This window comes from Dorea formicigenerans (genome assembly GCF_025150245.1).
Taxonomy (GTDB): Bacteria; Bacillota; Clostridia; order Lachnospirales; family Lachnospiraceae; genus Dorea; species Dorea formicigenerans.
The window spans coordinates 600,344-831,029 of sequence record NZ_CP102279.1; the positions used below are offsets into that span (position 1 = coordinate 600,344).

General features: G+C 41.7%; 221 protein-coding genes, 9 tRNA genes, 3 rRNA genes, 10 pseudogenes, 1 riboswitch and 1 other annotated feature (2 of these 245 cut by a window edge). Of the genes and pseudogenes, 200 read left to right on the plus strand and 43 right to left on the minus strand.

Going from position 1 to position 230,686, the window contains the following annotated elements:
* From NQ560_RS03035 to NQ560_RS03140, 22 genes and pseudogenes are all read left to right on the plus strand, one after another.
* Positions 1–1,098, plus strand: the end of a protein-coding gene (locus tag NQ560_RS03035) for a VirB4-like conjugal transfer ATPase, CD1110 family (RefSeq protein ID WP_005335864.1). Its footprint begins 1,302 nt before the window's first position; the window shows 1,098 of its 2,400 coding nt (coding positions 1,303–2,400); the start codon falls outside the window, past its left edge; it ends in the stop codon at positions 1,096–1,098.
* The gene (locus NQ560_RS03040; protein ID WP_005335863.1) at positions 1,095–1,478 is read left to right on the plus strand and encodes a DUF3851 domain-containing protein; all 384 of its coding nucleotides are present in this window, start codon (positions 1,095–1,097) and stop codon (positions 1,476–1,478) included. Before NQ560_RS03035 ends, NQ560_RS03040 begins: the two co-directional genes overlap by 4 nt.
* Positions 1,471–3,207, plus strand: a complete 1,737-nt coding sequence (locus NQ560_RS03045) for a C40 family peptidase (protein ID WP_005335861.1) — start codon at positions 1,471–1,473, stop codon at positions 3,205–3,207. Before NQ560_RS03040 ends, NQ560_RS03045 begins: the two co-directional genes overlap by 8 nt.
* 28 nt (positions 3,208–3,235) lie before the next feature.
* Complete coding sequence (locus NQ560_RS03050; protein ID WP_002576231.1) at positions 3,236–3,493, plus strand: DUF4315 family protein; 258 nt, start codon at positions 3,236–3,238, stop codon at positions 3,491–3,493.
* Positions 3,483–4,247 carry a DUF4366 domain-containing protein gene (locus NQ560_RS03055; RefSeq protein WP_005335860.1) on the plus strand — a complete coding sequence of 255 codons (765 nt, stop codon included), beginning with the start codon at positions 3,483–3,485 and terminating at the stop codon, positions 4,245–4,247. The genes NQ560_RS03050 and NQ560_RS03055 overlap by 11 nt, the downstream gene beginning before the upstream one ends.
* The gene (locus NQ560_RS03060; protein ID WP_009003368.1) at positions 4,244–4,447 is read left to right on the plus strand and encodes a hypothetical protein; all 204 of its coding nucleotides are present in this window, start codon (positions 4,244–4,246) and stop codon (positions 4,445–4,447) included. Before NQ560_RS03055 ends, NQ560_RS03060 begins: the two co-directional genes overlap by 4 nt.
* A pseudogene (locus tag NQ560_RS03065) lies at positions 4,434–5,903 on the plus strand (DNA topoisomerase); the annotation flags it as partial. The gene NQ560_RS03060 and the pseudogene NQ560_RS03065, both read left to right, overlap by 14 nt.
* Before the next feature lie 11 nt (positions 5,904–5,914).
* Complete coding sequence (locus NQ560_RS03070) at positions 5,915–7,837, plus strand: recombinase family protein (protein ID WP_005335857.1); 1,923 nt, start codon at positions 5,915–5,917, stop codon at positions 7,835–7,837.
* Entirely contained in the window at positions 7,834–8,217 is a 384-nt protein-coding gene (locus NQ560_RS03075) for a TnpV protein (protein WP_005335855.1), read from the plus strand. The genes NQ560_RS03070 and NQ560_RS03075 overlap by 4 nt, the downstream gene beginning before the upstream one ends.
* A 109-nt stretch (positions 8,218–8,326) precedes the next feature.
* The gene (locus NQ560_RS03080; protein ID WP_005930789.1) at positions 8,327–8,575 is read left to right on the plus strand and encodes a hypothetical protein; all 249 of its coding nucleotides are present in this window, start codon (positions 8,327–8,329) and stop codon (positions 8,573–8,575) included.
* Positions 8,553–8,861 carry a hypothetical protein gene (locus NQ560_RS03085; RefSeq protein WP_005335851.1) on the plus strand — a complete coding sequence of 103 codons (309 nt, stop codon included), beginning with the start codon at positions 8,553–8,555 and terminating at the stop codon, positions 8,859–8,861. Before NQ560_RS03080 ends, NQ560_RS03085 begins: the two co-directional genes overlap by 23 nt.
* Positions 8,862–9,106: 245 nt before the next feature.
* The gene (locus tag NQ560_RS03090) at positions 9,107–9,676 is read left to right on the plus strand and encodes a DUF6560 family protein (protein ID WP_009255109.1); all 570 of its coding nucleotides are present in this window, start codon (positions 9,107–9,109) and stop codon (positions 9,674–9,676) included.
* 286 nt (positions 9,677–9,962) lie between these two features.
* Entirely contained in the window at positions 9,963–10,712 is a 750-nt protein-coding gene (locus tag NQ560_RS03095) for a hypothetical protein (RefSeq protein ID WP_005335846.1), read from the plus strand.
* 84 nt (positions 10,713–10,796) lie between these two features.
* A complete protein-coding gene (locus tag NQ560_RS03100; RefSeq protein WP_005335843.1) occupies positions 10,797–12,332 on the plus strand; it encodes a plasmid recombination protein in 1,536 nt (511 codons plus the stop codon).
* Between the two features lie 168 nt (positions 12,333–12,500).
* Positions 12,501–13,010, plus strand: a complete 510-nt coding sequence (locus NQ560_RS03105; protein WP_005335841.1) for a DUF5104 domain-containing protein — start codon at positions 12,501–12,503, stop codon at positions 13,008–13,010.
* Between the two features lie 207 nt (positions 13,011–13,217).
* The gene (locus NQ560_RS03110) at positions 13,218–13,856 is read left to right on the plus strand and encodes a CHC2 zinc finger domain-containing protein (protein WP_005335840.1); all 639 of its coding nucleotides are present in this window, start codon (positions 13,218–13,220) and stop codon (positions 13,854–13,856) included.
* Positions 13,768–15,144 (plus strand): virulence-associated E family protein, encoded by a 1,377-nt coding sequence (locus NQ560_RS03115; RefSeq protein ID WP_052302935.1) that lies wholly within the window; start codon positions 13,768–13,770, stop codon positions 15,142–15,144. The genes NQ560_RS03110 and NQ560_RS03115 overlap by 89 nt, the downstream gene beginning before the upstream one ends.
* 247 nt (positions 15,145–15,391) lie before the next feature.
* Positions 15,392–15,589: a hypothetical protein gene (locus tag NQ560_RS03120; RefSeq protein ID WP_005335835.1), complete on the plus strand. Its 198-nt coding sequence runs from the start codon at positions 15,392–15,394 to the stop codon at positions 15,587–15,589.
* Positions 15,590–15,621: 32 nt separating this feature from the next.
* Positions 15,622–16,317: pseudogene (locus tag NQ560_RS03125) on the plus strand (DNA topoisomerase); the annotation flags it as partial.
* A complete protein-coding gene (locus NQ560_RS03130) occupies positions 16,314–16,592 on the plus strand; it encodes a hypothetical protein (protein WP_005335831.1) in 279 nt (92 codons plus the stop codon). The pseudogene NQ560_RS03125 and the gene NQ560_RS03130, both read left to right, overlap by 4 nt.
* Before the next feature lie 6 nt (positions 16,593–16,598).
* A complete protein-coding gene (locus tag NQ560_RS03135) occupies positions 16,599–19,883 on the plus strand; it encodes a YodL domain-containing protein (protein WP_005335829.1) in 3,285 nt (1,094 codons plus the stop codon).
* 1 nt (position 19,884) lies between these two features.
* On the plus strand, positions 19,885–20,100 hold the full coding sequence (locus NQ560_RS03140; RefSeq protein ID WP_002576226.1) for a transposon-transfer assisting family protein: 216 nt from the start codon (positions 19,885–19,887) through the stop codon (positions 20,098–20,100).
* A gap of 96 nt (positions 20,101–20,196) precedes the next feature.
* On the opposite strand, the gene NQ560_RS03145 is transcribed toward NQ560_RS03140, so the two are convergent.
* A complete protein-coding gene (locus NQ560_RS03145) occupies positions 20,197–20,964 on the minus strand; it encodes a hypothetical protein (protein ID WP_227970470.1) in 768 nt (255 codons plus the stop codon).
* Between NQ560_RS03145 and NQ560_RS03150 the strand changes: the two genes are divergently transcribed.
* The 19 genes and pseudogenes from NQ560_RS03150 (at position 20,963) to NQ560_RS03240 (ending at position 41,902) form a co-directional block, all read left to right on the plus strand.
* A complete protein-coding gene (locus NQ560_RS03150; RefSeq protein ID WP_457769326.1) occupies positions 20,963–21,307 on the plus strand; it encodes a TnpV protein in 345 nt (114 codons plus the stop codon). The genes NQ560_RS03145 and NQ560_RS03150 overlap by 2 nt on opposite strands.
* The gene (locus tag NQ560_RS03155; RefSeq protein ID WP_330666820.1) at positions 21,235–28,053 is read left to right on the plus strand and encodes an SNF2-related protein; all 6,819 of its coding nucleotides are present in this window, start codon (positions 21,235–21,237) and stop codon (positions 28,051–28,053) included. The genes NQ560_RS03150 and NQ560_RS03155 overlap by 73 nt, the downstream gene beginning before the upstream one ends.
* Positions 28,034–28,408: a TnpV protein gene (locus NQ560_RS03160; RefSeq protein ID WP_001140406.1), complete on the plus strand. Its 375-nt coding sequence runs from the start codon at positions 28,034–28,036 to the stop codon at positions 28,406–28,408. The genes NQ560_RS03155 and NQ560_RS03160 overlap by 20 nt, the downstream gene beginning before the upstream one ends.
* Positions 28,409–28,774: 366 nt before the next feature.
* Positions 28,775–30,694: a tetracycline resistance ribosomal protection protein Tet(O) gene (gene tet(O), locus NQ560_RS03165; protein ID WP_000691759.1), complete on the plus strand. Its 1,920-nt coding sequence runs from the start codon at positions 28,775–28,777 to the stop codon at positions 30,692–30,694.
* A gap of 54 nt (positions 30,695–30,748) precedes the next feature.
* Positions 30,749–30,919: a cysteine-rich KTR domain-containing protein gene (locus NQ560_RS03170; protein WP_223213393.1), complete on the plus strand. Its 171-nt coding sequence runs from the start codon at positions 30,749–30,751 to the stop codon at positions 30,917–30,919.
* Positions 30,920–31,408: 489 nt separating this feature from the next.
* Complete coding sequence (locus tag NQ560_RS03175; protein WP_000872511.1) at positions 31,409–31,918, plus strand: sigma-70 family RNA polymerase sigma factor; 510 nt, start codon at positions 31,409–31,411, stop codon at positions 31,916–31,918.
* A 94-nt stretch (positions 31,919–32,012) separates the two neighbouring features.
* On the plus strand, positions 32,013–32,438 hold the full coding sequence (locus NQ560_RS03180) for an RNA polymerase sigma factor (protein ID WP_000323896.1): 426 nt from the start codon (positions 32,013–32,015) through the stop codon (positions 32,436–32,438).
* Positions 32,439–32,521: 83 nt separating this feature from the next.
* Positions 32,522–32,995 (plus strand): sigma factor-like helix-turn-helix DNA-binding protein, encoded by a 474-nt coding sequence (locus NQ560_RS03185; protein ID WP_000323521.1) that lies wholly within the window; start codon positions 32,522–32,524, stop codon positions 32,993–32,995.
* A 153-nt stretch (positions 32,996–33,148) separates the two neighbouring features.
* The gene (locus NQ560_RS03190) at positions 33,149–34,180 is read left to right on the plus strand and encodes an AAA family ATPase (protein ID WP_001170965.1); all 1,032 of its coding nucleotides are present in this window, start codon (positions 33,149–33,151) and stop codon (positions 34,178–34,180) included.
* Between the two features lie 518 nt (positions 34,181–34,698).
* Positions 34,699–35,664 (plus strand): MobV family relaxase, encoded by a 966-nt coding sequence (gene mobV, locus NQ560_RS03195; protein ID WP_001145977.1) that lies wholly within the window; start codon positions 34,699–34,701, stop codon positions 35,662–35,664.
* A 7-nt stretch (positions 35,665–35,671) separates the two neighbouring features.
* Positions 35,672–36,526: a ParB/RepB/Spo0J family partition protein gene (locus tag NQ560_RS03200; RefSeq protein ID WP_000743701.1), complete on the plus strand. Its 855-nt coding sequence runs from the start codon at positions 35,672–35,674 to the stop codon at positions 36,524–36,526.
* A gap of 76 nt (positions 36,527–36,602) precedes the next feature.
* Complete coding sequence (locus NQ560_RS03205; RefSeq protein WP_000659121.1) at positions 36,603–36,833, plus strand: YdbC family protein; 231 nt, start codon at positions 36,603–36,605, stop codon at positions 36,831–36,833.
* A gap of 70 nt (positions 36,834–36,903) precedes the next feature.
* Complete coding sequence (locus tag NQ560_RS03210) at positions 36,904–37,095, plus strand: hypothetical protein (RefSeq protein WP_000503424.1); 192 nt, start codon at positions 36,904–36,906, stop codon at positions 37,093–37,095.
* Between the two features lie 53 nt (positions 37,096–37,148).
* Positions 37,149–39,080 (plus strand): recombinase family protein, encoded by a 1,932-nt coding sequence (locus NQ560_RS03215; protein ID WP_040015734.1) that lies wholly within the window; start codon positions 37,149–37,151, stop codon positions 39,078–39,080.
* Positions 38,999–39,991: pseudogene (locus NQ560_RS03220) on the plus strand (SNF2-related protein); the annotation flags it as partial. The gene NQ560_RS03215 and the pseudogene NQ560_RS03220, both read left to right, overlap by 82 nt.
* 1 nt (position 39,992) lies before the next feature.
* Positions 39,993–40,811, plus strand: a complete 819-nt coding sequence (locus NQ560_RS03225) for a DUF3848 domain-containing protein (protein WP_005335810.1) — start codon at positions 39,993–39,995, stop codon at positions 40,809–40,811.
* 2 nt (positions 40,812–40,813) lie between these two features.
* The gene (locus tag NQ560_RS03230) at positions 40,814–41,152 is read left to right on the plus strand and encodes a plasmid mobilization protein (protein ID WP_005335808.1); all 339 of its coding nucleotides are present in this window, start codon (positions 40,814–40,816) and stop codon (positions 41,150–41,152) included.
* Positions 41,153–41,303: 151 nt separating this feature from the next.
* Complete coding sequence (locus NQ560_RS03235; protein ID WP_005335804.1) at positions 41,304–41,606, plus strand: hypothetical protein; 303 nt, start codon at positions 41,304–41,306, stop codon at positions 41,604–41,606.
* Complete coding sequence (locus NQ560_RS03240; protein WP_005335802.1) at positions 41,603–41,902, plus strand: CD1845 family protein; 300 nt, start codon at positions 41,603–41,605, stop codon at positions 41,900–41,902. Before NQ560_RS03235 ends, NQ560_RS03240 begins: the two co-directional genes overlap by 4 nt.
* Before the next feature lie 74 nt (positions 41,903–41,976).
* Here NQ560_RS03240 and NQ560_RS03245 read toward each other — a convergent pair whose 3' ends face one another.
* On the minus strand, positions 41,977–43,389 hold the full coding sequence (locus NQ560_RS03245; protein ID WP_005335801.1) for an ATP-binding protein: 1,413 nt from the start codon (positions 43,387–43,389) through the stop codon (positions 41,977–41,979).
* 126 nt (positions 43,390–43,515) lie between these two features.
* Here NQ560_RS03245 and NQ560_RS03250 point away from each other — a divergent pair, with 126 nt between their 5' ends.
* Entirely contained in the window at positions 43,516–44,928 is a 1,413-nt protein-coding gene (locus NQ560_RS03250; protein ID WP_040015732.1) for a relaxase/mobilization nuclease domain-containing protein, read from the plus strand.
* 222 nt (positions 44,929–45,150) lie between these two features.
* Here the strand turns inward: NQ560_RS03250 and NQ560_RS03255 are convergent, their stop codons facing one another.
* Positions 45,151–45,507: a helix-turn-helix domain-containing protein gene (locus NQ560_RS03255; protein WP_005335798.1), complete on the minus strand. Its 357-nt coding sequence runs from the start codon at positions 45,505–45,507 to the stop codon at positions 45,151–45,153.
* A 162-nt stretch (positions 45,508–45,669) separates the two neighbouring features.
* Here NQ560_RS03255 and NQ560_RS03260 point away from each other — a divergent pair, with 162 nt between their 5' ends.
* The 19 genes from NQ560_RS03260 to NQ560_RS03350 all read left to right on the plus strand — a co-directional run bounded on the left by NQ560_RS03260 (position 45,670) and on the right by NQ560_RS03350 (position 62,410).
* Positions 45,670–45,849, plus strand: coding sequence for a hypothetical protein (locus tag NQ560_RS03260; RefSeq protein WP_005335797.1), 180 nt, complete (start codon positions 45,670–45,672; stop codon positions 45,847–45,849).
* 50 nt (positions 45,850–45,899) lie between these two features.
* Positions 45,900–46,583 carry a response regulator transcription factor gene (locus tag NQ560_RS03265; protein ID WP_040015731.1) on the plus strand — a complete coding sequence of 228 codons (684 nt, stop codon included), beginning with the start codon at positions 45,900–45,902 and terminating at the stop codon, positions 46,581–46,583.
* Positions 46,580–47,611: a sensor histidine kinase gene (locus NQ560_RS03270; protein WP_005335792.1), complete on the plus strand. Its 1,032-nt coding sequence runs from the start codon at positions 46,580–46,582 to the stop codon at positions 47,609–47,611. The genes NQ560_RS03265 and NQ560_RS03270 overlap by 4 nt, the downstream gene beginning before the upstream one ends.
* 141 nt (positions 47,612–47,752) lie before the next feature.
* On the plus strand, positions 47,753–48,418 hold the full coding sequence (locus NQ560_RS03275; RefSeq protein ID WP_005335790.1) for an ABC transporter ATP-binding protein: 666 nt from the start codon (positions 47,753–47,755) through the stop codon (positions 48,416–48,418).
* Between the two features lie 15 nt (positions 48,419–48,433).
* Positions 48,434–50,944: an ABC transporter permease gene (locus NQ560_RS03280; protein ID WP_005335788.1), complete on the plus strand. Its 2,511-nt coding sequence runs from the start codon at positions 48,434–48,436 to the stop codon at positions 50,942–50,944.
* 583 nt (positions 50,945–51,527) lie between these two features.
* Positions 51,528–51,941, plus strand: coding sequence for a sigma-70 family RNA polymerase sigma factor (locus NQ560_RS03285; protein ID WP_015516006.1), 414 nt, complete (start codon positions 51,528–51,530; stop codon positions 51,939–51,941).
* A 537-nt stretch (positions 51,942–52,478) separates the two neighbouring features.
* A complete protein-coding gene (locus NQ560_RS03290; RefSeq protein ID WP_040015730.1) occupies positions 52,479–52,709 on the plus strand; it encodes a helix-turn-helix domain-containing protein in 231 nt (76 codons plus the stop codon).
* Between the two features lie 126 nt (positions 52,710–52,835).
* Positions 52,836–54,011 carry a tyrosine-type recombinase/integrase gene (locus NQ560_RS03295; protein ID WP_422698337.1) on the plus strand — a complete coding sequence of 392 codons (1,176 nt, stop codon included), beginning with the start codon at positions 52,836–52,838 and terminating at the stop codon, positions 54,009–54,011.
* Between the two features lie 147 nt (positions 54,012–54,158).
* Positions 54,159–55,370, plus strand: a complete 1,212-nt coding sequence (locus NQ560_RS03300) for a tyrosine-type recombinase/integrase (RefSeq protein WP_005335769.1) — start codon at positions 54,159–54,161, stop codon at positions 55,368–55,370.
* Between the two features lie 399 nt (positions 55,371–55,769).
* Entirely contained in the window at positions 55,770–56,585 is an 816-nt protein-coding gene (locus NQ560_RS03305; protein ID WP_005335768.1) for a hypothetical protein, read from the plus strand.
* Positions 56,586–56,765: 180 nt separating this feature from the next.
* On the plus strand, positions 56,766–57,605 hold the full coding sequence (locus NQ560_RS03310; RefSeq protein ID WP_005335767.1) for a helix-turn-helix domain-containing protein: 840 nt from the start codon (positions 56,766–56,768) through the stop codon (positions 57,603–57,605).
* Positions 57,606–57,811: 206 nt separating this feature from the next.
* The gene (locus tag NQ560_RS03315) at positions 57,812–58,012 is read left to right on the plus strand and encodes a hypothetical protein (protein ID WP_040015728.1); all 201 of its coding nucleotides are present in this window, start codon (positions 57,812–57,814) and stop codon (positions 58,010–58,012) included.
* Positions 58,013–58,098: 86 nt separating this feature from the next.
* Positions 58,099–58,725: a hypothetical protein gene (locus NQ560_RS03320; RefSeq protein ID WP_005335765.1), complete on the plus strand. Its 627-nt coding sequence runs from the start codon at positions 58,099–58,101 to the stop codon at positions 58,723–58,725.
* Between the two features lie 17 nt (positions 58,726–58,742).
* A complete protein-coding gene (locus NQ560_RS03325) occupies positions 58,743–59,558 on the plus strand; it encodes an alpha/beta fold hydrolase (RefSeq protein WP_005335764.1) in 816 nt (271 codons plus the stop codon).
* A gap of 57 nt (positions 59,559–59,615) precedes the next feature.
* Positions 59,616–60,218, plus strand: coding sequence for a hypothetical protein (locus NQ560_RS03330; protein ID WP_005335763.1), 603 nt, complete (start codon positions 59,616–59,618; stop codon positions 60,216–60,218).
* A gap of 36 nt (positions 60,219–60,254) precedes the next feature.
* Positions 60,255–60,626 carry a hypothetical protein gene (locus NQ560_RS03335; protein ID WP_005335762.1) on the plus strand — a complete coding sequence of 124 codons (372 nt, stop codon included), beginning with the start codon at positions 60,255–60,257 and terminating at the stop codon, positions 60,624–60,626.
* Positions 60,627–60,643: 17 nt separating this feature from the next.
* On the plus strand, positions 60,644–61,159 hold the full coding sequence (locus NQ560_RS03340) for a hypothetical protein (RefSeq protein ID WP_005335760.1): 516 nt from the start codon (positions 60,644–60,646) through the stop codon (positions 61,157–61,159).
* Complete coding sequence (locus NQ560_RS15895; RefSeq protein ID WP_227086854.1) at positions 61,110–61,433, plus strand: GH32 C-terminal domain-containing protein; 324 nt, start codon at positions 61,110–61,112, stop codon at positions 61,431–61,433. The genes NQ560_RS03340 and NQ560_RS15895 overlap by 50 nt, the downstream gene beginning before the upstream one ends.
* A gap of 2 nt (positions 61,434–61,435) precedes the next feature.
* Complete coding sequence (locus NQ560_RS03350; protein ID WP_005335756.1) at positions 61,436–62,410, plus strand: PfkB family carbohydrate kinase; 975 nt, start codon at positions 61,436–61,438, stop codon at positions 62,408–62,410.
* 214 nt (positions 62,411–62,624) lie between these two features.
* Here NQ560_RS03350 and NQ560_RS03355 read toward each other — a convergent pair whose 3' ends face one another.
* Genes NQ560_RS03355 through NQ560_RS15710 form a run of 3 tightly spaced genes read right to left on the minus strand, consistent with a single transcriptional unit; the run spans position 62,625 to position 64,615 of the window.
* Positions 62,625–63,533, minus strand: a complete 909-nt coding sequence (locus tag NQ560_RS03355; RefSeq protein ID WP_005335754.1) for a TlpA disulfide reductase family protein — start codon at positions 63,531–63,533, stop codon at positions 62,625–62,627.
* A gap of 40 nt (positions 63,534–63,573) precedes the next feature.
* A complete protein-coding gene (locus NQ560_RS03360; RefSeq protein WP_040015727.1) occupies positions 63,574–64,482 on the minus strand; it encodes a 4Fe-4S binding protein in 909 nt (302 codons plus the stop codon).
* Complete coding sequence (locus NQ560_RS15710) at positions 64,475–64,615, minus strand: CD1871A family CXXC motif-containing protein (protein WP_005335750.1); 141 nt, start codon at positions 64,613–64,615, stop codon at positions 64,475–64,477. Before NQ560_RS15710 ends, NQ560_RS03360 begins: the two co-directional genes overlap by 8 nt.
* 96 nt (positions 64,616–64,711) lie before the next feature.
* Here NQ560_RS15710 and NQ560_RS03370 point away from each other — a divergent pair, with 96 nt between their 5' ends.
* From NQ560_RS03370 to NQ560_RS03380, 3 genes are all read left to right on the plus strand, one after another.
* The gene (locus tag NQ560_RS03370; protein WP_005335748.1) at positions 64,712–65,398 is read left to right on the plus strand and encodes a response regulator transcription factor; all 687 of its coding nucleotides are present in this window, start codon (positions 64,712–64,714) and stop codon (positions 65,396–65,398) included.
* Positions 65,395–66,555: a sensor histidine kinase gene (locus NQ560_RS03375; RefSeq protein WP_005335747.1), complete on the plus strand. Its 1,161-nt coding sequence runs from the start codon at positions 65,395–65,397 to the stop codon at positions 66,553–66,555. Before NQ560_RS03370 ends, NQ560_RS03375 begins: the two co-directional genes overlap by 4 nt.
* A 77-nt stretch (positions 66,556–66,632) precedes the next feature.
* The gene (locus NQ560_RS03380) at positions 66,633–68,189 is read left to right on the plus strand and encodes an ABC-F family ATP-binding cassette domain-containing protein (protein WP_040015726.1); all 1,557 of its coding nucleotides are present in this window, start codon (positions 66,633–66,635) and stop codon (positions 68,187–68,189) included.
* Positions 68,190–68,347: 158 nt separating this feature from the next.
* Here the strand turns inward: NQ560_RS03380 and NQ560_RS03385 are convergent, their stop codons facing one another.
* Positions 68,348–68,872 carry an ECF transporter S component gene (locus NQ560_RS03385; protein ID WP_005335742.1) on the minus strand — a complete coding sequence of 175 codons (525 nt, stop codon included), beginning with the start codon at positions 68,870–68,872 and terminating at the stop codon, positions 68,348–68,350.
* Between the two features lie 159 nt (positions 68,873–69,031).
* Positions 69,032–70,411, minus strand: a complete 1,380-nt coding sequence (locus tag NQ560_RS03390; RefSeq protein WP_005335739.1) for an aldehyde dehydrogenase — start codon at positions 70,409–70,411, stop codon at positions 69,032–69,034.
* Positions 70,412–70,721: 310 nt separating this feature from the next.
* Between NQ560_RS03390 and NQ560_RS03395 the strand changes: the two genes are divergently transcribed.
* Entirely contained in the window at positions 70,722–71,384 is a 663-nt protein-coding gene (locus tag NQ560_RS03395) for a VanZ family protein (RefSeq protein WP_117606650.1), read from the plus strand.
* 83 nt (positions 71,385–71,467) lie between these two features.
* Here the strand turns inward: NQ560_RS03395 and NQ560_RS03400 are convergent, their stop codons facing one another.
* Positions 71,468–72,142: a thiamine phosphate synthase gene (locus NQ560_RS03400; RefSeq protein WP_117606644.1), complete on the minus strand. Its 675-nt coding sequence runs from the start codon at positions 72,140–72,142 to the stop codon at positions 71,468–71,470.
* Positions 72,143–72,390: 248 nt separating this feature from the next.
* Between NQ560_RS03400 and NQ560_RS03405 the strand changes: the two genes are divergently transcribed.
* From NQ560_RS03405 to NQ560_RS03450, 10 genes are all read left to right on the plus strand, one after another.
* A complete protein-coding gene (locus tag NQ560_RS03405; protein WP_005335734.1) occupies positions 72,391–73,497 on the plus strand; it encodes a transglutaminase domain-containing protein in 1,107 nt (368 codons plus the stop codon).
* Positions 73,498–74,511, plus strand: a complete 1,014-nt coding sequence (locus NQ560_RS03410) for a DUF3878 family protein (protein WP_005335732.1) — start codon at positions 73,498–73,500, stop codon at positions 74,509–74,511. It abuts the gene before it with no gap.
* A gap of 477 nt (positions 74,512–74,988) precedes the next feature.
* Entirely contained in the window at positions 74,989–78,426 is a 3,438-nt protein-coding gene (locus tag NQ560_RS03415) for a pyruvate carboxylase (RefSeq protein ID WP_040015725.1), read from the plus strand.
* 64 nt (positions 78,427–78,490) lie between these two features.
* Positions 78,491–78,620, plus strand: a riboswitch (FMN riboswitch).
* A 217-nt stretch (positions 78,621–78,837) separates the two neighbouring features.
* On the plus strand, positions 78,838–79,470 hold the full coding sequence (locus NQ560_RS03420) for an ECF transporter S component (RefSeq protein WP_005335727.1): 633 nt from the start codon (positions 78,838–78,840) through the stop codon (positions 79,468–79,470).
* Between the two features lie 497 nt (positions 79,471–79,967).
* Positions 79,968–81,140 (plus strand): ABC transporter substrate-binding protein, encoded by a 1,173-nt coding sequence (locus NQ560_RS03425; RefSeq protein ID WP_040015271.1) that lies wholly within the window; start codon positions 79,968–79,970, stop codon positions 81,138–81,140.
* Between the two features lie 150 nt (positions 81,141–81,290).
* A complete protein-coding gene (locus NQ560_RS03430) occupies positions 81,291–82,175 on the plus strand; it encodes a branched-chain amino acid ABC transporter permease (RefSeq protein WP_005330892.1) in 885 nt (294 codons plus the stop codon).
* Between the two features lie 9 nt (positions 82,176–82,184).
* Positions 82,185–83,252, plus strand: coding sequence for a branched-chain amino acid ABC transporter permease (locus NQ560_RS03435; RefSeq protein ID WP_040015285.1), 1,068 nt, complete (start codon positions 82,185–82,187; stop codon positions 83,250–83,252).
* 1 nt (position 83,253) lies between these two features.
* Positions 83,254–84,015, plus strand: a complete 762-nt coding sequence (locus NQ560_RS03440; protein ID WP_005330896.1) for an ABC transporter ATP-binding protein — start codon at positions 83,254–83,256, stop codon at positions 84,013–84,015.
* 50 nt (positions 84,016–84,065) lie between these two features.
* On the plus strand, positions 84,066–84,776 hold the full coding sequence (locus NQ560_RS03445) for an ABC transporter ATP-binding protein (protein ID WP_005330898.1): 711 nt from the start codon (positions 84,066–84,068) through the stop codon (positions 84,774–84,776).
* A gap of 139 nt (positions 84,777–84,915) precedes the next feature.
* The gene (locus NQ560_RS03450; protein ID WP_005330900.1) at positions 84,916–85,530 is read left to right on the plus strand and encodes a cytidylate kinase-like family protein; all 615 of its coding nucleotides are present in this window, start codon (positions 84,916–84,918) and stop codon (positions 85,528–85,530) included.
* A 66-nt stretch (positions 85,531–85,596) separates the two neighbouring features.
* Here NQ560_RS03450 and NQ560_RS03455 read toward each other — a convergent pair whose 3' ends face one another.
* Positions 85,597–86,925: an MATE family efflux transporter gene (locus NQ560_RS03455; protein WP_005330902.1), complete on the minus strand. Its 1,329-nt coding sequence runs from the start codon at positions 86,923–86,925 to the stop codon at positions 85,597–85,599.
* A gap of 537 nt (positions 86,926–87,462) precedes the next feature.
* Between NQ560_RS03455 and NQ560_RS03460 the strand changes: the two genes are divergently transcribed.
* From NQ560_RS03460 to NQ560_RS03480, 5 genes are all read left to right on the plus strand, one after another.
* On the plus strand, positions 87,463–87,792 hold the full coding sequence (locus NQ560_RS03460) for a YqfO family protein (protein ID WP_040015272.1): 330 nt from the start codon (positions 87,463–87,465) through the stop codon (positions 87,790–87,792).
* Positions 87,793–87,794: 2 nt separating this feature from the next.
* Positions 87,795–88,547 carry a winged helix-turn-helix transcriptional regulator gene (locus tag NQ560_RS03465; RefSeq protein WP_005330904.1) on the plus strand — a complete coding sequence of 251 codons (753 nt, stop codon included), beginning with the start codon at positions 87,795–87,797 and terminating at the stop codon, positions 88,545–88,547.
* Entirely contained in the window at positions 88,548–88,958 is a 411-nt protein-coding gene (locus NQ560_RS03470) for a peptide deformylase (protein ID WP_005330905.1), read from the plus strand.
* A gap of 116 nt (positions 88,959–89,074) precedes the next feature.
* Positions 89,075–90,445 carry a PhoH family protein gene (locus NQ560_RS03475; RefSeq protein ID WP_005330906.1) on the plus strand — a complete coding sequence of 457 codons (1,371 nt, stop codon included), beginning with the start codon at positions 89,075–89,077 and terminating at the stop codon, positions 90,443–90,445.
* Between the two features lie 57 nt (positions 90,446–90,502).
* Complete coding sequence (locus NQ560_RS03480; RefSeq protein WP_005330907.1) at positions 90,503–91,135, plus strand: HD domain-containing protein; 633 nt, start codon at positions 90,503–90,505, stop codon at positions 91,133–91,135.
* 188 nt (positions 91,136–91,323) lie between these two features.
* Here NQ560_RS03480 and NQ560_RS03485 read toward each other — a convergent pair whose 3' ends face one another.
* The 3 genes from NQ560_RS03485 to NQ560_RS03495 form a co-directional block, all read right to left on the minus strand.
* Positions 91,324–91,782: an Hsp20/alpha crystallin family protein gene (locus NQ560_RS03485; RefSeq protein WP_005330909.1), complete on the minus strand. Its 459-nt coding sequence runs from the start codon at positions 91,780–91,782 to the stop codon at positions 91,324–91,326.
* Between the two features lie 143 nt (positions 91,783–91,925).
* Complete coding sequence (locus NQ560_RS03490; protein WP_005330910.1) at positions 91,926–92,348, minus strand: Hsp20/alpha crystallin family protein; 423 nt, start codon at positions 92,346–92,348, stop codon at positions 91,926–91,928.
* A gap of 273 nt (positions 92,349–92,621) precedes the next feature.
* Positions 92,622–93,254: a hypothetical protein gene (locus NQ560_RS03495; protein WP_005330914.1), complete on the minus strand. Its 633-nt coding sequence runs from the start codon at positions 93,252–93,254 to the stop codon at positions 92,622–92,624.
* A 263-nt stretch (positions 93,255–93,517) separates the two neighbouring features.
* Between NQ560_RS03495 and NQ560_RS03500 the strand changes: the two genes are divergently transcribed.
* Positions 93,518–94,894: a sodium-dependent transporter gene (locus NQ560_RS03500; RefSeq protein ID WP_005330916.1), complete on the plus strand. Its 1,377-nt coding sequence runs from the start codon at positions 93,518–93,520 to the stop codon at positions 94,892–94,894.
* 455 nt (positions 94,895–95,349) lie between these two features.
* Complete coding sequence (locus NQ560_RS03505; RefSeq protein ID WP_005330920.1) at positions 95,350–96,144, plus strand: hypothetical protein; 795 nt, start codon at positions 95,350–95,352, stop codon at positions 96,142–96,144.
* Positions 96,145–96,185: 41 nt separating this feature from the next.
* Here the strand turns inward: NQ560_RS03505 and NQ560_RS03510 are convergent, their stop codons facing one another.
* The 4 genes from NQ560_RS03510 to NQ560_RS03525 all read right to left on the minus strand — a co-directional run bounded on the left by NQ560_RS03510 (position 96,186) and on the right by NQ560_RS03525 (position 100,270).
* Entirely contained in the window at positions 96,186–96,917 is a 732-nt protein-coding gene (locus NQ560_RS03510; protein WP_005330921.1) for a DUF6198 family protein, read from the minus strand.
* Positions 96,917–97,780 (minus strand): phosphoribosylaminoimidazolesuccinocarboxamide synthase, encoded by an 864-nt coding sequence (locus NQ560_RS03515; RefSeq protein ID WP_005330922.1) that lies wholly within the window; start codon positions 97,778–97,780, stop codon positions 96,917–96,919. Before NQ560_RS03515 ends, NQ560_RS03510 begins: the two co-directional genes overlap by 1 nt.
* Before the next feature lie 256 nt (positions 97,781–98,036).
* Positions 98,037–99,464, minus strand: a complete 1,428-nt coding sequence (locus NQ560_RS03520) for a HAMP domain-containing sensor histidine kinase (protein WP_005330923.1) — start codon at positions 99,462–99,464, stop codon at positions 98,037–98,039.
* Between the two features lie 32 nt (positions 99,465–99,496).
* Entirely contained in the window at positions 99,497–100,270 is a 774-nt protein-coding gene (locus NQ560_RS03525) for a response regulator transcription factor (protein WP_005330924.1), read from the minus strand.
* Between the two features lie 190 nt (positions 100,271–100,460).
* Here NQ560_RS03525 and NQ560_RS03530 point away from each other — a divergent pair, with 190 nt between their 5' ends.
* The 3 genes from NQ560_RS03530 to NQ560_RS03540 all read left to right on the plus strand — a co-directional run bounded on the left by NQ560_RS03530 (position 100,461) and on the right by NQ560_RS03540 (position 104,647).
* Positions 100,461–101,507, plus strand: coding sequence for a glycosyltransferase family 2 protein (locus tag NQ560_RS03530; protein ID WP_040015274.1), 1,047 nt, complete (start codon positions 100,461–100,463; stop codon positions 101,505–101,507).
* Complete coding sequence (locus NQ560_RS03535) at positions 101,476–104,286, plus strand: YfhO family protein (protein WP_005330926.1); 2,811 nt, start codon at positions 101,476–101,478, stop codon at positions 104,284–104,286. The genes NQ560_RS03530 and NQ560_RS03535 overlap by 32 nt, the downstream gene beginning before the upstream one ends.
* A 115-nt stretch (positions 104,287–104,401) precedes the next feature.
* Positions 104,402–104,647 (plus strand): hypothetical protein, encoded by a 246-nt coding sequence (locus tag NQ560_RS03540; RefSeq protein WP_005330927.1) that lies wholly within the window; start codon positions 104,402–104,404, stop codon positions 104,645–104,647.
* Between the two features lie 134 nt (positions 104,648–104,781).
* On the opposite strand, the gene NQ560_RS03545 is transcribed toward NQ560_RS03540, so the two are convergent.
* Entirely contained in the window at positions 104,782–105,156 is a 375-nt protein-coding gene (locus NQ560_RS03545) for a metal-dependent transcriptional regulator (RefSeq protein WP_005330928.1), read from the minus strand.
* A gap of 320 nt (positions 105,157–105,476) precedes the next feature.
* Between NQ560_RS03545 and NQ560_RS03550 the strand changes: the two genes are divergently transcribed.
* The 3 genes from NQ560_RS03550 to NQ560_RS03560 are packed head-to-tail and all read left to right on the plus strand — an operon-like array spanning position 105,477 to position 109,867.
* Entirely contained in the window at positions 105,477–106,232 is a 756-nt protein-coding gene (locus tag NQ560_RS03550) for a metallophosphoesterase family protein (protein WP_005330930.1), read from the plus strand.
* 58 nt (positions 106,233–106,290) lie between these two features.
* On the plus strand, positions 106,291–107,814 hold the full coding sequence (locus tag NQ560_RS03555) for an McrB family protein (RefSeq protein WP_005330932.1): 1,524 nt from the start codon (positions 106,291–106,293) through the stop codon (positions 107,812–107,814).
* A gap of 16 nt (positions 107,815–107,830) precedes the next feature.
* On the plus strand, positions 107,831–109,867 hold the full coding sequence (locus NQ560_RS03560) for a hypothetical protein (RefSeq protein WP_005330934.1): 2,037 nt from the start codon (positions 107,831–107,833) through the stop codon (positions 109,865–109,867).
* 97 nt (positions 109,868–109,964) lie between these two features.
* On the opposite strand, the gene hcp is transcribed toward NQ560_RS03560, so the two are convergent.
* Positions 109,965–111,569 carry a hydroxylamine reductase gene (gene hcp, locus NQ560_RS03565; protein ID WP_005330935.1) on the minus strand — a complete coding sequence of 535 codons (1,605 nt, stop codon included), beginning with the start codon at positions 111,567–111,569 and terminating at the stop codon, positions 109,965–109,967.
* 17 nt (positions 111,570–111,586) lie between these two features.
* Positions 111,587–111,703, minus strand: a pseudogene (locus NQ560_RS15715) (ferredoxin); the annotation flags it as partial.
* 106 nt (positions 111,704–111,809) lie between these two features.
* Between NQ560_RS15715 and NQ560_RS03575 the strand changes: the two are divergent.
* The 12 genes from NQ560_RS03575 to NQ560_RS03630 all read left to right on the plus strand — a co-directional run bounded on the left by NQ560_RS03575 (position 111,810) and on the right by NQ560_RS03630 (position 120,604).
* A complete protein-coding gene (locus NQ560_RS03575) occupies positions 111,810–111,968 on the plus strand; it encodes a hypothetical protein (RefSeq protein WP_330371141.1) in 159 nt (52 codons plus the stop codon).
* Entirely contained in the window at positions 111,958–112,056 is a 99-nt protein-coding gene (locus NQ560_RS15720) for a 5'-nucleotidase (RefSeq protein ID WP_233420454.1), read from the plus strand. Before NQ560_RS03575 ends, NQ560_RS15720 begins: the two co-directional genes overlap by 11 nt.
* A gap of 150 nt (positions 112,057–112,206) precedes the next feature.
* A complete protein-coding gene (gene yfcC / locus NQ560_RS03585; RefSeq protein WP_040015275.1) occupies positions 112,207–113,727 on the plus strand; it encodes a putative basic amino acid antiporter YfcC in 1,521 nt (506 codons plus the stop codon).
* Between the two features lie 32 nt (positions 113,728–113,759).
* The gene (iadA, locus tag NQ560_RS03590; protein WP_040015288.1) at positions 113,760–114,908 is read left to right on the plus strand and encodes a beta-aspartyl-peptidase; all 1,149 of its coding nucleotides are present in this window, start codon (positions 113,760–113,762) and stop codon (positions 114,906–114,908) included.
* 90 nt (positions 114,909–114,998) lie between these two features.
* Positions 114,999–115,877 (plus strand): LysR family transcriptional regulator, encoded by an 879-nt coding sequence (locus NQ560_RS03595; RefSeq protein ID WP_005330940.1) that lies wholly within the window; start codon positions 114,999–115,001, stop codon positions 115,875–115,877.
* 127 nt (positions 115,878–116,004) lie between these two features.
* On the plus strand, positions 116,005–116,475 hold the full coding sequence (locus NQ560_RS03600) for a flavodoxin (RefSeq protein ID WP_005330941.1): 471 nt from the start codon (positions 116,005–116,007) through the stop codon (positions 116,473–116,475).
* Positions 116,476–116,503: 28 nt separating this feature from the next.
* Positions 116,504–117,271: a carboxymuconolactone decarboxylase family protein gene (locus NQ560_RS03605; RefSeq protein WP_005330942.1), complete on the plus strand. Its 768-nt coding sequence runs from the start codon at positions 116,504–116,506 to the stop codon at positions 117,269–117,271.
* A gap of 185 nt (positions 117,272–117,456) precedes the next feature.
* Positions 117,457–117,663, plus strand: coding sequence for a toprim domain-containing protein (locus NQ560_RS03610; protein ID WP_334290733.1), 207 nt, complete (start codon positions 117,457–117,459; stop codon positions 117,661–117,663).
* Positions 117,664–117,768: 105 nt separating this feature from the next.
* The gene (locus tag NQ560_RS15605) at positions 117,769–118,104 is read left to right on the plus strand and encodes a hypothetical protein (RefSeq protein ID WP_005330945.1); all 336 of its coding nucleotides are present in this window, start codon (positions 117,769–117,771) and stop codon (positions 118,102–118,104) included.
* 155 nt (positions 118,105–118,259) lie between these two features.
* Positions 118,260–118,991, plus strand: a complete 732-nt coding sequence (locus NQ560_RS03620; protein ID WP_040015277.1) for a hypothetical protein — start codon at positions 118,260–118,262, stop codon at positions 118,989–118,991.
* Positions 118,992–119,110: 119 nt separating this feature from the next.
* Positions 119,111–119,497 (plus strand): ATP-binding protein, encoded by a 387-nt coding sequence (locus NQ560_RS03625; RefSeq protein WP_005330948.1) that lies wholly within the window; start codon positions 119,111–119,113, stop codon positions 119,495–119,497.
* A 249-nt stretch (positions 119,498–119,746) separates the two neighbouring features.
* Complete coding sequence (locus NQ560_RS03630) at positions 119,747–120,604, plus strand: hypothetical protein (protein ID WP_040015278.1); 858 nt, start codon at positions 119,747–119,749, stop codon at positions 120,602–120,604.
* A 318-nt stretch (positions 120,605–120,922) separates the two neighbouring features.
* Here NQ560_RS03630 and NQ560_RS03635 read toward each other — a convergent pair whose 3' ends face one another.
* A complete protein-coding gene (locus tag NQ560_RS03635) occupies positions 120,923–121,576 on the minus strand; it encodes a pilus assembly FimT family protein (protein WP_005330952.1) in 654 nt (217 codons plus the stop codon).
* A 489-nt stretch (positions 121,577–122,065) separates the two neighbouring features.
* Between NQ560_RS03635 and NQ560_RS03640 the strand changes: the two genes are divergently transcribed.
* From NQ560_RS03640 to brnQ, 19 genes and pseudogenes are all read left to right on the plus strand, one after another.
* The gene (locus NQ560_RS03640; RefSeq protein WP_005330954.1) at positions 122,066–123,025 is read left to right on the plus strand and encodes a hypothetical protein; all 960 of its coding nucleotides are present in this window, start codon (positions 122,066–122,068) and stop codon (positions 123,023–123,025) included.
* Entirely contained in the window at positions 123,010–123,756 is a 747-nt protein-coding gene (locus NQ560_RS03645) for a hypothetical protein (RefSeq protein WP_005330956.1), read from the plus strand. The genes NQ560_RS03640 and NQ560_RS03645 overlap by 16 nt, the downstream gene beginning before the upstream one ends.
* Positions 123,757–124,197: 441 nt before the next feature.
* Positions 124,198–125,451, plus strand: coding sequence for an RNA-binding domain-containing protein (locus NQ560_RS03650; protein WP_040015279.1), 1,254 nt, complete (start codon positions 124,198–124,200; stop codon positions 125,449–125,451).
* Between the two features lie 524 nt (positions 125,452–125,975).
* Complete coding sequence (locus tag NQ560_RS03655) at positions 125,976–126,413, plus strand: PBECR4 domain-containing protein (protein ID WP_005330960.1); 438 nt, start codon at positions 125,976–125,978, stop codon at positions 126,411–126,413.
* A 131-nt stretch (positions 126,414–126,544) separates the two neighbouring features.
* On the plus strand, positions 126,545–126,904 hold the full coding sequence (locus NQ560_RS03660) for an ArsR/SmtB family transcription factor (protein ID WP_005330964.1): 360 nt from the start codon (positions 126,545–126,547) through the stop codon (positions 126,902–126,904).
* Between the two features lie 59 nt (positions 126,905–126,963).
* A complete protein-coding gene (locus NQ560_RS03665; protein ID WP_005330967.1) occupies positions 126,964–129,087 on the plus strand; it encodes a heavy metal translocating P-type ATPase in 2,124 nt (707 codons plus the stop codon).
* A 16-nt stretch (positions 129,088–129,103) separates the two neighbouring features.
* The gene (locus NQ560_RS03670) at positions 129,104–129,622 is read left to right on the plus strand and encodes a DUF6921 family protein (protein ID WP_005330968.1); all 519 of its coding nucleotides are present in this window, start codon (positions 129,104–129,106) and stop codon (positions 129,620–129,622) included.
* A gap of 10 nt (positions 129,623–129,632) precedes the next feature.
* Positions 129,633–130,172, plus strand: coding sequence for a hypothetical protein (locus NQ560_RS03675; protein ID WP_005330969.1), 540 nt, complete (start codon positions 129,633–129,635; stop codon positions 130,170–130,172).
* Positions 130,169–131,713, plus strand: a pseudogene (locus tag NQ560_RS03680) (FAD-binding protein). Before NQ560_RS03675 ends, NQ560_RS03680 begins: the two are co-directional and overlap by 4 nt.
* On the plus strand, positions 131,710–132,420 hold the full coding sequence (locus NQ560_RS03685) for a succinate dehydrogenase/fumarate reductase iron-sulfur subunit (RefSeq protein ID WP_005330971.1): 711 nt from the start codon (positions 131,710–131,712) through the stop codon (positions 132,418–132,420). The pseudogene NQ560_RS03680 and the gene NQ560_RS03685 overlap by 4 nt, the downstream one beginning before the upstream one ends.
* Before the next feature lie 136 nt (positions 132,421–132,556).
* On the plus strand, positions 132,557–132,856 hold the full coding sequence (locus NQ560_RS03690; protein WP_005330972.1) for an ArsR/SmtB family transcription factor: 300 nt from the start codon (positions 132,557–132,559) through the stop codon (positions 132,854–132,856).
* Positions 132,857–132,929: 73 nt separating this feature from the next.
* Positions 132,930–133,130 (plus strand): annotated as a pseudogene (locus tag NQ560_RS03695) (arsenic resistance protein); the annotation flags it as partial.
* The gene (locus tag NQ560_RS03700; RefSeq protein ID WP_005330974.1) at positions 133,123–133,536 is read left to right on the plus strand and encodes an arsenate reductase ArsC; all 414 of its coding nucleotides are present in this window, start codon (positions 133,123–133,125) and stop codon (positions 133,534–133,536) included. The pseudogene NQ560_RS03695 and the gene NQ560_RS03700, both read left to right, overlap by 8 nt.
* Positions 133,537–134,211: 675 nt before the next feature.
* Positions 134,212–134,739, plus strand: coding sequence for a replication initiator protein A (locus tag NQ560_RS03705; protein ID WP_005330978.1), 528 nt, complete (start codon positions 134,212–134,214; stop codon positions 134,737–134,739).
* Positions 134,739–135,554, plus strand: a pseudogene (locus tag NQ560_RS15725) (ATP-binding protein). The gene NQ560_RS03705 and the pseudogene NQ560_RS15725 overlap by 1 nt, the downstream one beginning before the upstream one ends.
* Positions 135,551–135,760, plus strand: coding sequence for a MerR family transcriptional regulator (locus NQ560_RS03715; RefSeq protein ID WP_005330981.1), 210 nt, complete (start codon positions 135,551–135,553; stop codon positions 135,758–135,760). Before NQ560_RS15725 ends, NQ560_RS03715 begins: the two are co-directional and overlap by 4 nt.
* A 135-nt stretch (positions 135,761–135,895) precedes the next feature.
* A pseudogene (locus tag NQ560_RS03720) lies at positions 135,896–137,096 on the plus strand (tyrosine-type recombinase/integrase).
* A 179-nt stretch (positions 137,097–137,275) separates the two neighbouring features.
* A complete protein-coding gene (locus tag NQ560_RS03725) occupies positions 137,276–137,752 on the plus strand; it encodes a low molecular weight protein-tyrosine-phosphatase (protein WP_040015291.1) in 477 nt (158 codons plus the stop codon).
* A 49-nt stretch (positions 137,753–137,801) separates the two neighbouring features.
* Positions 137,802–138,899, plus strand: coding sequence for a branched-chain amino acid transport system II carrier protein (gene brnQ / locus NQ560_RS03730; protein WP_227086892.1), 1,098 nt, complete (start codon positions 137,802–137,804; stop codon positions 138,897–138,899).
* A 188-nt stretch (positions 138,900–139,087) separates the two neighbouring features.
* On the opposite strand, the gene NQ560_RS03735 is transcribed toward brnQ, so the two are convergent.
* From NQ560_RS03735 to NQ560_RS03745, 3 genes are all read right to left on the minus strand, one after another.
* Positions 139,088–140,572, minus strand: a complete 1,485-nt coding sequence (locus tag NQ560_RS03735; RefSeq protein WP_005330986.1) for an AAA family ATPase — start codon at positions 140,570–140,572, stop codon at positions 139,088–139,090.
* 78 nt (positions 140,573–140,650) lie between these two features.
* Positions 140,651–141,340, minus strand: coding sequence for an LrgB family protein (locus NQ560_RS03740; protein ID WP_005330987.1), 690 nt, complete (start codon positions 141,338–141,340; stop codon positions 140,651–140,653).
* Positions 141,327–141,740: a CidA/LrgA family protein gene (locus NQ560_RS03745; RefSeq protein WP_005330988.1), complete on the minus strand. Its 414-nt coding sequence runs from the start codon at positions 141,738–141,740 to the stop codon at positions 141,327–141,329. Before NQ560_RS03745 ends, NQ560_RS03740 begins: the two co-directional genes overlap by 14 nt.
* Positions 141,741–142,136: 396 nt before the next feature.
* Between NQ560_RS03745 and NQ560_RS03750 the strand changes: the two genes are divergently transcribed.
* The 6 genes from NQ560_RS03750 to NQ560_RS03775 all read left to right on the plus strand — a co-directional run bounded on the left by NQ560_RS03750 (position 142,137) and on the right by NQ560_RS03775 (position 142,784).
* A tRNA-Glu gene (locus NQ560_RS03750) sits at positions 142,137–142,208 on the plus strand.
* A 10-nt stretch (positions 142,209–142,218) separates the two neighbouring features.
* A tRNA-Thr gene (locus NQ560_RS03755) sits at positions 142,219–142,291 on the plus strand.
* Positions 142,292–142,319: 28 nt separating this feature from the next.
* A tRNA-Ile gene (locus NQ560_RS03760) sits at positions 142,320–142,393 on the plus strand.
* A gap of 7 nt (positions 142,394–142,400) precedes the next feature.
* Positions 142,401–142,474, plus strand: a tRNA-Asp gene (locus NQ560_RS03765).
* Positions 142,475–142,516: 42 nt separating this feature from the next.
* Positions 142,517–142,589 (plus strand) — tRNA-Val (locus NQ560_RS03770).
* Positions 142,590–142,697: 108 nt separating this feature from the next.
* Positions 142,698–142,784, plus strand: a tRNA-Leu gene (locus NQ560_RS03775).
* Positions 142,785–142,867: 83 nt separating this feature from the next.
* On the opposite strand, the gene NQ560_RS03780 is transcribed toward NQ560_RS03775, so the two are convergent.
* The 3 genes from NQ560_RS03780 to NQ560_RS03790 all read right to left on the minus strand — a co-directional run bounded on the left by NQ560_RS03780 (position 142,868) and on the right by NQ560_RS03790 (position 145,413).
* Positions 142,868–144,124, minus strand: coding sequence for a tyrosine-type recombinase/integrase (locus tag NQ560_RS03780; RefSeq protein WP_005330991.1), 1,257 nt, complete (start codon positions 144,122–144,124; stop codon positions 142,868–142,870).
* Positions 144,117–144,950: a rolling circle replication-associated protein gene (locus NQ560_RS03785; RefSeq protein ID WP_005330992.1), complete on the minus strand. Its 834-nt coding sequence runs from the start codon at positions 144,948–144,950 to the stop codon at positions 144,117–144,119. Before NQ560_RS03785 ends, NQ560_RS03780 begins: the two co-directional genes overlap by 8 nt.
* 142 nt (positions 144,951–145,092) lie before the next feature.
* The gene (locus NQ560_RS03790; RefSeq protein ID WP_005330993.1) at positions 145,093–145,413 is read right to left on the minus strand and encodes a hypothetical protein; all 321 of its coding nucleotides are present in this window, start codon (positions 145,411–145,413) and stop codon (positions 145,093–145,095) included.
* 159 nt (positions 145,414–145,572) lie between these two features.
* Here NQ560_RS03790 and NQ560_RS03795 point away from each other — a divergent pair, with 159 nt between their 5' ends.
* Positions 145,573–145,989 (plus strand): helix-turn-helix domain-containing protein, encoded by a 417-nt coding sequence (locus NQ560_RS03795; protein ID WP_005330994.1) that lies wholly within the window; start codon positions 145,573–145,575, stop codon positions 145,987–145,989.
* Positions 145,990–146,147: 158 nt separating this feature from the next.
* Here the strand turns inward: NQ560_RS03795 and NQ560_RS03800 are convergent, their stop codons facing one another.
* Positions 146,148–146,465, minus strand: a complete 318-nt coding sequence (locus NQ560_RS03800; RefSeq protein WP_040015282.1) for a hypothetical protein — start codon at positions 146,463–146,465, stop codon at positions 146,148–146,150.
* Positions 146,466–146,576: 111 nt separating this feature from the next.
* On the opposite strand from NQ560_RS03800, the gene NQ560_RS03805 reads away from it, so the two are divergent.
* From NQ560_RS03805 to NQ560_RS15845, 9 genes and pseudogenes are all read left to right on the plus strand, one after another.
* A complete protein-coding gene (locus tag NQ560_RS03805) occupies positions 146,577–146,792 on the plus strand; it encodes a helix-turn-helix domain-containing protein (RefSeq protein ID WP_004845965.1) in 216 nt (71 codons plus the stop codon).
* A 122-nt stretch (positions 146,793–146,914) separates the two neighbouring features.
* On the plus strand, positions 146,915–147,406 hold the full coding sequence (locus tag NQ560_RS03810; protein ID WP_005330996.1) for an SF0329 family protein: 492 nt from the start codon (positions 146,915–146,917) through the stop codon (positions 147,404–147,406).
* Between the two features lie 50 nt (positions 147,407–147,456).
* Positions 147,457–147,789 (plus strand): DUF3784 domain-containing protein, encoded by a 333-nt coding sequence (locus NQ560_RS03815; RefSeq protein WP_005330997.1) that lies wholly within the window; start codon positions 147,457–147,459, stop codon positions 147,787–147,789.
* A gap of 253 nt (positions 147,790–148,042) precedes the next feature.
* Positions 148,043–149,215, plus strand: a complete 1,173-nt coding sequence (locus NQ560_RS03820; protein WP_040015283.1) for a helix-turn-helix domain-containing protein — start codon at positions 148,043–148,045, stop codon at positions 149,213–149,215.
* Positions 149,216–149,406: 191 nt separating this feature from the next.
* Positions 149,407–150,543: an alpha/beta hydrolase gene (locus NQ560_RS03825; RefSeq protein WP_005330999.1), complete on the plus strand. Its 1,137-nt coding sequence runs from the start codon at positions 149,407–149,409 to the stop codon at positions 150,541–150,543.
* Positions 150,544–150,577: 34 nt separating this feature from the next.
* Positions 150,578–150,994: a hypothetical protein gene (locus NQ560_RS03830; RefSeq protein WP_105309474.1), complete on the plus strand. Its 417-nt coding sequence runs from the start codon at positions 150,578–150,580 to the stop codon at positions 150,992–150,994.
* Between the two features lie 285 nt (positions 150,995–151,279).
* On the plus strand, positions 151,280–152,374 hold the full coding sequence (locus NQ560_RS03835) for an alpha/beta hydrolase (RefSeq protein ID WP_005331004.1): 1,095 nt from the start codon (positions 151,280–151,282) through the stop codon (positions 152,372–152,374).
* Positions 152,375–152,404: 30 nt separating this feature from the next.
* Entirely contained in the window at positions 152,405–152,821 is a 417-nt protein-coding gene (locus NQ560_RS03840; protein ID WP_005331006.1) for a hypothetical protein, read from the plus strand.
* Positions 152,822–152,996: 175 nt separating this feature from the next.
* Positions 152,997–154,580, plus strand: a pseudogene (locus NQ560_RS15845) (transposase).
* A gap of 467 nt (positions 154,581–155,047) precedes the next feature.
* Here NQ560_RS15845 and NQ560_RS03850 read toward each other — a convergent pair.
* Positions 155,048–156,763: an L-lactate permease gene (locus NQ560_RS03850; protein ID WP_005331011.1), complete on the minus strand. Its 1,716-nt coding sequence runs from the start codon at positions 156,761–156,763 to the stop codon at positions 155,048–155,050.
* Positions 156,764–157,103: 340 nt separating this feature from the next.
* Between NQ560_RS03850 and NQ560_RS03855 the strand changes: the two genes are divergently transcribed.
* From NQ560_RS03855 to NQ560_RS03880, 6 genes are all read left to right on the plus strand, one after another.
* Positions 157,104–157,736, plus strand: coding sequence for a TetR/AcrR family transcriptional regulator C-terminal domain-containing protein (locus NQ560_RS03855; protein WP_005331012.1), 633 nt, complete (start codon positions 157,104–157,106; stop codon positions 157,734–157,736).
* Positions 157,730–158,560, plus strand: coding sequence for a glycine/betaine/sarcosine/D-proline family reductase selenoprotein B (locus tag NQ560_RS03860; protein WP_005331013.1), 831 nt, complete (start codon positions 157,730–157,732; stop codon positions 158,558–158,560). The genes NQ560_RS03855 and NQ560_RS03860 overlap by 7 nt, the downstream gene beginning before the upstream one ends.
* Before the next feature lie 243 nt (positions 158,561–158,803).
* On the plus strand, positions 158,804–160,084 hold the full coding sequence (gene farE / locus NQ560_RS03865; protein ID WP_005331015.1) for a fluoroacetate reductase subunit FarE: 1,281 nt from the start codon (positions 158,804–158,806) through the stop codon (positions 160,082–160,084).
* 3 nt (positions 160,085–160,087) lie between these two features.
* Positions 160,088–161,407 carry a glycine/betaine/sarcosine/D-proline family reductase selenoprotein B gene (locus NQ560_RS03870; protein ID WP_227086894.1) on the plus strand — a complete coding sequence of 440 codons (1,320 nt, stop codon included), beginning with the start codon at positions 160,088–160,090 and terminating at the stop codon, positions 161,405–161,407.
* A 13-nt stretch (positions 161,408–161,420) separates the two neighbouring features.
* Positions 161,421–162,599 carry a M20 metallopeptidase family protein gene (locus NQ560_RS03875; protein WP_040015284.1) on the plus strand — a complete coding sequence of 393 codons (1,179 nt, stop codon included), beginning with the start codon at positions 161,421–161,423 and terminating at the stop codon, positions 162,597–162,599.
* Between the two features lie 17 nt (positions 162,600–162,616).
* The gene (locus NQ560_RS03880) at positions 162,617–163,462 is read left to right on the plus strand and encodes a radical SAM protein (protein ID WP_005331019.1); all 846 of its coding nucleotides are present in this window, start codon (positions 162,617–162,619) and stop codon (positions 163,460–163,462) included.
* On the opposite strand, the gene NQ560_RS03885 is transcribed toward NQ560_RS03880, so the two are convergent.
* The gene (locus NQ560_RS03885) at positions 163,459–164,334 is read right to left on the minus strand and encodes a LysR family transcriptional regulator (RefSeq protein WP_005331020.1); all 876 of its coding nucleotides are present in this window, start codon (positions 164,332–164,334) and stop codon (positions 163,459–163,461) included. The two genes, NQ560_RS03880 and NQ560_RS03885, sit on opposite strands and share 4 nt — an antisense overlap.
* 135 nt (positions 164,335–164,469) lie before the next feature.
* Here NQ560_RS03885 and NQ560_RS03890 point away from each other — a divergent pair, with 135 nt between their 5' ends.
* Entirely contained in the window at positions 164,470–164,727 is a 258-nt protein-coding gene (locus NQ560_RS03890; RefSeq protein ID WP_005331021.1) for a hypothetical protein, read from the plus strand.
* A gap of 30 nt (positions 164,728–164,757) precedes the next feature.
* Here NQ560_RS03890 and NQ560_RS03895 read toward each other — a convergent pair whose 3' ends face one another.
* Both NQ560_RS03895 and NQ560_RS03900 read right to left on the minus strand, forming a co-directional pair.
* Entirely contained in the window at positions 164,758–165,828 is a 1,071-nt protein-coding gene (locus NQ560_RS03895; protein WP_005331022.1) for a HAMP domain-containing sensor histidine kinase, read from the minus strand.
* Positions 165,829–165,852: 24 nt separating this feature from the next.
* Positions 165,853–166,536, minus strand: coding sequence for a response regulator transcription factor (locus NQ560_RS03900; RefSeq protein ID WP_005331023.1), 684 nt, complete (start codon positions 166,534–166,536; stop codon positions 165,853–165,855).
* Positions 166,537–166,733: 197 nt separating this feature from the next.
* Here NQ560_RS03900 and NQ560_RS03905 point away from each other — a divergent pair, with 197 nt between their 5' ends.
* The 9 genes from NQ560_RS03905 (at position 166,734) to NQ560_RS03945 (ending at position 179,097) form a co-directional block, all read left to right on the plus strand.
* Complete coding sequence (locus tag NQ560_RS03905) at positions 166,734–167,834, plus strand: ABC transporter ATP-binding protein (protein ID WP_005331024.1); 1,101 nt, start codon at positions 166,734–166,736, stop codon at positions 167,832–167,834.
* Positions 167,831–168,694, plus strand: a complete 864-nt coding sequence (locus tag NQ560_RS03910) for an ABC transporter permease (protein WP_005331025.1) — start codon at positions 167,831–167,833, stop codon at positions 168,692–168,694. The genes NQ560_RS03905 and NQ560_RS03910 overlap by 4 nt, the downstream gene beginning before the upstream one ends.
* Entirely contained in the window at positions 168,694–170,112 is a 1,419-nt protein-coding gene (locus NQ560_RS03915; RefSeq protein WP_005331026.1) for a GldG family protein, read from the plus strand. Before NQ560_RS03910 ends, NQ560_RS03915 begins: the two co-directional genes overlap by 1 nt.
* On the plus strand, positions 170,099–171,499 hold the full coding sequence (locus NQ560_RS03920) for a DUF4340 domain-containing protein (protein WP_005331027.1): 1,401 nt from the start codon (positions 170,099–170,101) through the stop codon (positions 171,497–171,499). The genes NQ560_RS03915 and NQ560_RS03920 overlap by 14 nt, the downstream gene beginning before the upstream one ends.
* A gap of 219 nt (positions 171,500–171,718) precedes the next feature.
* Complete coding sequence (locus NQ560_RS03925; protein ID WP_005331028.1) at positions 171,719–172,273, plus strand: VanZ family protein; 555 nt, start codon at positions 171,719–171,721, stop codon at positions 172,271–172,273.
* A gap of 19 nt (positions 172,274–172,292) precedes the next feature.
* Positions 172,293–173,399 (plus strand): glycosyltransferase, encoded by a 1,107-nt coding sequence (locus NQ560_RS03930; protein WP_005331033.1) that lies wholly within the window; start codon positions 172,293–172,295, stop codon positions 173,397–173,399.
* A gap of 650 nt (positions 173,400–174,049) precedes the next feature.
* Positions 174,050–175,580: ribosomal RNA gene (locus tag NQ560_RS03935) — 16S ribosomal RNA — on the plus strand.
* A 231-nt stretch (positions 175,581–175,811) separates the two neighbouring features.
* Positions 175,812–175,929, plus strand: a 5S ribosomal RNA gene (rrf, locus tag NQ560_RS03940).
* A 279-nt stretch (positions 175,930–176,208) separates the two neighbouring features.
* Positions 176,209–179,097, plus strand: a 23S ribosomal RNA gene (locus NQ560_RS03945).
* Together the 16S, 23S and 5S rRNA genes form the textbook arrangement of a ribosomal RNA operon.
* A 244-nt stretch (positions 179,098–179,341) precedes the next feature.
* On the opposite strand, the gene NQ560_RS03950 is transcribed toward NQ560_RS03945, so the two are convergent.
* The gene (locus NQ560_RS03950; protein WP_040015234.1) at positions 179,342–180,211 is read right to left on the minus strand and encodes a LysR family transcriptional regulator; all 870 of its coding nucleotides are present in this window, start codon (positions 180,209–180,211) and stop codon (positions 179,342–179,344) included.
* Between the two features lie 242 nt (positions 180,212–180,453).
* Between NQ560_RS03950 and NQ560_RS03955 the strand changes: the two genes are divergently transcribed.
* The 9 genes from NQ560_RS03955 (at position 180,454) to yqeC (ending at position 190,186) form a co-directional block, all read left to right on the plus strand.
* Complete coding sequence (locus NQ560_RS03955) at positions 180,454–181,719, plus strand: SLC13 family permease (RefSeq protein WP_040015235.1); 1,266 nt, start codon at positions 180,454–180,456, stop codon at positions 181,717–181,719.
* Between the two features lie 126 nt (positions 181,720–181,845).
* On the plus strand, positions 181,846–182,745 hold the full coding sequence (gene ttdA / locus NQ560_RS03960; protein WP_040015236.1) for a L(+)-tartrate dehydratase subunit alpha: 900 nt from the start codon (positions 181,846–181,848) through the stop codon (positions 182,743–182,745).
* Entirely contained in the window at positions 182,745–183,371 is a 627-nt protein-coding gene (gene ttdB / locus NQ560_RS03965) for a L(+)-tartrate dehydratase subunit beta (protein ID WP_005330521.1), read from the plus strand. The genes ttdA and ttdB overlap by 1 nt, the downstream gene beginning before the upstream one ends.
* Before the next feature lie 197 nt (positions 183,372–183,568).
* Positions 183,569–185,107, plus strand: coding sequence for an NAD(P)/FAD-dependent oxidoreductase (locus NQ560_RS03970; protein WP_005330523.1), 1,539 nt, complete (start codon positions 183,569–183,571; stop codon positions 185,105–185,107).
* A 12-nt stretch (positions 185,108–185,119) separates the two neighbouring features.
* Complete coding sequence (locus tag NQ560_RS03975) at positions 185,120–186,571, plus strand: NAD(P)/FAD-dependent oxidoreductase (protein WP_005330525.1); 1,452 nt, start codon at positions 185,120–185,122, stop codon at positions 186,569–186,571.
* A gap of 3 nt (positions 186,572–186,574) precedes the next feature.
* Entirely contained in the window at positions 186,575–186,937 is a 363-nt protein-coding gene (locus NQ560_RS03980) for a DUF1667 domain-containing protein (protein ID WP_005330531.1), read from the plus strand.
* Positions 186,934–188,427: a glycerol kinase GlpK gene (gene glpK, locus NQ560_RS03985; RefSeq protein WP_005330533.1), complete on the plus strand. Its 1,494-nt coding sequence runs from the start codon at positions 186,934–186,936 to the stop codon at positions 188,425–188,427. Before NQ560_RS03980 ends, glpK begins: the two co-directional genes overlap by 4 nt.
* 3 nt (positions 188,428–188,430) lie before the next feature.
* Positions 188,431–189,357 carry an alpha/beta fold hydrolase gene (locus NQ560_RS03990; RefSeq protein ID WP_005330534.1) on the plus strand — a complete coding sequence of 309 codons (927 nt, stop codon included), beginning with the start codon at positions 188,431–188,433 and terminating at the stop codon, positions 189,355–189,357.
* A gap of 67 nt (positions 189,358–189,424) precedes the next feature.
* Positions 189,425–190,186, plus strand: coding sequence for a selenium cofactor biosynthesis protein YqeC (yqeC, locus tag NQ560_RS03995; RefSeq protein ID WP_005330535.1), 762 nt, complete (start codon positions 189,425–189,427; stop codon positions 190,184–190,186).
* Between the two features lie 13 nt (positions 190,187–190,199).
* On the opposite strand, the gene NQ560_RS04000 is transcribed toward yqeC, so the two are convergent.
* Positions 190,200–191,090, minus strand: coding sequence for an RluA family pseudouridine synthase (locus tag NQ560_RS04000; protein ID WP_005330536.1), 891 nt, complete (start codon positions 191,088–191,090; stop codon positions 190,200–190,202).
* Positions 191,091–191,229: 139 nt separating this feature from the next.
* On the opposite strand from NQ560_RS04000, the gene NQ560_RS04005 reads away from it, so the two are divergent.
* The 3 genes from NQ560_RS04005 (at position 191,230) to NQ560_RS04015 (ending at position 193,341) form a co-directional block, all read left to right on the plus strand.
* A complete protein-coding gene (locus NQ560_RS04005) occupies positions 191,230–192,261 on the plus strand; it encodes an NUDIX domain-containing protein (protein WP_005330537.1) in 1,032 nt (343 codons plus the stop codon).
* A gap of 104 nt (positions 192,262–192,365) precedes the next feature.
* Positions 192,366–192,677 carry a thioredoxin gene (gene trxA, locus NQ560_RS04010; RefSeq protein WP_005330538.1) on the plus strand — a complete coding sequence of 104 codons (312 nt, stop codon included), beginning with the start codon at positions 192,366–192,368 and terminating at the stop codon, positions 192,675–192,677.
* Positions 192,678–192,696: 19 nt separating this feature from the next.
* The gene (locus tag NQ560_RS04015) at positions 192,697–193,341 is read left to right on the plus strand and encodes a nucleotidyl transferase family protein (RefSeq protein WP_040015237.1); all 645 of its coding nucleotides are present in this window, start codon (positions 192,697–192,699) and stop codon (positions 193,339–193,341) included.
* A 98-nt stretch (positions 193,342–193,439) separates the two neighbouring features.
* Here NQ560_RS04015 and arcC read toward each other — a convergent pair whose 3' ends face one another.
* Positions 193,440–194,369, minus strand: a complete 930-nt coding sequence (gene arcC, locus NQ560_RS04020; protein WP_005341010.1) for a carbamate kinase — start codon at positions 194,367–194,369, stop codon at positions 193,440–193,442.
* A 195-nt stretch (positions 194,370–194,564) separates the two neighbouring features.
* Between arcC and NQ560_RS04025 the strand changes: the two genes are divergently transcribed.
* The 12 genes from NQ560_RS04025 (at position 194,565) to NQ560_RS04080 (ending at position 204,441) form a co-directional block, all read left to right on the plus strand.
* Positions 194,565–194,804 (plus strand): YlmC/YmxH family sporulation protein, encoded by a 240-nt coding sequence (locus NQ560_RS04025; protein ID WP_022278453.1) that lies wholly within the window; start codon positions 194,565–194,567, stop codon positions 194,802–194,804.
* A 108-nt stretch (positions 194,805–194,912) separates the two neighbouring features.
* Positions 194,913–195,374 (plus strand): transcriptional regulator NrdR, encoded by a 462-nt coding sequence (nrdR, locus tag NQ560_RS04030; protein WP_005330544.1) that lies wholly within the window; start codon positions 194,913–194,915, stop codon positions 195,372–195,374.
* Positions 195,371–196,105, plus strand: a complete 735-nt coding sequence (gene truA, locus NQ560_RS04035; protein WP_005330545.1) for a tRNA pseudouridine(38-40) synthase TruA — start codon at positions 195,371–195,373, stop codon at positions 196,103–196,105. Before nrdR ends, truA begins: the two co-directional genes overlap by 4 nt.
* Positions 196,106–196,169: 64 nt before the next feature.
* A complete protein-coding gene (locus tag NQ560_RS04040) occupies positions 196,170–196,922 on the plus strand; it encodes an exodeoxyribonuclease III (protein ID WP_005330547.1) in 753 nt (250 codons plus the stop codon).
* Between the two features lie 285 nt (positions 196,923–197,207).
* Positions 197,208–198,437: a pyridoxal-phosphate-dependent aminotransferase family protein gene (locus NQ560_RS04045; protein WP_040015238.1), complete on the plus strand. Its 1,230-nt coding sequence runs from the start codon at positions 197,208–197,210 to the stop codon at positions 198,435–198,437.
* Positions 198,438–198,475: 38 nt separating this feature from the next.
* Entirely contained in the window at positions 198,476–199,354 is an 879-nt protein-coding gene (locus NQ560_RS04050) for a polysaccharide deacetylase family protein (RefSeq protein ID WP_005330551.1), read from the plus strand.
* A gap of 185 nt (positions 199,355–199,539) precedes the next feature.
* Positions 199,540–199,783, plus strand: a binding site (T-box leader).
* Positions 199,784–199,920: 137 nt separating this feature from the next.
* Entirely contained in the window at positions 199,921–200,493 is a 573-nt protein-coding gene (locus NQ560_RS04055) for a 2-oxoacid:acceptor oxidoreductase family protein (RefSeq protein WP_005330552.1), read from the plus strand.
* A complete protein-coding gene (locus NQ560_RS04060; RefSeq protein WP_005330565.1) occupies positions 200,493–200,795 on the plus strand; it encodes a 4Fe-4S binding protein in 303 nt (100 codons plus the stop codon). The genes NQ560_RS04055 and NQ560_RS04060 overlap by 1 nt, the downstream gene beginning before the upstream one ends.
* Before the next feature lies 1 nt (position 200,796).
* A complete protein-coding gene (porA, locus tag NQ560_RS04065) occupies positions 200,797–201,981 on the plus strand; it encodes a 2-ketoisovalerate ferredoxin oxidoreductase subunit alpha (RefSeq protein WP_005330570.1) in 1,185 nt (394 codons plus the stop codon).
* 15 nt (positions 201,982–201,996) lie between these two features.
* Positions 201,997–202,932 (plus strand): thiamine pyrophosphate-dependent enzyme, encoded by a 936-nt coding sequence (locus NQ560_RS04070; RefSeq protein ID WP_005330572.1) that lies wholly within the window; start codon positions 201,997–201,999, stop codon positions 202,930–202,932.
* A 155-nt stretch (positions 202,933–203,087) separates the two neighbouring features.
* Positions 203,088–203,732 carry a phosphate propanoyltransferase gene (gene pduL, locus NQ560_RS04075; protein ID WP_005330573.1) on the plus strand — a complete coding sequence of 215 codons (645 nt, stop codon included), beginning with the start codon at positions 203,088–203,090 and terminating at the stop codon, positions 203,730–203,732.
* Positions 203,733–204,186: 454 nt separating this feature from the next.
* Positions 204,187–204,441, plus strand: coding sequence for a hypothetical protein (locus NQ560_RS04080; protein WP_119196182.1), 255 nt, complete (start codon positions 204,187–204,189; stop codon positions 204,439–204,441).
* A gap of 183 nt (positions 204,442–204,624) precedes the next feature.
* Here NQ560_RS04080 and NQ560_RS04085 read toward each other — a convergent pair whose 3' ends face one another.
* Genes NQ560_RS04085 through NQ560_RS04095 form a run of 3 tightly spaced genes read right to left on the minus strand, consistent with a single transcriptional unit; the run spans position 204,625 to position 205,468 of the window.
* The gene (locus NQ560_RS04085) at positions 204,625–204,789 is read right to left on the minus strand and encodes a hypothetical protein (protein ID WP_167532490.1); all 165 of its coding nucleotides are present in this window, start codon (positions 204,787–204,789) and stop codon (positions 204,625–204,627) included.
* 25 nt (positions 204,790–204,814) lie between these two features.
* A complete protein-coding gene (locus NQ560_RS04090) occupies positions 204,815–205,168 on the minus strand; it encodes a hypothetical protein (RefSeq protein WP_005330579.1) in 354 nt (117 codons plus the stop codon).
* Positions 205,169–205,216: 48 nt separating this feature from the next.
* The gene (locus NQ560_RS04095) at positions 205,217–205,468 is read right to left on the minus strand and encodes a hypothetical protein (protein WP_005330582.1); all 252 of its coding nucleotides are present in this window, start codon (positions 205,466–205,468) and stop codon (positions 205,217–205,219) included.
* 142 nt (positions 205,469–205,610) lie between these two features.
* On the opposite strand from NQ560_RS04095, the pseudogene NQ560_RS04100 reads away from it, so the two are divergent.
* From NQ560_RS04100 to NQ560_RS04150, 11 genes and pseudogenes are all read left to right on the plus strand, one after another.
* Positions 205,611–205,898: pseudogene (locus NQ560_RS04100) on the plus strand (tyrosine-type recombinase/integrase); the annotation flags it as partial.
* Positions 205,899–206,188: 290 nt separating this feature from the next.
* Positions 206,189–206,635 (plus strand): PDDEXK nuclease domain-containing protein, encoded by a 447-nt coding sequence (locus tag NQ560_RS04105; RefSeq protein ID WP_005330584.1) that lies wholly within the window; start codon positions 206,189–206,191, stop codon positions 206,633–206,635.
* Complete coding sequence (locus tag NQ560_RS04110) at positions 206,613–206,747, plus strand: hypothetical protein (protein WP_005330585.1); 135 nt, start codon at positions 206,613–206,615, stop codon at positions 206,745–206,747. The genes NQ560_RS04105 and NQ560_RS04110 overlap by 23 nt, the downstream gene beginning before the upstream one ends.
* Positions 206,748–207,005: 258 nt before the next feature.
* Complete coding sequence (locus NQ560_RS04115) at positions 207,006–207,215, plus strand: hypothetical protein (protein WP_005330586.1); 210 nt, start codon at positions 207,006–207,008, stop codon at positions 207,213–207,215.
* Between the two features lie 491 nt (positions 207,216–207,706).
* The gene (locus tag NQ560_RS04120; RefSeq protein WP_005330589.1) at positions 207,707–209,041 is read left to right on the plus strand and encodes a glutamine synthetase family protein; all 1,335 of its coding nucleotides are present in this window, start codon (positions 207,707–207,709) and stop codon (positions 209,039–209,041) included.
* A 111-nt stretch (positions 209,042–209,152) separates the two neighbouring features.
* Positions 209,153–209,701 (plus strand): ANTAR domain-containing response regulator, encoded by a 549-nt coding sequence (locus NQ560_RS04125; protein ID WP_005330590.1) that lies wholly within the window; start codon positions 209,153–209,155, stop codon positions 209,699–209,701.
* Between the two features lie 20 nt (positions 209,702–209,721).
* Entirely contained in the window at positions 209,722–210,570 is an 849-nt protein-coding gene (gene dapF, locus NQ560_RS04130; RefSeq protein WP_040015239.1) for a diaminopimelate epimerase, read from the plus strand.
* Between the two features lie 40 nt (positions 210,571–210,610).
* Entirely contained in the window at positions 210,611–211,825 is a 1,215-nt protein-coding gene (locus tag NQ560_RS04135) for an LL-diaminopimelate aminotransferase (RefSeq protein ID WP_005330592.1), read from the plus strand.
* A 176-nt stretch (positions 211,826–212,001) separates the two neighbouring features.
* Positions 212,002–212,072: transfer RNA gene (locus NQ560_RS04140), tRNA-Gln, on the plus strand.
* Positions 212,073–212,336: 264 nt separating this feature from the next.
* Positions 212,337–212,407 (plus strand) — tRNA-Gln (locus tag NQ560_RS04145).
* A 67-nt stretch (positions 212,408–212,474) separates the two neighbouring features.
* Positions 212,475–212,548 (plus strand) — tRNA-Pro (locus NQ560_RS04150).
* A gap of 69 nt (positions 212,549–212,617) precedes the next feature.
* On the opposite strand, the gene NQ560_RS04155 is transcribed toward NQ560_RS04150, so the two are convergent.
* The 3 genes from NQ560_RS04155 to NQ560_RS04165 form a co-directional block, all read right to left on the minus strand.
* Positions 212,618–213,889, minus strand: coding sequence for a tyrosine-type recombinase/integrase (locus tag NQ560_RS04155; protein ID WP_179974618.1), 1,272 nt, complete (start codon positions 213,887–213,889; stop codon positions 212,618–212,620).
* A 40-nt stretch (positions 213,890–213,929) separates the two neighbouring features.
* Positions 213,930–214,754 carry a rolling circle replication-associated protein gene (locus tag NQ560_RS04160; RefSeq protein WP_004614644.1) on the minus strand — a complete coding sequence of 275 codons (825 nt, stop codon included), beginning with the start codon at positions 214,752–214,754 and terminating at the stop codon, positions 213,930–213,932.
* 171 nt (positions 214,755–214,925) lie between these two features.
* Positions 214,926–215,246, minus strand: a complete 321-nt coding sequence (locus NQ560_RS04165; RefSeq protein WP_004614643.1) for a hypothetical protein — start codon at positions 215,244–215,246, stop codon at positions 214,926–214,928.
* A gap of 161 nt (positions 215,247–215,407) precedes the next feature.
* Between NQ560_RS04165 and NQ560_RS04170 the strand changes: the two genes are divergently transcribed.
* The gene (locus NQ560_RS04170) at positions 215,408–215,824 is read left to right on the plus strand and encodes a helix-turn-helix domain-containing protein (RefSeq protein ID WP_004614642.1); all 417 of its coding nucleotides are present in this window, start codon (positions 215,408–215,410) and stop codon (positions 215,822–215,824) included.
* Between the two features lie 183 nt (positions 215,825–216,007).
* Here NQ560_RS04170 and NQ560_RS04175 read toward each other — a convergent pair whose 3' ends face one another.
* Complete coding sequence (locus NQ560_RS04175) at positions 216,008–216,316, minus strand: hypothetical protein (RefSeq protein ID WP_039959858.1); 309 nt, start codon at positions 216,314–216,316, stop codon at positions 216,008–216,010.
* Positions 216,317–216,430: 114 nt separating this feature from the next.
* Here NQ560_RS04175 and NQ560_RS04180 point away from each other — a divergent pair, with 114 nt between their 5' ends.
* From NQ560_RS04180 to NQ560_RS04205, 6 genes are all read left to right on the plus strand, one after another.
* The gene (locus tag NQ560_RS04180; protein WP_004614640.1) at positions 216,431–216,646 is read left to right on the plus strand and encodes a helix-turn-helix domain-containing protein; all 216 of its coding nucleotides are present in this window, start codon (positions 216,431–216,433) and stop codon (positions 216,644–216,646) included.
* A gap of 181 nt (positions 216,647–216,827) precedes the next feature.
* The gene (locus NQ560_RS04185) at positions 216,828–217,241 is read left to right on the plus strand and encodes a GNAT family N-acetyltransferase (RefSeq protein ID WP_330371137.1); all 414 of its coding nucleotides are present in this window, start codon (positions 216,828–216,830) and stop codon (positions 217,239–217,241) included.
* 441 nt (positions 217,242–217,682) lie between these two features.
* Positions 217,683–218,669 carry a CPBP family intramembrane glutamic endopeptidase gene (locus tag NQ560_RS04190; RefSeq protein ID WP_005330594.1) on the plus strand — a complete coding sequence of 329 codons (987 nt, stop codon included), beginning with the start codon at positions 217,683–217,685 and terminating at the stop codon, positions 218,667–218,669.
* A gap of 54 nt (positions 218,670–218,723) precedes the next feature.
* A complete protein-coding gene (gene murI / locus NQ560_RS04195) occupies positions 218,724–219,542 on the plus strand; it encodes a glutamate racemase (RefSeq protein ID WP_005330595.1) in 819 nt (272 codons plus the stop codon).
* A 27-nt stretch (positions 219,543–219,569) separates the two neighbouring features.
* Complete coding sequence (locus tag NQ560_RS04200; protein ID WP_040015240.1) at positions 219,570–220,250, plus strand: TIGR00266 family protein; 681 nt, start codon at positions 219,570–219,572, stop codon at positions 220,248–220,250.
* 126 nt (positions 220,251–220,376) lie between these two features.
* Positions 220,377–221,663, plus strand: coding sequence for a chloride channel protein (locus tag NQ560_RS04205; RefSeq protein ID WP_005330599.1), 1,287 nt, complete (start codon positions 220,377–220,379; stop codon positions 221,661–221,663).
* Between the two features lie 89 nt (positions 221,664–221,752).
* On the opposite strand, the gene NQ560_RS04210 is transcribed toward NQ560_RS04205, so the two are convergent.
* Complete coding sequence (locus NQ560_RS04210; RefSeq protein WP_040015245.1) at positions 221,753–222,484, minus strand: helix-turn-helix domain-containing protein; 732 nt, start codon at positions 222,482–222,484, stop codon at positions 221,753–221,755.
* 191 nt (positions 222,485–222,675) lie between these two features.
* On the opposite strand from NQ560_RS04210, the gene NQ560_RS04215 reads away from it, so the two are divergent.
* The 7 genes from NQ560_RS04215 to NQ560_RS04245 form a co-directional block, all read left to right on the plus strand.
* The gene (locus NQ560_RS04215; protein WP_005330620.1) at positions 222,676–223,050 is read left to right on the plus strand and encodes a sporulation initiation factor Spo0A C-terminal domain-containing protein; all 375 of its coding nucleotides are present in this window, start codon (positions 222,676–222,678) and stop codon (positions 223,048–223,050) included.
* Positions 223,051–223,555: 505 nt separating this feature from the next.
* Positions 223,556–224,887, plus strand: a complete 1,332-nt coding sequence (gene aspS, locus NQ560_RS04220; protein WP_005330626.1) for an aspartate--tRNA(Asn) ligase — start codon at positions 223,556–223,558, stop codon at positions 224,885–224,887.
* A gap of 103 nt (positions 224,888–224,990) precedes the next feature.
* A complete protein-coding gene (locus tag NQ560_RS04225; protein WP_147567871.1) occupies positions 224,991–226,088 on the plus strand; it encodes a hypothetical protein in 1,098 nt (365 codons plus the stop codon).
* A 49-nt stretch (positions 226,089–226,137) separates the two neighbouring features.
* On the plus strand, positions 226,138–226,431 hold the full coding sequence (gatC, locus tag NQ560_RS04230) for an Asp-tRNA(Asn)/Glu-tRNA(Gln) amidotransferase subunit GatC (protein WP_005330630.1): 294 nt from the start codon (positions 226,138–226,140) through the stop codon (positions 226,429–226,431).
* A gap of 13 nt (positions 226,432–226,444) precedes the next feature.
* Positions 226,445–227,911, plus strand: coding sequence for an Asp-tRNA(Asn)/Glu-tRNA(Gln) amidotransferase subunit GatA (gatA, locus tag NQ560_RS04235; RefSeq protein WP_005330631.1), 1,467 nt, complete (start codon positions 226,445–226,447; stop codon positions 227,909–227,911).
* Between the two features lie 2 nt (positions 227,912–227,913).
* Positions 227,914–229,347, plus strand: coding sequence for an Asp-tRNA(Asn)/Glu-tRNA(Gln) amidotransferase subunit GatB (gatB, locus tag NQ560_RS04240; RefSeq protein WP_005330633.1), 1,434 nt, complete (start codon positions 227,914–227,916; stop codon positions 229,345–229,347).
* An 84-nt stretch (positions 229,348–229,431) separates the two neighbouring features.
* Positions 229,432–230,686, plus strand: partial view of an amidophosphoribosyltransferase gene (locus NQ560_RS04245; RefSeq protein ID WP_005340942.1) — the 5' portion only. 161 nt of this gene lie beyond the right edge of the window; 1,255 of the gene's 1,416 nt are visible here — the first part of the coding sequence; the start codon lies at positions 229,432–229,434; its stop codon lies off the right edge, out of view.

Consider the following 230,686-nt stretch of genomic DNA (forward strand, 5'->3'; position numbering starts at 1 on the left):
GGCATCAATGCTCTGTCCAACAACCTCATCATGGTGGATCGAAAGCTGCTGAAAAATCCAAACGGCTTGATTTTGGGTACGCCAGGTTCCGGTAAGTCCTTCAGCGCAAAACGAGAAATTGCCAACTGCTTTTTGCTTACCAGTGATGATGTCATTATCTGTGACCCGGAAGCGGAGTACGCACCTCTTGTTGAGCGTCTGCATGGGCAGGTCATCAAGATCTCACCTACTTCAACCAACTATATCAATCCGATGGATCTGAATCTGGACTATTCGGATGATGAAAGCCCGCTGTCACTCAAGTCTGACTTTATCCTCAGCTTGTGTGAGCTGATCGTGGGCGGTAAGGAGGGCTTGCAGCCGGTGCAGAAAACCATTATTGACCGTTGTGTACGGCTGGTTTACAACGAATATCTCAATGACCCAAAGCCGGAGAATATGCCGATTTTGGAGGACCTTTATAACTTGCTGCGGGAGCAGGAAGAAAAAGAAGCTCAGTACATTGCAACGGCATTGGAAATCTATGTAACGGGTTCTTTGAATGTGTTCAATCATCAGAGCAATGTGGACATTGATAACCGGATTGTCTGCTATGACATCAAGGAACTGGGCAAGCAGCTCAAGAAAATCGGTATGCTGGTGGTACAGGATCAGGTGTGGAACCGCGTTACCATCAACCGTGCCGCTCACAAGTCTACCCGCTACTACATCGACGAGATGCACCTGCTTTTGAAGGAGGAGCAGACCGCCGCCTATACGGTGGAAATTTGGAAGCGATTCAGAAAATGGGGCGGTATTCCGACAGGTATCACCCAGAATGTCAAAGACCTTTTGAGCAGCCGCGAGGTGGAAAATATCTTTGAAAATTCTGACTTCGTGTATATGCTCAACCAGGCAGGCGGAGACCGTCAGATCCTCGCCAAGCAGCTGGGTATTTCCACACACCAATTATCTTATGTGACCCACTCCGGTGAGGGCGAGGGCCTGCTGTTCTATGGCTCCACGATCCTGCCGTTTGTAGACCACTTCCCGAAGAACACCGAACTTTACCGCATTATGACCACCAAACCTCAAGAATTGAAAAAGGAGGATGAATGATTATGAACCCCAACATTTTGAATAAAAACCCGCTGATGTTTTTTGACAGGGCGGTAAATGCCCAGCGCAGCCAGCTGCTTACGGTCATGGCCGATGCGGTAAGTGAGTGCCGCACGGCGGCAGATCAGGCAGCCGAACTGAATGAGACCGGTCAGGTGGGGCTGCTCCGTCTGGCAGAGGTCTGGAGCACCATCCGTGCCAAAGAAGGTATGGGGGGACTGGTTCTGGAAGGAACCGAAGCGAAGATTCTGTCCGATGTGGTGGCACAGTTTTATGCCTACCTGTCCGGCTGTATGTTCAACGATCCGGTGGGAATGGCCATTTATGCAGAGCTGCACTACATGATGTCCTCCCTCATGCTGGGAGAATGGTTTGAATAAGGAACCGCGCCTGCGCTTTACTGATGAGGAACGGTCTGACCCTGCACTGGAAAAGCCAATCCGTAAAGCGGAGAAAGCTGCGGCCAGAGCAGATAAGGCGCAGGCCAATATTCCGAAGAAAAAGGTCAGGCAGACGGTCATTGACCCGAATACCGGAAAAAAGACCTCGAAGCTGACCTTTGAGGACAAGAAAAAGCCACCTTCCAAAGTTTCTCAAGGAGTCAGGGAAGCTCCCGTCCATCTGGTTGCGGGCAAGCTCCACAAAGAGATCCGGGAAACAGAGCAGGACAATGTGGGCGTGGAAAGCGCCCACAAGTCCGAGGAAGCGGTGGAGACTGGCGCTTATCTGGTGCGGGAGGGCTATCGCAGCCACAAGCTGAAGCCGTACCGCAAAGCAGCACAGGCAGAGCGTCAACTGGAAAAGGCAAATGTAAATGTTCTGTACCAGAAATCTTTGCAGGAAAATCCCCAGTTTGCCAGCAATCCGTTTTCCCGCTGGCAGCAAAAGCAGGCCATTAAAAAGCAGTATGCCGCCGCCAAACACGCCGGTCAGACTGCCGGAAATACCGCCCAGGCTGCATCCAAAACCGGAAAAGCCGTAAGGACGGTAAAAGAAAAGGCACAGCAGGCAGGGGCGTTCGTCATGCGCCACAAGAAGGGTTTCCTGATGGCAGGGGTTTTGTTCCTCGTTACCTGTATGCTGATGAATACCATGTCCTCCTGCTCCATGATGGCGCAGAGCATCGGTTCCGTTCTCTCCGGCACCACTTATCCGTCGGATGACCCGGAAATGCTGGCAGTGGAGGCAGATTATGCAGCCAGAGAAGTCCAGTTGCAGGAGGAAATCGACAACATTGAAAGCAGCCACCCAGGGTATGACGAGTATCGCTATGACCTTGGTATGATCGGCCATGACCCTCATGAGCTGGCAGCATTTCTGTCTGCCGTCTTGCAAGGTTACACCCAGCAGAGCGCTCAGGCAGAGCTGGCGCGTGTGTTTGCAGCACAGTATCAGCTGACGCTTACTGAGGAAGTGGAGATTCGCTACCGCACGGAGACCTCCACCGACCCGGAGACCGGCGAGACCACCTCAGAAGAAGTCCCCTATGAGTATTACATTTTGAATGTGAAACTCACCAGCAAGCCCATTTCCGCTGTGGCGTCGGAGTTACTGACCCCGGAGCAGATGGAAATGTATCAGGTTTACCGGCAGACCATGGGCAATAAGCCGCTGTTGTTTGGCGGTGGTTCCCCTGACATGAGCAATTCCGAGGACTTGACCGGTGTGCAGTTCGTAAATGGAACCCGTCCCGGAAATCCGCAGTTGGTGGAGCTGGCCAAGCGTCAGGTCGGCAATGTGGGCGGCTATCCTTATTGGAGCTGGTATGGCTTTGACAGCCGCGTGGAGTGGTGCGCCTGCTTTGTATCCTGGTGTTATAACCAGGCTGGAAAAAGTGAACCGCGCTTTGCAGGCTGTGAGTGGCAGGGCGTTCCGTGGTTCCAGTCTCATGGACAATGGGGTGCAAGAGGCTATAACAATCTGGCTCCCGGAGATGCAATTTTCTTTGATTGGGATTTGGATGGGACAGCAGACCATGTGGGTATCGTGATCGGTACGGATGGCAGCCGTGTTTATACCGTGGAGGGAAATTCCGGCGATGCCTGCAAGATCAAAAGTTATGACCTGAATTATCAAAGTATTAAGGGCTACGGCCTGATGAACTGGTAACAGACTTTGTGGAAAGGAGTGAACGGTTATGGCAAAAAACAAAATTGAACGTATCGACCAGGAAATTGAGAAAACCCGTGAGAAGATTGCGGAATATCAGGAAAAGCTCAAGACCTTGGAAGCACAGAAAACGGAGGCAGAGAATCTGGAAATCGTTCAGATGGTTCGTGCGTTACGCATGACTCCAGCACAGCTGAACGCTATGCTTTCCGGTGGAATGAACCACGGCAGAGATACAGCACTGTCGGAATCAAATAATCAGGAGGCTACCGCTTATGAAGAATAAAAGAATTTGCAAAACACTTTCCGCCCTTTGCCTGACAATGGTTGTGGCATTTGGCTTTACAATCCCTGCTTTCGCACAGGGGTCAGAACAGGCTCCGGCGGCACCGGCAGAGGATTCTACCAATGACAGCAATGTGATTGTGGAAGAAACAGAACCGGCACCGGCACTTACACCGGAGGGGAATGCGGCATTGGTGGATGATTTTGGAGGCAATAAGCAGCTTATTACTGTTACGACCAAAGCTGGAAATTACTTTTACATCTTGATTGATAGGGCGAATGAGGACAAGGAGACTGCTGTTCACTTTCTGAATCAGGTGGACGATGCAGACCTTGCGGCGCTGATGGAAGATGGAAAAACCAAAGAGGAGATGCCTGCGGTATGCAGCTGTTCAACAAAATGTGAAGCAGGGGCGGTCAATACGGCCTGCCCGGTCTGCGCAACTGATAAGAGTAAATGTACGGGCAAAGCACCGGAACCTCCGGCAGAAACATCGGAGCCGGAAAAGGAGAAGCCTGCCGGATTGAACCCGGCTGCGCTGGTCCTTTTGCTGGCTCTGCTGGGAGGCGGTGGCGTATTTGCCTACTTGAAGCTCGTTAAGAACAAGCCTAAGACCAAGGGCAATGACAGTCTGGACGATTATGATTATGGCGAGGAAGATTCCGAGGAATGGGAAACCGAGGATGAGGAGTCGGACGAACCGGACGTTGACGGGGGCAGCACAGAAGAAGATGACGAGGACAGCGTGAAATGACACGATTCACAGACAGTCCCTATGAACGCATGATGACACGCAGGCCGGAGGGCGGGAAGGAAACTTCCCGTCCTCCTTCTTTACCCCACAGCCACCCCTGCTATGGTTGCGGGAATTATGGAAGACCCTGCGTAGGTATCTGTCACCGGGAAATGTCCCGATGGCTCAAAGAGAGGAGGAACCATCATGGCTCAACATAAATTGGTAATTGCCGAAAAACCATCAGTTGCCCAGAGTTTGGCGGCGGTGATCGGCGCAACCGTCCGTAAGGACGGGTATCTGGAGGGCAACGGTTGGCGTGTCAGCTGGTGCGTGGGCCACCTGGCCGGTCTTGCGGATGCAGACAGCTATGACCCAAAGTATGCCAAGTGGCGATATGATGATCTGCCTATCCTGCCGGAGTATTGGCAGATGGTGGTGGGAAAGGATAAGAAAAAGCAGTTTGATATTCTCAAAAAGCTGATGAATGCCCCGGATGTTTCGGAGGTGGTAAATGCCTGCGATGCCGGACGCGAGGGCGAGTTGATCTTCCGCAGCGTCTATGAGCTGGCAGGTTGCAAGAAGCCGATGAAAAGGCTCTGGATTTCTTCGATGGAGGACTCTGCCATAAGGGAAGGCTTTGCAAACCTGCGCCCCGGTGCGGATTATGACGGACTTCGGGATGCTGCCCTCTGCCGTGCCAAGGCCGACTGGCTGGTGGGGATCAATGCGACAAGGCTTTTTTCCGTGCTGTATCACCGAACCCTCAACATCGGGCGCGTGATGTCCCCGACGCTGGCGCTTATTGTTCAGCGAGAAGCTGAGATCGACACCTTTCAGTCGATTCCCTTTTATACCGTGGCGCTGGAGCTGCCCGGTCTTACCGTATCCGGGGAGCGCATGGCGAATAAGGCCGCTGCTGAGCAGTTGAAAGAAGCCTGCCAGGGGGCAGCTGTCACAATCAAAAAGGTGGAGTGCAAGGAAAAGTCCGAAAAGCCGCCTGCCCTCTATGACCTGACTACTCTGCAAAGAGATGCCAACCGCCTGCTTGGATTTACAGCCCAGCAGACCCTGGACTATCTGCAAAGCCTGTATGAAAAGAAGCTCTGCACCTATCCCCGTACTGACAGCCGCTATCTGACCGGTGATATGGCAGATAGCCTGCCGGTGCTGGTCAATCTGGTTGCCAACGCCATGCCGTTTCGCAAAGGGATCGCCATTACCTGTGATCCGCATACGGTCATCAACGATAAGAAAGTAACCGACCACCACGCAGTAATCCCTACCAGAAATCTCAAGGATGCAGACTTTTCTGCCCTTCCTGCGGGAGAAAAAGCGGTGCTGGAGTTGGTGGCCCTGCGCCTGCTGTGCGCCGTAGCCCAGCCCCATATCTATTCGGAAACCGTTGTGATTGCAGCGTGTGCCGATGGGGAGTTTACCGCCAAAGGAAAAACGGTGAAGCATCCCGGATGGAAAGCACTGGAGGACGCTTACCGTGCCAAAATGAAGGATGCAGAGCCGAAAAAAGATGGCGCAGAGAAAGCCCTGCCGGAGCTGACCGAAGGACAGACCCTTTTGGTTGCTGCGGCAATCGTCAAAGAAGGTAAAAGCAGTCCACCTCAGCACTTTACGGATGTGATATTTTGTGAGCGTAAGGAGTGGATAGGAATTGAAGAAAGGAGTTCAGCATGAGAAGAAAAAAAGATAGAAGCAATGGCATTACTGCTTTGTATGAAAGACTGTCTCGTGATGATGATAATGCTGGAGAGAGTAACAGTATCGTTCATCAAAAGCAAATGCTTGAAGATTATGCTATAAAACATGGCTTTACGAATCTTGTTCATTTTACCGATGATGGTTGGAGTGGAGCGACCTTTGACAGACCTTCATGGAACAGACTTGTTGAAGGTGTTAAAAACGGAGAAATCACTGCCTGTATCTGCAAGGATATGTCCAGAATTGGCAGAGATCATCTGCAAGTAGGTTTTTTCACTGACATTCTGTTTAGAGAAAAGGAAGTTCGATTTATAGCAATCAATAATGGTATTGACAGTGACCGTCAAGAAACCAGTGAGTTTGCCCCTTTTCTGAATATCATGAATGAGTGGTTTGTCAGGGACACAAGTAAGAAAATTAAAGCTGTACTGAAATCCAGAGGTTCTTCCGGCAACGCTCATACAAGTAATATCCCACCATACGGCTATTTGAAAGACCCCGAAAACCCCGACCATTGGATTATTGATGAAGAAGCTGCTGAAGTAGTCCGCAGAATTTATCGCATGACTATTGAGGGAAAAGGACCTTATCAGATAGCAAGAGAACTTTCAGAAGAAAAAATAGAAAGACCATCTTATTATCTTGGCAAAAAGGGACTTGGAAATCATGCAAGCAACTATGACAAAGAAAATCCGTATATGTGGCGAGGAAATCAGGTTACTACTCTGATTGCCCGACCAGAGTATATCGGAAAGACTGTCAATTTCAGGACATTCAAAAATTCCTATAAGGACAAAAAGACGAAAAGGGCAGATAAGGAAGATTGGGTGGTTTTTGATGATACACAAGAGCCTATTGTCGATGAAGAAACATGGCTGCTTGCTCAAAAGTTAAGACAGAATGTAAGAAAAGCAGATCCTATGGGCGAGCCTAATGTTCTGACCGGAAAGATTTACTGTGCTGATTGTGGTGCGCCGATGTATAATCACAGGCAGCGGAAAGGGCGAGAAAGAATATACTATACTGCCAAAGGCGAAAAAAGGACAAGTTATTCCAATCCGGCAGATTGTTATGAATGTTCCACATATAATCTTGCTTATCAGAAGTATGACCGACATTGTACTTGCCACCATATTTCAACAAAAGCACTTAAAAGCATCATTCTGAAAACCATACAGGAGACTTGCCATTATGTTTCTTTGAATGAGCGGGAGTTTGTTTATTCTCTGCAAGAAGAATCGGCGATGAAAGATATTGCTGCTTCTGAAACTGTAAAAAACCGCATTGAAAGAAATCAGAAGCGAGTTCACGAACTGGATATGCTTATCAGGAAAATCTATGAAGATAATGTGATTGGAAGATTGCCGGACAGGCTTTTTCAGAGTATGCTTACTGATTATGAAAATGAGCAGAACGAGCTGAACAAGATTATTGAGACTGACACCGCTGATATGCAACGGATTATAGGCGGTCAAAATAATGTGGAGCGTTTTCTAAAGCTGGTTAAAAAGTATGAGAACATTACAGAACTTACTCCTGCCATGATAAATGAATTTATCGACAAAATTCTGGTTCACGAGCCACAAGGAAAAGGTGCAGACCGCACCACAGAGGTGGAGATATATCTTAACTATGTCGGGCAATTTCAAGTACCTGTGGAGCAGCATGAACCAACAGAGGAAGAAAGGATTGCTGCTGAAAAAGAGGCGGAACGACTTCGCAGAAAACGAGAATCCAATCGTAAGTATATGAAAAAGATTCGTGAGAAATCAAAAGAATTTGCGGAGCATGAGCGTATAGCAGAAGAAAAAAGTTCTGATAGCAATGTGTGTGTTGAACAGAACGCCACAAGCAAATCAAATCGGCAAAAAGTGAAAGGAGAAAAAATAGCATGACAGAATTGAAATCACGAATCCATGACGAAAGCAACGGTCTGGACTATGTTCTTGTGGGTGATTACTATGTGCCGGACTTGAAGCTACCGGAGGAACACCGCCCTATCGGTATGTGGGGCAGACTGCACAGGACATATTTGGAGCAGTACCGCCCTGCAAGGTTCTCTGCCCTCTGTTTATCCGGCGAACTGCATACTTACCTTGCTGATCTGAACGAACAGGCAACGGAAAGGTGCAGCCTTATCATTGAGCAGATGAAACAAGCCGAGGGCGTGACCGAAACCATGAAAGCAGACAATCAGATGTTGTGGGTACAGTCCATGAACTCTATCCGTAACCGAGCCGAAGAAATCATCAGACAGGAAATGATTTACTGCTGATTTTATCAAGTCCAAAACCAACAAATTTGTATCGTAAACGAAGCGACAGGTATTTCCTTATGAAGTGTCTGTCGCTTTTCATTTATCAAACTTTAAGGAGGAAAACACAATGAAGATGAACCGGAATGAAATGGAAGCCCTTTATGCCTTTGGCTGTCCGAACCTGAAAGCAACTGTCGAGCGTTTGCGTATGGTAGCTGCCCTTGCACCCGATCCAGTGGCGAAAAAGCTGTTTTATATGCTTTCCGTCAAGCTGAGTGCTGAGGGTGTTGAAAGGTGGTATCGCTGCTTTTACTGCAAGCTGCGTGTGTTGAAAAACCATAGGGAGGGCTGCTATGACGAGACTGACGAAGATTGAGAAAGAAACAATCGTTCTCTTTAATGAGGGCGAGGACAAGGCAAATATCTACACCCACAACGCCGGATTGAAAAAGAGGTTGGCTGCTTTTGCTAAGAAGTACCCTGACCTTTGCCGACTGGAAAAATCCAATGTTCAAGGCGGTGTTTCTTATGAGCTGGCAAAGTCCCGTCTGTCTATCCGTTTCCTGCCGCCTTACAGTGAGGAACGCAGACAGAAAGCCAGTGAATATGCGAAAAAGCATGGGCTGAACAGCCAGCAGGGACAATGTGATAATCAGGGCTGATATGCGGTTAAAATGTCAGGTGCAGACCTGATGTTTTGACCGTTGCCTATCGTCTGCAAGGAAAGTATCGGGGACTATGGATTTTGCAGAAATGTGCGTTACAAGGCTTGAACAGGAACTCTGCACACAAAATTTTTTCTTCCATTCTTTAAGTTGATGAAGTATAATAAAATATGAAAAATTGAGGTTTTTAATGCTCGATTTCAAACAATCATTTTTATATATCTGGGACTATGGAGGGCAAAATGAATGATTTTTTACGAATGTGTTTTAATATAATTACACAAATAGGTCCCTATTTAGTTGTACTTCTTCTTTTGAAATATCTTGTAAATCTTCAACAAAAGAGAGCTAAAGAACGAGAGGAAGAACAGAAAAAGGGAATAATTAGAACGCATTATACAATAAAAACAGAGAAATTCCTTGTCGTGGCATTTATCGTAGGTACAATATTTTTTGCTTGTTGTACGGCTATGAGTCTTAGGGAAAAAGAAGATATGTTTGTCATTTGTATATTTGGAATATTTTTTTTAGTAGGCATAAGCGGAATAGTCAATATGGTAATGTGGAAACTGGAAGTGAACGGAGATGAAATCACATGGCGTTCAACTTTTGGCAGAAAGAGAACTTTTCACTTTGAAGACATTACCTATTGCGAGAGAAAGAAAGGTTCTATGCGTGTATATGTAAATGGAGAAAAATTATTTACCATTGATAGTAATATTGACAAAGAAGAATTTATGGAGGATATAGAGAGAAGAAGAATCCCTGTAAAATCTTACTGGGCAAATCAGCATAAGAAAAATCGTAAATGACATAGATTTTATAACAGTACGATGTTAGACAACTGAATATGACCGTCAAGGTCAGATAAAGAAACCGATGTATTGAGCGTAAAGCGTTCATGCGTCGGTTTTTCTTATTTCATGAGCTGACAGAATTCCGACTGTATATCGCCTGTGAGGAAAGTATCGGAGACTATGGATTTTGCGGAAATGTGCGTTATAGGTAAGTAAAAAACTACTTGATAGAGCGTGAATTGAATTGTTCATATCGGTATGATATAATTTACTGAAATGAAGCAAGAAGGTGGACTTTTGTATGAAAAAATTTTTGAAAATATTGCTAATCATTGTAGGAATAGTTTTTTTGATTTTTGCAGCGCTGATATGTATTGGACTGTTTGTTGATTATGATGACCATATTGAAAATGGTCGCTATACTTATGTTCCGGAAGATGACAATAAAGACAATGCATATGTCGAATTCAATTTGAGTGATTACGATAAAAAGGATTCTGAACTCATATATTATAGTTCTGTCGAAGAAGCTATTTTGAATTCTCCTTTGAATGCTGAAAATGAAGAATTTTCTGTTCCAGAAGATTTTCTTAATCATGTTGATGAAATATTGCATATATGGAATGGCAAACAGTATGATACGATTTTCTATCGAGCAGGAAGTGATAACAATCCCGTTCAAGGTTTTGTGATGGCACGCTGCAAAAAACAGGTGGATGAAGCAAGTGTACAATATGCGTTTATGAATGCTACACCGGTTACAACTAAAGCGGATAGCATTCTTATATCTGATATTACAGAACTAATTCATTCATCTTTAAAATTAAGTGATTTTCAACAGGACTTGAATCCAAATTATCCAGATACCAGATTTGTTTTTGGCTATGCACATGATAAGGAAATTTACTCATTAGAAGTAGAAGGTCAAAAGCCAGATGGTGTTATTGAAATCAATGTATATGACAGAACGATGTATCTATGGTATTATGATGATTTAAAGAGCGATAAGAGAGGAAACAATCTAAGTTATTCAGTAGATATGCCAGAGTAATTTTTCAAATTGTCTAATCTGCCACAACTGAATATGACCGTTAAGGTCAGATGAAGAAACCGATGTATTGAGCGTAAAGCGATCATGCGTCGGTTTTTCTTTTTGCAAAATAGTCCGGTGGACTGTTTTGTAAAACCGAAGGAACTGACAGAGCTTGGGACGGGGCGAAGTCAGTTTGTTCGGGCGGGAGTACAGAGGGTGCAACCCTTTGTGCATGGGTACAGGGAATGCAATACCCCTGTGCAGGTCAAGGGCGGCAGCCTTGCCCAGTTAAGTGGCGTTTCGCCACTTAGTACTGGGTATTACTTGACGCAGAAAGCCGCAAGGAATCAGCTTCGCTGCCCTTCTCCCCTGTCGGGGAAATCAAAAAGAAAAGGAGGAACTCATGTGAAATTAACAAGACACAATGGACGAGCCGGAAAGAATGGCGTTTATAATCCGAAGCACAATGACCGCAGTTTTGACATTGCCAACAGCGAACACATTGACGAAGAACGAGCCAAACTAAATCTCTATTGGGACTGTTACAATGGCTTCCGCAATTTCAAAAATCCCGAAAAGGAAAATGAGCTGTCTGCCACTTTTGAAGATGTGGAACAGCTTTTTTATCGTCAGCGGTATCATGATTTTGTAACAGGACAGAATGAAAGAAATGTGAAGAACCGACACCCTGAAAGAAATAAGGAAACTGGAGATTTACTCAAAAGCAAAAAGACCTGTCCAGAGGAAACGGTCTATCAGATTGGAACGCTTGACAATCATGTTCCGCCGGAATTGCTCATTGAGATCGTCACAGAATTTATGGAAATCGCAAATGAGCGTTTCGGCTCTCATGTCCATATCCTGAATTGGGCGCTGCACTTGGATGAAAGCACCCCTCATATTCACGAGCGTCATGTGTTCGACTGTGAAAATCAATATGGAGAGATTGCCCCACAACAGGAAAAGGCTTTGGAAGCATTGGGGTTTGAACTGCCGGAACCGGAGAAGCCAGTCGGAAGAAAAAACAACCGCAAGATGACTTTCGATTCAGCTTGCCGAGTGTTGCTGTTTGATGTGGCGAAAAAGCATGGCTTACAACTGGAAGAAGAACCGGAATATGGTGGTCGTGCATATCTGGAAAAACAGGACTATATTCTTTTCAAGCAAAAGGAGCAACTGGCAGCACAGGAGCAAAAGTTGGAAGAACTCACGATGAAGATTGAAGATGTGGAAGCTTTGGTGGACGAGGTTGCCGATATTGCCTATGACAAGGCGGTTGAGGTCGTTGCTGATACTGTAAAACTGGAAACGCACAAGGAGGATATTAAGCTGGTGGAGCAGTCTAAGGCGTGGGTTCTCTCCCCTGAGCGTAAGGCTTCAAAGAAAGAAGTTGAGTATGCAGTGAAACGATTGGATGGCGTGATTGCCAGAATCACAAATGCTATGAAATCAACTATTCAGAAAATCCAAACTACGCTGATGAAACCGGAGGTCAAAAAAGCCGGAACGGAGCAAATCAAGAAGAAAGCCAAAAGTTCCATTATAGAGCAGTTGAGCCGCAAGAAGAAGGAAATGGCAGAGCGTGAAGTCAGCCGGACAATTCCGGCGAAAAGCAAAAAACAGGATATGGAACTTTAAGGCACTTGCTATTTTCGTTTTGAAAATGACAGGTGCTTTTGCTTTAGGGAGCAGGAAAATATCTTCCATTCTTTAGGTTGATGAAGTATAATGATAGTAAGAAATTTTTTTGTAATGACCTTAATCCAATAAGTGATTTTGCAATTATCAAGTAAAGGATGTAATTATATGAAAAAGGTATTGTTGTTTTCCAGTGTGATTATTATACTCGGTTTAACAGGCTGCTCTAACAAGTATTTCAATGACTGGTTTAGCTCTGAACAAAATGAAACGGATAAAATATGTCAACAAGTTATTGAGGCATATAAGCAACAGGATTCAGAGAAACTCAAATCTCTATTTTCCGAAGAAAGCAAAAAGAACATTGAGAATTTAGACACTGAAATCTCTGCTTTTTTCGATTATATTGAGGGCAGTATCCAAAGTTTTGAGGGCGATTGTGCATCATCAAGTGAAAGCAACTATGGTAAAAGGAAAACGGAATTGGATGGTATGTATCTCATATTGACAGAGAAGGAAAGGTATTGTATGAATTTTTATATGTATAGTGAGGATGATGAAAATGCCCAAAATGTGGGGATATATAAAATTGAAATTGCATTGGAGAGCGAAGTGGCTGAGGATAATTTTATATGGGATAATCCCCCAAACGGTATTTTTGTTGGAGGACAAAATTGATTTTTGTTATGAGAGAACATTAAAGTATAAATTTCGGATGGTATAAGAAAAACTGACTACAATTAAATCTTCACAGCTTTACTAAGCAGGAGATCCGAAAAGGTCTCCTGCTTTTTTGCACCCCAAATTGAATATGGAACTCTAAAGCACTTGCTGTTTTCACTTTGAAAATGACAGGTGCTTTTTTCGTTTCAGGAAAGGAGTCACATGAATGTATTTGAAGTTGTAAAAGAAAATGTTACTGCCCGACAAGCCGCAGAAGCCTATGGCTTGAAAGTGGGTCGCACAGGTATGGCGTGTTGTCCGTTTCACTCGGATAAGTCCCCCAGTATGAAGCTGGATGAACGCTATTACTGTTTTGGCTGCGGAGCAACCGGAGATGCTGTTGATCTGACAGCGAAGCTATTCGGTATCGGGCTGAGGGAAGCTGCTGTCAAACTTGCTGAAGATTTTGGTCTTAACTATGACAGCCGACAAAAGCCCAGTGTCCGCCCTCGTATTCGTGAGCCGACACCGGAGCAGAAATATCAAAAAGAAGAAAATCATTGCTACAAGGTGCTGACAGATTATTTTCATCTTCTTAGAGAATGGGAAAAGAAATACGCTCCTAAACAGCCGGATGAGGAATGGAATCCCCTGTTTGCAGAAGCACTGCATAGGAAGAACTATATCGAATATCTGCTTGATATTCTTCTGTATGGTTCATTGGAGGAACGAAAAGCACTTGTGGCAGAACAGAGAAAGGAGGTGTTAAAACTTGAACAGCGAATTGCAGAACTGTCAGCAGACAGAACCATGTACAGTAGAAGAAATCCGAAACAGCTTAGAGCAGAGCGAGAAAGGTAAGGTTTATAATACTGCCGCAAATTATAAGCGTGTTCTGCAATATGACCCACTTTTGAAAGGGGCTATCCGAAAAAATCTTCTGACCGAAAGAATCGACATTGTGAAGTCCCTCGGCTGGTATCGTGACAGCCCGACATTGACAGATGTGGATGTGAAATATCTGCTCCTATATTTTGAAGAAAACTATGGATTGACCGTAGAGAAGAAAATCATAGACGCAGTTGCGGTTATTGCTAATGAAAACCGTTACCACCCTGTCTGTGATTTTCTCAATGCCCTGCAATGGGACGGAACGGAACGCATACGCTTCTGTCTGCACCGTTTTCTCGGTTCTGATACAGATGATTACACCTATGAAGCATTGAAGTTGTTTCTGCTGGGAGCTATCTCACGAGCCTTTAAGCCGGGGTGCAAATTTGAGGTAATGCTCTGCCTTGTGGGCGGTCAGGGAGCCGGAAAGTCCTCTTTCTTCCGTTTGCTTGCGGTCAATGATGATTGGTTCTCTGATGACTTGAAAAAGCTGGATGATGAAAATGTGTACCGCAAAATGCAGGGGCATTGGATTATTGAAATGTCGGAAATGATTGCAACCGCCAACGCTAAGAGCATTGAAGAAATCAAGTCCTTTCTGAGCCGCCAAAAGGAAACCTATAAGATACCCTATGAAACACATCCGGCAGACAGAAAACGACAATGTGTGTTTGGAGGTTCTTCTAATACCCTTGACTTTCTTCCCCTTGACAGAACAGGCAACCGCCGCTTCGTTCCGGTTATGGTCTATCCTGAAAGGGCTGAGGTTCATATTTTGGCAGATGAACAGGCTTCCAGAGAGTATATCAATCAGATGTGGGCAGAAGCTATGGAGATTTACAGAAGCGGCAATTTCCGTCTGAGATTCAGTCCGGCTATGAACGCTTATCTGAAAGCCCACCAAAAGGACTTTATGCCGGAGGACACAAAGGCAGGACAGATTTTAGACTATTTGGAACGCTATTCCGGCAGCATGGTCTGTTCCAAACAGCTTTATAAGGAAGCACTGGGGCATGATTATGACGAACCGAAACAATGGGAACTGCGAGAGATCAACGACATTATGAATAACGCTGTCACAGGCTGGAGGGCGTTCAGCAATCCTAGGTATTTTCCAGAGCCTTACCGCAGACAAAAAGGCTGGGAGCGTATCAGGAACGACAACGAGCCTGACAACAGCATGGATGGTTTTCAGGAAATCCCGACAGAGGAAATGGAACAGTTAGGACTTCCGGAAGAATGGTTGAAGCAAAAATAAAAGCCAATTGTCGCTTCGGTTGTCGAGCCGGTTGTCGGTCTGGTTGTCGGGCGAAAATCCCGAAAGCCTTGATATTGCGGCACTTTTCCCTCTCTGACAACCATGACAACCAATATTATAAAGAAAAAGGAAATAGTAAAAAGATAGTATCGCCCGATAAAGAAAAAAGGTTTTCTGATGTCCGTTGTCGGAACTTCGTTGTCAGACCTTTCCTTGTCGGGCTTTTTCATTCAAGGAGGAATATCGTATGACAAATATTGTGAACAGTACACTACCCACCCCAAATAACCATTCGGAGAAAAACAAACCGGATGGAGTTTTTGTGATTAAGCAAGGCAAAACAAATTATAAAGTCAAAGTGTTTTTTGACCATAGTAGCGGTTTGACTGCGGAGGACAGGTTGAAACGCATTATTCAGGCAGAAGCAGAGAGAGAATCTGCGTAAGTAATATGAAAAATATCCACGCACCCCCTTGACAAAAGCTTTCAGAGGATACCTTGTTGTCCGCAATGGAGACTGCCGGAAAAGAGAATATGCCGGAGGACGCCGAGCGAAAAGGTCTGGGGACACCGGCCACCCGTGCCGGTATTTTGGAAAAGCTGGTATCTGCCGGTTTTCTGGAACGAAAAAAGAACAGAAAAACGGTGCAGCTTCTTCCTTCCCACGATGCAGTTTCCCTTATCACAGTCTTGCCGGAACAGCTGCAATCGCCGCTTCTGACTGCCGAGTGGGAGTATCGCCTGGGCGAGATCGAGCGCAGGCAGCTTGCCCCGGAGGAGTTTTTAGACGGTATCAGTGCCATGCTGAAAGATCTGGTGGGGACTTATCAGGTCATCAAGGGAACTGAGTACCTGTTCACTCCGCCCCACGAGGTGGTGGGCAAATGCCCTCGCTGCGGTGGGGGAGTTGCAGAACTGCAAAAAGGCTTCTTCTGTCAGAATGATTCTTGCAGATTTGCAATCTGGAAAAACAACAAATGGTGGGCTGCCAAGAAAAAACAGCCGACCAAGGCCGTGGTGTCTGCGCTGCTGAACGATGGCCGTGTCCGTGTGACGGGGCTATATTCGGAGAAAACCGGCAAGACCTACGATGCCACTGTGGTTTTGGAGGACGATGGACAGTATGCTAACTTCAAGCTGGAATTTGACCAGCGGAAAGGAGGCAGCCGATGAAGCTCTCTTTAGTGGAACGGGAAACCATTCTCCTCTATAACCAGGCAGAACCAATGGCTGAGGTCTACACCCACGATCCCCGTCTGATGGAGAAGCTGGAACTGCTGGCAAAAAAGAACCCCGACCAGATCACCCGAAAGGACGCCCATAACTTTACCGTCCCCAAGCGGTGTGTATCAGTCCGGGAGCCATACAGCGCCGAGCGCCGCAAAGCTGCCAGTGAGCGTGCGAAAGCCGCCGGATACCAGCCCCCTGTGAAAAAGTCCGGCAGTTAAAGGCACATGGCAGAGAATGTATTTGAAGCAGTCAAGCAGTCGGTCAGCACCAGAGAAGCGGCAGAGTTTTATGGGATCGAGGTCAAACGAAATGGCATGGCCTGCTGTCCCTTCCACGATGATAAGAACCCCAGCATGAAGGTAGACCAGCGGTTCCACTGCTTTGGCTGCGGTGCAGATGGGGATGTGATCGACTTTACCGCAAAGCTCTTTAACCTCTCCCCAAAAGAAGCGGCGGAGAAACTGGCACAGGACTTTGGCCTGATCTATGACAGTCAGGCCCCGCCCCGCAGGAGATATGTCCGGCAAAAAACCGAGGCACAGAAGTTTCGGGAGAATCGACAGCGCTGTTATCGCGTGCTGTCCGATTACTACTATCTGCTGAAAAAATGGGAGGTCGACCGTTCTCCCAGGACACCGGAGGAAGAACCGCACCCCCGTTTTGTAGAAGCAATCCAGAAGAAAGCCTATGTAGAGTACCTGCTGGACCTTTTTCTTTATGAAAGTGAAGAAGAACAAAAGGCATGGATTGCAGAACACACAGCGGAAATCACACACTTGGAAAGGAGATTGAAAATCATGGCTGAGAATAAACCCACCAATCGAGAACGGCTAAGGGAAATCACAGATGGCATCGAGCAGGGTATCAAAGAACTGTTTGAGAGTGAAAAGTATATGCGCTATCTGTCCGTCATGTCCCGCTTCCACCGCTATTCGGTAAACAACACCATGCTCATCTATATGCAGAAGCCGGACGCCACATTGGTAGCCGGATACAATAAGTGGAAAGACCAGTTTGAGCGTCATGTAAAAAAGGGCGAGCATGGCATTACCATCATTGCCCCAACACCGTATAAGAAGAAAATCGAGGAGCAGAAGCTGGACCCAGATACCAAGGCTCCGATTCTGGATAAAGACGGAAAGATCGTCACAGAGGAAAAAGAAATTGAGATTCCCATGTTCCGCCCGGTCAAGGTCTTTGATGTGAGCCAGACCGACGGGAAACCTTTGCCGGAGCTTGCTTCCTCCCTTTCCGGCAATGTGCCAAATTATGAGGTGTTTATGGAGGCTCTGCGCCGCAGTGCGCCGGTGCCGATCACTTTTGAAGCAATGGCCGCCGATACGGACGGCTATTTTTCTGCCGATCATCAGAAAATCGCTATTCGTCAGGGCATGAGTGAGGTGCAGACAGTTTCGGCCACGGTTCATGAGATTGCCCACAGCAAGCTCCATGACCCTAAAAAATATGAAATGCTACCGTCATGGAAGGTTGTGCTGGAGAGTGAAGGTGGAACCAAGCATGATTTCAAGTTGGATTTTGCCACAGAAAAAGAAGCCGAACAGTTTGCTTCTGATATGGATTGGCGTTATGTGGACGAAAATCAGTTTGAATGGCGTCTTGCAGTTGAGGAAGATGCAACCGCAGAAAAACAGGCAATCAAAAACCGTCACACGGAAGAAGTGGAGGCTGAAAGCATCTCCTATGCAGTCTGCAAATATTTTGGCATCGAGACAGGAGAAAACAGCTTTGGCTATATTGCCAGTTGGAGTCAAGGCAAGGAGCTGAAAGAACTGAGAGCCAGTTTGGAGACCATCAACAAAACCTCCGGCACTTTGATCTCCGACATTGAGCGCCACTATAAGGAAATCTGCAAAGAGCGCGGAATCGACCCTCATGCAAAGGTAGAGCCGGAACCCGCCCCGATAGAGCAGACAGAAGATGCCGCTAAGGTATCTGATAGACAGCAGACCGGCGATCTGACCTACTATGTAGCAGAGTGCATGGAATTTCCAAACCTCGGAGAATACCACGATAACCTGTCTTTGGAGGAAGCAATCCGCATTTATCAGGAGATTCCGGCAGGACGAATGAACGGGATAAAGGGCATTGGTTTTGAGCTGAAAGACGGAAGCGACTATGAAGGACCTTTTCCGATTTTGACCGGCCAGACCATTGACCTGGACACCATCCAGGCAATCGACTATTACCGTGATAATCCTCTGGTGCAAAAAGCGGTAAAGGAATTGGCTGCGGCAATGCCGGAAATGGAAGTGCTGGGGGCGGACGCCAATCAGCAGGAGGCTTTGTTTCTGATCGACAATGCCACCTATCTTCATATCCAGCCCTGTGACAGCGGCTGGGACTATACCCTTTACGATGCCGCGTCCATGAAAGAGTTGGATGGTGGTCAGCTGGATATGCCGGAGATTTCCCGCATGAAGGCAGTTCTCCAGATTTGTGATGACAACGATTTGGGCAGAGACTCGGTAAAATACGCACCGTTGTCCATGATTGAGACCTTGCAGGAAGCTGCCTACCAGCAGATGCAGGCAGAGGCCAGTCAGATGGCTGCTTCTTCTCAGCTGCCGGAAGCACAAGAGCAGGCGCTGGATGAATACCCTATGCCTGATGAGCAGGTATCCACACCGGATATGCAGGAATACGGCTACTTCTATGATGGGATGCTCCCTGTCACCAGAGAACGGGCGCTGGAACTGGATGCCGCTGGTTTGACCGTCTATGTGCTGCATGAGGACAATACGGAGAGCATGGTGTTTGACCCGCAGGAAATCATGGATCATGGCGGTCTTTTTGGCGTGGACCGTGAGGAATGGGAGAAAAGCCCTCAGTTCCACGAAAAGGTCATGGAGCGTCAGGAACATCAGCAGGAACGCGAACAGGCATTTCTATCCCAGAACAGAGATTGCTTTGCTATCTATCAGGTGAGCCGTGACGATCCGCAGAATGTGCGCTTTATGAATCTGGATTGGTTAAAGTCCCATGACATTTCCATAGACCGCAGCAATTATGACCTCATTTACACAGCTCCGCTGAGGGAGTCTGGCACGGTACCGGAGCAGCTGGAAAAACTATATGAGCAGTTTAATCTGCAAAAGCCGGCGGATTTTCACAGTCCTTCTATGAGTGTCAGTGACATCGTTGCGATCAAGCAGGACGGTAAGGTATCCTGTCATTACTGTGACAGTGTTGGTTTTACCCAGATCCCCGGATTCCTGCCGGAAAATCCGCTGAAAAATGCGGAGATGGCCGTGGAGGACGATTACGGCATGATCGACGGTATCATCAACAATGGCGCAAAAGAGCCTACGGTGGCAGAGCTGGAACAGCAGGCCCGCAACGGTCAGCCCATTTTCCTCATGGATTTGGCTGCCGCTGCCCATCGGGAGGAACGGGAAAAGAAAAAGTCCGTCATGGAGCAGCTGAAAAGCCAGCCCAAGGCAGAACACAAAAAGATAGCGCCAAAAAAGAGTGCGGAAAGGGAGATTTGATATGGGAAACTTTACTTTTGAGGAAATGAACCTGATGTGCATTTACAATACCGGCAGCCGCACCGGACTGATCGACAGCCTGCGTGAGATGCGCGGCGAGCTGGCCCCGGAGGAAACCGAGCTGCGGGAGTTGACAGACAGCGCACTGGGCAAGCTCCAGGCCATGAGTGATGCCGAGTTTGCCGAGCTGGAGTTGTATCCGGATTTTGACCAGTAAACACCATAATCGCAGGGATGGGGTGGCAATATGCCACCCCACCTTTTTACCCCAAAACTGAAAGGAGGACAGAACACTATGCCAACCAAAGCTGAACTATATGCACAGATGGCGGAGAAGGTGACAACGCAGCTCACGGGGAGCTGGCAGGAATGGGCAGGGTTTCTCACCACTGCTTCCCGCCTTTACAAGTACCCGTTCCATGAGCAGTTGATGATCTACGCCCAGCGTCCGGACGCCACCGCCTGTGCAGAGTACGATTTGTGGAATGAAAAGATGGGCCGGTATGTAAGGCGCGGCTCCAAGGGAATTGCTCTGGTGGACGATTCCGGGGACAGGCCCCGCCTGCGCTATGTTTTTGATATTTCCGACACCGGAACCCGTGAACATTCCCGCACTCCCTGGCTGTGGCAGCTGGAGGAGCGCCATTTGGATTCGGTGCAGGCCATGCTTGAGCGCACCTATGATGTTTCCGGTGATGACCTTGCCGGACAGCTCACCGAGGTAGCCGGAAAACTGGCTGAGGAATACTGGACGGAGCATCAGCAGGACTTCTTCTATATCGTTGACGGTTCCTTTTTGGAGGAATATGATGAGTTTAACATCGGAGTACAGTTCAAGGCAGCAGCCACCGTCAGTATCACTTATGCTTTGATGTCCCGCTGTGGACTGGAACCGGAACGCTACTTCGACCACGAAGATTTCATGGCGATCTTTGATTTCAATACTCCGGCAACCATCGGAGCGCTGGGAACAGCGGTCAGCCAGATCAACCAGCAGGTGCTGCGGCAGATCGGCGTTACCGTCCGAAATGCAGAGCGCGAAGCCAACCAAGAAAGGAGCAAACAAGATGAACAATCCCATGACCTATATCCAGAACGGAGACTATCTGATTCCCGACCTGAAGCTGAGCCAGCAGCCGGAGAAACCCCTGGGCAAGTACGGCAGGATGAGGAAAACCTACCTGAAGGAACACCGTCCCATCCTCTACAACCAGATGTTGCTGAGCGAGAAGCTGTACCCGCACCTTCTGGAGATCGACGAGACCGCCCAGAGCAGACTGGAGCAGATGATGCCCCAGCTGACGAAGAAAGCGGGAGCCACCGAGGAACTGAAAGCCAGCGATCCCATGAAGTGGGTGGGGCTGATGAACACCTGCAAAGCTCAGGCCGAGGAAATCCTGATGGCGGAGCTTATCAACAGCTGACTCTAAACCTGTTCCTCTCCGAAGCGGAACAGATCCAATCCATAGATGAAGCAGAGAATGTAGCGCATACATCCTCTGCTTTTTCTTTTGCCCAAAATGACATCGACCATGTGCTGCGTTTGGGCGGCAATACAGACCGTCAAAGGGAGCGTGTGGTTGCAGCCTTTGAAAAGCAGAAAACCACCGCTGAGATTGCCGAGATACTGAAAACGCTGTACCACGGCGGCAATGGCCTTGGCAGTGTGAGCGCATGGTATGCCGAGGATGGTATCCATCTTTCCCACGGGAAGTCTGTCCGTTATGACAGGTCTGCCCAGGTCATTTCCTGGGAGAGCGCCGCAGAGCGTATCGGGGAGCTTTTGGAGAGCGGCCAGTTTGCCTCCAATGTGGAGCTTGCAGAAGTGGCAGGCTATGAACGATCCCTCCTTGCAGAAAAGCTCTGGTATCTGTATCACGATCTCAGTGAGGATGCCAGAGAAGCCGGATATTTGTCCTGCCTGTCAGAGATCAAAGGCAATGGTTTCCCGGAGGAGACCCGCCACCTGATGGAGCAGCTGAGTGAACCGGCTTTCCGCCAGACCCTCAAGGAAGAATACGCTGCCTTCTGGACTGCCTATCAGCAGGACCGTGACCTGTTGCGTTTTCACTATCATAGACCGAGGGAGATCTGGGAGAACCTGAAGGACCTTGACCTTCCACGCAGGACCTTTTCTTCAGAGCTTTCCCAAGTGCCAACCGTCCAGCACTTTATTACCGAGGATGAGATCGACGCCGCCATGACCGGCGGTAGCAGTTTTGCCGGAGGAAAAGGCCGTATCTATGCGTTCTTCATGGAAAACCATACGGATAAGGAAAAAGTGAGATTCCTCAAAGACGAGTATGGCATTGGCGGACGCTCTCATGCCCTGTCCGGCGCAACACACAGCGGCGAAGATCACGACGGGAAAGGGTTGCACTATAAAAAGCAGGACTGCCCGGATGTTCACTTGAACTGGGAAAAGGTTGCCAAGCGCATTACCTCTCTTGTCCAGAAAGGCCGCTATCTTACCGAACAGGAACAGGCGCAGTATGACAAAATCCAGGCTGAACAGGAACTGGCCGAAGAAGATGCTATTCAAGCCCAGCAGCCGGAGGTGGAGAAAGAAACGCCAAAGCCTACCCTTCGGGAGCAGTTTGAGCAGTATAAGACTGTGGTGACTGCCGCCATTTCCGAGGATGCCGCATACCGCAATGCCTGCGGGCATTCTGACCGTGAAAATGCTGTCATCGAGGGCAATGCCGCTGTGCGCCGTGCGGTCCTTGGTTCTAAGGATATGGAGCTGATTCGCCTCTATTCGGATGTGCCGGAGTTCCGACAGCGACTGCACCGGGAAGTGATCGACGAAACCTATCCAAAGCTCCATGAACTTCTGCGCCCTCTTTCTCAGGAAGATATTGATACTGCCATTTGTGCATGGAACGGCAATATCGAGAGTAAACATGCTGTCGTCCGTTATATGAAAGACCATGCAAGAGAGAAAGATACCGCTGCATGGCTGGCTCAGGAATACAGTGGCAGCAACATCCCGTTCGTTGTCCGTGCCGGAAGCCCGGAGGAAACGCAGCTGCCCTGGCCGAAGGTACAGCGCAGGCTTGCCCAGCTGATTCAGGAGGACCGGTTCTATACCGAAGAAGAACAGGAACGTTTTGACAACATCGACCCCATCGCCATCCGGGAAGCCCTGGAGGAAAGAGGGATTGTCAACGGACAGGTGGCAGACCCGGAAAAACTGGACAATGACCCATTTATCCAACAGGTGGTGTCGGATGTAGGGCAGATCGCAGATGCCGAGACAGAGCAGACTTCCAAAGTTTCCATTTCCGATGAGGAATATGACGCAGTTCGCCGCCCAATTCCGCAAAGAACCTCCTATGACCCAGCCGCCCCGGTCTATGCCGTGGGCGATACCGTGTATATCGAGGATGACGCCTATCAGATCACCGAGCTGCGGGAGGACACCGTACAGCTTCTGCCCACCGGGATGGTATATCCCATCTACCGGGCAGAGCGCAAAGAACAGTTCGAGCAGCTGCTTCGGGCAGACCGCCGCAATGCTTACTATACCGAATTTCTTCCTATTGACCCGGACAAGGCAGATCAGGACTTGCGGGATGTATTGGCTCATGGACTGATGGATGAAGCGGATAAAAAGCAGATTTTCACGCTGCTGCAATCCGGCAGGAGCAACAGCGAGATCGCCTACTGGCTGAGCAGAGCCTATTCCGGTGAGATCGAGACACTGAATCTGGAGACCGGCGATATTGCCGATTACCGTACCACGGCACAGGGCATAGAACTGGAAGTCATGGATGCAGAGGAAAAGCGTCTGGCTATGCTGTATTTCCGCTGGGATGAAGTTGCGCCTTTGCTGCGCGGGATGTATGCCCGTCAGCAGGACGGTTTTGGACAGGAACAGCCCCAACCGACTACCGAATCCCCGACCTTCCATTCCGAGACCATGGCCGTCTATCCGGGCGATAAGAACCATCTACCTTATGATGTGGTGGTGGAACAGCTGCATATCGAGGAGCCGGAGCCGCCAGCCCCTGTAACAGAGCCGGAGAAAACCTTTGAGGAAGTGTTGGATGAACACCCGGTTTCCATTCAGGTCAATGGCCAGTGGCAGACCTTTCCCAATGCCAAAGCTGCCGAGGAAGCATCTTATGAGGAATACAAGGCTAACCTGCGCCGCAATGCAAAAAACTTCCGCATTACCGATGAGCATTTGGGTGAAGGCGGTCCGAAAGCCAAGTTCCAGGCAAATGTCAATGCGATTCGTTTGCTGAAAGAGCTGGAAGCTGCCGGACAGCAGGCAAGCCCCGAACAGCAGGAGGTTCTTTCTCGATACGTGGGCTGGGGCGGTCTCTCTGATGCGTTTGACCTGGAGAAACCGGTATGGGCTTTAGAGTATGCCCAGCTAAAAGAACTGCTGACCCCGGAGGAATATGCCGCCGCCAGAAGCTCTACCCTCAACGCCCATTACACCAGCCCTACGGTCATTCAGGCCATCTATGAAGCGGTGGACCGTATGGGATTTGAGACCGGAAATATTCTGGAGCCGTCTATGGGTGTGGGCAATTTCTTTGGTATGCTGCCGGAGAAAATGCGAAACAGCCGTCTGTACGGCGTGGAGCTGGACCCTGTTTCCGGGCGCATCGCAAAGCAGCTCTATCCCAAGGCGGACATCACAGTAGGCGGCTTTGAGACCACCGATAGGCGTGACTTCTTTGACCTTGCCATCGGCAATGTACCTTTCGGTCAGTATCAGGTCAATGACAAAGCCTACAACAAGCTGAATTTCAGTATTCACAACTACTTTTTCGCCAAAGCACTGGACCAGGTGCGTCCCGGCGGCGTGGTGGCTTTTGTAACCTCCCGCTATACTATGGACGCCAAGGATTCCACCGTGCGCCGCTATCTTGCCCAGCGTGCCGAGCTGCTGGGGGCTATCCGTCTGCCGAATGACGCGTTCAAAAAGAATGCCGGTGCCGAGGTGGTATCAGACATCATCTTCCTCCAAAAGCGGGACCGCCCGCTGGACATCGTGCCGGAATGGACTCAAACCGGACAGACGGAGGACGGATTTGCCATCAACCGGTATTTTATCGACCACCCGGAAATGGTGCTGGGCAGACAGGAGCCGGTAAGCACTGCTCATGGTATGGACTACACCGTAAACCCTATCGAGGGACTGGAGCTTTCCGACCAGCTGCATGATGCGGTGAAGTATATTCATGGCACTTATCAGGAGGCAGAGCTGCCGGAGCTGGGCGAAGGCGAAGCTATTGACACCTCCATTCCTGCCGACCCCAATGTGAAGAACTATTCCTATGCCATTGTAGACGGGCAGGTGTACTACCGGGAAAACAGCCGTATGGTGCGTCCTGACCTCAACGCCACCGCCGAAGCCCGTGTAAAAGGTCTTGTGGGACTGCGTGATTGTGTGCAGGAACTGATCGACCTTCAGATGGATGCAGCGGTTCCGGACAGCACCATTCGGGAGAAGCAGTCGGAACTGAACCAGCTCTATGACAGCTTTTCTGCCAAATACGGTCTCATCAATGACCGTGCAAACCGACTGGCCTATGCAGATGATTCTTCCTATTACCTGCTCTGTGCGCTGGAAGTCATCGACGAGGACGGGAAACTGGAACGTAAGGCAGATATGTTCACCAAGCGGACCATCAAGCCCCATCAGGCGGTGGCTGTGGTGGATACGGCAAGTGAAGCACTGGCGGTGTCCATCTCGGAAAAAGCCTGCGTGGATATGGACTATATGAGCCAGCTTACCGGAAAAACAAAAGAAGCACTGGCTGGAGAACTGCAAGGCGTGATCTTCCGTGTACCGGGACAGTTGGAGCAGGACGGAACGCCTCATTATGTGACTGCTGATGAATACCTCTCCGGCAATGTACGCCGCAAACTGCGTCAGGCGCAGCGGGCCGCACAGCAGGACCCGGTTTATGCAGTCAATGTGGAAGCTCTTACCGCCGCCCAGCCCAAAGACCTGGATGCGTCGGAGATTGAGGTGCGTCTGGGCGCTACCTGGATTGACAAGGAATATATCCAGCAATTTATGTATGAGACCTTTAATACCCCGTTTTATCTCCAGCGCAGTATTGGGGTCAACTATTCGTCCTTTACCGCTGAATGGCAGATCAAGGGGAAATCTTCTGTATCCTACAACGATGTGGCAGCTTATACCACCTATGGGACCAGTCGTGCCAATGCCTACAAGATTTTAGAGGACAGCCTGAACCTGCGGGATGTCCGCATCTATGACACCATAGAGGATGCAGACGGAAAAGAGCGCCGGGTTCTGAACGCCAAGGAGACCACCCTGGCAGCTCAAAAACAGCAGGCGATCCGGGAAGCCTTTAGGGACTGGATCTGGAGAGACCCGGAGCGCCGCCAGACTTTGGTGCGCCAGTACAACGAAGAAATGAACTCTACCCGTCCCCGCGAGTATGATGGCAGCCATATCACTTTTGGGGGCATGAACCCGGCCATTACCCTGCGGGAACACCAGAAAAGCGCCATCGCCCATGTGCTGTATGGAGGAAATACCCTGTTGGCACATGAAGTGGGCGCAGGCAAAACTTTTGAGATGGTAGCTGCTTCGATGGAAGCCAAACGCCTGGGCTTATGCCAGAAATCTCTCTTTGTTGTTCCAAACCATCTGACCGAGCAGTGGGCGTCGGAGTTTCTGCGTCTCTATCCTTCCGCCAATATCTTAGTCACCACAAAAAAGGACTTTGAGACTCATAACCGAAAGAAGTTCTGCGCTCGTATTGCGACGGGTGATTATGATGCCATCATCATGGGACACAGCCAGTTTGAGCGTATCCCCATCAGCCGGGAGCGTCAGGAACGGCTTCTCTATGAACAGATCGACGAGATCACTGAGGGGATTGCAGAGGTACAGGCCAGTGGCGGAGAGCGTTTTACCGTCAAGCAGCTGGAGCGTACCAGAAAGTCTCTGGAAGCCAGACTGGAAAAGCTGCAAGCCGAGGGACGAAAAGACGATGTGGTAACCTTCGAGCAGCTGGGTGTGGATCGGCTGTTTGTGGACGAGGCCCATAACTATAAAAACCTGTTTCTATACACAAAAATGCGGAATGTAGCAGGTTTATCCACATCGGACGCGCAGAAATCCTCCGATATGTTTGCCAAGTGCCGCTATATGGATGAGATCACCGGAAACCGTGGCGTGATTTTTGCCACCGGCACCCCGGTCAGCAACTCCATGACCGAGCTTTACACCATGCAGCGTTATCTTCAGTATGAACGCCTGCAAGAACTGAACATGACCCACTTCGACTGTTGGGCTTCCCGATTTGGGGAGACCGTCACAGCATTGGAGCTGGCACCGGAAGGCACCGGCTACCGGGCAAGAACGAGATTCAGCAAGTTCTTTAACCTGCCGGAGCTGATGAACCTGTTCAAAGAAGTGGCCGACATTAAGACTGCCGATCAGCTGAACCTGCCCACCCCGGAGGTGGAATACCACAACATCGTGGCGCAGCCTACCGAACATCAGCAGGAAATGGTCAAGACCCTTTCGGAGCGCGCATCGCTGGTACACAGCGGAACCGTTGACCCGTCCCAGGACAATATGCTCAAGATTACCTCGGATGGCCGTAAGCTGGGCCTGGACCAGAGGATCGTCAACCAGATGCTGCCGGATGAACCTGGCACAAAGGTCAATCAGTGCGTGGACAACATCATGCAGATCTGGCGGGATGGCGAAGCTGACAAGCTGACCCAGCTGGTGTTCTGCGACATTTCTACACCGCAGGCAAAAGCTCTTGCAAGCAAAGCGGCGAAAACGCTGGATAATCCATTGCTTCACGCATTGGAAGGCGCTGTGCCTCTGCCGGAGCAGGAACCGGTCTTTACGGTATATGACGATATTCGTCAGAAACTCATTGCTCAGGGAATGCCTGCCGACCAGATCGCTTTTATCCATGAAGCCAACACCGAAGTGCGGAAAAAGGAGTTGTTCTCTAAAGTCCGTACCGGTCAGGTGCGTGTCCTTTTGGGCAGCACCGCCAAGATGGGCGCAGGCACCAATGTGCAGGACCGTCTGGTGGCACTTCATGACCTGGACTGTCCGTGGAGACCGGGAGATGTAGGACGGATTTTGCGGACATTCAAAATAAAAAAGAATGTGGAGGTAACAGACAATGGCAAAGACAATTTTTGAGGAAATGGGCGGCAAATACGAAAGGCAAGGCGATTATTTAATACCGTGCTTAACTGTACCCGCCGAAGAAGAACAGCCGATAGGCATCTGGGGACAGCGGCATTTGGATTATCTGAAGCATCACTGCAAAGTTACATACACCAATCTTCTTACAAGCGGCAGACTTAACGCTTACCTTGCCGACATTGACAGACAGGCACAGGAACGCTTTGAAAGGCTCATAGAGGGTATGAAACAGGCACAGGGCATAACGGAACAGCTAAAGGCAGAAAACGCCTTAGAATGGACAGGATGCCTCAATAACATAAGGGCTTGTGCGAGGGAGATTGTGGAAAAGGAAATTATTTTTGCATAAACAGATGATTAGTGGCAGGGGGAAATCCTGCCGCTTTTTCTGCTTTAGTTTGTCAGCTTGACAAATAAAGGGTTAAGGAATATAATTAGATTCAGTATTATACAAGGAGTTAATAAATATGCGGCAAGGTATTCTTAAATAAACTGTCAATTTGATAGTGGGAACAAAAAGTAGCAGTCCCGTTTCACTTTTAATATGGGGCTTAGTTTTTTGTACCCAGTTTAAGAATACTTTTATCATGTAATTTTATATGCCCGAAAACATATAAGTGTTTTGGGGCTATTGGAGTTATTTACCCAGTGATAGGAGTATTTATCACTGGGTATTTTTATGCCCTTTTTTGGGTGTTGATAGGAGGAAAATCACATGAAAATAATTAACTTAGGCATTCTGGCTCACGTTGACGCAGGAAAGACAACATTAACGGAGAGTTTATTGTATACCAGTGGTGCAATTGCAGAACCAGGGAGCGTAGATAAAGGCACAACAAGGACAGATACAATGAATTTGGAGCGTCAAAGGGGAATCACTATCCAGACAGCAGTGACATCTTTTCAGTGGGAGGATGTAAAAGTCAACATTATAGATACGCCAGGCCATATGGATTTTTTGGCGGAAGTATACCGTTCTTTATCCGTATTAGACGGAGCAGTATTATTAGTTTCTGCAAAGGATGGCATACAGGCACAGACCCGTATACTGTTTCATGCACTACAGACAATGAAGATTCCGACAATTTTTTTCATCAATAAAATTGACCAAGAGGGGATTGATTTGCCAATGGTATATCAAGAAATGAAAGCAAAGCTTTCTTCGGAAATTATAGTGAAGCAAAAGGTTGGGCAGCATCCCCATATAAATGTAACGGACAATGACGATATGGAACAGTGGGATGCGGTAATTATGGGAAACGATGAACTATTAGAGAAATATATGTCAGGGAAACCGTTTAAAATGTCAGAACTGGAACAGGAAGAAAACAGGAGATTCCAAAACGGAACGTTATTTCCCGTTTATCACGGAAGTGCTAAAAACAATCTGGGGATTCGGCAGCTTATAGAAGTGATTGCCAGTAAGTTTTATTCATCAACGCCTGAAGGTCAATCTGAACTATGCGGGCAGGTTTTTAAGATTGAATATTCAGAGAAAAGGCGGCGTTTTGTTTATGTGCGTATATATAGCGGAACATTGCATTTGAGGGATGTTATTAAAATATCTGAAAAAGAGAAAATAAAAATCACAGAGATGTGTGTTCCGACAAACGGTGAATTATATTCATCCGATACAGCCTGCTCTGGTGATATTGTAATTTTACCAAATGATGTTTTGCAGCTAAACAGTATTTTGGGGAACGAAATGCTGTTGCCGCAGAGAAAATTTATTGAAAATCCTCTCCCTATGCTCCAAACAACGATTGCAGTAAAGAAATCTGAACAGCGGGAAATATTGCTTGGGGCACTTACAGAAATTTCAGATGGCGACCCTCTTTTAAAATATTATGTGGATACTACAACGCATGAGATTATACTTTCTTTTTTGGGGAATGTGCAGATGGAAGTCATTTGTGCCATCCTTGAGGAAAAATACCATGTGGAGGCAGAAATAAAAGAGCCTACTGTTATATATATGGAAAGACCGCTTAGAAAAGCAGAATATACCATCCACATAGAAGTCCCGCCAAATCCTTTCTGGGCTTCTGTCGGGTTGTCCATAGAGCCGCTCCCTATTGGAAGCGGAGTGCAGTATGAAAGCAGAGTTTCACTTGGATATTTAAACCAATCGTTCCAAAATGCGGTTATGGAGGGGGTTCTTTATGGCTGCGAGCAGGGGCTGTATGGATGGAAAGTGACAGACTGTAAAATCTGTTTTGAATATGGATTGTATTATAGTCCTGTAAGTACCCCCGCAGACTTTCGGCTGCTTTCCCCTATCGTATTGGAGCAGGCTTTAAAAAAAGCAGGGACAGAACTATTAGAGCCATATCTCCACTTTGAAATTTATGCACCGCAGGAATATCTCTCACGGGCGTATCATGATGCCCCAAGGTATTGTGCAGATATTGTAAGTACTCAGGTAAAGAATGACGAGGTCATTCTGAAAGGAGAAATCCCTGCCAGATGTATTCAAGAATACAGGAACGATTTAACTTATTTCACAAATGGGCAGGGAGTCTGCTTGACAGAGTTAAAAGGATACCAGCCAGCTATTGGTAAATTTATTTGCCAACCCCGCCGCCCGAATAGCCGTATAGATAAGGTTCGGCATATGTTCCACAAGTTAGCTTAACAGCTTGCAAAAGTCATATAAAATGAGATTTGAAAGGATTAGAGACTAATTATGATGAAATGCGAATGGATATTGTGTCCTGTTTGTGGGAGCAAAACCCGTAATAAAATTAGGAAGGACACTGTTTTGGAGAATTATCCCCTTTATTGTCCAAAATGCAGACAAGAAAGCTTGATTAAAGTTGACAACTTGAAGATAACTGTCATCAAAGAGCCAGACGCTTAAGACGCAGAGCCGATGAAATTGTGGAACAATTCACGAATCATCGGCTCTTTTTGTTTCGTATTTGAAAGAACAAACTCACCAAATAAAAAAAACGATATTCGGGTGGGTTATTTTGTTATACCCTAAATTACCCTCTGAATTTGTTTTTAAATTTGGAGGGATTTTTTTATGTTCTTTTTTCGGGCGGTTATTCATCTGCTCATACGAAGTAAAATTTATCAATACATAGCATATCAGAGAATGGCAGGAAACCAGTTAAAAAAATTTCTGCCAGTGCAGCGGTACTTCTCACCTTGAAAGTGGAAGTACAATCTCCATACAACAGAATTTGTATTTCCCATAACCGTGAAGGTCACAGAGCCTTTGCGGTTTTTCTTTTGTCGTTTTTTGTTGGAAAGTGCCGCAGGGCTGTTTCTGGTGTGCGTTGCCGCTCCCCGCCTCTCCATCTGGATTTTTACATTTCAAAAATTCAGATTGGAGGTATTAGCGGTGAAATACGCACCAAGAAAAGTATATATCAAAGAAAGCGGCGGCTATGTGGAACTGTCCTATACGGATTTCTGCCGCCGCAGGCAAGCCGACAAGGGATATATGGACAAGCTGTTTATCCCCGTCCAAGGTTGTCTGCTTGAAGTCGTAAGGGAGCAATATGCGGACTTCTACCGTGACAGGGAGCGGTGGCGTTACCTGCAAAAATTAGATGCGAGGAACAGCCTGCTATCTCTGGACGGATTTACGGACAGCGAGGGGAATCCTCTGGACTTTATCGCTGATGAAGCGGCGGACATTGCGGAAACCGTTGTCAATGCTGTTATGGTGGACAGGCTGAAAGCCGCCCTGCCTTTGTTGTCGGATAGTGAGCAGGAGTTGATACAGGCAATCTTTTTTGACGGACTTTCCGAGCGTGAAGTCGGGGCGAGGTTAGGCATAACCCAGAGCGTTGTGAACAAACGCAAAGCCAGAATCCTAAGAAAACTAAGAAAGATAATAGAAAATTAAAATTTAAGGCGTTCAGCCCCCTTGTTTTTTCCTTTGGGAAAATGAGGGGGCTTTTCTCTGCCCTCTCAATCAATTCTGATTGGAGGAAGAAAGAATGGCATACAACCACGGACGGGAGGACAGGAAATGGCGTATCTGGAAAGAAGCGGAGGAAAAGCTGCTGCGTGAGTGCGGCGTTGATGAAGTGACCATTGAGCAGATACGCATAGCGGACAGGGCAGACTTCAATTCCAACAGGCGGTTTTACCGATGGACGAATGACGTTGCGGAATACCTTGAGGACATGGCAGACAGGGAGCGGCAAGCGGAGGTGAATACAGTTGCGGAGTTACTGGACGAGATTGAGAGCGAAAATCTCTATCAAGTATTAGTCACGGTGGACGGGCGTACCTTGAAAATCGTCCTGCTGAAAATGCAGGGGTATTCCACAAAGGAGATTGCCCCACTTGTGCATTTGACGACTGGTGCCATCTATGCGAGGTTAGACCATCTGCGGAAGAAGCTTCGGAAAATTTTGTAAGCGTCTAATACATCCCATTATTCTGCGGGCTACTGGGTGGGGAGTGGAATCTCCCCGCTTATTTTTGGCAGGAGGAAAACGGGATGGCATATAAAGCTAAGGCGTACACGCTTCGGGAGGAATCCACGGAAAGCGGTATAAGGTATTTTATCAGTTTTAAGGACGGGCAGGGGGAACACCACGAACTGGAAGTATCCGAGCAGTTATTCTTTGAATTTCGGCAGATGGAACGCAGGAACAGGAATCTTCTCCAATGGGACGAGCGGCACAGGGAGTTTTCGGAAGTATGGGACGAAACGCTGAACAGGCGGGCGTTAAAGCTGCCTAAGAGCATTGAGGAACAAATGATTGAAGCAGAACGGGCGGAACTGCTCTGTAAGGCGGTTGACAGACTGCCAGAGATACAAAGGCGACGTTTCCTGCTCTACTACGAGTATGAGTTCAATTTTTACCAAATCGCCGCTATGGAGCATTGCACCGCTTCTGCAATACAGAAATCCGTTGCTGTTGCAAAGAAGAAAGTAAAAGCGGAAATGAGGAAATATCTCCAACCATGACCGACACCGCCCGAAAAAGAAATCTGTTTTTTATTTGTGTGGGATTGGCGGTATTACATACTCTCACTTTTTTCGTGGGAGTAAATCTATTTTTAAGGAGGTCAACGCCTATGTGCAACAAAAACAAGATAACTGCCCGAAAGGAGGAAACCCATGCAGAAGTTACAGACAGTCAACGCCGAAACGCTCCTTTATGAGCCGCTTGAGAAGCCGTCCTTTGTGGTGGACAGCCTTATCCCCACAGGCTTGTCGCTGTTCTGCGGCTCACAGAAGATAGGCAAGAGCTGGCTCATGCTGAAGCTGTGCTTATGCGTGTCGCAGGGAATCCCCTTATGGGACATGACGACAATGGAGGGCGATGTGCTTTACCTCTGCCTTGAGGACACGTTCTGCCGCATACAGGACAGGCTGTTCCGTTTGACGGACGAAGCGAGCGGGCGGCTTCATTTTGCCGTGGCAAGCTGCAAGCTGTCAGACGGTCTTATCGTGCAGCTTGAGGATTATCTGAAAGACTATCCAGACAGCAGGCTCATTGTCATTGATACCTTGCAGAAAGTCCGTACAGCTTCAAAAGACAACGCCTATGCAAGCGACTATGGGGACATCTCCCTAATCAAAGATTTTGCCGACAGGCACTCTCTGGCGGTCATTGTCGTACACCACATCCGAAAGCAGAATGACAGCGATGTGTTCAACAAGGTGTCTGGGACGACAGGCTTAACGGGGAGTGCGGACGCTACCTTTGTTCTGGAAAAGGAGAAACGGGCATCTGACACCGCCAAGCTGTATGTAACGGGCAGGGACACGCCCTATCAGGAATACACGCTCCGTTTCCGTGATTGCAGTTGGGAACTTGTGGAGAGGAAAACGCAGGAGCAGCTTGCGAAAGAAACGATACCAGATGTCCTTTTTCGGTTGGTGGATTTTATGAGGGATAAGGAAGAATGGGCAGGCACGGCAACGGAGCTGTTAGCCGCTATGGGGGAAACGGAAACCATACCCACGGTGATTACGAAATGGCTGAATGAATATCACACCACATTTTTAAGCGAGAACCGTATCTGCTACCAGTACAGCCGCAGGAAAGACGGCAGGCAGATTGCCCTTGCAAGGAGGGCGGGTGACAGCGGTGACGGCGGTGACAGCGATATTGGGATACCCCCTGTTACTGTCATTGACGCTTAAAGCCATGTAAAGTTGGCGGCTCTGCCCTGCGGGTGACAGCGGTGACGGCAGTGACAGTGATTTTAGGATACCCTGCCGCTGTCATCCCTACGGGAGAACACCCCGCAAACGCAAAATGCAGGCGTGGGATTCACCCGCCCTTTTCGGGCGTGTAAAATCACCCCTGCGGTCAGAAAAATCTCTCCGATTTTTCCGACTGCGTTTACAGGGTGTAACACACTACACTTTGCCCTGCAAAGAGCCGTGTGCCAGACGTTCCCTCTGGACTCCCTTATGGCAGGTCTTACGCCCTGCTATCCTACGCCTTGCGGCTTCGGATAAAAGAACGGCGGCATGACGGTTACAGCTCTTGCGAGGGAGTATCCCAAAAACACCGTCACCATCGTCATGACCGTCATGCAGGGGATAAGGGTGACAGTTACGGCAATCGGCAGGGGGCATCCCAAAACTGCCGTCACCACCGTCACCGCTGTCACCCAAAGGGCAGTTACCCGCCGAAGAAAGGAAGATGATGGATTATGCCCTATGCAATCCTGCGTTTCCAGAAACGCAAAGCGGGCGGCGTTGCGGCTTGCGAACGCCACAACGAGCGGAAGAAAGAAGCCTACAAAAGCAACCCAGATATCGACATGGAACGCTCTAAAAATAACTATCATCTTGTCGCACCGCCAAAGTACACCTATAAGAAAGAGATTAACCGAAAGGTAGCCGAAGCAGGGTGCAGGACAAGGAAAGACAGCGTGATGATGGTGGAAACGCTCATCACGGCTTCACCAGAATTTATGAACCAGTTACCGCCCGAAGAACAGAAAGCGTATTTTACGATGGCTCTGGATTTCATTTCGGAGCGTGTCGGGGAGCAGAATATCCTCTCCGCAGTCGTCCACATGGACGAGAGAACGCCCCATATGCACCTCTGCTTTGTGCCGATTACACCAGACAATAAGCTGTCCGCCAAAACAATTTTAGGCAATCAAAAGAGCCTGTCGGAGTGGCAGACCGCCTACCATGAGCGGATGTCCTCACGTTGGAATCAGCTTGAGAGAGGTCAATCTTCGATGGAAACCAAGCGGAAACACGTCCCCACATGGCTCTATAAGTTGGGCGGCAGGCTTGATAAGCAGTATGGGGAAATCGTGTCTGCCCTGTCCGACATCAACGCCTTTAACGCAGGGAAAAAGCGTGACAAGGCTCTGGAACTGGTTGCCGCATGGCTGCCCGAAGTGGAGAAATTCTCTAAGGAAATCGGCAGACAGCAGGCGTATATCGACAGCTTAAAGGAGCAAATCGGGCAGGAAGCCGACTATGCAGGGCGTATGCGTGATGAAAAGTACGAGCAGGAATTAAAGGTGCAGAAAGCCAACCAGAGGATATTTGAATTGCAGAGAACCAACGAGCAGATGGGGCGGCTGCTCTCAAAGATACCGCCAGAAGTGTTGGAAGAATTACAGAGAACAGGCAGAAACAAATCAAGAGAAAGGTAAAAAGTGAATGAAGAAACAGGATTTTAAGGTGTTAAAGACCAAAGATTTATACCCGTTTCCCGACAATCCGTTTCATGTTGTGGAGGATGAAACGCTGTCAGAGTTAGCGGAAAGCATCAAGGAATTTGGCATTGTCACGCCGATAATCACACGCCCGAAAGAGGACGGGAACGGTTATGAAGTGATTGCGGGGCAGCGGCGTGTCCGTGCGTCCGAACTTGCAGGTATAAATACCGTGCCTGCATTTGTCCTGCCCTTAGACCGTGACCGAGCCATCATCACCCTTGTAGACAGTAATTTACAGCGTGAAAATATCCTGCCATCGGAGCGGGCGTTTGCCTACAGGATGAAATCCGAAGCCATGAAGCGGCAGGGTTTCCGCACAGACTTAACCTCGTCACAAGTTGTGACGAAGTTGCGGACGGACGACAAAGTGGCACAGGGCTTCGGCGTGGGCAGGATGACCGTCCAGCGTTTTATCCGCCTGACGGAACTGATACCGCCGATTTTGCAGATGGTGGACGAGGGGAAAATCGCCCTCACACCTGCGGTGGAACTGTCCTTTTTGAAGAAAGACGAGCAGGAAAATCTCTTTGCCACGATGGAGAGCGAAGAAGCAACGCCCTCACTCTCACAGGCACAGCGGATGAAAAGCATGAGCCAGAGCGGGCAGCTTGACATGGATATGATATTTTCCATTATGACGGAGGAAAAGGGAAACCAGAAAGAAACCTTGAAAATCAACACAAGCAAACTGAAAAAATACTTTCCGAAGGACACAACGCCGAAGCAGATGGAGGAAACCATCATCCGACTTCTGGAACGTGAGTTGCAGAGAAAACGGAGCAGGGACAGCCGCTAACCTTCTTTTTTCGGGAAGTAAATGCAGGAATTTGGAACAGAAGAAAGACAGAATTTTAAGGAGAATGAGGTAAGGAATGAAAGAAATCCAGTATGAGATTGTAAAGGAAATCGCCGTATTGTCTGCGAGTGACAGCGGCTACACAAAGGAAATCAATCTTATTTCATGGAACGGGAGAGAGCCGAAATATGACATCCGCAGCTTTTCCCCGAACCGTGAGAAGTGCGGAAAGGGTATCACGTTGAACGCTGATGAAGCAGCGGCACTCCTTGAAGCATTACAGAAAGAAGTAAACAGCGGGGATTGATGGTATCTGATTGACAGGGCGGGGCGTTTCCAGACGTTCTCCTGCCCTGTCTGGAAAGGAAGATTTAAGTATGGGCGAGGATAGGAAAACAACTGGAAGAAGAAAGCGTATTGTGCCAAAAGGGCAAGTACAAATGATTATCAGTCGAGAATATATCGGCACACAGACCGTTGCAGAAGCGTTTGTCCCGATTATCTCCGAGGATATTCGGAAGAAGATTGCCGAGGGCGACACCTTCGACAATGAGGGGCTGTCCGCTTAGAATGTACGCAATGGAACATGAAAACGTTAGGACAGATATGGAGGTTTTACAGTATGGCAGGAATAAGAACGGAGAACAAGATTTATGAAGTCGGCATTTACTGCCGCTTATCAAAGGACGATGGCACGGATAACGAGAGTGCGAGCATTGCGACACAAAAATCCATCCTCACGGATTATGTGAAAAGGCAGGGATGGCATTTAGCAAAAACGTATGTTGACGATGGCTACTCTGGAACAAATTTCCAAAGACCAAGTTTCCAGAATATGATTAAGGACATTGAAAACGGGCTGATAAACTGCGTGATTACAAAAGATTTATCCCGTCTGGGGAGGAACTATCTTGATTGTGGGTTATATCTGGAAGTCTTTTTCCCAGAGCATAACGTGAGGTATATAGCGGTCAATGACGGCGTGGACACCTTAAACAAATCCGCTATGGACATCACGCCTTTCCGCAACATCCTAAACGAAATGTATTCTGCCGATGTGTCAGTCAAGATAAAATCGGCGTACCGTGCGAGGTTTCAGCAGGGGAAATTCATGGGAACAACAGCCCCTTATGGCTATGTCAAAGACCCTGCCGACCACAACCATCTGCTGATAGATGACAAAGTTGCCCATGTGGTAAGGGAGATATTCGACCTTGCGTTAGCGGGCAACGGCATCGCCAAAATCCGCAAGCACATCAACAAACAGCATATCCTACGCCCTGCCGCTTATGCGGTGGAGCAAGGGGCAACAGGCTATGAGCGGTACTTTGAGGATAACGAGGAAAACCGTTATATTTGGAGCGAGAACAGCGTGAGGGGCATTTTAAGAAGCCCGATATATGCGGGCAACCTTGCAGGCTACAAGCGGATTGCAGCCAACATGAAAAGCAAGAAACGCCCCTCTAAGCTGCCCGAAGAATGGGAAGTGATACCAGACACCCATGAGGGGATAGTCACGCAGGAGGAATTTGACACCGTACAGCAGCTTATGACGAGCCGCAGGCGGGAGCAGAACGCAGGGGGATTTGAGAATATCTTTTCGGGCGTTATCAAGTGTGCGGACTGCGGCTATGCGATGCGGGCGGCGAGTGCCAACAGGAGGAAACGCCCCGACATCATCGACTGCGTACAATACACCTGCAATAATTATGGCAGATATGGCAATGTTATGTGTACCGCACACAGCATTGAAGCGAGGGACTTATTCAATGCCGTCCTTGCCGACATCAACCGCTTTGCGGATATGGCGGTCAATGATGAAAAGGCGGTCAGAGCCATAGAAAGGCGGCTCACGGAAACAGACCAGAGCAGGGCGAAATCATTAGAGAAAGAAAAGAAGAAGCTGAACAAACGCCTTGCGGAGCTTGACAGGCTGTTTTCCTCTCTCTATGAGGACAAGGTAATGGAGCGTATCACGGAGCGGAATTTTGAGATGATGTCGGGGAAATACCAGAAAGAGCAGCTTGAAATTGAAGCACGGCTGAAAGAGGTAACGGAAACGCTCAATGACAGCTATGAGAAATCGCAGGGCGTGAGGGACTTTCTATCCCTAATCCGCAACTATCAGGGGCTGAAAGAGTTGGACGCAACCATCATAAACGCACTCATAGACAAGATACTTGTTTCGGAACGTGAGAAACTTGCGGACGGGACAGTAAGGCAGGAAATCAAGATTTACTATAAATTCATCGGCTTTGTCGGTGAATTACATATCACACCCACAAAGCGGTGGACGGCGTTAAAGCCTAAAAATTGTACGGTGTGCGGTGTTGAATACGTCCCCAGCTCTGGAATATCAAAGTATTGTCCCGCTTGTGCTAAGAGGATACAGAGGGAGAAATCAAACGAGAGCAAACGCAGGAGTAGGGAGAGGAACCGAAGGGCATGTATTGAACTGTCCGCAAAAAATGACCGACTGATCTTGCCCAGCGCAAGGGCCGTATCGAGCGCCAGGGTAACCAGAATCCTCTTGTCCATGTGTACCGCTATGTGACCGAAGGAACCTTTGACGCATACCTCTGGCAGACGGTGGAGAATAAGCAAAAATTCATCAGTCAGATCATGACTTCTAAATCACCAGTGCGTTCCTGCGATGATGTGGACGAAACGGCGCTTTCCTTTGCCGAGATCAAAGCCCTGTGCGCCGGAGATCCCCGCATCAAGGAGCGTATGGATTTGGATGTGGAGGTATCCCGCCTGAAGCTGATGAAAGCCGATCACCAGAGCAAGCAATATCGTCTGGAGGACCAGCTGCTCAAATACTTCCCGGAGGAGATTGAAAAGCACAAAGGCTTTATCAAGGGCTTTGAATCCGATCTGGAGGTTTTGGCAGCGCACCCGCACCCGGAGGACGGTTTTGCTGGTATGGAAATCCGCGGCGATCTGCTGACCGATAAGGAGAACGCCGGCGCAGCCCTTTTGGATGCCTGCAAGGAGGTCAAAACCTCCGATCCGGTGCAGATCGGCAGCTACCGGGGCTATGCCATATCCGTGGAATTTTCCGCATGGAAACAGGAGTATACGCTCCTGCTGAAAGGACAGATGACCCACCGGGCAACCCTTGGTACAGACCCTCGCGGAAATCTTACCCGTATCGACAATGCCCTAGCCCAGATGCCCCAGCGCCTGGAGGCGGCAAAGGCCCAGCTGGATAACCTCTATCAGCAGCAGGCTGCCGCAAAGGAGGAAGTCGGAAAGCCATTCCTTTATGAAGAAGAACTGCGAAGCAAAAATGCCCGTCTGGTGGAGCTGGATACTTTGCTCAACATCGACGGAAAGGGTCATGCCCAGCCGGAAACTGTGGTTGCCAAGAGTGCGCGGCCCTCGGTGCTAGACAGCCTGAAGCGTCCGGCGACGCCCCGCAGTACAGACAAGAAACCAAAACAGCATGAGGAGGTGCGATAACATGAATACCAATAATCTGAATACGGCCCTTTATGAAAAGATGGCCACTGAGCAGGAAAAATATAGGGACTGGTTGAAAAGCCAGCCCCCGGAAGAAGTCTTAAACCATGCCTATGAGTACACCATCCGTGAGGACATCGTGATGGCAATGGAGGAACTGGAGTTGACCGACACCCAGGCTCAGGCACTTTTGGAATCTCCCTCTCCGTTGGCGGATGTGTACCGCTATTTTGAAAAGCTGGAGACCGGCTATATGGATGTGATCCGGGACAGCATTGAGAACCGTGCCGACGATGTGTGCAGAGCTAAAGAGGAACTGCGAACAACACCGATCTATCCCCATTCAGCTGCCTATGCGAGAGAACATGGGGAGCTGGAGCAGTACCGAGCTTCCAACAATGTAAATCGCCAATGCAAGAAGTCTATTGAAGCGGCGGTGCGGGAGCACTTCGACGGAATGTATCTCAGCCACGATGCGGCAAAGGGTGTGATCGAGACCTATGGCATGGAGCGTGTGTCTATGGTTCTGTCTAACACGGTCCAGCTTCAGGACTGGGATGGGCGCTACTCCCGACGCAACAAAGAATGGGCTAAGACCATTCCTAATGATAATCCCGAAACCGTCCGTTGTGGTTATACCTTAAACAGCCACCCTGCTGTTCTGGATGGTTTTATTGATCTGGTGCGTGAAGAACAGCAGCGCAGCCGTACCCAGAGAGAAAAGCTGGAACCGTCCCGTCCCTCAGTACGGGATAAGCTCAAACAGGAACTGCCCGCCCATAAGTCTGCCGCCCCGAAAAAACGGGAGCCGGAGCGATAACCATGGCAAAGCGCAAGCGGGATGTTCCGGTTTTGTTTTGGGTGTCCGCAGAAGAACTGGAACTGATCCATCAAAAGATGCAGCAATACGGGACAGAGAATTTGAGCGCTTATCTGCGGAAAATGGCGCTGGATGGGTATGTGGTCAAGCTGGAACTGCCGGAGCTGAAGGAGTTGGTCTCCCTGATGCGCCGAAGCAGCAACAACTTGAATCAGCTGACCCGCAAAGTGCATGAGACCGGGCGGGTTTATGATGCTGACTTGGAGGATATATCCCAGCGGCAAGAACAACTGTGGGAGGGTGTGAGTCAAATCCTTACTCAGCTTTCTAAACTTTCATAACAGGGATAGATACTCCATTTGCGGAGGGAGGAACGGCATTTCTTCGCCGCACCTTCCTCCGCTTTTTCTTTTTGGCGGTATCCTTGTTTTTTGCCTGTCCGTACCGGATAATATGGGTAGAATAAAAAGTGAAGCAAAGGAGTGAAAATAGATGCTGACCTTTGAAAAGGTGCTGGAGATTTTTGCGGATTACCTGACCGCAGACGAGACCATAGAAGTTTATATCAGCCGCCACGGATGTGTAAGAGTTGAATTTGACCAAGATTTTCACTATTGCTCTGGCGAGGTGTGCCATACTCCCAAGGAACTGTTCGACCTCTTAGCCGATGATTACCGGACTTATGTGGAGATTGAACTGACCAAAGGCAGACGGGAGTTGACGGAAGATGATGAGAGACAAGCAGATGCCTTGTGCAAACGGTATCTGGAGCGTTGGAGGGAGGAACTGGAATGAAGATTTTGAAATGCCTGCTGATGATTGTAACTGCACCGGCCATTTTGGTGTTGACAATTTTTGTCTGGCTTTGTACGGGGCTGATCTACATATCCGGTCTGGTGCTTGGTCTGCTCAGCACGATAATTGCTCTGCTTGGCGTGGCTGTGCTTATTACCTATTCCCCGCAGAATGGTGCAATTTTGCTGATTATGGCATTTTTGATTAGCCCGATGGGGCTGCCGCTGGCTGCGATCTGGCTGCTGGGAAAGGTGCAGAGTTTGAAATTTGCGATCCAGGATTGGGTGTATGGGTAAATGATGTGAATATAATTTGGAATGAAAAAGAAGCAGGACAATGGGAGATGAGACCCAATGCCCTGCTTCTCTGTTTATTCGGAACGAACTGTAATATATTTTTGATTGCGACTTTTAGGTTTATCGGGAATAGTCATTTCTAATTGCCCGGATTCTAAAAGCGGATTGATATGCTTCAAGGTGAAGTTTCTTAAATCTTTGAAGCCGCAAAATACTGCAAGCTCTTTCTTGGATTTTGGTGTTGTGCAAAAAGCCAAAATCTGTTTGGATACCGTTGATAGTTCAATAACTTGGTGGGTAACTTGGTGGATAACTTGGTGGGCGTCACCCTCTAAGTTGTAGTTTACATTTTTCAAGATGACTCTGAAATCTGTCGCTGTTGAGGAAAATTCGGGCTTATATGCCTCTGTGTATCCAGGCAGCTTTTCGGTTTCACTGACGATTTTGCGTAGGCCACTTCCACGGCGTTCCATGTACTTCATGCGGTGGAACAGGTCAGCAATCACAGGGTTTCGTCGCATCGAACGGATACTGTAAATATCGTATTCCTGAATTGAGCCGCCGCCAAACATACCGCCCGGAGATGTGATTTCCACCCGATCATCAAACATATCAATATGGATTTCGCTGCCAAGTACAATATAATCACGATGGATAAGCGCATTAACAAGAGCCTCTGTCACAGCTCGTTCAGCATAATCTGGCTTGTCTACACGATACTGTGCCTCTTTGACAAAACGGACTTTGGAATTATTGCGAATAAATTCACTGCCGCTTTTCAGTAGATAAATCAGATTCCCTTCGTATTCTTTATCGTCCAGTGCATCATCAAAGATAGAGCCTTTTTCCAAGCCATTCCACCGGGTACAGAACATACGGGAGTTATAAACTGTGTGCTGATCGGTCATGAGCTTTCCGGCATTGGTCAAGACCCCATTTTTGTCAGCCAAACCGAAGGAAACATAATCGGATGGCTCAAAGCGGAGGCCGGTTCGTTCCAGATAGGTTGCCTCCAGGAGTGTGAAGCTGTAATCCTTTTTCACAGCTTCTGTTGTTAAGGTGTCAAAGGACTGATTGGTTCCCTTTAAGATCAGTTCATTTACAATGTAATCCGGGGCAATTACGCTTTCATTTCCAACACGGATATATGCTTCCATCACTCCGTCTGCCTTGTAATAATATGGGGTGCTGCGGCCGGGAGAAACCTCCAGAGCTAATAGATTTTTACCATCTTCCTGTAATGGTTTTAAGATAAACTGAGGTAATGGTGTGATACGTTCTTTGATTAAGCGGCTGATCGCTTCAGCATCCTTTTGAACATCGGACAAGCCGATAGGCTCCCGGTCATCGGAGACTCCGAAAAACAGAGTGCCGCCGATTCCATTGGAAAAGGCACTGACACTTTTTAACCAGCTTTTTGGCTTTTTTGTTTCGAGAGCAACTTTGAAATCACATTCGGTTGCTTCAGCAATGAGCTGTTCTATCATAGAAATCCCTCCTTTGAGGTTGTAGAATATTCTTTTTTATTATACCCAGCGGAGAAAGTTATTGCAACGATAGAAGCAAAGAGTTCAGCGAAAACAAAAATATTTATGAGAGGAGGACCTTCTATTATGGCAACTACAAGAATCATGCCGCTTCATGTCGGCAAAGGCCGCACAGAGAGTCGGGCAATCAGTGACATCATCGACTATGTGGCCAATCCAAAGAAAACAGATAACGGCAGGCTCATTACCGGCTATGCGTGTGACAGCCGGACTGCGGATGCGGAGTTCCTTCTGGCAAAGCGGCAGTACATTGCCGCTACCGGACGAGTGCGTGGTACAGATGATGTGATTGCCTATCATGTGCGCCAGTCCTTCCGCCCTGGTGAGATTACCCAGGAAGAAGCAAACCGGCTGGGCGTAGAATTTGCAAAGCGTTTTACTAAAGGCAATCATGCCTTTGTGGTCTGCACTCACATAGACAAGTCGCACATTCATAATCACATTATCTGGTCATCGGTCAGCTTAGAATATGACCGGAAGTTCCGAAACTTTTGGGGCAGCACCAAGGCGGTTCGTCGGCTAAGTGACACCATCTGTATTGAGAATGGACTGTCCATTGTAGAGAATCCGAAACTTCACGGAAAGAGCTATAACAAATGGCTGGGCGATCAGGCAAAGCCATCTCACCGAGAGCTGCTTCGTGTGGCGATTGACAACGCATTATCACAAAGTCCTGCTGACTTTGAAGAACTGCTGAAGCTGTTGCGAGAATATGGTTGTGAAGTCTCAAAGCGCGGAAAATCGTATCGACTGAAACTCTCTGGTTGGGAGAAAGCCGCCCGCATGGACAGTCTGGGCAAAGGATATGGATTGGAAGATTTGCGGGCAGTTCTCTTAGGGAAGAAAGCACATACCCCGCGAAAGAAAACAGTCACACAGGCAGAGCCGCCGAAGGTCAATCTGCTGGTGGACATTCAGGCAAAATTGCAGGCTGGAAAAGGTGCTGGCTATGCGCGATGGGCTAAAGTTTTCAATCTGAAGCAAATGGCGCAGACCATGAATTACCTGTCAGAGAATAACCTGCTGGAGTATGCGGTTTTGGAAGAAAAGGCTGCGGCTGCCACGGCACATCACAATGAACTTTCGGCGCACATCAAAGCGGCTGAAAAGCGCATGGCAGAGATTGCTGTTCTGCGTACTCACATCGTAAATTATGCCAAGACCCGTGAGGTCTATGTGGCATACCGCAAGGCGGGCTACTCTAAGAAATTCCGGGAGGAACATGAGGAAGAAATTCTGCTCCACCAGGCTGCTAAGAATGCCTTTGATGAGATGGGCGTCAAGAAGCTGCCAAAGGTCAAAGAGTTACAGACAGAGTACGCAAAATTGCTGGAAGAAAAGAAAAAGACTTATTCCGAGTATCGGCGCTCCCGTGAAGAAATGAGGGAGCTTTTGACTGCAAAAGCGAATGTAGATCGAGTGCTGAAAATGGAGGTAGAACAGGATGTTGAAAAAGAAAAAGACCACGGCCAGCGGTAAGCTGGTCCTGGTCAAAAGCGTTCGCAGAACGCGCAGCCACAGAATGAAATTCTGTGTTCAAAGGGGCTTGGGGGCGCTGCCCTCAACAAGCAAGCGGAGAGGAAAATCACGGAGGGATTTTCTTCTCTGCGGGCCTGTGTGTATTAACACAGGCATTGCTTGCCTCTTTTCTCCGAAAATGAAAAGAACCAGTGAGAGAATCGTTAAATTTCACTCACTGGCTCAATTCGTTTCAAATTTTTTTGACAACTCTGTCAGTTCTTTCACCGTTTCCTGGGTGTGATGCAGCAGGGTGTCACGCATTTCTGGCGGACAGCTGGAATAAAGCATTTTCATCTGATTGACACCTTCATCCTCCAGAGAAACATCTGGATTTATAAGTGTATCTAAAGAGATATGCAGGACCTTGGCCAATGCTCTCAAAATCAAATAAGAAGGATTCATTTTCCCCTTTTCGATATTGGCGATTTGCTTTACAGAAACATGGCTCAAATCAGATAGCTCCTGTTGTGTTAGCTCTTTATTCTTTCGGGCTTCCCGCATTTTCTGCCCTAAAGCAGTTAAATCATCAATCGGCATAATCGTTCACCTCAATAACATTGTATCGTTCTGGTTTATGCAAAGGAATAACCTAATTATGCCTGATGAACGGTAAGATTATGCTGATTTTTGTAGAGTAATAGGTAGGGATAAACTTGTATTCTTCGAGAAGACGAAATATAATATTTTAGGAGGTGCAAAATGGACTACATAACATTAAAAGAGGCAAGCCAAAAATGGAATGTTACGCCGCGCCAGATAAATTATTTGTGTACATCTGGGCGCATCCCCGGTGCTGTAAAAATGGCGACGATTTGGCTTATTCCTAAAAATGCAGAGAAGCCAGTAGACAGGCGGAGAAAAGAAAACAAATCTCAGTGAGGTTTCTGTGACATTTGGGTGATACACTGAAAATGAAGGAGTGTGATACCATGCGAATTTTAGTAGTCGAGGATGATCGACTTTTGAATAATACTTTATGCTATAACTTGAATACTGCGGGCTATACGGTTGATTCTGCACTGACAAAATCAGTGGCCAGTAGTTTCTTGACAAAGCAGGACTATGACCTGATTGTGCTGGATGTAAATTTGCCGGACGGGAACGGTTTTGACTTCTGCCGGGAAATAAAAGAGCGTCGCCCTGATACCGTTATTATTTTTCTGACCGCAAATGATATGGAAAGCGATATGCTCAAAGGGTATGAACTGGGCGCAGAGGATTATGTGACAAAACCTTTCCCTATGAGCGTCTTTCAAAAGAAATTAGCGGTAGTGCTGGGTAGGCTGACAAAACAATATGGTGGTGATACTTATGAGGATGGCACACTGACCATCAATTTTTCAGAAATGAGTGCTACTCTATCAGGAAAGCCACTTACATTCACCCCACTGGAATATCGACTTTTGAAAATCCTGATGAAAAATCCGCAGATTGTTTTGACCCGGCAAGTCTTGTTGGAAAAGCTGTGGGACGCAGACGAAAATTTTGTGGATGAACACGCTCTGACTGCGGCGATCAGCCGGGTACGAAACAAAATCGAAACACCTGACCGTCAGTATATCAAAACGGTATATGGTATGGGCTATATGTGGATCGGAGGAGCGCTGAAATGAATGTGCGAAAACTTTCCGTCAACAAAGCCTGTATCTTTTTTGCTGTTCTCCTGCTGGTGGCAATGGGGACGGTTTCAGCAGCTTTGTATGGGCTGACCCCAAATATAACCGCTGTCTGGTATGTATTATTGTTCGGCATTTTTGTGCTGGTTTGCGCTGTTTGTTTTATGGTGCTGGTTCGCCGCAAACTGGCAATGTTCTCCGATGCTTTTTGCAGTTTAATGGATGATATGTTATCCGGGAATATGCAGCCGAAACAGACTGTGGAAGAAGAAAGTCTTTTCTATAAAATTGAATATCGGCTGAACCGTTTATATGAAGTCATGCAGGAAAACAAGAACGGCATTGCACAAGAGCGGGCTGACCTGCAAGAACTGATTTCCGACATCTCCCATCAGGTCAAGACCCCGATTGCGAACTTGAAAATGATTAACAGCACTCTGCTTGAAAATGAAGTCCCTGTGCAAAAACAAAAAGAGTTTCTAACGGCACAGGCCAGCCAGCTTGATAAACTGGATTTTCTCATGCAGGCTATGATTAAAACCTCTCGTTTGGAAACAGGTGTTATTTCTCTGGAAAAGAAAAGCCAGCCGCTTTATGACACGCTTGCCGCCGCATTGGGAGGTATTCTTCTGAACGCCGAGAAAAAACAGATCAATGTTCAAGTGGACTGCCCGGAGAACTTGGTCGTTTCCCATGACAGAAAATGGACAGGTGAAGCATTGTTCAATATTTTGGACAATGCGGTGAAATATACGCCGGAGGGCGGTCAAATCCGTGTTTCGGTTGAAAGTTGGGAAATGTATGTGAAAATCGACATTGCAGATACAGGCATTGGCATTTCAGAACAGCATCAGGGAGCAATTTTCAAGCGTTTCTATCGAGAGGACATCGTACATGATGTAGATGGAATTGGTATTGGTCTATATCTGGCTCGTGAGATCGTAACCTTGCAAGGCGGTTATATCCGGGTAACATCCGAGGTTGGGAGGGGTTCAACTTTTTCCGTCTTTCTGCCTCGACAATAAAATAAGTACGCTAAAAAACAAAATGTCACAGACCTATGACATTTGAGATTTAATTAAACAGAGGTATTTTGTTTCCCGTGACATTTCTGTGAGGTTTACCTTTTATGATAGAGCCATCAAAAAGAAAGGGTGGTGTTCTATATGAACATATTACAAACGACAGATTTGAAGAAATATTACGGCACCGAACCGAACATTACAAAAGCATTGGATGGCGTGACCCTATCCATTGAGGAAGGTGAATTTGTTGCCATTGTTGGTACTTCCGGCAGCGGTAAGTCTACTTTGCTGAACATGATGGGCGGGTTAGATACGCCAACTTCCGGCAGTATTAAAGTAAAAGGGAAAGAATTATCGAAACTCAAGGATGAACAGCTTACCATCTTCCGCAGACGTAACATCGGGTTTATCTTTCAGAATTACAATCTTGTTCCTGTGCTGAATGTCTATGAAAATATTGTCCTGCCGGTGGAGCTGGATGGTGATACCGTGGACAAGCGGTTTATGGATGAGGTAGTGAAAATGCTGGCTCTCGATGGGAAGCTGAACAGTATGCCTAACAATCTGTCCGGCGGCCAGCAGCAGCGTGTAGCGATTGCCCGCGCCCTTGTTTCCAAACCAGCTATTATACTTGCAGATGAACCGACAGGCAATTTGGATAGCCGGACAAGTAGTGATGTTCTTGGTTTGCTGAAAGTTACAAGTCAGAAGTTCCATCAAACGCTTGTAATGATTACCCATAACAATGAAATTGCCCAGCTTGCCGACCGAATTATCCGTATTGAGGACGGAAAAATCGCACAGTGACAGGGGGTGACATTGATGGATGATATTTTATTTGGGAACAATAATCAGGCAACAATCAATCGTCTTGCCAAAAGAAGCTACCGCGCTAATAAGCAGAGAAATGTTTTCGTTACCATCGCATTATTCTTGACCGCCTTTATGATTACATCTGTATTTAGTTTGGGGTGCAGTTATTTTGAAACCTATCAAATGCAGCAAATTCGTGCGATGGGCACGACTGCGGATGTGGCAATTACAAGTCTCTCAGAAGAACAATATGAAGAATTGAGCCGATCCAGCTTGGTATCCGTAGTTGGTGTCAGTCAGAGATTGGGCAGCATTGATACATCTGGAATGGACGATGCCCTGCTGAGTATTACTTGGATAGACGAAACAGAATGGCAAGAACACCGTGTACCAACAATTTCGGATATACACGGAGATTATCCGCAAGCAAAAAATGAAATTATGCTCCCTACATGGGCTTTGCGTGCAATGGGGATTGATGATCCACAGATAGGGATGAATATTTCCCTTTCCTATCAACTCGGAACAGATTATCAATATATCTCCGATGAATTTGTTTTGTCGGGCTATTATACAGATTATTCGGCTTCACGTGCAGGCAACCGTGGTGCCGCTTATGTTTCGGAGCTTTTTGCAACACAAACAGGGCTTCCCTTTGATAGTGTGTCTACCGCAATGATTTCTTTTTCTGATGACAGTAATGCCCTGCGATCCTGTGAAAAACTAAAACGGAAGATTTCGTTTACAGAAAGTCAGTCCTTTGAAATTGTACCTATTGCTCAGAGCAATTCCACCACCATTGTTCTTCCACTGGCTGCTATTATCGTCTTTATCATTATCAGCGGCTATTTGCTGATTTATAACATTCTGTATATCTCAATTTCAAGAGATACACAATTCTATGGACAGCTTAAAACGATAGGCACGACAAAAAGACAAATCAAGCGGATCGTGCGTTCTCAAATATTCAGAACGGCGGTGATCGGTATTCCCAGCGGCCTGATTGTCGGTGGTATTGTTTCGCTTGGACTTGTTCCGTTTGCCATGAATATGATGTACTCAAGCGATACAGACCTTGGGGAGATAGTGTCCTTTTCCCCCATTATTTTTGCGGGTGCCGCAATCTTCACATTTTTTACTGCAATCATCGGCAGCATGAAACCAGCGAAAATAGCTGCAAGTATTTCTCCTGTTGCGGCTTCACGCTATACGGAGGCAAATACAAGGAGTTACCGAGATCATAAGAGCCATAGAACAAAATTATCTCGGATGGCACGAGATAATATTTTTAGAAACCCTAAAAGCGCTTTCCTTACTTTTGCGTCCTTATTTTTAGGCTTAATATTGTTTTTGGTTTCTGCTGGTCTACTATCAAGCCTAAGTCCCGACAATTTTGTAAATCAATGGGGAGAAAGTGATTTCGCATTGACTTACAGCATTTCCGAAGAAGGAAACCTGCTCTCTGATGAAATGTTGCAGCAAATTGAAACAATGCAGGGAATTGAAAATCTGCGCGTCACTTATTCTGCTTCACCGTGGCCCACTATGGATGTCATTTACGACGAAAATGTATTCGGGAAATATATTGATTCCTTGGATGGCGTATCAGGTCTTGATTTTTCAAATGCGGAAACACGAAAAAACTATACAGATAATTTTTGGAGCGGCGTTTACGGAATAGATTCCAGATATATCGAAGAACTTAATAAAACGCTTGATAAGCCTATTGACTTAACCGCCTTTGAAAAGGGAGAGTTGGTGGTTTTGTCCGCTATGACGGATGATGAGGGAAACCTATTGATTCAGCCAGGGCAAGCAATCACCGTTGTCGGTGAGTCCGGGGAACAGGTCTTTACAGTGGCAACTGGCTTTCTGGACGCTGATTTTCAGAGTGGTCGAGGAAATGAGAGAGGTACTGCCCCTGATTTGTATATCAGTAAGCAGGCAATAGAGAAGTTGTCTGGAGAAACCAAAATCTTTCGGATTGCTTTTGATACGATTGATAGCAGTTATGACAAAGGGATTATGGAGCAGCTTCAATCCATTACTGCTTCGTCACCGGGCATTACGATTCTGTCACGATATGAAAAGCAGCAAGAAATGGCCGGATATTTGCTGACCTCAAGGATTATAGCCGCAGGGTTGTCCGCTGTATTTTTGCTGATAGGAATTATGAATTTCATTAACACAATGGTTGTTAGTGTAAATACTCGGAAACATGAATTTGCAACACTTGAAAGTATAGGAATGACGAAAAAGCAAATTAGAAATGTATTGCTTTGGGAAGGCGTGTATTATTGGAGTATTTCTTTCCTACTGCTTGCCACACTGGGAACAGCGATATATATTCCAATATACTCAGCCTTTAGAAGAATGGTTCCTTATGCAGCTTTTCACTATCCTGTAATTTCTCTGTTGGTTGTCGCAGCTATTGTTTTGCTGGTCTGCTTGGCAACCCCCGTCATAACTTTCATGCAAAATGTTAAGCAAAGCGTTGTAGAGAGACTGCGGCAGAATTAAATATTTGCGATGAAAACCGGGAGATTATTCTCCCGGTTTTTCAAATCTCACAGGTTCGTGAGATTTCAGCCCATTATTCTGTCGAAACAGCGTGTGTCAGTGACATTTCTGTGAGGATTGCTTGTTAAGATAAGCGCAAAAGGAACAAGCTGCCGCACGACGGCAAAAGAAAAAAAGCCGTCGTACAGCAGCCTATCAACACGCCCATTTGAAACGGCGGCTTTGATTTTCAGAGCCGCCGTTTCTTTGCGATTGCACAAACCAATGACGACTTGCAGGGACACGGTAGCCGATTGGAGGTTAATTTACCGTGTCCCGTTTGCTTTTTCAAAGCTCACATGATCTACATCAGTTAAAAAAAGCATTGCTCCTCCTCCGGGCAAGTATAATATTGTATCGGCATTATCGTTCTATGTAATTCGGTATAATAATGGCTGTTCTTGGCGCGCCAGTTTTCCCCCACGGAAATCTGGCGTTTTTTGTTGCCATTTTTTCGGAGATGACCCGGTTGTCTGCCGGTGTCGGTCTCCACCTCCATTCGATTCACCCGTCAATCACCCGTGAATCGAAATGGAGGTACATAATGAAGAAAATTAACCTTCGGGAACTTTATCCTGATGTTTATACAACAGACTTTTTTGTAGATGTGACAGAGGAAGTAATGGAGACTATTCGAGCAGCTGAACGTGCGGAGGCTGCGTATGAGCGAAAGATGTATCGTTATAAAGCACAGTATTCTCTGGATTGCGAGAATGGCATTGAAAATGCGGTGTTGTTGAAGCCGCAGACACCGGAGATGGTTCTGGAGGAAAAACAGTTTCAGGAGCAGGTCTATGCCGCTGTGATGAAGCTGCCGGAGAAACAGGCAAAGAGGATTTATGCCCGATACTATCTGGGAATGACGGTAAATAAAATTGCCGAAGTAGAAGGTGTAGACCCAAGCCGTGTCCGAGACAGTATCCGCCGTGGATTAAAGCAGCTTGTAAAATATTTTTGATAAAATTTCATTTGATACGCCTGTTTTTTGCCTTTTTTGTCAGTGTTAATAAGAAGGACAAGTTTTCCTCCTTCATCAGTACATTGACAATCGAATAGACAGCACAACAGGTACATAACCCATGTACGAGCGAATATGAAACGCCGCGAAGATGGAGCAGTCAGGGAGGTGATGAAAGAACTGCTTCGGAGCGATCTACGATTTCATAAAACGGATTGTGGCAGATTCGGCGCGATGACTGCATGGGGGCTTAAAGATACTTCCTCACGGCCCGCCAAAGACTTGGGGGGAACCCTGCGGCACACGATACGAACGGTGCTGCGGAGTTATGACAGCCGCGCCAGCGGAGACTTGTTGTGTTCCCATCGTCAGGGGGCGTGGCAAATGTGATGAAAGCTGAGTTATATAAATAGGAAGCGTTTGCAGCTTCCTGTTCAAAATCAGATACCATGCGCTGGCAGTTTCGGCTGCCAGCGTATTCATGTGGCTTTGAACAAACACGATGACAAACTTGACAGATTGGAGGAAATATGCTTTATGGAAAAACTTATTACACGAAAAGAAGCAGCAGAAATTTTAGGTATCAGCATTGCAACGCTGGACGCGGCCCGTAACAATGGTCTTATTTCTTATGTGCAATATGTGCAGAATGGCTGTGTGTACTTTACTTCAGCGGGCCTTCAGGAGTATATCGCAAAATGCACCCACAGAGCAAAGCCAACAGAAAAGAACGCAACTTATCGTAAACCTCGCAGAGCTGGAGTGTGAGCCGGTCCGTATCCTTGTCGAAATCATAATGGTCTGATAAAACATAGATACAGCGCTGGAGTCTATTCTTAGGAGGTGACGGAATTGGCCAAACGGCAAACAATAATTCCTCAATATGGCACAGTTATGAAAAGAGGTGTCCTATATTATAGGACCAGAATCAAAGACGCGAATGGTAAGCTCGTAGCTATCTACGCAAAAACACCTGAAGAACTATACAACAAAGAAACGCTTGCGTTGGAACAGATTGAGAATGCCACTTTTCATCGGAAAACGCCCACAGTTGCAGAGTATTGTGAAAAGTGGCTGCTGATGCAGTCGGTTCATGTACGAGCTACTACTTTGACGGATTACACCTCAAAGGTCAGGCGGCATATTATAGCGGAATTGGGAGATAAACGGATGGGTGAGGTTAGCCTGGATGATATTCAGCTTGCCCTTGTTCCGGTTTCCAAAAAATCTGCATCGGTTTATAAATCTGTGGTAATCCTTTACAAATCTATCTTTCGCGCAGCGATGGAAAGCAGGATTATTGACCACAACCCAACGATTTATCTGACAACAAAAGGTGGCGGTGTTCCACAAGAGGATCGTCAGGCTTTGACAGATGAACAGGTGGAGCGCCTTTTGGATGCTATCCGAGATTTGCCGCCTTATGTCTTTGTCATGATTGGTTTATATGCAGGGCTACGCCGGGAAGAAATTCTTGCTCTGCAATGGGATTCAGTATATCTGGATACAGATACTCCATATCTGACGGTAAGACGGGCATGGCACACCGAACATAACAGACCGGTGATTTCGGATGAATTGAAAACCAAGGCTGCGGAGAGAAATATCCCCCTTCCTGTTTGCTTGGCTGAGTGTTTGAAAGCAGCAAAGGAAACTTCGACTTCGGAGTATGTGGTTTCAAACCGGGATGGCGAACCGCTGTCCTACACGCAGTTTAAGCGACTTTGGCAGTATATTGTTACGAGGACGGTCAAGGAGCGGAGCTATTATCGGTATGAAGATGGAAAAAGAGTAAAGCATACTGTCACACCTGTCTTGGGAGAAAAGGCCGCTCATAACGGAAAAGTGGTTTACAGCCTGGACTTTGAGGTAACACCCCATCAGTTGCGGCATACTTATATCACTAACCTCATTCATGCGTCGGTAGATCCAAAAACGGTTCAATACCTGGCAGGCCATGAAAGTAGCAAGATTACTATGGACATCTATGCAAAGGTTAAGTATAACAGGCCGGATGAGCTGGTCAGATCAATGAGCTGCGCGTTTGCAAGCTGGGATGCAGCACAGTAATAACAAATAGGAAATGAAGCAGGAGCGAGGCAAGGATGTCTCGCTCTTTGTTTTACATCAGCCGTATCTTTGATTAAATCGAGGCTTTCTGATAAAAAGAGAGTGTAGATACGGAGACTACACATTATCAAGAAAGGAAGATCGAAGATGGCTAAAAAGAAAACGGAGGTTCCGAAGTATGGGACTATTACATTGAAAGGAATCCAGTATTACAGAACCCGGATTACGGATGCGGATGGCAAGGAGGTAAGTCTGTATGCTACCACTTGCGAGGAGTTGTATGAGAAGCAGTTAGAGGCCCGGAAGCAGGTGGAAGAAATTATCTTTCACCGGCAGCACCCAACAGTAGCCGAGTATGGCGAGAAGTGGCTGCTGATGCAGTCGGCAAAGGTGTCTGCGTCTACACTCAGAGGTTATACGAGGGACATGACAAACTATATCATCAAACCCCTGGGAGAGATGTATATGGAAGAAGTGACCGCTGACGATATTCGGCTGGCGCTTGTTCCATTGTCAAAGAAATCGGAAGGCTTATACAATAAGGTCAATATGCTGCTCAAATGTATTTTTTATGCGGCAGAGAGAAATCAAATCCTTGAACACAACCCCTGTGTGGGAATATCGGGCAAGGGTGGAAAGCCGACAAAAAAGAAGGAAGCACTGACAGATCAACAGGTGGCAGTGCTTCTGGATACAGTCAAGGGGCTTCCTCCATATTTGTTTATTATGCTCGGTTTGTATTCCGGTCTGCGCCGGGAAGAAATTCTTGCACTGCAATGGGATTGTGTATTTCTGGACGAGGATACACCTTATCTATCGGTGAGGCGGGCATGGCGTACAGAGCATAACAGACCCGTAATTTCTACGGTGCTAAAAACTCCTGCGGCAAAAAGGGATATTCCAATACCAAAGTGTTTGGTAGAGTGTCTGAGAGAAGCGAAAGAAAACTCCATATCAGATTATGTGATTGCAGATAGCAAAGGGGAACCGTTGGCTGCTTCACAGTTTCAAAGGGTATGGCAGTATGTAGTTGTCCGCTCTACTAAGCCCCGGAACTATTATAAGTATGTAAATGGGGAGAGTATCAAATATACGGTTACTCCAACGCTGGGTTTGACCCAGAAGAATCAACCCAAAATCAAATATACGCTGGACTTCGATGTGACACCCCATCAGCTGCGGCACACTTACATCACCAATCTTCTCTATGCAGGCGTTGATCCAAAGACAGTACAATACCTTGCCGGACATGAAAACAGCAAAACAACTATGGACATTTATGCAAAAGTGAAGTACAATAAACCAGAGGAATTGTTTGGGGTAGTAAATGGTGCATTTCATCAGGCTATCACTGAATGAAAAAGGCCGTTTTTTATGGTCCGTATACCGGATAACTGAGAAGCAGAAAGCCGAAAAAGCCCGGAATATCAAGGAAAAACAGCTCAAAAACTCGCGCAATACGGTCTCAAATCCGCTCGTCGCGCACCACAGTTCAGCAAACGTTAATTTCGGTTCACAAAGAGATAATCGTTTGGGACGAGAAAATGCATACAAAACCTCAGAAACCTTGTGTTTCTGGGGTTTTTCTTTACCCTCGAATCTTTATGGGATGTCCAGAAACGTGGTGGAAATTTGTGGATATGTAGCAAGTATGCAGCACGTATGCAGCAAAAATCACAGTAACTATGTGGTCAGATTTAAAGTGAATAGATAAAGATAAGAAAAGCAGGAAAGGGGAAAGTAATAGCAAGACTTTCTATGGAGCAGTTTACAAAGGATAAGAAAAGAACTGCGGTGGTACTGTTGTCTTTGGCAGCCAGTTTGTCTGTGTACCTTTGTATTGTGACCATGCTGGACAGTCAGGCAGCAAGAACCATAGTGTCAAATTATATGGATACGGATATGGTCATTCAAAATGATACGGCATGCAAAGAAAAATCAGAAGACAGCATTCCATATGGTAAGGAAAAGGACGAGTATCAGAATCATCCTGAGAATTTTGGATCCTCTCTGATTGGAATTGATGAACAGGAATTTGATTATTTAAATAACAGTCTTGAGCATCCGATCAATAAAGGGGACTTCCGTTCGGGAAAAGCATGCATTGTTTATCGAAATGGTTTGGATCTCGCAGATGCTGATATCATAGGAAAAAATGTGACATGTGCTTTGTATGAAGATCAACAAACGACAAAAACCTTTACCATAGAAGGAATTACGGACGAGAATTATTATACGGCACTCCTTGGATACCCACCGACGATTATAGCCTGTGATCAGGTGGTGAAAACATTTGCCAATCATCCAATTACACTTAAGACCAGCATAAAATATCACAAAGAATATGATAGAGATACAGAACAAGAAATCCTGGCGTTATTAGAAGAAAATGACAATGCAAAAGACTTTTCCTGGGAACCCAAAATTGAAGATGCAGATGAGATTGAAAAAGCACAGGGCAATATGCCGCAACTGGGAATCAGTTTGCTGGTTTGTACTATGGTTCCAGTGCTTACTTGGATTGTTTTGGAAAAGAATGGAACTGTTGTTGAGAGAATTAAGGGAGTTGAGTGATATTGAAGCAACGCACCATAATGGTGACACCATAATTTAAGGTGGTGCTTGATGTTGTTTTGGATTTAGGTGATACTATAATCACATCTGCAGATGATAAAATCAAAATGAAAGGAGCAGATTTGATATGGTCGAATTTGGCGAACAACTAAGAAGAGCAAGAGAAGGTAAGGTAAGGGAATGACTCAACAATCTCTTGCAGAGCAATTATACGTAACAAGGCAGTCTGTTTCCAGATGGGAATGTGGTGACAGATATCCTGATTTGCTTACAACAAAGAAAATATCTCAGATTCTGGATGTAAGTCTTGATGATCTACTGGCTGGAAAAGATATGGTAAAATTGGTAGAAAGAAATCCTGTAATAGAAAAAAAGAGTGCAAATTATATAATGATTGCTCTCTATGCGTTTATTGTATTCTCATTCTTAATTACAATAATTGATATGATAATTAGGTTTCCGTTGCAATCACAGGCAGTTGGTTACAGTGATATTCAGCTTATTGTGATTAATATATTGGGAATAATCATTCAGATTGTATTTTTTACTTATGGATTATATCAAGCTGTAAAGGGCACATTATCTCCAAAAAGGATGGGGGTTGTTATTGTAGCGTATTTTGGTGCAATGTGTATAACAGGATCTGAAAATATTATTAGATATGCAACATGGCAACTTGTTTGTGTTGGAATTGCTTTAATAATTCCAAGCATCATAGGTGCTATTGCATCCTTTTGCTATTTTATACGTTGTAAGAATGATAAGATATGGTCGCGTTTGATTTCGGTGGCAGCAATCTGGGGAATTATCCGAATTGTAATCAATAATTATCAGATGATTAGGTATGCAGAACAGTATTTGTCAATGAACACCACAGTAAGATTAGTATTACAAATGGCCATCTATGGATTGATTCTATATCAAACATTTATGTTGACCAAGAAGCGAAAGAATGCTATAGAGATTAGCAATACAGAAAATATAGAAAATATAGAAAAGCAAAAAAATTTGATTGACTAAAAACCGTAGTCACAATATAATATATGTAGGAGAGAAGCCTGCGTAAGCGAAGTAAAAGTAGACGGGACAGCCTACTTCCTGATTTGGGGCAAATAATAGCCATTGAAGATTAACCGGTGTATTCCGATCCGCTGTCCATATTAAGAGATTAGGCGTCTGTGAAATATCAGACGCTTTTCTTTTACATGAGAATAAGGAGGAGAGAGGTGTTACATAGCAACGATTTATTAACAATCGAAACTATGCCATCTTGGTCTGATATAAGCCTGGCTCTGTATAAAGAGTTTTCAGAACAATACTTGATTCCAACGATATTTCGATACTATCTAGAAAATGGAGAGATTATAGATGTTCGTTTTGAGGAATGGGCAATCTATCATATTCTTGGAATACAGCATATTACTTAACTGATGAGGAACAGCACAAAAACATAATTAAGGATTATGATATGTTGTTTGAATATAGAGAATAGCAAAAAACGGAGGAAAAAATCATGAAAAAACGTACCCTTACCGTACTAGTTGTTGCGTTAGTATGCACTTTCTTGACGGCGTGTAGTAAAGAAATAGACACTATGACGGAATCTGTAAACGAAAAGGAAAGTAGTGTAATAGAGAACCCTACAGTTTTAGAGGATACAACAGAAATTGTTTTTCCAGAACAGTTTGAAGCGTTGTCTGGGTATGATGAAGAAGCACTAGTTGACTATCTTAAAGAAAACAGTGACGGAAATTATCAAAAAATCGAATGTATTGATGGACAAGTTAATATGGTTGCGACTCAGGAAGAAATTGAGTATTGGAAAGGATATGTTGAAAAACATATAGATGATCAAAAGGCAGTATTAACAGGTATCAATCAGAAGTACGATGTATGTTGTAATGATTCATATAACACTATTAATATGTACTATGATCAAGAGCTTTCATTTAAAAAAGCTTTTTCATGCGTGGGAAAAACATCTATATATTGTGCCATGTATCAGATATTAGATGGTAATCCTGATTATTCAATTTATCTAAATATTTATAATGTCGATACAGGAAAATTAGTAGTTGGCGGAAATCTAATGAATGAAGAAGTTTCATATACAGATGAGGACTGGGAAAAAACTTTCTAGAGAAAAGGGGAGTAAACATGGGGAAAAAAACTTATCATACTCGATGCGGAACGATTCACTATTGGGCAAGCGTGTCAAACCCGGATACAATTACGCTTGTTCTTCTACCGGGATTGACGGCAGACCATAGATTGTTTGATAAGCAGATTCAGTATTTTGAGAACAGGTATAATGTTATCGTCTGGGATGCACCGGCACACGCTTCCTCATGGCCGTTTCGGTTTGATTTTGATTTGTTCGACAAGGCAAAATGGCTGGATGATATCTTAAACCAAGAAGGACTTACAAAGCCTGTTATTGTCGGGCAGTCTATGGGTGGATATGTGGGACAGGCTTATGCGCAGCTTTACCCAGACAAAATGACAGGCTTTGTCTCCATTGACTCTGCACCGCTGCAACGAAGCTATGTGACGGCAGTTGAGATCTGGCTTTTGAAACGGATGGAACCGGTATATGCTCATTATCCGTGGAAATGGCTCCTGAAATCAGGGTCGGAAGGCGTTGCCAAGACTGACTATGGTAGAAGCCTCATGCGTGAAATGATGCTGACTTATGACGGAAACCAGAAACGCTATGCACAAATTGCTGGACATGGCTATCGTATTTTGGCAGCGGCCATGGAAAAGAATCTGCCGTATGAAATCAAGTGTCCCGCATTATTGATGTGCGGCACACAAGATTACGCTGGTTCGTGTATACGGTACAACAAAGCATGGCATCGCAATACGAAAATTCCTTTGACGTGGATCGAAGGAGCAGGACACAATTCCAATACAGACAAACCCGAACAGGTGAATCGTTTGATAGAGGAATTTGTTGCTGATATTTTATAACAGACAACTTCCAGTTGACGAATTGAGAAAATCAGGATTTGAGGAGGAGATTGTTGTATGGATATAATAATTCCACTACTTATAGTATCGGTTCTTATCGGAATTCCAACATGGTTAATTGTTCAAACTGTGAACAAAGCTGATAAAAGCACGATTATTTACTCACCGGAAGAAGTGACGAGAAGACTTCGCAAAGGATTCTATTTGTCATTTTGGGGGATGGATTTGTTATTTGGAGCGATTCCTTCGTTTGTTCTTATACTTTGCGACCTCCCTACGGTTTTTCAATTTATTGTTCCAGCTGTAGCATTTGTCGTTGGATTTATCATGTTTTTTATCGGAAGAATTCAGGTCGGGCTAATGACCAGACACATTAATTTTTGCAACAGAGAGCGAACAGAATTTGAGGAATGGGTTTTGCAAGCTATGCTGGGCATCGAGGAAGTGGCCATGAGAAGAAATGGAATAAATGTCATAACAAAAGTAATTCCTGGTGTTACAGATGACATGCTTTCAGCCATGAACAGTACAGGTATCATCAGTGGTTATATGGAAGTCGGAAGAGTTTACACTGGAAAAAATATATTAAAAAATCACTGGCCAATAATTAGTATTATAGTGGCAATTCTAATCTCTATTGTAATTACTATAACAAGATAATTTTATAGGCAGAAAAAATTAGGAGAAGTGAGGAATATGCAGAAAAGAGACTTAATCCAAGCGAATGCTTCATTAGAAAATCTACGACAGAACTTGGACATGAAGGATTTTGCAAAAGAAATATTACTTGAGGAGAATTATAATAAATTTATAAGATCATACAAATTTACATTTTGGTTTCAATTAATCGGTGTATTAGCTGGATTTATAGTGCCATCAGTTGTTCTTCTTGTTATTTTTAAAGAATTTATTTACTGTGCTTTTGGTGCAACTATAGGAATTTTTTGGATGTGTGTATGGATGCTGCTAAGTATGGTAATTCCCCCGACAAGGATATATCGAAAATTTGCAAAGTGGTATAGGAAAAGCGATGTGTCTATACGCGACTTGGATGAGATATTTTATTGAAGGGGACAGAAAAATAGATGGAGATGAAAAAGGAATCTAATATATTGACTGAGGAAAAACCCAAATACATAATATCGCTAAAGAAGAGATATAGAATTCTTTATATCGTTATGTTTGCCTTATTTTTGGTGTGTACGATGTATTTTGGAGTGATATCACTTTGTGCAGGTACAGATACGATGATTTTTGGTATTGGAATCACAGTTATTTTCTTTATATTTTTATTCTGTTTTTTGTATGGTTTAACAAGAAAATGTGAAAGATACAAAGGCAAAGTTGTGTATTCATATTTCTTAACAAAGAGAGAATATAAATTGTCAGACATTGCATTCTCCAATGAAAAAACTGAAGAGTTTTATAAAGATTATGGAGATGGAAATGTAAGCAGCAGTTGGGATAAGGTCACGATTTTCTATAATAAACAAGGTGAAAAGCTCTTTAAATTTGGCTTAGCTTATGATAACGTTCAGCTATTAGTAAGAGATGTCAAAAATACACAGAGAAGTATTTCGAATCAGAAAAAGAAGAAGTAGACAATTTACAAGAAAAGGAAACAAGATCCATACAGACAGAGGTAGGCTGGTAGATACTTCATGGGAAATGCAAACAGAATTTTCCACTCCTGATTTAAAAGATGGATTCCAGATAGATGTATATGTGGATCCGAATCTAATTGAAGTTTTTGTAAATGATGGAGAATATATAATATCCAATTGTGTTTACAACCTAGGCACTGATATTCATCAACAGGGGAATGTGAAATATGAAATGTACACGTTGGAAGGAACAGATGTATCGGAGGTGTAAAAATGTATGATGTAATTGCTTTAGGAGAATTATTGGTCGATTTTACGAATAATGGAACAAGTGATCAGGGAAATATGCTTTTTGAAGCCAATCCCGGAGGCGCGCCATGCAATGTGCTTGCTATGTTGGCAAAGCTGGGAAAAAAAACAGCCTTTATAGGAAAGGTTGGAAACGATATGTTTGGTGCGATGCTAAAGGAAACGATCGAACGAGTGGGAATTTCATCAAAGGAACTAAAAGTAGATAAAAATGTGAACACAACGCTTGCATTTGTACATACATTTCCAGACGGAGACAGAGCATTTTCCTTTTATCGGAATCCAGGTGCAGATATGATGCTTACAGAAGACGAGGTAGATGACACGTTTGTTCAGTCTACAAAGATTTTTCATTTTGGTACTTTGTCCATGACACATGAAAATGTTCGGAATGCAACAAAAAAAGCTGTTAAAGCTGCAAAGAAGAATGGATCTCTGATTTCTTTTGATCCGAACTTGAGGGAGCCTCTTTGGGAATCCTTGGAAGAGGCAAAAAAGCAGATGGAATATGGATTTGAGCAATGTGACATTCTAAAGATATCCGATAATGAGATCCAGTTTATTACAGGAATAGAGGATTATGACCAAGGAGTCTTATATTTACAGAATAAATATGAGATACCATTGATTCTTCTTACTATGGGGAAAAAGGGGAGTAGAGCTTACTATAAAGACTTTAGGATAGAAGAAAAAGGATTTCAGGTATCAACGATAGAAACAACAGGAGCGGGAGATACTTTTTGCGGGTGTTCCTTGGCATATATTTTGGAACACGATATTAACAACTTGACAGAGGATCATTTGAGAGAAATGCTTATCTTTGCGAATGCAGGTGCGGCTCTAGTTACAACAAAAAAAGGTGCAATTTGTTCTATGCCTGAACGGAGAGAAATTGTAGATCTAATTGATGTTAGTAGAAATGCAATTCATCAGTTTTGATACGGAGGATGTGGAAGAAAATAATCTCACTGCAGAAAAGGCACAGTAGCTGTGTCTGAAATATGCTCGATTTTTCCGCTGTTTTCGGTTATGCAAACGTTAATTGTTTGGAACAACAGAATGCATATCAAACCCCAGGAACTTTGTGTTTCTGGGGTTTTTTAATAAAAGACAGGATAAAACAACTGTAGTTTTATCCTGTCTTTGAATGGAATTATTTGTTTGTGCTGTCTGCATCAATTACAGACTGAATCTGTTTCATCAAAGTATCATAGTTATCTTGATTATCAATTCCGCCGAGCATCGGATCACCTACAATATTACCATTTCTATCGACCAGTATTGTTGTAGGAAATGCCATGATATCGGACGCATATTTCCCTGCATCTGAAGAAGAGTCAATGGAAAGATTGCGATATTTAGCACCCTGGTTTTCGAGAATAGTCTTTGCTTCTTTTATAGCAGTTTTGTTTCCGTCGAAGGTTTCTGTGTTGATACCTACAACTTCTCCACCCATTGATTTGATTGCATCGTTTAATTCGTTAAGTTTAGATAATTCGGCAACACAAGGTTTGCAGCCGGTGAACCAGAAATTGATGACAGTTACTGCATTTTTGGAAAACAGGCTTTCATCAACAGAATTTCCATCATAATCCTGACCAGAGAAATTCTTGAAAGGAGATGCGTCGTTGGAACTGTTTTTCTGATCGGTGTTATCAGATCCTGTATTTTTCTTTTCAATCTCAGCGATTTGTTCCTCGATTTTTCGGATAGCTTCAATATCAGCGGTAAGTGTTTTCAGCTCGTCATCTGTAAAAGACTCCTTGTTTGATTCAACAGTGTCAGCCAGATAATCCGCATAATTTCCATTTGGGTCCGCAGCACTTTTACTCATCATGCCAAATGCCTTGTTCCATACATCTTCATGATCTGCGAAGATCTGATTTTCCTGCTGATATAAATCATTCAGTTTAGAGTTGGAATCGTCTGCAGATTCTGAGCCGGATTCAGTCTTGGTATTCTGAGATTTTTCTGTGCCTGCAGTTCCTTTCCCGCTACATGCTGTAAATAATAATGCTATGCAAAGTGTTAAAATAGAGAGAAATGTTCTTTTTGTTTTCATAAATAATTGCTCCTTAAAATAATAGTAATAAAATTAATAGTTACCGGTTGGTTATGGTTGATTGCTGCTGTTCTTTTTTGGGGCATGTTTTTCCCAGAAACTGATATTGGATCGCATCTTTTGGACAAGCCTTGATACAAGCCCCGCATCGTATACATTCTGGATGATTTGGAGTCTTGCACACATCAATATCCATTTTACATGCCTTTGAACATTTGTTGCATCCGACACATTTGCTGCTTTCAACTTTAATATTAAGAAAGCTGATCTTATTAAATAATGAATAGATTGCTCCAAGAGGACAGATCCATTTACAGAACGGCCTGTAAAACAAAATACTCAACACAACAACTGTAATTAAAATAAGGCATTTAAAAGAAAAAAGTGTTCCAAGTGCAGACCTTATAGCAGTATTTCCAAGTGACAGTGGTATGGCTCCTTCCAAAACACCTTGTGGACAAATGTATTTACAGAAGAATGGATCTCCCATCCCTACAGAGTTCGTTACAAACATTGGCAGAAGGATAACGAAAACAATGAGGATCATATATTTCAGGTATCTTAGCGGTTTCAGCCGGGCTGTGGAAAATTTTTTTCCAGGGATTTTATGAAGTAAATCCTGAAACCAGCCAAACGGGCATAAAAAACCACAGATAAATCTTCCGAGTGTCACACCGAGCAGAATGAAAAAACCGGTTATGTAGTATGAAAATTTAAATCTGGAGGATCCGATAACCGCCTGAAAGGCACCAATGGGGCAGGCTCCTGTCGCAGCAGGACAGGAATAGCAGTTTAATCCCGGCACACATACAGTTTTGATATTGCCTTGATATATTTTACCCTTAAATAAATTGGGAATATGAATATTGGTAAGTAATGTGGCAACTGCCTGTATCCATCCTCGTATTTTGGCAACTCTTTTTGATAATAATTTCGTTTTCTTATCCAATTCCGACACACTCCAGACATAATTTTATTGCTTTGCCGAGCACGACGTCTCCTTCACCTCTGAACGCACCATAGCAAATCATAGAGATACCCGTGATGAGTATTACAAATTGAGATATTTTTCTGCACTTCAAGATTTTGTTACTCCTTTCGTTTGTTGTATTTGTTGACCAGCTGACTTCAGTATTATACAATAGTTGGTGTGAAATTTTCGTTAAGAAGTAGGTGGAATGATTTTGAGATTATTAATAGTTGAAGATGAAAAACAAATATGTGATGCAATTGCGAAAAGTCTGTATGATGCCGGGTATGAGGTGGATACTTGTTATGATGGGGAAGAAGCGCTGGAATGCATTCTGACAGAGAATTATGATTTGGTTGTTCTGGATCTGAATCTGCCAGGCATGGATGGGATGGAAATCCTAAAGGAACTCAGACAGAGCAATGAGGAGACAAAGGTTCTTATATTATCGGCAAGAGGGCAGATTGCAGATAAGGTCGAAGGGCTGGATGCGGGTGCGAATGATTATATGGAAAAGCCGTTCCATCTACAGGAGCTTGAGGCTCGTATCAGAAGTCTGACAAGAAGAAAATTTGTACAAAAGGATGTATGCCTGGAAAGCGGCGATATTAAGTTTGACACGATAAAGCGTGAAGCATATGCAAAGGAAATAAAGATTTCCCTGACAAGAAAAGAAAAAGGTATTTTGGAATATCTGCTTCTTAATCTGGGCAGGCCGGTAAGCCAGGAGGAATTGATGGAGCATGTCTGGGATGCCTCCGTGGATAGCTTTAGTGGAGCTATCCGAGTACATATGTCTTCACTAAGAAGAAAGCTTAAAGCAGTGCTTGGACATGATGTAATCATGAACAAAGTGGGAGAAGGGTATAAAATACGAGAGGAGTCCGATCGATGAAAAAGATGTCACTGCAGTGGAGACTTACATGTATCACTACATTGTGTATTGCAATCATATGTGGGTGTCTGACGATGTTTGTCTATAAAAATGGTGTGTATTATATAGATTCTTTGCAGAAGGCTGTTAATGCGCAGGGCGATGATAGTGTAGACAATAGTGGAAATGATTCAGAAGAAATATATATTAGCATACCAGAGGATAAGTGGGATGAGTTCGCAAATGATTTTTCTGTTCAAGTGTACAATAATAAAGAAGACTACAGAAAAAACAGTTTGATAATTTCAGCTTTATTGGCGATTCTTGGCGGGGTAGCTACATATTTTATAAGTGGACACGCACTCAAACCACTCCGTGAGTTTTCTGATAAAATAGAAGAGGTGCAGGTACAAAATCTGGCAGACTCGCGAATCGAAGAAAGCAAGATTAAAGAACTGAATCAGCTTAGTGTTTCATATAACAAGATGCTTGAACGCCTTCAGGATGCATTTGAGGTACAGAGACAATTTACTGCAAATGCAGCACATGAGCTTCGCACCCCATTATCTTTAATGCAGGTACAGCTTGATCTATATCATTCCACCCAGCATCCAGGCAGTGATGCAGACACCTTACAGATGATAAAGATGGTGACGGAACAAAATGACAGGCTAAGCAAGATGGTAAAAACACTTCTCGATATGAGTGAGCTTCAGACGGTAGGCCGGGATGAACAAATTATCATGGATGACCTTGTTGATGAGGTGTTGGAGGATTTGGAACCTCTTGCACAGGAAAAGAATATAAAACTTATTGGGAAATGTAAGGATATAACGATGGTTGGAAGTGATATTCTTATTTACAGGCTGGTATATAATCTTGTTGAAAATGCTATAAAATATAATCATTCAGGTGGACAGGTTACAGTAACTGCATATAAGGAGCAAAAACACATTTACCTGTCAGTAGCGGATACAGGAAGTGGAATCCCGAAAGAGCTCAGGGAGCGTGTATTTGAACCATTCTTTCGCGTGGATAAGTCCAGAAGCCGAAAGCTTGGCGGTGTAGGACTGGGACTTGCACTGGTCCGTGAGATCGTGAGAGTGCATGATGGCAGTATTACAGTTAAGTCCAATCCGTCGGGAGGTACAATCCTTGAGGTGATTTTCAATCAGTAATAAAATGAACAATTATTGAGGTGATTTTTAATCAGTAATAAAATGAACGATTTTTGCAGATAAAGGAGAAAGTAAAAATGAGTATTTTAAATGTTGAACATCTTACCCATGGCTTTGGTGACAGGGCAATTTTCTCAGATGTTTCATTCCGTCTTTTAAAAGGAGAACATATCGGACTTGTAGGAGCTAACGGTGAAGGAAAGTCCACGTTTATGAATATTGTGACTGGAAAGCTGATGCCGGATGAAGGAAAAGTAGAATGGTCAAAGAATGTCCATGCAGGATATCTGGATCAGCACGCAGTACTGGAAAAGGGAATGACGATCGGCGGCGTATTAAAGTCAGCATTTGATCCACTTCTTCAAAAAGAGCAGCGCATGAATGAAATCTGTGACCAGCTTGGAGATGCAAATCCAGAGCAGATGGAGCAGTTGATGGAAGAACTGGGAACGATTCAAGATGAACTGACTTTACATGATTTCTACACCATCGATGCAAAAGTAGAAGAAGTAGCAAGAGCACTTGGACTTCTGGATCTCGGACTGGAACGCGATGTCACAGATTTAAGCGGAGGTCAGAGAACGAAAGTGTTGCTGGCAAAATTATTACTTGAAAAGCCGGATATTCTGCTTCTTGATGAGCCGACCAATTATCTGGACGAAGAGCACATTGCATGGCTGAAGCGCTATCTTTTGGATTATGAAAATGCATTTATCCTGATTTCACATGACATTCCATTCTTAAATGAAGTGGTTAACATCATTTACCATATGGAAAATCAGGAATTGAACCGTTATGTAGGAGATTATGAACATTTCCAGGAAGTCTACGCAGTAAAGAAAGCACAGCTTGAAGCTGCATATCGCCGTCAACAGCAGGAAATCAGTGAACTTAAAGACTTTGTTGCGCGCAACAAAGCACGCGTATCGACACGAAATATGGCCATGTCCCGCCAGAAGAAGCTGGACAAAATGGATGTCATCGAACTGGCAGCAGAAAAACCAAAGCCGGAATTTCATTTCCGCTATGGAAAGACACCAGGAAAATTTCTTTTTGAAACACATGATCTTGTGACAGGATATGATGAGCCATTGTCAAAACCATTAAACCTGAGCATGGAGCGTGGACAGAAGATTGCTCTTGTAGGAACCAATGGTATCGGAAAGACAACACTTTTAAAAAGTATTCTGGGACTCATTCCATCTCTGTCCGGAACATGCGAACTGGGAGAAAATCTGGAAATCGGATACTTTGAACAAGAAGTAAAAGGAGAGAACCGCACGACCTGTATCGAAGAAATCTGGCAGGAATTCCCTTCATTTAGCCAGTATGAAGTGCGTTCCGCTCTGGCAAAATGCGGACTTACAACAAAACATATCGAAAGTCAGGTGCGAGTATTAAGTGGAGGAGAACAGGCGAAAGTACGCCTCTGTAAACTCATTAACAGAGATACAAATATCCTGCTTCTGGACGAGCCGACCAACCATCTGGATGTAGATGCCAAAGACTCCCTGAAAAAAGCATTACAGGAATATCGCGGCAGTATACTCTTAATCTGTCATGAGCCGGAATTCTATCAAGACGTGGTGAATGAAGTGTGGGATATGAGTAAGTGGACAACGAAAGTGTTCTAAAAGGGACACCGATAATGAATGATGGGGACGTAGTACTTTTAAAGTTTACTACGTCCCCAATTGATTTACGCGAGCAACGAGCCAAAGTCCGTGCTTGCACGAGACCTTGGCGACTGCCGCGATAACTTGAGAAACTCGCGAAGCGTGTTTCTCATAGTTTATTTTGTCTTATATGTGAGCTGTTTTACATCTGGAATTGCCATTAATACCGGGTACAGTACGAAGGAGATAATCAGTCCGCCGACTCCCTGAATAATATTGGCTGGAATACTTGCTGCTGCAGATGATCCATAAAGGAAAAATTCACAGATAAAATATCCACCGGCTACCAGTACGATATCGATCACGCCACCGAGAAGCACTGCTACATAACGTGATTTGGAATCTTTTGCAATTTTCTGGTAAACAAGTCCTGAAAACAGAGCAATCAGTCCTTTGATTACAAATGTAATCGGAACGTATACAAAATATCCACCGAGGAGGTCTGACATTGCGGAACCGATACCGGCTGCCAACAGTCCATAACTTGGTCCAAGAACAACTCCTGACAGAATTACGATTGCGTCACCTGGATGTATATATCCGCCTGTGCCAGGTGTAGGAATACGGATAGACATGGTGGCAACACATGCAAGTGCAGCAAAAAGTGCTGTCATCACAATTTTTTTCAAATTTGAATTCATAGTAAAACCTCTTTCCTTATATGATTACTTATCTTTCGATTGAACCTACTGTACAACAATCATGGCTTGATATAAAGGTCCAATTCTGATAAAAAACAACAGGCCAGTTTGCGGTTTTGTGGGAGAACTGTAAACTGGTCTGTTGTTTTTAGATAGCATTTATTTTAGAAACATATGTAACAACTTATTATTTATCTTCTTGTAAGGCTGATATCGCATTGGCAGATCCAGCCAGGTCTTCTTATCCACAATACTCTTGTAATGTGTAAATGTATCAAATCCGGTCTTTCCGTGGTAACTGCCCATGCCGCTTTCGCCAAATCCGCCGAAAGGCATTTCGCTTGTGGCAAGGTGAATCAGTGTATCGTTGATGCAGCCTCCGCCGAACCCGATTCTTGCAATTACATTTTCTGCTACATGTGTATCTCCGGCGAAAATATAAAGTGCAAGCGGATGGGACATGGCACGGATATTATTCACGGCTTCGTTGATAGAATCGTAAGTCAGGATTGGAAGAACCGGTCCGAAGATTTCTTCCTGCATGACAGCGTCCGAAAAGGTGACGTTGTCCATGATTGTTGGCTCGATCTGTAAAGTGTGATGGTCGAAAGTGCCGCCATAGACCACTTTGTCGTAATCAATCAGTCCAAGCAGCCGGTCAAAATGTTTTAAATTGATAATTTTGCCATATTCTTTATGTGCCAGAGGCTGTTTACTATATTGTTTTTGAATCTGTTTTTTCAATTCTTTTATAAGTTTATCTTTGACTGTGCGGTCGCAGTAAATGTAATCAGGAGCAACACATGTCTGCCCGCAATTTAAAAATTTACCAAAAACAATACGTTTAGCAGCAAGTCTGATATCGGCACTTTTATGAACGATGCAAGGGCTTTTACCACCGAGCTCAAGGGTGATTGGAGTCAGATGGTTGGAAGCATGCCGCATCACTTCCTTCCCTACTTCCTGGCTTCCGGTAAAGAAGATGTAGTCAAAATGTTCATTTAGCAAGAAATTATTTTCCTCGCGCCCACCGGTGACAACGGCCACATATTTTTCATCGAAGCATTCCTGGATCATACGGCTGATCAGAGCAGTAGTATGTGCAGAATAGGCACTTGGCTTCAGGATTGCGGTATTTCCTGCTGCCAGCGCATCGATCAACGGCTCTATGGTGAGCATGAACGGATAATTCCATGGACTCATAATCAGTGTGACACCATACGGGGACGTTTTTTGATAGCTCCTGGAGTGAAACTGTGCCAGTGGAGTCCTGACTGTGCGCTCTTTCGAAAATTTGCGTGTATGTTTCAGCATGTAAGTCAGTTCGCTTAAGACGAGACCAGTCTCACACATGTAGCTTTCAAAAGCGCATTTTCCCAAATCTGCACGGATTGCGATATTAATTTCATTTTCATATTTTAAGATGCATGCTTTTAATTTTTGAAGTGCATGTATACGATATTCTACATCAAGCGTAGCATCGGAATGAAAAAAAGTTCGCTGTTTCTGAATCAGTTGTTTGATTTCAGCCTGTGTCATAAGAAAAGCCCTCCTATATAATTGAATTCATTTTTGAATTTGTAATTGATTCCCCAAATGCAGCTCTGGTTTACTGAGCTGCAAGTATCATATTTATATGATTATGATAGATGCATTTGTCTGATAATTCAAGAAACAAATTGAAAGAAATGTTGATTGTATCAGCTGGAAGTGATGTTATCGGACTGCATGATACAGGCATGGGTTAAAGCTACAGAGAATATTAAGAATATTCCAAAGAAGTTGTTAAGAAATGTATTCTAATATATCAGGTGTGAAGATAAAGGCTGGAAAAAGGAGAGGAAATGTTATGGATTATGTGAGGATTTTATATACTTATATAGTTGAGGATTTTATGTACAGTGGTTATCTGCTTCTTACGTTGCTGCTACCGTGTCTGATATATCAGGGACTAATGGAAATCAAAGCAAAGCAAAATTCCAGGCGTGTGCCTGCAAAATATTATTTTGGAGTTTATGTAATGCTCGTTTATCTGTGGGTGGTATTTAAAGTGACAGGGATAGGCCTGTTGGCAGACATTGTAAGACTTAAAGATGCCATCAGTGGTGGATATAACCGGAATCCACTGGCAGGATTGGGCATGGGGTTTGTGTTAAATATAATCATGTTTCTGCCGCTTGGGCTGTTGATACCATGTATATGGAAGAAATGCAGAAGCATAACAAATGTCACGGTTACAGGATTTTTATTGTCGTTAACAATTGAAATTTCTCAGATATTTAACGCGCGTGCAACAGATATTGATGATCTGCTTGCAAATACGATCGGCGCGTGTGCAGGATATCTGATCTGGAGAGGTATTTATGTGTTAGTTTGTGGAAAACAGAAAGAAAAAGGTGATGGACATGTGGAAAATCCAATAGAGGCTGATGGAAGAAAATGGGAACCAATGATATATCTGGCGCTGGCTTTTTCCGGAGCGTTCTTTCTGTATAATCCATATGTGCAATAATGAATTGCAGAAGTGCAGAAGACACTAAAAAAGGTCCACCGGACCTTTTTGTCGTATGCTTGGCAACAAAAAAAGATGCAGTTTTAAAGCTGCATCATTCCTGACATAATACACCCGCCGCAGGCACCTTGTTTTTTCAGGCTGTTCCATTGTTGCGGGTCAAATTTTATTCCGCCGATTCCGTAGACAGGAATCGTGACTGCATCACAGACATTTTTCAAAAAATCAAGTCCACGTGGCGGCAGGCCTTTCTTACAATCTGTTGTGAAAATGTGTCCGGCTGTCACATAGGTCGCACCGAGCCGTTCTGCTTCCATGGCATCCTCGACAGAATGAACAGATGTGCCGATTTTATGAAAGTCCGTAACATGAAAACTCTGCGAGATTGTCGAATTCTGACTTTGTAAATGCTTCTGCGACTCGGCAGACAACTCCCGTAACAGAGGCAGTGGCAAATGAATGGCATCATGTCCGAGTTCCAGCGCTGCTTTCCAGTAAGTATGTAAGATACATGGGACATCGTAAGCTTTACAGATATCCAGAATATTTTTTGCTAATGTTTTGTATTCGTCTTCTGGCAAATCCTTTTCTCTAAGAACGAGAGCGTCCGGGTGCCATTCGCAGACGCGTTTAATCTGGTCTTCAAAAGGTTGATTGCAGAGATGTCGGTTTGAAATGGCAAGGATTTGGAAATTTCTGCCAGGATTATTCATCTTCTTGAGAATAGAATTATTTATCATAGAATCATTACAGTTCATATTGGATTCCTACTTTCTGAAAACTTCTCACAGCTTATTACATAAGCTCTTCTTTGAAATTTACATTTCCCAGTATAAAAAGTCTGATATGGAATGTCAATGTATGCTTCAAAGAAACACGAAAATATTCATAATATATGTTATACTCTAGTTGCAATGTTCGACTTGAATTTGCGTGTGACAGAAAACTCGCAATCATTATTAGTGACAAAAGCTTGAAATGATAGAAAAGGATTACGGGAAATTACATGGAACAGTACTATTATAATAGGATGAATAAAATAGAACAGGCAGTTTATCATGCCTTGTATCAGGGATTTTTAAATATAGATGAAGAGATTCAGATCCCAAGACTGGAGGGTGAGGCACTCTATAATGTCTTTTTCAAGCTCCGGCTGGATCATCCGGAAATTTTCTGGGCAACAGGCTATAAGTATAAATATTACAACGATTCTCCCAATCTGATTTTTGTGCCGGAATATTTATTTGAAAAAGCAAAGATAAAAGAACATCAGAAAGCCATGACAGCCCGAGTAGAGAAAATCACAAGAGAAGCGAAAACATTTTCCCAGTGGGACAAGGAAAAATATATACACGACTTTTTATGTGAAAGTATACATTATGATAAGCTGAAAAAACCTTATTCCCATGAGATTATCGGACCTTTAGGGCATGGGGTAGGCGTATGTGAAGGAATTGCAAAATCCGTGAAGGTATTGTGTGATGCCCTTGGAATTTGGTGTATGATCGCAGTGTGTGGAAATAATCCGGAAAAAGGGATTAAGTACCGTCATACATGGAATATTGTAAAGATTGACGGACAGTATTATCACCTGGACGTAACATTTGACAATACGCTTGGCAATTATGAGAAAAAAGAAAATCAGAAACCGGAAAACAAAACTCCACGCAACACATCGGGAAAGAACAAAGCCAGAAAAGCAGAACAGATGGATTTCAGGTACGATTATTTTAACCTGGATGATAAAAACATTTTCCGGGATCACGAACCACTGTTGTATCCGGCTCCAGCATGCAACGAGGGCGGACACTTCTATTATAAAGAAAAGAAACTGTCATTTACAAAGATAGAAGATGTATACAAGCGGTCGCTTCAGGCAGCGAAAAAAGGACGCGTGCTGACCTTTCACTGGCGAGGCGGTTATCTGACCAAAGAAGTGCTAAAAGAACTTCTGGAAGAAATCGAGAGAGCCGGACGTGAGAAAAATAAACAGCCTCAGATCAGTCTGAACTGGGCACAGGCAGTCTTGAGGGTGGAGTATCAGGAACTGCCGGAAGGCATGATCAGAGAAACGAAAGTTGTGATGGAAGATGCCAATGAAGGAGAGAGATAATTGGAAACAGAGAAAAGCACAGAAAATGTGTGGAAAGCAGAGCAAAAGAATAAAGAAAATGTGGAAAATCAGGCGTACCAGATCAGTCAGGAGAGAGCTTTGGAGATGTTGGAAGAACTTTTGGAACAAGATCAGTTCGAATTACTTCTGCCAGAGTATAAACTGGTTTATATGATGAACGATGCAGTGGAAAGCTTTCTTGTATTTCACGGTGCGCGAATGACCGGAATTTATCAGGACGATTATGAAGGACCACTGGATGCATCAGTTACCTATGAAAATGGAGAATATGTGCTTGTGGTACATCAGGACGATTCCGTTGTAACGCTCTTTTACCAGTCGCTGTCAGTGGAAGTACATTTATACAATTATGGAGAAATCGGACATTTCTGGGTGGAAGGGTACGAATACTTAAGACAACTGGAATATCGCATTGCAATTTTACGGGACAAATTAGAATATCTGGGACCGGAATTCTGCACACCGACAGAACAGAAACTGGCAATGTTAGAACAGTTCCCGCCACTCAATTACTGCTGTTACCCGGCGGTGCCGGATCAATATATTGTACCAAAAGATAATCCGTGGCAGCCGTCAGAAGAGGCAATCACAGTCATGGAAGAATTCGCAGAAGAAGCAGACGATAAAAGCATGATAAAGTTATTAAAATATTACCGGAAACATCATGGTATGAGAATGAGTCGTTACATAGCTGTAAAATTACATCAGACAAAACATGTACGCTTCATAGAACTTCTGACAGAAAAACTCAAACAAGAAGCCGCAAACTATCCAAACCGGAGTTTCGGAAAAGAAGCTGATGAAAGACATCAGAAACTTATCAGTCAGGCAAAAAAAGAGCAGGCAGAACTTTATCAGCAGGGAATCAAGTCCGAGGTACTAAGAGAAGAGCCATTCGTCACCGCACAAGACGAACTCGACTATAAGGTTTATCTCATGATTTATAAGTGGCAGGGAAAAAACAGGGGCGTCAATGTCAGAAGAATAAATTAAATTTCCAAAATAAAAAGAGCCCTCCCACCGGAAGACTCTCAAAGGAAAAAGTATGAAAAAGAAAATTGTTATTTATATCTCAGCCTCTCTCTTGCTGATGTCTATATAATAATGAAAAAATGTTTTCGATTTGTGTTTAGATTGTTAAAAAAGTGTGAATCATGGAAAAGAAAAGTTTTGATGCAATTTTTATCTGTTATAGACAAGAAAAAAGGGAAAAAAGAGGTTAAAATGAAATTTGCAATTTGAAATCTTGCAAATTTCATTGTTATTTTCTTAACTATTGTCGGAAAATGAAGTTGTCATATTTTTATCTTGCATTTCTCAGAAAAATCCTGTAAACTAAATCAAAAGTGCATGTAATCCGTGTGGGGCAGATGAACTATCATGCGACTTTTCGGTCAAGTTGTAATTGCCCGTGGGATTAGAGAGAAAAAGGCTAATTGCAAACCAATAAAAAAAGAGAGGAAGAAGACAATGAAACAGTTCAAGAAAGTTCTGGTGGCGAACCGTGGGGAAATCGCCATTCGAGTATTCCGCGCACTCAATGAGCTCGGAATTGTGACAGTCAGCATTTATTCTAAGGAAGACAGATACGCTCTTTTCCGTTCCAAAGCAGACGAATCCTATCCCCTGAATCCTGATAAAGGACCAATCGATGCATATCTTGATATTGATACAATTATTAAGATCGCACTGAATGCAGGCGTAGATGCAATCCATCCTGGATATGGGTTCCTGTCAGAGAATCCGGAGTTTGTAGATGCATGTGAACAGAATGGCATTACATTTATTGGACCTTCCAGTGATATTATGAGAGCAATGGGAGATAAGATTTCTTCCAAACAGATTGCCATTGCAGCAGATGTACCAATCATTCCTGGAGTAGATCACGCGATGAAGTCTTATGAAGAGGCAGCGAAGATCGCAGACATGGTCGGATATCCGATTATGCTGAAAGCTTCCAACGGTGGTGGCGGACGTGGTATGCGTATTGTCAATGATCCGGCTGATCTGGAAAAAGAATTCAACGAGGCGAGAAATGAATCTAAAAAAGCTTTCGGTGATGATATGATTTTCGTTGAGAAATATCTGAAAGGACCAAAGCATATTGAGGTTCAGGTGATCGGAGATAATTACGGCAATGTTGTGCATCTGTTCGACCGTGACTGCTCTGTGCAGAGACGTCACCAGAAGGTCGTAGAGTATGCGCCGGCATTTACCATTCCAGACGAGACAAGAGAGAAGATTTTTGATGCAGCAATCCGTCTTTGTAAAAATGTTGGATATGTTAATGCAGGAACACTGGAGTTTCTGGTAGACAGAGATAACAATCCATACTTTATTGAAATGAATCCTCGTATTCAGGTAGAGCATACAGTCAGTGAGATGGTGACAGGAATTGATATCGTGCAGGCTCAGATCCTGGTTGCAGAAGGATATGCTCTTGATTCAGAGGAGATACATATTAAATCGCAGGAAGATGTTACATGTAACGGATATTCTATTCAGACTCGTGTTACTTCTGAAGATCCGGCAAATAACTTCCTGCCGGATACAGGTGAGATGACAGTATATCGTTCCGGTTCCGGTAATGGTATCCGTCTGGACGGTGGCTGTGCATATGTCGGAGCCGTTGTATCACCACACTATGACAGTCTGCTTGTAAAGATTATTTCTCATGACCGTACCTTTGCAGGTGCAGTGAGAAAATCCGAGCGTGCCCTTCAGGAGATGCGTATCCGTGGAGTTAAGACAAATATTCCGTTCCTGATCAATGTGCTGAACCACCCGACATTCCAGTCCGGTCAGTGTTACACAACATTTATCGAGGAGACACCGGAGTTATTCCGCCTGACACACAGCCTGAACCGTGCGACTAAGATCATTGAGTTTATCGGTGATCGTATCATCAATTCTGACATGGGTAAGAAGAAACAGTTCGACAACCGTATTCTGCCGACATTTGACCATGATAAACCGGTCTATGGTGCAAGAGATGAATTTTTAAAACTTGGTGCAGAAGGCTACATGCAGAAGATTTTAAAAGAAGAAAAGCTTTATGTTACAGATACAAGTATGCGTGATGCGCAGCAGTCACTGGTGGCAACACGTATGCGTAGCAAAGATCTGTGCGGTGCCGCTTATGCGACAAATGCATTTATGCAGAACGCATTTTCAGTAGAGGCATGGGGAGGTGCTACGTTTGATACAGCGTACCGATTCCTGAAGGAGTCACCGTGGAAACGTCTGACAACTTTAAGAGAGCGTATGCCGAACACATTGATCCAGATGTTGCTTCGTGCGTCCAATGCCGTTGGATACAGCAACTATCCGGACAACCTTGTAAAAGAGTTCATTCAGATCTCAGCAGAGAATGGAATCGATGTATTCCGTATTTTTGACAGTCTGAACTGGATCGAGACTATGAAACTGCCAATCGAGGAGGCACTTAAGACTGGAAAGATCGTTGAAGGTGCAATCTGCTACACAGGAGATATTACAAGTCCGAACGAGACAAAGTATACATTAGATTATTATGTGAAGATGGCGAAAGAACTGGAGTCTTTAGGATGCCATTCTATTGCGATCAAGGATATGGCAGGACTTCTGAAGCCGCTGGCAGCAAAAGAACTGATCAGCACACTGAAGAGAGAACTTCATGTACCATTACATTTGCATACACACGATTCCACGGGAAATGGTGTAAGTACTGTTATGATGGCGGCAGAAGCCGGCGTAGATATTGTCGACCTGGCAATTGAGTCTATGTCATCACTGACCAGTCAGCCGTCTATGAACGCAGTAGCAGAGGCACTTCGTGGAACAAGACGTGACACAGGCCTGAAGCCGGAGGAACTGACAGAATTAAGTCACTACTACAGCCGTGTGCGTGAAGTATATGCACCATTTGAAAGTGATATGAAATCTCCAAACACAGAGATTTACAAATATGAGATTCCAGGAGGACAGTACTCCAACTTGCTTGCACAGGTAACAAGTATGGGATCACCAGATGATTTTGAAGCAATCAAGGGACTTTACAAAGACGCCAATGATCTGCTTGGAAACATCGTAAAAGTAACTCCAACTTCCAAGGCAGTCGGTGATCTGGCTATCTTTATGTACAAGAATGGCCTGACAAAAGATAATATTCTGACAGAAGGTGCCGGATTATCCTATCCGGATTCCGTCGTATCTTATTTCCAGGGTATGATGGGACAGCCGTATGGTGGATTCCCGAAGGAACTGCAGAAGATTGTCCTGAAAGATATTAAACCACTGACAGAACGTCCAGGTGCACTTCTCCCGGCAGTTGATCTGGATCAGATTAAGAAGGATCTGTGCGAGAAATATCATTATGAGGATCGCTCAGAAGCAGATATGTGCAAGAAAGCAGTCAGCTATGCGCTGTATCCGAAGGTATATGAGGACTATTGCGAACACTTTGAGATTTACAATGATGTTACAAGATTGGAAAGTCACGTATACTTCTATGGCCTTAGAAAGGGTGAGGAGACTTACTTGAAGATTGGCGAAGGAAAGGAACTTCTGATCAAATATCTGGAAGCAAGCGAGCCGGACGAGGACGGATACCGTACATTGATGTTCCAGGTAAATGGATCTATCCGTAACGTTAAGATTCTGGATAAGAAACTGGAGATCAAGACAGATCGTAAGCTTAAGGCAAGCAAGTCCAATCCGAAACAGCTTGGAGCAAATATCCCAGGTATCGTAGGAAATGTTCTTGTCAAAGAGGGAGATCCGGTCAAAGTCAATACACCGCTTCTTACTCTGGAAGCTATGAAGATGGAGACAATCGTTGTATCTACGATCGAAGGTGTTGTAGACAAGATTTATGTAAAACCAGGTGAGACAGTGCATCAGGACGATCTGATGATGTCCTTCCAGTAAAAAGATTTTTGAAAAAAGCCTTGAAAAGGACTAATCAGAGGATTATAATCAAATACAGATAAGAGAGATTCTTCGGGGCAGGGTGTAATTCCCAACCGGCGGTAAAGTCCGCGACCCGCTGTGTAAGTGTATGCAGTGGCTGATCTGGTGAGATTCCGGAACCGACAGTAAAGTCTGGATGAGAGAAGAATTATGGTGAATGTATGTCAGTCCCCCGAAGCGTAAGCGTCGGGGGATTTTGTGTTGTCAAGCATACGACAAAAAGGTTCGGTGGACCTTTTTTAGTGATACATTCTAAAGAAGCATAGTTCCAAAAGAAGTATTCTTTCTTACTTAAAATAAAAGAGGGCAGTGCCTGAGGTTTTCATTTGCACAGCTCAGACACACCGCAGATAAAAAGGAGAGAAAGAAATGAGTACAAATGTAGCAACACAGAACAAGTCAAACACAGCAGGTATGTCAAAAGTAAGATTCATTACCCAGGTGGGAATGCTGGGGGCAATTGCAGTTATTTTAATGGCATTTGAAATACCGCTTCCATTTGCACCGGCATTTTACAAGATTGATTTCAGCGAAGTTCCGGCACTGATCGGCTGCTTTGCAATGGGACCGGCAGCAGGAGCAATGATCGAACTTATTAAAATCGTATTACATCTTCTGATCAGTGGAACATCTACAGCAGGTGTCGGTGATATTGCCAACTTTGCAATTGGTTGTGCCTTTATCCTTCCGGCAGCATGGATCTATAAAGCAAAACACTCCAGAAAAAGTGCAATGATCGGAATGGCAGCAGGAACTGTATTTATGGCATTTATCGGTTGCTTTTTAAATGCATATGTATTACTTCCGGCTTATGCAAAAGCATTTAGCATGCCAATCGATGCGCTGGTAGGAATGGGAACAGCAGTAAATGGTCATATTACGAATTTACTTACATTTGTCGTATTTGCAGTAGCACCATTTAACCTTTTGAAAGGTGCAATGGTATCTGTTGTGGTACTTCTGATTTACAAGAAGATCAGTCCAATTCTGAAAATGAGATAATATTCCTGAAATCCAACATCATTATATAGAAGGAAAATATTAAAAAATAGCAGGTGGATATATGGCACTCAATGTCAGGGTTTAAATATGACATTGAAAGCGATATGTTTACCTGTTATTTTTTATATCAGTTGGGAGATGACTCCGCCTCTATAGGTGGTGAGAAACAAGCTGGTATCAGTGGTGGGAGTCAATCCCCCAGCTGATATAGCCTCCGGCAGGGCGCACATTGTCCGGTGGACAATGGTTTTGCGCCGACCGAAACGGAGTGTAGACTTGCAGAGGTGCGCAGTAGAAGTATGTCATGCAATTGCATGACGCGCACCTCGCAGCAAGAATGCCGGGGCATTCTTGAAATTAAGAAATTGTATTTTCTATTATGAAAAAAAGATTGTACTGATAAAAAAACAGAGTGAAATCTAAAATTTTCATTGACAGACGGAAAAGAAGGAGATATTATAAGGTCAATACAAAAACAGAGTTGGAGGCTAGGAATTATGAAATTTAAAAAAGTTGTAAGTGCTGTATTAGTATCAGCACTGGCAGTCAGCATGATGGCAGGCTGTGGTTCTAAGAGCGGAAGCTCAGATTCAAAATCAGATGTATTTAAAATTGGTGGAATCGGACCGATGACAGGAGATGCAGCAGCATATGGTGAAGCAGTAGACAACGGTGCAAAGCTTGCTGTAGAAGAGATTAATAAAAATGGTGGAATCAATGGTAAGCAGGTTGAGTTCAAGACAGAAGATGATCAGGCAGATGCAGAGAAAGCTGTGAATGCTTACAATACTCTGAAAGACTGGGGTATGCAGATTCTTATGGGAACTGTAACATCTGGTTCTTGTACAGCAGTAGCATCTGAGACAGACAGTGATCACATGTTCCAGATCACACCTTCCGGAACAGCAGTAGAGAGCGTTCAGGATCACGACAACGTATTCCGTCTTTGCTTCTCAGATCCTGAACAGGGAACAAAATCTGCAGAGTACATTGCAAAGAACAAACTTGCAACAAAGATAGCAGTTATTTATAACAGCTCCGATGTATATTCTAATGGAATTTACACAAACTTCGCAGCAGAGGCTAAGAAAGAAGGCCTTGATGTTGTAGCAGCAGAAGCATTTACAGCAGATAATAAGACAGACTTTTCTGTACAGTTAAAGAAGGCACAGTCATCAGGAGCTGATCTTGTATTCCTTCCAATCTACTATCAGGAAGCATCTGCTATCTTACAGCAGGCAGCTAAGTTAGATTATCATCCGACATTCTTTGGATGTGATGGACTTGACGGAATCCTTGGTGTAGAGGGATTTGATAAATCTCTTGCAGAGGGAACGATGCTTCTGACACCTTATGCATCTGATGCACAGGATGAGAAGACTCAGACATTCACAAAAGCATATGAAGATAAATACGGCAATACACCAATTCAGTTTGCAGCAGATGCATATGATGCAATTTACGCTATCAAAGCTGCAGCAGAGGAAGCTGATGTAACACCGGATATGGATTACTCAGAGATGTGCGACAAATTGATGGACGCTATGACAAAGATCAAGATTGACGGTCTGACAGGTGTAGACGGAATCACATGGGAGAAGAACGGTGAGCCGAACAAGGCACCTAAGGGTGTTAAGATTGAAAATGGTGCATATGTATCCATGGACTAATTCAGCCCGATAAGTTAAAATAGTGATAAGCGGCTGCTACAGAATTGCTGTGGCAGCCTTTCTCACATATTGCATCATAGTTGGGGCTTTTGCCCCCAACATCATTATAATTGAGAGGTAAAAATTTTAGTTAAAGGAAGGAGAAGAAAAATGAGTTTTATATCTTATCTCATTAATGGTATCAGCCTTGGAAGTGTATATGCGATCATCGCTCTTGGCTATACCATGGTATACGGTATTGCTAAGATGTTGAACTTCGCCCACGGTGACGTTATTATGGTCGGAGCATATATCGTATTGACTTGTGTGACAGGCGCAGGTCTGAATCCAATTGTTGCAATCATTATTGCGACGATCGCCTGCACAATTTTTGGAGTTGTAATTGAAGGAGTTGCTTATCGCCCGCTTCGTAATGCGGCATCTCCACTGGCAGTTCTGATTACAGCAATCGGTGTCAGCTACCTGCTTCAGAACCTGGCACTTCTGATTTTTGGTTCTAATACGAAATCATTTCCAGAAGTCATCAAATTGCCGAACTTGAAACTGGCAGGTGGAAAGCTTACAATTACAGGAACAACCATCCTGACAATTGTACTATGTATTGTTATTATGGCAGGTCTGATGCTGTTTATTAATAAGACAAAAGCAGGTCAGGCAATGTTAGCCGTATCCGAGGACAAAGGTGCAGCACAGCTTATGGGAATTAATGTAAATAAGACTATTTCCATGACATTTGCAATCGGATCCGCACTTGCTGCAATCGCTGGTGTACTGCTTTGCTCTGCATACCCAAGCCTGACACCTTACACAGGTTCCATGCCTGGTATCAAGGCGTTCGTAGCAGCCGTATTTGGTGGAATCGGTTCTGTACCGGGAGCGCTGATAGGAGGAATTATTCTTGGAATCATTGAGATTCTCGGAAAAGCATACATTTCTTCACAGCTTGCAGATGCAATCGTATTTGCAGTTCTGATCGTGGTACTTCTTGTAAAACCTACTGGAATTCTTGGTAAGAATATCCAGGAGAAAGTGTAGGTGGCAGGAATGTTAAAGAATATGAATAAAACAACAAAAAACAACATGATTACATATCTTATGGTAATCGTAGTTTACGCAGTAATCCAGGTACTTGTTACAAGTGGAAGCCTGTCTAGCTTATTTACAGGATTACTTGTACCAATCTGTACTTACATCATTTTGGCAATTTCTCTGAACCTGGTCGTAGGTTTTCTTGGAGAACTGAGCCTTGGACATGCCGGATTCATGTGTATCGGAGCATTTACAAGTGCATTTTTCTCTAAATGCATGAAAGGTGTCATTGAGCCGGATCTTTTAAGATTCATGATTGCTCTTCTGATCGGAGCAGTGTGCGCAGGAATTTTCGGAATCCTAATTGGAATTCCGGTACTTCGTCTGAATGGAGATTACCTGGCAATTGTAACACTGGCGTTTGGCGAGATTATTAAAAATGTAATTAATGTCTTTTATATTGGCAAAGATTCTAAAGGATTCCATTTTTCAATGAAGGATTCCGTGTCTTTGAACATGGAGCCGGATGGAAAGATTCTTCTGAACGGACCACAGGGAATCAGCGGAACACCGAAAGACAGTACATTTACTATCGGATTTATATTAATTCTGATCACACTTGTCATTGTTCTGAATCTGATCAGCTCCAGAACCGGACGCGCGATCATGGCGATTCGTGATGACCGTATTGCAGCAGAATCCATAGGGATCAATATAACAAAATATAAACTGATTGCATTTTCTCTGTCTGCAGCAATTGCAGGAATGGCTGGAGTCCTTTACTCACATAATCTGTCATCGCTGATGGCAACACCACAGAACTTTGGTTACAACATGTCTATCATGATTCTTGTATTTGTTGTTCTGGGAGGAATTGGAAGTGTGAGAGGTTCTATTATTGCAGCAGCAATCCTGACACTGCTTCCGGAACTTCTGCGTGGACTGTCCAATTACCGTATGTTGATCTACGCAATTGTACTGATTGTCATGATGCTCTTTAACTGGGCTCCGAAAGCAATTGAGTGGAGAGAAAAACATTTGGCAAAATTCAAACAGAAAAAAGCAGTAAAGGAGGAAGCATAAGATGGCATTATTAGATGTAAAAAATCTGTCCATTTCCTTCGGAGGACTGCGTGCAGTAGACGGGTTTGAAATGCAGATCGAAAAAGGGGAACTTTACGGACTGATCGGACCGAACGGAGCCGGTAAAACAACGGTATTCAACCTTCTGACAGGTGTGTATAAGCCAAATGAGGGAATTATCAAACTGGATGGCGAGGATATTACCGGTAAGAAGACGATTGACATCAACAAAGCAGGTATTGCAAGAACATTTCAGAATATCCGTCTGTTTAAGCAGTTATCAGTACTTGATAATGTAAAAGTCGGACTTCACAATCACTATAAATATTCTACATTGGAAGGAATCTTACGGCTTCCAAAATACAAAAAAGTAGAGAAAGCCATGGATGAGAAGGCTATGGAAATCTTGAAGGTTTTTGATCTTGACGGTGAAGCAGATGTGCTGGCAACGAACCTTCCATATGGTAAGCAGAGAAAGCTGGAGATTGCCCGTGCTATGGCAACAGAGCCGAAGCTTCTTCTTCTGGACGAGCCTGCCGCAGGTATGAACCCGAATGAGACGGGAGAACTGATGGAGACAATCCAGTTCGTGAGAGAACATTTTGGAATGACAATACTTCTGATCGAGCATGACATGAAACTGGTATCCGGAATTTGCGAAGAACTGACAGTTCTGAATTTCGGTCAGGTACTGGCACAGGGAAAAACAGCAGATGTGTTGAATAACCCTGAAGTTATTTCTGCATATCTTGGAGATGAATAAGAGAACCGGAAACAAACGTAAAGAAAAGCCAGACAGGAGGAAATAAGAATATGGCAATGCTTGAAGTAAAGGATTTGGAAGTATATTACGGAATGATCCAGGCAATCAAAGGCATTTCGTTTGAAGTAAACCAAGGAGAAGTTGTGGCTCTTATCGGAGCAAATGGAGCCGGAAAGACAACCACACTTCATACAATTACAGGTCTTCTTCCGTCAAAGAAAGGAACTGTAACATTTGAGGGACAGGATATTACAAAAGTACCTGCTCACAAAATTGTATACATGGGAGTCGCACACGTACCGGAAGGACGTCGTGTATTTGCAGATCTGAGCGTATACCAGAATCTGAAAATGGGTGCATACACAAGAAAAGACAAAGAGGAGATTGAACAGACGCTTGCTATGGTCTATGAGAGATTCCCTCGTTTGAAAGAAAGAAAAGACCAGAGAGCCGGAACACTCTCCGGTGGCGAGCAGCAGATGCTGGCAATGGGACGGGCGCTTATGTCAAAACCGAAACTGATTGTCATGGACGAGCCTTCTATGGGACTATCACCAATCTTTGTAAACGAGATCTTTGACATTATCAAAGAAGTAAGAAAAACGGGAACGACAGTACTTCTCGTAGAGCAGAATGCGAAGAAAGCTTTGGAAATCGCAGACCGCGCCTATGTACTGGAGACAGGCAAGATCCTGCTTAGCGGAGATGCAAAAGAGCTGATGAACGACGATGCAGTTAAGAAGGCATATCTTGGTGAGTAGATGGCAAATGTGTAGAAGTTCAGGGAAGAGTAATGTTTTCTTCTATGAGTTTCAGATTGAGGCTTGTTAGAGCAAGACTTGCATAAATGAGATGTTACATTTAAAATGTAAGTAACAGAAAAAGATTGGGGGAATTGCTATGAAAAGAGTAGTAATAACAATCAACAGACAGTATGGAAGCGGTGGAAAGACCATCGGGTACATGCTGGCAGAAAAACTCGGAATTCCATGCTACAGCAGAGAAATCCTGCAGCGTGCCTCCGAGGAAAGTGGTATTAATGAGAGTATGTTCAATGCACGAGATGAACGCCTGAAAAGGTTACCGAAATTCCTGCTATCCACCAACGTATATAGCGGAGAACTCCTTCCACCGGAAAGCAAAGAATTTACATCAGATCAGAATCTCTTTAACTACGAAGCTGAGATCATTAAAAAATACGCAGCAGAAGGTTCTTGCGTATTGATCGGACGATGCGCTGACTTTGTCTTAAAAGACGATCCGGATATGATCAGCGTATACGTTCATGCAGATCACGATTTCCAGATGAAATCCGCATTAGAGCGTGTCAGCATGAGCGAAAAAGAGATGGAGAAATACATCGAACGAACCAACAAATACCGTTCAGACTTCTATCATTATCACACAGGAAGAAGCTGGGATGATGCAGAAAATTATGACCTGTGCATCAACAGCGGAAAACTTGGATTCGAGAAGACAGTAGAGTTGATTGAATCTTATATCAATATAAAATAGTAAGATGGGGACGTAGCACTTTGCAAAAGTGTAACGTCCCCATCAACGATTAAGGGTGTCCCCAATTTAGTGTTTCAGACTTTTTCTATAGATCCACACAGAAGCTATTGCGCTGATAAGTTCTGTGATCCAGAATGCATTCCATACTCCGACAGCACCCCTGATACGGCTTAAAATAAATGCCGCCGGCATAATGATAACTACATAACGCATCAGAGAAATGAGCAGTGATTGTACCCCTTTTCCGAGGCCTTCCAGTGCGCCGGAAGCAGTAACGGAGATACTGGAAACAATAAATCCGGAGCTGATAATGCGAAGTGCAAGACCGCCCGCCTGAATTGTTTCAGGATTCGTAGTGAACATTCCGATAAGATCATTTGCAAAAAACAGACACAGAAGTGTTCCGCCTGCCATGATTCCACCACACATAAGCAGTGCCAGACGGAAAATTTTTCTTACTCGATCCATTTCTCCGGCACCATAGTTGTAACCAATGACTGGACGCATTCCCTGGACAATTCCACTTGCCGGAAGATAAAGGAACGTCTGCAATTTGTAGTAAATCCCAAGCACTACGACGTAAATGTCGGAGTAGGCGGAGAGAACACCATTAAGAAATGATACTAAAAATGAAGGCAGAGCCAGGTTTAAAATGGCTGGTATGCCAATTGTGTAGAGCCTAAAATCCAAGGATCGCTGAAGGGGCAGACAAGATTTTTTTAGCTTTACCGGAAGTGGCTTCTTCACATAATAGATTAGATAAACAATTACAGTAATAATCTGTCCGATGCCGGTTGCAAGCGCAGCACCTTTAATTCCGAGTTTTGGGAAGAATCCAATTCCGAAAATCAGTAGCGGATCCAGTATGATATTGGAAATACAGCCGCATAAAAGTGCAAACATCGTCTCATTCATTCGTCCTACAGCCTGAAATATTTTCTCAAAAGCCAAACTGATCATAATCACTGGCGCGAACAAAAATACAATTCTGGAATATTCTAATCCAAGTTTTATAACATTTTCATCTTTCGTAAATGCTCCTAAAAATGTTGGCATAATTGCAATGCTGATGATCAGAGCAAGAAATCCATGTATCACTGAAAGAATCATTCCGTGAGTTGCGGAAGCATTTGCATTTTCTTTATTGCCAGCTCCAAGATGGAATGCGATCATAGCGTTGATTCCAACGCCAAATCCAATGGCAGTTGCATTCACAAAGTTCTGTACCGGAAAAACCAGTGACAGGGCAGCCATTGCCTGCTCATTGATCTGAGCTACGAAAAAACTATCTACAATATTATAAAGCGAGTTCACCAACATTGAAATGACCATGGGAAGTGCCATAGAAGTCAAAAGTGGCAGAATCGGCTTTTCTTTCATAAATGTATCATTCATAAAGATTTCCTCCTTAAAAATGTGTTAAGCAAATTATTTCGGACATACAAAAAGCCGTACAATTATAAAAAGCCTATAATTGTGCGGCGAAAAAAAGTTGAACTGAAAAAGTCCACACTGTAGTTTTTAGAATATGTAATTTATAAATGTTATCACTAATCTGATAAATGGAATCAGATTAGCGAAATAAGAATATCATAAAGATTTTTATACGTCAACCTGTCATTTTTATAGGACACCTAAATCTGTAAACTATAACTATAAGAAAGCAAAGAAACAATGGAAACTATATAAATTACAGATTATGTTCAAGGAGGAAGCAGAAGATGAAAGGTTATGCAACATCAGAAGGTTACATGGGATTAGTGCAAGGAAGATATATGTTATTCGCAAGTGAAGTAGATTATAGAGAATATATGGAGGATTAGATAAAATCCTTTTGAAATTGGGCGGAAGATTACATGTGTAATATAGAAGACGAGGTACTACTATTGTGATACAATGGGAATAGATTATAATGTGAAAAGAGGTATTTCCATGGACTTTAAGTATTGTAAATTAGAAATCTTCCTTCCGCCATCTCACCTGGAAGTTTTACAGAAAGCTCTCCAGGAGGTTGATGCGGGACACATCGGCAATTATGATTCCTGTATGTCTGTGAGTCCGGTGACGGGCTACTGGCGTCCGCTTGACGGCTGTAATCCATATATAGGGACGAACGGAGAAATCAGTTGTGAGCCGGAGCTGAAAGTAGAGGTTACAGTATACACAGAAAATGTTGATAAGACAATCGAAGTGGTAAAAGCAGTTCACCCGTATGAAGAGCCTGTTATTAATGTGATACCACTTTGGAGGACAAGCTTTTAGTTATGGATATCATTGAACGGGACATTTATGCCCTGATTGCCTCTGGCGATGGAATTAAAGCACGGGAGATTGCTAAGAAACTGAATAAAGACAGAAGCACAGTGAATCATTATCTTTATAATTCGCCTTATATGAAGGATTTGTGCTACCGTAATGAGAATTATGAGTGGTACGGACTAATCAGGCAGAGCAGACCACACGTGGGGCTGGGTGATTATAGTGGATATTATGGAACAGTAGCTGAGTTTCTGGAACTTACTGAGGATGAATGGTTTCAGATGTTGACGGAAGGCTGCAGGAAGATTGGACGGAATCTTAACGATACAAGAGGACTATTCCATTCATTTCGGGATTCTTATGAGGTGATGAAGAATCTGTTTGCAGATCTTAGTGATGCAGATGTAAAGTTTGATGACTGGGAAATTCTATTTGAATTGCGAATTAAGAAATCCAGATACATAAGAATTTATGCGGACGTGCTGGTGATTACAGAGAATTATGTATTTTCGCTGGAGTTTAAGATGAATGATAAAATACTGGAAGAAGAAATGTCTCAGGCTGCCAAGTACAGCCCTTATCTGGAAGTGTTATTTGGACCGCAGTATGAAGTAATACCAGTACTTGTATTAACAAAGGCGGAGGATTTGTATCAATATGCAGAATTGCCGGGAACAACAGCCGAACTTCCGGTGTGTTCCGGGGATATGTTATTTAATATATTTGATGAATACTTAGGATTTTTGGAGGGAGAATAGATGGTAAGAGAAGTTGTGCATGACGTTTTATTTTTAGGGCAGAAGTCTGAGCCTGCGACGCAGGCGGATAAGCAGGTTGCCATAGATTTATTGGATACTTTGAAAGCTCATGAGGAGGGCTGTGTCGGTATGGCAGCTAACATGATTGGTGTCAAGAAGCGGATTATTGCAGTGAATATGGGATTTATGAATGTTGCCATGTTCAATCCGAGAATTGTGAAGAAAAGTGGTTCTTATCAGACAGAAGAAGGATGTTTGTCACTGATTGGCGTGCGTCCATGTACTAGATATCAGGAGATTGAACTCGAGTATCAGGACATGAACTGGAAAAAACAGCGTCAGAAATATACTGGTTGGATTGCACAGATCATTCAGCATGAGGTGGATCATTGTAATGGAATTATAATTTAATTTACGTATATTTTACTGAATCATGAAGCAAAATCAATATTCTCTTGTTATATTAAATGATGCAAGGTCAACAACTTGCAGAATAAGGTTGAAAATGCAGAGCAGGAGAGATGTTGATGATTAAATCGTATGTGATTGATACTAATATATTGATTCAGGCGCCGTATGCATGTCAGTGTTTTGAAGAAAACCGGGTTATTTTACCATTGGTCGTACTGGAAGAATTGGATGGACTCAAGAAAGCAGAAGGTGAAAAAGGGGCAAACGCCAGACGGGCCATACGTTTCTTAGAAAAGCTTCGAATGAAAGGTGACTTGCTAAAGGGAGTAGAGTTGGAAAATGGTGGTTTTTTAAGAGTCGAGGCTAATTGTGTCGGAGTGGAACTCCCTGAAAGTTTGCCGGAAGATAAAGCGGATAACAGGATTTTGAAAGTCTGCAAAGGGATTTCTGATGAGGAAAAACCAGTAGTACTTGTGACAAAGGATCTGGTGCTTCGAATAAAAGCTCAGATTATGGGGATTGAGGCGCAGGATTTTAGTACAGAGCAGGTAATTGCAGAGGAAGAACAGTATAGTGGCAGACAACAATGCTTTGTAGCGGAGGATAAGTTCAAAGATTTTAAGAAAAAAGGAGTTTCTGTCAAAGAATTATATTTGTCAGATGAAATGGGAAATAAAATTCAACCGGAACTTGTGGAAAATGAATTTATTATTTTAAAAGCAGATCAGTCGTTGAAGAAAACACATCTTGGAAGAGTGGAAGGTAAGAAAGTTGTGCCTTTAAAATACAAAAAGAGTTTACCATATGGAGTGAAGCCGAGAAATTCAGGTCAGTATTTCCTTCAGGAAGCACTTATGAAACCGGCTGATGAGGCACCGCTTGTGATTGTAAAAGGTATGGCAGGCACGGCTAAGACATTTTATTCTCTCGCAGTTGGTCTGGAGAAGATCTTGAATAATCCGACGGGGGAATATCGCAGAATTCTGATTTGCAGACCGAATGCACAGTTTGATTCGGATATTGGATTTTTGCCGGGAGATGAGCAGGAGAAGATATCACCGCTAATGCGCCCAATCATGGATAATCTGGAGCAGTTAATTGATTCTGATGAGGAAGCCCGTTATCAAGATGAACAGGAACTTCAAGGAAAAATAGAAGAAATATTTGCCAGAGGAATCATACAGGCTGAAGCAATGAATTTTATAAGAGGACGTTCATTTGTAAATACATATTTAATCATCGATGAAGCTCAGAATATGACACCAAATCAGGTGAAAGGAATTATTACAAGAGCCGGAAAAGGAACGAAAATTGTGCTGCTTGGAGACCCGAATCAGATTGACCGCCCATTTCTTGATGAGAGAACGAATGGTCTTAGTTATGCATCGGAGTATATGAAAGGAAGTCCGCTTTGCTATCAGATTACGATGTCAACAGAAGAATGTGAGCGATCGGAACTGGCGATGGATGCAATACAAAGATTATAAAAAAAAGAAAGGAAAGAAATTTACTTGGATAAAATAACTTATAAATCAATCAAAAAGATGCCGGAGGTGAATGCGTATATTGAACAGGGAAATAGAGTTTTAGGAATCTTAGGATATACAGAACATTCCAGAGGACATGCAGTAAAAGTTGCCGAGACAGCAGGAGAAATTTTGGAAAAATTAGGATATAACGAACATACAGTAGAACTTGCCCAAATTGCAGGATATATGCATGATATGGGAAATTGTGTCAACCGTGTAGATCATGCACATAGTTCTGCCCTGATGGCATTTCAGCTACTTCGGGAATGGAAGTTTCCAGATGAAGATATCGCGGCAATTGTCAGTGCAATCGGTCAGCATGATGAACAAACTGGGACTGCAGTAGATGCTGTTTCTGCGGCATTGATCCTGGCAGATAAGACAGATGTCAGAAGAAACCGTGTAAGGAATCCAATCAAAGAGAATTTTGATATGCACGATCGTGTTAATTATGCGGCAGTTGCCTCCAGTCTTCAGGTTAATGTTGAGAAGAAAGTGATCTTATTGGAAATTGAACTTGATGAAGAAATATGCTCCATTTTAGATTATTTTGAAATATTCCTACAGCGCATGCTGATGTGTAAAAGAGCAGCAGAAATACTAGGATTAAAATTTAAAATGAAAGCCAATGGAAATAAAATCTGTTGATTATAAAGAATAAAAAAGTATAAATAAAATGCAAATAAAAAGAAGTGCCACTGTGGGATGTGACACTTCTTTTCGTTGCCGAAGCATCTGGAAGAACCTGCCAGTGACAGGTTCTTCCGGTAAGAGGGGAAATTACATTTATGAGAAAATTCTATCTCACAGGAAAACACTCTCAATGGGAGAGAAAATTATCCTTCAATGGAGATGAATTTTTTCTCTGGTTCAGCTGGTTTTGCTTCTTTCTTTGGAATGAAGAGTTTCAAGATACCGTGTTTGAACTCAGCCTTGATATCCTCTTCTGTAACATCTTCTCCAACATAGAACGTTCTCTGGCAGGCACCGGCGTAACGCTCACGACGAAGATAACGTCCTGTATCTTTCTCCTGTTCGTCCTGATCCAAACCTTTTGCTGCACTGATGGTCATGTAACCGTCTTTCAATTCAGCGGTGATTTCATCTTTCTTAAAGCCCGGAAGATCCATCTCTAACTCATAACCGTCTTTTTTCTCTTTGATATCAGTTTTCATAAGGTTGTGAGCATGATGTCCGTAAAGTTTTTTCTCTGCACGACGCTCTGCTTTGTCATCGTAAAATGGAAAGTTAAAGAAATCATCAAATAAATTATCATTAAAAATGCTAGGTAACATAAGTCATTCCTCCTAAAAATATATACTAAAATCGTTATAATCAAATTATTCATCTATGTGATCCGCAGGCGGTTCTTTTGAACCGCCACGGTTACAAAGAAGGTGTAACAAATCTAAAACTTGTATACAGTTTTGCTGTGAAATTATCCTTCAATGGAAATGAATTTCTTCTCCGGTACAGCCTTTGCTTCCTTCTTAGGAATTGTCATCTTCAAAGTACCATTCTCGAAGCTGGCCTTAATATCTTCCTCTGTAACAGCATCTCCAACATAGAAGCTACGGTTGCAGGAACCACTGTAACGCTCACGGCGGATATATTTGCCATCTTCATCTTTCTCATCTTTGTTCTGATTAGATGTAGCATGGATTGTTAAGTAACCATCTTTCAACTCTGCTGTGACATCTTCTTTTTTAACACCTGGAAGATTCATCGTCAGTTCATAATCATTATCATTCTCTTTAATGTCTGTGTTCATGAGGCTTGTATTGCTGTAATCCCATGAATTCCAACCATCATCAAACCAATTGTCCAATAAGTTTTCTCCAAAAATACTAGGTAACATCATAAGTCATATCTCCTTTCAAAAGACATTCATAAAATATATTTAAGCACTGTCGGAGAAATCCGATGTGTTGTGTGCCAGAACCTTGCGGATTAGGAACTTTTTCCTTCTTTTTGTTCCCCTTCCTTTGTTCTAACTGTAATATAGCACCTATTATTAGCACTGTCAAGAGGTGAGTGCTAATTATTTTGTGAAAAATCTGTGAACTGTTTTTTTGTACAAAAATAAGAGGTTGTGGCACTGAATTTTCAATGCTGTAACCTCTTATTTTCAATGTTAATATTTCTTTTGCTGATTTTTCCAATAATCCGCATCATTACGGAAGTTTCGTTCTGCGCCTGTTTTTCCCCATCCCGCGGCAGTACGGGCATCATACTCTGCTTTTAATTGATTGGTACGGGCATCATAACGAGCTTTCGCACGCTGATCCGCTTCACGCTCTTGCCGTTCTCTTTCGGCTCTTTCCTGGTCCCATTTGTTATTTGAGTTATAAGAAACAGTAGAACCGGTATACGAACCGGAATTAACCAGGCGTTCATGTCTCATTATTCGAAACGCAATTCGACCTGCTGATAAGAAAAACCAGGCAATAGGTATTCCCAAAACAAAACCTGCAAGAAAATATGCTACCGTGTTTAACCCTGAAACCACCTGATTTTCACTGACAGTAGACACAAAGAAGCAGCCTATAAAAATTGCGCCTATTGTCACCAACTTCCTTTTCCATAAATATCCTGCAATACATTGCAAGCCCACAAAGTATAAAAAGAGTGTTCCTCCTACAATGATTCCTATAGTTAACAGCCAATTTGAACGAAAGCTAAATGTAAATCCCTTCATCAAAAGAAGAATTAATACAAGCGATCCCAATCCTTTTGCTGCTTTTCCAACAGATTCTTTTGTGTCCATGTTTTCAAATCCCTTTCGTTTTCAGATGAATTTCATTATACAGTATTTTATTCGACAGAGCAATGTGATTATACTGAATACACCGCAGAAATACACTGCTTTCTACACTAGATAAAAGGTGTGATTTGTGATAAAATGAATCAATACGGCAAAAGATAAATCAAGAATAGCCGGGATTAATTTAAAGCCAGGGCATAGAGGCCTTGGGCGTGAGAAAGGGAAAGCCTGATCTGCAATAAGAGCAGATCAGAGGTAAAAGAGAGATGGAAACAAAAAAGAACAAAAGAAGCACCTTTTCGGGGAAGATAGGTTTCGTACTGTCTGCGGCGGGTGCATCAGTAGGATTGGGAAATATTTGGAGATTCCCGTATCTTGCAGCAAAGTATGGTGGAGGAATTTTTCTTCTTATTTATATTTTGCTCGCATTGACATTCGGTTACACAATGATTGTTGCCGAATCAGCTTTGGGACGTATGACAAGAAAAAGTCCTGTAGGAGCATTTAAAGCATTTGGAAAGAAAGCGGGGTGGCTCTCCTTTGGAGGCTGGATCAATGCAATCATTCCAGTGCTGATCGTACCATATTATTCCGTGATCGGAGGCTGGGTCATTAAGTATCTGATTGAGTATGTGAAGGGAAATGGTACAAAACTGGCGGCAGATGGATATTTTTCTGAATTTATTTCAAATGGAGCATCGACAGAAATCTGTTTTGTAATTTTCTGTATGTTCACATTGTCGATCATCTATGCAGGTGTGAGAAATGGAATCGAAAGAGTTTCAAAGTTCATGATGCCAATTTTGGTCGTTCTGTCTGTCATTATTGCGATTTATTCGGTGACAAGACCAGGAGCTATTGAAGGAGTGAAATATTTCCTCGTGCCGAATCTGAAGAACTTTTCATGGATGACGGTTGTGGCGGCTATGGGACAGATGTTCTATTCCCTGTCTATTGCTATGGGTATTCTGATTACATTTGGCTCTTATATGAAAAAAGACAGTTCCATTGAAGATTCTACAAGAAATGTAGAAGTATTCGATACAGCAATTGCAATTATGGCAGGACTTATGATTATTCCGGCAGTTTTTGCATTTTCCGGAGGAGATCCGGATACACTGCAGGCAGGTCCGGCATTGATGTTCATTACAATCCCGAAAGTATTTGCAAATATGGGATTTGGAACAGTTGTAGGAATTTTATTCTTCCTGTTGGTATTATTTGCAGCAGTGACAAGTTCTATTGCACTGACAGAAAGTGCAGTTTCAACCTTTGAAGATGAGATTGGCTGGAGCCGAAGAAAATCTACAGCCGTAATCGGAATTATAATGATTGCCCTTGGAACATTATCCTGTCTTGGATATGGACCGCTGGCATTTGTAAAAATCATTGGAATGCAGTTCCTGGATTTCTTTGATTTCCTGACAAATTCAGTGATGATGCCAATCGCAGCCATGATGACAAGTATATTTGTGTCAAAAGTAGTTGGCATAGACCGCATAGAAGAGGAAATCAGACATGGGGAAGCAGCATTCCGCAGAAAGAAAATATTTGTAGTCATGATCAAATATCTTTGCCCGATTTTTGCTATGATTATTCTGGCAAGTTCCGTGGCAAACGCATTTGGCTGGATTTCTATGTAGATATGTAATTTATATACCATAAAATAATCCCTGGCAGGTACACTTGCGATAGTACCTGCTGTGGGATTATTTTTTTCAGGATATGTGGGGCTTATATCAGCTGGGAGATGACTCCAACCTCTATAGGTGGTGAGAAACAAGCTGGTATCAGTGGTGGGAGTCAATCCCCCAGCTGATATAGCCTCCGGCAGGGCGCACATTGTCCGGTGGACAATGGTTTTGCGCCGACCGAAACGGAGTGTAGACTTGCAGAGGTGCGCAGTAGAAGTATGTCACGCAATTGCATGACGCGCACCTCGCAGCAAGAATGCCGAGGCATTCTTGAATTTTTATGTGAGAAAATGAATGACATGGTAATGTGGAACGTGTTCCAAATAAATTACAAAAGCATATTATAGTGTGCTAAAATAAGTTTAACAAATCAAGAAAGTGCATAAGAAAAGGAGAACTTTACTATGGGAATTGATTGGGAAGAACAGTTAGGTGCAGAAGGCGCAGATATGGCACGTGCTTACGAGGATAGTTTACCGGAAGAGGATTGTGGAACAACAAGCCATTATGTTTCCGGGACAAGGTTTGAGGATGATGTTGTTGGCTCATATATTTATGAAACGATGGATAATTTTGACAGTACTCTAAGGGACTGGGGATTTTACGATAAAGATGCATGTGTGGGCGAGCCAAGTTTTGACGATCCGTGTTGGAAACTTGAAAGTAAGACTAGTGATGAACTGATAGAGGAATGTATAAAATTCAGTCAGGAGGCGAAGCATGTAAAGTGTGTTTTGAAGGATGCGGGACAAGATATAGATACACTGTTTGATTATTTGGACAGTCGTGCTTTGTGTGATCAGAATGTTTCAGCAGGGGAGAGAGAAGAAGATAGAAGAATAATTGAATCGAAACTGAGATATGAAGAGGAGTCTATGGGGGATGATGAATTGCGTGAAAAGTGTAGAGCTATGACTCGTGACGAACTCATAGATAAACATATAGATATCGAAGGGATTAAAGATGCAGCAGTATATATTTTGTTGTTTATCGAAGATGTTATAAAAGAACTGCGTACTGATTGGTGTGGTGAGTTTGAGGGTAAACAGGATCTGAAAGACTTGATGGAGAAATATAAGGAACCTTTACCTGAAACAAGGAAAATGGCCGAAAAACAAGCTATGATTGAAAAAGACGGATCGATTACCCCAGCTCCGGATGATTATGAGTTCACAGAGGCTGATGAACTTCCGCTGTAGGAATATGATAAGAAAGGCAAAACGAAAAAACTCTGACCGGATTAAAGTCCGGCCAGAGTTTTTGTTTTCTCATAAAAAAGATAATTAAATGCAGCAATTGCGCGTCCGACACCGATGACAGCAAGGACGGTTCCAAGTCCAATGCCGACCAGATGGTGAGCGAAGATCAAACCGACGCTGATGGTCACGCAGATGTTGAACAGATCGAAGCAGTTCTTTGTAAATCCAGTGCTTTTGTGAATGGTATCAGCAATTGCCTGTACGATACCGTCTCCCGGATTTGGAATGATACGCATGTTCAGTGACATGGCGGCACCGACGCCGGTCAGTATAATAGCAATGATCAGGAAAAATACACGTCCGGAAAATGTTCCGGCAAAGCTGCCTGCACAGTCTGTTTTCAGATCAGGAATCCACGCACCGAACACATTTAAAAATCTTGTAAATACAAGACTTAATGGAATCTGTAAAAGATCCATAATAAGAACAAGCTTCAGATTCATTTCATTTGCATGCTCCAAAGCAATATCTTCACGTTTCAGTTCTTTCCGGCACAGGATGGTATGAAGAAGTATTTCTACCAGAACAAAGATACAATAAAGTACCATCGTCATATTTCCAAAGTTTAGATTCCAGATTGTGGATATGCTGTAAGATACGGAGATGATGGGAGAGACCCCAAGTCCCGTCTTCGTATTCAGAGAGATACCGAGGGCCAGTACCAGTAATCCTACTAAGTAAAAGCCCCCACGGTAAATGTAATTCTTTTGCATTAAGCTAATTTTTCTCCAGTTAACATCTCATAGCTCTGTAAGTATTTGTCGATTGTTTTCTCGACGATTTCATCCGGAAGGGTCCAGTCATTATCCGGATTTGCTTTCAGCCAGTCACGGGCGAACTGCTTGTCGAAGGACGGCTGTCCATGCCCCGGCTCATAACCATCTGCTGGCCAGAAACGGGAGCTGTCTGGTGTGAGCATCTCGTCACCAAGTACCATGTTACCGTTCTCATCAAGACCGAATTCAAATTTTGTATCAGCAATGATGATACCGCGTGTCAGTGCGTAGTCCGCACATTTCTTATAAAGAGCGATGGTGTAATCGCGAAGCTTCTTGGCATACTCTTCACCTTTTCCAGGGAAGTATTTTTCAAGATGAGCAATGCTCTGCTCATAGGAAATATTCTCGTCGTGGTCACCAATCTCAGCTTTTGTAGATGGTGTGTAGATTGGTTCTGGAAGTTTGTCGGACTCTTTTAATCCTTCCGGAAGAGTGATTCCGCAGACTGTTCCATTTTCTTTATAGCTTGCCCATCCGCTTCCTGTAATGTATCCGCGGACAATGCACTCGATTGGAAGCATTTCAAGCTTGCGGCACATCATACTGTTGCCATCGAACTCTGGTTTCTGGAAGAACTCAGGCATATCTTTTACATTAGTAGAGATCATATGGTTCGGAATAATGTCTTTTGTCAGATTGAACCAGAACTTGGACATCTGAGTCAGAACAGTTCCTTTTTTTGTAACGACGTTATTAAGAATCACATCAAAACAGCTGATGCGGTCCGTAGCAACCATAATCAGGCTGTCACCGTTATCATAGATTTCACGTACTTTTCCTTCTTTGATTGGTTTCATCTTAATACCTCACTATTATCAATAATTTTATTCGGGTTATCCTGGCGTGGTTTATATCGCCTACTTATAAGTTAAGCAGATTTTATTACAAAAAACAATAGCTAATTGCTTCAAAACATGAAAATTCATGCTGTTTTATAAGGATTATAAAACAATATTGTAAGCATTTATAAACGCAGCTTATCTAATGAGACATATTTCTCAACAATCGATAGTTGATATTCCGCTTGTTAGAAAAACAGCAGGTCAGAGCATGTCATCGGAGTGGGAACCAAAGTGTAACTTCAAAGACTCCGGATACATTTTCAGAGGCGAAGGCTGAACTTGTATTCTGAGAAATGTTATGTTTTCCCGGGCTGTCTGATGATGTTTTCTTTGTCAGAAGCATTTCGCCGTCCATCATCTGCATCATCCGCTGGACATTACGAAGTCCGATATTGCTGCTTCCGACATCAGAATGTTCTTGCTTGATTGCATTGGAAACAGTCACAGTAAAGCGCTGTTTACGGACGGAACTGCGGACGATGACCGGAGTTCCTTTGTCTCCATATTTTAAAATATTAGAGAACAGATTGGTAAAAATGCGATTGATCATTGTTTTGTCGCTGAGCAGAATACCAGTCACTTCTGGAATTTTAACATTTGTCGTAAATCCGGCCAGACTAATGAAATCGCAATTTTCCTGAATACATTGAAAAATATAATCAGTAGACAGCCAGGACATGTCAGGAGTTTCCTGCTCTTCGGAAACAAGGGCGTAGCTGAACATTTGATCCGTCAGTTCTTTAATATCGGAAGCTTTTTTCAGACACCGGTCCAGATAATCTGCCTGCTTTTCAGGAGTTCTTCCAAGCTTTAATACTTCCAGATATCCGGTCAGAATTGTAAGTGGCGTCCGTAAATCATGGGAGAGTGCTGTGATCAGATCCTGATTTGCTTTTCGGCTTTCTTGCTCACGGACAATATTTTCATTTAAAGAGATACGAAGATGATTCAACTCATTTGCCAAAATGCCAATTTCATCTTTACTATATTGCGGAACCGGGTGGGTCAGATCCCCTGTGGACATCAGCAAAATTTCCTGCTCCAGAGCCAGTACTTCGCGCATCTTCCGGTTCATGAAGAACAGGACGATTCCAAGAAAGACCAGGACACTTAAAAGTAGCGAAAGAAACATATAAGGGTAAATGAAAAGGGCACGCTGGTAATTGACAACAACGACTTGAGCTTTTCCGTTTTGAAATTGGAGATACCCTTGACGAAAATCTTCCCCTTCCCCATCAGTTAACCTGTATCCAAGATCGAAAAAAGTCCGGAAACCGGAATGCTTTTCGTCCATAATTTTTGCATATTGTCCTGTAATATAAAGGCCATCCTCCTGTTCGTAAAGATAAATGCTTGTGTATTTATCTGCCAGATCTAGAAGGGGTTTTATTGCTTTTGCGGCAGCTTCATCGTCTGAGGATTCTGGAAGTGATAAATTTTGTGCAGTTTCGTCCAATTTCGTCCAGAAATCTTCGTCATCAATCTGGGACTGTAAAATTTCAAAATTGCCTGTCCAGTTTACCAGAGTCCATTTATTTAGCCAAAGCAGTTCGAATAATGTTGCAGAAATCGTCAGAGCCAGAAGCAAGATCAAAAGAAAACGGTTCTGTAATTTCATGGTACTGAATTTTTTTTTCATGCTGTTACCTCATTGTTACTGAATGAAAATTATTAGTCGCAACGATACCCTTTTCCCCAGACTGTTTTAATTAGTTCAGGATTACCGGGATGATCTTCCACTTTGGAGCGTAAGTTTCGAATATGTACGGTGACAGTATTATTTGCACCGTAGTAATAAGGCTCCTGCCAGACAGACTCAAAAAGACGTTGGGCAGAAAATGTCTGGTGGCGGTTCGCGACCAGCAGTTCCAACATGGAGTATTCCGTTTCTGTAAGATCTAAAAGCTGCCCATTTTTATGAACTTCCCGGACAGTCTGGTTTATTTCCAGATCGTGAAAGAGCAGGATACGATGCCTGGAGTCAGAAGCATTCGATGTACTAGCTATTGGTTCAGCAGTCGGATTAACAGAAGCACTATTGATACTTTGATTGCCGCTTTCATTTTTCCCTTTGTATACCTGGTAACGCCGAATCAATGCTTTGCTCCGGCTGATCAGTTCGTTGTAGGAAAATGGTTTTGCCAGATAATCATCACCACCGCTGGAAAAGCCAAGTGTCTTATCGCTTTCCTTTGTGCGGGCACTTAAAAACAGAATTGGCGCATTGCTCAGTTCCCGGATTTTCCGGCATGTCTGATAGCCATTTGGCCCCGGCATCATAATATCCAGAATAATCAGGTCGAAATCCTGCTGCTCAATGAGTGTAAGTGCCTGCGCCCCATTTTCTGCTTCAGATACTTCGAAACCTTCCCCACCAAGCAGCACATTTATAATTTCCCGGATTTCCGGGTTGTCATCTACGATTAAAATACAAGTCTTATCCATAGAAATAACTCCTTTCGATAGATCTATTATACAGGAGTTTAGAAAAAATAAAAAATCTTCTTAAGAAACTTTAAGATTTAATTAGGCATTTTCTTAAGGGATGAGTGTTAAACTTTGGGCATACTGAATGATAAAGCAGAGATGACGAGTAGTGTCTTCTGCAGGGACTGAATTTATGGAGGTATGCAAAATGGACAGAATCAGTATTGTGGTTCCGTGTTTTAACGAAGAGGAAGCGTTGCCGGTGTATTATCGGGAGATGAAGCGCGTCATGGGCGAGCTGTCAGAGGTTTCCTTTGAGATCCTTTTCGTGGACGATGGTTCCAGCGACAAGACTTTAGAAATATTGAAACAATTAAATGCAAAAGATGGAAGATGTGAATATTTATCTTTCTCCAGAAACTTTGGAAAAGAAGCAGCTATATACGCGGGGCTTAAACATGCAAGTGGAGACTATGTGGCAACGATGGACGTAGATCTCCAGGATCCACCTGGACTTCTTCCGGAAATGTATCGTATTTTGAAGGAAGAACCTTATGACAGTGTTGCGACAAGACGTGCCACCAGAACCGGAGAGCCAAAAATCCGCTCCTTCTTATCTGAGACATTTTATAAGTTTATTAACAGCATTTCCAAGACAGAAATTGTCAATGGTGCAAGAGATTATCGGCTGATGAAACGGATTATGGTGGACGCCGTATTGGAAATGAGTGAATATAATCGTTTCTCGAAGGGAATTTTCGGCTGGGTCGGATTCCGTACAAAATGGCTGGAATTCCAAAACGTGGAGCGTTCGGCAGGAGAAACAAAATGGTCTCTTCGGAAACTATTTTCTTATTCGCTGGAAGGAATTACCGGATTTTCAGTAGCACCTTTGTCTCTGGCATCTGTTATGGGAGTAGGGTTCTGCGCGTTGGCATTTATTATGATTGCAGTAATCATAGTACGGACATTAATTTGGGGCGATCCGGTTGCAGGCTGGCCGTCAATGGTATGTATTATCTTTTTGGTGAGCGGGGTTCAACTGTTCTGTCTTGGAATCGTGGGAGAGTATCTGGCTAAGACATATCTGGAGACGAAGCACCGTCCGATATTTATATTGAAAGAAAGTAAAGTTCAGATGGCAGGAAAAGTAGCAGGAGACAGCTTTGTGGGAAGCGGTGTGAATGCTGTAATGCGAGAAAAGAAATCCGGGGAGGAATCTCATGAAGACAAGACAGTCAAAGCGTCTGCATAATCAAAATGTTGGAACAACAAAGCCGGAACATCTGCATAATAATGAAGAATCAACGATGTCAAAATATCTGTATTATGCAGGGTATGTAATACTTGCAGCACTGACATTATTTTTCTGTTGGATGTTTTGCCTCAGATGGGGAGTATTTGGAGCGAAGGTGGACTGGATCAGCCAGCACAGTGTTATTCCGGATTATTTCAGAAAACAGTTTTATGAGACAGGAAATCTATTCCCGGAATTCGCTATGAACCTGGGCGGAGGACAGAACATATACAATTATTCATATTATGGACTTTACAGTCCGTTATTTTTGTTGTCCTACGCATTGCCTTTTGTGAAAATGTCTACGTATGTTATTGTTATGGAAATGCTATGCTTGATGGCTTCGGTGCTTTTATTGTATCTGTGGCTGAATCGAAAAGGATTTGGCAGAGCTGTCAGCTTCGCTGTGGCTGTTATTTTTTTGCTGACGGGACCTATGATCTGCCAGTCCTACAGCCAGATTATGTTCGTTAATTACATGCCATTTTTAATCCTGGCTATGATGGGCGTGGACAGATACTTTGAAAAAAGGCGTTCAGGGCTTTTGGCAGTCAGTACATTTCTTATGATCATGACCAGCTTTTACTTCAGTATCGGAGGAATGCTGGCGTTGGTAATCTATGGAATTCATTGTTACGGACGAAAACTGGAAGGAAAAAATGAGCGTGCCACAGTAAAAGGGTTTCTGTGCGAGGGCGTGAGATTTCTTCTGCCTATGATTTTTGCAGTACTGGCAAGCGGAGTCCTTCTTGTGCCGACAGCCCTTGCATTGATTGGAAGAAGTTCCGGTGAATCTTCCGGAGGCAGCGCGAATGCAGAAAGCCTGTCGGTATTGCTTGGAAGTGGAAATGCAACAAAAATCCTGAAAGGACTTTTCTTTCCACAACTTAGATTGTCAGGAGTTTTTTATTCACCGTATGGTCTGGGATTCGGAACGCTGATGCTGACGGTGCTTGTTGCGACTATGTTCAGGCGAAGATGGAGTGACAGAGTAATGTCGTGGATCATTGCCATTGTCGCAGGCGTACCGGTTTTTGTATACATTTTAAATGGGGGACTTTATCTGAGGGACAAGGCACTGATCCCGTTAATTCCGCTTTTTTGCTATATGCTTGCCATGTATATAAAGAAGGTGAGCTGTGAAGAGTTTTCGTGGGGCGGCTGTATTCCATATGTTGTCACGATGGAACTTATCTATATAGGAAGAAACCAGGAAGGAATGGGAAATCTGTGGCCATTTTTGATGACAGAATCTCAGATTATGTTTGGTTGTTATCTGGCAACAGGTGTGATAAAAGAAGTGTGGAGAAAACGAAGGAAGACAATCTGGAGAATTAGAGGAACAGTTTTAATTTTAGCAGGTTCTATGGTGGTATTTCTGGCAGTATTTGATAATCAGTATGCCAAGGAAAAACAGGAGATGCTGGATACAACATTTTATAAACAGGTAACAGATTCTAAAATTACAGATGCAATTCAGACAGCAACCGATGAGGCAAAAAAAGATGGAGGATTTTACCGGACAGTCCAGCTTGGCACTGACGATGAAAATGCAGCAAATTTAAATCGTGTGTGGAACACAGATCAGTACATTTCTTCCATCTATTCTTCTTCCTATAATAAGGCCTACCAGAATTTTAGAAAGGATACATTTGGGCTGGAACAGCCTTACCGGAATTTTCTGATGCAATCTGAGGAGTCAAATCCGATTTATGCGAGATTCATGGGCGAAAAATACATTGTTACAAAGTCTAAGATGAAAGGTGTCAGGCTTCTTGGAAAGTCGGGGGAGTGGAAGATTTATGAAAATGAAAGCGCAGCTTCGATCATCTATGGAACAAGCCAGGTTATGAGTGAGAAAAATTATGATAAGTTGGACTATCCATATAATCAGACAACGCTTCTTCAGAAGGCAGTTGTGCCGGAGAGTGCCACGAAGCAGACGGACAGTATAGAGGCGGTGGACAATTTGCACAACGCAGTACTGCGATTTGGGGAAAACTCATGCATTTCCGAGGCAGACGGTGGATATCATATTTTTGCCAGGAAGGATACAAAAGTCAAAGCAGAGATTGTGAGCCAGATAGACATAAATTCAGTGAATACAGTGAATACAGAGAATGCCGGTGAAAACACAAACGTTGCGAATGAAACAAAAACAGATTCTGGTAACAGAGTTTTATTGCTTCGGTTCAAGGTCAAGAATCTGAAACCCTCAAAAGATCTGACAATCTGGGTGGATGGCAATCGTAATAAACTGAGCGCTAAGCAGCGGGTCTATTATAATGATAACACAACGTTTACTTATGCAGTGGCACTTGAGGGTGATGAAAATCAGGTAGAGGTTACATTTAGCAAAGGAAAATATAATCTGTCTGATGTGGAAGCATATATAGCAACGTTGCCGGGAACAGAGCTTTATGAATCAGAGTTTTTACAAAATAGCACAAAGACAAAGGGAAACGTAATTGCCGGAAATCTGACAATGCAAAAGTCAGGATATCTGATTACTTCGATTCCATACGATTCCGGATTCAAAATACAGGTTGATGGAAAAAATGTAAAAAGTGAGAAAGTAAATACAGCGTTCCTTGGCTGTAAGATGAAGGCAGGGGAGCATGACATTGTCATCACATACCATGCACCGGGGATGGCAGCAGGAAAAGTGATGTCCTTTGTCGGAATGATGGGATTTCTTATTTTATCTGTGTTAGAACATGTTGACACAAAAAAATGAAAGTGGTAAATTTAAAAGAGAAGTTAGCGAGTGCTAAATACGTCAGATGAGCCTGAAATCATTTGACCGACACCGCCAGTGAGGCTCGAATCATATAGGAAAGAGGGAATCTAACATGGGAAGATATTATCGTTTATCTAAGAAAATCACAGATGATATGGCAACCGCAATTTTGAACGAGATTAATGAACTGGAAAATGTTCAGACAGCAAGAATAACAGAAGATAATAAGTATCTGTTCGTGGACACGAAGGATCAGCAGTATCCAGAGGTTATGACACGTGCATTGAATATCTGCAGCCGTCTGGGTGGCAAATGCGAACTTTCATTTGCAGGTTTTGAAGGTGGATTCCAACCATAAGGTGTAAGAAAAAATATAAAAATCCGGATTTGCGTAATATCACATGGTTAGTGAGGACTGCGAAAAATCCGGATTTTTTGATTCTGTTGTTTTCTATTAACGGTTATTTCATTCATGTAGCTTATACAGAACAATTAGTTTTTCTCATTATCTGCGAGATACTTTTTTAAAGCGGAAAAACTCTCTGAGCTGATGACATGCTCAATCTTACATGCATCTTCAGCGGCAGTTTCCGGATCCACCCCAATTGAAATCAGAAAACTTGTCAGGAATGTGTGACGTTCGTAAATTTTCCCGGCAATTGCCATACCACTGTCTGTCAGGTTGATATAACCATTTTCATCAACAGTAATATAATTATTTAATCGAAGATTCTTCATTGCAACACTGACACTTGGCTTAGAAAAAGAAAGCTCATGTGCAATATCAATTGACCTGACATTTCCAAGTCTGTTTTTCAGAATCAGTATTGTTTCCAGATAATCTTCTGCAGATTCACGTATTACCATAATAAACACCTCGCTTTGCGGTAAAATAATCCCCTGTCCATTGGAATTGTATTAGAAATTATATCATAAAATGGGAAGTTGTTCAATTTCTATTGGAGGAATTGAACTGATAATAAATTTCAAAAAATTTCTCACTGGTCATGGCAGAGGGTATATAGTATAAGGTTAATGACAAAGAAGGACTTCTCTATTACAATATTATCCATAAGAGTTGGTATGATTGTAAAAGAGAAGTCTTTTACTTATAAAAGTAGATTAAAACAGATTTGGTAAGAATTTTTAGGATTGAGCATGCAAGTACAGGAAAGGGGAGATTTAAAATGATTTATATAACCGGTGACTGCCACAATAATTTTGAACGATTTAACACCCGGAATTTCCCGGAACAGAAAGAGATGACAAAAGATGATTATGTCATAATCTGCGGAGATTTCGGCGGGGTGTGGAACAAAGATGGGGAAAGCAAGATGGAAACGAGTGCTCTTGACTGGCTGGACGGCAAAGCATTTACTACATTATTTGTTGACGGAAACCATGAGAATTTTGACCGCCTGTACGCTTATCCGGTGGAAATGTGGCATGGAGGGAAAGCCCATAAAATACGTCCCTCCGTCATTCATCTGATGCGTGGGCAGATATTTGAGCTGGAAGAAAAAAAGATATTTACTTTTGGAGGTGCCAGCAGTCATGATATTTCAGCCGGTATTCTTGAGCCAGATGATCCAAAGTTCAAGCTTAAGAAAAAAGTATTAGACCGGGGCTGGGAGCCATACCGTATTAATCACATAAGCTGGTGGAAGGAAGAACTGCCGTCAGAAGAGGAGAAACAAGAAGGTCTAAAGAATCTGCAGAAATATCATAATGAAGTGGACTTTATTGTGACTCACTGCTGTGCGTCCAGCACGCAGGCAATCATGAGTGATGGATTATATAAACCGGATATGCTGACGGAATATTTTGAAAAGATTCGGCAGACAGCCAGATTTAAAAAATGGTTTTTTGGACATTATCATGATAATCGAAACGTAACAAAGGATGAATTACTGCTGTGGGAGCAGATTATCAGAATATCGTAGAAAAAATATTTATTACGAGCGACAAATGTTTGTGTGATACAATGATGTGTATAAGAAAATGAGAAAGGGTGAAAAAATGAAAATCAGTGAATTTTTTGAATATAATAATCAACAGGTATTAGAAGAAAATGAGAATATATTAGAGTATTTGGAACAGATTTTTGGGAAAGCAACGGAGATAGATCGCGAAGGAAAAAAAGAATTTACTTTCGGAAAGGTAATAGGTCTTGTAACAGATAGCTTTTTAGATGAAAAGACAAAACGTCAGAAGGTATCTATGCTATTGTGTGATGCGGATTCTAAGTTATTACTTTGGAATGGACGACCTGTGGAAATATTAAGAACCAACCCCGAAAATCGTCTGGAAGAGAAAAAATCTTATATTCAGGGTCTTTTCTTTAGTGGAAGTGAATTATTTACAAGAAATCCTCAGCCTTGCGAAGAGGTTCCCGGGGCAAATATGGTCACGTCTTTCGTTTCTGATTTGGACGAGGAAATAAGAACTGCCGAGGAAACAGATGAAAATATTCTATCACTGAAAAATAAACTGGAGGACCAGGGCTATCATTGTAATATCAAGGTTCTCGCCCAGTTCCTTTTGGGGTTGAATACAAATCAGCTCATAATTTTACACGGAGCACCGGGCATGGGAAAGACAAGTTTTGTATCAAATATAGCCAGAGCGCTTGGATTTGCATATAAGATCATTCCAGTAAGACCGAACTGGATTGATAATCAGGATCTGACAGGATATTTTAACCCGGTAGAACGAAGATATTATTCCACCCCATTTCTGGATGCACTTTGTGAGGCAAAGGAGAATCCCCAAAAGCATTATCTGATTTGTCTGGATGAGATGAACCTTGCGCATGTAGAGTATTATTTCTCAGACGTGTTAAGCAGTATGGAATCGGGAGAAGGAATTCCATTATATGCTCATAAAGACCAGGAAAATGCATGGAAGAGACAGGAAACTATCATGGCATCTCATAATGAGAATACCGTAGAATGGCTGGATGCAAAGACTGATCAGGAAAATCTTAAAAATCGTTATACACCGGAATTTGAAATTCCGCAGAATGTAACATTTGTAGGAACCCTCAATATGGATGCGACTACCAATGATCTAAGCCCGAAGGTGATTGACAGAAGCTGCATTATAAAAGTGACAAAAGATGCAGGAGAGACTTTGTGCCCATTTGAACAAGGTGTTATGACTTTGGAAGAGATGCAGGGAGAAGATTCATTTGAAAAACAGCTTTTGAAAGCTCTGAAGAAAGATGTTTCCAATCGTGTGGAGAGACAAAGAGCCAGAATGAGAGAGAGACTAAAGAGTGGATACTTAAAGGAACGGCTTTCAGATAGAGATTTCCAGGACATGTTTCTTGCAATGAAAGTGTTGCCAGCCCTGAACGTAGAGGAAGTGGAGTGCACGCTGGATGATGGAGAATTCTCCATTGGTGATTTTCTTATTGAGGGCGGAGATGCGAACTGGGAGAAAATGTATCCGTTGACAGTCACATATCTGAAACAAATGTGCAGTCCGGAAGAGAAAACCATGAATTATTGGAGAATGAATTAACAAAAGAGGAATACAAATGCAGGCAGTTTTTTTGAATAATAAAACATGCGAGAGAGTACATCCTGTAAGGATTCGTAAGGATAATCCGGATGCGGAACCATTTTATGAAGGAATGGATGAGCCTTTAAGAGAGATTCACGATATCTGGATCATGCAGTATCTGAGAGTCGATGGAGCTTATTTTCCGAGAATTGCTTTTGAGGCAAACGAGGATGAAAATATAGAATTTGATTCAAATCAGGAATATGAGATACTGTCCAGGAAAACAGATGGGTATATTTATTTCATTCCGGAAAATTTTAATATCTATACAGTTGGAGATGCACAATTCTTTTACCGGAAGAATGGAAAGAAACAAAAAATCCGAATACATGTTGCTTCTATGCTGGATGGGGAAACCTATGAGAAAATTCTAAAGGAACTGACAGCAATCAGTATCCGTTTTCTTTATATGACTATGAATGATGGGAAAAACAGGCGTATAAAAAGGGAGTACCTGACAGAGTATGAATTGGAAATTCATCAGCTGGAACACACAATTAAAGAAATGTCAGAGACCTTAAAAGCATTGGACCGGGAGCCGGTAACGGATATGATAAGCCGGCCGGCGAGACAGAATTTCAGACAGGTAAAACATCTGGACGCCAATGTTATTATGGATCATTATGTGTTAAAGAAACCGAAGGTGCGTACAAGAGTCCATGAAAAAACATTTCATATTTATGAAAACCAGAAGGTATATAATTTTGTGAAATTACTGGAGAAGCGTCTGTGGGCACTGGAACAGGAACTGGAAGATAAGAAAATGCAGATGAATCGGGCAGCTCAGGGAGAAAATAGATCCAAGTATGATGATGTAGAAGAAAATTCGGGTGTTGTAGGAACGAAAAAATCCATAGATGAACTATGTAGTACCATTGCAAATCTTAAGGGAAAACTTCAGGCTGTTTACCAGCTTCCTATGTTTAAAAATGAGAAATATAAAGAACAAAAGGTATATCCGCTGCAGACTTCTAATCTTTTTGTAAATCATAAAAGATATAAGAAATTATTTCATCAAATGCGGACTTATCGAGAGATGGGAGAGCTTGTCGAGGAGACAGTGCAATATAGCAGCTACCATAAATCATCGGAAATCTATGAAATCTGGTGCTATTTTAAAATATTAGAAATATTCATTCTGGAGAAAGGATATGTCATTGATCGGATATCCTGGCCGGGAAAAAAGGAAAAGCCGTTTGTATTCGAATCATGGGAAAATCGGGATTACAGTAAAGTGGTTCACGCTATAAAAAAATATATTGAAAATCGAGAAAAAAGAGATTCTGTGAAAATACTGGAAGAACTGGTGATCCATATTACCAACGGGGAAAATGATATTTATCTGGGCTATAATTGTACATTTCAAGGGAAAAAAGCTCAAAAAGCAGAAGTGGATGAAAAAGAAGCGGTCCAGTACAGCAAAGAGCAGCTAAGACCGGACATTTTTCTGATTCTCAATAAAGAAATATTCTTCGCCTGTGATGCAAAGTATAAGAATTATTCAAAGGAGTTCATGGGAATACAGGCCTGGTACACAGATTTATTCGAATGTGGAGCCTATAAATATATTTACCGACTGAATCTTGGAAATGTTACGGATGAAAATTCGGGTAAATGTATGCTTCCAGTGAAGAAAAAATTTGTGGGAGAGGATAGTCTGAAGCCGGTTCTGAAAAATGGAGGTGTCTGTATACTTACACCGGCTATTTCAGATTCAGACATGCCGTCATATTATAATGGGTTCGAAATCGATAAAAAATATGAGACATTTTTGGAATTACTACAAGAAGGAAAAGTGAATCGGGATTATAGCGGATGCGAAATACTGGATTCCAGAGAATATACTTGTAAATTGAAAGAAGCAATCTGTGGCGAGGATGGAAGAGAATCAAAGTACGAATACAGGATAGCATCTACAAAATTTCTTCCGGGAAACGACCGGGGATTTTACAATTTGTTTTATGAGGCATTCGAATATGGTCAGGCACATTTTTTAAAAGCAGTATTTTGAGGTAAAAAAAGAAACAGAAGTAATCTGATCATAAAGCCGATGCAGGATTTTTGAATCCTGTATCGGCTTCGGAGATTCCATAGAGATTTAAAGAAATTTATTTGTTGTAATTCATCAGTGTTTTGATGTCTTCTTCCGGCGTGGTGATAGGTGCTATACCGTAATTTTCTACCAGAAAATTCAAAATATTAGGAGACAAAAATGCCGGAAGAGAAGGACCAAGGCGAATGTTCTTGATACCCAGGTGTAAAAGTGTTAACAGGATGCAGACGGCCTTCTGTTCGTACCAGGAGAGAACGAAGGAAAGCGGAAGTTCATTTACGGAGCATCCAAATGCATCTGCAAGTGCTACAGCAACCTGAATCGCACCATAAGCATCATTACACTGCCCCATATCCATTAGTCGTGGCAGACCACCGATTTCTCCAAGATCGAGATCGTTGAAACGGAATTTTCCGCATGCCAGAGTAAGGACAATACTGTCAGAAGGTGTCTGTTTTACAAATTCTGTGTAATAGTTTCGTCCAGGTTTAGCACCATCACAGCCGGCAACCAGAAAGAAATGACGGATTGCACCTGATTTTACTGCTTCAATTACAGTGTTTGCATGGGACAGGATGGCTGCATGACCAAAACCGGTTGTCACTTTTGTACCGCCATTGATGCCGGTGAGTACCTGATCATCCTTGTAACCACCAAGTTCCAGCGCTTTTTCAATAACCGGCGTAAAATCTTTCTTCTCATCAATATGAACAGCACCGGGGAAGGCAACCATTTCTGTTGTAAATACTCTGTCAGCATAACTGCTTTTTGGCGGCATCAGACAGTTGGTGGTGTAGAGAATCGGAGCTGGAAGATGATCAAACTCTTTTTGCTGATTCTGCCATGCGGTTCCAAAATTTCCTTTTAAGTGTGAGAATTTTTTTAAGAGTGGATAGGCATGGGCAGGGAGCATTTCACCATGAGTATAGATGTTGATTCCTTTTCCCTTTGTCTGTTCAAGTAAAAGCTGCAGGTCTTTCAAATCATGTCCGGTTACAACAATAAATGGTCCCTTTTCTATTGTAAGTGTAACATTGGTTGGTTCTGGTGTCCCATAGGTTTCTGTATTTGCCTTATCAAGAAGTGCCATACACTTCAGGTTGATTTCTCCTACTTTTAGTACTGTAGGAAGCAGTGCATCTGCACTTTCTTCATAACCAATCTTAAATAATGCTTCACAGAAGAAGCGATTCACTTCAGTATCTTCATAATCCAGAACATATGCATGATAGGCATAGGCAGCCATTCCACGAATTCCGAAAAGAATCAGAGATTTCAAAGAGCGTATATCTTCGTTGGCATTCCACAGCTGTTGCATATCGTATTCGTCTGTTTTAACGCAAGGTGATTGACATTTGCTGCAGTCAGGAACCAGTCTTTCTTTTTCAGCTCGGACTTTTTGTATCATGTTTTCAATTGAGACATCGTCAAAATTTACATTTGTAACTGTGGTAAACAGCCCTTCAATTATGACCTGTCCGGTTCTTTTGGAAATAGCTGTTGTACTATCGACAGCTCTTGCAAGACCAATCAAGGCACCCGTCAGTTCATCCTGTAATCTGGCTGTATCTGCCTTTTTTCCACAGACACCGGCATTTCCTGTACATCCGGCGCATCCGACGGTCTGCTCACACTGAAAGCAAAACATTTTCTTATCCATTATTGTATTCTCCTTTTTTATTCTATAGTTTTCCCATCAATACTTATCGTTATAACCTGCCATGGTAAGAATTTTCCACTATCCTGAAGCGCTTTTTTTGCTGCTATCTCCAGACCACCACAGCAAGGAACTTCCTTATCATTTTTACCCTCCGTCTATAGCATAAAATTTTTATTTCTGTTAGAATCATAGTGTAATAAATACAACTTGTATGTTTGATTTCCAACAGGAGGAACAATTTTGAAAAAATTTTTACCCATTTTAAGGAACAGTCCTTTCTTTAAAGGTCTTACTGATGACGAGATATTATCCATATTGCACTGTGTAGAGGCAACAACAGGTTCAAAAGAGAGAGATCCTTCAAAAGGGTGCAGCATTTGGGGCACATATCTTTTTTGATGATCAGGATATACATACAGAGCCAGCTTCGGCGGTTGTTCCGGCGGCCACAGTGCCTTATCGGGATGGAGATAATCCGAAAGAGTAAAACGTCGAGGCATTCTTGAAAAAAATACAGAAAATGACATAAAATTGATAAAACATCGTAAATTGATAAAATATGTAAATTTTTAGTTAGATTTTAAGCATTCTATGGTACACTAGTATGGTATATCAAAAATGGGAGGGAGACTCAAAAATGAGCAAAAAAGAAGGAAAAGGGTTAAAGTCTTTTAACAAGGGATTTCAAGTGCCTGACACCTACATTATTATCTTTCTGGTAGTTGTTGTCGCAGCACTTCTGACTTTCCTTGTACCAAAGGGATTTTACGAAACACAGGATATTTCGTACATGATCAATGGTGTTGAAAAAACCCGTACAGTAATCAAAGACGGAAGTTTCCAGTATCTGACAGATGATGCAGGAAATGTAGTAACAGAAGGAGTAGCACTCTTTAGTGGAGATGGCGGAACAGGATTCTTCAACTATATGTATAACGGAATCGTAAATAGTTCTGCAATCGAGATTATCGCATTCCTTATGGTAGTAGGTGGTGCATTTGGTATCATGATCCGTACCGGTGCGATTGAATCCGGATTGATTGGATTGATCCGTAAGGCAAAGGGAGCCGAGAAACTGCTGATTCCAGTACTTTTCGTACTGTTTTCTCTTGGTGGAGCAGTTTTCGGGATGGGAGAAGAAGCACTTCCGTTTACTATGATTCTTTGTCCGTTGTTTGTAGCAGTTGGATATGATTCAGTTATCGCAGTTCTTGTTACTTATGTCGCAACACAGATTGGTTTCGGTTCATCTTGGATGAATCCATTCTCTGTAGGTATTGCACAGGGCATTGCAGGTATTGATGTATTCTCCGGAGCAGGATTCCGTATGGTAATGTGGGTAGTATTTACAGCACTCGGCTGTGGAATGACTATGTTCTATGCATCAAAGATTAAAAAGACTCCGACGATCTCAATCGCATATAAGACGGATTCATATTTCCGTGAGCAGAATGAAAAAACAGGAATTGACGAAGGACATTCATTTGGTCTTGGACACATTTTAGTTCTTCTGACACTGGCTGCTACAGTAGTATGGGTAATTTGGGGAGTTATGACTCAAGGATACTACATGCCAGAGATTGCTACACAGTTCTTCATTATGGGAATTGTTTCCGGTGTGATTGGAGTTATCTTTAAACTGAACGATATGAAACTGAATGATATTGCAACCTCATTCAAAGATGGAGCAAAAGACTTGATCGGTGCAGCACTTGTTGTTGCTATGGCCCAGGGTATCATGCAGGTCCTTGGTGGATCCGATCCGACAACACCTACAGTTATCAATACAATTATGTATAATATTTCAAATGCACTGTCTGGAGTTTCCGGAGCAGTTGCAGCAGTACTTATGTATCTGTTCCAGTCCGTATTCAACTTCTTTGTTGTATCCGGAACAGGCCAGGCTGCGATCACAATGCCGATCATGGCGCCACTGTCAGACCTGTTAGGTGTTTCACGTCAGACAGCTGTAGTTGCATTCCAGCTTGGTGATGCATTTACAAACCTGATTGTTCCTACATCCGGATGTCTGATCGGATCTCTTGCAATTGCAAAGATTGAGTGGTCTAACTGGATTAAATTTATGTGGAAATTCCTTGGCGTATTAATGATTGGTGCAATCATTACAGTTCTTATTGCAGTTGGAATTGGATTCTAAAACATACATTTGATAATTGAGAGTGATTTATGATGAAATTAATTCAGAATATTGATGTTTATGCCCCACAGCATCTGGGGAAAAAAGATGTACTTACAATCAATGATAAGATTGTCAAGATTAAAGATGCAGGTTCTATATCCGCAGACGGATTTCTTTCTGAGGCAGAAATAATCAATGGAGAGGGGTTACTTTTAACTCCGGGATTCATTGATAGTCATGTTCATGTACTCGGAGGCGGTGGTGAAGGTGGATTCGCCAATCGTACTCCGGAAGCAACTATGGAAGGACTTACGAAGTTTGGAGTAACAACAGTTGTTGGCTGCCTTGGAACAGATGGAATCGGTCGTGATATATGTGCACTGGTTGCAAAGACAAAAGGATTGAATGAGCAGGGAATGTCTGCATACTGTTATACAGGCAGTTATCAGATTCCGGTTCGCACGTTGACTGACAGTATTGTGAAAGATATTATGATGATTCAGGAAATCATCGGAACTGGAGAAATCGCGATCTCTGATCATCGTTCTTCTCAGCCAACTTTTGAGGAATTTGCACGTGTCGTTGCGGATACAAGACTTGGTGGTGTTCTTTCCGGGAAAGCTGGTATTGTAAATGTTCATCTTGGAGACAGTCCGAGATGCTTAGATCTTATTGAACGAGTGGTAGATGAGACAGAGATACCGGCTTCTCAAATACTGCCAACACATATCAATCGAAATGAGATGCTTTTTGGCAAGGCGATTGAGTATGCGCTGAAAGGCGGAGCAGTAGATTTTACCGGAAATGAAGATATTGACTATTGGGAAACTATCTGTGATGAGGTACGTGTATGTAATGGTATCAAACGAATGCTAGATGCAGGAGTAAATCCGAACCGCATGACAATTTCTTCTGATGGACAGGGAAGCCTTCCGATGTACAATAGTGATGGTGAATTCCTTGGAATGGGCGTTGGACAGTCCAGCTGCCTTCTGAAGGAAGTAAAGGAATGTGTATTTAAAACAGAAATTCCTTTAGAAATAGCTATTTCTACAATTACATCTAATCCAGCAGATATTCTCCATCTCAAAGGAAAAGGTAAGGTTGAAGAAGGCTATGATGCTGATCTTTGTATTCTTGACCAGGAACTGCAGCTTGTTGAAGTAATTGCAAAAGGGAATACAGTTTATACAAGATAAAGTATATCAGAGGTGCGCGTCATGCAATTGCAGGACGCGCACCTCGCAGCAAGAATGGATACAATAAAAAATTTGTAGGAATATAAAGATATGGAATTAAGACTATTACGCTATTTTCTGACCGTAGCAAAAGAACAGAGCTTTACAAAAGCAGCAGAACAATTGCATATTACCCAGCCAACGCTATCCAGACAAATGGCGGCATTTGAAGAAGACCTGGGAATAACATTATTTATTCGAAACGGGAAGAAAATATCGCTCACTGATGAAGGAATTTTATTAAAAAGGCGTGCCTTGGAGATTCTTAATCTTGAGGAAAGGACGATTGAGGAACTGAAAGGAAAAGAAGAGGTTGTAGAGGGCACGATAACCATTGGATGCGGTGAATTTGCAGCAGTGGAGACATTGGCGAAGATATGTAAAACATATAAAGAAAAATATCCGCTGGTTCAGATTGTATTGCATACTGCAACAGCAGATGCAGTGTATGAGATGATGAACAAAGGACTTGTAGATATTGCATTATTCATGGAGCCGGTGGACACCGAAGGACTGGATTATATCCGGATCACAGATTGCGATCACTGGTGTGTCGGAATGCGGCCGGATGATCCACTGGCAGAAAAAGAGTTTATAAAAAAAGATGATCTTATTGGAAAGCCCTTGATCCTGCCGGAAAGAATGAACGTTCAAAGTGAACTTGCCAACTGGTTTGGGAAAGACTTTTCAAAATTACAGATTGCTTTTACGAGTAATCTTGGAACGAATGCCGGAGTTATGGCGGCAAATGGACTGGGGTATCCAGTTTCAATTGAGGGTGCTGCAAAGTATTGGCGAGAGGATATTCTTGTACAGCGAAGAATTACTCCTGAAATCACGACCAGCACGGTGATTGCCTGGAGACGTAACATCCCATATTCTTTGGCAGTCCGTAAAATGATTGAGGAGATTAATGCTTTTCAGGCATAAAACAAAATTCAATATAAGCATTAGACATAATGAAGCGATAGAGCTTAAAATAGATATGTAAGATGAATGTAAATCTTATACATCTATTTTTTTTGTGAAAAATACGTAAAGAAAGGGGCTTTTTATTATGAGTAAAAAATTAGTGGCATTTTTCAGTGCAAGCGGAACAACAAAAAAAGTAGCACAGATGATCGCAGAGGAAGTAAAAGCGGATTTGTTTGAGATTGAGCCGAAAGTTCCATATACAAAGTCAGATCTTGACTGGATGAATAAAAAATCCAGAAGCAGTGTGGAAATGAGTGATAAAAAATATAGACCGGCGATTATGAAAAAAGAGATGGATATGAGTTCTTATGACGAGATCCTTCTGGGATTTCCAATCTGGTGGTATGTGGCTCCGACAATCATCAATACATTTTTAGAAGCTTACGATTTCAGTGGTAAAAAGATTGTGCTTTTTGCAACATCCGGAGGAAGTGGATTCGGGAACACTGTGAAAGAATTGCAGTCATCTGCACCAAACGCAATTATTACAGAAGGCAGACTGCTAAATCGTGGAACGAAACAGGAAATCAGTGAATGGGTAAACTCTTTATAAAGAACAGCGATATGGAGGTATACAGAATATGGGAAAAATAGTACAGACAGCAGGAAGAAATACACTTGGTGAATTTGCACCGGAATTTGCACATTTTAACGATGATGTACTTTTCGGCGAAAACTGGAATAACCAGGACATCGACGTAAAAACAAGAAGCATTATCACAGTGGTTGCTCTGATGGCTTCTGGAATTACGGATTCTTCTTTAAAATATCATCTTCAAAATGCAAAAAATCATGGTGTGACACAAAAAGAGATTGCTGCAGTGATTACACATGTCGCATTCTATGCAGGTTGGCCAAAAGCATGGGCTGTTTTCAATCTTGCAAAGGAAGTGTGGGAAGCAGGCGAAGGAGATTTGCCATACGAAGAGGAAGCGATGCGTGCGCATGCTAAAGAGATGGTATTTCCAATTGGTGCACCAAACGATGGCTTTGCACAGTATTTTTCTGGCAGAAGTTTTCTTGCACCGATTTCTACTTCTCAGGTTGGAATTTTCAATGTGACATTCGAACCAGGATGCAGAAATAACTGGCACATCCATCATGCAAAAAGTGGAGGTGGACAGATCCTGGTATGTGTTGCCGGAAGAGGATATTATCAGGAAGAAGGTAAAGAAGCTGTAGAAATGACGCCAGGTGACTGCATCAATATTCCTACAGGTGTTAAGCACTGGCATGGAGCCGCACCGGATGAATGGTTTTCACATCTGGCAATAGAAGTGCCGGGCGAAAATAGTTCCAATGAATGGCTTGAACCGGTAAGTGATGAAGAATATAGAAAACTAAAATAGGAAGATTGAAAAAAGTATATCAGCTGGGTAGATTGTTTTGAAAAGGCTTCCTTAAAAGGCATGGTCGGTGGCGGTGGAATTGATGCAGCAAATACAGCTGAGGATCATGTGGGTAGGAAAATGGCACAGGAGATGAATGGGAAACACATCACTATATTTCATTGAGCGGGGTAAGCGAAAGGGCGTTGATGCAGTATCTTGCAGATCATAAAAATATCCGAAAGATTTATCTCTGCCTTGATAATGATATTGCCGGAAATGCCGCCTGTGAGAATCTTGCAGAAAAAATCCCAAACGATAAGGTGGTAATGCGATTAAGACCAGTAAAGAAAGACTGGAATGAATGTCTGACAGCAGGAATTATCTGCTTTGGTTTTTTCAATAATTTCTAAAATTGAGGTTGCTTTGAGAGTGCGATTGGTGGAAGCATTGCTTATACACGGAGAACCACTTGTTTTGCAAGATTCATCGATTTTTAAAGAGAAAAAACGGCATTTGTGAAAATTGCCCTTACTGCAACTCCGGCATTACATACAACGGAAATTTTTGGTCAGCCAGTATTCAAATACACTTACCGAGAAGCTGTTATAGAGGGATATCTTGTTGATCATGATGCGCCACATCATTTGGAAAGAAAACTCAGTACAGGGGGTATTCATTATAAATCTGGTGACACTGTGACTATATCGGTCACAATGAATGTGTACACGCATATCGGATTCGATGATGCAGAGGAAGAACTGAAACGAATGGAAGAGTTTAGGAAAGCGCAGGCGGAGGTTGAACAGAAGAAAGAGAAATCTATGTCGCAGAAGATGTTTAAGGTAGTTTAATATGGAAAAGAGATGACGCTCCGGCTTAGGCTGGGGCGATTTTTTGTGGAAAAAACCGGCTCTTTCTGATATGATTAATATGTATGCAGATTCGGTTACCAATATTAAAATGTCAGGCTACCAAGGGTAGCACTTTTTAAAGGAGGTAGATGATTATGAATCATTACGAAGAAGGCATTAATGCAATGTGGGAAGAGGTGGAAGGCAAAAAGCCTGAATCAATTCATCAACCATCAGACAAAGAACGATGGAAAGAATTTGTGGAGGAATACAGTCATAGCGGATATCTTGTCCAGTCAGAGTTTGGTACTATTGATACCACAGATGATGCGATGAAAGATGTAGCGGGTGGAGAAAACTTATCGTATGAGGAATACCTACAGGTACTTTTTAATTCCAGAAACATCATAAGGCATTGCTTTGAGTATTGCTATTACAGCAATGCTTGGTGTGACTTCAAAGGTCGGATTAGCAGATTTGATAAAAAGAAAGGCAAGGTCATATTCAATTGCATCTATGTATCTGGCGGACTTATGGATGGTGATTGCTACGAAGGCAAGGAAGACCATGTCTGGATGGATATGGAGCCTTTTGAAGAATATCAAGTGGGAGATTGCTTATCCTTTGGGGGCGAGATATATCGTTATCTGAAAACAAAAAATGGTAAGCAGATATCATTTGGAATAAGAGAACCGTATGATATTAAAAAGATTGAATCTTACGAGTTGCCTAGTGATGATGATATGCTTATGCAGGCTGTAGATCAAATGATATGTGAAGTCTGTATGTTTAATGAACACTGTTACATGGGTATGTGTATAGCTAATGAGGAATGGCGAGAAGGAATGCGAAAAACTTTATTTAATGCTGCAAAAGGAAACAAATAATTTTTCTTTATGATTACAGGGGCAGGCAGCAATTGATGTTGTCTGCCTTTTTGAATGGAGCATTACTGCAACTTTGACGATTACAAAAGGATGATAATGAAAGGATTAGAGATTATCTTGTGAATGGTAGTGAAGTGCATATTGATATTTACGATGATCGTATGGAAATTTATTCGCCGGGAGGCATGCCAGACGGTTCCATTATTCAGGACAGAGATCCGCTTACAGTTCCATCAACGAGAAGAAACCCAGTTTTAGCAGATATATTTAATCGGCTGGGATATATGGAACGTAAAGGTAGTGGATTTGGAAAAATCATCGGCGGCTATGAATTTCAGATCAACTATGATGAAAGTAAAAAGCCGTCTTTTAGATCAGATCGGTACCAGTTTACAGTTGTGATGCCAGAAAAGAATTGGAATGGACGCAAGGAGAGAAGCCTGTGTCACAGAAGATGTTTAAAGCAATATAGGAGAATAGTTAGTTTGGAGGCGCTCTGGCGATAGCTGGAGCGTTTTTGTTATGGAAATGAGAAGAAAATGACGATATAATAAATAGTATATCAGATATAGAAGAAATGGAAAATGCCCGCAGGAAATTGGAGAAAGGGCAGAAGAAGCCAGTGAGCCAGAAAATGTTTAAAGTGGTTTAGAAAAATATCAAATGCAGCCTAAGTCAGAAATGGCTTGTGCGTGTTTATGGTTGTATACAGAAGTGTCAAGATGCTGTGTGATTATGAAAGGAAGCGATCGGACATGAAAAAAATAACAATTGATAATACGGAGTATGTGGTATATGGAAATAATGAAAAAAAAGATAACTTAAAACCACATATTGAAGTTGCAGAAACAGGAATAGTTCCAGAGGGAAAACAGAGAGGATTACTTTTGTTATATTTAGAGGAAAAAGGAATAGAACCAATTCAAGGAGCAACTACATACTGGTGTATAAATAAAATATTAAAAATGGATAATTTGAAAGTTTTTGATAAAAAAATTGTAAAACAAAAAAAATCCTCGTCAAAAAAAATATATTTGCCTATTACAGTAGAAAATATAGAAGAACAGCACCGTTTAGTAGAAGAAAGTACAAACTATGGTAAGGAAGGTTTAATAATTAGAGAGGTTTTGAATGCGTATCCAAAGCATGACGATTTAAATACAATCGCAATGAAAATTGCTGTAATAGATGTGACAAATTCTACGCATTTGTCACAGTATAAGAGTCAATTATCGTTATATGATTTGGCAAAAGTAATTTTGGATATTCCTGCTTTTGATGTTAGATTGGCAGCAGGTGATCCTGAACTTGTGAATATTATTGCTAAGAATGTAGGGGCAATCAATATGTTTTCTTTTGCTTCTAAGTATTGTACATATCACAATGTAGAGGTTTATCACAGGGATGATTATTCGATATTTGATGGAATTGTAAAAGAGTCACTACCTAACTATGTTGATGGACTGTCTAAACATAAATTAGATGTTTGGAAATCGGAATATAATTATGTAGCGTTTAATGAATGCATCGGAGGATTATTAGACGAGTATAATATTCACATCCCATTCAGGAGAAGAAAATTCGATCATTTTTTATGGTATGCCAATAGGTAGGGGTATGAAAGTGGAAATCAAAGAAACTTCTGGATATGGATTGGTTCGTATAACAGAATATGAAGTAGGGCTGATAAATTATTTGTATTTAGTCAGTTGTACAGTTAGGTCTTTCGATGGCAGACTTAGAACTGCTGTCGATTGGCCTAATCAATGACATGTATGCAGAGAGCAGAAATGATGATTGTAAGTATGCAGAGCTTGCAACGCAGGAAGATTTCGATTGATTTTAATTAGAAAATAAAAGCTCTACATCTTTAAAACCGCGTGTGAGCGTTGTTTTATTAAAAGATGCAGAGCTTCTTCTTTTATTGAAATTCACCGATTCCAAGACCATTCACCGATTCTAAGACAAGCGCGAATACCGGCGCAAGACCATGCACGGGAAACAGTTGGATCGGTTGAGTTACCTTCATCAATTGCAGCAAGATAATAAATCGAACTATAGTAACTAGAATATGAGGAATCACTTACTGTGCCATAATCTGTTGTTTCACCGATTTTATATGCTTCATATTGTTTGGTATCGGAACTGTACAATCCCAAGTATCCTCTAGCAGTATAAATGATGCTATGGACCTTTCCGTTTCCATTGATGAGAGCTAAGAAATGACCGGATCCGTCCTGCAAACTTGGTACTTCGGATAATTTTACCGTTTCATTGTAGGAATCTTTCAGGTTAACACCAGCAAGCCCATTACTGTATGGGGCAGGATTTCCAGAAAAACTGGCAAGTGTTATCGCTCCACTAGAGGCTTTCCATTGCGTTGAACCTGCATATAATTCAGAGGTTACAGTTTGTACTGCTTCGTGCAGCATTCGAGTTTCTGCGATGACTTTATCTTTTTTCGCTTTTTCGATATAGCCTGTTAATGCCGGAATTAGTAGTGCGGCAAGAATTGCTAAAATTGTTAATACAACAATCAGTTCTACTAAAGTAAAACCACTTTTTTTACTTTTAGAATGTTTCATTTTGTAATGTCCCCCTATGAAATAAGAACTATATTTCTTTATTTAATAAGTATAAGGGATAGCTTGTCTGAAAACAAGAAGAATTATAATTGTAAGTATGAGTTGAAGTATTTTGCAAAAAGTGTAGTTTTAAACAAGAAAAATATAATACCCTGAAAAGCCGATAAAACAACGCAAAACTCGGCAATACAGGGCATTTCAGAACAGGAGAATTTTATGATTAGAGTACTTTTTATCTGTCACGGCAGTGTTTAAGAAACGTGGCGAAAGCCATGATTTTATTGGGTTTCTTGGATGGAAACGTAGAATTTACACCTTATTTACACCTTTGGAAGATCGGATTGGTATAGTTAGAATAGTAAAGACGTGGGATGAATCTTGCGTCCTTTTTTAGATTGTGTAATTACATGTTGCTTGAAAAATCAAATAACATATGATAAATTATAAATGTGATGTAAAAAGAGTCACATTTATAAAAAGGTGATTGATATGAAAGAATTTTTGGAAAAAATATTACGGCAAAATGTAATAATGACGGAGAATAAAGAGGTATATAAAAAGCTTCCGTTAGTATATCGTGGAAGGTATGATATTTTTACAGTAGAGACGAATGGTGCGTTATGGATGGCTATTCATCCAAAAGATGATGTCGGACTTGTTATGTTACGTAGAGACAGAGCTGGTGTAGAAAAAATGACAGGATTAAATTGTGCAATATTTCTTGATCGAACAACATTTTATATAAAGGAAAAAATGATGGAAGAAGGAATTCCTTTTGTAATAGAAGGGAAGCAGGTATTTCTCCCATTTATTGGATATTTGCTGAGTAAGGGAAATGAAAGAGAATTGGCACCAGTTCATTTGATTTCTTTTTTGACGCAAAAAATGCTCCTGATGGCTATTTATGAACGATGGAATGAAGTGAAAGTATCTGATGCAGCGAAACGAATAGGAGTGTCAACAAAATCTGCAAGTCGGTGTTTTGATGAACTGGAATATTTAAATATTGATGTGTTGGGCATGAAAGGTAAATCAAGAGTTATCAATATTCCGGATGACCGAAAACAATTATGGCAGCAGATTGAGCGTGTGTTAAGAAATCCAGTGATTCGAAGATTTGTTCTGAGAGAAGATATGAAAATAGAAAAGAAAGCAGGTATTTCTGCTTTATGTGAGTATTCTCTTTTGTCAGATAATGTTTATCCTACTTATGCAGTAACAAAGAGAGAACTGAAAGCTAGTGGAGTGAAAGTGGAAAAACAAGTGAGCGAATTGGAAGAAATTGGTTGTGTTGTTTTGGAACTGGGATATTTCATTGATTTTTTAGGAAAAGGATTTCAAGATCCCTTGAGCGTAGTATTGTCACTTACAGGAGAAGAGCAAGAAGAGGAACGGGTAGATATTTCTATTAATGAGATGTTGGAGGAATATGTATGGTCAAAGGATTAGATACATTTCAGAAGTACTTTGCAGATTATGAAGAACAGTATGTTTTAATAGGTGGTGCAGCCTGTGATATTCTGTTTGAAAGCAATGAAGTAAATTTCAGGGCTACAAGAGATCTGGATATGGTTTTGATTGTTGAAGCATTAACTCCGGAGTTTGGAGAAAAATTTTGGAAGTTTATCGTTGATGGAAAATATAGAAACAAAGCGACAAACGGTAGCAACCCTCAATTTTATAGATTTGATAAGCCAGAAGACGATAACTTTCCGAAAATGATTGAATTGTTTTGTAGAAGTGATTTTAAACTAAAAGATGCGAAAGGAATTACTCCAATTCATATTGATGATGAAGTTTCCAGTTTGTCAGCAATTCTTTTAAATGATGATTACTATAAGGCACTTCTCAATGGAAAAGAAGTGAGAAAAGGCCTTTCAGTTTTAAGACCAGAATATATCATTCTTTTTAAAGCAAAAGCGTATCTTGATTTAAAAAAGCAAAAAGACTTAGGAGAAAAAGTGGATTCCAGTGACATAAAGAAGCATAAGAAAGATGTTTTGCGTATTGCTTCGGAGCTTATGCTTGAAAAAGTAGAAGAATTGCCGATAGCAGTAGATGCCGATATACATAGCTTTATTGACTTGTTGGAGCAGGAACCATTTGATCAAAATTCATTGAAAAGATTTGGGCTGAAAAATGAGGATGTTGTAGAAGTGTTGAAGCAAGTATTCGGATAAAAATGTGATGTGTTATACAGTTAATTTTTAACCCATTTTTACACCTTTTGCTGACGATATTATGCGAAAATAAACCAGGTTATGCCAGAAAGCAAAAATTTACAAAGGCTTACAAAGCCCGAAAAACCAAGAAAAACTAAGAAATGCGAGGTTATGCAACAATGATAAAAGTACTCTTTATATGTCACGGCAACATTTAAAGTATGGCGAGAAAGACTTGATTTTGTAGGATTTTCTAGATAGAAACAAATAATTTACACCTTATTTATACCTTTGGAAGACCGAATCGGAATAATTAAAAAAGTTGTCATAATTCAGTTGGTCAAAAAATAATACTACACTCAAAATCAATTAAAAAATCAATCGTAAAAAAATACGATTGATTTTTTGCGCATTTTTGCATATAATATAATCATTATGGTTGGAAAGGGAACGATTACTATGCGTGAAACAAGAATATTAGAATTCAAGGAAACAATTACGAATACTTTTTTGAAAACAGTTAGTGCCTTTTCGAATTACAATGGTGGAACAATTCTTTTTGGGGTTGATGATAATGGAAATGTGAAAGGATTGCCAGATGTAAAACAGGCCTGTCTGGATATCGAAAATAAAATCAATGACAGTATATCACCTCAACCAAACTATACACTTGAAATACAGAATAATGACCAGACGATAAAACTTACTGTAAAAAGTGGTCTTCAAAAACCGTATTTATATAAATCAAAAGCATACAAACGAAATGATACAGCAACGATAGAGGTAGATACATTGGAATTTTCAAGGCTTGTATTAGATGGAAAAAATATTAGCTTCGAAGAATTACCTTGTAAAGATCAGGAGCTATCTTTTAAAATTTTACAGTGTAAACTGAAAGAAAATATTTACATTGAAACTTTCAATCAAGATACTTTAAAGACATTGAACCTGTATGACAATATAAATGGTTATAATAATGCAGCGGGACTTTTGGCAGATAAAAATTATTTTTCAGGAATTGATATTGTTAAGTTCGGTGAGAATATCAGTATTATTCAAAAAAGAGTAACGTTTGAACATATATCGGTTTTAGAAATATATGAAAAAGCACTTGCTGTATTTAGAGATTATTACCAATATGAAGTAATACAGGGGGCTGACAGAAAGATGGTAGAGAAAATACCGGAAGCAGCTTTCAGAGAAGCAATTGCAAATGCTTTGATTCATAGGGTATGGGATATTAATTCACACACCAGAGTTTCTATGTTTGATGATAGAATAGAAGTAGTGTCTCCTGGTGGATTGCCGGCTGGAATAACGGCAGAAGAATATTTATCAGGTAAGCTATCTATTTTAAGAAATAGAAATCTTGCAAATGTATTTTACAGACTGGGATTAGTAGAGATATTTGGAACAGGAATTACACGAATCAAACAACTGTATGCAGAGAGTTTGATAAAACCAGAATTTGAAGTGTCAGAAAATGCTATAAAAATTGTACTACCGATATTTGAAACGAATGTCAATTTAACCGAAGACGAAAAAGTGATTTACAAATTTTTAAGTAAGACGATGCTGAAACCAATAAGTGAAATTGCACCATATGTCCCATTTGGCAAATCAAAAACAACACAATTACTGAAAGCTATGGAGAAAAAGGGTGTGATTGCAGTTGAAGGAAAAGGCAGAGGAACAAAATATATCATTAAGTGATTGAGAACATAGAGGGTTCAAATTACACAATCTTTCAATAACACAAGGAGAAAATCATATGATAAAAATTTTATTTATATGTCATGGCAATGTTTAATGGATGCCGTGAAAGCCTTGATTTTATTGGATTTCTTGGGAATTAACCAATAATTTACACCTTATTTATACCTTTGGAAGACCGGATCGGAATAATATAATAAAATTTGCTAATCTGTGTTGATTTTTTTTATGATTGAGTATAATAAAATCAAGAACAGAAATGTTCTCGATGTAAGAGCATCGTTAAAAGTTGGGCTGCAGATGGAGCAGGGTAAACTTCCATCTCATTAGATGTCTTAACTGGGCATCGAGCCTGGTAGCTTGGATAAAGCTGTAGTCCACGTGGGGGACTTAATGATTTTCACGTCGTTATGGGTATCTTAACTGGGTACCGAGGCTGACAACCAGCAGAAAACTCTTTTACAAAAGTAATTCTCAGAAGAGTGTGGTTTAATGCCACACTCTTTTTTGCATGTGAGGTATAAGTGGCAACAAAGTTAGATAAGAAAAACGCAATACGACAAGGTATTACAGAGGCGGAAATCGTATATTTCCAAAATTTGGCAGGTAAAACATTTCTGTATGTTTGTGGAGATGAATATTTTGAAGTTTCTTTTCCAATAGATCACTTTCTACATTTAACAGGAGTGGAGACAAGACTTTCGACCAAGGATTTTTATAAGAATGCAAAAAAATCTATTCTTACAAATAATCAGTTCTATTTTGACGCAAGACATGTATATGCAAATGCCAAAAGGAAACTTCCGTGTTTAAAACGCTTGCCGGAATTAACGAATGAAATGGTATGTGTTCTAAAAAATATGGAAACCATGACAATTACATATAAACTCAGCGTTACAAATTTGGAATTTACAGGAAGTGTGACAAGAAAGCCAAAACGGTATACTGGGAAAAAAGATTAAGAAAAGAATAAAGAGCTGGTTTTAATTGTAAAATTTATGGGGAACTAACATCAGCTTATTGACATGAATTTAAAAATAAGTATAATAATAGTTGAGTAATTGTTCAACTATTATTATTTGGAGGTGAATATATGCCAAAAACGTCTTATATTTGTAATTGCGATGTAATTCATGAGGATATTGTGAATGATGTGAAATCCAAGATGCAGCCAAAAGATGATTATATCCAGTTGGCTTCTTTGTTTAAGCTATTTGGAGATGGAACTAGAGTACAAATCTTACACGCTCTAGAACAGAGTGAGATGTGTGTATGTGATCTTGCAGTGCTACTGGGGGTAACAAAATCTGCAATTTCGCATCAGTTAAAGGCATTACGCCTTGCGAATCTAGTAAAATTCCGTAAAGAAGCACAGATAGTTTACTACTCACTGGCAGATGATCATGTGAAAGAGATTATTGACAAGGGATTTGAGCATCTTTGGCAGAAATAATATTTTTTAACATTATAGTTGAGTAATTGAACAATTAAACAAATTATAAGGAGATTATCATGAAACGCATATTTCTATTAAAAGGGTTGGACTGTCCAAATTGTTCCGCAAAAATTGAAAAAGAAATTGGAGAGTTGGATGGAGTGCAATCCTCAGTGGTAAATCTGATGAAGCAGACGCTTACAATCAATGTTACTCAGACAGCCGCAGATATGATAGCCAGTCAGATTGAAACGATTGTTCATAGTCATGAGCCAGATGTGGAAGTTTCTGAAATTGTACAGGAATCTTATATACCGGAAAAAAAGCAGGAGGCCAATGAATCCTATAACAATGAGGATAAGAAGTTGACAGTTCGTTTAGCGACTGGTGCAGCAATCTATGCCATTGGTATGGCATTGACTGTTTTTGCGAAAGTGCCACTGCCTATCGAGTTAGCTTTTCTCATTGTTTCTTATGTTATTCTTGGTGGAGATGTTGTATGGCAGGCTGTGAGGAACATTTCAAAGGGGCGTGTATTTGATGAACATTTTTTGATGAGTGTTTCTACGATTGGGGCTTTTGTCATTGGTGAATATCCAGAAGCAGTTGCTGTTATGCTATTCTATCAGGTAGGTGAATTTTTTCAGTCATTGGCTGTTAAGCGTTCCAGAAAATCTATATCAGACTTAATGGATATACGTCCAGATTCTGCTACAGTAAGAAGAAATGGGGAATTGATTACCATATCTCCAGAAAATGTCTCCATTGGTGAGATTATTATTGTAAAGCCTGGTGAAAAAATTCCATTAGACGGTGTGGTATTGGATGGAGATTCTATGCTGGATACAAGGGCCTTAACAGGAGAATCAGTTCCGAGAAGTGTTCATAAAGGAGACGAAGCACTTTCCGGTTGTATGAATCAGACGGGTGTCTTAATGATTAAGACAACAAAAGCGTTTGGTGAATCTACGGCTTCAAAGATTATTGATCTTGTGGAAAATGCGTCAAGCCGAAAAGCACCAACAGAAAATTTTATTACTACATTTGCACGTTATTATACACCTGTGGTTGTAATCTTAGCAGCTTTTCTGGCAATTCTGCCACCGATCATTCTTGGCGGAGGCTGGACAGAGTGGATTCGCAGAGGATTTGTTTTCCTTGTGGTATCTTGTCCATGTGCATTGGTTATTTCAATCCCGCTGACTTTCTTCGGCGGCATTGGTGCAGCATCTAAACGAGGTGTTCTTGTAAAAGGAAGCAATTATTTAGAGGCACTTAATAATGTCAGCGTTATTGTGTTCGATAAAACCGGAACACTTACAAAAGGTGTTTTCAATGTGACGGATATTTTGCCTGCAAATGGATTTTCAAAAGAACAGGTTCTGGAGTATGCGGCAGAGGCAGAGAGTTTTTCTAACCATCCTATTGCAAAATCCATTCTTGCTGCTTATGAAAAAGAAATTGATCAGTCAGTGATTTCTGATTATAAGGAAATTTCAGGATATGGAATCAGTGTAATGGCAGGGGAAAAGAAAGTTTTTGCTGGCAATACGAAACTTATGGATACAGAATGTATAGAGTACACAACCTGTGAAAAAGCAGGTACAAAAGTTTATTTGGCTGTAGATGGTCAATATGCAGGATGTATTTTGATAACAGATGAAGTGAAGCCGGACAGTAAAAAAGCAATTTCTGACCTGAAACATATCGGCGTGGAAAAAACAGTCATGCTTACCGGTGATGATGAAAAAATTGGGAAGTCTGTTGCAGAAGAATTGCAGTTGGATAAATATTATGCACAGCTGCTTCCTGACCAAAAAGTGGAAAAGGTTGAGCTTTTAGATAGTAAAAAGAGACCGGGAAGCAAATTGGCTTTTGTTGGTGATGGTATCAATGACGCTCCTGTCCTTGCCCGTGCAGATGTTGGTATTGCAATGGGTGGGCTTGGTTCGGATGCGGCCATTGAAGCAGCAGATGTAGTTCTGATGACAGATGAACCGTCTAAGCTGGTGGACGCGATTGAAGTAGCAAAAGCGACAAAACAGATTGTCATGCAGAATATAGTGATTGCTCTTGGGATTAAGAGTGTGTTCCTGATTCTTGGCGCTCTTGGTATTGCGGGAATGTGGGAAGCTGTATTTGGTGATGTAGGCGTTACCATAATTGCTGTTTTGAATGCAATGAGAATTTTGAAAAAATAGGAAATGAGGTGGAAATGTGAAACGAAAACTGATTCTGTTAGTTGTTACGATTGTTTTTCTTGTAGGTTTTGGTGTCATTTTACATTCACCGCCTTCTATGATTGATGCAGTCACAGGAGCAACACCGAAGTCAAAAAAGGCGGCTCAAGCCTCCGCACAGTTGGAAGGCTCTTATGTTCTCGGTATTAATATGATGTCAGATGGTCTCGACAACGAGAACACCCGGAATAAATTAAAAGAATTGGCACTGGACGATTCGGAAACAAATGAAACGGATCTCATGAAAACGGACATTAGTTTTCGGTTATATGTATCTGAGACGGATTATCCGCTTGTCAGTTATGCTAAGAAACTCTGTGACAGATTGAAACAGGCCGGTTTTTCCGTAGATCTGAAAGAGTACAGTAACACAATGATGCTATCAAGAGTGGTAAATGGAAAGTATGATGTATTCCTGGCATCGGATGATTTTATTGACGTTACAACGTTATCACAGATGGACTATATGATCATGGACAGCGAAGAAATGAGGTGAGCGGGAATTTATGAGAAAATGGAATACGATTTTGTCTGTTTTAATGCTTCTCATTTTTATGATTCATGGAATCATGGGAAGCTTTATGCTGAACGGAGTTGGAAGTAGTGCAGGGAAACTTCTTGCATGGATTGGTGTTGGTATTCTTGTTGTGCATACGGTGATTGGTGTCAGCCTGACAGTTCAGAGTTTACAGACAGCGAAGCAATCCGGAAAAATGTATCTGAAACAGAACGCCATATTCTGGGCGAGACGAGCCAGTGGGCTGGCAATACTGATCCTGCTGTTCTTCCATATTGGCTTGTTTGGAAAGGTGCAGAATGGGACATATATTTTGTTCCCTTTTACAACGGTAAAGATGGTAACTCAGCTTTTGTTCGTGGCGACAATCTTTGTTCATATTTTTATCAATATCCGCCCATTGCTCGTATCGCTGGGAATCATTAGTTATAAAGAACGAAGGGGTGATATTTATTTGATTCTTTCGGTGCTCCTTCTGTTTATAGCGGGCGCAGTTATTTTCTATTATATTGGGTGGCAATATCTATGAGTAAGACGATTATTATTATAGGTGCTGGACTGGCAGGACTTTCAGCGGCTTTGTAGGCAGCGGAAAATGGATGCAATGTAAAACTGGTTTCCTCCCTTCCGTCAGAGCGGGCACAGTCTGTTATGGCGGAGGGCGGTATCAACGCAGCTTTGAATACAAAAGATGAAAACGACAGTCCCGAAGAACATTTTACAGATACAATAAAGGCAGCATGTGGTCTGGCAGATCCAAATGCAGTTTGGGGAATGACACAGGCAGCACCGGAGCTGGTGCACTGGCTGCTAAAACTTGGAGTTAAATTTAACATGAGTGGCTATGATGATGTGGATCTGCGAAATTTTGGCGGGCAGAAAAAGAAACGGACTGCTTTTGCACAGAGCGATACCGGGAAGCAGATCATGACAGCTATGATAGACGCTGTTCGCAGGAAAGAAGCATCTGGTATGGTAGAACGGTTCAGCCATCATTCTTTCCTAACACTTCGTCTGTGTGGCAATATTTGTTGTGGCTGCGTAATCAGGGATGAATACAGTCAGGAGACTGTGGAATTACCGGGGGATGCGGTTATTGTTGCCACCGGTGGTATGCACGGATTGTTTGGAAATACAACGGGTTCGCTGAGCAATACAGGAGAAGTCACCGCAGAATTGTTCCGGCTTGGTGTTCCTCTGGCAAATGGCGAGATGATCCAGTATCATCCGACAACTGTGAAATGTGGTGGAAAACGCATGCTCATCAGCGAGGCGGCCAGAGGGGAAGGTGGCAGGTTGTTTGCCATGAAAGATGGAAAACAATGGTATTTCATGGAGGAAAAATACCCGGAGCTTGGAAATCTGATGCCACGAGATATTACCGCCAGAGAGATATGGAAGGTCAGCCATGAATCAGAGGTATTTCTTGACATGACGGAAATATCGGAGGAGATTATTTCAAATAAGCTATCTGGTCTGGCAGACGATTGTATGACCTATCTGCATAAAGATATACGAAAGGAACCGGTGTCTGTTTTACCGGGAATTCACTATTTTATGGGAGGTATTCTGGTGGATGAGCAGCACAGAACGCCGATTCAGAATCTTTACGCTGCCGGAGAATGCTGTGCCCAATATCATGGTGCCAACCGTCTTGGTGGAAATTCTCTGTTAGGAGCGTTATACGGAGGACGTGTTGCGGCAAAATCAGCATGCGAACAGGCAGATGTAGTAGATCTATCTTGTGCGACACAGATAGATTTTCCACCAGCGTCTCAAATTTCAGAAATAAAGCAATTAAACAAAGTGATGCAGGAGACTATGGGCGTTGTCAGAAATGAGAATACGTTGTTAAATGGGATTCAAACGGTACAAGCGCTGACAGGAAATCTTCCATTGCTTGGCATGGCAGTTCTAAAGAGTGCTCTTGCAAGAAAAGAAAGCCGTGGTGCACACTGGCGGGAGGATTATCCGAAGAGCAATGACAATGATTACCTTAAAACAACGGTAGCCAGATTTGATGGAAAGCAGATACAGATTTCCTTTGTACCTGTTCCAGAAAGGCGGTGATTCACTTGGTATATAAAATAAAAATCAGGCGGCAGGAGAGTCAGAAATCAGATAGTTATTGGCAGGAATTTGAGTTTGACGGAAGCAAAAACAGCTCTGTTGCCACTGTTCTAAAGGAATTGAACAGTAGAACTCCTTTGAAAGATAATTCAGGGAATATAGTTACTCCCATCAGCTGGGAATGTAGCTGTATGGTGCGAAAATGTGGGGCTTGCGCCATGCTGATTAACGAACGTCCGAGGCTGGCATGCTCTACATTTCTACATACGTTAAAAGGTTCTACAATCACCTTGGAACCTTTAAGCAAATTTCCGCTTGTAAGAGATTTGATCGTTGACCGGTCAATTCTGTTTGAAAATTTGAAAAAACTGAACCTTTGGCTTGAAAGTGAAGCTTATATGAATCCGTGGACACATGAACCGAGATACCAGTCGGCACGCTGTCTAATGTGTGGCTGCTGCCTTGAAGTGTGTCCTAACTTCTCTGCAAATGGGACTTTCGCAGGCGCTGTTGCTGCAGTCAACGCATTTCGGATTCTGAATGAAGAACAGGAAAGCACTCATTTGAATGAGATTTCTGCTGAATATAAGAAGAAATATTTTGAGGGATGCGGGAAGTCGTTATCTTGTCATGATATTTGTCCGATTGGTCTGCCTGTGGAAGAACTGCTTGTAAGGTCGAATGCAGCGGCTGTTTGGGGCAAATAAAATGGATGATAAAAGCTATAATGAATGTATGAAGAGAATCAAAAACTTGATTCTCTTTTTTTAAAATACATACATTGACAAATATCTATGTATATATTATATTGAACATAGACAATGATCAATGTGAGGTGTCAATATGAATGCAATGGATGTGGCTTTGATATGCAAGGCTTTGGGCGATGCGAACCGGCTGGAAATTGTACAGATGCTGTCGGATGGAGAAAAGTGCGGGTGTAAACTTTTGGAAAGATTTGAAATTACCCAGCCAACTTTATCCCATCATATGAAGATACTGGTAGGATGCGGCCTTGTGAATGATCGTAAGGAAGGAAAATGGCATCACTATTCTTTGAATTGTGAGACATTGATGAATTACAAACACTTTATAGAATCCCTTACTTGCCTTGGATGCGGTGACGGGGATTGTTGTAAATAATTTAAGGAGAGCAGATATCATGAAAAAGAATCAAATTCAGGAATTAGTTTTTTCCAGCGTTACCTGACTGTATCCGTATGATATTGCAGCCCCGGCTGGAATGATTGGTGCATCGAATTTCTTTGAGTTAGCTGTTGCAGTCGCTGTAGCTTTATTTGGTACATCAAGTCCAGCGGCACTGGCAACTACAGTAGGTGTATTAACAGAAGTCCCGGTAATGCATACTCTTGTGAAGATTGCAAACAAATTAAAGGAGAAGTTCAAGTATGAATAAGAAAAAAGTTGCTTTTATATGCGTTCATAATTCATGCAGAAGCCAGATTGCAGAAGCTTTGGGAAAACATCTGGCTTCGGATGTATTTGAAAGTTATTCGGCAGGGACAGAAACGAAACTACAGATTAATCAGGATGCAGTCCGGATTATGAAAGAATTGTATGGAATTGATATGGAAGCAGAAGGACAATATAGTAAGCTGATTGATGAGATACCAGTACCGGATATTGCAATTTCAATGGGGTGTAATGTGGGATGTCCGTTTATCGAAAGACCGTTTGATGATAATTGGGGACTTGAAGATCCAACCGGAAAGAGTGACGAAGAGTTTAAGAAGGTTATTGATGAGATAAGGATGCAAATTTTTATATTGAAACAACGATTGGATGAATTTGAAGAAAACTAAAGAAGTTGAGAAATTGCAGTTTGTCGAACGGATGAGATACAAAAAAACATATAAGAATAATCAACAAGGCAGGTGGTTTTATAACAAGACTGTCTGCCTTCTTTTATGCCAGCAGAGGCTATTTCAAAGGGGCATCCAAAAGACATACAATATATAGGCTCAAATGGCGAAAGTGCCCATTTGGGCCTATTATTGCATGAATTCATATGTTACATCCAGAGCAAGATCCACCCGTGTATTACAGTATTGTCATTTTGACAATTTTGTATTACTTACGAGTAGCAGACTTGATGGGGATTACGTCTCCATACCCACGTGAAAATATAATTGCTGGCAATTACATTTTAGCAGACACGCAAGCGTTTCTGAGTAAGCGTCACAGACAACAAAATAAGGAAATTTTGATAAGGCATTCACCTGGAATGGGTGAGTGTTTTTTTGTTTTTAAGTATTCAATTAACCGAAAAAATAAAAAAATTTTCATCAGGGGGCTGTAAAAATGCCTCTCAGCGTTTCGTTTTATGTAAGGGTATTTTGGACAGGAAAAAATAAAAAAATTTTTATCAAGAACCTGTATTTATGCCCTTCATCTTTTGAATATGTGTAAGGACATTTTTGAGCCGGTATAAAAATGATTTTTACAACAGTTAGAAACAGAAACGAGGCGAGAAAAGAATGAAATATGAATACATGAAGGAGTCAGAGCAGATGCTTCAGTACTTCCAGTTTCCGAAGTTTTTGCTAAAGCTGCGAATTTCTCAAACTGCAAAATTTCTTTATATGGTTTTGTATGACCGGGCGCGGATATCGAGAAAGAATAGCTGGATAGATAAGTATGGAAATGTTTATCTGATTTTTCCGATAGATGAATTGTCTGTTCAAATCGACAAATGCAAATCTTCTGTAAAAACAGCATTGAAGGAATTAGATGATGTGGGACTATTGGTTCGCAGATCCGGTGGATTTTCAAAACCCAATCATTTATATGTAAAAATTCCATCGGATGAGATTAGTTTACGGCTGGTTGAGAATAAGGCGGTTGAAAAGATGGCTGTAACAGAGGCGGAAAAACAACCATCATCTAGCTGTAAAAATGGCTGTGCAGAAGCCGGAAATGTGGCACCTAGTAAAGTAACTGAGAAATATAAAAGTAATAAATATCATGAAGTAAATTATTGCTATGGGGAAGGAGAGAGTTTGTGATGAGAGAAGAAGATACCGTATGTGTAGGCAGTGATGGTTTGCAATATTGCAAAGTCTGTGGGGAAGCGAAAGAAGCATTTTTTCCTAAGGGTGATTTTATGGGGATGAAGAAACATTCCAGGCAATGTGCTTGTGACAGAAAAGCGTATGAAGAAGAACAAAAATATTTTAAAGACAAAGAGCACCGGGAATTAGTCAGCAGAAATACGAGCATCTGTTTTGACGAGAGCAGAATGGAAGAGTGGACATTTGAGAATGCAGATATGTCAGATGCGGTAATGCATAAGGCAAAAAAATATGTTGATAACTGGGAGAAAATGAAAAGAAACCATATAGGTTGTTTGTTCTGGGGACCGGTTGGGACTGGGAAAAGTTATGTTGCCGGGTGTATTGCCAATGATCTTCTTAAACGAGAAGTAACGGTAAAGATGACAAATTTCAATACCATTATTGATGATATATTTCCGCTGGCAGACAAAACGGAATATATCAATGCATTGGCTTCGTATTAGCTTTTGATTATTGATGATCTTGGAGTGGAACGAAATTCAGAATATGCATTAGGAATTATTTTCAGTGTCATAGATCGTAGGATCCGTTCAGGACGACCATTGATCATTACGACTAATCTTCCACTGAAAGAAATAAAAAGCGAGACCATGTTGGATAAAAGACGTATCTATGACCGTATTTTAGAAATGTGTACGCCAATGTATGTTGGAGGCACAAGCAAACGAGAAGCGATTGCAAGTATGAAAATGGAGAAAGCGAAAACCTTGTTGAATACCAACAGAGGGGAGGAGAAATGCGAATGAATTATACAGAAAAAACAATACCTGTTTGGAAGAAATATTCTTTAAATGTTTCCGAAGCAGCTGAATATTACGGAATTGGAGAAAAGAGATTAAGACAGATTGCAGGTGAAAATGAAGGAGCAGATTTTATTTTGGAAGTTGGTTCGCACATCCGATTCAAAAGAAAATTATTTGAAGATTATCTGGATACAGCCAGCACAGTTTAAGTGACAGAATAGAAAAAATAGTAATGAAAATAATGTTCATTTTATCTTAGCGAAGGGAAGGTCTTGTGGTATAATGAATAAACCGAGACGGTCTTCCAAGTTAAATGAACATTTGATGAAGGAGACTAAAATAATATGAGTGAAAAAAGGAGAGATCATAGAGGACGTATATTACACAATGGAGAAATACAGTTATCTGATGGCAGATATCGATTTAAGTATGTCGATGAGATGGGAAAGGAGCGCTGCGTATATAGCTGGCGCTTAGACCATAACGATGCAACTCCGAAAGGAAAGCGCCGTACTTTGTCGCTTCGAGAGATGGAGAAGAAAATCCAGGCGGATCATTTTGAGCAGATTGCAACAAATGGCGGAAATATGACGGTACTGGAACTGGTTGAAAAGTATACATCAACCAAAAACCGGTGTCAGACCTACTACAGTTGCAGGATACGGAACAGTTATCAATTTATTGAAGAAAGATCCATTTGGAAAAAGAAGGATTGATACGGTTCGGATTTCGGATGCAAAATGTTGGCTGATACATCTTCAGCAGGTAGAAAAGAAAAGTTATAGTTCCATCCATTCAATCCGAGGAGTTCTTCGTCCGGCATTTCAGTTGGCAGTGGATGATGACCTGATCAGGAAAAATTCATTTCAGTTTCAGCTAATGGAAGTGGTTGTGAATGACAGTGTGACAAGAGAGGCAATCAGCAGGGCTGAGGAACGAAAGTTTTTACAATTTGTGAAGGATGATCCACATTTCAGTAAATACTATGAAGGCATTTATATACTGTTTAAGACAGGACTTCGAATTTCAGAATTTTGTGGACTGACTGTTTCTGATATTGATTTTAAAGAACATACAATCAATATTGACCACCAATTGCAGAAGAAATCAAAAATCGGCTATTATATTCAAGAAACGAAGACAACCAGCGGAACAAGAAAGATACCTATGACTGCGGATGTAGAGGAATGCTTTCGGAAAATAATAGAAAAACGAAACCCGCCCAAAGCAGAACCTATGGTAGATGGGAAAAGTGGATTCTTATACTTTGATAAAAATGAAAGTATCTGTTATTCCCTGCATTGGGAGCATTATTTTCAACACATCATTCAGAAGTATAATAATACTTATAAAGTACAGATGCCTGTCATTACACCGCATGTATGTCGGCACACCTATTGCTCAAATATGGCAAAATCCGGAATGAATCCAAAAGCATTGCAATATTTGATGGGCCACTCAGACATCAGCGTAACGCTGAATACATATACGCATGTAAATCTTGAGGATGCCAGGGAAGAAGTTGCCCGGATTCAGGTTGTGTAATTACGATTTTTAATTGAAAATAGCAAGGTGTAAAATGGAAAAACATACACCTTATTTTACACTTTTTGCTGACGATATTATGCGAAAATAAACCAGGTTATGCCAGAAAGCAAAAATTTACAGAGGCTTACAAAGCCCGAAATATCAAGAAAAACTAAGAAATGCGAGGTTATGCAACAATGATAAAAGTGCTCTTTATCTGTCATGGCAATATTTGCCGATCAACGATGTCTGAATATGTTATGAAATATCTAACAGACCAGGCGGGGCTTGCCAGTGAATTCTATATTGATTCGGCTGCAACTAGTCGTGAGGAGATTGGTAATGGTGTTCATCATGGCACGAGACAGAAGTTAAAAGAAGTAGGAATTCCGTGTGGCAACCACAGGGCACGGCAGATGATGAGAAGAGACTATGAAGAGTTTGATTATATTATCGGTATGGATGCGTGGAATATCCGAAATATTATGAGAATCATCGGTTCAGATCCAGAGAAAAAAGTTTCTATGCTTTTAGACTACACGGATCGTCCGGGAACAGAAATTGCTGATCCGTGGTATACGGGCAATTTTGATGCGACCTATGATGATGTACTGGAAGGTTGTACAGGATTGTTAGAGCATTTGAAGAATACCGAGGCATTCTTGAATTTATAACAAAAAATAACTTGAAGGAGTGTAAGAGTGATTTATGAAAAGTTTGTCTATGAGAAATAGATGTGTAATCGGATTTACGCTGTTTTCCATGTTTTTTGGAGCAGGCAATCTGATATTTCCGCCGCTTCTGGGTGCTGAAGCGGGCAGCAGTACGATACCGGCTATGGTTGGAATGTTACTGACGGCGGTGGTATTACCTGCTCTTGCGGTGATATCTGTGGCAAAGCATGATGGATTGAAGAATTTGGCGGGAAGCATACACCCGGCATTTGCGACAGTTTATGCGGTGCTGATCCATTTGTTAATCGGACCTTTTGTTGCAATTCCAAGGACAGCATCTACCAGTTTTGAGATGGCGGTCGTGCCATTTTTATCTGACGGAGTCAGTGCTGAGTCTTTATTGATTATGCGGTGTATATACTCGTTTACATTTTTTGTGATAGCAACGATAGTCGCGCTGAAGCCAACGAGACTTAAGGATTTACTGGGAAAAGTAATGACACCGATTCTGTTGATTTTGATTGCAGTTATTTTCGTGGGAGTTGTTGTAAAGTTCCCGACAGTTGTAAGACAGGCAGATGCGAGCTATAAAGGGCATGCGCTTCAGCATGGTTTTGTCACGGGATACCAGACAATGGATATTTTAGCGGCATTTAACTTTGGTGCAGTTATAGCTATGAACATTGAAGCATTTGGTGTGAAGAATCGGAAAGGTGTGGCTAAAGAGACGATTCTGGCGGGAATTGGAGCTGGAATCTTACTTTGTATTGTATATAGCGCAACAGCATATGTTGGTGTATTGTGCAGTAGTAAGGTCGGAAATGTGGAAAATGGAACGCAGATTCTGACTTATGCAGTTCACGCATGTTTTGGCATCTATGGAAAAGTATTGATTGGTATTATATTTTTCATAGCATGTTTTAATGTATGTGTAGGTTTGCTATGTTGCTGTTCTGCATATTTCCACGAATTAGTTCCGAAGATTTCGTATTTTAAATGGTTACTTGTCTTTGCTGTCTTCAGTTTTGTGATTTCCTGTGCGGGATTAAATGCGATTTTAAATGTATCATTGCCGATTCTGAAAGTGATGTGTCCTATAGCAATTGCATTGACTTTTTATGGTCTTGTCAGACGTAAAAGGCAGTAATAAATATTTATCTCAGTCGAGAAGATTAAGTACGTTTGACTGAAATAGTGAAAAATCTGTAATATGGAGAATTTTAGAAATATATCAAAATCTCCTATATTACAGATTTTTTAGTTACATATGGATGTAGTTAAAGTGCTCTAAAAATTTATACCTCGCAGGATCGAGAAAATGTGCAGAAGATTATTTTAGTCAAATAATTCTTTCAACATAGCAGCATCAAATGTAACAGAGGATACATGATTTACCTCGATTTGATATAGTGCATTTGCTGCGATATGCTCGGCAGCCTGCTCCAGATCACGGATTCCAGTCGTATCTGAGAATTTTTCAATAATAGTGTCCAGAGCTTCTGGTGACACGATACATTCGCTTTCTTTTAAACTCATACGTTTTAAAATCTTTGGCAGTGCAAATTTGGAGAAAATAACTTTCTTCTCTTCTGGTGTGTAATCCGGAATATCAATAACAGCAAAACGTGACATTAACGGTGCACTGATCTGGGATTTATCATTGGCTGTTGCGATTGGATAAACACCGGAAGTTGGAATCATACACTCAATGTAGTTGTCTGTAAATCCAAGATTATCTAATAGTGTCAACAATACATCGGCTGGATTTCCATTTCCTTTACCGGAAGCAGCTTTGTCAAGCTCGTTGATAATGAAAACCAGGTTAGATTCTCCTGCCATTGCAAATGCATCCATAATAATACCGGTCTTGGCATTTGCGTATATACGGGAACTTCCGGTCAACTGTTCCGGGTCATTGATGGAGCTCATATCCAAAGTTGTCCAAGGCAGTTTAAGGATTCTTGCAACAGCGTAGGCAATTTGAGATTTTCCTGTTCCTGCAGGTCCTACCAGGAGAAGTCCGTAAGCCGGAAGGGTATGTGTACGGTTAATCTGGATGATTGTCTCTATAATACGTTGCTTTACGCGTTCCATACCGTAGAGTTCTTCGTCTAAGATACGTCTTGCTTCATCAGGATCAATTGATTCAAAATAATCTGTCTTCCACTGGATATTCATCATAATAGAAAGCGCACGCTGTGCGTGGCGTCGTTCTTCCGGGGATACTTCGTGGGATTTTGCAACTGCCAGATTACGTCTTGCCCAGAGACGGATGTTATCAGGAAGAGTTCTTCCGGCACAAGTAATGAAGTCGGTAATACTCTGAATACTTGTAAGTTTCATATCATCACCGAGTTCAGAGTCTTCCTCTTTCAGCGTCTCATCAAGCGGGGCGCTACTGGAAAAGAGCCGTTCCATCATAAACTGAAGGAAACCGTCTTCAGCAGATAATTTTGTGGCACCGCCATAGGCAATTTCACGAATTTTGTAGACTGCATAACCGTCTGGGAGGTTCTTACCGGACAGACGAACGTTGATATGATTTTCGCCGAGCCATTTGATCAGGCTTACAAAGCGGGAATCAATCTGAAGAATATTGGCACTGATAATGCCATCTTCTTCTTCAAATTCAAATGCTGTGTGCTTTGCAGGGTTTGTGAATACACCGCAGGAATGATGAGCCCACTGGCGGGGAGCATTGTCCAGAAGAAGAATCGGATCTTCCGGAGTAGCAACATTTTTATCAGAGTGAAATGTAGTGTAAGTAACTTCGGTTGTTGTCGTTGTTGATTCAGGATTACTAAAATCAAATACTGGCATGAGAGAGTCTCCTTTGTAATTTATTTTTCTAAGATACTATGGATAGATTCATGCGATACATTTCGTAATTCTGATATCTTACATGAATTGTGCAAATACGGACGCACCAATTACAGTGATAAGTCCGGATACTACGATGGACAAGCTGCTCATTGCGCCTTCAATATCCCCAAGCTCCATAGCCTTGGAAGTTCCGATTGCGTGGGAAGCAGTGCCGATGGCAATACCCTTGGCAATAGGTTCTTCGATTTTGAAAAGCTTACATACGCTTTCTGCACACATATTTCCCAGTACACCTGTTAATACGATGATAGCAACGGTGATGGAAACGTATCCTCCAAGCTCTTCTGATACACCCATTCCAATCGCAGTTGTAATAGATTTTGGAAGAAATGATACATATTCCTGATGCGTAAATCCAAATAGGACTGCCATGGCAAGAATACTTCCAAGGCTTGCAAGTACACCACTGAAAATACCGACTGCAATTGCTTTCCAGTTGGATTTCAATAATTCAAACTGTTCATAAAGCGGAATAGCAAGGCAGATTGTAGCTGGTGTAAGCAGATAAGAAATGTATTTCGCTCCTTCATTATATACCTTATAATCAATTCCGGAAACTGCTAAAACAGCAATTACTATAATTACTGAGATAAGGAGCGGATTGAAAATGGCAAGTTTGAATTTCTGTTTTAATAATGCGCCAATTCCGTAGGCGAGAAGGCTTAACATTACCCCGAAAAAGACAGAGTTGTTAAAAAATTCCATAGCTACATTCCCCTTCCTTGACAGACAAAGCTTTTTTTAACGCTGCTTTTTTTGAAGCGGAATAACGAATCATATATTGAGTAGTCATGCCAGAGACAGCCATAACAAATATAGTAGAGAAAATAGTAACAACAAGGTACAGAATCCATACTGACCGAATAATATCCCATGCTTCTAAAAGTCCTACAGCAGCTGGAATAAACATTAGTGGCATGATTTCAATCAGAAATCGACCTGTTTCTTCAATCTCTGAAAGAGGGAAGAAACCCAATTTTAAACAGGTGAACATCAATATAATTCCATAGATGCTTGCAGGAACTGGAAGCGGAAGTACATGGTTCAACAATTCTCCGATGAAAGAAAAGACAAGAATAATCCCGAATTGTTTCAAAAATTTCATTTGTAAAATCTCCTTATTTCTTATTTAATATGTAGTTGAAAAGTAATGCTTGTCTATCGTAGCACACACGAAAGATGGTATCAAGGGAAAAACTTTGCAAAATATAATGATACATTTTATCGTAGTTTGTGTAAATTTCCTAAAATAAAAAAGAGATGATTTAACAACAAATCAACGAACAAAATTATGACTATCTTGATAGGAAGGTAAAATTTTTGGGGGAAAGTTATAATCCTGAAAACACTGTATTTACGGGGGTTTTCGGGGATTATAAAAAGTTTTTGCAAAAAAAATAAAAAAAATTAAAAAAAAGGGTTGCCAAAACACTTGCGCTATGATATTATAACATTCGTCGCGAGTGATACACACGAAAAACACACAAGCGATAAAGAATATGGCTCCATGGTCAAGCGGTTAAGACATCGCCCTTTCACGGCGGTAACACGGGTTCGATTCCCGTTGGAGTCATTTTTATTATGCCGATGTGGCTCAATTGGCAGAGCAGCTGATTTGTAATCAGCAGGTTATCGGTTCGAGTCCGATCATCGGCTTAGTTCCTAAACGGGACTTAATGATTTTGGACCTTTAGCTCAGCTGGTTAGAGCAATCGGCTCATAACCGATCGGTCCTGGGTTCGAGTCCCCGAAGGTCCATTTATCTGGCCCAGTGGCTCAGTTGGTTAGAGCGCCGCCCTGTCACGGCGGAGGTCGAGAGTTCGAGTCTCTTCTGGGTCGTTGATATCATTTGTATGATATCACGTTTATTTTTTTGAATATGGGATCATAGCTCAGCTGGGAGAGCATCTGCCTTACAAGCAGAGGGTCATAGGTTCGAGCCCTATTGGTCCCATTTTGCGACGAGAGATTGTTGCAGAATTTTAGATAGTTTAGTCGCAAAATGTGACACGCGCTCCGCGCGATGCATACAGCTCTAACGAGTTGGCGCAGAAGCTAGAATGCCGCAGTGGCGGAACTGGCAGACGCACAGGACTTAAAATCCTGCGGGACTTATACTCCCGTACCGGTTCGATTCCGGTCTGCGGCATTAGTGAAAAGTAGGAGAAACGTTGAATTTACAGCGTTTCTCTTATTTTTTTGTTTCTAAAAGTTTGAACACCTTTGAACACTTTATGATGAAATACCAAGATTCTGAAAAGCAAGCCTGTCATTCTTCCTCTTATTGACATTCCGCAAGTAATGCAATGTTGTAGCTGTCTCACTATGTCCCATTAAATAACTAAGGGTTGTAAGATTATTTCCGTCAAAAGCTGTTGAAGCATTGTAAAAGCGGATTTTATGACTGGAATGATAAGGAACACCGGCTTCTTTGCAATATTTCTTCAATCGGCGGTTAAAGCTGTCTGTTGTCATAATCTCACCGTTAGGTTCAAAAACATATATTCCATTTGGATTTAATTCCTTTGCTTTGTGAAGAATTTTAAGTGCTTCGTCTGTAAGGAACTGTTTACGGAATCCATGAGAAGTATTTCCTTTCATTTGATTTACTACTTTTACTTTTCGGCTTGAGAATGTTAAATCATCATTCAATGTACGTTCACAGGTCGCCTGTCTGTGAAGATATACAAGCCTGTTATTGTAGTCAATATCTTCCCAACGGATAGCTTTTGTTTCTCCAACACGGATAAACAGATAGAAAGATAACTGTATTGCAAGAGAATATGGCTCTATGATACACCGAAGATAATTTAATAACTTATGCGTATCATCACGGGAAAATACATTGTCACTTTGTACTTCTACTGGCTTATAGGTAAACTGTTTGAAATTCACATCAGAGACAGGATTATGTGATATAATTTCTTCTTCGATCGCATAACTCATTATTCCATTCAAAACAGAACGGGCATTACTGACTCGCTTGTGCGTGAACTGCCGGTCTTTTGTAGCTTCTCTGAAAAAGCGGATAAGCGTGATTGGTTTGATTTCGCCTATCTTCATTTTAACAAGTTCTGTATCTTTGAAAAATCTATTCCATTCAGATACATACTCTTGAATTGTTTTTGCTTTTACGGAAGTATAATCTCTTTTATACAAAAGCCATTCAGCATATAATTCTTCCAGTGTGACATTCTGACGGTTTTCAGCTTTCTGCTTTTCGATATAAAATCTGATGATTTCTTTTTCAAGGTTCTCTTTACTCTTCCTCTTAACAGGACGGCGTTTGTTAGATTTGGTTTCATCGGGTAAATAAGTACGCCAGCTTTTTTCTGATTCCGAGTAATAAATTTCATATTTGTGATTCTTCAAGATTTTTTTATTTGCCATAATTTTAAAATCTTTGAAGACTTCATCTGTGGTCATGTTAGCACAGGTGGCTAACGTATTCAATAATGTTATATCTGAAAACGTAACGGGATTATCCATAAGATTCCCCCTTTACGCAAGGATTTTCTTTTTTAATTTTGATGTAGATAACACTGCTGTCCTTTAAGCATGAACCAGTAGATAAGAAAGCGTTGGTATCGTAAATTTGCCTTGTGTATTCTTTCTGAAAGACGATATTTTCTTTTTGTAAGTCATGTAAAATGTCTTCGGTCAGCATGACTTTTGTTTCGTGTGGAACTTTCAGATTTTGAGATTTAAAAAAGGCTTTTTTCTTATGTTCCTTCAAATCAAGGTCTTTTCCAAAATACTTGCTAAGATAACGACCTCTGTTTTCTTTGCTGTCTACATCAATGCGATTGATTTTAATAAATCCATGTGACCATAAATTCTGTAATTTTTCTTTTGCTATATACGGAAAATCAAAGAAAATAACATGATAATGGATTGCTCCACGCTTCTGTTTCTCCCACGTTGCAAGGTATTTTAATAACTGGGTTTTGGTATGGTACAAATAATAATTTAATCGCTGGATAAAATACTTAAATTCTCGGTTAGTTATCAGGATTTCCTGAATGTTTTCTTTAAATGTCAGCGTTACAAATTTTGTTTTGTTATCAAAGTTGCAGTCAACAATACGGGCAATATCCCAACGAGCCTGTTCGTAATGCTTCTGCTTGCGTTTTAAACTGTCATATTGCTTATGAGCTGACATTTCATCAAATTTTTTTCGGTTACTTGTGTCTGTTAAATCTGCCTTTTCTTTCGAGTGAATAAAAATAGGGTTTTCGTAAATATATACTTCTTTTGTAGCAGGAGTTTCAATGATTTTCGTATTGTATGCAAAACACTCTTTTGTTTTGCTCACGAATCTCACCTCATATCCCAATTTTTGTAATGAATGTTCCGATTGTTTTCGGAAGATGTTGTTTTATATATCAAGTATAGAGGTCAGCCAGTTCAGCACCTATGACGTTGTCCGGTACTGACTGGCTGACATAGTAGGGAAATTATTTCATTCCCACTTTTCTGATATTGGAAGCTTCTGCTTTGACAGAAAGACGTCCATTATAGAGACTAGCCCAAGTATGTAATCCATCAAATGAGACTGGAATCTGCCCTTTTTGTTCAAGTTCTTCGTTGGTAACAATCGCAGTGTTAGCTTTAATGCCTACTTTGACTTTTTCAAACTTTAATTTTGGAAGAAGAACTGTATAGTAGAATCCTAATTTTTCTTTTGTAGAAAAGTCTACCCAGTCAGAAACTTCTACTAACTGAAATTCCTCTTGCAGTTTGTCTGGATTTAAAATAAAGTCATTTCCTCTAATCATCGTTTCACCTCCTTATAGATATCTGATTATCAGATATTAAGATAATCTTATGATAAAACAAGAAATGCAGAATGTCAATAGAAAATATCTGAATATCCGATAAAAAGATTGACAGGGAAAATTTGATGAAATATAATGTGCTTGTAAAGGAGGTTCGCTATGAATAAAATAAAAGAATTGCGGAAAGAAAAGAATATAACCGTTGCGGAACTTGCAAAAGAATTAGGCATTTCACAAAGTATGCTTACGAACTATGAAAATGGAAACGGAACGCCGAGAGATGAATCTATATGGGAAAAATTATCACAGATATTCGGCGTGAGTAAAAGCCACGTTATGGGATTAACTACGGATATTGAAACAGCAAATAAGACAAAACAGTTGAAAGTGGTTGTGGATACATCTCAGCCGATCTCAATACAACCGAAGAATCAGACAGACCTTGATGTATTGTTAAAACTGGATTTGATAGACAGTGAAGACATGGAAGAAGTGTCAGAATTTCTTGATAAACTGTTGGCACAGGAGAAATATGAGGGACGGAGAGAATCAAACGTTAAATATGTCGTTGAGTAGAAAATGCTTCTCAGCCGTCCACTTGCCCAGTCGACCCGCCGCCCTGTTAGGAACCGTCGTACTGGGCATCCTTGCGGAACGTTAGTTTGCGAAAATACGAACAAAAGAATATAAGGAGAGGGAATAGCCGATACTACTTCAAAAGCAGTAATAGAGTGCTATTCTTTTTTATTATATTCAATGGTTGTAGTTCGGAATGGCTTGCTATTATTGTGCAAGTAATAAGTTGGATAATAGAGCTTGATTTCCAAGGTGGTAGGCGTACCATTGATTTTGTTATGTTCGTTTTCAATGTCTTTGATTAATCCATCAATTTCCCAACATTTGTAAACAATTACAGTCAATTCAGTATCTCTGGTATCTGCACTGCTGAAGGATATGCTGTTAGTAATATGATAGTCCGGCAGTCTGAGATAATTATAGAGAACGGTCAGTAAACAGAGCATTGTGATTGTTGCTATGATTTTCTTTTTCATGTACATACCTCTTTTGTGTTATTAACAAGGGACTGACTATATAGTACCTCACTATATAGTGAATTACTACATAAAGATTTAATAAATATACTTTATGTAGAGGTGCGGAACATGAATTATGGACATTTAGAATTAAGAATAGAAGAACTGTTACAAGAAAAAGGTATCAGTAAGAATATGATTTGTAAGGAACTTGACATACCGAGGTCAAATTTCAATAGATATTGCAGAAATGAATTTCAAAGACTGGATGCAAATTTAATCTGTAAACTATGTAACTATTTTGAATGTGAAATTGGTGAGTTAATTCGATATGTAAAAGAATAAAGTGATAATGGGTATGCGGAAATAAAAATATTCGCATACCTTTTTAATTGAATATTTTATAAAATGGAATTATACTGTGTATAACATGAAACAGACAAATCGGTATTTGGGGAGAATAATGAATGGCAACATGGAGTGGTATAAGAAAAAAGTTGGAAACGGAATATCTGGCTCAAAGTCTGCAAGGTCATATTCAGTATTATGTAACATCATATAGTAAGAGTCCCGACCATGAGGGACGGGCGGCAATAAGATATGATGGAAAAGAAATCATCAAAGGATGCTATTGGAACAATTGGTCGAAAGCAGGCATGTTTCCCCAAGACGAAAAATATGAGAAACGCATAAAAGTAGAAAATGCGTATATGGACGATGTAGCTATAAAATTGGGAATTTTTGACCAACGCTGTTTTTATAATGCATTTGCAGAGTTTGATAATCAAGATATTGAAACAAGCCTTAAAAGTGAAAATTTAATCGTAAAAATATTTGCTGTATTGGATAGACGAGTTGGTAAACGGAGATTAAAAATTATGAAAGAAACAATAATGGACGAACCAGATACATTCCAAGAGTTTTATGCAATTCGGGTAAAAGCAGAAGGACTGTTATAAATTTCAGTTTATCGAATTAAGAAAAACGGAATTTAAGGAGGTGCTTATAAATGAAATTAGTAGATTTAGCAACAGGTTCTGATTGGATAGTGTGGATTGTCTTTGTGATATTTGCTGTATTTTCTATTATTTTACTTTCTGGACACGGGAGTTGGTTTATTTCCGGATATAATACGGCTTCAAAAGAAGAAAAGGAAAAATATGATGAAAAGAAGTTATGCAGAACAATGGGAATTGGAATGTCTATTATAGCAATTCTTGCATTGACAATGGGCTTGCTTGAAAATATTTTGCCTGCATTTTTTGTATATATTGCATTGGGGATTATTTTGGTTGATGTCGTAGTAATTATCATTTTAGGAAATACACTATGCAGAAAGTAACAACTTTTTAGTTTGTATGCGACAAACGTTTGAACACTTTTTGAACACCGCAACCGTGATGAAGTCTTCAAAGCCCCTTTCTATCAGTATTTGAGATTAAGAAAAACGGTTCGATTCCGGTCTGCGGCATTTATTTGAAAAGTCTTAAACTTTTTTTGCAAAGTTTAAGACTTTTTTCTTGTCTTTTGCAAATTATTTTTCATTATGTTATTATAAGATTGTTTAAGAGTGAAAGATTGGAGGAGAGATGATAATGACTTTATTTGAATTATTACAAACTCCACTTATGAAAAATGCAGTTGTAGAACATGGAAATGCAAATTTAGATTCAGATGTTACTTGGTGTTCGCCAGATATTGCTCTCAGATTTGATAATTGGATTATACCAGGTCTTCTTCTTGTATATACCGGAGAATTAGAAGAACAGGAGTTTAAAAATGTGTATAAAGCATTACAAGAATGTAATGCTTCAGGAATCTTGGTATTTGACGATAAACCATTTGAGGATGGGTGCTTATATGGAAAACAGTTGAAGTGTTATGATAATCAAAGAATTCCTGTCATACATATGCCGGTATATACGAATATGTTAAGTTTTACGAAACAATTGTCGGTTGTTCTTGCTACAAATTTTGAAAATGAAAGATATGTAGAAAATTGGTTACGGGAAATTTGTTATTCAGGAAATGAAGTTTGTGATAGAAATATTGTGGGCGAACGGTTTGGCTATCATTCGCAAAACAAGTACATATGTATGATTTTGAGGCTCGAAAAGAAACGGGACGAACATTCAATAGGAGTAGAAATGAATTTGAAACAGGCAGAAGGAATTGTTTCAAATTATGTGACACAGAAAAACGAAAACGTACTTTCTTTTTTAGATGGAGAGACTGTGATTTCATTTGTTCCCTTTCCAAATAATATTCGAAGAAGTGTGGTTCATGAAGAATTAAAAAATGTTTTTGAAGAGATAAAAAAGGTCATTTCAGGAAGAATTTGGAGTGCGGTAGTAGGCTCTTTGGTGAAAAATCTGGATGATTTTAGAAAGAGTTATTTAGATGCAATACAGACAGAAAATGTAGTATATGAACTAAAAAACCAGATTCAATTTTATGATGACTGGTATGCACACATATTTATATTAAAGAGATCAGAGGAAGAATTAGAGCAGTTGGTAGACCAAGTGTTAGACCCGTTGTTTGAACATCAGGATCTATTGCAACTACTTGCTGTTTATTATACTTATGGAGAGGATTTAAAAGCAACAGCAGAACGTTTGTTTATTCATGTTAATACAGTAAAATATCGATTGAAAAAAGTGGATGAGATTCTTGGATATAATTCAAGAGAATCAAATGCCAGATTTCGATTACAATTAGCAATTATTGCATATCAGCATTTACAACAAAATGAATGCAAAGTTTAGAAAATAAATAACAGAAAATATAGAATATTAAAGAAGGAGAATTAATTTGTCAGAAAATACAAAAATCTTCTTCTTTTTTTGTTTTAAAAAACAATGATTTCATATTTCTATAAAACTATAATATACATACAGTAAGACAAGGAATCAGAGACCTTGAAAAAAGATAATATGTTATGTAAGGAGGAAATGGCATGTCACAGAGAAATTTTGAAAAATTGAATGACAAAGGATCTCAACTTATTGCGGAAAGTAACAGGATTACTGACATTACAGATTCGAAATGGGGACACCCGGATGGAGCAGATTTCTGGTACATAGATCCGGCTTTAAATATTGAGACGGCAACTTTGTACAACCCAGAAGTTTCGGATGAAGAAAAACTTAAGTTGGGAAAAAAGAGACAACAGGCATATTATGATCAGTGGTGGAGTACAGAACATACCTGCGATATCGAAAAATACGAAGTGCCAGGGTGTGAAGAAGAGCCTGACACACCAGTGGAAGTGTGGGTAGTGAAACCTAAAAATATAAAACCACGTAAGAATCGTGTGCTTTACTATGTGGTTGGAGGAGCACTCGTTTCACTGAATCCTAATGCATATCCGATTGAGCGACTTTGTGAGGAACATAAATGCATTGGTATTGTTCCGATTTATCGACTTTCATGGGAGGCAAAGTATCCGGCTGCAATCAATGACCTACATGCAGCATATAAATGGATGAATGAAAATGCGGATATGCTTGGTATTCATCCAAACAAAGTTGTATTGAGTGGATCAAGTACAGGCGGACACCTTGCATTGGCATTAGCATTCCGTCTGAAGAGATATGGATATAGTCCAAGAGGAATTGTAACGGTTAGTGCACAGACAGACGATAGAGAGAAAGATGGATCTTCTTTCTATAGTGGTGTATGGGATTCTGTTGAACAGCATGATGGATTATATCAATGGTTAGGTAGAAACTTTGATTCTAACAGGGTAGGACCAGAGGCACTTGCTAATCATGCAACAGTAGAGGATTGTATTGGATTCCCGCCAACATTTATGTATCAAAGTGAAATGGATCCGGATATTTTTGGAAATATTGAATTTTACACGAAGCTTTTGAAAGCACATTCATTTGCTGAATATCATGTGTTTGGAGGAGCTCATCATAACAATGGAGTATGGTCAGTCATTAAGAATTGTGGTGAACCAAATGATTACTCTATTCGTATTGCACAAATGTTTGATAGCAATATAGAAGACTGTTTTAAATATGATTTAAGAAGACCATGGGTTGTGGAAGATTATAAAGCTGCGTTTAAAGAAAAATTTGGTGAGTAATGGCATTTCATAAAAAATGAAAAGAGGTACAGGTATGAATGTAGATTTTTATGAATATGATGAGTTGGGTTATGCAGTAGATCCGGAAAGTGATACAAAAGAAATTACTGTAATTTTGGTTGGAAAACAAACGGTAAAAGCAAATCCAAGACCAGCAGTAATTTATGTAACGGGTGGAGCAATTAACGAATCTTATGAAAAACTTGAAGAATTAAAGAAATATTGTGCAGATAATAAAGTCGTATTTCTGTGCCCAAAGGCAACGGATGTGGAAGAATTGGCAAAAACATATCAGTATGCTGTTGGTAATTTTAAAAAATTGAATATTGTTCCAGAAGAAATTTCAGTAAAATCAGACGATGATCATACAAAGCAGGCAGAAGAGTTAGTTGATTATGTATTGGATGAGTATGATGCGGAGTTGGATACAGTCGAAAAATTTTCATTATAGGTAAATATTGTAACTTAATAATATAAATATTTGTAACACATGTTTTTTCTCTTTCAAGATTAATTAAAAAGCCCTAATGCTGCAACATTAGGGCTTTTTGTGCAGTATAGAGAAGTGTACAAATTCTGAACATTCTGAATTTATGAAGAGTGAAAGATATAGAATGAAGTGGTAACATTAAATTAGAAAGAAAAGTTATTGCAGTAACTTTTTTTGAAAATTAATTCCGAAGGAAAAAATATCATGTGTTATGAATAGGGATTAAGAAACCAGGGAGGTAAAAAAATGGGACTTGAAAAATTTAGAATTCGTGATGATGTTAAATGGGCACATCCAGAACTGGAGCAGGCATATGCACTGATGGGAAATTCTGTTGGATATGCAGAAGTACTTTTAAATGATGATCTGTCATTTGAAGAACGACAGGAATTTGCAGCACATGCGGAAGATGGATTTAAAGATTACCTGCCAGATTATGATTGGAGCCGTGTAACAGAATATGAAGCAAAAGGTTGTATTGATGAACCAGATGCTCCAAAAGTAAAAGTTCTTGTTGCAAATCCAAGAGAAGGGAAATGGCGTTATAAGAGAAATAGTCCATGCATTCTTATAATTCCAGGCGGAGGACTTACAACATGTTTCCGCTTTACAGCTGCAATTGAAGATTGGGCAGATAAGTATGGAGTTCCGGTAGCAACCTTTAATTACCGCACACTTTGTATGGGCGCTCAGTATCCACAACCGATGAATGATTGTGAAGCTGCATATAATTTCCTTACAGAGCATGCAAAAGAACTGAATATTAGTGCTAATAAGATTATTATTCATGGTAATAGTTCTGGTGGACATTTGTCATTGGCTCTGTGTCACAGACTGAAAAAACGTGGAATCACACCACGCGGTTGTCTGGTATGGGTGCCGATTATTGATGATCGTCCGTTGCCACAATATCGCTCATTAAGTATAAATTCTGCATTTTGGGGTGGCTCTGATGCTGCACAATCTGCACGTCAATACTTAGGAAAAATGAACAATATGGTTGATGTTCCGGCAGAAGCATTCCCAGGACGTGCTACGGTAGAAGAATGTGTAGGATTACCACCAACATTCATTCATGCTATGGCTAATGATAATGGTGTGGATCAGGCTTATGATTATGCAAGTAAACTTGCAGCTGCAGGTGTTTATGTTGAACTTCATAACTGGGGCGGAAGTCAGCATTGTTCATTGTCAACAGCAGCAAATGTATTGGATAAAGACGATCCAACAGCAGAGTATGCACAGCTGTTTAATGCAGTGAATGAAAAGGAATTCAAGGATATGTTTGAAAACGATTTAAGACGTCCATGGACAGTCGAAGAATTTAATGAAAAGAACTGATTGAAATAATCAGATGAAAAGGTGATTATTATGGTAGAATTTAAAGAATATGAAGGACTTGGATACTTTATTGACCCAGAGAGTGATACAAAACAGGTGTTTATTCCATCCCCGCCGACTATGGCAACTGTAAAAATTAATCCAAGACCTGGGATTATTTATGTGACAGGTGGAAAAGTAAAAGAAGGATATGAGCAGTTGGAAGCGTTAAAGGATTATGCAGAAAAAAATAAAGTTGGAATTTTCTGTCCGACTTCTTTGGAGGCAGAAGAGATCTCTAAGACCTATCAGCATATCCAGAAAAGCGGAAAAGTGCTGAACATTAAAAGAAATGAATTGACAGTCATGGGAGATGCAGAACATATGGATGCTGCACAGGAAGCTGTAGATTATATGGTTGATGAATGTGATGCAGATATTGATGATGCAGAAGAGCTCACAATATAGATAGTTTTTAGAATCCTGTTTAATGAATGGGGCTGTTGCAAAAGTAGATAGATAATCTACTGGAGCAGCAGCTCCGTTTTTATGGGGCTGTGAAAAAAGAATAGTCCCCAAAAAAAGAAAGACCAAGAGTTTATAATGAACTCAAGGTCTTTCTTTCTGTTATAATTAACTTGCAATGAAAATTAATAACATAATCTATTCTAACCCAAAACAGGCAGTTTTGCCAATGCTAATTCAAGATTATTTGGACATCTGTGATCCAGTGCTGACTTTTGACAGATTTATGGGAGAAATCGAACTGGAGAAATATTTGAAAAATATTCCTCAACATTATACAGGAAGACTCAGATATGATCCGATCAGCATGCTGAAAACAGTTTTGTTTGGATTTATGGCGAATGGCTATATATCATTGCGTGAACTGGAGGATCAGTGTAAAATCAATCTCCGCTTCATGTATCTTATGGATCATCAAGCACCTTCTTACCGTACCTTCGGCTACTTCATCAACGAAGTACTTGCTGATTCCATTGAAGAAATATTTCAAGATATAAACAAAAAAATCTTCGAGACAGAGCATGTGGATCTTCAACATCTATACATTGATGGATCCAAGTTTGAAGCAAATGCGAATAAATACTTCTGGGTATGGAAAAAAGCAACCGAAAAATCCAGATACCGTCTCTTTGGTAAGATCACTACACTCTTTGAGGAAATCAATGAGGAACTTTCATGTACAGGTATGAAACTTTGTATCAATAGTGAGTACGCACCAGAGTATCTGAAGGAAGCTGCTGAACAGTATGCAGAAGTCTGGCAGATTAATGAAGCAATGTTTGTTCATGGCAGGGGACATCGCAAAACTACACAACAACGTCATTATGAGAAACTCAAAGAGTATGCTGCTAAGTTGGAAGAATACGTGGAAAAAATCAAAATCTGTGGAGAAGATCGCAACAACTACTCGAAAACAGATCATTCAGCCACTTTTATGCGAATCAAGACAGACTACATGGGAAATGACCAGTTGATTCCAGCTTATAATGTATAGGTCGGTGTTGCAGATGAATACATTGCTGTTGTTGATGTAAATCAGTATCTCTCAGATATGGATTGTTTTATTCCATTAATGAACAAGTTTTATACTACATATGGCTTCTATTCGAAGTACCCAGTAGCAGATGCCGGATATGGTTCTTACAACAATTACATCTTCTGTGAGCAGCAAGGAATGGAAAAATATATGAAGTTTCCCATGTTCAAGAAAGAGACTACGGACAAGAAGTATCATGAAGAGCCATTTCGTGCAGTAAATTTTCCAATCGGGGAAGACGGAAACATGCGTTGCCCAAACGGGAAAAACTTTTATCTTCAGTATCGAAAAAACGTAAAAGGGAACAAGTATGGGCGTCAGGAAGAAGTGTATCAGTGTGAAGACTGCTCCGGCTGTCCATACGCAAAACAATGTAAAAAGACAGACAAAAACCGTACTGTTCGGATCAACCGCGAACTTACAGCGATGCATCAGGAAGTGATAGAAAATCTCGAAAGTATCCAGGGAGCGCTTCTAAGGATGAACAGATCCATTCAGGCAGAAGGTACCTTTGGTATCATGAAAAACGACCGGTGGTACAAAAGAATTGTCCGAAGAGGAATAAAATCTGTATTGCTTGAAGTATTTCTCGTTTCTATCGGACACAATCTTTATAAATATCACAATAAACAGAAAAAGTTGCAGCTGCCGCATAGGAGTTCATAATAGCATTCTTATGGGGTAAGGGGAATTATACCATTTTTTATGTAATATAACTATTATTATAACCATAAGCAAAAGGACGCATGAAAAAACTCTCGTTTTTTCACACGCCCATAAAAAAGCCTCCGGCAGGATGCGCACTACGGCGTACAATGATGATGTCGCAAGCGTCTCAGTTTCACTTCGGTCGTTGCTAGACGAGCGTCACTGGCGCTCAGTAACGCCGCAGACGCTAGAATGTGCCGAGGCACAGTCTTTGTTATACCTTAAACAGAAAAGGATCTGTACTTTTGTTATTCAAATGTAATAACTTGTTCGGGGGTATGAAAGCTTTCGGATTTTTATACAGAGAGCAAGGGTATCGCTCAATCCTCTGATTTGATGATTTTGCGACACCCTCTGATAATATGATAATAAGAAAGTATATGTTTAAAACGACTGTAATGTTTGGACAGATGACTTTGATTCTCTTACTTTAATAATTCAGGCATTGGGTTAATTCCTGATGCCATGAAGATTCCGACAACGGTAGCAACAATTACACAGTATATGATGCAAGGAATAATGTTGGTCTTGATTAATTTACCTTCATTACCGCTGGTTCCAGTTGTAGCACATACAGATACGATATTGTTTACACATACCATATTTCCAATTGCACCACCACAGTTTTGAAGGGCTACAATCAATACCTGGGACATGCCTAGCAGAGAAGCTGTTTCAAATTGCAGGGAAGAAAATAAGGTGTTGGATACGGTACATGATCCTGACATAAAGGCGCCGAGTACACCGATAAATGGAGCGATAATAAAGTATGCACCATGAAAAATATTTGCTAGCGCATCTGCCATGACATATAACATACTACTGTTTGTATAATCAAAAGTATCAATTACTGTGGAAGCAACTTTTGCACCTATGTTAGCATTACTTGTGTAGCGATAAAGATTAACCATGGCAACACCGAAAAGTAATGCAATAGCAGCACCGGATATCTGACAAAAAGAATCTTTGATTGCTACCTTGGCTTCATGTTTACTCATTTTGTGAAGCAGAATGGTAATAAGAGCAATTAATGTAAATGGCATAATACCAGGATTCCATAAGAATTTAAAATCCCAGTTGATCGTGTCAAATCCAAGAATATGATCAATGTGCAGAATAAATGGTTCATCTGTGAGAATCGGTTTTATTTTGAAAAAGCCAACACGTGTTAAAACAAGGATAATACTGATGATTACGTATGGCATCCATGCTTTAACAGGCGACATACCTTTATCTTGTGGCTGGCTGACGGTTTGCGTTGAAAGCCAGCTTTGGTCGCCCCATTTTTCCACTCCATCAAAAGTCATAACTTCTTTTGGCATTAAAAATCCTTTTTTGGCAGCGAGGATTAAGATTGGCAATGCTGCAAGAAAAGCAACCATAGAAGTTAATTCTGGACCTACAAAAACTGCCATTGTAAGATAGAGAACTCCGACAACAACACCTGTAAGGATGCAGAATGGAAGTGCTTTTAATGCATCTTTAAAACTGTGGTTTTTTCCGAAGACTTTACAAAGGACACAAAGTCCGATAAAAATAATGAACAGACCACCAACCATATGTGGAATACAGGTCCATTTGGTCAGCATAGCGGTAAACTTATCCGGATCACCGCCAAGAGCTGTTACGGAAGAGGATACAACACTGGAAGCTGTCAGTGTTGGAACACCGACAGGCCCCGGGCAAACAGGTGTAGAGTTGTAAATTAAACATACAGCAGCTGCTGCCAACGGTGGGAATCCAAGTGAGATTAAGATTGGAGCAGAAAGTGCAGCAGGTGTTCCAAATCCGGCAGCGCCTTCGATAAATCCGGCAAATACATATCCTACAAGGATTGCTTGAATCCTGGCATCTTTTGTAATATTTGAAAAGATATTATTAATAGAAGCCATTGCGCCAGATTGTTTCAAAACATTCATAAGTAAGATTGCGCCAAAAATAATTGAAAGTGTTTCAAAAGCACTCAGAAAACCCGCAAGAGTCTGAGCACCAATTTCGAGTATTCCCATTTTCCAGATAAATCCGGCAACAAAACAGGCAACAAGCCAAGATGCGGGCAAGGCCCGTTTTGCCGGCCAGTTAAAGCCAACCATTAGTATGACGGTCAATAAAATAGGAATAGCAGCAATAAGTGCATACATAAAAAATCCCTCCTAAAATGCGAAATTTGCTTGTTTATAACAGTAGAAAATGGCACATTTCATGGTTTTAGAATAACAAAAAAAGTTGGGGATTTCATTTTACAAAGCCGTTGTCTGTTTTAAATATGAACAATAAAAAAAAGTGTGTTGTTTTTTGCTGAAAATATTGAACTAATAAATTGTATGGGATGAAAAATTAGACAAAAACGCTAAAATGTACAAAAAATAATTAATGATTGAGGTTGATTAGTTGAATAATCTATAATAGAATATTGTTAGAGAGAAAAAACATACAATTTAAAGCTTATAAGAGAGTAAATATCTCAAAGGAGTGTAATGTATGGCTAATAATCAGATAACGAAAGAAGCGTTGGCGACCGCATTAAAGAAGTTATTGGAGAAACAACCATTATCTAAAATCTCTGTCAAGCATATTACAGATTATTGTAATATAAGCAGGAACACATTTTATTATCATTTTCAAGATAAATACGAATTAATTAACTGGGTTTTTTATACGGATATGCTTCAAAATGTAAATTCGTTTAATGATCCATCTAAACTGACAGATAGCTTTTTAAATGTATGTAAGTGTTTATATGCAAATCGAAAATTCTATCTTGCATGTTTTCAGTATGTGGGTCAGAATTCATTATATGAATATCTGAATGATCTTTATTATGAAATGTGGAAAATTAATATTGATATGCGCTATTCCGAATCAGGATTTAAATTAACAGAGTCAGAGTTGCAGCTCATGGCGAAAATGAAAGCGCATTCTTTAGTTGGAATTATTTCGGACTGGGTCAAGGATGGAATGCGAGATAATTATATGAGTTATTTTGAACAAGTACATGCAGTATTGGAATTTGAAGCTTCGGGTTATGCACATTTAACAGAAGAGCGAATGCTGGGAGAGCATATGGAAAAAGCGAATATGATTGGCAGAAAGAAGTGTTTGAAAGTATGTTAGAACGTTCAGAGTATATTTATTCAATTCCTGACGGGCTGACTGGAGAAAAAAATCAAGATAACATAGTTCCATTTATTAATTATAAGGAAGCAGCGCCAAAAAGATGCCTTGAGATGTTGTTAAAAAAGCATCGGGGAGAACATTTTCAAAGTGAGGTTATCATGGTGTCGCCCGAAAAACCGAAGATACCGAATCTTCATAAAAAGCTTAATGAAGCAAAGATTCTTTTGATGACAGATGGAGGGCTGGTACCGAAAGGAAATCCTGAAGAACTTCCTTCAACAAACGCAAAAATATGTCTGGCGTACAGTATTCAGGGCTGTGAGGCATTGAAGCCAGACAAATATGAAGTCAGCCATCAGGGTTATGATAATCAGTATGTGAATGCAGATCCGAATCGTTTGTTGCCGGTAGATATTATGAGAGAGTTGGAGAAAGAAGGAATTATTGGAAAATTATGTGATATCTTTCTAACAACAGCAGGAGTGATGACATCGACAGAAGAAAGTATTCGTCTCGGGAAACGAATTGCATCTTCAATCAGACAATATGAAGTGGATGCTGTGATTATTACATCAGCGTGTGGAACAAGTACTCGATGTGGAACCTATATTGGAAAAGAAATTGAAAATATCGGAATTCCGGTTGTACAGGTTACAAATCTGACGCGCATAGCTATTGACTCTGGTAGTGTGAGGATAGTAAAAGGTAATAATGTTTGTTATCCCTTTGGAAATCCGCAATTGCCCTTGGAACAGGAAAAAGAACAGCGCAGACGATTAGTCATGGAAACGTTAAATCAGTTACAGCAGGTCATCGAATAAGAAGGAATATAAGAAAATAAGAAAAGAATCTTTTATTACAGAAAAAGAAAATCTGTAATGAGAGGTTCTTTTTTTACTAAAAAATGGTACATATATGATATTTGTAATAGAATTAGACACAATACTTTTCTGTAAATTGAGAATGAAAAAAAAGAAAGATAAAATATATACAACAGTAGAGTTTGGCTAAGTATCACTGCATGGAAGAATGCAGCGTCTCAATGTGAGAAAGGAGAAAATGCCATGAGTAAAAGGTTACAAATTGATTACATTCGTGTCAAAAAGGTTCAATTTGGAAAGAAAACAGAACTGTCAGAAGGTGTATTGACAGTCAACAAAGAAGAGCTTATAAATCAGGCAAAAAGTGAATTGTTCGGAAGTCTGGATATTAAGCTGGCTGTACCAGGAGAAAGTTGCAGAATCCTGGGAATTCATGACGTAATGCAGCCGCGTTGTAAAGCAGATGCACCAGAAACATCTTATCCTGGAATTTGGGGAAAACTTGCACCTATGGGAGAAGGCCGTACCGTTGCATTAAAAGGAGTGGTTGTATCGGATATTTATTATGCAAAATGCAACATCAAATATTATTTGGATATGGGAGGAGAATGTGCAAAATACTCTAACTTTTCCAGACATTACCATATTATTTTAGATGCGACTCCGGCAGAAGGTGTCAGTGATGCAAGTTATGCAGAGGCTTTAAAATATGCATCGTTAAGCATTAACGTTTATCTAGCAAAACTGGCAATTGCTATGAAACCGGATGAATCAGAGGTTTATGAACTGGGACCGGTAGGTCTTGGAGCGGATGGTAAACCACTTCCGAAGGTAGCATATCTGGTTACGCATATGGCTTCTCATGATACTTGGAATTTCCTTGTATATGGGCAGAGCGCGTTAGGATTTCTCCCAACAATTCTTCAACCAACAGAAGTGCTCGATGGAGCTATGGTATGGAGATATTGGGAGCCGAACTATTATCTTCAAAATGAAGTCTATATCAAAGAATTGATGAAACGTCATGGAAAAGACATTGAGTTTGTCGGTTTTGTTATGGACAACAATGTTATGAAAATTGATGGAAAAGATGCAATGAGTATGATGGCAGCTACCTTGTGTAAAGAAACTTTAAAAGCAGATTGCGTTATTGTAAATAAATCAGGTATGGGACATTGTCAGCTGGACAGCGCACTTGCATTTAACTGGGCAGAAAAAATGGGAATGACATGTGTTATGAATTTGTCTGCTGTATCTAATGATAAACCTGGTGATATGCTTGTCATATCAGATCCAAAGATTGATGCCGTTATAAACAGTGGACGAAATTACGACCTTCATCATCCGAGAGTAGATCGGGTGATTGGAGAAGGAACCAATGTGCCAAGTTTGATGGGAATAGATGTGAGAGGGCCGTTTACACATACTACGAATTTTGCTTATCAGGGAATTTGGTCACAACTGGGTGACTGTTATGTAACTACAGATTCAGATTTGCCGGAAGTACCGGAAAAGGAGGCGTAGATCATGACAGAAAAAATCAGAGTCGTACATTATATTAATCAGTTTTATGGTGGATATGGCGGAGAAGACACTGCTAGTATGGGGATTGTTATAAAAGAAGAACCAGTAGGACCAGGACTTGCTCTTGCCAAAAATTTAGGAGAAAATTATGAAATTGTAGCTACATTTATTTGTGGAGATAATTATATAGCAGAGAATACAGACGAAGTGTGTAGGCAGTTGATAGACACTGTGAAAAAATATAAAGGACAGCTTTTTGTGGCAGGGCCTGGATTTAATGCAGGAAGATATGGAATCGGTTGTGGTGCTGCGACTTCTGCGGTGACAAGAACATTGAAAATCCCAGCAGTTACTGCATTGTATGCGGAAAATCCTGGTACAGATCTCTACAAGGATCAGTGCTATATTCTTCAGACAGAAAACAATGCTGCAAAGATGCGACAGGTTGTAAAACAGGTTGCAGTTTTTGCTAAACGCCTTGTAGAAGGTGATTTTATTGGAGATGGTAAGAAGGAAGGATATCATGGATCAGGTCCGGAAATTGAAATCGACTATACAATTCCGGCACCAAAGCGAGCGTTAGCTATGTTGCTTAAAAAGTATCATCACGAGAACTTCTATACAGAAGTCATCATGCCGAACCATGAAGATATACCACTTCCGGTTCTGGATAAGCCATTAGATGAGATAAAAATAGCAGTAGTCACTGACGGAGGGCTTGTGCCAAAGGGAAATCCGGATAACCAGGTTCCGACAAATTCAAAATATTATAAGATATATGACACTCATGGAGTGGATGCACTGAATGCAAAAGATTATGAGGTCAGTCATCAGGGATACAATAATGCATTTGTACTGGCTGATCCGAACCGTCTTGTTCCGGTGGATGCACTTATGAAGTTGAAGAAAGAAGGTAAAATCGGAGAGGTATATCAGAAGTTTTATTCTACAGCAGGAGTTATGACTCCGATGGAAATGGGAAAGAAATTTGGAGAAGGAATTGCAAAAGACATGAAAGAAAATGGAGTGGATGCTGCAATTCTGACATCTACTTGAGGTACCAGCTCTCGCTGCGGTGCAGTGATGACAAAAGAAATTGAAAGAGCTGGAATCCCAATTATCCATGTAACAAATCTTACCAAAATTTCTGAGGGAATCGGTGCTCATCGAATTTTACGAGGAAATAGTGTGCTTCATGTATTTGGTAATCCGTCACTTCCACATGAGCAAGAAGTTGAATATAGAAAAGAAATGGTGGAAGAAGCATTGGAAATGCTAACAGAAAAGCCGGAAGAAGGACAACATGCTTTAATTTGTGAATAAAGGGGAGTCGGATATGTTACAGCAATATGGTGGAATTCAAGCATATGTGTTGCGGATTAGAAGGGATTTGCACAAGATTCCAGAAATAGGGCTGGAACTTCCTGAGACAGAAAAATTTATAAAAAAGGAATTAGATGCGTTGAACATACCATATGTCTGTTCAGAAAGAGGCAGTGGAATTATGGCAACCATAGAGGGTGCATATCACGGAAAAACAATTGCGTTTCGCACAGACATGGATGCTTTGCAGTTGGAAGAGGAATTAGATATTGATTATAAATCTCTATATCCGGGATATATGCATGCCTGTGGGCATGATGCGCATATGGCAATTATGCTTGGGACAGCAAGAATGCTCCTTACGTGGAAAGATTCTATGCATGGAGTGGTAAGATTAATTTTTCAGCCTGGTGAAGAAACAGCCAGAGGAGCAGAAATTGCTATTGAGGATGGATATGTTGAAAATGTCGACGCGATTTTTGGACTGCATATAGGTACTTTATTTGGAAAAGAAATTCCTTGTGGAAAGTTTATCATATCTTCAGGCTGTTGTATGGCCTCCTATGATCATTTTATTATTAAAATAAAGGGAGAATCTTGTCATGGATCAAATCCGGAAAAGGGGATTGACCCGGTTCAGATAGCTTCGCATCTTGTATTAGCACTACAGGCTATTCAGACAAGAGAACTTATGGGAACAATTGCCAGTGTGATTTCAATTGGTAAGATTATAGGTGGCAATCAGTATAATGTTATACCGGATTCAGTGATACTGGAAGGAACAACTCGTGCGGTGGATGAAAGTGTACGGCAATATTTGGCAAAAAGAATTGAAGAGATTGCAAATATGACAGCTATGACTTTTGGCGGTGAATGCGAATTCCAAATTATATGGGGAGCACCACCGGTCGTAAATGACAGATATATGGCAGATTTGGCAGCAGATGCCATAGAAGGGACTCTCGGAATTCAATATGTGGAGCGGCATATGGAGTCACCATGTATGGCAGGTGAAGATTTTGCAAATTATTTAAATATAGTTCCGGGGGCTTTTTTATATCTGAGTTCTTCTAATACAGAAAAAGGAACAGACTATCCACATCATTCTTCACGCTTCAATGTAGATGAAGATGTATTGTGGGAAGGAGTTGCTGGATTTAATTCAATAGCAAAACAGATACTTCAAAATTAGAAAAGAGGAAATATATAGTGGAATTATATACAGAAAAAGAAGTGTATCGTCCATTTTGGGAAAAGGACAGTGCATTATTAGAAACAGAGCTAGGATGTAGTTGGCATAAATGTGCATTTTGTGATTTTACAAAGGATGATTTTTATATATTTCCTCTTGAAGAAATAGAGAAAAAAGCAAAAATGCTCGTACCATATGCAAAAGCAAAAAGACGTATTTTTTTGCTGGGAGAAAATCCATTTGTAATGGATACGGGGAAAATATTGGCAATTACTGGATATGTAGAGCGTTATATGCCATGGATTCATGAAATCAGTATGTATGCAAGGGTTGATGATGTTTTAAGAAAGGATGAGAGAGAGCTTCTTGTACTACGAAAAAAAGGAATTTGTCATTTGCATATTGGAATAGAGTCTGGAAATGCAAAAGTGTTGAAACAAATGAATAAAGGTGTAACACCAGAACAGGGTATAGAAGCTTGCGAACGATTACAAAGGGCAGGAATTACATATTCAGTTACGGTAATTCCGGGACTTGGTGGTAAAAAAATGTCAGAAGAACATGCGGAAGATACTGCAAAATTTTTGAATGTCATACAACCTGAAAGAATATGGATGATTGGATTAAAAATCTGGAACGATACAGATTTGTATAAGCAATATAATCAAGGTCTGTTTGTACCTTTAGATTTACGAAGTCGTATGATGGAAGCGAAAAAAATACTGGAGAATCTGAAAATGTCAGACTGCATATTTGCGGATACAACTGTATTGAATAAATATACAGTCATAGGTAAACTGCCGTATGATAAAGAAAAAATGATAAACTGGATGAATGAATTAGCAAAAGGAACCGAAAACTAACTCGGTTCCTTTTTTGTATCAGTAAGAGACAATATCAGATTAATAAAATATTTAATCTGAGGAAGGGCTATGGCTCCATTTTGAACCAGAATATAGGTGCAACGGGTAAAGGGTGTCCCATCATTAAAGAGTAATTTCATTTTTGTTCCGTCAAAATGTTCAAGAGCAATTTCTGGTAATATTGCCCAGTCAATGCCAGAATCTACTAACTGTCTGCAAGTGGTAATATTATCTACACATATTTGAGAAGAATTTGAAAAAAGTTCTTTTTCACGAAGCCATTTAATCATTTGATTGGTGAGGTATGGGTCCGTTTTTCGACTTATGTATAAACATTCCGATAAAGATTTAGAATCCATTGAATGATTCCAAACAGCATAGACTTGTTCTTTGGCAAGTATATATTTTGGTCCATCCCAACTGTATTCTCCTCGGATAATGGCAAGGTCTAGAGATCCTTGAATCATTTGGGTATAGAGCTGACTACTTTGGTCGGTACTGACTTGGAGATTTACTTTAGGGTATGCTTCATGGTAAGAAGCAAGCTGACTGGCAAGAAAGTAAGTTCCGTAGCTGATTGAGTAACCGACGCGAAGGGTACCGGATATTTCATTATGTTCAAAATTCACTTGTTGCTTTAGTGCATCTAGTTCTTCAAGTGTGTTGCGACAAAAGTCTAAGATATGTTCCCCTGCCTTTGTAAAAAAGATACCATGCCGGGAGCGTACAAGCAAATCACAGCTAAATTCCTGCTCTATTAATTTAATACGTTTGGAAATGGCAGATTGTGTCATGAAAAGTCGTTCGGCTGTACGGGTAATATTTCGCGTTTCTCCGAGTGTAGCAACAATTAAATAGTCTTTATTGTTCATAAAAACCTCCTTAATAAGATTATATCATACATATATTCCAAAATGGAATGGAAAATAGTTCCAAAGTTTAATTTTACAAACAAAAAGGAATACTATATACTATAGTTAGAAAAAGAAAGAGGGAGGTGTAAACTTATGAAAAACACAAATTGGTATAGAAATTATAAATTAATATTTTTTGGTGTGATTTTCATATTTTTTGTATCCGCATATTTGTACTTTGAGGTGCAAGGAGAGATGTTTGGAAGTGCAAGATTTTTATTTGCAATCATGATTTTTGTTTCATTATATGGGATGGCAAAATATAAAAAGAATACAGAAGGGATTGTTTCAAGGAATACTTTGGAGAATTGGATTGCGGGGGCTCATTCAGGAGTTTTGCATATCCGATAAAAGGTAGTAAAGATTTTGGGAACAGAAAAGCTATAAAGGCAGCACCACAATGAAGGTGCTGCCTTTTCCTGTATTGCTTTCCACGGTGACTGTACCGCGATGTAGCTCTATGATTTTCTTTACAAGTGCAAGTCCCAGACCATTGCCTTCCGACTGGCGTGAAGTATCGCCCTGATAGAACTTTGTAAAGATTAGATCAGAGGTTGCCTGATCCATGCCGGGACCGTGATCCTGAACTTTGACGATGCAGGTTCCATCTTTTGTGTGAAGAGAGACAGATAATTTTCCAAACTCTGGGGAAAATTTAATTCCATTGTCCAGAAGATTGATCCATACCTGTTTTAGCAGTGCTTCATCAGCGAGGATGTCCAACTCTTCCAGATTAAGATCCAGCTTCAGATGTTTTTTGGACCACTTATATTCCAATAACAGAATTGCTTCCCGGATTTGTTCGCTTAAGGAAAATGTTGTCTGTCCGGAAAGGGAAGAGAGACTTTCAATTCTGGAAAGGTCAAGTATGGTCGTGGAAAGTTCTGATAAGCGCCTGGACTCTTCTATAATAATGTCCAGATATTCTTCGCGTTGATCTTTTGTGAGTTGGTCGGATTTTAATAATTTCGCGAATCCAAGAACGGAGACAATCGGGGTCTTGAATTCGTGAGAGAAGTTGTTGATAAAATCTGAGCGTAACATTTCTGTACAGGACAATTCTTCGGTCATGTGATTAAAACAATCAGATACTTCTCGGAATTCTGCTGGGTGTTCCAAGTGGATTTTAACATCATAATTTCCTGTGGATACTTGATGAATAGCCTCAACCAATGTATGGAGAGGTTTGAGCGGTAGGTGGCTGATCAGAAGTGTGATCAAGGTGCCAATGATAATACTGATGATCCCGGTCTGGATCAGAAGCGGAATCTGTGAGGACGGTGGTCCGGCATTGACGAAGCCATGATGGATGAGCAGGATCATAACTCCGTTTCCGAGAAATGTGGATAATAACAGTAGGACAAAGATTAAACCGGTTGTAAGAAGGTTCATTTTTGCCCGAAAATTTAGTTTTAATTTGCCTGCATTTGTATGTGTAAAGTATTTCATCATTATTTAAATCTCCATATATTTCATTTACATGAGTGCCTCTTGCACCTGTGCTTTATATCCAAGCCCCCGGATTGTTGTGATGGAAAAATCATGACAATTCTGGAACCGGTTCCGGAGACGGTTGATGTGTACGCTGACAGTCGCATCGCCGGAATCAGAATCCGGTCCCCAGATATCGTCCATAAGCTGCATGCGGGTGAATATCTGGTTTGGGTAAGAAAGCAGCTTATATAATAGAAGAAACTCTTTCTGAGGAAGCAGTTGGGTATCCTTATCTGTAGTGACGGTCAGGGCATCATAATTTAGTATAGTATGTCCAATGCGAAGCTGGTGTTCCGCAGTGATTTTTGCCCGTCGCAGAAGCGCTTTGATTCTAAGAAGAAGGACATCCTTATCAGCCGGTTTCGTCATATAATCGTCAGCGCCGGCAAGAAATCCTGTTTTTATGTCATCCGGAAGCTGCTTTGCAGTATGCATCAAGATAGGGATATCATTTTTACAATCGCGCAGAAGCTTTGTGAATGTAAACCCGTCTGTTCCGGGGAGCATAATGTCAAGAATGATGAGTGCAATATTGTTTGTCTCCATGATATGTAGTGCCTCATCGGCTGTTTCTGTGCAGATTGGAGTGTACCCGGCGGCCAGAAGAATTGTTTTTAAATAGCGTCGTATATTTTTGTCATCATCAATAATCAAAATTTGTAGCATAGAAAAGCCTCCAATTCAACTGATGTAAATTTTTCAGTGCTGTTGTCTCCTCTTTCATTCTATGAGAGAGTTTAACACAAAAATTCATTTAAAAATCTATTTTCACAAACTTTTCACTTTTGGACATGCAAAAGTTTAATTTGAGTTTAGATTCATTTTCTTTAATAAGACTTGGAAGAAAATGTAGGAGGTTTGTGATGATTTCAGTAAAACATTTAACAAAATGTTACGGTGAATTTACCGCAGTAGACGATTTGTCCTTTGAGATTGATGAGGGTCATGTCTATGGTTTTCTGGGACCTAATGGTGCCGGAAAGTCTACAACTATGAATATCATTACCGGCTGTCTGTCAGCGACATCCGGTCAGGTCACGATTGATGGTCATGATATTTTTGAAGAGCCGAAAGAAGCCAAGAGAGCAATCGGCTATTTACCGGAGATTCCACCGCTTTATACGAATGAGACACCAGAGGAATATCTTAAGTTTGTTGCAGAAGCGAAAGGATTAAAAGGAAAAGAAATGGATCGTCAGATCGAGGGTGTCATTTCCCAAACGAGAATCCAGAATGTGAGAAAACGTCTGATTTCCAAGTTGTCGAAGGGGTACAGACAGAGAGTTGGGATTGCCCAGGCACTTCTTGGAAATCCGAAAGTTATTATTTTAGATGAGCCTACCGTAGGATTGGATCCGATTCAGATTATTGAGATCCGTGATCTGATCAAGCAGTTGGGAAAAAATCATACAGTTATTTTAAGTTCCCATATTTTATCAGAGGTGCAGGCAATCTGTGAAAAAGTGTTGATTATTTCTGGTGGGAAATTAATTGCATTTGATGAACCGGAACATTTGGAGAAGTCACTGGCAGGTTCTAACGAAATCTTGTTTACAACAGAGGCAACGCAGAAAGAAGTAGAGGAAGTGAAGTCTTTACTTGGTGAAATTACAGAGGTGTCTTACCGTGAGACGCAAGACGGCCTTTTAAGTGTGACAATGAAGACAGATTCTGATGATATCCGTGGAATCAGCCGTAAGCTTTCTATGGAATTTGCAAAGAGAGAAAAAGCGCTTTACGAGCTGACCTCCAAGAAAGCAAATTTGGAAGATATCTTCCTGGAGCTGACAGAAGCTGCTGACCCGGCAGATGTTCCTGAAAAAGATAGTGAACAGGTGAAAGCAGATCTTCGGGATATGGAAATCAGTGGTCTGGAAGAAATTGGTGGTCTTGAGAAAGACGAGACTGACGAGGAAGAATACAGGAATAAAAAGAAACAGGAAGAGGAGGAGAAAACAGAATGAAAGCAGTATTAAAACATGAGCTGTCCGGTTATTTTCATTCTCTGACGGCCTATGTATTCGGAGCATTTCTTCTTGTATTCGTAGGAATCGGATCTATGCTCTACAATATCCAGCAGGCAGTTGCAAACTTTGAATATGTGCTTGGATTTATCAGCCTTATATTTGTCGGATTAGTGCCGATCCTGACTATGAGAGTTCTGGCAGAAGAGCGAAAACAGAGAACAGACCAACTTCTTTATTCGCTGCCGATTACAACGACAGATATTATCCTTGGAAAATATCTTGCGCTTTTAGTTGTATTTTTAATTCCACTAGTAATTGTTGCTTTTTATCCACTAATCTTTGCAAAGTTTGGAGATGTCTATCTTTTGACATCGTATGGAAGCTTGATCGCATTTTTCATTATGGGTGCAGCACTTATTGCGATAGGAATGTTTATTTCTTCGTTGACAGAGAATCTTGGAATGGCAGCAGGTATCTGTGTGGCAGTTGTATTGTTCAATTATTACAGTGTCAGTTTGGCAGATTACATTTCCAGCAGTGTGATAGGTTCCATTATCGCACTTGTTGTATTGATTTTGATTGTCGGCCTGATTATTAAGATTCTGACGAAAAATGATGCGGTTGCGGCAGGTGTTGCTGCAGTTTTATTGATTGCAGTTGCTGTGATTTATTTTGCAAAGAAAAGTGTGTTCGAAGGACTGCTTCCGAATATTATGAAGACGTTGTCCTTGTTTGAACGGTTTTATTCATTTGTAAATGGAGTGTTTGATATGACAGCTATTGTATTTTATCTGTCTGTCATTGTATTCTTCTTGTTCCTCTGTGTTCAGTCACTTGAGAAAAGGAGGTACAACTAATGAAGAACAAAACAGCTTTAAAAGGCGGTACTTATTCTATTGTATTGACAACAATTGTGCTTGCAATTCTGATCGTGGTAAATATATTTGCCCAGGCACTGCCGTCTTCTGTAACCCAGTATGATATCAGTTCCACGAAACTTTATTCTATCACAAGCAACACAAAAGTTGTTGTAAATACATTGGAAGAGGATGTGACAATTTACTGGGTCGTACAGAATGGTAAAGAAGACGATGTCATTGAAAAGCTTTTGGACAAATATGATACATTATCTGATCATATTAAAATAAAAAAGAAGAATCCGGATATTTATCCGACATTTACCCAGAAATATACAAGTGATGAGGTTGCCAACAACAGTCTGATCGTAGAGTGTGGGGATCGCAATCGTTATATCGCATATAGTGACATCTACGTAACCAGTGGAAGCGCATATTCAGGCTACAGCGGAACGACTTCATTTGACGGAGAAGGAGCAATCACTTCTGCGATTGATTATGTAGTGAACAGCGAACAGCCAAAGATGTATATATTGAATGGACACGGCGAAGCAGAACTTTCCACAACATTTAGTAATCAGCTTACAAAAGAAAATATTGAGACTGAGGAATTTTCGCTTCTGACAACCAATGAAGTTCCGGACGATGCAGATTTTGTGTTAATAAATGCGCCGTCCAGTGATATTTCCGAGGAAGAAAAAAATATGCTGGAAGATTATTTTAACAACGGAGGTAAGCTGCTTGTTATGGCAGGACCGGTGGAGAGTGGAAATCTTCCGAACCTTTATAGACTTTTATCGGATTATGGTGTGAAATCTGATAACGGAGTTGTTGTTGATACAGACCATGATCACTATGCTTTTCAGGCACCGTATATCCTGATGCCGACCATTGAGAGCAGCAACATTACAGATCCGCTTCTGGATGAGAGTTATTATGCAATTGTACCGATCGCAAGAGGACTGGAGGTTGGAAATACGGATAAAGATGTAAATGTGACGTCACTTCTCACAACATCAGACGAGGCATATTCAAAGGCGGCAGGATACAATTTGACAACTTATGATAAAGAAGACGGGGATACAGATGGACCATTTGCGTTAGGAGTAGATATTACACAGGATGAAAATGATGGACAGATGATCTGGTATGCATCTTCTTATCTGGTCGATGATACTTACAACAGTTATTCTTCCGGAGCAAACCTGGATCTGGTCATGAATTCTATATCCTCACTGGTAGGACAGCGTGACGCAGTTTCAATCAGAAGCAAATCCTTACAATATAATTACCTGACGATCAGTGATTCTACTTCATCAATTCTGAAGCTTGTCATGATTGGAGTATTCCCGATTGTTTATCTGGCTGTTGGTATTGCGATTGTTGTGAAGAGGAGACGGGCAAATGAAGCGAACTAAAAAATTATATATCCTGATTGGAGTTTTAGTGGTGATATGTATTGCCACATTTGCTTTGAGCAAGACAGAAAAAAAGAAAGAAAATATTAAAAACAGTGACAAAACGGTTTTGGAAGTGGACAGTGATTCTGTGAATAAAATCTCCTGGAAGAGCAGTTTGGGAAGCCTTGCCTTTGAAAAAAAGGATGGTACATGGACTTACACCGATGATGCAAACTTCCCAGTAGATCAGGATAAGATTGCCGAGAGATTAAAACTATTCAAAGAATTTGGTGTGGCATTTGAGATTGAAGATGTGGACGATTATGGACAGTACGGTCTGGATGATCCGGAATGTACAATCACATTGGAGACGGACGATGAGACTTATGAAATCTCACTGGGTGATTATAGTACCATGGATTCACAGCGTTATGTTTCAATCGGAGATGGAAATGTGTACCTTGTGAAAAATGATCCGATGGACAGTTTTGATGTGACAATTGATGCGCTTGTGAAAAATGATGAGATTCCAAACTTTAATCAGGTGGAGAAGATTTCAGAAATTAAAGTTTCCGGATCTACTTCTTTGGATGCAAAATACAAAGAAAATGATGGTCTTTCTGACAATGAGGACGACATTTATTTTGTGAACAAAGATAAAGAAGAACAGCCGCTGGATACGAATCTTGTGAAGACCTATCTGAACAATGTAAATGCACTGAATCTTGGAACGTATGTGACTTATAATACGACAGATGAAGAAGTTGCAAAATATGGACTTGATGAGCCACAGTATAATCTGGAGGTAAAATATACACCGAAGTCCGAGGATTCTTCTGAGGATTCCGGTGACAGTAAAGATTCAGAAGCAGGCAGCAGTGAGAAAACATTTATACTTCATGTCAGCGCAAAACAGGACGACAAAGCCTATGTCAGAATCGGAGATTCCAAGATTATCTACGAGATTACAGAAGACGAATATAAGAATGTGACAGATGGTTCTTATGATTCGCTGAGACATAAATCAGTTGTAACAGCGGATCTTTCGGATGTGGACAGTGTAAAAGTGACGCTGGAAGATAAAGATTACACCATTGATCTGTCTGAGAAGAAGGGCGACGTTGTCAGTACTTATGACGGAGAAGAAATTGAAGGAACAGACTTTACAGATGCACTTAAAGCGCTGAAAGCAAGTGACTTTACAAGTGAAGAACCTTCTGAAAAAGAAGAAATCAGCTTTACGTTACATTATAAAGATGACAAATATCCGGAAAAAGAAGTTAAAATATATCGATATGATGGAACGAATTGTCTTGTGACAATTGACGGGAAATCCATATCACTAGTAAAACGAGATCTGGTCGTAGATTTGACGGAAGCAGTGAATGCAATTGTGTTGAAGTAAATGTCGTATCCCTTGAATCTGCGAGTAGAACATAAATGTACAGGACCCTGGTGGGAGTAATCTTGCCAGGGTCCTGTACATTTATGTAATCCTGCCGGAAGTTATTTATACTCGTATATTAGAATTGTATGCTAAAAATCTGTGATAAGAAAGGTTTTGCCCTAGACAAGAAAAAATATATGTGCTATTCTAGTCCCTATTGAAAAAGGAGACGGTCATTTGGATATTTATCAGATATTAGTTACACATAACAGAGAATGGACGGCAAGAGAGTTCCTGTTTTTTGTTATTGTGTTTATAGTCGTAGCATTTTGCCTGCGGCAGTTGGTAAAAAGAGACAAGATGAAAGGCTTTCAGGCATATGCATGTCTCGCAGCTCTTACATTTCTTGCGATTGTATATGCATCGACAGTATTTACAAGAAATCCACAGACAGATTATCATTATAACCTTGATTTATTCTGGTCCTGGCGGGCAGTATTTCGTGGCAGCAGAGAGATGTTGAAAGAAGATATTTTAAATATTGTGTTGTTACTTCCGCTTGGTGGATTACTTCCATTTGTCTTTGACAAAAAGATCCGCTGGTGGCAGGGATTGTTATGTGGAATAGTGGTTTCGCTCGGAATCGAGATATTGCAACTTGTTCTGAAAAGAGGGCTGTTTGAGTTCGATGATATAATGAATAACAGTATAGGCTGCATGCTGGGGTGCATATTTGGAAATTTAGTGGCTTATCTGTTAGCGGGAAAACCAATATGGCATAGAGACAGATAGAAAAGAGTTTGAGAGGTTCATGAAAAAAGTTTTATTTGCAATTAATACATTAAATAATGGCGGGGCGGAAAAGGTGCTGCTTACATTGTTGCGGTATCTGGATCCAAAAAAGTATGAGATACATCTGCTGGTCGTGTTTGGAGAAGGGATTTACTTTGAACAGATTCCTCAATATGTGAGAGTGACGCATATTTTCCCATGTAAAAGTAAAGAAGCAACAAAAGAAATACGAGAGCATGCAGCTAAGCTATATGAACAATATGTAAAAGAATCTTACGATGTTATGGTCGCGTTCCTGGAAGGACCGTCCACGAAGATTCTATCTTACTGCAATGATCCAATGTGTCGGAAATATGCGTGGATGCATACGAACTTAAAAAAACGTCACCGCACAGCGGTATTTTACAAAAGCTTTGAAGAAGAAAAATATGCATACAGTCAGTACGATAAGATTGTATTCGTGTCAGAGGCAATTCGCGTCGCATTTGGAGAAATGTTCGGTATAGAATTAGTTCAAAATGCAGCGGTCTGTTATAATCCTTTAGAGGCAAAGACAATCCGCAGAATGGCAGAAGGCTATGAAGTGGCACATGACAAATTTACAATTTGTGCAGTGGGACGTGTGATTCCAGAAAAAGGATTTCTTCGCCTGACCAGTATCTGTGAGCATATGGTAGAAGATGGCAGAGACTTTACTCTTAATATAGTAGGAGATGGAAAAGAATATGACCGTCTAAAAGAAATGGTCGAGTCTCATCATTTGGAAAAATGGGAGCATTTGATTGGATTTCAAGAGAACCCATATCCATATATAAAAAATGCAGACTTATTTGTCTGTTCTTCCTTGAATGAAGGATATAACCTTGCAATCAGTGAGGCGGTTATACTTGGTGTGCCGGTTATATCTACAGATTGTAGCGGAATCAAGGAAAACCTCGGTAACGGAAAATGGGGATATATTGTAGAAAATAGAAAAGAAACATTATATCATGCAATTTCCAGATGCTTTGATGAACCAGGATTCTTAGAAGAATTAAAGAAAAAATCTGAGGCAGGTAGTATACAGGATACGTATGAAGGAAGATTAAAGAAGATAGAGAGTATAATAGAAGGTGTAGTAAACTGATAAAAATGCTATGTCCCAACTAACGGGCAAAGGTGCCTTTTTTAGATTACCTCTTCTGATTTGTGAAAAAAGAGAGATTTTAGATTCAGATGGGAAAATGAATTGTATAAATTGTGCAAATAAAATAAATAATAAAAACAATATTGACAATTCTGGATAGGCATGATATATTATACAAGCTGTCGCGTGAGACAAGACTGGAAAGTGCTTAAGAGCTCATGGGAACGCAAAAAAATAAATGAAATTTCCTGTTGACAAATGTCGATAGAAATGATATTCTAGTTAAGCTGTTTCGAACGACAGAGATGATCGAAGCGGACAGCAAAAAGAAAAATAAAAAAGTTGTTGACAAGCGATTGTGAATGTGATAATATAAATAAGATGTCGCTGAGACGACAACAAAGAAAAAGGACCTTGATAATTAAATAATAGACAACAACCCTGAAGATTCTTTAAGAGAAAATTCAGAACGGACATTGAATAAAATGAAGTTCGACTTCGTCGAACGGCTTTCATACTAAATTCGTGAAAGACCTCATTAAGTATTCAATGCCAACCTTAAAACAGTAAAAGGGATAAGGAAGCTAGTAGTTTTCTTGACCTGGAACGAACTTTGATTTTAAATCCGAGTCAAATCGGAATTAAGATTTTTAAACGAGAGTTTGATCCTGGCTCAGGATGAACGCTGGCGGCGTGCTTAACACATGCAAGTCGAGCGAAGCACTTAAGTTTGATTCTTCGGATGAAGACTTTTGTGACTGAGCGGCGGACGGGTGAGTAACGCGTGGGTAACCTGCCTCATACAGGGGGATAACAGTTAGAAATGGCTGCTAATACCGCATAAGACCACAGTACTGCATGGTACAGTGGTAAAAACTCCGGTGGTATGAGATGGACCCGCGTCTGATTAGGTAGTTGGTGAGGTAACGGCCCACCAAGCCGACGATCAGTAGCCGACCTGAGAGGGTGACCGGCCACATTGGGACTGAGACACGGCCCAGACTCCTACGGGAGGCAGCAGTGGGGAATATTGCACAATGGGCGAAAGCCTGATGCAGCGACGCCGCGTGAAGGATGAAGTATTTCGGTATGTAAACTTCTATCAGCAGGGAAGAAAATGACGGTACCTGACTAAGAAGCCCCGGCTAACTACGTGCCAGCAGCCGCGGTAATACGTAGGGGGCAAGCGTTATCCGGATTTACTGGGTGTAAAGGGAGCGTAGACGGCTGTGCAAGTCTGAAGTGAAAGGCATGGGCTCAACCTGTGGACTGCTTTGGAAACTGTGCAGCTAGAGTGTCGGAGAGGTAAGTGGAATTCCTAGTGTAGCGGTGAAATGCGTAGATATTAGGAGGAACACCAGTGGCGAAGGCGGCTTACTGGACGATGACTGACGTTGAGGCTCGAAAGCGTGGGGAGCAAACAGGATTAGATACCCTGGTAGTCCACGCCGTAAACGATGACTGCTAGGTGTCGGGTAGCAAAGCTATTCGGTGCCGCAGCTAACGCAATAAGCAGTCCACCTGGGGAGTACGTTCGCAAGAATGAAACTCAAAGGAATTGACGGGGACCCGCACAAGCGGTGGAGCATGTGGTTTAATTCGAAGCAACGCGAAGAACCTTACCTGATCTTGACATCCCGATGACCGCTTCGTAATGGAAGTTTTTCTTCGGAACATCGGTGACAGGTGGTGCATGGTTGTCGTCAGCTCGTGTCGTGAGATGTTGGGTTAAGTCCCGCAACGAGCGCAACCCTTATCTTCAGTAGCCAGCATTTAGGATGGGCACTCTGGAGAGACTGCCAGGGATAACCTGGAGGAAGGTGGGGATGACGTCAAATCATCATGCCCCTTATGACCAGGGCTACACACGTGCTACAATGGCGTAAACAAAGGGAAGCAGAGCCGCGAGGCCGAGCAAATCTCAAAAATAACGTCTCAGTTCGGATTGTAGTCTGCAACTCGACTACATGAAGCTGGAATCGCTAGTAATCGCAGATCAGAATGCTGCGGTGAATACGTTCCCGGGTCTTGTACACACCGCCCGTCACACCATGGGAGTCAGTAACGCCCGAAGTCAGTGACCCAACCGAAAGGAGGGAGCTGCCGAAGGTGGGACCGATAACTGGGGTGAAGTCGTAACAAGGTAGCCGTATCGGAAGGTGCGGCTGGATCACCTCCTTTCTAAGGAAAAAAAGTAGGGGTTGTTGTCTGTTATTTAGTCATCAAGGACTGAGCGCGGCTCAGGACTGTAAAAATGAGGAAGCAAACTTGTTTGCTGAATCATTTGAAACAGGAATGAGACATGTGAAGGCTTGAATCTACCGAAAAGAAGCGGAGCGAATTTGAGGTAGGGCAAGACGCGCGAAGGACGAGATGAAGATTATTGGTTCTGTAAAAAGGCCAAATAGTATTTCCGGTGGCGATGCGCTTAGGGGTAACACCCGTTCCCATCCCGAACACGATGGTTAAGACCTAAGCGGCCGATGGTACTTTACTGGAGACGGTACGGGAGAGTAGGTGGCTGCCGGATTGAAAAATAAACTGGTTTTACCAGTGATCAGAGGGCTGAAGAGATTCAACTTCCTGATGGCTGATAAAACAGTCAAACATGTACCTTGAAAATTGCATATGAGAAATATAGATAAGATATTAAATATCTAATCAAGACATCCGAGGTAATTGTTATAAACAGAGTAATAATTACTACACAATTCGAAGAAAACGAATCCAAAAAATTGACCTAGAAGCCAACGCATGCAACGCTATGCATGTGTAAGCAATCATTCATTCCCGTGGATGAGAGCAAGTTGGTTATGCTAATAAGAGCGTATGGTGGATGCCTTGGCACTAAGAGCCGATGAAAGACGTGATAAGCTGCGAAAAGCTTCGGGGAGGAGCAAATATCCTATGATCCGGAGATCTCTGAATGGGGAAACCCACCTGAGCAAACCTCAGGTATCCTAACGCCAATACATAACGTTAGGAGGGGAACCCGGTGAACTGAAACATCTAAGTAGCCGGAGGAAGAGAAAACAACATGTGATTCTGGAAGTAGCGGCGAGCGAAACCGGAAGAGCCCAAACCGGAGTGCGTGCACTCCGGGGTTCGGACCGCGGAATTGATCCAAAAGACTTAACAGAACGGCCTGGGAAGGCCGGCCAGAGAGGGTGAAAGCCCCGTAAGTGAAAGGTCGATTGGCATGGCGGTATCCAGAGTAGGTCGAGACACGTGGAACCTTGACTGAATATGCGGGGACCACCCCGTAAGGCTAAATACTCCTTAGTGACCGATAGCGCATAGTACTGTGAAGGAAAGGTGAAAAGGACCCCGGGAGGGGAGTGAAAAAGAACCTGAAACCATATGTTTATAAGCTGTGGAACCACTTTAAATGTGGAACCGCGTACTTTTTGTAGAACGGTCCGGCGAGTTACGCTGGCTGGCGAGGTTAAGTCCTTAAGGGATGGAGCCGAAGGGAAACCAAGTCTGAATAGGGCGAAGAGTCAGTCGGAGTAGACCCGAAACCGGGTGACCTATCCATGTCCAGGATGAAGTTGCCGTAAAAGGCAATGGAGGTCCGAACCCACATCCGTTGAAAAGGGTGGGGATGAGGTGTGGATAGGGGAGAAATTCCAATCGAACCCGGAGATAGCTGGTTCTCCTCGAAATAGCTTTAGGGCTAGCCTCATACAAGTCTTGCGGAGGTAGAGCACTGAATTTCCTAGGGGGCGTCAAAGCTTACCGAAGAATATCAAACTCCGAATGCCGCGTAGATGGTGTATGGGAGTCAGACTGCACGAGATAAGTTGGGTAGTCAAAAGGGAAAGAGCCCAGACCTGCAGCTAAGGTCCCAAAATGTGTGTTAAGTGGAAAAGGATGTGGGATTTCGAAGACAACTAGGATGTTGGCTCAGAAGCAGCCATACATTCAAAGAGTGCGTAATAGCTCACTAGTCGAGAGGTCCTGCGCCGAAAATGTCCGGGGCTGAAACACACTACCGAAGCTCAGGAATGTACTTGTACATTGGTAGAGGAGCATTGTATACGGGAAGAAGCAGTACCGATAAGGAGCTGTGGACTGTATAGAAGAGAGAATGCCGGAATGAGTAGCGAGAGGAAGGTGAGAATCCTTCCGGCCGAATATCTAAGGTTTCCAGAGTAAAGCTGATCTGCTCTGGGTAAGTCGGGGCCTAAGGCCAGGTCGAAAGACGTAACCGATGGACAACAGGTTGAAATTCCTGTACCGCGATATAACAGAACTGTGGGGACACGTGTGGAGAGCACAAGCCGGGAATGGAAAGCCCGGCGCAAGCAAGGTAGGAGTCGTACTGGCAAATCCGTACGGCAATCCGAAGATGTGATGCGTACCGAATTAAGAGTAGGGAAGAGTGTGAGCCATGCGTCAAGAAAAGCCGCTATTGTTTGTATCGCGCCCGTACCGTAAACCGACACAGGTGGATGAGGAGAGAATCCTAAGGCCGACGGGAGAAGCATTGTTAAGGAACTCGGCAAAATGACTCCGTAACTTCGGGAGAAGGAGTGCCACTGAGAGGTGGCCGCAGAGAATTGGCCCAAGCAACTGTTTAGCAAAAACACAGGTCTATGCAAAACCGAAAGGTGAAGTATATGGGCTGACGCCTGCCCGGTGCTGGAAGGTTAAGGGGAGAGGTTAGCGCAAGCGAAGCTTTGAACTTAAGCCCCAGTAAACGGCGGCCGTAACTATAACGGTCCTAAGGTAGCGAAATTCCTTGTCGGGTAAGTTCCGACCCGCACGAAAGGCGTAATGATTTGGGCACTGTCTCAACAATGCACCCGGTGAAATTGAAATACCAGTGAAGATGCTGGTTACCTGCGCCAGGACGGAAAGACCCCATGGAGCTTTACTCCAGCTTGATACTGGGATTCGGTATTGCATGTACAGGATAGGTGGGAGGCTAAGAAGCGGTAACGCCAGTTGCTGTGGAGCTGCTGTTGGGATACCACCCTTGCAGTACTGGGTTTCTAACCAGCGGCCTTAATCAGGTCGGGGGACAATGTCAGGTGGGGAGTTTGACTGGGGCGGTCGCCTCCGAAAGGGTATCGGAGGCGCTCAAAGGTTCCCTCAGAATGGTCGGAAACCATTCGAAGAGTGCAAAGGCAGAAGGGAGCTTGACTGCGACACCGACGGGTGGAGCAGGTACGAAAGTAGGACTTAGTGATCCGGTGGTATAAAGTGGGATTGCCATCGCTCAACGGATAAAAGCTACCCTGGGGATAACAGGCTTATCACTCCCAAGAGTTCACATCGACGGAGTGGTTTGGCACCTCGATGTCGGCTCATCGCATCCTGGGGCTGAAGTAGGTCCCAAGGGTTGGGCTGTTCGCCCATTAAAGCGGTACGCGAGCTGGGTTCAGAACGTCGTGAGACAGTTCGGTCCCTATCCGGCGTGGGCGTAGGATATTTGAGAGGAGCTGTCCTTAGTACGAGAGGACCGGGATGGACTGGCCGCTGGTTGATCTGTTGTTCCGCCAGGAGCATAGCAGAGTAGCCAAGCCGGGACGGGATAAACGCTGAAGGCATCTAAGCGTGAAGCCCCCCTCAAGATGAGATATCCCAACGAAAGTTGTAAGACCCCTTGAAGACGACGAGGTAGATAGGACAGAGGTGGAAGTGTGGTAACACATGGAGCTGACTGTTACTAATAGGTCGAGGGCATAACCAAGTAAGGTGGATAGGTAAGATGTTAAAAAGTTTCTTATATGCAGTTTTGAAGGTATATATTTTATAATAAGAAGTGATTGGTAAAAGCCAGTCATTTTTTTGTATATAGAAAGTTGCATTTCCTATTATACAAAAAAGCCTTGTCGCTTAAACAACAAAGCTTTTGCAGATTAAAATAATGTTTTATCGTTTATTTCTGTTGAGATAATAATGTCGTATCGCTGTTGATACTGTGTTTCTCTTAGTTAGCAGTGATTCTGAATATATGTAATAAACTTTTCCACACTACTATTAATGTAAATTCCCTTTTTCCACACTAGACCAATCTGCTGTTCTATCGAAGGATTCATTGGAATCCCGACGATATCCGGTAGATTGCGTATGACAGATTTATATAGAAAAGCGCCGCCCAGTCTCTGGGCAATGAACTGTCGAATGGTATGTAGCTGACTGGCATGCATGATGATATTAGGCTTGATACCATGTCGTTCAAACAGTCCCATTAATGTATTCGTCTGTACTGAATCAGTATTGTACATCATAATTGGCTCATTTTTAATCATTTCGACTGTAAGTTCTTTTTCTCTTGCCAGTGGATGTTCCGGTGATACACAGAACACAAAAGAATCGGAATCAATCGGGTAAGAGTTCATTTTATCAATATCATAAAAATCCATATTAACTAGTGAAACGTCCAGAGTCTCTTCATTTACAAGAGAGGCAGCACGAATAGAGCCGTATTCAAATAATTCCAGGTGAATTTCCGGGTGTATTTTGGAAAATTCTACATAAATATCCGGAAAATAAACTGTACTTAAAAGCGGTGGGATTCCAATGCGGACCGGCGGAGTCTGTCTGCCAAGATCGTGGAGTTCCGAAGAGCTTTCTTTAATATAACGCAGCATGTCCTGGGCTTTCTGATAAAATAATTCTCCTTCTTTTGTGAGTGTAACATGGTTTTTCGAGCGGACGAAAAGATTGATGGAAAATTCCTTTTCTAATTCTCGGATTGCGCTGGAAATGGCTGGCTGAGTGACGTAAAGTTCTCTTGCTGCCTGAGTAATACTGTGATGCCTGCAAGTGGCACAGAAATATTCTAACTGGGTGATTTTCATAAAAGTTCCTCCTGCTTTTTGTGCAATGTGCTGGTCTTCTTGTGAAAATGTTACGAAGCACCTCGTTAAATGATAATTCATTATACCATGATTCTGTTGAAAATGCCAAAAATGTATTTTACTATAATCTTTTTTTATGCTCTCATATGTATTAATAAATGTACAATTTGGAAAACTACCGATATAATGAGGGCATAAAGAAGGGAATACAAAATAATAACAAAAGACTGGGAGGAAAACAAATGAGTTCTTCAACAATTACCCTCTTGTTTCTCCTGTTTGCGGTGATCATGTTCGTGCTAGAAAAGATTCCGCTAGGAGTAACATCGATGATTGTCTGTTGTGGTCTGGTTGTAACCAGGGTGTTAGATGTGAAAACAGCATTTGCCGGATTCATCGACAGTAACGTCATCTTATTTGTGGCTATGTTCATTGTAGGCGGTGCACTCTTTGAAACCGGAATGGCAAATAAAATCGGTGGAATCGTAACCAAATTTGCCAGTTCCGAACGAACACTGATCGTTGCAATCATGGTGATTGTAGGTGTGATGAGCGGTGTGCTTTCCAACACAGGTACAGCAGCGGTACTGATTCCGGTAGTAATCGGAATTGCAGCAAAATCTGGATATTCCAGATCAAGACTTCTAATGCCACTTGTATTTGCAGCAGCTATGGGTGGAAACCTTTCCCTGATCGGAGCACCGGGCAATCTGATTGCACAGAGCGAACTTCAGAAAAACGGATTATCATTCGGATTTTTTGAGTATGCAATCGTAGGTGTACCGATTCTGATCTGTGGAATTTTGTTCTACGCAACGATTGGACACAGACTTCTGCCGGACAGAGAGCCGACCGATGATGGTGCATTTGATACGACCAAGAATTTTGATGATGTACCGAAGTGGAAACAAATTGTATCATTAGTTGTTCTGGTTCTGACTCTTCTTGGAATGATTTTTGAGGAGCAGATTGGAATTAAGCTTTGTGTGACAGGCTGCATCGGAGCACTGGTATTAATTCTGACAGGTGTTATTTCAGAAAAAGATGCTTTGAAATCCATTGACCTGAAAACAATCTTCCTGTTTGGTGGAACACTTTCACTGGCATCAGCTCTTGGAGAGACTGGAGCAGGAGAGATGATTGCAGGAAAAGTAATCGCAATGCTTGGAGATAATCCGTCACCATATGTATTGACATTTGTCGTATTTGTACTTTGCTGTCTGCTTACGAACTTCATGTCAAATACAGCGACGACAGCGTTGATGGCTCCAATCTGTATGTCCATTGCACAGGGCATGGGTGCAGACCCGAGGGCAGTTCTGATGGCGTGTGTAATCGGAGGTTCCTGCGCATATGCAACACCGATTGGTATGCCAGCAAACACAATGGTCGTAGGAGCGGGAGGATATACATTTATGGATTATGTAAAAGCTGGATTCCCGTTGATTATCATTGCTACAGTCGTGAGCATGATTATCTTACCAATTGCATTTCCTTTTTTCCCGTAAGGAAAAAGATAGTTTTCATAGGAAATGATCTGAATGAGACATATACACTTCTTTATAAGAGTTGTATATATAAATTTTAAAATGTATTTAAAAGTACAAGATAACACATTTATAAGGAGGATTACCATGAGTAAGACAGAACAGGTAGAAAAACTTACGAATTATATGGCGAACTTCGTGTCATATATCGGGAAAGTACTGCCGGACGATATCATTGCAAAATTAGATGAGCTGGCAGAGAAAGAGGACAGTCCACTGTCAAAGACAATCTACCAGACAATGAAACTGAATCAGAAGCTCGCGAAAGATTTGAATCGTCCAAGCTGCCAGGACACAGGAGTATTACAGTTCTGGGTAAAATGTGGAACAAAGTTCCCACTGATCGGTGAATTGGAAGCATTGTTAAAGGATGCGGTTGTAAAAGCAACATTTGAAGCACCACTTCGCCATAACAGTGTTGAGACATTTGACGAGTACAATACAGGAAAAAATGTTGGAAAAGGAACACCGACTGTATTCTGGGACATCGTTCCGGACAGTGATCAGTGCGAAATTTATGCATATATGGCAGGTGGCGGATGTACACTTCCAGGAAAAGCTATGGTTCTGATGCCAGGGGCAGGATATGAAGGTGTAACAAAATTCGTTATGGATGTTATGACATCCTACGGAATCAACGCATGTCCACCGCTGTTAGTCGGTGTAGGAGTTGCAACATCTGTTGAGACTGCAGCACTTCTTTCTAAGAAAGCACTGATGCGTCCACTTGGAAGCCATAACGAGAACGAAAGAGCAGCATCTATGGAAAAACTTCTTGAGGACGGAATTAATGAAATTGGCCTTGGACCACAGGGAATGGGCGGTAAGTATTCTGTTATGGGCGTACATATTGAGAATACAGCAAGACATCCATCTGCAATCGGAGTTGCCGTAAACGTAGGCTGCTGGTCTCACAGACGTGGACATATTATCTTTGATAAAGACCTGAACTACACAATCACAACACATTCGGGGGTGACGTTATAATGATCGAGATGAAAGACGGAAAGAAAATATTAACAACGCCAATTACAGATGAAGATCTGGCAGATATCCATGTAGGAGATATTATTTACTTAAATGGAAGCATGACAACTTGTCGTGACGTAGCTCACAGACGTCTTGTTGAAGAAGGACGAGAGCTTCCGGTTGATGTAAGAAATGCAGCAATTTTCCATGCAGGACCGATTATCCGCCCATTGGAAAATGATAAATTTGAGATGGTATCCATTGGACCAACAACCAGTATGAGAATGGAAAAATTCGAGAAGGAATTCGTTGAAAAAACTGGTGTGAAGATTATCATTGGAAAAGGTGGAATGGGACCAAATACAGAGTATGCATGTAAGAACTTTAAAGCACTTCACTGTGTATTTCCAGCAGGAAATGCAGTTGTAGCAGCTACAGAAGTAGAAGAAATTGTGGATGCTCAGTGGAGAGACCTTGGAATGCCTGAGACACTCTGGCACTGCCACGTAAAAGAATTAGGACCTCTGATCGTATCTATTGATACAGACGGACGTAATCTCTTCGAAGAGAACAAAGTCATTTTCAATCAGAGAAAAGACAAAGCAATTGAAGAAATCTGCAAACACGTAAAATTTATTAAATAAGCCAATTTGTGAAAACCTCTTAAAGATTTTGGTTAGTAAGCTAACCATACCCAAACCTCGGCACCCCGTCTGACCAGCGGGGTGCTATTTCGATTTTGAATAATACATTTCTTTCGCATTGTGTATTGTCGCACAATTCAGAATCCGTTACAATAAAGTTATATCTTCTGTTATGAAGAAAACAAGGAGGTCGTGGTATGTCGGATTTGAAATATGACATCATCATTATCGGTGCGGGTGTTTCAGGTTGTGCTGTGGCACGGGAATTATCACGTTATGATTTGAAAATCTGTGTGCTGGATAAGGAAAGTGATGTCTGTGAGGGGACGAGTAAGGCGAACAGTGGAATTGTTCATGCAGGACATGATGCAAAGCCAGATACATTGAAAGCGAAACTGAATGTTCAGGGAAATCTTATGATGGAAGAGATGGCAAAAAAGCTGGATTTTCCGTTTAAAAGAAATGGTTCACTAGTTGTCTGTCAGAACGAGGAAGAACTTTCAAAACTAGAAGAACTGAAAGAGCGAGGCAAAGAAAATGGAGTGGAAGGGTTAAGAATCCTGACAAGGGAAGAGGCGCTTGAACTGGAACCGGCACTTGCGGATTCTGTGTATGCGGCGCTTTATGCACCAACCGGAGGAATTGTCTGTCCATTTCTTATGAATATTGCTTATGCAGAAAATGCAGCAATCAATGGCGTGAAGTTCCAATTTGGAACGCGTGTGCAGGATATACAGAGATGCCATCAAGTAAGTGGATTTGAAGTCATTACAAATCAGGGAACATTATATTCAAAATATGTAATCAATGCTGCCGGAGTTTATGCGGACGAAATCCACAACATGGTCAGTGAGAAGAAACTTCACATTACACCGCGAAGGGGAGAATATTGTCTCCTTGATAAAAATGCGGGAACTCTGGTCAGTCATACTATTTTTCAAGTGCCAGGGGAAATGGGGAAAGGTGTTCTTGTAACTCCGACCATACATGGCAATCTGATGATCGGGCCAACTGCCGATGATGTTCCAGATAAAGAAGATAATGCGACGACGAGAGCAGGGCTTGATAAGGTGTTAAATGATTCTGCGAAATCCGTAAAAGGCATTCCGACACGCCAGGTCATTACATCATTTGCAGGACTTCGTGCACATGAAGATGGTGGAGATTTCCAGATAGAAGAATTAACTGATGTGCCAGGATTTATCGATGTGGCTGGAATCGAATCACCAGGACTTACCAGTGCCCCGGCAATCGGAGTGTATGTCTGTGATTTAGTAAAAAAAATGATGGAAGATACAGATCGGCAAATAAATCCAGGAGATTCGGGGAATTTAAGAAGTTTCGAAGTAGCCGATAAACAAAAAAGTTCAGGCAGATTACAGGAAAAAGAAAATTTCATAGAGACGCGTAAAGGAATCGTACATTTTGCAGAACTAAGTCTGGAAGAACAAAAGGAACTGATTCAGAAAGATCCAGCGTATGGACAGGTCATCTGTCGCTGTGAAACCGTGACTGAGGGAGAGATTCTGGATGCAATCCGAAGACCGCTTGGAGCGCGGACGCTGGATGGAGTAAAGCGAAGAGCTCGGGCAGGCATGGGACGATGCCAGGGAGGTTTCTGTACACCGAGGATTATGGAGATACTGTCCAGAGAGTGCGGAATTCCGTTGGAAGAAATCTGTAAAAATAATCCGGATTCCCGAATCATTGTAGGAACAAATAAGGACAGGCTGTAGGGAGGGGCAGGAATGAAAACTTGTGATTTAGTCATTATCGGAGGCGGTCCTGCAGGACTTGCAGCAGCGCTTGGAGCAAGAAAACAGGGAATAAAGGACATTTTAATCGTAGAAAGAGACAAAGAACTTGGCGGAATTTTAAACCAGTGTATTCACAATGGTTTCGGACTTCACACATTTAAAGAAGAGCTGACTGGACCGGAATATGCAGGACGTTATATTGAGCAGGTAAAAGACGCCGGGATTCCATATGTGACCGATAGCATGGTGCTGAGTATTCAAAGCATGAGCCAGTATAAGAGTAGTCTTCAAGCAGATCAGTGTGAATATAACAAAGAAAAATATTCAGAAGCAGATCAAGATAAATATAGCAAGAAGAAATATACAGATAAAATTATCACTATGGTTAGTCGTACGGAAGGTATCGTTCAGATTCAGGCAAAGGCAGTAATACTTGCCATGGGTTGCCGGGAGCGTCCAAGAGGAGCGCTTAATATTCCGGGATATCGCCCGGCTGGAATCTACAGTGCCGGAACGGCACAAAGACTTGTAAATATGGAAGGTTATCTGCCAGGACGTGAAGTCGTGATTTTAGGTTCTGGTGATATCGGACTGATCATGGCAAGACGTATGACACTGGAAGGGGCACATGTAAAAGTAGTTGCGGAACTGATGCCTTATTCCGGTGGACTAAAGAGAAATATTGTGCAGTGTCTGAATGACTATGATATTCCACTGAAGTTAAGCCATACAGTCGTTGATATTCATGGAAAAGAACGGGTGACAGGAATTACACTTGCCAAGGTCGATGAGAAAGGAAAGCCAATTCCGGGAACGGAAGAAGAATATGCATGTGATACTCTGTTGTTATCCTGTGGATTGATTCCGGAAAATGAATTGTCACGGGAACTGGGCGTGAAATTAAATCCAGTGACCAGCGGACCGGTTGTAGACGAGAGTCTGGAGACAAATGTGCCGGGAGTATTTGCCTGTGGAAATGTGCTTCATGTTCATGATCTTGTGGATTTTGTATCAGAGGAAGCGGACAGAGCAGGAACATGTGCGGCGAGATACATTTTACAAGAGAATCAAAGCAGTAATCCTGGCATAGACCAAGAGAGTCAGTATAGTGATTCAGATATAGGTAAGGCTTCCAAGATGAATGATAATAATGATCCAGTGATTCCACTCATTTCTCTTGGCTGTGTCCGCTATACCGTTCCATCTGCCATTCATTTGTCCAAGATGCCGGATAAATTGAAAGTGCGGTTTCGTGTCGGAAAAGTTGTAAAAAACTGTGCAGTCGATGTATACTGTAAGGAAGAGAATAGCGAGAAACGGATTAAGACAAAGAAACGTCCAGTCGTAGCACCTGGGGAGATGGAAGAGATTCTGCTTGGCAGGGAAGAACTTTTAAAATATCCGGATTTACAACAGCTTATCATCACGGTGAAGGAGGGATAGACTATGGAGGAGAAGAAACTAATCTGTATCGGCTGCCCTCTTGGATGTGAATTATGTGCAGTATTGGAACGTGGAGAGGTTATAAGTGTTACAGGAAATACTTGCAAGCGCGGAGATGCTTATGCCAGAAAGGAACTGGTAAGTCCGGAGCGTACCGTGACAAGTACGGTGAAAATGAGTGACGGGCGCATGCTTCCGGTGCGCACGAAGACGGATATTCCTAAGGCGAAAGTATTAGAATGCGTGCGAGAATTAAAACATGTTGTCGTAGAAGCGCCAGTGGAAACAGGGCAGATAATTGTGCAGGATATTGCGGGGACAAATGTACCGGTGATCGCTACAAAGAAGATGGGAGAACGTGTATGAAAAAATATGTAATGGCTCTGGATCAGGGGACAACCAGTTCCAGATGTATTTTATTTGACAAAAAAGGAAATATTTGCAGTGTAGCGCAAAAAGAGTTTGAGCAGATTTATCCAAAACCAGGCTGGGTTGAGCATGATCCGATGGAGATTTGGGCATCTCAGTTATCTGTTGCGACCGAAGCAATCAGTAAAATCGGTGCAAGTGCTGATGAGATTGCGTCCATTGGAATTACGAATCAGAGAGAGACGACGGTTGTGTGGAACCGTGAGACGGGTATGCCGATTTACAATGCAATCGTGTGGCAGTGCCGCAGAACTGCAGAACGGATCGATCAATTAAAAGAAGATGGTCTGACGGACTATGTGAAAGAGACGACAGGACTGATACCTGATGCATATTTTTCAGCGTCAAAGGTGGCATGGATCTTGGATCATGTAGAGGGAGCCCGGGAGCAGGCAGAAAATGGAGACCTTGCTTTTGGAACAATTGATACATGGTTGATCTGGAATCTGACCCGTGGGGAAGTACATGCGACAGACTACACCAATGCCTCCAGAACGATGATGTTCGATATTCATAAATTAGACTGGGATCAGAAGATTCTGGATTATTTCAAGATTCCAAAGAACATGCTGCCAAAAGTAAAACCGCCCAGTGGAATTTTCGGATATACAGAAGTCGGTATGTTTGGCGAGAGTATTCCAATCGCCGGGGCAGCAGGTGACCAGCAGTCAGCATTGTTCGGCCAGTGCTGTTTTGATGCCGGAGAAGTGAAGAATACATATGGAACCGGCTGTTTCCTGCTTATGAATACAGGAGAAAAGGCTGTGACTTCAGAAAATGGACTGCTTACGACTATTGCAGCCAGCGCAGACGGAACCGTCCAGTATGCATTAGAAGGAAGTATTTTTGTGGCAGGAGCGGCAATCCAGTGGCTGCGTGATGAGATGCGTATGATCCGCAAAGCAGCAGATACGGAGCGTTATGCAACTGCGGTCGAAGATACTGCAGGCGTTTACCTTGTTCCGGCATTTACCGGAATCGGAGCACCGTACTGGGATCCATATGCAAGAGGTACGGTCGTGGGCATCACAAGAGGCTGCAAAAAAGAACATTTTATCCGGGCGGCACTGGAATCTATGGCGTACCAGACCAATGACATTTTGAAAGTGATGGAAGAAGAATCTGGTGTACAGATCCGGACGCTCAAAGTAGATGGTGGTGCATCAAATAATAATTTTCTGATGCAGTTCCAGTCCGACATTCTTGGTGTTGATGTGCTCAGACCACAGTGTGTGGAGACAACAGCTCTCGGAGCGGCATATCTTGCAGGAATTGTAGTGGGTTACTGGGAAGATGTAGAGGACGTGCGCGCAAACTGGGCACTGTCCCGAACATTCCATGCAGACATGACAGACGAAAAGAGACAACATTTGTTAAAAGGCTGGAAGAAAGCAGTCGGTCGTGCATTCGAGTGGGTGGAGGACTAGATTATGAAGCGGGAATTTCAATATCCGTCGCGGGACGGAGTGACACAGATTCATGCAATCGAATGGGAGCCGGAGGGGGAGATCCATGCGGTTATGCAGTTATGTCATGGTATGGTCGAATTTATCGACCGATATGATGCATTTGCAAAATATCTGAACGAACATGGAATTTACGTGGTCGGACATGACCATCTGGGACATGGAAAATCTGTGCAAAATGAAGAATATCATGGATATTTTCATAAAACGAATGGAAATGAATATGTAATCGGTGACATTCACAAACTTCGGGAAATGACGCAGAAAAAATATCCGGATAAGCCGTATTTTATGCTTGGGCATAGTATGGGGTCTTTCCTGATCCGTCAGTATATGGAAATGTACGGACCTGGCCTTTCCGGAGTCATAGTCATGGGAACCGGAGCGCAGCCGGGAGTCGCGTTATTTTTTGGAAAATTACTGTGCAAAGTCATCGCTGCATTTAAAGGTGATGATTACCGGAGTGCATTTGTGGATAACATGGCATTTGGTGGATATAATAAACGGTTTGAGCCTGCCAGAACAGATAAGGACTGGCTGACGCGTGATGAAAAAGAGGTGGACGCCTATCTGGCGAATCCATGGTGTACGTTCCGCTTTACAGTCAATGCATATTATCATATGTTCTGTGGCATTGAGTATGCACAGAAAAAAGAGAATATTGAAAAGATCCCAAAAGATTTGCCGTTGTATCTGGTGGCAGGATCAGACGATCCTGTTGGAAACTTCGGAAAAAGTGTGGAAAATGTTGCAAAAACGTATCGGGAATGTGGAATTAAAGATGTGTCCCTTAAGCTTTATGAGAAAGACCGCCATGAGATATTAAACGAGCTGGACCGACAGGTGGTTTACGAGGATATACTGGCGTGGGTGGAAGCGCATCTGATATAGCCAGCATCGACTGAAACGGGAGAAGACTTGTAAAAGGTGAACTAGAAAAACGCGAGGAGATGAAAAATTGGCTGAGAGAGAAAGAAGAGTCATTTCGCTGGTCGGCGGTGGTGGCAAGACAACGACCATGTATGCGCTGGCTGAAATTTTCAGAGAAGAAGGGAAAAAAGTAATTGTGACGACAAGTACACATTTGCAGACCCCGCCAGAAGAAATCCGTGCGTGGAATATTGAAGAAGTGAGAAGTCTCTGGAAATCTGACCAGATTGCGGTCATCGGTACAGATTGTGAAAGTAATAAGAATCTTGCAGCAGGAGATCAGGCAGCAGTAAATCAGATGGAAAATAAGAAATCTGTGAAAAAGATGCGTATGCCAGATGGTTCATTTTTACAGGAAGTTCTGCAGGAAGCGGAGGTTGTACTAATTGAAGCGGATGGAGCAAAGCATCTTCCTTGTAAGGTGCCAATTGAAAAAGAACCGGTCATTATTCCGGAGTGTACAGATGTCATTGCGGTTGTGGGAATGGACGCATTAGGAAAGCCATTAGAAGAAGTCTGCTTTCGAAAAGACCTTGCAGTTCAGTTTTTAAATACGAGTTATAAACATCTGATAGCAGAAGAGGATATTGCAAAAATCCTTTCATCAGTGAAAGGTGCACGAAAAGGCGTGGAAGACCGGAAATATTGTGTCGTTCTGAATAAATGTGACGATGAAATCCGCAAGGAGCGGGCCGAGAAGATCCGCTCCTTGTTAAAAGAAAAGAGCATTGAAAATGTAATGATCACAAATTGTGAAAATCGTCAAAATGAGTTGAAGAAATATTTCTGATAAAATTCTTGAATTATTCCTGCATAACCCGAGCCATATCTTCTGGCAGCGGTGCAGTGAAACTCATATGTTCCCCGGTAATCGGGTGGGTGAATTCCATGTGGTGGGAGTGCAGAGCTTGACGTGTCATGTACTCCATGTCTGGGTTGTACAGGTAGTCACCAATCAGTGGATAACCGAGATATTTCATATGAATACGGATCTGGTGGGTGCGGCCGGTCTCAAGACGAAGAGAGACAAGGCTGTGCCCATTTGCTTCTTTTACCACTTTATAATGGGTGACTGCATCTTCTCCATGTTCCCAGTCTACGGTCCGTTCGATGATGGTTCCGCCCTTGCGCCCGAGCGGAGCTTGGATGGTTCCTTCGGAAGGTGTGACAGAACCTCGTGCAATTGCGAGATATTCCCGGTGAACTTCACGGTATTTTGTCATGTCCGAGAGAATACTGCCACTGACCAGATGCTTGGACACAATGGTAAGTCCCGAAGTATCCCGGTCCAGACGGTTACAACACCGGAAAATGAAAGGTTTCCCCTGAGACTGAAAGTAGTAAGCCAGAGCATTTGCTATAGAGTTTGTGTAATTATTTAAAGACGGGTGAATCGGCATGCCGGCAGGCTTGTTCAGCACAAGAAGATCCTCATCTTCATAAATAATATCCAGCGGCAGGTTTGTCGGTGGAATCTTCTCAGAATTCTTTGTTTCACAGATACGCACCTGCAGGTGGTCTCCTGTAGAAAGTTCCTGACGCATATAATAATGTACCCCATTTACAAGGATACTTTTCGGCATTCTTTTAATCTCCGACAGATTCTGCCCGGAGTAGCGCTTTCGGCGTAAGAATTGCTCAACTCTAAGGCCGGCACTGTCTTCATCTATGATATAATCGATATTTCGATTCATTGCATTTCTCCCATATAATGTCTATAATAAAAAGTAATCTGGCGATTAGTGCTAGTATAGCACATTTTTCAGTGTAATGGAAATCCAGTGAATTACGTTATTTATCAGCCATTATTTATAAGAAAAGAGGAAACCAATAATGACATCACTTAGTACTTTATGTTATATAGAAAAAGATGGGCAATATCTAATGCTTCACCGTACAGTGAAGAAAAATGATGTGAATAAGGATAAATGGATCGGTGTGGGCGGACATTTTGAAGCAGATGAAAGTCCGGAGGAGTGTGTGCTTCGTGAAGTGAAAGAGGAGACAGGATATACATTGACTTCTTATCGGTTCCGTGGGATTGTGACATTTGTATCTGGAAATGGTGTGACAGAGTATATGCATCTGTTTACTGCTGATGAATTCGAAGGAAAACCCATAGCATGCGATGAAGGTGAACTGGAATGGGTGAAAAAAGAGGACGTGTTGAAACTAAATATCTGGGAAGGCGACCGGATATTTTTACGGCTTCTTGCAGATGAAGAGCCATTCTTCTCACTGAAGCTTGTCTATGATGGTCATGATACACTGGTGTCAGCAGTGTTGAATGGAGAACCAATGGAGCTTTTCGATATTTTAAATCCAGACGGCAGTAAAACCGGAATTGTGAGAGAGCGAGTGGTTGCGCACCGTGAAGGAAGTCTGCATGCGACAGTGCATATGTGGATTGTGCGTCCGAATGAGAAGAGTGGTTATGACGTTCTTTTACAGAAGCGCAGCCAGACAAAAGATTCCAATCCAGGCAGCTATGATATATCCTCCGCAGGACATGTGGACGCCGGAGATGAGATTCTTGAATCAGCCATTCGCGAGCTGAAAGAAGAACTTGGTATTGAGGCAAAACCGGAAGAACTTCATTATATAGGTGTACATTACGGAGCATTTGAGGCAGAATTTTATGGGAAAATGTTTCGGGACAGAGAACTTAGTTCAGTCTATGTATACACAGAACCGGTGGAGATTGAAAACCTCAAATTACAGAAAGAAGAAGTGGAAGCGGTTCGCTGGATGGATTACGAGGAGTGCAGGCAGAAAGTTCATGACGGCACGATGCCGAACTGTATTTACGAAGATGAATTTCGGATGGTCGGGGAATACCTTGACAGAGTAAGTGTCGGCCGTTAAGATGAAGTCAGAGAAAATATAGTACAGACAGGCTGTACAAAGATGCAGTTATAAAAAAATGAATCTGTGCAGATAATGAATAGATGAAAGGAAGGTAAGCATATATGGCAGTTGTACATGTAACAGGAGATACATTTGAGCAGGAAGTATTAAAAGCAGAAGGAAAGGTACTGGTTGATTTCTGGGCCGGCTGGTGCGGACCGTGTCAGATGCTTGGACCGGTTATTGAAGAAGTGGCAGCAGAAGTAGATGATGTAAAGATCTGCAAAGTGGACGTAGACCAGTGCATGGATCTTGCAAGACAGTATAAGGTTGTGTCCATTCCGATGCTTGTTGTATTTGAAAATGGAGAAGTGACAGGAAAGCAGCTTGGACTGATCAGTAAAGAAGAAGTATTACATTTAATTGGGAAATAAAAAGGAAACGGGTATACAAATGACAAGAACGGGAATTGTAAATGGAAGATTTCAGGTGCTTCACCTGAAACATATGGAGTATATTCTTGCAGCAAAGATGCGCTGCGACAAATTATATATCGGAATCACGAATCCGGATGGAGCTCACACGCGGGATACGGTGCATGATGAGAACAGAGGAACGAAAGCAGGGAATCCATTGACCTATTTTGAGCGGTGTGAAATGATCCGCGGTGCAATGGAAGAATTTAATGTGCCTGCGAAAGAGTATGATTTTATTCCATTCCCGATCAGCATGCCGGAGTATATCGCACAGTATACACCCAAAGAAGCAGTATACTATGTAGGAATGTTTGATGCCTGGGATGAGGAAAAGTACAAGATTTTACGAAGCCTTGACCTGGATGTGAATATTCTTTGGAGAAAAACGGAAGAAGAGAAAGGAATTACTGGATCAAAAGTACGGGAGCTTATCGCTACAGATCAGGAGTGGAAACAGTTTGTTCCCAAAAGTGTGTATCATTATCTGACAGAAAATGAACTGGACAAGCGTGTAAAGCGTCTGGAACTTATGAGGATTGAAGAAAAAAAGGCCATTGAACAGATGAACATTGCAGAGGCAGTGGAACGTCTCGAAATGATGGAATCCCAGGATATGGATTAAAGGAATAGACAAAAAAGTATGGTTGATAACAATTGAGAGAGATTTTTGTTATCAACCATACTTTTCTTTTAAAAACATTTTTAAATTCAAGATGGAATCTAACGAATCACTGTTCCGGTCTTTCCTTCCAGCGCCTCGTTTAATTTATCGTAAGAAGTGATGAGTGCACTTCTGCCTTCTCTGCCTTCTACAAAGTTTACGGAAGCATTGAATTTCGGGAGCATGTTGTAAACTCCAAAATGTCCTTCTTCCATATATTTTTTAGCCTGATCGACTGTAATTTCGCCAAGGTCTTTTTCATCGGCACGTCCCATATGGATCTTAACTTTCTCAACACTTGTCAGAATGATCAACATATCAGCATCTGTCTCTTCTGCCATCTTACCGGCAGTCAGATCTTTTTCAATAACAGCGCTGGCTCCTTTGAGATGATTGTCCTGCTCAAGTACCGGAATTCCCCCACCGCCACATGCGATAACAACCTGATCTGCATCTAACAGGGCTTTGATTGCATCAATCTCGACAATGCTGACTGGATTCGGTGCAGATACGATTCGACGGAATCCCTTTCCCGGCTCTTCCACGATATAATTTCCCTTTTTCCGCTCCAGATTAGCTTCTTCTGCATTCAGATAACGACCGAGAACTTTGGTTGGTGTATAGAATGCCTCATCATAAGGATCCACAACAACACTGGTAAGAACGGTACTGACTGTGCGGAAAATCCCGCGGTCTAAAAGCTCTTCGCGAATGTTGTTCTGGAGATCATAACCGATATATCCCTGACTCATGGCTGAACAGATACACATAGGTGCTGCTGTATAATCTTCATGCTGCTTTGCAAACTCATTCAATGCGGTATGTATCATTCCGACCTGAGGTGCATTACTGTGTGTAATAGCTACCTGATATCCGTTCTGGATAAGATCGGCAATTACTTTCGCTGATTTTTTCACTGCCTCTAACTGTTCCGGCAATGTTGTTCCAAGTGCCCGGTGTCCCAGAGCGACAACAACTCGTTTCTTCATAGTATAGCCTCCTGCTAAAAGTATTCTACCTTTAATCATACATGAGCGGGTTAAAATTGGCAAGATTTTAAGTGATTCTTGAAGAAAAAATCTGACAAAATATATCCGCAGAAGAAAAAACAATGCATAAATCCATGAAGGACCTCGACATTCTTACTGCATATACTATATTAAAAATATATGTGGATGATGAATATGCGCCTGAACGATTTTCAAGGAAAAGAAGTCATCAACGCCTGTGACGGTAAAAAATTAGGCTACATTGTAGATTTTGTCTTTGACGAAAAATGTGGACAGATCGAAGCAATCATTATTCCAAAGACATCAAAGTTCTGTAACTTCTTCTGTGACGGCTCCGAATATATCATTCCTTACAAATGCATTTGCAAAATCGGACCAGATGTCATACTGGTAGAAATGCATGAGAAAAAATAAGAAAAAATTAAGAAAAAGTCCGGGAAATGGGAGTAATAGTGGTTTGACTTCTCGTACGCCACAAGATATACTAATAAGGAAAGATTAGGAAAAGGAGCGCGAAAGAATATGAAATGTCCATATTGTGGAAATCCTGACACAAAAGTAATTGATTCCAGACCTGCAGAGGACGGAAGCTCCATTCGAAGAAGACGTGCCTGCGATATATGTGGGAAGCGTTTTACAACTTATGAAAAGATAGAGACAATCCCTCTTATAATTATAAAAAAAGATAACAACAGAGAACAGTACAGCCGTCAGAAGATTGAAAACGGAATTATCCGGGCATGCTATAAGCGTCCGGTGCCGACAGAGAAGATCCAGCAGGCGGTGAACAATATAGAGACAAAGGTATTCAGTCTGGAAGAAAAGGAAATTCCGAGCAGTGTGGTCGGCGAACTTGTCATGGACGAACTGAAAGATCTGGATGAAGTAGCATATGTAAGATTTGCATCTGTATACCGTGAATTTAAAGATGTGAATACTTTTATGGACGAGCTAAAGAAGATATTAGATAAGGAAGAAAAATGAGAACATACAAATTAACAATTTCTTATGATGGCACCCGCTATCAGGGGTGGCAGAGACAGGCGACGACAGATAATACAATTCAGCATATATTAGAGTGGAGCATTGGAAAACTGGTCGGATACAGAGTCCGTGTAGATGGCTCCGGGAGAACTGACGCAGGGGTTCACGCACGTGGACAGGTTGCAAGCGTACAGCTCTCCAAGCTTTACGATGTAAAGGAATTGAAGGATTCCATTAACAGATATTTACCGGAAGATATCCGGATCATGAAAGTGGAACTGATGAAAAATGGGTTCCATGCGAGAAAAAGTGCAAAAGGCAAGAAGTACGAATATTATATTGACTGCAGAGAAAAACCAGATGTATTTTCCAGAAGATATTGCTATCATTATCCACATAAGCTGGATATCGAAGCAATGCGCGAGGCAGCAGATTATATGATCGGACCGAAGAATTTTACAAGCTTTACGGATGACAGTGAGAATAAGGATCCAGTCCGCAGGGTTACCAACATTAAAATTGTAAGTAATGGAGAAAAGCTCCGTATTACTTATTATGGAACCGGGTTTATGTATCATATGGTCCGGATTATGACAGGCACACTTCTGGAGGTCGGAACAGGAGAGCGTGAAGCCTCTATGATTCCGGTCGTCATTGCAGCAGAAGACAGAAGCCTGGCAGGATTTCTGGCACCGGCAAGGGGTCTGTTTTTAAGAAAAGTGTATTACTAATGCCGTTACTGTCAATTTTGAAAATGGAAGAAAAAAATAGAAGACAAGAACACAGGAGACTAAAATGAAATTCATATCATGGAATGTAAATGGTATCCGTGCATGTGCCGGAAAAGGATTTATGGATTTTTTTCAGGAGACGGACGCAGACATTTTCTGCATTCAGGAGACGAAGATGCAGGAAGGACAGCTTGAACTGGACACACCGGGATATCATCAGTACTGGAATTATGCGAAGAAAAAAGGTTATTCGGGGACAGCAATATTTACCAAGCAGGAACCAATCAGCGTAAGCTACGGACTTGGAATCGAGGAGCACGACCAGGAAGGGCGTGTGATCACATTGGAGTTTGAAGATTTTTACTTTATTACCGTGTATACACCAAACTCCCAGAGCGAGCTTGCAAGACTGGATTATCGTATGAAATGGGAGGAAGATTTTCTTACATACTTGAAAAAGCTGGAAGAGACAAAGCCGGTTATTTTCTGCGGTGATTTGAATGTAGCGCATACAGAGATTGATCTGAAGAATCCAAAGACGAATCGGAAAAATGCCGGATTTACCGATGAAGAGCGTCAGAAATTCACAGAGCTTCTGAATGCCGGATTTGTAGATACATTCCGGTATTTTTATCCGGAGCAGACAGGTATCTACTCCTGGTGGTCTTACAGATTTAGTGCAAGAGCCAAGAATGCAGGTTGGAGAATTGACTATTTCTGTGTATCCGAGAGTCTGAAAGACAGACTGGAAGACGCGAAGATATTGACAGATATTATGGGATCAGATCATTGCCCGGTGGAATTGGATATAAAGTAACTTTAAATTTTAAAATGCGGTTTTGGGTTTTAACTCTCAAAATCGCATTTTCTCTTGAAATATAGGGAATTTGTGGGTATAATAATGTCATTAAAAAGAGGTTGAAAAATCCAATGGGGGAACAAGCTTATTGGTTTTTTGCACCTCTTTTTTCGATATCAGGAATAAAATTTCCAATATCAGATGCTTTCAGAAGAATGTTTAAAAGCATCTTTCCAATGGATTTCTAAGAAAAAAACAGGAAAAAATAACAGAAACAACACATGAAAAGAGAGGATGACAGACATGAAATTTAAAGAGATTAATCCATCACCACGCACACTTATGACACCGGGACCAGTTGAAGCAGATCCTCGCGTACTTCGCGCAATGGGCGCACACATTCTCGGACAGTTCGATCCGGAATTTACAGCACTTATGAATGAGACAATGGAGATGGAGCGCTATGTGTTCCAGACACAAAATAAAATGACATATCTTGTAGATACCACATCAAGAGGAGGTCTTGAGACAGTTCTGACAGGAGCAATCTGTCCGGGAGATAAAGTCTTGATTCCTGCATTCGGACGTTTTGGATATCTGCTTGCAGAGATTCTGGAGAGATGTGGAGCAGATATCACACTTCTTGAGAGAGAATGGGGAACTGTATTTGAGCCGGAAGAGATTGAAGAGGCATTAAAGAAAGACAGCTACAAAGCCGTTGCATTTATCCACGGTGAGACTTCTACATCTATGATGCAGCCATTGAAAGAGATTGGTGAAATCTGTGAGAAATATGGTGCACTTCTGATTGTAGATGCAGTTGCAACACTTGGTGGAGCAGAAGTACACGTTGACGACTGGAAGTTATCCGCATGTATCTCCGGTACACAGAAATGTATTTCAGCACCTTCAGGTTCTGCACTGATTACATACAATGAGCAGATTGAAGAGATTGTTAAGAAGAGAAAGAAAGTAGAGAAAGGAATCCGTACAGCAGATGATGTAAACGGTTCACTTGCAGGAATCCCAAGTAACTATCTGGATCTTGCACAGCTTGAGGATTACTGGAGCCCAAGACGTCTGAACCATCATACAGAGGCTACAAGTATGCAGTATGCAGTACATGAAGCACTCCGCTGTATCGTGGACGAGACTCTGGAAGTAAGATGGGCAAGACACAGCCTCAATGACAAGGCTCTGTGTGCTGGTCTGAATGCAATGGGTCTTAGCATTTTCGGAGATATCGAGCACAAGATGCCGGTTGTAACAGCAATCAATATTCCGGAAGGAGTAGACGGAAAGGTAATCCGTGGAACACTTCTCAACGAGTTCGGAATCGAAATTGCAACATCATTCGGACCACTGGACGGCAAGATTTTAAGAATTGGTAACATGGGATATTCAAGCCAGAAGAGAAATATCCTGATCCTTCTTGGTGCTCTTGAAGCAGTTATGCTTCAGAATAATGTTAAGATTGCTACAGGCGAAGGTGTGGCAGCAGCTATGGAAGTATACAAAAATGCTGAGAAATAAATAAAATTATCGAACATTTAGAACTAAGTGTAGAATATATGATTTACTCCGGAACATATACTGCTATAAAGGCAGATGTTCCGGAGTTTTTTATGAGAAAGTTAATAAAACTTGAGAAAATAAGTACCAATTGCAAGCGTATCCAAAAGAAATGGAATAAGAAATGGTTGACTCGTGGGATTTTTACTTGTGTGGTTGCAATAGCATTGATAGGTTCATACAGGTACATATCAGGAATTGTCAAGGTTTCGAGCAATGTCAATGGAAAAGAACTTCCGATTTATTGTGTCCAGACTGATGAAAAGAAGGTTGCGCTCTCATTTGATGCGGCATGGGGGAATGATGATACCCAGAGAATCCTGGACATTTTAAAGGAACATGATGTACATGTCACATTTTTCATGACTGGCGGGTGGGTCGAAAGTTATCCTGACGATGTGAAAGCAATCTATGAGGCAGGCCATGACCTTGGAAATCACAGTCAGAATCATAAGAATATGTCTCAGCTTTCCGATGAGGAGAAGACGCAAGAGTTAATGAGTGTTCATGAAAAAGTGAAGGAGTTGACAGGAGTCAAGATGCAGTTGTTTCGCCCACCATATGGAGATTATGATGACGCCGTAGTTTTAAATGCCAGGGAAAATGGATATTATCCGATTCAGTGGGACGTGGATAGTTTGGATTGGAAAGACTACGGGGTTGATAGTATTTTAAATACGGTGCTGAATCATAAGGCACTTGGAAATGGTTCGATTATTTTGTGCCACAATGGGGCGAAATATACGGCAGATGCTCTGGATGCATTGCTGGACGGATTGAAAGAAAAAGGTTATCAGGTAGTGCCGATATCGCAACTGATTTATAAAGAAAATTACCATATGGATGTGACCGGAAGACAAATTCCGGACGCGAAGTAGATACCCAGAAAAGCCCGTAAAATGGACGAAAAATCAGAACATACACATCAATTAAAGAACATATATAGAATAGTTTAATATTTGCTGTCTCTTTTAGTAGATTATAATTTTTCAAAAACCTATTGACCTTTCTTTGAATATAGAGTAATATTTATGTAGCGCAAAAACAGATTGCGCTCTATAATTTAAATTCTGTGAAGAGAAAGAGTAGAGATAAGAGATTTCCCTACAGAGAGCTGTCGGTGCTGAAAGACAGTGGGAGGCTTATTTTGAAAATCATCTCTGAGAAGGAAAGCTGAAAGAATCACATCAGGTAAGTTTTCACGGGGATTTCCCGTTATAGAAATCACGTATGATTGTACGTAGTGAATATCACTTGTTTTAGAAGAACAGGGTGGTTGCGGAACTGATAATATGTCCGTCCCTATTTCAGGGGCGGACTTTTTGTATATATGATGCCAGTGACACAAGCTTTGCACTAATAGAAGCATAGATGTAGAAGAGTTAAAGCGTGGAGTAATCTGTAGGCATCATACTTATACACAACAAGAGAAAGGAGAAGATGCATGAGTAATCACACAGAGATCAGATGGCATGGCCGTGGCGGTCAGGGTGCCAAGACAGCAGCATTACTGTTAGCTGATGTTGCATTTAAGACAGGAAAATACGTACAGGGATTTCCGGAGTATGGTCCGGAGCGTATGGGTGCGCCGATCACAGCGTACAACAGAATCAGCGATGAGGTGATCCGTGTACATTCTAACATTTATGATCCAGAGTTCGTTGTTGTTGTAGACGAGTCACTTCTTGAGACTGTAGATGTAACAGCAGGACTGAAAAAAGAGGGGGCGATCCTTGTAAATACAGCCCGCCCGAAAGAAGAGATTATTCCACATCTGAAAGGATACGAAGGAAAACTTTATACAATTGATGCACATAAAGTATCTATGGAAGCTATGGGAAGATATTTCCCGAATACACCGCTTCTTGCAGCAATCGTAAAAGTTGCAAATATCATGGACGAAGAGACATTTTTAAGAGAGATGCAGGCTTCTTTCAAACATAAATTCGCCAGCAAGCCAGAGGTTATTGATGGTAACATGAAGGCTCTTGAGATGGCACTGAAGGAGGTAAAATAATGGCTACAGATATCAGCAAATTAGGAGTTAAGACAAAATGGCAGGATCTGACTGAAGGAATGATCGTTGCCGGAGCAGGAACTTCAAAGGATTTCCACACCGGTGAGTGGACAAGTGTAAAGCCGGAATTTATTGAAGACAAATGTAAACAGTGCCTGTTATGTGTACCTGTCTGTCCGGACAGTTGTATCCCGGTTAAGGATATGAAAAGAGGCGCATTTGATTATGACCATTGCAAAGGATGCGGTATTTGTGTAAAAGCATGTCCGTTCGGTGCAATTACGATGGAAGGAGTGAAATAAGATGGCAGGAAAAAGAGATCGTTTATCAGGAAATGAAGCAATAGCAATCGCTTTAAGACAGATTAATCCGGACGTATTTCCGGCATTCCCAATTACACCATCTACGGAGATTCCACAGTATTTCGCTTCATTTGTAGCAAATGGACAGGTGGATACAGAATTTATCCCAGTCGAGAGTGAGCATAGTTCTATGTCAGCAGCAATCGGAGCATCCGCTGCAGGAGCACGAAGCCTTACAGCAACTTCTTCTTGTGGACTTGCTTATATGTGGGAGGAACTTTACATTGCAGCTTCTAACAGACTTCCGCTTGCACTTGCACTTGTAAACCGGGCACTGTCCGGTCCGATCAATATCAACTGTGATCATTCTGACAGTATGGGAGCAAGAGATGCAGGCTGGATCCAGATTTACGCAGAGAATAATCAGGAAGCTTATGACAACATGGTTCAGGCTTTCCGCATTTCCGAGCATAAAGATGTACGCCTTCCAATCATGATCTGTCAGGATGGATTTATCACAAGCCACGCCGTAGAGAACATTGAACTTCTGGAAGATGCAGACGTCAAGAATTTTGTTGGTGAGTATGAGCCGGAAGATTATCTTCTGAATCCAGAGTGCCCGATGGCAGTCGGCCCTTACTCTATCACAGATTATTATATGGAAGCAAAGCGTAATCAGGCAGAGGGAACAAGAAATGTCAGCCGTGTCGTAAAAGAAGTGGCTGAGGATTTTGAGAAGCTTTCCGGCAGAAAATACGGACTTTTCGAGGAGTATCGTATGGAAGATGCTGAACGTGCAGTTGTTATCATTGGTTCCGCAGCAGGAACAACAAAAGATGCAGTAGACAGACTTCGCGAGCAGGGAGAGAAAGTCGGACTGATTAAGATTCGTCTGTTCCGTCCATTCCCGGCTGATGAGATTGCAGAAGCATTGAAAAATGTCAAGGCAATCGCGATCATGGACCGTGCAGAGAGTTATACAAATCACGGTGGCCCACTTGGAGCAGATGTGATGTCTGCATTATTCCGTGCAAGAAGCCAGGCACTCGCAATTAACTATGTATATGGACTTGGTGGACGTGATGTGCGTGTCGAAGATATGGAAAATGTATACGAAACACTGAAACAGGTCATTGCAGATGGTGATGCCGGAGAAATGTATCGTTACATGGGAATCAGAGAATAAGGAGGCGCGAAGAAGATGAGTTATAATTTTAAAGAGACAATGAACAAACCAGAGCGTCTTGCTCCTGGACACAGAATGTGCGCCGGATGCGGCGGAACAATCGCAGTAAGAAACGTCCTTCGTGGTCTTCATGAAGGGGACAAAGCAGTCATCGGAAACGCAACAGGATGTCTGGAAGTTTCTACATTTACATATCCATACACAGCATGGGAAGACAGCTACATTCACAATGCATTTGAAAATGCAGGGGCAACACTCAGCGGTGTTGAAGGCGCTTACAAAGCGTTAAAGAGAAAAGGAAAATTACAGGATACAAACTACAAATTTATTACATTTGGTGGAGACGGCGGTACATACGATATCGGACTTCAGTCATTATCCGGGGCAATGGAGCGTAATCAGGATCTTGTATATGTGTGCTACGATAACGGAGCTTATATGAACACAGGTATCCAGCGTTCTTCTGCAACACCAATGTATGCAGATACAACAACAACACCAGTTGGAAGCGAGAGCAATGGTAAACCGCAGAACAGAAAAGATTTGGCATCTGTAATTGCGGCACACGATATTCCGTACGTTGCACAGACTACATTTGTACAGAACTTTAAAGATCTGCACATCAAATCCGAAAAAGCTATCTATACACCGGGTGCAGCATTTCTGAACATTATGGCACCATGCCCGCGTGGATGGAGATACAACACACCAGACATTATGGAAATCTGTAAACTTGGTGTAGAGACATGTTACTGGCCGCTGTTCGAGGTCGTAGAAGGAAAATGGATCCTGAACTATGAGCCAAAGAAGAAACTTCCAATCGAGGACTTCTTAAGACCACAGGGTAGATTCAAACATTTATTCAAGAAAGGCAATGAAGATCTTCTTGAGGCATTCCAGAAAGAAGTAGACAGAAGATGGGAAGACCTTCTGTTCAGATGTTCAAGATAAGAGACAGATTTATTTTGAATCTGTAAATAGTAAGAAATGAAAGATTCGGGTTAAGCTTGTAGAGATGCACAGAAGAATATGCTATGTATTGCATGATGTGCATCTCACAGCAAGAATATAGTAAGATTTATGAATTAGGGAAATGAGGTAAAGGCATGGGACTTGCAATACCAATCGAGACAAGTGCAAGGCACATTCATCTGTGCCGGGAAGATTTTGAAATATTATTCGGAGAAGGAAAAGAGCTGACATTTAAGTCAGAGCTCAGCCAGCCGGGACAGTTTGCCTGTGAAGAGCGCCTGGAGGTCCGCGGACCAAAAGGAGCATTCGAGAGGGTTGCAGTTCTTGGACCTTTCCGTGGGGAGACTCAGGTGGAAATCTCTATGACAGATTCCAGAAAACTGGGAATTCCAGGAATGATACGTCAGTCCGGAGACACTGCAGGGACACCTGGATGTACACTGGTGGGACCGTGTGGAAGCGTGGAATTAGACCACGGTGTGATTGTGGCAAAACGCCATATACACATGACACCGGTACAGGCATATCAGTTAAATGTAAAAGATAACGACTCTGTATTTGTCATTACACAGAGCTTTGAACGGGCACTGATATTCGCAGATGTCATCGTTCGCGTCAGTCCGCAGTTCGCACTTGCAATGCACGTAGATACAGACGAGGCAAATGCATTCGCAGGAACCGAGAACCCGACAGGAACACTGCTCAAGCTCTTCGGAGGAAAATCCGAAGAACTACAAAGATGGGCAGATGAGATTCAGAGTGGTATTCATCGGATATAAAATTATATAATACAGGCACAAGAATAGTCCTATAAGGCACGCTCGCGCTACCTTCCGCTGGTAGCGGTACGTAAGCGACCTCAATACGGTCGCTAAGTACCGACCGCTCCAGAGTACCTTTACGGACTATTCTTGTGCCTTATTTTATACTTTTAAGTCCTGGATTCGGGCAAGGAGGCACGCTCGCGCTACCCTCCGCTGGTAACAGTACATAAGCGACCAAAAGACGGTCGCTAAGTACCGACCGCTCTAGAGTACCTTGTAGTGGAGGATTTTTTGTTATATACAATATTCTATATCTTGGATTCAGTTGGGGAGGCACGCTTGCAACATTTTTGAAAATTAGCAATAGGATTGAAAATAAATTATCAATATGATATACTGTTGATAAATAAAAATGTGGGAAAATATAAAAACGGTTACTTACAAGGGAAGAAAAATATGGAAAAAACAAATGAAATCGTATTATTTGAAACGCAAGATAAAGACTATTGGTAAACATATTAATAATGTGTTGAAAGAAGAATTAGATAACCAAGTGGTTGTCGCAAAATTTACGACAGTTCAGAATGAAGGAACAACAATGCTGGTAAACAGCGAGTTTGTAGCACTTTTGAAGCAGGCTAATACTGACAGTTCCAAGAGGGCGGCGGTTATCGGTGTATCGGATGCACAGCTTCGCTTCGTAACTAAACAGTCAGTCCAGTAGAGGACTTTTTTGAAAATCAACACAGCTTTATCTGTTCACCAAAAGGACATAGTTTTAATCTGATAACCGTCTTTTTCCATTTCTTGTACTTTTTCATTTATTTTTTCTGTTACATTCTCAATAGTAATTTCTTCAATCAAAATAGTTTTATGCATTATTACATCTCCGCAACTTCAAATTTTGTTATTTAGATTTATCCTTGAAAAAGCCAATTAAAATTAAAGCAATACCAAGAATTGCTACTGGAATATACATAACATTAGGTATATGATAAACAAATCTATCAATTCCAGACATAACGATATAAATAATAATTCCCATACTGATTAAAATATTCTTATCTTTCATAATGTTCCATCCAAACTGGAAGTTATTAGTTATTAGGAAGCACTTCTCCGTTTTCATCTAAAAGATAAATTGCATAAATTGTTCCTAGTTGTATTGGATAACTTTCCATTATCTCGCCATTAAATACAACACGAATGTTATCGTCAACATTCAATTCAGGTACTTCACTATTTGATACTACGTCTGTTGTAACGGAAAACTCTTCATCAACAGAGATCCCACTGTTAAATGTTTCTACACATCTAACCTTAATATATCCCTTATTCACTTCCAAAACTTGTGCATTGAAATATACTTGTCCTTTTATAGTTCCATTTTCACATCCAAATAAAGCTATTATACAACTAAAAACTACTAAAACAGATAGCCACCTTTTCATACTCAATCCCCTTGAATTTCAATAATGTTGTCTTATACAAACTGAAATTTAGCCTTTTAAACCTTTCGCTTGCCTGTCCATATCTTCAATAACAATGTCGTAAATTTCTCCAAGCTGTGAACAGTATTCTAATACTTTCCATGGTTCATTTGTATGAAAATGAATTTTTATAAGTTCTTCATCTCCAACTGCTAACAAACAATCTCCGTTAAAATTGTTTGTGAAATATTCGCTAATTTTATCTTCGTCAAGGTTTTCGCCTTCTATTAAAAGTTGAGTATCATATTTAAATTCTAACATCTTATTATCCTCCCAATTCCGATTCTAATGTCTCTATTATACCATAATGATACTATTATGAAAAATGAGTTCACCCACGATGAGTGTGTCAATCAGACAAAGACACTCCTTTACATAGTTTCACCTTTCAAAAAATAAAAAAATCCTATTTGTCAATCAGAAAGGCAAGCCCAAAGTTGCGATTGATTATAACGCCTTATTTGTCCGTATGGTAAAGAAATACAACAAGCAACACAAGGACAATCCCTTGCCACATATCACATCGCATACGCTACGCCATACGTTCTGCACAAGGCTGGCAAGTAAGAACATGAACCCGAAAGATTTACAGTATATCATGGGGCATTCAAATGTCAGTATCACAATGAACTGGTATGCTCATGCGTCCATAGATACCGCAAAATCAGAGGTTCAGCGTCTAATCGCATAGAAGTATTTACCACGATTTTAACCACGCTTGATAGCGAAAATATAAGAAGATAAACCTAGATATGTGAGGTTTACCACAAAAGCAAAATGCCCGTAGAGCCGATAAAATAAGGCTTTGCGGACATTTAAGAAGATATAAAAAGATAGTCAAAAAGATATATATAATTTGATTTAAACAGTTTAAAACTGCAACAGGTTGGCGCAGAAATCAGTGAAAATCAAAAACTGCACCAAGCTGGTGCAGAAATAGAATTTCCTACAATCTTTGGATTTGTACCATGGAGACATCATGTGGAAATAGTAACAAAATGTAAAACAATAGAAGAAGCTTTATTCTATGTGAGAAAAACAATAGAAGAGAGTTGGAGCAGAAGTACACTTGTTGATTGTATTAAAGCTAATTTATATCAATCATCAGGTAATGCACTTACCAATTTTGCGGAAAAGCTTCCTGCTATACAAGGAAAACTCGCACAGGAAATCGTAAAAGATACTTATGATTTCGGCTTTGTGTCACTTCCTGTAGGATATGATGAGGAAGAGTTGGAAGATGCGTTAGAACAGAATATTACACGCTTCTTATTAGAGCTTGGATCAGGATTTGCCTTTATTGGAAGACAGAAAGAGATTATCGTTGCTGGTAAAACAAGAAAAATAGATATGCTTTTTTATCATATCAGAGGTTCAGTGGGCTTTTCAGGGAATAAAGACTCCTATGGGAGTTGCAACTTACGATAATATTCGTTTGCAAGAAATAAAATCTCAGCTGCCATCGGAGGAAGCAATTCAGAAACGATTAGAACAGGCAGAAGAAGAATATATCTTAAAACTAAAAGAAAAAAATAAATAATCCAGTTAGAGTTATCACATAATCCATTTGGACTAACCCGGGTGGTAAGAAAACAGGATGGAATAATTCTATGATTGCTAAGATTATACGCTGGCAACACTTACGATTATGATTGCAGAATCAAAACTAGATGAAATGGAAATGATGATTACAGTTATTATGAATTGTATGAAATAGATTACTTGCACCTGTGTCGGTTTGTGTGTATACTTGATTTAGAATATTTGTGCGTGAGTGCTAAGAACAGGAGGTAGCGGTATGCGTGATTTTTTAGATAAGGTGAAGGAAATTTTTGACCGTGAATGGTCAGGTGAAGAGAAAGTTCTGATTATGCTTTGTTGTGTTCTTTTAGGAGTGATTTATGGATTTTTAATTTCTCCAATTAAAAAAGGAATTTCTTTTGGTAATAACAATGGAAATAATTATAATGAATTTGCAGATGATTACTGGTTAGATGACGAAGAGTAGAATAAAAAGTAAGAAATATTGATGCCGGATCAGAGTGATATGTGTCTGAAAATTTGGACATATTTTATGAGGTAACTTAAACAAATGAGGATTTTCTGTGTTGGACAGGAGATCTTCATTTTTTATGCAGATATATATTTGCTCATAGGATTTAACTTTGCAATTGAGTTCTATTTGAAATATACACTATTAATCAATTGTCAGGATTGACAAAGCATCATTTTCTTTTTATAATCATAAACATGTGAGACAATGGCGTTTTCATCCTTGTATGAGAGCGCCCTTTTTTGCTATAAAAGTATTATCAATAGATAGCTTGGAGGCATGTTTACATGCATTACAGGCTATCTATTAGATAATCTGAGCTGCATGAACAAGAAGGGCGAAAGCCCGGATTGTGAATGTGGCAGCAGATGCGGGAGTGCAAAGCACGGAGCATCTGGATTTTATAGATTCAGATAGTAAAAAATAATACAAGCGGGAGGTTTCTTATGAACAATTACACACGCGAGGATATTTTGAGGATGGTTGAAGAGGAGGACGTTGGTTTCATTCGTCTTCAGTTTACAGATATGTATGGAACTTTGAAAAATGTAGCAATCACCAGCAGCCAGCTTGAGAAGGCGCTGGATAATGAGTGCATGTTCGATGGTTCTGCCATTGAAGGTTTTGCGAGAATGGAAGATTCGGATATGTATCTTCGCCCGGATCTGAATACATTTGAAATCTTTCCGTGGAGACCGCAGCAGGGGAAAGTAGCAAGGCTGCTCTGTGATGTACAGAAAGCGGACGGCAGTATGTTTGAAAGTGATCCAAGATATGTGTTAAAGAAAGTGATTGCCGAAGCAAAAGAGATGGGGTATACATTTGACGTGGGACCAGAGTGTGAGTTCTTCTTATTCCATACGGACGAAGACGGACTTCCGACTACATTTTCTCATGAGAAGGCAAGTTATTTTGATCTGGGACCGTTAGATTTAGGAGAAAATGCAAGGCGTGATATTGTTCTGACACTGGAGGATATGGGATTTGAAGTAGAAGAATCTCACCATGAATTTGCACCGGCACAGCATGAAGTGGATTTTAAATATGATGAGGCACTTTTAACTGCGGATAATATTATGACATTTAAACTAGTCGTAAAGACTATTGCCAAGCGTCACGGGCTTCATGCTACATTTATGCCGAAACCGAAGTACAATGAAAATGGCTCTGGTATGCATATGAATATGTCCCTTCATAATGAAGCGGGGGAAAATGTATTCAATGACAAGAATGACCCGAATGGTATGAGTAAAGAGGCATACTATTTTATTGGCGGTTTGATGAAGCACATTAAAGCCATGACATTTATCACGAATCCTATTGTAAATTCTTATAAACGGTTTGTGCCGGGATTTGAGGCACCGGTGCATATCGCATGGTCCAGAAAGAATCGGACGCCACTTATCCGAATTCCGGCAGAACGTGGGGGGAACGTCAGAATCGAACTTCGTAGTCCGGATACTGCAGCAAACCCTTATCTGGCACTGGCAGTATGTCTTTCAGCAGGACTGGACGGTATCCGTAGTAAGATCATGCCACCGGACAGCATCGACCGCAACTTATTTGAGATGAGCGAGGAAGAACTCAAAGAGGCAGGAGTAGAAAAGCTTCCAATGAATCTGATGGAAGCGTGTCAGGAATTTGAAAAAGACGAGTATATTAAAAATGTGCTTGGAAATGATCTGGTGCAGAAGTATACACAAGCTAAGAAAAAGGAATACGAGGAATATGTAACCCAGGTCACAGAATGGGAGCTTAATAAATATTTACATCGAATCTAAGCCTGCTGTTGTGTGAAATATTTCTTATCAAGGAGAAGAAAAGATTCAGGAAGCTGCTAAAAGCGGACAGAAGGTCGGTTTTATCAGCGATACACAGCAGGAGGTGGCAAATTGGTAGGTATTATAGTTGTATTTCCGAACAAGGATAATGCGACCAATATCCGAAATCTGTTAGTGCGTGCAGGGCTTAATGTTACTGGAGTGTGCACGACAGGAGCGCAGGCGATGAACTACGCAGATTCTGTTGATGAAGGAATTATCGTGTGTGGATACAAACTAAAAGATATGATGTATTCAGAATTAAGAGAATATTTGCCGGATCGCTTTGAGATGCTTTTGATTGCGTCACAAGGGAAATGGGAAGAAGGGCTGGCAAGTGGTGTCATGGGACTGACTATGCCGATCAAAGCGTATGATCTTATGAATACCCTTCAGATGATGCTTCAAAATATGGACCGGCGGCGCAGAAAACGTAAGAAAACGATTAAGAGCAGGACTCCTGAACAGGAAGCATTGATCCGAAAAGCAAAAGAATTGCTGATGGCGCGAAATAATATGACAGAAGAAGAGGCACACCGGTATCTTCAGAAGAACAGTATGGACAGCGGAACGAATATCGTAGAGACAGCGGAGATGGTACTTAGCATTATGAATGAATAAAGATGGGAGAAATAATAAAAATGAAATTCACAAAAATGCAAGGTCTGGGGAACGATTACGTTTATGTAAATTGTTTCAAAGAAAAAATCGACAATCCACCTGAGGTGGCAAAGATTGTCAGTAACAGACATTTCGGAATCGGGTCAGACGGTCTGATCATGATCAATCCGTCTAAGGTGGCTGATTTTGAAATGGAGATGTATAATGCAGATGGTTCCAGAGGAGAAATGTGTGGAAATGGAATCCGTTGTGTCGCAAAGTATGTCTATGATTACGGACTGACTGATAAGACACACATTTCCGTGGAGACACTTGGAGGAATTAAATATCTGGATCTGACGGTGAAAGATGGAAAAGTTGCACTGGTACGTGTTGATATGGGAGAACCGGAGCTTGACCCGGAGAAAATTCCGATTATAATGAAAGGGTATTCCGATGAAACTGATAGGGTATTAAATGCTCAGATTAAAGTAGACGGGAAAGAGTATCATATGACTGGTGTATCAATGGGAAACCCTCACGATGTTGTCTATATTGATAATGTACAGGGACTTGACATTGAAAAAATCGGACCGAAGTTCGAGAACCATGAGAGATTTCCACAGCGGATTAATACAGAATTCGCAAGAGTTATCGACAGAAAGACCGTGGAAATGCGTGTGTGGGAGAGAGGATCCGGCGAGACACTTGCATGTGGAACTGGAGCATGTGCTGTAGCAGTCGCGAGCATTTTAAACGGATATACAGAGCGAGAAGTAGAAATCCGTCTTCTGGGAGGAAATCTTCAGATTGAATGGAATGAAGAAGATAATCATGTCTATATGACAGGTCCGGCGACCGTTGTATTTGACGGGGAGATAGAACTGTAAGAAGATATCACATAATGAATAAATAAAGGAGACTAGAAAGATGTTTAAAGTAAACGAAAATTATCTGAAATTACCAGGAAGTTACCTTTTTTCAACGATTGGAAAGAAAGTATCAGCATATCAGGCAGCTAATCCAGACAAGCAGATCATCCGTCTTGGAATCGGTGATGTAACACAGCCACTTGCACCAGCAATCATCGAGGCAATGCACAAGGCTGTTGATGAGATGGGCCATGCCGAGACATTTCACGGATATGCACCAGATCTTGGATACGAATTTTTAAGAAGCGCCATGGCAAAGAACGATTATCAAGATAAAGGCTGCGACATTCAGGCAGACGAAATCTTTATTTCTGATGGTGCAAAATGTGATTCAGGAAATATTCAGGAAATTTTTGCGGCAGACAGTAAGATTGCAGTGTGTGACCCGGTTTACCCTGTGTACGTTGATACAAATGTAATGGCAGGACGTACCGGAACTTACGATGCAAAGACAGAGACATGGAGCAATGTGATCTACATGCCTTGTACAAAAGAGACAAATTTTGCACCTGCGCTTCCAGAAGAGACACCAGATATCATCTATTTGTGTTTCCCAAACAATCCGACAGGGTCAACAATCACAAAAGCACAGCTTCAGGAGTGGGTAGATTACGCTAATAGAGTCGGAGCAGTCATCATCTACGACTCTGCATATGAAGCATATATCTCCGAGTCAGACGTACCACACACCATTTACGAGTGCGAAGGAGCAAGAACATGCGCAATAGAGCTTCGAAGCTTCTCTAAGAATGCAGGATTTACAGGAGTACGTCTTGGAGCAACCGTTATTCCAAAAGATCTGAAATCTGGTGATGTTATGCTTCATTCCCTGTGGGCAAGACGTCATGGAACAAAATACAACGGAGCACCTTACATCGTACAACGTGCAGGAGAAGCAGTATATAGTGAAGCAGGAAAGGCTCAGTTAAAAGATCAGGTCGCTTATTACATGAACAATGCAAAGACCATCAAACAAGGACTGAAAGACGCAGGATACAACGTATCCGGCGGCGTGAATGCACCATATATCTGGTTAGAAGTACCAAAAGGAATGACATCCTGGGATTTCTTCGATTATCTGCTTGAAAAAGCAAACGTAGTCGGAACACCAGGTTCAGGATTCGGACCAAGCGGAGAAGGATATTTCCGCCTGACAGCATTCGGAACACACGAAAACACAGTAGCAGCAATCAAAAGAATCAAAGAAATGTAAATTGTAGTAAAATTGTAGATGGGGACGGTAGCATTTTGTTAAAATGCTACCGTCCCCATCAGCGAAAAAATGTCTGGTGAAAAAGGGAAAATGCAAAAAATCTATTGACATTCTCTTGAATATGTGTATAATTAATATTCGCTGGACAAATAAAACAGCAGAGTAAGTCACACTAATGCGGATTGGTGTAATGGCAGCACAGCAGACTCTGACTCTGTTAGTAGAGGTTCGAGTCCTCTATCCGTAGTTATTGATGCTGAGTATTTCGTAAGAGATACTCAGCATTTTGCGTATACGGGCGCTGCGTTCGGGACGGAGAGTGTGAAAGAGTAAATATTGACACTTTTTACTTTCACACAATAGATGCAGATTTTCTAATATATTTCAGCTAGAAAATGAGAGATATAAATTTGATGAAAAATTGCGAAAAAATAAAAAAAAGGGTATTGACTTTTTTTCAGAATTAAGTATAATAATATTTGTTCGCTGATAACGCAGAACATCACACTAATGCGGATTGGTGTAATGGCAGCACAGCAGACTCTGACTCTGTTAGTAGAGGTTCGAGTCCTCTATCCGTAGTTCCTTGGCAGGGGCGCCGGATACTTGAATGAGTATCCGGTTACTTAATTTTAATTAAAGAATGTATCGGAGTGTGGCTCAGCTTGGTAGAGCGCTACGTTCGGGACGTAGAGGTCGCGTGTTCGAATCACGTCACTCCGATTTTACCCCCATTTTATGGGGGTTTTTCATTTTTTAGGTGTTGAAAAAGTTGGTTGGCTTTGGTTGGGATTATCCAGTGTGTGCCAGATTCTTAAATTTGGCATTTCGCTCTTGGATAATCTTTTTCTTTTCGGCAAGGTTTGAAGTGTCATAGGTATAATACTTCTCGTTGACCTCGGTAGTATGTCCTAACATACTTGCGACCACTGATTTTGGTGTGCCTTTAGCTTGTAAGTCGGAACTGGTTGTTTTCCGTAGCTTAGTGATACCACCACCGTTTAATTTGTTTTCCCGGCATAACCGTGTCATGCAGTCAGTTATGTTTCTTGCATGGGTATAACTTCCATTGCCATCCGTGAAAATCCATTCACATAAAATTCCATGTTCTTCTTGTACTCGCTTGATGCGTGCCAATAAGTGATTAATCTGTCCGTCAACCGGATAGGCTCTTGATTTCTTGGTTTTAGTCTTACCAACAGAAAATTCATTTTTTAACCGATTGTGTTTTGCAGATTTATTGATACTGATGCAGATATCATTGATATCAGACCATTTCAAGGTTGATAGCTCACTAACCCTCATACCCGTGTACATTGCTAATTCTATGGCATAAGGCGGCATATATAAAGGGTTCTCCCTATAATATCCATGCAAGGCTTTTAAGATAATAGCAAGTTCAGTATCGGTATAGTATTTATCGCAGTCAGATACTTCAATTTCTCCACAATGTTTTGTAAAGTCCTTAGGCTCAAGAAATTCCACTGGATTATCTGTGATAATTTTTTCAATTCTTGCGTATCTAATCACGTTTTTTATATAGCTGAAAAACTTACGTGTGGTTTCTTTGCACAATTCAAGTCGCTTGATGGTTTCCAACATAAAAACTTTTATTGTGTTCTCATTAATCTGATTAATAGGCATCTCAGCAAAGTCTGTACCAACAAAGAAACGTTTGCAGTCAGTATTAAACTTATAGATTGAGTTATCGTCTAATTCTAAATCCTTAATACTTCGCCACATGTAATAGACTTCTAGGAAAGTAGGGCAAGTCTTTTCCTGCTTTTTTCGGGATTCCTCAATGACATAATACTCTATGATTTTACTATTCAATTTTTCCTCGTTGACACTCTCAATCTGCTTTCCCTTTGGCGGTTCAACCCCCTCTTTTGGTAAATAGCTGTACCACTTACCATTTTTTCCTTGCCAGTAGTTATACATTTTTTTGTGTAAATCAAGAACTTGTTTTTTATTCATATCAACCTGTTCTTGTATATCCGTTAGCGAAAGTATACCAGTTTTTAATTCTTGATACAATATCTTTATTGAATCTGCTCTCGACATAATGGCTTTCTCATATTGCAGGATTTCAAGGGCGTTCAGTTTAGCCAGTACAATCACGCCCCTTTTTAATTTTCAGATATGTAACACTGCTGTCTTTAAGGGGTGAGCCGTTTGTAATGATAGATTTTGTATCATACACCTGTCTGGTATATTCTTTCTGAAAGACGACATTCTCTTGTGTTAAATCCTGTAGAATATCATCTGTAAGCATTAACTTTTGTTCAATTGGCATTTTAAGGTTTTGAGATTTGAAAAATGCCTTTTTTTTGTGTTCCTTTAACTCTAGGTCTTTACCAAAATATTTGCTTAAATAACGTCCTCTGTTCTCCATGCTGTCTACATCAATGCGGTTTATTTTGATAAATCCATACGTCCATAAATCTTGTAGTTTTTCCTTTGCCACAAACGGAAAATCAAAGAAAATAACATGGTAGTGGATTGCTCCACGTTTCTGTTTCTCCCACGTTGCAATATATTTCAATGTCTGGACTTTGGTTTGATACAGATAGTAATTTAATCGTTGTATAAAATACTTAAATTCCTTGTTGGTTATAGTGATGTCTTGAATATTCTCTCGGAATGTCAGCGTTAAAAATTTGGTCTTGTTATCAAAATTGCAGTCAACAATACGGGCAATCTCCCAACGGGTTTGCTCATAGTGTTTTTGCTTGCGCTTTAAACTGTCATATTGCTTATGAGCCGACATTTCATCAAATACTTTACGTTTATGTGCTTGTGTATTACTTGTTTTTGAATCTGAATTTGAATGGCTGTAAATTGGAGTTTCATAGAAATACACTTCTTTCGTAGTAGGAGTTTCAATGATTTTCGTATTGTATACAAAACATTGTTTTGCTTTGCCCACGAAATTCACCTCGTATCCTATTTTGTATGTGCTTGTTTCTACTCCGATTTTTCGGAAGATGTTGTTTTATATATCAAGTAAAGATAGAACGATATCTGTTTCCTTAAATGGTGCAGATAGTCAGCACCTTATGACGTTGTCCGGCACTGACTATCTGCCCCCTTTAGGGAACTATTTTGTTCCGGCTTTTCTGATATTGGCAGCTTCTGCTTTGACGGATAAGCGTCCATTATAAAGACTCGCCCATGTATGTAGTCCCTCAAATGAAACGGTCACTTGTCCTCTTTGCTCCAATTCTTCATTAGACACAAGCTGATTGGCATTTTTAACGCCAACTTTGATTTTCTCAAATTTCAGCTTTGGAAAAAGAACAGTGTAGTAGAAGCCTAGTTTCTCTTTGGTGTTGTAGTCAATCCATTCAGATACTTCGACTAATTGAAATTGTTCCTCCAGTTTGTCCGGGTTTAAAATGAAATCAGTTCCTCTAATCAATAAATATGACCTCCTTAAAATATTTGATTATCTGATATTCAGATATTTATTATAATACAGCACAGAATAAGCGATGTCAAGAGAAATATCTTAATATCCGATAAAAAGATTGACAGAGTGAAAACATTGAAATATAATGAGCATAAACAAGGAGGATTGCGATGAATAAAATAAAAGAATTGAGAAAAGAAAATAACATCACAGTTGCGGAATTGGCAAAAGAGTTGGGAATTTCACAAAGTATGCTGACTAACTATGAAAATGGGAATGGAACTCCAAGGGATGATTCTATATGGGATAGGTTATCACAACTGTTTGGCGTAAGCAAAAGTCATGTTATGGGATTGACTACAGATATTGATGTGGTTCACAGAAAGAAAAAATTTAAAGCGGTTGTGGATATGTCAGAACCCATATCAATACAAGTGGAAAATCAAACAGACATTGATATCTTGACTAAGTTGGACCTACTGGATGATGAAGATACAAACAAGGTATTAGACTTTATTAACAATCTTCTTACTATAAAGAAATATGAGGGAATTGAAGATAGTCCAATCGAATATGTGACGAAATAGCAGAAGTAATCTAAGGCGTCCACTTGCCCAGCCGACCCGCCGCCCTGTTAGGAACCGTCGCTCTGGGCATCCTTCGGAACGTTGGTTTTTGAAAGAACACGAACAAGAAAGAACTAGATGTGGAAAGTATACAGAGAATAGCAGACAGCACGATTGCGAAAGTGTTGTCTGTTATTCTTTTTCTTAGTCATATTCAAAAACAACGGTTTTAAAGGGTTTCTCTCCATAACGAATCAGCCATGCAGAATAATAGAGATTGATTTCAAGGGTAGTAGGAGTGCCGTTAATCTTGTTGTGTTCTGTTTCGATTTTACGAATAGTCTCATCAATTCCCCAATATTTGTAAACAATAACAGTTAGCTCCGTGTCTCGTGTGCCTTGATTACTGAATGACATGCTGTTACGGACATGGTAATCGGGCAGACTGATGTAATAGCAGATTCCGGCAATTAGACAGAACAATAAAAATGTAGTTATGACTTTTATTTTCATGTGTATGCACCTCTCTTTCTTAAATCCCTAAGGGGATAACTATATAGTACCTCGCTGTATAGTGAATTACTACATAAAGATTTATTAAATATACTTTGTGTAGGGGTGATGTATATGAATTATGGACATTTAGAGTTAAGGATAGAAGAACTGTTGAAAGAACGGGATATCAGTAAGAATACCATTTGCAAAGAGTTGGATATTCCGAGGTCAAATTTTAACAGATATTGCAGAAATGAATTTCAAAGGCTGGATGCAAATTTGATTTGTAAGTTATGTGATTATTTTGATTGTGAAGTTGGCGAATTGATTTGTTATGTAAAAGAATAACGAGCTGTTGCTGTTATTGGCATGGAATGGATAAAAGGGTATGCGGAGGTGTGAAAGTCTCTCATACCTTTTTACTTGTGTATTTTATAAAATCGAATTATACTGTGAGTAGTGAAAGTTAAGCAAATAGAATTTGTAAATCTGGACAAATCCGATTTATTATATGAAAGGAAATTATATTATGAAAATTGATGTATGTTCAAAGAAAGAACAGGATTATATTATTGAAAGACTGGTGGAATATAATCTATCTCAGGTTGAGGCTAAACAGAAAGAAAATTTCATAGATTTAAGCAAGAAAATCGGTAAGGATGATAAGATTGTTGCTGGTATTGTAGCAAGGATGTATTGTTGGAATGTAGTTTATGTTGATACATTGTGGGTCGATTCTAGTTATAGAGGGAAAAAACTTGGTAGCTTACTTTTAGAAGAAGTTGAAAATGATGCTAAATCAAAAGGTGCTAAACTTATTCATCTTGATACATTTGATTTTCAAGCCAAAGAATTTTATGAGAAGCAAGGGTATATTGTATTTGGTATATTAGAAAATTGTCCAGAAAAGCATTATAGATATTATTTGAAAAAAGTCTTATAGTTCTTAAATCAAACTTTTGGTCAATATATAAAACTCGACAACTTCCAGTTTGTCAAAATTAAGTACATAATCTTGCTTGGCACAATGGCGGAAATTAGCCACAGGGAACACCTATGGCTAGTGTTTTTTAGCTAATCTATTGAATTTAATAAACTTTTAGAACAAACGGATATACAAGTTTTCCTTTCTGACCGTTTAGGTCGCTTGTTTATATTTGTCATTGGTTGGCTTTTGGTTGGGATTCTTAAATACCCCTTACAAAGCCCGTAAATACGTTGTTCGTTGACCGTAGAGGTCGCAAGTTCAAATCTTGTCACTCCGACTATGATTGGTCGCAAAGCTGATATATGGTTAGTTTTGTGGCTTTTCTTTTTTTGTAAAGTTGTAGTTTAAATATTTTCCATGGTATACTGAGTTTATAGAGTTGGAAGGGGGAATATTATGACTGATAAAAAAGAAAAGTCAATGATACAGTATTTCTTATTATTCATGTTTAGTTTTGAAATTCTATTTATTTTTTTGGGGATTTTATATAATCAGGTGTTTCATTTAAAAAAATTCTCAGAAGGTTATATTTTGATGCTTTTACCAACCATGAGTACTTTGTTTGCAAAACAACGGGCATCAAGTCAGAATGAATCCAATAAATTTTTTAAGTTTTATAAAATTTGTTTTGCAGGAATGACGATATATACTGTAATATCTGTTGTTATTCCAAGTAGTGCCGTTATATCTCAAATATTGATGATAGCTGAATCATTATGTAGTATTTACTTTTTACAATCCATTGGAGAAAATACTTTGGCAAATATAGGTCTGTCTTATAATGTTTCGTTTAAGGAAGTATTGAAATATGCGTTGCTTTATATCGCTATTTTTATTCTTATGGTTCGAGTGGAATTCGTATGTGATTATCTAAAAACAGGAGATGTAGCGCAATTAAAGGTTCCATTGGCAGATGTGAAACAGCTAGTTGGTTTTGTTCCACTGTTTATCTTTACATTTATTGTATTCTTGGGCGAGGAATATGGTTGGGGATATTTTATGTTTCCATTGCTGGAGAAGGAATATGGGGTTTATAAAGCAATATTTTTCCTTGGAACGATAGAAGTGCTTTTTCATTTGCCGATAGATTATATGATAACTAAACTTCCAATTACTTTTTTTATTGGACGGTCTGTTATGCTTATTAGCCATACAATTTTTATGTGTTGGATTTATAAGCGGACATCAACTATATGGATTGCAGTGGTGATTCATTTCTTAAATAATAATTTATTAGGATTATGGAAATTAACAGAGAATAGCTTTACATTTTCAACGCCATTGGCAGTCATTTGTTATGTTGTAATATTCGGCTCGTTTATCTTTTCAAAAACATTAAAAAATCAAAGAAAGCCAGTTGCAAAGGAATTTTCTGTGCTATAATGAAAGAACAGCTTGATTGTGCCAAGGCACATTCATTGTTCTAGGAGTGACATCATGAAAATAGGTATTTTTGACTCGGGCATGGGTGGGTTGTCTGTTCTGCACCGTGCACTTCGCATGATACCAGAAGCAGATTTTCTCTATTATGCGGACGAGGAGCACGTCCCATATGGGGAAAAAACAAGAGAGCAAGTCCGGGGATATATTGACGAAATTATAGCATTTATGATAAAGAAGCAGGTAGATGCGATTGTGATTGCCTGCAATACAGCTACGAGTGTGGCCACAAAAGAATACAGAAGTCAGTTTCCACTGCCGATTGTGGGCATGGAACCGGCAGTGAAAAAAGCAGTAGAAGAATATGCTGACAGACCGGGAAGAATCCTGGTGGCAGCAACACCAATCACAATTCAAGGAGACAAGCTTCATCACTTGGTGGACCGGGTGGATAAGCGTGATATGGTAGATCTGGTTGCGCTCCCAAAGCTGGTTAGATTTGCAGAGCAGGAAATATTTGATCAGGATCAGGTTGTGCCGTATCTTAAGGAGGCGCTGAAGGATTATCCATTAGAGGAATATAAAGCATTTGTCCTTGGCTGTACGCATTTTAATTATTTCAAAGAGAGCTATCAGGAGATTTTCCCGAATAAGATAGAATTTGTAGATGGAAATGAAGGAGCACTTCGGGAATTAATCCGTAGAATGGAAAAAGAGTGTGATACGATCAGTGTGAAGAATGGGGCTAATGATGCAGAGGAATTTTCAAAAACTGATCGGGTTACATATTATTTTTCTGGTAAGCAGATTTCAGCGGCAGACCAGATACGTATTGACAAATATATGTGTCAGTTAGACCGAATGGCACTTATATAAAATCCCATATAAAGGAGGATGACAAATATGAGGTATCAGATTCAGGGAGATACTCTTCCGGTTGTGATCTGCCAGCTTGAAGCGGGTGAGCGGATGATTACGGAAGGAGGCGGTATGTCCTGGATGTCTCCGAACATGAAGATGGAGACAACGACCAATGGAGGGATTGGGAAAGCTGTAGGAAGAATGTTCTCAGGAGAGAAGATGTTCCAGAATATTTACACTGCACAGGGAGGCAACGGAATGATCGCATTTGCTTCTTGCTTTCCAGGATCGATTCGTGCATTTAACATCAGACCGGGGCAGGAAATGATCTTCCAGAAGAGTGCATTTCTGGCAAGTGAAGCGGGAGTACAGTTGTCTGTACATTTCCATAAGAAAGTGGCTTCCGGATTATTTGGAGGAGAAGGATTTGTTCTTCAGAAAGTCAGCGGACAGGGAGTTGCATTTGCGGAATTTGACGGACATGTAGTGGAATATGAACTGCAGCCGGGACAGCAGATTGTGATTGATACGGGACATCTTGCAGCAATGACAGCCAGTTGTCAGATGGATATTCAGACTGTGCCGGGCGTGAAGAATATGCTTTTTGGAGGCGAAGGGCTGTTTAATACCGTGATTACAGGACCGGGAAGGGTATGGCTTCAGACAATGCCGATCAGTAATGTTGCCGGGGCACTCAGACCATATATTCCGTCAGGCTCATAAGGTGAGGTATTTATAAGGCGCACGGATAAAAAACTGGTTATTATAGGTGCAATTCAAATTTGCATATAGCCAAGTTTTGAATCCGTGCGTTTATAATTTTAACAATACAGGAATAGAGGAAGTGAGATGGAAATGGAGAAGGTGAAGAAGGAGCTCATGCATATGTTTCATGCGTGGAGAATATTGTTAGGGAGTCTGGTGAAATGGATTCTATTATCGATTGTGATTGGCGGTGTGATCGGTGTCATCGCCAGTGCATTTGCGAATCTGATCACGTGGGCAACGGACTTTCGTATGGGGCATATGTGGATGGTATATCTGCTGCCTTTTGCAGGTCTCATGATTGTTTTTCTTTATCATGTTACGGGGCAAGAGAAGAATGCCGGAACAGATATGGTGCTTATGGTAGTACGGTCAGATCAGAATACGATGCCGGGAAGAGTGGCACCATTGATTTTGATTGCGACAGCTTTGACGCATTTGTTTGGAGGTTCTGCCGGCCGGGAAGGTGCGGCACTTCAGTTTGGGGCAAGCCTCGGAAATTGGCTGGGACGTAAGATACATTTGAATGAGAGTGATAAACGTATTATGACGCTGGCGGGTATGAGCGCAGCTTTTGCAGCACTATTTGGAACGCCGATGGCAGCAGCAGTGTTCCCGATGGAGGTTATCAGCGTCGGGATTATGTATTATGCAGCGCTCGTTCCGTGCGTGTTCTCCGCATTTATCGGAGAGCGGATTTCAATCTTTATGGGAGTTCGGACATTGACTGCGCCGTATCCCGTAGAAGAAGTTCCGAATTTTTATGGAATCGCGTGGGGAAAAGCAATTCTTCTGGCAATCTGTTTTGCATTTGCCGGAGCGCTGTTTTGCGTGATGTTACATATTTTTGAAAAGCAGTTGAAAAAATGGTTTCAGAATCCGTACCTTCGTGTGTTTGTTGGAGGTGTGACAGTCGTTCTTTTGTGGAAGATTACGGGAACAGATACCTATCTGGGGCTTGGTGGAGGTACGATTGCGCAGAGCTTTGCAGAACCGCAGAAATTGTGGGTTTTTTTGCTGAAAATACTATTTACATGTATCACACTTTGTTCTGGTTTTAAAGGCGGTGAGATAGTCCCGTCACTGTTTATTGGGGCGACATTCGGCTCCGCACTGGCACCGATATTTGGCTTGCCGGTAGATATCTGTGCAGCGTGTGGCATGGTAGGCGTGTTCTGTGCTGTGACAAACAGTCCGATCAGCTCCCTTCTGATTGCATTTGAGCTGTTTGGATTTGCAGGAATGCCGTATTTCTGTACCGTAATAGCAGTCAGCTATCTGCTGTCTGGATATCAGAGCCTTTATAAAGCGCAGAAGATTGTGTACTCCAAGACGGAAAATAAATACATAGATAGAAATACGACCTCTTAAAATAATAAAAATGCCACACAGACAGGTGACGAAAGAAAGCCTTGAATCTGTGTGGCGCTTTTGCTAAAAAAACAATCAATTGAAATTAGTTAGCGTCGCAGGACTGCAATCACGACTCCGAATTTTAGCCATTGTACCATATCGGTATGATTGTTCGGGTCAACTGTGATAATATCGCCATAACCGTTGATCGGGAGCAGCTGACAAGGATTTCCCTGTTGCATCTTGCGGATAAATGCGCGGCCGGTCGGCTTGTGGATCAGGATACAGGTGTCACCGTCACGCGGAGGTTTCTTTGAAATTCCCAGGATATCATTTCTGACATACACAGGATTAAGGTGGTTGGAAGTAATGCGAATGCCACAATGCAGGCGTTCACCATATTTCTTAATATATTCTGGACAGTAGATACGTTCTTCATTCGCAGAATCCAGTACCATACCATCTTCCATGTTGCCGGTCAGTACAAGAACATCCAGCATATTTTCTGAATCCTGCTCGTGACTCATCATTTCCAGTTCGAAATCAATCTTGCCACTGATGTATGCCTTCTGGCGATTATTTAACAGACGAAACTTTTTCAGACATTCCATTTCCGGATTATCATTTCCAAATAACTCATAAAGAAAATGCCCTGTCAGTTTGTAGATTTGCATGGCGATCATGATATCAATTTTGTCAGTCCTCCGAGAAATGATATTTTTGTAAGTAGACACTGAAATTTCCAGTTTGGATGCAAATTCTGCCTGTGTCATTCCAAGATTTAAACGTTCCTTTTCCAAATTCTGGACAAAACAGTCCAATAATACATTTTTCGTCATATTTGTCTCGATTTCCCCTTTTTTGTTTGCTGGAATAATGGACAAAAAACTGACCATTTATAAAATGATGTTGAAAAAAAGTCGTAAATTTCGGTTAAGTAATTAGCTTAGTAGTTGGATATAATACTTTATGTAAGTATTATATCAAGTGCATTTTTTTAAATCAACTACAGAATCAGGGGGGACGTAACATGGAGAATGCAACATTACAAGTTTTATCGAAATGCAATATTACGCCAAAATATAAAGGGTATACATATTTACCAGTGGCGGTCAGACTGGCGGATCAGTACATGAGAGAGCCGCTGTGCATTATGGCTGATATTTATCCTGTTATTGGACAAATCTATGACGAATCGCCAAGAAAAGTAGAGCGGGCAATCCGGAAGGTTGTAGAAGTGGGGTGGCAGAACAACCGGGAATATATGGTGGAGATTATGGGATTTGGTGCGAAGAAATGTCCTGGAAGCGCGCAGTTTATTGATGCACTTGTGTATTATATCAACTGGAAGATGACTCACACCTCGCAGCAAGAATGCCGAGGCATTCTTGAAACTCAACAGTAATCCACAGCCAGCTTTGAGAGGAATTGTCTAAGAGAAGATTGAAAGAAAGGAAAAGAACAAAAAAAGAACATAAAAAAGTTGAAAAAATGTCTTGCAAAGAAAAAAAACATGTGCTAACATAAGAGCATCTTTTTAGAGACAGTATAAAAAATGCAAAGAAAGAGACTCTGTTCGTGATAACTTGACAGGAATATGACGCCACCGACTGAGAGCGTCATTTGAGGGAAAGGAACAATAGGGAACACTCTGGAGCAGACTGAGCGAAAGCAATTCAGGTTTAAATTTACAGCAATTGCAGGTAGAGCAGTACGCTGGCACGCGTTATGTGCGAGAGATGAATTCAAAGACGAGTTCAAAAGCGGGTGGTACCGCGGATATTAAGATAATCCGTCCCGGAATACGATTATGTATTCCGGGACTTTTTGCATTAAGAAAGATACTTTCTGAAAGAAAAATATTAAAAGAGTAATAAAATGGAACAAAATTTAACAGGAGGGAAACAGTCATGGAATACCAGACAGGCGTAAAGAAGAAAGATACATTGGAGATTACAGAACTTTTAAATGCAAAGACCAGCGAGGCAGTAAAAGTCAATGGTGCAGTGCATACAATCCGTGATATGGGGACAGTTGCATTTGTAATCTTAAGAAAAAGAGAAGGCCTGCTCCAGTGTGTATACGAAGAAGGCAGTGCCACATTTGATCTGAAAGAAATCAAAGAAGCATCAACGCTTGAAGTCGAAGGGGTGCTTGAGCAGAATGAAAAAGCGCCGAATGGCATTGAAATCCGCATGAAAAAAGTTAAAATCTTAAGTCAGCCGGAAGATGAGATGATGCCGCTTGCAATTTCCAAGTGGAAATTAAACACTTCTCTGGAGGCAAAGTTAAATTATCGTTCCATTTCTCTTAGAAATATCAGGGAGCGTGCAAAATTCCGGATTCAGGAAGGACTGACAAGAGCATTTCGTGATTTTCTATATAGTCAGGAATTTACTGAAATTCATACACCGAAGATTGGAGCCAAAAGTGCAGAAGGTGGTGCAAACTTATTTAAGCTGGAATATTTCCACCGCCCGGCAGTGCTCCAGCAAAGTCCTCAGTTCTACAAACAGATGATGGTCGGTGTGTTTGACCGGGTATTTGAAACGGCGCCGGTGTTCCGTGCTGAGAAGCATAATACGAAGAGACATTTGAACGAATATACGAGTCTGGACTTCGAGATTGGCTATATTGATGGATTTGAGGATATTATGGGAATGGAGACAGGATTTCTCCAGTATGCCATGGAACTTTTAAAAAAAGATTATGCCAGAGAACTGAAGATTCTGAATGTGGAACTTCCGAAAGTAGATCAGATTCCGGCAGTAAAATTCAGTGAGATCAAAGAGCTGGTAGCTGAGAAATATAATCACAAGATGCGTAACCCATTTGATCTGGAGCCGGAAGAAGAAGTACTGATCGGAAAATATGCAAAAGAAGAGTGGGGCAGCGATTTTGTATTTGTTACGCACTATCCGTCCAAGAAGCGTCCATTTTACGCGATGGACGATCCGGAGGATCCGAAATATACACTGAGCTTTGATCTTCTCTTCCGTGGTCTTGAGATTACGACCGGAGGTCAGAGAATCCACGATTATCAGACACTTCTAAAGAAGATTGAAGTAAGAGGCATGACGACAGAAGGTATGGATCAGTATCTAGCTACATTTAAACATGGCATGCCGCCACACGGAGGACTGGGAATTGGACTGGAACGCTTGACGATGCAGCTGCTTGGGGAGGATAATGTAAGAGAAACAACATTATTCCCAAGAGACTTAAGCAGACTGGAGCCATAGAGAATTCCCAGACAGTTCTTCTCATCTATGCTCCCCCATAAAAGTGGAAATGTACCTGCTTAACCACCCGGGAGCGAAATGAGCAGAGAGGATGGAAGAAGCTATGTTTGGAAAGAGATGTTCTTTATGTGGAGGAAAACTGAATAGTAATGGAATCTGTACGGAGTGTGGATTAGACAATAACAAATCCGATAAAAATTATCGAATAAACCAAAGTGAATGTGATCATGAACCATTGACTCATGTGCATTATGGCAAGAATGAGAAGCCGGAGAAACAGCCGAAGCCAAATACATCGAGACAGTCCTGGCAGGGGAGTCAAAAAGATAACAACAGGCAGCAGGATCAGTCCTGGCAGGGGAGTACAACTACTTACTCTGGAAATACAGGAAGTACAGGGCGTAAGAAAGTCGGTAAGAAGAAAAAGCCGGGAAGGATTATCAGTAAGATTATAGCAGTCATTGTCATCTTCAATGTATTTTTTGGTATTTTCCAACCGATGGTCAGTGATATTTTAGATGATGTAATCAGCGGATACCAGGAGAATACACAAGACTATACAAGAAGTGACCCGTATGAAAATGTGACAAAAGAACTTCCGGCAGATGGTGAGAGTGTAAGTTTTGAGCTGACCAGTGGTGACTATGTGGTCGGTGTGCACATTCCGGAAGGAAATTATCAGGCGGATGTATCTTATGATTACGATACGGTCCAGGTTGATGACTGGGACAGCGGATTTTACCTTTATGAATATGCAGGGCGGACAGACGGTGATTATCTGGATGACTTAAGATTATACAATGGAGCGATTGTTCACATTTCTTCACAGACAACGATTACACTTTATTCAGATAATGCGCAGACAGAAAACATTCTTTATGAAAATAATCCACTGGCAGGACAAGAGCCTTTGGTAGTAAAAAAAGACCTGACCGTAGGTCCTGACCTTCCGGCAGGGGTGTATGATCTCATACTGGTCAGTGGAGAAGGCAGTGTGGACGTTGATATTTATACAGAATATGGTGAATCTATGGAGACAAAAAATCTGTATCTGGGCGAGAATTGCACAGACGGAAAGGAATATAAGAATCTTGTTCTTCCGAAAAATGCGCAGATTACATTAGATGACAATATGGAACTCCGACTGACTCCAAGCGAGCATATATCAACGACGGATTATTATGAATATTACAATTATTAGAGATAAGAATTAAGATGTAAGATAACTGGCAGACAGGAGGGTGCTTAAAATGGCAAACAAAATCTCAGACGAGACCATTGAGTATGTGGGTATTCTGGCGAAGCTGGAACTTTCAGAGAAAGAGAAAGAAGAAGCCAAGGCAGATATGGAAAAAATGTTGGACTACATTGATGTATTAAATGAACTCGACACGGATGGAATTGAACCGATGTCTCATGTATTTCCGGTGAATAATGTATTTCGCGAAGACGTTGTGACAAATGGTGATGGCAGCAGTGATACATTGGCGAATGCACCACTTATGAAGGATCAGAGCTTCAAGGTGCCGAAGACAATCGGATAGGAGGAGACGAGTTATGGATATTATGAGTCTGACAGCAGTGGAACTCGGAAAGAAAATAAAAGCAAAAGAAATTTCAGTTACGGAAGCCACGCAGGCATATCTAGATCAGATTGAAAAGGTAGAGAATGATGTGCACAGCTATGTGACCATTGATAAAGAGGGTGCATTAAAGCGTGCCGAAGAAGTTCAGAAGATGATCGATGACGGAACACTTCTGAGTCCTCTTGCAGGTGTTCCGGTGGCAATCAAGGATAATATGTGCACGAAAGGGACGAGAACAACTTGCAGTTCCAAAATTCTGGAAAATTTTGTTCCAACCTTTACTTCAGAGGCAGTTTTGAACTTGGAAAAAGCCGGTGCAGTCATAATCGGAAAGACTAATATGGATGAATTCGCCATGGGAAGTACAACCGAGACTTCTTATTATGGAGTGACAAGAAATCCATGGAATCTGGGACATGTGCCAGGCGGTTCTTCAGGTGGCTCCTGCGCAGCAGTGGCAGCAGGTGAGTGCGCTTATGCACTTGGTTCTGATACAGGTGGATCTATCCGTCAGCCGAGTTCATTTTGTGGTGTAACGGGGATTAAACCGACTTATGGAACGGTATCCAGGTACGGACTGATTGCTTACGGTTCTTCGCTGGATCAGATCGGACCAATTGCGAAAGATGTGACAGATTGTGCGACTATCCTTGAGACAATCGCTTCTCATGATGTAAAAGACAGTACTTCCGTGGAGCGGGAATATGACTTTACTTCGGCATTGACAGACGACGTGAAAGGTATGAAGATTGGTATTCCGAGAGATTACTTTGGGGATGGATTAAGCGCAGACGTAAAAGAGCAGATTTTAAATGCAGTGAAGATTCTGGAAGAAAAAGGCGCAGTTGTAGAAGAATTTGACTTAAGTCTTGTGAAATATGCGATTCCGGCATACTACATTATTGCAGATGCTGAGGCAAGTTCCAACCTGGCACGTTTTGATGGCGTAAAATATGGTTACCGCACAGAAGAATACGAAGGACTTCACAACATGTACAAAAAGACACGTTCCGAAGGATTCGGAGCAGAAGTAAAGCGCAGGATCATGCTTGGATCTTTTGTATTAAGCTCTGGATATTATGATGCTTACTATCTGAAAGCACTTCGTACAAAGGCACTGATTAAACAGGCATTTGACAAAGCATTTGCAAAATATGATATGATCGTGGCTCCGGCGGCTCCGACAACGGCACCAGAGCTTGGAAAGAGCTTAAGTGATCCGATGAAAATGTATTTGAGTGACATTTACACAATCTCCGTGAACCTGGCAGGACTTCCTGGAATCAGTATTCCGGTAGGAAAAGATTCCAAAGGTCTTCCGGTCGGCATGCAGCTTATCGGAGACTGCTTCCAGGAGAAAAAAATTATCCAGGCAGCCTACACATTTGAACAGACAAGAACTTATGAAGCACCACAGTTTGTGAAGGAGGGAAGATAGTTATGGCAAAGCAGTATGAGACAGTCATTGGACTTGAGGTTCACGTAGAACTTGCGACAAAGACAAAGATTTTCTGTGGTTGCAGCACTCAGTTCGGAGGTGCGCCAAATACCCACACATGTCCGGTATGTACTGGTATGCCAGGTTCCCTTCCGGTACTGAACAGACAGGTAGTAGAGTATGCAATGGGAATCGGACTTGCGACACATTGTGATATTACAAGAGTATGCAAATTCGACCGTAAGAATTACTTCTATCCGGATAACCCACAGAACTATCAGATTTCCCAGTTATATTTACCAATCGCAAGAAATGGTTATGTAGAGATCGAAGTTGGCGATACGAAGAAAAAAATACGGATCCATGAAATGCATATGGAGGAAGATGCCGGTAAGCTGATCCATGACGAGTGGGACGATACATCACTGGTAGATTACAACCGAAGCGGTGTACCGCTTGTGGAGATTGTATCGGAGCCGGATATGCGCTCTTCTGAGGAAGTTATTGCATATCTGGAAAAACTTCGTACAACTATTCAATATCTTGGTGCTTCTGACTGCAAATTGCAGGAGGGCTCTATGAGAGCGGACGTGAACCTGTCCGTTCGTGAAATGGGAACCAGTGAATTCGGAACAAGAACGGAGATGAAGAACCTGAACTCCTTTAAGGCAATTGCAAGAGCCATCGAAGGAGAACGGGAGCGTCAGATTGAGCTTCTGGAAGCCGGAAAGAAAGTTGTTCAGGAGACGAGACGCTGGGATGACAACAAAGAATCATCACATGCAATGCGTTCCAAAGAAGATGCACAGGATTACCGTTACTTCCCGGAACCGGATCTTGTCCCGATTGTTATCAGCCAGGAATGGATTGACCGGGTTAAGAAACGACAGCCGGAATTCCGTGAGGAAAAATTAAAGCGTTACAAGAAAGAGTTCGATATTCCACAATATGATGCAGAAATCCTCACAGAATCTAAACATATGGCGGATATCTTTGAAGAAACAACTGCTTTATGTGGAAAACCTAAGAAAGTTTCCAACTGGCTCATGGTGGAGACGATGCGGCTCTTAAAAGAACATAACATGGAATCAGAAGATATTACATTTACACCGGAGAACCTTGCGAAACTAATCGAGCTTGCAGATGCAGGAACAATCAACAGCTCGGTGGCGAAAGAAGTTTTTGATCATGTGTTCGAGGAAAATGTAGATCCAGAAAAGTATGTTGAAGAACACGGGCTTAAAACGGTCAATGACGAAGGAGCACTTATAGAAGTTCTCGAAAAAGTTATTGCAGATAATCCACAGGCTGTAGTAGACTATAAGGGTGGAAAAGAGAAGGCACTTGGAGCACTGGTAGGTCAGACGATGAAAGCAATGAAGGGGAAAGCAAATCCCGGACTGGTCAACCAGAAGCTTCGTGAGATGTTAAAGTAAAAAGAGTGGCCTGGCTTTTGCCGGGTTACTTTTTTGCATGGAATAAATAGTTATAAAAACAAAAGAGTATATAAGGAGGTCGCCATGGGAGGATTTTTTGGTGTAGCATCAAAGCAGGACTGTGTCCTGGAATTATTTTACGGAGTAGACTATCACTCACATCTTGGCACAAGACGAGGAGGAATGGCAGTTTATGGAGAGGATGGATTTTACCGTGCCATTCATAATATAGAGAATTCTCCATTCCGTACAAAGTTTGATCATGATGTGTCAGAAATGAAAGGATATCTTGGAATTGGCTGTATTTCCGATTATGATCCGCAGCCACTTTTGATTCAGTCACACCTTGGAAGCTTTGCAATCACAACAGTCGGAAAAGTTAATAACTATGAGGAACTGTTAAAAGGTCTGTTTGAGAAGGATCATTCACATTTTCAGGAAATGACTAACGGGCAGATCAATGTGACAGAGCTTGTGGCGGCGCTAATCTGTGAGAAAGAATCCATAGTAGAAGGAATCAAATATGTACAGGACGTTGTAGATGGTTCTATGACGATGCTTGTCATGACAAAAGAAGGAATCTATGGTGCAAGGGACAGGTATGGGCGAACACCTCTTGTGATAGGTAAGAAGGATGATTCTTACTGTCTATCATTTGAAAGTCATGCTTATATTAACTTGGGCTATACCGATTATAAGGAACTGGGACCTTGCGAGGTCGTCTATGTGACATCGGAGGGAGTAGAAGAAATACGCCCGGCAAGAACTGGCAAGATGAAGATCTGTTCTTTCCTGTGGGTATACTATGGATATCCGACTTCTGCGTATGAAGGGGTAAATGTTGAGGAAATGCGTTACCGTTGCGGAAGTATGCTGGCAAAGCGTGATGGAGATAGTGTGCATCCGGATATTGTAGCAGGTGTGCCGGATTCAGGTATTGCTCATGCAATCGGATATGCAAACGAATCAGGAATTCCGTATGCAAGACCATTTATCAAATACACACCGACATGGCCGAGATCATTTATGCCGACCAACCAAAGTCAGCGTGACCTGATCGCGAGAATGAAGCTGATCCCTGTACAGGCTCTGATTGAAGACAAGAAATTACTCTTGATCGATGACTCGATCGTCCGTGGAACACAGCTTCGTGAGACAACAGAGTTTTTATATAGAAGCGGAGCGAAGGAAGTGCATATCCGCCCGGCATGTCCACCGCTTCTTTATGGATGTAAATACCTGAACTTCTCAAGATCGAAATCCGAGATGGATCTGATCACGAGAAGAGTCATTCAGGAGCAGGAAGGCGGAGAAGTATCTGCAGAGGTATTAAAAGAGT

Coding starts and splice junctions, on each gene's coding strand:
- NQ560_RS03855 (WP_005331012.1), top strand. CDS start 157,104: ATGGCTAATAATCAGATAACGAAAGAAGCGTTGGCGACCGCATTAAAG.
- NQ560_RS03190 (WP_001170965.1), top strand. CDS start 33,149: ATGCAGAAGTTACAGACAGTCAACGCCGAAACGCTCCTTTATGAGCCG.
- NQ560_RS03620 (WP_040015277.1), top strand. CDS start 118,260: ATGAATCATTACGAAGAAGGCATTAATGCAATGTGGGAAGAGGTGGAA.
- NQ560_RS03355 (WP_005335754.1), bottom strand. CDS start 63,533: ATGAAAACAAAAAGAACATTTCTCTCTATTTTAACACTTTGCATAGCA.
- NQ560_RS04055 (WP_005330552.1), top strand. CDS start 199,921: ATGAGTAATCACACAGAGATCAGATGGCATGGCCGTGGCGGTCAGGGT.
- NQ560_RS03120 (WP_005335835.1), top strand. CDS start 15,392: ATGACAAATATTGTGAACAGTACACTACCCACCCCAAATAACCATTCG.
- NQ560_RS03715 (WP_005330981.1), top strand. CDS start 135,551: ATGAATTATACAGAAAAAACAATACCTGTTTGGAAGAAATATTCTTTA.
- NQ560_RS03540 (WP_005330927.1), top strand. CDS start 104,402: ATGGGAAGATATTATCGTTTATCTAAGAAAATCACAGATGATATGGCA.
- NQ560_RS03980 (WP_005330531.1), top strand. CDS start 186,575: ATGGAGGAGAAGAAACTAATCTGTATCGGCTGCCCTCTTGGATGTGAA.
- NQ560_RS04120 (WP_005330589.1), top strand. CDS start 207,707: ATGAACAATTACACACGCGAGGATATTTTGAGGATGGTTGAAGAGGAG.
- ttdB (WP_005330521.1), top strand. CDS start 182,745: ATGATCGAGATGAAAGACGGAAAGAAAATATTAACAACGCCAATTACA.
- hcp (WP_005330935.1), bottom strand. CDS start 111,569: ATGGATAAGAAAATGTTTTGCTTTCAGTGTGAGCAGACCGTCGGATGC.
- NQ560_RS03850 (WP_005331011.1), bottom strand. CDS start 156,763: ATGTATGCACTTATTGCTGCTATTCCTATTTTATTGACCGTCATACTA.
- NQ560_RS03835 (WP_005331004.1), top strand. CDS start 151,280: ATGGGACTTGAAAAATTTAGAATTCGTGATGATGTTAAATGGGCACAT.
- NQ560_RS03975 (WP_005330525.1), top strand. CDS start 185,120: ATGAAAACTTGTGATTTAGTCATTATCGGAGGCGGTCCTGCAGGACTT.
- NQ560_RS03795 (WP_005330994.1), top strand. CDS start 145,573: ATGAATAAAATAAAAGAATTGCGGAAAGAAAAGAATATAACCGTTGCG.
- NQ560_RS03955 (WP_040015235.1), top strand. CDS start 180,454: ATGAGTTCTTCAACAATTACCCTCTTGTTTCTCCTGTTTGCGGTGATC.
- NQ560_RS03525 (WP_005330924.1), bottom strand. CDS start 100,270: ATGGATAAGACTTGTATTTTAATCGTAGATGACAACCCGGAAATCCGG.
- NQ560_RS03815 (WP_005330997.1), top strand. CDS start 147,457: ATGAAATTAGTAGATTTAGCAACAGGTTCTGATTGGATAGTGTGGATT.
- NQ560_RS03245 (WP_005335801.1), bottom strand. CDS start 43,389: ATGATAGAACAGCTCATTGCTGAAGCAACCGAATGTGATTTCAAAGTT.
- NQ560_RS04175 (WP_039959858.1), bottom strand. CDS start 216,316: ATGAAAATAAAAGTCATAACTACATTTTTATTGTTCTGTCTAATTGCC.
- NQ560_RS03370 (WP_005335748.1), top strand. CDS start 64,712: ATGATTTTGAGATTATTAATAGTTGAAGATGAAAAACAAATATGTGAT.
- NQ560_RS03215 (WP_040015734.1), top strand. CDS start 37,149: ATGGCAGGAATAAGAACGGAGAACAAGATTTATGAAGTCGGCATTTAC.
- NQ560_RS04185 (WP_330371137.1), top strand. CDS start 216,828: ATGAAAATTGATGTATGTTCAAAGAAAGAACAGGATTATATTATTGAA.
- NQ560_RS03335 (WP_005335762.1), top strand. CDS start 60,255: ATGCAGAAAAGAGACTTAATCCAAGCGAATGCTTCATTAGAAAATCTA.
- NQ560_RS03295 (WP_422698337.1), top strand. CDS start 52,836: ATGAAAAGAGGTGTCCTATATTATAGGACCAGAATCAAAGACGCGAAT.
- ttdA (WP_040015236.1), top strand. CDS start 181,846: ATGAGTAAGACAGAACAGGTAGAAAAACTTACGAATTATATGGCGAAC.
- NQ560_RS04115 (WP_005330586.1), top strand. CDS start 207,006: ATGCGTGATTTTTTAGATAAGGTGAAGGAAATTTTTGACCGTGAATGG.
- NQ560_RS03740 (WP_005330987.1), bottom strand. CDS start 141,340: ATGGAATTTTTTAACAACTCTGTCTTTTTCGGGGTAATGTTAAGCCTT.
- NQ560_RS03250 (WP_040015732.1), top strand. CDS start 43,516: ATGGCAACTACAAGAATCATGCCGCTTCATGTCGGCAAAGGCCGCACA.
- NQ560_RS03905 (WP_005331024.1), top strand. CDS start 166,734: ATGATTTCAGTAAAACATTTAACAAAATGTTACGGTGAATTTACCGCA.
- NQ560_RS03840 (WP_005331006.1), top strand. CDS start 152,405: ATGGTAGAATTTAAAGAATATGAAGGACTTGGATACTTTATTGACCCA.
- NQ560_RS04155 (WP_179974618.1), bottom strand. CDS start 213,889: ATGTCGAGAGCAGATTCAATAAAGATATTGTATCAAGAATTAAAAACT.
- NQ560_RS04095 (WP_005330582.1), bottom strand. CDS start 205,468: ATGTTAGAATTTAAATATGATACTCAACTTTTAATAGAAGGCGAAAAC.
- NQ560_RS04045 (WP_040015238.1), top strand. CDS start 197,208: ATGAAATTTAAAGAGATTAATCCATCACCACGCACACTTATGACACCG.
- NQ560_RS03665 (WP_005330967.1), top strand. CDS start 126,964: ATGAAACGCATATTTCTATTAAAAGGGTTGGACTGTCCAAATTGTTCC.
- NQ560_RS03430 (WP_005330892.1), top strand. CDS start 81,291: ATGAGTTTTATATCTTATCTCATTAATGGTATCAGCCTTGGAAGTGTA.
- NQ560_RS03050 (WP_002576231.1), top strand. CDS start 3,236: ATGGCAAAAAACAAAATTGAACGTATCGACCAGGAAATTGAGAAAACC.
- NQ560_RS03875 (WP_040015284.1), top strand. CDS start 161,421: ATGTTACAGCAATATGGTGGAATTCAAGCATATGTGTTGCGGATTAGA.
- NQ560_RS03800 (WP_040015282.1), bottom strand. CDS start 146,465: ATGAAAAAGAAAATCATAGCAACAATCACAATGCTCTGTTTACTGACC.
- NQ560_RS03200 (WP_000743701.1), top strand. CDS start 35,672: ATGAAGAAACAGGATTTTAAGGTGTTAAAGACCAAAGATTTATACCCG.
- NQ560_RS04040 (WP_005330547.1), top strand. CDS start 196,170: ATGAAATTCATATCATGGAATGTAAATGGTATCCGTGCATGTGCCGGA.
- NQ560_RS03350 (WP_005335756.1), top strand. CDS start 61,436: ATGTATGATGTAATTGCTTTAGGAGAATTATTGGTCGATTTTACGAAT.
- NQ560_RS03235 (WP_005335804.1), top strand. CDS start 41,304: ATGCTGACCTTTGAAAAGGTGCTGGAGATTTTTGCGGATTACCTGACC.
- NQ560_RS04060 (WP_005330565.1), top strand. CDS start 200,493: ATGGCTACAGATATCAGCAAATTAGGAGTTAAGACAAAATGGCAGGAT.
- NQ560_RS03560 (WP_005330934.1), top strand. CDS start 107,831: ATGCAGGCAGTTTTTTTGAATAATAAAACATGCGAGAGAGTACATCCT.
- NQ560_RS03040 (WP_005335863.1), top strand. CDS start 1,095: ATGATTATGAACCCCAACATTTTGAATAAAAACCCGCTGATGTTTTTT.
- NQ560_RS03660 (WP_005330964.1), top strand. CDS start 126,545: ATGCCAAAAACGTCTTATATTTGTAATTGCGATGTAATTCATGAGGAT.
- NQ560_RS03915 (WP_005331026.1), top strand. CDS start 168,694: ATGAAGAACAAAACAGCTTTAAAAGGCGGTACTTATTCTATTGTATTG.
- mobV (WP_001145977.1), top strand. CDS start 34,699: ATGCCCTATGCAATCCTGCGTTTCCAGAAACGCAAAGCGGGCGGCGTT.
- NQ560_RS03300 (WP_005335769.1), top strand. CDS start 54,159: ATGGCTAAAAAGAAAACGGAGGTTCCGAAGTATGGGACTATTACATTG.
- NQ560_RS03180 (WP_000323896.1), top strand. CDS start 32,013: ATGGCATACAACCACGGACGGGAGGACAGGAAATGGCGTATCTGGAAA.
- NQ560_RS03400 (WP_117606644.1), bottom strand. CDS start 72,142: ATGAACTGTAATGATTCTATGATAAATAATTCTATTCTCAAGAAGATG.
- NQ560_RS04215 (WP_005330620.1), top strand. CDS start 222,676: ATGGAGAATGCAACATTACAAGTTTTATCGAAATGCAATATTACGCCA.
- NQ560_RS03145 (WP_227970470.1), bottom strand. CDS start 20,964: ATGGGATTGTTCATCTTGTTTGCTCCTTTCTTGGTTGGCTTCGCGCTC.
- NQ560_RS03420 (WP_005335727.1), top strand. CDS start 78,838: ATGAGTACAAATGTAGCAACACAGAACAAGTCAAACACAGCAGGTATG.
- NQ560_RS04190 (WP_005330594.1), top strand. CDS start 217,683: ATGACTGATAAAAAAGAAAAGTCAATGATACAGTATTTCTTATTATTC.
- NQ560_RS03600 (WP_005330941.1), top strand. CDS start 116,005: ATGAGTAAAAAATTAGTGGCATTTTTCAGTGCAAGCGGAACAACAAAA.
- NQ560_RS03445 (WP_005330898.1), top strand. CDS start 84,066: ATGGCAATGCTTGAAGTAAAGGATTTGGAAGTATATTACGGAATGATC.
- NQ560_RS03290 (WP_040015730.1), top strand. CDS start 52,479: ATGGAAAAACTTATTACACGAAAAGAAGCAGCAGAAATTTTAGGTATC.
- NQ560_RS04025 (WP_022278453.1), top strand. CDS start 194,565: ATGCGCCTGAACGATTTTCAAGGAAAAGAAGTCATCAACGCCTGTGAC.
- NQ560_RS04005 (WP_005330537.1), top strand. CDS start 191,230: ATGACATCACTTAGTACTTTATGTTATATAGAAAAAGATGGGCAATAT.
- NQ560_RS03450 (WP_005330900.1), top strand. CDS start 84,916: ATGAAAAGAGTAGTAATAACAATCAACAGACAGTATGGAAGCGGTGGA.
- NQ560_RS03745 (WP_005330988.1), bottom strand. CDS start 141,740: ATGAAATTTTTGAAACAATTCGGGATTATTCTTGTCTTTTCTTTCATC.
- glpK (WP_005330533.1), top strand. CDS start 186,934: ATGAAAAAATATGTAATGGCTCTGGATCAGGGGACAACCAGTTCCAGA.
- NQ560_RS03485 (WP_005330909.1), bottom strand. CDS start 91,782: ATGTTACCTAGCATTTTTAATGATAATTTATTTGATGATTTCTTTAAC.
- NQ560_RS03160 (WP_001140406.1), top strand. CDS start 28,034: ATGGCAAAGACAATTTTTGAGGAAATGGGCGGCAAATACGAAAGGCAA.
- NQ560_RS03805 (WP_004845965.1), top strand. CDS start 146,577: ATGAATTATGGACATTTAGAATTAAGAATAGAAGAACTGTTACAAGAA.
- NQ560_RS03920 (WP_005331027.1), top strand. CDS start 170,099: ATGAAGCGAACTAAAAAATTATATATCCTGATTGGAGTTTTAGTGGTG.
- NQ560_RS03310 (WP_005335767.1), top strand. CDS start 56,766: ATGACTCAACAATCTCTTGCAGAGCAATTATACGTAACAAGGCAGTCT.
- NQ560_RS03505 (WP_005330920.1), top strand. CDS start 95,350: ATGGGAATTGATTGGGAAGAACAGTTAGGTGCAGAAGGCGCAGATATG.
- NQ560_RS03890 (WP_005331021.1), top strand. CDS start 164,470: ATGAAAAACACAAATTGGTATAGAAATTATAAATTAATATTTTTTGGT.
- NQ560_RS03605 (WP_005330942.1), top strand. CDS start 116,504: ATGGGAAAAATAGTACAGACAGCAGGAAGAAATACACTTGGTGAATTT.
- NQ560_RS03105 (WP_005335841.1), top strand. CDS start 12,501: ATGAAAAAGGTATTGTTGTTTTCCAGTGTGATTATTATACTCGGTTTA.
- NQ560_RS03510 (WP_005330921.1), bottom strand. CDS start 96,917: ATGCAAAAGAATTACATTTACCGTGGGGGCTTTTACTTAGTAGGATTA.
- NQ560_RS03910 (WP_005331025.1), top strand. CDS start 167,831: ATGAAAGCAGTATTAAAACATGAGCTGTCCGGTTATTTTCATTCTCTG.
- NQ560_RS04090 (WP_005330579.1), bottom strand. CDS start 205,168: ATGAAAAGGTGGCTATCTGTTTTAGTAGTTTTTAGTTGTATAATAGCT.
- NQ560_RS03085 (WP_005335851.1), top strand. CDS start 8,553: ATGACGAGACTGACGAAGATTGAGAAAGAAACAATCGTTCTCTTTAAT.
- NQ560_RS03255 (WP_005335798.1), bottom strand. CDS start 45,507: ATGCCGATTGATGATTTAACTGCTTTAGGGCAGAAAATGCGGGAAGCC.
- NQ560_RS03640 (WP_005330954.1), top strand. CDS start 122,066: ATGAAAGAATTTTTGGAAAAAATATTACGGCAAAATGTAATAATGACG.
- NQ560_RS04210 (WP_040015245.1), bottom strand. CDS start 222,484: ATGACGAAAAATGTATTATTGGACTGTTTTGTCCAGAATTTGGAAAAG.
- NQ560_RS03060 (WP_009003368.1), top strand. CDS start 4,244: ATGACACGATTCACAGACAGTCCCTATGAACGCATGATGACACGCAGG.
- NQ560_RS03325 (WP_005335764.1), top strand. CDS start 58,743: ATGGGGAAAAAAACTTATCATACTCGATGCGGAACGATTCACTATTGG.
- NQ560_RS04015 (WP_040015237.1), top strand. CDS start 192,697: ATGACAAGAACGGGAATTGTAAATGGAAGATTTCAGGTGCTTCACCTG.
- NQ560_RS03555 (WP_005330932.1), top strand. CDS start 106,291: ATGAGAAAGGGTGAAAAAATGAAAATCAGTGAATTTTTTGAATATAAT.
- NQ560_RS03545 (WP_005330928.1), bottom strand. CDS start 105,156: ATGGTAATACGTGAATCTGCAGAAGATTATCTGGAAACAATACTGATT.
- NQ560_RS03630 (WP_040015278.1), top strand. CDS start 119,747: ATGAAAAAAATAACAATTGATAATACGGAGTATGTGGTATATGGAAAT.
- NQ560_RS04000 (WP_005330536.1), bottom strand. CDS start 191,090: ATGAATCGAAATATCGATTATATCATAGATGAAGACAGTGCCGGCCTT.
- gatA (WP_005330631.1), top strand. CDS start 226,445: ATGGATATTATGAGTCTGACAGCAGTGGAACTCGGAAAGAAAATAAAA.
- NQ560_RS03460 (WP_040015272.1), top strand. CDS start 87,463: ATGGACTTTAAGTATTGTAAATTAGAAATCTTCCTTCCGCCATCTCAC.
- NQ560_RS03150 (WP_457769326.1), top strand. CDS start 20,963: ATGACCTATATCCAGAACGGAGACTATCTGATTCCCGACCTGAAGCTG.
- NQ560_RS03635 (WP_005330952.1), bottom strand. CDS start 121,576: ATGAAACATTCTAAAAGTAAAAAAAGTGGTTTTACTTTAGTAGAACTG.
- NQ560_RS03090 (WP_009255109.1), top strand. CDS start 9,107: ATGAATGATTTTTTACGAATGTGTTTTAATATAATTACACAAATAGGT.
- NQ560_RS03725 (WP_040015291.1), top strand. CDS start 137,276: ATGATAAAAGTGCTCTTTATCTGTCATGGCAATATTTGCCGATCAACG.
- NQ560_RS03490 (WP_005330910.1), bottom strand. CDS start 92,348: ATGATGTTACCTAGTATTTTTGGAGAAAACTTATTGGACAATTGGTTT.
- NQ560_RS04110 (WP_005330585.1), top strand. CDS start 206,613: ATGGGAGTTGCAACTTACGATAATATTCGTTTGCAAGAAATAAAATCT.
- NQ560_RS03140 (WP_002576226.1), top strand. CDS start 19,885: ATGGGAAACTTTACTTTTGAGGAAATGAACCTGATGTGCATTTACAAT.
- NQ560_RS03790 (WP_005330993.1), bottom strand. CDS start 145,413: ATGATTAGAGGAAATGACTTTATTTTAAATCCAGACAAACTGCAAGAG.
- NQ560_RS03130 (WP_005335831.1), top strand. CDS start 16,314: ATGAAGCTCTCTTTAGTGGAACGGGAAACCATTCTCCTCTATAACCAG.
- NQ560_RS03075 (WP_005335855.1), top strand. CDS start 7,834: ATGACAGAATTGAAATCACGAATCCATGACGAAAGCAACGGTCTGGAC.
- NQ560_RS03110 (WP_005335840.1), top strand. CDS start 13,218: ATGAATGTATTTGAAGTTGTAAAAGAAAATGTTACTGCCCGACAAGCC.
- NQ560_RS03100 (WP_005335843.1), top strand. CDS start 10,797: ATGCGTCGGTTTTTCTTTTTGCAAAATAGTCCGGTGGACTGTTTTGTA.
- NQ560_RS03080 (WP_005930789.1), top strand. CDS start 8,327: ATGAAGATGAACCGGAATGAAATGGAAGCCCTTTATGCCTTTGGCTGT.
- NQ560_RS03470 (WP_005330905.1), top strand. CDS start 88,548: ATGGTAAGAGAAGTTGTGCATGACGTTTTATTTTTAGGGCAGAAGTCT.
- NQ560_RS03225 (WP_005335810.1), top strand. CDS start 39,993: ATGAATACCAATAATCTGAATACGGCCCTTTATGAAAAGATGGCCACT.
- NQ560_RS03205 (WP_000659121.1), top strand. CDS start 36,603: ATGAAAGAAATCCAGTATGAGATTGTAAAGGAAATCGCCGTATTGTCT.
- truA (WP_005330545.1), top strand. CDS start 195,371: ATGAGAACATACAAATTAACAATTTCTTATGATGGCACCCGCTATCAG.
- NQ560_RS04070 (WP_005330572.1), top strand. CDS start 201,997: ATGAGTTATAATTTTAAAGAGACAATGAACAAACCAGAGCGTCTTGCT.
- NQ560_RS03265 (WP_040015731.1), top strand. CDS start 45,900: ATGCGAATTTTAGTAGTCGAGGATGATCGACTTTTGAATAATACTTTA.
- NQ560_RS03055 (WP_005335860.1), top strand. CDS start 3,483: ATGAAGAATAAAAGAATTTGCAAAACACTTTCCGCCCTTTGCCTGACA.
- NQ560_RS03095 (WP_005335846.1), top strand. CDS start 9,963: ATGAAAAAATTTTTGAAAATATTGCTAATCATTGTAGGAATAGTTTTT.
- NQ560_RS03950 (WP_040015234.1), bottom strand. CDS start 180,211: ATGAAAATCACCCAGTTAGAATATTTCTGTGCCACTTGCAGGCATCAC.
- NQ560_RS03495 (WP_005330914.1), bottom strand. CDS start 93,254: ATGGACACAAAAGAATCTGTTGGAAAAGCAGCAAAAGGATTGGGATCG.
- NQ560_RS03330 (WP_005335763.1), top strand. CDS start 59,616: ATGGATATAATAATTCCACTACTTATAGTATCGGTTCTTATCGGAATT.
- NQ560_RS03385 (WP_005335742.1), bottom strand. CDS start 68,872: ATGAATTCAAATTTGAAAAAAATTGTGATGACAGCACTTTTTGCTGCA.
- NQ560_RS03550 (WP_005330930.1), top strand. CDS start 105,477: ATGATTTATATAACCGGTGACTGCCACAATAATTTTGAACGATTTAAC.
- gatB (WP_005330633.1), top strand. CDS start 227,914: ATGGCAAAGCAGTATGAGACAGTCATTGGACTTGAGGTTCACGTAGAA.
- NQ560_RS03595 (WP_005330940.1), top strand. CDS start 114,999: ATGGAATTAAGACTATTACGCTATTTTCTGACCGTAGCAAAAGAACAG.
- NQ560_RS03970 (WP_005330523.1), top strand. CDS start 183,569: ATGTCGGATTTGAAATATGACATCATCATTATCGGTGCGGGTGTTTCA.
- NQ560_RS03435 (WP_040015285.1), top strand. CDS start 82,185: ATGTTAAAGAATATGAATAAAACAACAAAAAACAACATGATTACATAT.
- NQ560_RS03705 (WP_005330978.1), top strand. CDS start 134,212: ATGAAATATGAATACATGAAGGAGTCAGAGCAGATGCTTCAGTACTTC.
- NQ560_RS03240 (WP_005335802.1), top strand. CDS start 41,603: ATGAAGATTTTGAAATGCCTGCTGATGATTGTAACTGCACCGGCCATT.
- NQ560_RS03340 (WP_005335760.1), top strand. CDS start 60,644: ATGGAGATGAAAAAGGAATCTAATATATTGACTGAGGAAAAACCCAAA.
- NQ560_RS03530 (WP_040015274.1), top strand. CDS start 100,461: ATGGACAGAATCAGTATTGTGGTTCCGTGTTTTAACGAAGAGGAAGCG.
- NQ560_RS03645 (WP_005330956.1), top strand. CDS start 123,010: ATGGTCAAAGGATTAGATACATTTCAGAAGTACTTTGCAGATTATGAA.
- NQ560_RS04180 (WP_004614640.1), top strand. CDS start 216,431: ATGAATTATGGACATTTAGAGTTAAGGATAGAAGAACTGTTGAAAGAA.
- NQ560_RS03830 (WP_105309474.1), top strand. CDS start 150,578: ATGAATGTAGATTTTTATGAATATGATGAGTTGGGTTATGCAGTAGAT.
- NQ560_RS03185 (WP_000323521.1), top strand. CDS start 32,522: ATGGCATATAAAGCTAAGGCGTACACGCTTCGGGAGGAATCCACGGAA.
- aspS (WP_005330626.1), top strand. CDS start 223,556: ATGGAATACCAGACAGGCGTAAAGAAGAAAGATACATTGGAGATTACA.
- NQ560_RS03270 (WP_005335792.1), top strand. CDS start 46,580: ATGAATGTGCGAAAACTTTCCGTCAACAAAGCCTGTATCTTTTTTGCT.
- pduL (WP_005330573.1), top strand. CDS start 203,088: ATGGGACTTGCAATACCAATCGAGACAAGTGCAAGGCACATTCATCTG.
- NQ560_RS03675 (WP_005330969.1), top strand. CDS start 129,633: ATGAGAAAATGGAATACGATTTTGTCTGTTTTAATGCTTCTCATTTTT.
- trxA (WP_005330538.1), top strand. CDS start 192,366: ATGGCAGTTGTACATGTAACAGGAGATACATTTGAGCAGGAAGTATTA.
- NQ560_RS03390 (WP_005335739.1), bottom strand. CDS start 70,411: ATGACACAGGCTGAAATCAAACAACTGATTCAGAAACAGCGAACTTTT.
- NQ560_RS03440 (WP_005330896.1), top strand. CDS start 83,254: ATGGCATTATTAGATGTAAAAAATCTGTCCATTTCCTTCGGAGGACTG.
- NQ560_RS03425 (WP_040015271.1), top strand. CDS start 79,968: ATGAAATTTAAAAAAGTTGTAAGTGCTGTATTAGTATCAGCACTGGCA.
- porA (WP_005330570.1), top strand. CDS start 200,797: ATGGCAGGAAAAAGAGATCGTTTATCAGGAAATGAAGCAATAGCAATC.
- NQ560_RS03475 (WP_005330906.1), top strand. CDS start 89,075: ATGATTAAATCGTATGTGATTGATACTAATATATTGATTCAGGCGCCG.
- NQ560_RS03535 (WP_005330926.1), top strand. CDS start 101,476: ATGAAGACAAGACAGTCAAAGCGTCTGCATAATCAAAATGTTGGAACA.
- NQ560_RS03455 (WP_005330902.1), bottom strand. CDS start 86,925: ATGAATGATACATTTATGAAAGAAAAGCCGATTCTGCCACTTTTGACT.
- NQ560_RS04085 (WP_167532490.1), bottom strand. CDS start 204,789: ATGAAAGATAAGAATATTTTAATCAGTATGGGAATTATTATTTATATC.
- NQ560_RS03285 (WP_015516006.1), top strand. CDS start 51,528: ATGAAGAAAATTAACCTTCGGGAACTTTATCCTGATGTTTATACAACA.
- NQ560_RS03780 (WP_005330991.1), bottom strand. CDS start 144,124: ATGGATAATCCCGTTACGTTTTCAGATATAACATTATTGAATACGTTA.
- NQ560_RS03825 (WP_005330999.1), top strand. CDS start 149,407: ATGTCACAGAGAAATTTTGAAAAATTGAATGACAAAGGATCTCAACTT.
- murI (WP_005330595.1), top strand. CDS start 218,724: ATGAAAATAGGTATTTTTGACTCGGGCATGGGTGGGTTGTCTGTTCTG.
- NQ560_RS03735 (WP_005330986.1), bottom strand. CDS start 140,572: ATGCCAGTATTTGATTTTAGTAATCCTGAATCAACAACGACAACAACC.
- NQ560_RS04205 (WP_005330599.1), top strand. CDS start 220,377: ATGGAAATGGAGAAGGTGAAGAAGGAGCTCATGCATATGTTTCATGCG.
- NQ560_RS04200 (WP_040015240.1), top strand. CDS start 219,570: ATGAGGTATCAGATTCAGGGAGATACTCTTCCGGTTGTGATCTGCCAG.
- NQ560_RS03895 (WP_005331022.1), bottom strand. CDS start 165,828: ATGATGAAATACTTTACACATACAAATGCAGGCAAATTAAAACTAAAT.
- NQ560_RS03070 (WP_005335857.1), top strand. CDS start 5,915: ATGAGAAGAAAAAAAGATAGAAGCAATGGCATTACTGCTTTGTATGAA.
- NQ560_RS03415 (WP_040015725.1), top strand. CDS start 74,989: ATGAAACAGTTCAAGAAAGTTCTGGTGGCGAACCGTGGGGAAATCGCC.
- yfcC (WP_040015275.1), top strand. CDS start 112,207: ATGAGCAAAAAAGAAGGAAAAGGGTTAAAGTCTTTTAACAAGGGATTT.
- NQ560_RS03820 (WP_040015283.1), top strand. CDS start 148,043: ATGACTTTATTTGAATTATTACAAACTCCACTTATGAAAAATGCAGTT.
- NQ560_RS03395 (WP_117606650.1), top strand. CDS start 70,722: ATGGATTATGTGAGGATTTTATATACTTATATAGTTGAGGATTTTATG.
- gatC (WP_005330630.1), top strand. CDS start 226,138: ATGGCAAACAAAATCTCAGACGAGACCATTGAGTATGTGGGTATTCTG.
- NQ560_RS03480 (WP_005330907.1), top strand. CDS start 90,503: ATGCCGGAGGTGAATGCGTATATTGAACAGGGAAATAGAGTTTTAGGA.
- NQ560_RS03990 (WP_005330534.1), top strand. CDS start 188,431: ATGAAGCGGGAATTTCAATATCCGTCGCGGGACGGAGTGACACAGATT.
- NQ560_RS03520 (WP_005330923.1), bottom strand. CDS start 99,464: ATGAAAAAAAAATTCAGTACCATGAAATTACAGAACCGTTTTCTTTTG.
- brnQ (WP_227086892.1), top strand. CDS start 137,802: ATGAGAAATAGATGTGTAATCGGATTTACGCTGTTTTCCATGTTTTTT.
- NQ560_RS03930 (WP_005331033.1), top strand. CDS start 172,293: ATGAAAAAAGTTTTATTTGCAATTAATACATTAAATAATGGCGGGGCG.
- NQ560_RS04080 (WP_119196182.1), top strand. CDS start 204,187: ATGAAATCGTATTATTTGAAACGCAAGATAAAGACTATTGGTAAACAT.
- NQ560_RS03230 (WP_005335808.1), top strand. CDS start 40,814: ATGGCAAAGCGCAAGCGGGATGTTCCGGTTTTGTTTTGGGTGTCCGCA.
- NQ560_RS03515 (WP_005330922.1), bottom strand. CDS start 97,780: ATGAAACCAATCAAAGAAGGAAAAGTACGTGAAATCTATGATAACGGT.
- NQ560_RS03700 (WP_005330974.1), top strand. CDS start 133,123: ATGAATAAGAAAAAAGTTGCTTTTATATGCGTTCATAATTCATGCAGA.
- NQ560_RS03380 (WP_040015726.1), top strand. CDS start 66,633: ATGAGTATTTTAAATGTTGAACATCTTACCCATGGCTTTGGTGACAGG.
- NQ560_RS04225 (WP_147567871.1), top strand. CDS start 224,991: ATGTTTGGAAAGAGATGTTCTTTATGTGGAGGAAAACTGAATAGTAAT.
- dapF (WP_040015239.1), top strand. CDS start 209,722: ATGAAATTCACAAAAATGCAAGGTCTGGGGAACGATTACGTTTATGTA.
- NQ560_RS04170 (WP_004614642.1), top strand. CDS start 215,408: ATGAATAAAATAAAAGAATTGAGAAAAGAAAATAACATCACAGTTGCG.
- NQ560_RS03170 (WP_223213393.1), top strand. CDS start 30,749: ATGAAATGCGAATGGATATTGTGTCCTGTTTGTGGGAGCAAAACCCGT.
- NQ560_RS03885 (WP_005331020.1), bottom strand. CDS start 164,334: ATGAACAATAAAGACTATTTAATTGTTGCTACACTCGGAGAAACGCGA.
- NQ560_RS03900 (WP_005331023.1), bottom strand. CDS start 166,536: ATGCTACAAATTTTGATTATTGATGATGACAAAAATATACGACGCTAT.
- NQ560_RS03465 (WP_005330904.1), top strand. CDS start 87,795: ATGGATATCATTGAACGGGACATTTATGCCCTGATTGCCTCTGGCGAT.
- arcC (WP_005341010.1), bottom strand. CDS start 194,369: ATGAAGAAACGAGTTGTTGTCGCTCTGGGACACCGGGCACTTGGAACA.
- NQ560_RS03210 (WP_000503424.1), top strand. CDS start 36,904: ATGGGCGAGGATAGGAAAACAACTGGAAGAAGAAAGCGTATTGTGCCA.
- nrdR (WP_005330544.1), top strand. CDS start 194,913: ATGAAATGTCCATATTGTGGAAATCCTGACACAAAAGTAATTGATTCC.
- NQ560_RS03500 (WP_005330916.1), top strand. CDS start 93,518: ATGGAAACAAAAAAGAACAAAAGAAGCACCTTTTCGGGGAAGATAGGT.
- NQ560_RS03275 (WP_005335790.1), top strand. CDS start 47,753: ATGAACATATTACAAACGACAGATTTGAAGAAATATTACGGCACCGAA.
- NQ560_RS04050 (WP_005330551.1), top strand. CDS start 198,476: ATGATTTACTCCGGAACATATACTGCTATAAAGGCAGATGTTCCGGAG.
- NQ560_RS03320 (WP_005335765.1), top strand. CDS start 58,099: ATGAAAAAACGTACCCTTACCGTACTAGTTGTTGCGTTAGTATGCACT.
- NQ560_RS03405 (WP_005335734.1), top strand. CDS start 72,391: ATGGAACAGTACTATTATAATAGGATGAATAAAATAGAACAGGCAGTT.
- NQ560_RS03810 (WP_005330996.1), top strand. CDS start 146,915: ATGGCAACATGGAGTGGTATAAGAAAAAAGTTGGAAACGGAATATCTG.
- NQ560_RS03260 (WP_005335797.1), top strand. CDS start 45,670: ATGGACTACATAACATTAAAAGAGGCAAGCCAAAAATGGAATGTTACG.
- NQ560_RS03375 (WP_005335747.1), top strand. CDS start 65,395: ATGAAAAAGATGTCACTGCAGTGGAGACTTACATGTATCACTACATTG.
- NQ560_RS03860 (WP_005331013.1), top strand. CDS start 157,730: ATGTTAGAACGTTCAGAGTATATTTATTCAATTCCTGACGGGCTGACT.
- iadA (WP_040015288.1), top strand. CDS start 113,760: ATGAAATTAATTCAGAATATTGATGTTTATGCCCCACAGCATCTGGGG.
- NQ560_RS03650 (WP_040015279.1), top strand. CDS start 124,198: ATGCGTGAAACAAGAATATTAGAATTCAAGGAAACAATTACGAATACT.
- NQ560_RS03135 (WP_005335829.1), top strand. CDS start 16,599: ATGGCAGAGAATGTATTTGAAGCAGTCAAGCAGTCGGTCAGCACCAGA.
- farE (WP_005331015.1), top strand. CDS start 158,804: ATGAGTAAAAGGTTACAAATTGATTACATTCGTGTCAAAAAGGTTCAA.
- NQ560_RS15895 (WP_227086854.1), top strand. CDS start 61,110: ATGTCAAAAATACACAGAGAAGTATTTCGAATCAGAAAAAGAAGAAGT.
- NQ560_RS03280 (WP_005335788.1), top strand. CDS start 48,434: ATGGATGATATTTTATTTGGGAACAATAATCAGGCAACAATCAATCGT.
- NQ560_RS03690 (WP_005330972.1), top strand. CDS start 132,557: ATGAATGCAATGGATGTGGCTTTGATATGCAAGGCTTTGGGCGATGCG.
- NQ560_RS03305 (WP_005335768.1), top strand. CDS start 55,770: ATGGAGCAGTTTACAAAGGATAAGAAAAGAACTGCGGTGGTACTGTTG.
- NQ560_RS04135 (WP_005330592.1), top strand. CDS start 210,611: ATGTTTAAAGTAAACGAAAATTATCTGAAATTACCAGGAAGTTACCTT.